The following is a 230686-nucleotide window of genomic DNA, read 5'->3' as shown; positions in this document are numbered from 1 at the left end:
CCATCCTCGCCCGGCCGGTTTTTGTAGGCCCAGATATCGCCCACCTTCAATTCTTTCGATGCGCTGAATGCTGCGGTGGACCAGAGAGCACTGCAGAACAGCAGCGCCTTTAAAGCAATCTTCATTTTTCTTCCTTGAGGGCTGGGTGCCGTTCCGATGGCCGGGCATTTTAAGGCGTTGGCGAAGAAAATCCTGTCACACTTGTAAATCCCATAATATGGGAGTGATATTTATATATTGAGATTTCTCCGCGTCAGGGTTTATAGTCCAGCTCACTCACTGCCAATAAACAAAACAGGTGAAGCGATGCTGGCGCAATTGATCGCGCTCGATTGGGGGACGACCTCATTACGTGCTTACAAACTCGCCGCGGGTGGCCAGGTGCTGGAACAGCGTTCGCTGTCGTCCGGGATCATGCAGCTGCCCCGGACACCGCGAATCATCAACGGTCAGGAATGCGCCGACGGTTTTGAACTGGCCTTCGACGAGGCGTGCGGTGACTGGCTCGACGCGCAGCCGGATTTGCCGGTGATTGCCTGTGGCATGGTCGGCAGCGCCCAGGGCTGGCGCGAAGCGGCCTACTGCGATACACCGGCGAACGTCGCCAATCTCGGAACTTCCCTACAAACCCTTCGCAGTCTTCGCGGTGTTGATGTGCACATCGTGCCGGGCGTGATTCAGCGTTCGCGCTTGCCGAACGTGATGCGCGGCGAAGAAACCCAAGTGCTGGGTGTCCTGCAGAATCTGCCGGTCGAGCAGGGCGCTGACCTGTTGATCGGCCTGCCAGGCAGTCATTCGAAATGGGTGGAAGTGGCCGACGGCTGCATCGTGCATTTCGACACCTTCATGACCGGCGAGATCTTCGCCGTGCTCAGTGAGCACAGTATTCTCGGGCGTACCCAGCAAAAGGGCGCGTCGTTTGATGACCAGGCGTTTGATCGCGGTGTGCAAGTGGCGCTGTCGGCGGAGGGCGAGATCGGTCCGTTGTCGACGCTGTTCAGCGCCCGCAGCCTCGGGCTGACCGGTGAGCTCTGCGCCACTGCCCAACCGGATTACTTGTCCGGCCTGCTGATCGGCCACGAACTGTCGGCGCTGGCCAACGTTCAGCGACGCCGACGCAACAGCGTTCACCTGCCTTCAATCATCCTCATCGGCAACTCCCAACTGTGTGCCCGCTACAGCCGGGCCCTCGACGCCTGTGGTTTTGCCCGCGTGACCCTGGCCGAACAAGCCACCGAACGCGGGTTGTGGCAATTGGCGGTCGCCGCCGGACTGATCGCCGCACACCCATCCCGTTCAACCTGACTGGAGGTCTGACATGCTCAAGCAAGCACTGGCGCAAAACGGTCTGATCGCGATCCTGCGCGGCCTGCGCCCGCAAGAAGCGGCCGCCATTGGCGAAGTCCTTTATGCCGCCGGATTTCGCGTCATCGAAGTGCCGCTCAATTCCCCTGAGCCCTACGACAGTATCCGCATCCTGCGCAGTACTTTGCCCGCCGATTGCCTGATCGGCGCGGGTACGGTGCTGACACCGGAACAGGTCGAGCAAGTGAAAGCGGCGGGCGGTCAGGTGATCGTCATGCCGCACAGTGATGCCAAAGTGTTGCGGGCAGCAAAAGCGGCAGGGTTGTACCTGTCGCCGGGCGTTGCTACGCCGACCGAAGCCTTCGCCGCATTGGCCGAAGGGGCGGACGTGCTGAAGATGTTCCCGGCCGAGCAGATGGGGCCGGCAGTCGTCAAAGCCTGGCTCGCGGTGCTGCCGGCCGGAACCATTCTGGCGCCGGTTGGCGGGATCACGCCGGACAACATGCAGGTGTTTATCGACGCCGGTGTGAAAGGTTTCGGATTGGGTTCCGGGTTGTTCAAACCGGGCATGACGCCTGAGGACGTGGCGGTAAACGCCAAGGCCTATGTCGCTGCATGGAACGCTCTGCGTTAAGACTTTCTGGCGCCGAGCGCGCTACGTCTATAAGAGAGACAACAGATGAAAATCACCAAACTCACCACCTTCATCGTTCCGCCGCGCTGGTGCTTCCTCAAGGTCGAAACCGACGAAGGCGTGACCGGCTGGGGCGAGCCCGTGGTCGAAGGCCGCGCACATACCGTCGCCGCTGCCGTTGAAGAATTGTCCGACTACCTGATCGGCAAAGACCCACGCAACATCGAAGACATCTGGACCGTGCTCTACCGCGGCGGCTTCTACCGCGGCGGCGCGATTCACATGAGCGCCCTGGCCGGTATCGATCAGGCGTTGTGGGATATCAAGGGCAAGGCCTTGGGGGTGTCGGTCAGCGATTTGCTGGGCGGTCAGGTGCGGGACAAGATTCGCGTGTATTCGTGGATCGGTGGTGACCGTCCGGCGGACACCGCTCGCGCGGCGAAAGAAGCGGTCGAGCGTGGTTTCACGGCGGTGAAAATGAACGGCACCGAGGAGCTGCAATTCCTCGACTCCTTCGAGAAAGTCGACCTCGCCCTGGCCAACGTTGCCGCCGTGCGTGACGCGGTGGGCCCGAACGTCGGCATCGGTGTGGACTTCCATGGCCGGGTGCACAAGCCCATGGCCAAGGTGCTGATGAAGGAACTCGATCCGTACAAACTGATGTTCATCGAAGAGCCGGTGCTCAGCGAAAACTACGAAGCGCTGAAGGAACTGGCGCCGCTGACCAGCACCCCGATTGCCCTCGGCGAGCGCTTGTTTTCGCGCTGGGATTTCAAGCGTGTGCTCAGCGAAGGTTACGTCGACATCATCCAGCCGGATGCGTCCCACGCCGGTGGCATCACCGAAACCCGCAAGATCGCCAACATGGCCGAGGCCTACGACGTGGCGCTGGCGCTGCATTGCCCGTTGGGTCCGATTGCCCTGGCGGCGTGCCTGCAACTGGATGCGGTTTGCTACAACGCGTTCATCCAGGAGCAGAGCCTGGGCATCCATTACAACGAGAGCAATGACCTGCTCGATTACGTGAAAGATCCGCGGGTGTTCGATTACGACAAAGGCTTCGTGAAGATCCCGAACGGCCCGGGCCTGGGCATTGAGATCAACGAGGAATACGTGATCGAACGCGCCGCTGTCGGCCACCGCTGGCGCAACCCGATCTGGCGCCATGCCGATGGCAGTTTTGCTGAGTGGTGAGTTCCTCCTGACTCCACCATGGTGATCGTTCTCACGCTCTGCGTGGGAATGCCTCACCGGGCGCTCTGCGTCCCTGGCTGTATTCCCACGCGAGCGTGGGAACGATCACGACCTCAATAAACATAAGAAGAGGCATTCCCCATGCAACCGCAAACCCTTACCGGGCAGGCGTCGTTGGTGGCGCCCAGCCGCAAGCGGTTTTTCATCATGGTGCTGCTGTTCATCACCGTGGTCATCAACTACCTCGACCGCAGCAACCTGTCCATCGCCGCCCCCGCGCTGACCAGCGAACTGGGCATCGACCCAATCCACGTCGGGCTGATTTTCTCGGCCTTCGGCTGGACTTACGCCGCTATGCAAATCCCTGGCGGATGGCTGGTGGATCGGGTGCCGCCGCGCATCCTTTACAGCGTTGCGTTGCTGCTATGGTCAATCGCCACCGTCATGCTCGGCTTCGCCGCCAGCTTCATCGCACTGTTCGTGTTGCGCATGGCAGTCGGTGCCCTGGAAGCGCCGGCGTATCCGATCAACAGTCGGGTGGTGACCACCTGGTTCCCCGAACGCGAACGCGCCACGGCCATCGGTTTCTATACCTCCGGACAGTTCGTGGGATTGGCGTTCCTGACGCCGGTACTCGCCTGGCTGCAGCATGAATTTGGCTGGCACATGGTGTTTGTCAGCACCGGTGCGGTCGGTATTCTCTGGGCGGTGATCTGGTACGCGGTGTATCGCGAGCCACGGGACTTCAAAGGTGCCAACGACGCCGAAATCGAGCTGATCCGCGAAGGTGGCGGGCTGGTGGATATCCAGGCCGAGCAAGCCAAGGTCAAGGCGAAATTCAGCTGGACCGACCTCGGCATCGTTCTGACCAAACGCAAGTTGTGGGGCATCTACCTCGGTCAGTTCTGCCTCAACTCGACGCTGTGGTTTTTTCTGACGTGGTTCCCGACCTACCTGGTGAAATACCGTGGCATGGACTTCATCAAGTCCGGCCTGTTGGCGTCGCTGCCGTTTCTCGCCGCCTTTATCGGCGTGCTGTGTTCCGGGTTCTTCTCCGACTTCCTGATCCGTCGCGGCTACACCGTGGGCTTTGCGCGCAAATTGCCGATCATTGGCGGCTTGCTGATTTCCACCTCGATCATCGGCGCCAACTTTGTTGAATCGACACCGCTGGTGATTGCCTTCCTCGCGTTAGCGTTCTTCGGAAACGGGCTGGCTTCGATCACCTGGTCGCTGGTATCAACGCTCGCTCCGGCGCGGTTGCTCGGATTGACCGGTGGGGTGTTCAACTTCATCGGCAACCTGTCGGCGATTACCACGCCGATTGTCATCGGTTTCCTGGCAACCGGCGATTCGTTCGCCCCGGCGATCACCTACATCTCGGTTCTTGCATTGATTGGCGCGCTTTCCTACATCCTGCTGGTCGGCAAGGTCGAGCGTATCAAGTTGTAGTGGCAGCCATCGGGCGACCATAATGCCGCCCGTTCACTCGCTCAACGGTAAAGGCTGGATATGCAGGAAGACGCCCCAAAAATCGCCAAGGACGCCGCGCCGACCGGCACTCAGACACTGCTTCGTGGCCTGGGTGTGGTTCAGGCCGTGGCCAGCGGCGCCCGCGATCTCAAGGAAATCGCCCGGCTGATCGGTACGACGCGCAGCACCACCCATCGTCTGGCCAGTTGCCTGGTGGACGAGCGTTACCTGCGCGTGGTGCCGCAAGTCGGTTACCTGCTGGGGCCGAAGCTGATCGAGCTGGGTTTCCAGGCGCGTGAAGAGTTGCCGCTGGTCACCCTGGCCGGGCCGTATCTGGATGAGTTGTCGGCGTTGACCGGCGACACCATTCACTTGGCGATTCGTGAAGGCGACGAGGTGCTGTACCTGCACAAGAATCCGGGGCGCAATGGCCCGGAAATGCGCTCGCGGGTCGGCCATCGCATGCCGTTGGCGCGCACCGGGATCGGCAAGGCCTTGATGCTGGATGACTCGCAGGAAGAATGGCAACGGCTGTACGAAGTCAGCCTGCCGGCGGGTGGGAAAAATCTGTTCTGGCCGCTGCACCCGGAGCAGTCCTGGGAGCAGTTTCAGCAGCGCATGGTCGAATACGTGGCCGGCGGTTATGCCTTCGATCTGGAAGATAACGAACCGTCGATTCGCTGTGTGGCGGCGCCGATCCGTGATGCCAGTAAACGCATCGTCGCCGCCATCAGCATCGCCAGCACCGTGCCATACATGCCGCTGGAAAAAATGGCCGAGCTGATTCCCCTGATCAAAGGGGTCACGGCCCGGCTCTCGGCAGAGCTCGGCGCGAAGGTTTAGACCTTCAACGTCGCCATGTCGATGACGAAGCGGTACTTCACGTCACCGGCGATCATGCGGGCGTAAGCCTCGTTGATCTGGCGGATGTCGAGCATTTCGATGTCGCAGGTGATGTTGTGCTCGGCGCAGAAATCCAGCACTTCCTGGGTTTCGGCAATGCCGCCGATCAGCGAGCCGGCCAACACGCGACGGCTCATCACCAGTTTGCCGGCGTGGACCGGTGGATCGACCGGTTCGATCAACCCCACCATAATGTGCACGCCGTCGAAACGAAGCGTATCGAGGTAGTGATTGAGGTCGTGCTGCACCGGAATGGTGTCCAGCAGGAAGTCGAAATGTCCTGCGGCGGCCTTCATCTGTTCGGCATCGGTGGACACGATCACGTGGTCCGCCCCTTGACGACGACCTTCTTCAGCCTTGCTCGCCGAGCGGGTGAACAGCGTGACTTCCGCGCCCATCGCCTTGGCGAACTTGATGCCCATGTGGCCGAGGCCGCCCATGCCGAGAATCCCGACCTTGTCGCCGGCCTTCACGCCGTAGTGCTTTAGCGGCGAGTAAGTGGTGATGCCGGCACAGAGGATCGGCGCGGCACTGGCCAGGTCGAGTTTCTCGGGGATGCGCACAACGAAATGCTCGCTGACCACGATGCTGTCGGAGTAGCCGCCCATGGTGTTGCTGCCATCGACCCGGTCCGGGGTGGCGTAGGTCATGGTCGGACCTTCGAGGCAGTATTGCTCGAGGTTGGACCGGCAGGCTTCGCAGCTGCGGCAAGAATCGACCATGCAACCGACACCGACCAGATCGCCGACTTTATGTTGGGTGACGTTCGCACCTATCGCTGTCACTTTGCCTACGATCTCGTGGCCGGGCATCAACGGGTAAACGGCAATGCCCCACTCGTTGCGGGCCTGATGGATGTCGGAATGGCAGACGCCGCAGTAGAGAATATCGATTGCCACATCGTCGGCCCTTGGGCTGCGGCGTTCGAATTTCACGGGGGCGAGGGGAGTGGTAGCCGACTGGGCGGCGTATCCGATGGCGGTGTACATGGTGAACCTCGCAAAAGCAATGACAAGTGAGGCGGCGCATTTTGGGCGCCGTGCCTGCCACGGGCCATGGCGATTCCTCCGGGTGTCATGCCTATTCCTCCGGCATCAGCGTTCGTTTGATCAAATGGGCGATCAGACCTGCGATGATGCTTTCATACCTTTTTCCGCGACTTTTTTGTGAAGATTTCTCATGTTGTTAACCCGTCATCTTGATGCGAATGCCACGCTGGTTTCGCTGATCGAGCCCCTGACCACTCGCGATGGTTTCGCTCCTACGGCGTTGCCGGGCGTCCAGGTTTTACGGGCCAGTCGCGATGTGGCCCGTGGTCCGCAGATCTACGAGCCGAGCCTGGTGATCATCGCCCAAGGCAGCAAACTGGCGTATTTGGGGCCGCGCACGTTGGAGTACGGCGCCGGGCACTACCTGATTCAGGCATTGCCGGTGCCGTTTGAGTGCGAAACGTTTTCGGCGCCGGATGGGCCGATGCTCGGGGTGGCCATCGCCATCGACCGAGTGTTGCTCGGTGAGTTGGTGTTGGCCATGGGCCTGGTGCCGGGGCGCACGGTTCCTGCGCAAACACTGGAGTCCATGACGTCGGCGGTGCTCGACGATGCGATGCGTGGTTGCGTGGAGAGGCTGTTGCGTTGCCTGCACGATCCGCTGGAATGCCAGGTCATGGGGCCGACGCGGTTGCGGGAATTGTTGTTCGTCGCGTTGCGCGGTCCGCAAGCCGATGTGTTGCGTGCGCTGGTGGAGCAGCAAGGGCAGTTCGCCCGGATTGCAGCCTCGCTCAACCATCTGCACGGGCATTTCACCGAGCCGTTGAATGTGGAAACCCTGGCCAGTTGCGCGAACATGAGCGCGTCGACCTTCCATGAGCATTTCAAGCGCAGCACGTTGTTGTCGCCGGTGCAGTATTTGAAGCGCTTGCGCTTGCTCAAGGCGCAGCAGTTGTTGCTCGCCGAGGGGTTGGGCGTGGCGCAGGTGGCGCATCGGGTCGGGTATCAAAGCACGTCGCAGTTCAGTCGTGAGTACAAGCGCTACTTTGAGCGTAATCCGGGGGATGAGCGCGCTGCCTGAGTGGGTAATGGTTCCTCTGTAGGAGTGAGCCTGCTCGCGATTGCGGTGGGTCAGTCGACATTTATTCTGAATGACACAACGCAATCGCGAGCAGGCTCACTCCTACAGGGGGATTATGGTGTGGGGTAAATGGCGGGCAACAAAAAGGCCCCCATTCCGGGAGCCTTGATGTTCAGGCGTTCGGCTTACATGTTCGGGTAAGTCGGGCCGCCAGCACCTTCCGGCGCCACCCACGTGATGTTCTGTGCAGGGTCCTTGATGTCGCAGGTCTTGCAGTGAACGCAGTTCTGGGCGTTGATCTGGAAGCGCTTCTCGCCGTCTTCCTTGGTCACCACTTCGTACACGCCGGCCGGGCAGTAACGCTGGGCAGGCTCATCGTACAGCGGCAGGTTCTTGGCTATCGGAATGCTCGGATCGGTCAGCTTCAGGTGGCACGGCTGCTCTTCTTCGTGGTTGGTACCGGAGATGAACACCGAGCTGAGTTTGTCGAAGCTGATCTTGCCGTCCGGTTTCGGGTAGTCGATCTTCTTGCAGTCGGCCGCCAGCTTCAGGCAAGCGTAATCAGGTTTGGTGTCGTGCAAGGTGAACGGCAGTTTGCCGCCGAAGATGTTCTGGTCGAGCCAGTTGAAACCACCGCCGATGATGGCGCCGAACTTGTGGATTGCCGGGCCGAAGTTGCGGCTGGCGAACAGTTCGTCGTAGAGCCAGCTCTTCTTGAAGGCGTCGACGTAAGTGGTCAACTCTTCGGTGCCGTCTTTTTCAGCGAACAGCGCCTCGGCCACGGACTCAGCGGCGAGCATGCCGGATTTCATGGCGGTGTGGCTGCCTTTGATCTTGGCGAAGTTCAGGGTGCCCAGGTCGCAACCGATCAGTGCGCCGCCCTTGAATACCATCTTCGGCAGCGAGTTCAGGCCACCTTTGCAGATGGCACGAGCGCCGTAGCTGATGCGCTTGCCGCCTTCCAGGTACTGCTTGAGCACCGGGTGATGCTTGAGGCGCTGGAACTCGTCGAACGGCGACAGGTAAGTGTTGCTGTAGGAGAGATCGACGATCAGACCGACGACCACCTGGTTGTTTTCCAGGTGGTAGAGGAACGAGCCACCGGTGTTCTCGGTGCCCATGATGTCCATCGGCCAACCGGCGGTATGGACCACCAGGCCTGGCTGATGCTTGGCCGGATCGACTTCCCAGATTTCTTTCAGGCCGATGCCGTAATGCTGGGCGTCGGCTTCGCTATCGAGGTTGAAGCGCTTGATCAGCTGCTTGCCGATGTGGCCACGGCAACCTTCGGCGAACAGCGTGTACTTGCCGCGCAGTTCCATGCCTGGGGTGTACAGGCCTTCTTTCGGATGACCTTCGCGGTCAACGCCCAGATCACCGGTGATGATCCCGCGAACCACGCCGTTCTCGTCGAACAGCGCTTCCTGAGCGGCGAAGCCTGGGTAGATTTCTACGCCCAGGTTCTCGGCCTGCTGGGCCAGCCAGCGGCACAGGTTGCCCAGGGAGATGATGTAGTTGCCATCGTTGTGCATGGTCTTGGGCACAAAGAAGTCAGGAATTTTTTGCGCGCTGTCGGCGTTTTTCAGAACGAAGATGTCATCGCGGGTCACTGGTGTGTTCAGCGGGGCGCCGAGCTCCTTCCAGTCCGGGAACAATTCGTTCAGGGCGCGGGGTTCGAAGATCGCGCCGGACAGGATGTGTGCGCCGACTTCGGAGCCTTTTTCGACCACGCAGACGCTGATTTCCTTACCGGCTTCAGCAGCCTTCTGCTTCAAGCGGCAGGCGGCGGAAAGACCCGCGGGGCCGGCACCGACGATGACCACGTCGAATTCCATGTATTCGCGTTCCACAGGTTATCTCCTACTCAAGGCTCAACAGTTTTTTTTCTAATTGGAGGTTTGGTGTCGCATCCATGAATTCCTGCGCAATGCGCGGAACAGGACAATCGTATGGCCACCTTTCTCTCTGGGTGGCGCATTATATCTACACCACTCCTAGCGTCCAATACAAACGTTTGTTTGAATTGGCTCAAAGCCAGAGAAATCAAAGTCACGCGGCTTATGAACGGCTATTTTGCCGTATTGACCGGAATAGGCGTTCCGGTCAAGATACGGTCGGTTTTGCGCTCGCCGTAGGCTGACTGTTGGGTTCAAGAGCACCTCTAAAGACAGGGCGATGGCAGTACAGGGTGATGCGCAGCGCAGTTTTGGTGCGCAGTTTACACGCCGCGATAATGAATGACTCGTCGGTCACCACTGACGAACGGTCATCACGCCTCGTGAGCAAGGTTCACTCGATACACCTGCCAGCGTTTTTAGAGGTGCCCTTGCGCCGATGAGCATCAAACCGCCAGGTTCGCCTAGGCGACTTTCTTTTCACCGGAGAGTAACGAGGAATCCATGAAGGTTCTTGTAGCTGTCAAACGCGTTGTGGATTACAACGTCAAGGTTCGCGTCAAGGCGGACAATTCCGGCGTCGACCTCGCCAACGTCAAGATGTCGATGAACCCGTTCTGCGAAATCGCAGTGGAAGAAGCCGTGCGCCTGAAAGAGAAAGGCGTTGCGACTGAAATCGTCGTCGTCTCCATCGGCCCGACCACCGCTCAAGAGCAACTGCGCACAGCGCTGGCTCTGGGTGCTGACCGCGCCATCCTCGTCGAATCCGCTGAAGATCTGACTTCCCTGGCCGTTGCCAAGCTGCTCAAGGCTGTTGTCGACAAGGAACAGCCTCAGCTGGTGATCCTTGGCAAACAAGCCATCGACAGCGACAACAACCAGACTGGCCAGATGCTTGCTGCATTGAGCGGCTACGGTCAGGGCACCTTCGCTTCGAAAGTCGAAGTGTCCGGCGACACCGTTGCCGTGACCCGCGAAATCGACGGCGGCGCGCAGACGGTTTCCCTGAAACTGCCGGCCATCGTCACCACCGACCTGCGTTTGAACGAGCCGCGCTACGCGTCCCTGCCAAACATCATGAAAGCCAAGAAGAAGCCTCTCGAAGTGCTGACTCCGGACGCTTTGGGCGTTTCCACCGCCTCCACCAACAAGACCGTGAAAGTCGAAGCGCCAGCTGCACGCAGCGCGGGTATCAAGGTCAAGTCGGTGGCTGAACTGGTCGAGAAACTGAAAAACGAAGCGAAGGTAATCTAAATGACTATCTTGGTTATTGCTGAACACGACAACAAAGTAGTGGCCCCGGCCACGCTGAATACCGTGGCTGCCGCTGCCAAAATCGGCGGTGACATCCACGTTCTGGTTGCCGGCCAGGGCGTTGGCGCCGTGGCTGAGGCCGCTGCGAAAATCGCTGGCGTGGCGAAAGTGCTGGTGGCCGACAACGCCGCCTACGCTCATCAATTGCCGGAAAACGTCGCGCCGCTGGTAGCCGAGCTGGGCGCTGGTTACAGCCATATCCTGGCTGCCGCCACTTCCAACGGCAAAAACATCCTGCCGCGCGTTGCCGCTCAGCTGGACGTTGACCAGATCTCCGAGATCATCTCGGTCGAAAGCGCTGACACGTTCAAGCGCCCGATCTACGCCGGTAACGCCATCGCGACCGTTCAGTCGAACGCTGCAGTGAAAGTGATCACCGTGCGTGCCACCGGTTTCGACCCTGTGGCTGCTGAAGGTGGTTCGGCGTCGGTTGAAGCCGTTGCTGCTGCCCATGATGCTGGCACTTCCAGCTTCGTTGGCGAAGAACTGGCCAAGTCCGATCGTCCGGAACTGACCGCTGCCAAGATCGTCGTTTCCGGCGGCCGCGGCATGCAGAATGGCGACAACTTCAAACACCTGTACGCCCTGGCCGACAAGCTGGGCGCTGCCGTGGGTGCTTCCCGCGCCGCGGTCGACGCAGGTTTTGTACCCAACGACATGCAGGTCGGTCAGACCGGCAAGATCGTTGCTCCACAGCTGTACATCGCCGTCGGTATCTCCGGCGCGATCCAGCACCTGGCCGGCATGAAAGACTCCAAAGTGATCGTTGCGATCAACAAGGACGAAGAAGCGCCGATCTTCCAGGTGGCCGATTATGGCCTGGTGGCTGACCTGTTCGAAGCCATCCCCGAGTTCGAGAAGCTGGTCTAATCCAGTCGCTTGACTTATAAAGAGCCCGACCTTTTGGTCGGGCTTTTTTTTGTTCCGGATTTGAGTGGAGAGTGTTGCCATGGATTTGCGTCGCGTGGGTGGCTGGTCATTACTGCTGGGGCTGACGGTGCTGCCGGCGCTAGCCGTGGCGGCAGGCAAGTGCGAACGCCTGGTGGTGACCGGAAGCCCGGACGCGCCGCCGTACTTGTGGCAAGACCCGCAAAACCCCAAGCACCTGATCGGCGCCAGCGCAGACCTGTTGCAACACGTGGCAGGGGAGTTGGGCATCAAAGTCGAACTGCTTTACGCCGGCAAGCGCGCCCAGGCCCTGGACGAAGTGCGCAGCGGACGCATGGACATGCTGGCCGACGCGCCGTTGACCGTCAGCGAGCTGGACACCCTGGATTACATCCATCCGCCGTTGCTGGAAAACGACTATCTGGTCTGGACCCGAAAAAACTCGGCATTGGTCTATAACCAGGCGCAAGACCTTCACGGCCATCCGGGTGCCGTGTCGGAAAAGTCTCGAATGACCCAGGCATTCGGCACTTTCGCCGACCAGCAATTGACCCTCGTGCGTACCCCGAACCTGACCCAGGCCTTTCAGGAACTGCTGCTGGGCGAGGTGGAGTTTGTCCTCGCCGGACGCTACTCGGGCATGGCCGCCGCGCAATCGCTGAGCATGGCCAACGACCTGATCGCTCTTCCCCAACCGGTCGACAAACCGGGCCTGTTCCTCGCGGTTTCCCATAACTCCGCCTGCAACGATCCGTGGTTGCGCGGACAGCTGGCCAAAAAGATGACAGAATTGCCCGCGTCCGGACTGACGGAAAGCGTGCTGCAACGCAATATCGAGCGTTGGACAGCGCAGCAACAGCAACCCGTCAGTACCCCAAAACAGTAGGGATTTTTAGTGAGTATTCGACCTCTTTTCGCTGCCCTGGCCGTTCTGGCTCTGGCGGGTTGTGCAGCCGATCCGGCGCCGAATGAACAAATACGCTTGACCGAACAGGCGCTTGAACAAGCCAAAGCCGTAGGCGCCACCGCCGCCGACGTGCCGGAACTCAAATTGGCCGAAGACAAGTTTTCCCGTGCCCAGGGCGACATGACGGATCAGTCCTACAGGCATGCGCGCATGCGGGCCGAGCAGGCTGAACTGGACGCGCGTCTGGCTGAAGCCAAGGTGCTGACCCTCAAGAGTGAGGAGCAATTGAATGTGCTCAATACCCGCATCACTCGCCTGCGCAAGCAGCTGGGAGATGCCCAATGAGCCTCAAGTCCAAAGCACTCGGCGGATTGATCCTCGCAGGTTGTGCAAGCCTTTACGGCTGCGCCGGCCAACACAGCGAAACTGCATTGCAGCAGGCCGGGACTGACTTCCAGAAGGTCAAGGAAGACTCCAACGTGCTGCGAATCGCGCCCAAGGACGTGATTCGTGCCGGTGAATCCCTGGCCCGTGCTGATCGTCTTTCCAGTTACTGGGGCAGCGGCTCGGATGTGGTGCATTACGCCTACCTGAGTCAGCGCTACAGCGAAATTGCCCGTGAGCACACCAATCAGGTGCTCAACGAAGAGCGCGCGGCGAAGCTCGAACTGGAACGTCAGCGCCTGCAACTGGCCTTGCGCGAGTCCAAATTGCTCAGCGTGCAGCAGCAAGGCAAGTGGCTCGAAGAACAGATTGTCGCCCTGGCAACCACCCAGACCGACCGTGGCCTGGTGATGACCCTGGGCGACGTGCTGTTCGACACCGGCGAAGCGGAGTTGAAGAATTCGGCGAACCGCGTGGTCCTGAAGATCGTGCAGTTCCTGCAGCTCAACCCCAAGCGCGTGGTCCGTATCGAGGGCTACACCGACAGCACAGGCGGCAAGCAGGACAACCTCAAGTTGTCCCGTGACCGTGCGCAATCGGTGGCGAACGTGCTGATGGACCTGGGTATCGACGACAAACGTATCAAAGTCGAAGGCTACGGCGATGAATACCCGGTGGACGTGAATGCTTCCGAGCGTGGTCGTGCACAGAACCGTCGGGTGGAAATTGTGTTCTCCGACGAAAAAGGCCAGCTCGGCGCCGCCCGCTAAGGGCTGCGTTACTGGAAAACCCGGCCTGCCTGACAGCGCCGGGTTTTTTTGCGCCTGCCAATTGGCTCTCAAAACAGTACAGTTTTTGCTGACACTGCACTGTACGGTCGACTATTGTGGCAACTGTCCCAGTACACTTCTAAACTGTTCCGGTATTGTTTCACACAAGAATAAAATGCCCGTGAAATCGAGTGCTGCGTCATGACCAATCTCTTGCTCTACCAACGTATTGCTCAGCAACTGGCCGAAGATATCCGTCGTGGTGTCTATCAACCGGGGGAACGCGTGCCTTCGGTGCGCAAGATGAGCTCGCAGCTCAACGTCAGCCATGCGACTGTTTTGCAGGCTTACGCCAATCTCGAGGATCAAGGGCTGATCCGCGCCCGGCCGCAGTCGGGTTACTACGTGCACCAGACGCCGGCCCTGACGGCGCCCACGCCGGACATCGCCCGGGTCGAGCGGCCCGGCCTGGTCACCCGTAGCAGCATCATTCAGCAAGTGCTGGTCGAATCTCGCCGCGAGGGTGTTTTTCCCTTGGGCGCAGCGGTGCCGAGCGTCGATTATCTGCCGGTCCGCGCCTTGCACCAGCAATTGGCAAAAGTCACCCGTTTCCATAGCCCGCGTGCCTTCAGCTACATGTTCAGCCCCGGTTTTGAACCGTTGCGCCGGCAGGTGGCGATCCGCATGCGTGATGCCGGCGTGGTGGTCGATCCGTCCGAAGTGGTGATCACCCACGGTTGTGTCGATGCATTGCAGATGTCTCTTCGCGTGCTGACCCGGCCGGGCGACCTGATCGCCGCCGAATCGCCGACTTATTACGGTTTGCTGCAATTGGCCGACTTGCTGGGTCTCAAAGTCATCGAGATCCCCAGCGACCCGGCGACTGGCATGAGCCTCGAAGCCCTGCAATTGGCGGCCAACCAGTGGTCGATCAAGGCGCTGGTACTGACCACGCGTCTGAGTAATCCACTGGGCGGTACCATGCCCGAAGAGCGGCAGAAACAACTGCTGCGCCTGGCCTCGGATTTCGATATCCAGATCGTTGAAGACGACATATACGGCGAGTTGATGTTCGAACAAGGCCGGACCAAATCGCTCAAGGCCTACGATCGGCTGGATCGGGTGATTTATTGCTCTAGCTTCTCCAAGACCCTGTCACCGGGCGTGCGGATTGGCTGGATGATTGCCGGTAAATACCAGCAAGAGATTCAGCGTTTGCAAACGTTCAGCACGCATTCGGCGTGCAGCGTCACGCAGATGGGCATCGCCGCCTACCTGGAGAATGGCGGTTACGACCGTCACTTGCGCTACATCCGTCAGGAATACCGCAAGAACCTGAGCGCCTTCCAGTTGGCCGTGCAGCAGTATTTCCCGGAAGGCACGCAGATGACCCGGCCCACCGGCGGTTTCATTCTGTGGGTCAGTCTGCCGGGGCGGGTCAACACTCAGGAACTGCATGTGCGTGCGTTGCAGCAGGGCATCAGTATCGCGCCGGGGCTGATTTTCAGTAACACCGAGCAGTTCAATCACTGCATCCGCCTGAACTGTGGAACGCCCTGGAACCGTGAAGCCGAGCGCGCATTGATGACCTTGGGAATGTTGGCGACTCAGCTGTGCCAGGAGACGACCAGCGGTTTCTGACAAGTGCGTCGGTCGTTTCGTACACGTGCTTGTCATGTTGCGTACAACAGGCGAGCATATGGCCCTCTGCCGTTAGCGTCGTTGGTTCCATGAAACCGATTTTTCCTGCCGCCTGCCTATCGATCTGCCTCCTCTTGACCGTTAATGTCCAAGGCGTCATGGCGGCTTCGACTCAGGAAAAGCCGGCAGCCAGCGCAACAACGTCGAAAAAACCGGTTGCCGCGAAGAAAACTACTGCGGTGAAAAAAAACGTCGCGCCAGTCAAAAAGAAACCGGCTGTGCTGAAAAAGCGGCCGCCGATTGCTTCAAAGTCGAAATCGGCCCGAGAAGTGGCGAAGACTCAACTCCCTTCCGCCGATCTGGACCTGAGCCTGCCTAAAGATTTGGTCGAAGAGCTGAAACCGGTCGGTACGGTCCCTATGCCACGACGCGACTCCGTGTTACCGGAGATGTTCGGTGACAAGAACAGTCAATTTCAGCTCAACGGCCGGCTGCTCAGCAACGAAATGCAGTTGCAACTGCGCAATGAAGAGCGCCGGGACGTCGAAGGCGCAGCGCTGGATTTCGAGTTCAAACAGTAAATCTGCACTGATTCGTGACCCGCGACCCAGACGCTTTGTCGGAGACTGGTCAGTCACGTTCGTTTGAGCGTAAAAACCCCGGTCCAGGTAATTTAAAACAGCTGTTTTAGCGGTTACTCTGTGCCCCGTCCATTAACACATCACCCGACGCGAGGAGCTTGTCGTCATGAAATGCCGTGAAGGCTGTGGCGCCTGTTGCATTGCCCCTTCCATCAGTTCACCGATTCCCGGCATGCCCAATGGCAAAGCCGCTGGCGAACGTTGCATCCAACTGTCTGTCGATAACCTGTGCAGCATTTTCGGCGATCCACAACGTCCTGCCGTATGTTCGGCGTTTGAAGCCGACGTTGAAGTCTGCGGAAGCAGCAGTGACGAAGCGATCAAGCTGCTGGGATGGTGGGAGCGGATGACGGCTGCATGATGTGTCCTGAGAACGGAACTTCAACAATAAGGAATAAGACTATGGGTTCGCTGCATCGTATGGCTGTGCTGTGTGGTTTGACGGTGGTGCTGGCCACCACGGCTGCACAGGCCGAGGACTGGAAAGTCGCCAAGAATGAAGACGGCATCAAGGTGTCCCTGAGTGAAGTGGCCGGTTCCGATTACAAAGCGTACCAGGGCGTCACCCTGATGAAGACCACCATGGCCAAATTGCGCGCGCTGCAGGAAGACGTGGCAGGCGCCTGCACTTGGATTCACGACTGCAAGACCCAGAAGCTGCTCAAGCACGAAGGTGATCAGAACTGGACCTACACCCAGTTCAATACCCCGTGGCCGGTGACTCCGCGTGATTCGGTGTTGCATATCACCACCACCGAAGGCGCCGACGGCAGCCTGACCCGCAAGCTTGAAGGCGTGCCGAAGTACGTGGCTGAGGAAAAGGGCTTCGTGCGAGTCACCAAGGTCGATGGTTTCTGGAAGTTCGTCCCCAAGGGTGACCAGATCGAAGTGACCTACCAGGTGCACACCGAGCCAGGCGGCAGCATCCCATCGATGGTCGCCAACAAGTTCGTGGTCGATGCGCCATTCAACACGCTCAAGGCCCTGAAAGAGCGCGCCGAGAAGTAATCGCACGCTGTTTCATGAAGCGCCCCGACCTCTCGGGGCGTTTTTTATTGGGCAATCGTCAGTTATGCGCAATCCATGTGGGAGCGAACCGGCTCGCGATAGCGGTTTTTCATCCGAAAGAGGTGTCGACTGATCCACCGCTATCGCGAACAGGCCGGCTCTCACCGGAATATTTTGTTTCCAGATATACGTTGCACGAAATTTTCACAACGCCTCCAAGACAATTCGCCCGCGTCAGCCTGCCGGGCACTAATCAATGGCAATGCTGCGGGTGATCGTGCAACATTTGCGCACCGCGCAAGCCCCGGGGTCGAGAACTGGCCAACAGAGGGCAGGGCGCCGCTTTATTTTTGAAACTTCAACTTCCAATGGGTCCTAAAACGACATGGCAAACCCGGACGCCCTGAGTCAGCAGCGAGCTTCTAGTCGCCTGCTGCAACCGACCGTCAAATCGCACCTGGCCTACACGCTGCTGTGCGCCATGGTCATGATGGTCATGTTCAGCCTGCTGCGCGTTGCGCTGCTGGTCTACAACCGCGAAATGATCCAGGATTCACCCGCCTCGACCTTCATCGAGGCGTTCGCCAATGGTCTGCGTTTCGACCTGCGCCTGGTGGTCTACCTCTGCATTCCGCTGATTCTGGCACTGTTCAGCGCCCGGGCCATGGCCGCTCGCGGGTTCTTCCGCTTCTGGCTGACCATCGCAGCGAGCACCGCGCTGTTCCTGGGTCTGATGGAGATGGATTTCTACCGCGAGTTCCACCAGCGCCTCAATGGCCTGGTCTTCCAGTACGTGAAGGAAGACCCGAAAACCGTGATGAGCATGCTCTGGTACGGTTTTCCTGTGGTTCGCTACCTGCTGGCCTGGGCTTTCGGCACGTTGATCCTGACCCTCGCGTTCAAGGGCGCCGACCGTGCGACCCGTCCTCGCGGCCCGTTCAGTGGCGGCAGCATCGGCGCGCGCCAGATCGCCCCGTGGTATACGCGAGGCGTCGTGTTCGTGGTCTGTCTGCTGGTTTGCGTGGTTGCCGCTCGTGGCACCCTGCGTCAGGGCCCGCCGCTGCGTTGGGGTGACGTCTACACCACCGATTCGAACTTCGCCAACCAGTTGGGCCTCAACGGCACCCTGTCGCTGATCGCGGCGGCCAAGAGCCGGATGTCCGAAGAGCGCGACAACATCTGGAAAGCCACGCTGGACCAACCAGTGGCTCAGCAGACCGTCCGCGATATGTTGCTGACCCCAAGCGACAAACTGGTGGATGGCGAAACCGCTGCCGTGCGTCGTAACTACTCCCCGGCCGCTGACAAGACCCTGCCGATCAAGAACGTCGTTGTGATCCTGATGGAAAGCTTCGCCGGTCACTCGGTGGGCGCGCTGGGTCGTCCGGGTAACGTCACGCCGTACTTCGACAAGCTGTCCAAAGAAGGCCTGTTGTTCGACCGCTTCTTCTCCAACGGCACCCATACCCACCAGGGCATGTTCGCCACCATGGCCTGCTTCCCGAACCTGCCGGGCTTCGAATACCTGATGCAGACCCCGGAAGGCAGCCACAAACTGTCCGGCCTGCCACAGTTGCTCAGCGCCCGTGACTACGACGATGTGTACGTCTACAACGGTGACTTCGCCTGGGACAACCAGTCGGGCTTCTTCAGCAACCAGGGCATGACCAACTTCATCGGGCGTAACGACTTCGTTAACCCGGTGTTCTCCGACCCGACCTGGGGCGTGTCCGACCAGGACATGTTCAACCGGGGTCTGGAAGAGTTGAAGGCCCGCGACGGCAAGGACAAAAAACCGTTCTATGCCTTGCTGCAAACCTTGTCCAACCACACGCCTTACGCCTTGCCGACGCCTTTGCCGGTCGAGCGCGTGACCGACCGTGGCAGCCTCAACGAACATTTGACCGCCATGCGCTACTCCGACTGGGCGCTGGGTCAGTTCTTCGAGCAGGCGCGTAAAGAGCCGTACTTCAAGGAAACCCTGTTCGTGGTGGTCGGCGACCATGGTTTCGGCAACGAGCAGCAGATCACCGAAATGGACCTGGGCCGATTCAACGTACCGATGCTGCTGATCGGGCCGGGCGTGCAGGAAAAATTCGGCCAGGTTGACCACACCGTGGGCACCCAGATCGACATCGTGCCGACCATCATGGGGCGTATCGGTGGCGACGTGATTCACCAGTGCTGGGGGCGTGACTTGCTGAACCTGCCGGAAGGCGACAAGGGCTTCGGCGTAATCAAGCCATCGGGCAGCGATCAAACCGTAGCGTTGCTGACCGCGGATCGCGTGTTGGTGCTGCCTAAGGAAATGCCGCCCAAGTTGTATCAGTACGAACTGGGCGCCAATTCGAAAGGCGAACTGATCCCGGCGTCGGCTGACGAAGCGGCCCTCAAGCAGAAACTCGAGTCGTTCATCCAGACGGCCACCAAGAGCCTGATCGACAACACCGCCGGTGTGGTTGACGGCAAGCCGGACTAAGCTTTCGGCGCAATAAAAAAGAGGCCCTTCGAGGGCCTCTTTTTTTTTGCCTGTTAAATCTTTATATCTTGCCAAGTAACAGCAGAATCAACAGCACCACCAACACCACGCCGATGATACCCGACGGGCCATAACCCCAACTTCTGGAGTGTGGAAAGACCGGCAAACCACCTACCAGCAGGAGAATCAGAATTACGATAAGAATTGTGCCCATGTCTATTTCCTTGTTGGAAGTGTTCTGGAATGACCTAGCTTTTAACTGTCAGTCGGACTGCAATAAACCCGAGCTGCTTACAAAATCCGACTGTCGCGTGCGTCGGAAAATTCCAAGTTTTTTTAATGTTTTTCGAAGAAAGCCTTATTTCGTTTTTGGCGGTGTTAGTTGATTCCGGCGCTCCCTCGGTTTGCTCGGACCATTCAGCAATCTGATGGAGCGTGGGTCGCGCAATGTCCTTCGCTACACTCAGCGCATCTTCCCCAGAACAACAAGGCTGTTTGCTATGCAAAATCGCATGATGATCACTGGCGCGGGCTCAGGCCTGGGTCGCGAAATCGCGCTGCGCTGGGCGCGTGAAGGCTGGCAGCTGGCCTTGTCGGACGTCAGCGAACCCGGTCTGCAGGAAACCCTGAAGCTGGTTCGCGAAGCGGGTGGCGACGGTTTTATCCAGCGTTGCGATGTGCGCGATTACAGCCAACTGACCGCTTTCGCCCAGGCCTGCGAAGAGAAACTTGGCGGCATCGATGTCATCGTCAACAACGCTGGCGTGGCCTCGGGCGGGTTCTTCAGTGAACTGTCCCTGGAAGATTGGGACTGGCAGATCGCGATCAACCTGATGGGCGTGGTCAAGGGCTGCAAGGCCTTCCTGCCGCTGCTGGAAAAAAGCAAAGGCAAAATCATCAACATCGCGTCCATGGCCGCTCTCATGCAAGGCCCGGCCATGAGCAACTACAACGTGGCCAAGGCCGGCGTAGTGGCCCTGTCCGAAAGCCTGCTGGTCGAATTGGCGCAACAGGAAGTGGGCGTGCACGTGGTCTGCCCGTCGTTCTTCCAGACCAACCTGCTGGATTCCTTCCGTGGCCCGACTCCGGCCATGAAAGCCCAGGTCGGCAAACTGCTGGAAAGTTCGCCGATCACCGCGACGGACATTGCCGATTACATCTATGAGCACGTCGCCGCCGGTGAATTCATGATCCTGCCCCACGAGCAGGGCCGCATGGCCTGGGCACTCAAGCAGAAGAACCCGCAACTGCTTTACAACGAAATGACCACCATGGCCGACAAAATGCGCGCCAAGGCCAAACAAAACGCAGGCTGAACTTGCCCGTGCGCAACACCGTCGTTAGGGTGGCCGCAACCGGTCATCCTTACGAGACGTATGCATGCTCAATTACCTGTGGTTTTTCCTTGCGGCGCTGTTCGAAATCGCCGGCTGCTTCGCCTTCTGGATGTGGCTGCGCCAAGGTAAGAGCATGTGGTGGGTGGTGCCGGCGCTGCTCAGCCTGACGTTGTTCGCGCTGTTGCTGACCCGTGTCGAGGCGACTTACGCCGGTCGCGCCTATGCCGCCTATGGGGGGATTTACATCGTCGCCTCGATCGGTTGGCTGGCGGTGATCGAGCGAGTTCGTCCCCTGGGCTCAGACTGGCTGGGCGTGGCGCTGTGCGTGATCGGGGCCAGTGTGATTCTGTTCGGCCCGCGTTTCTCTGCTTCCTGAAGCGGCATTCAAACGATTTGTCAGACGTTTCCGTAAGGGGCATCTTCCTGCGCTGTAGGGCGGGACTGATTTGCCGCTGTTGCATTGAAGAGCGGCTGCGGGCCGGGCATCTTCGAGGGCCGGTAACCCTGAAGGATGAATGCCATGCTTGTACTCAGTCGCGTTGTGGGCGAGATGATTTCCATCGGTGACAACATTTCAGTGCGCATCATCGCCGTCAACGGAGGCAGCGTGCGCTTCGGTGTCGAAGCGCCACAAAACGTCAATGTGCACCGGGCCGAGGTCTACGATCGCATCCAGGTCAAACTGGCGAAAACCAAAAGACGCTGAGCGCCTCAGTCGAACAGGTGCTTGGGCACATCGTGCTTGAGCATCAACTGGCATTGCTCGCTGTCCGGATCAAAAACGATCAGCGCCTGCCCCTTGGTCAATGCCTGGCGAACACGCAATACGCGGGTTTCCAGCGGCGTGTCGTCACCATTGTCCGTACCGTCGCGGGTCACGAAGTCCTCGATCAGGCGGGTCAGGGTGTCGACTTCAAGTTGGTCGTAGGGAATCAGCATAGGCACCTCGGCTAAACAATGGCGCGATGCTACGGCGAATGATCGGTTGCGGCTAGCCCGGGACCTGATGTGGTACCTGATACACCGCCTTCGCGGGCAAGCCTCGCTCCTACAGGTTTCGCGCATCGACACATAACCTGTAGGAGCGAGGCTTGCCCGCGAAGGCGATCTCTCAAACGATAAAAAAGCCCGGATCAGCTGTCTGTTCGTTGCCCCACCAGACTATCCACCGACGGCACCCGCGTATCGCTTTCCATCTGCGTGTCGTGCTCGATTTGATGACTGAACCGGTCCAGCGAGCCCTTTGCCGGCTGCGCATCACTGGCAAATACCGGCGGGCTCAGAATGTAGGCGCCGAGTAGACGACTCAGCGCCGCCAGGCTATCGATGTGCGTGCGCTCGTAACCGTGAGTGGCATCGCAGCCGAAGGCGAGCAGGGCGGTGCGGATGTCGTGCCCGGCGGTGACCGCCGAATGCGCATCGCTGAAGTAATAGCGAAACAGGTCGCGGCGCACCGGCAACTCGTTTTCACTGGCCAACCTGAGCAAGTGCCGCGACAGGTGATAGTCGTAAGGCCCGCCGGAATCCTGCATCGCCACGCTCACCGCGTGTTCGCTGGAATGCTGGCCGGGCGCAACCGGCGCGATGTCGATGCCGACGAATTCGCTGACGTCCCAAGGCAACGCAGCCGCCGCGCCGCTGCCGGTTTCCTCGGTGATGGTGAATAGCGGATGACAATCGATCATCAACTCCTCACCGCTGTCGATGATCGCTTTCATCGCCGCCAGCAGCGCCGCTACACCCGCCTTGTCGTCGAGGTGACGGGCGCTGATGTGACCGCTTTCGGTGAACTCCGGCAGCGGGTCGAAGGCGACGAAATCGCCCACGCTGATCCCCAGGGAATCGCAGTCGGCGCGGGTGGCGCAGTAAGCGTCCAGACGCAACTCAACGTGATCCCAGCTGATCGGCAATTCATCTACGGCGGTGTTGAATGCGTGCCCGGAAGCCATCAGCGGTAACACGCTGCCGCGAATCACACCGTTGTCGGTGAACAGGCTGACGCGGCTGCCCTCGGCAAAACGACTGGACCAGCAACCGACCGGGGCGAGGGTCAGGCGACCGTTGTCTTTCACTGCGCGAACCGCGGCGCCGATGGTGTCGAGGTGAGCGGAGACCGCACGGTCCGGGCTGTTTTTCTTGCCCTTGAGCGTGGCGCGGATGGTGCCGCGCCGGGTCATCTCAAAGGGAATGCCCAATTCTTCAAGGCGTTCGGCGACGTACCGCACGATGGTGTCGGTAAAGCCGGTCGGGCTGGGAATGGCGAGCATTTCCAGCAGGACTTTTTGCAGGTAATTGAGATCCGGTTCGGGAATTTTGCTGGTCATGGAAACTCCTGATGAGTAAAGAACATCGATGGTTTCGATGAGGGAAAAGTTGGGTGCCTGACCTGGCGCCTTCGCGAGCAAGCTTCGCTCCTACAGGTAATACGCGTTTCTTTGTAGGAGCGAGGCTTGCCCGTGAAGGCATCAGTCCAGCCGACACATGACTAGGAAACTGCCGGCTGACTGTGCGGAAACAGCAAATCCACAAACCGCTCGGCCGTCGGCTGCGGTTCATGGTTGGCCAGCCCGGCGCGTTCGTTGGCTTCGATAAACACGTATTCCGGTTGATCGGCGGCAGGCACCATCAGGTCGAGCCCGACCATGGGAATGTCCAGCGCCCGCGCAGCCCGTACGGCGGCATCGATCAGGGTCGGATGCAAGATCGCCGTGACATCCTCCAGAACGCCACCGGTATGCAGATTTGCCGTACGCCTGACGAACAGATGCTCACCGGCCGGCAGAATACTGTTGTAGTCATAACCCGCCGCCTGCAGCGTGCGCTCGGTCTCATGGTCCAGCGGGATTTTGCTTTCACCGCTGGTGGCCGCCTGCCGACGCCGACTCTGCGCTTCGATCAGCGCGCCGATGGAATGCTGACCATCGCCCACCACCTCCGCAGGCCGGCGAATCGCCGCGGCGACCACCTCGAAACCGATCACTACAATTCGCAAATCGAGACCTTCGTGGAAACTTTCCAGCAGCACGCGGCTGTCGAACTGCCGGGCTGATTCGATGGCTTGCTGGACCTCTTCAATCGTCCGCAAATCCACCGCGACGCCTTGACCTTGCTCACCATCCAAAGGCTTGACCACCACCCGCTCGTGCTCATCGAGAAACGCCAGGTTGTCGTCGGCGTTGCCGGCCAGTTGCTGCGAGGGCAGGTTCAAACCGGCGGCCTTGAGCACTTTGTGCGTCAGGCTTTTGTCCTGGCACAGGCTCATGCTGATGGCGCTGGTCAGGTCGCTCAGGGATTCGCGGCAACGCACCCGGCGTCCGCCATGGCTGAGGGTGAACATCCCGGCGTCGGCATTATCGACGTGCACATCGATGCCGCGTCGATGGGCTTCCTCGACAATGATCCGCGCATAGGGGTTGAAATCGGCCTCAGGCCCAGGACCCAGAAACAGCGGCTGGTTGATGCCGTTCTTGCGCTTGATGGCGAAGGTCGACAGGTTGCGAAAGCCGAGCTTGGCGTAAAGACTTTTCGCCTGCCGGTTGTCATGCAACACCGACAGGTCCAGGTAACTCAGCCCACGGCTCATGAAGTGTTCGATCAAATGCCGCACCAGCACTTCACCGACGCCCGGCCGTGAACAGTGCGGATCGACCGCCAGGCACCACAGGCTGCTGCCGTTCTCCGGGTCGTTGAACGCTTTGTGATGGTTGAGGCCCATGACGCTGCCGATGATCGCGCCGCTGTCTTCATCTTCGGCCAGCCAATACACCGGGCCGCCCTGATGTCGCGGCGTCAGCAAATTCGCATCAATGGGCAACATGCCGCGCGCCTGGTACAGCTGATTGATCGCCTGCCAATCAGTCTCGCTTTGCGCCCGGCGAATGCGAAAGCCGCGAAACACCCGGGTTGACTGACGGTAATCGCTGAACCAAAGACGCAAGGTGTCGGAAGGGTCGAGGAACAGTTGCGCCGGCTCCAGCCCCAAAACTTGCTGGGGTGCCGCCACATACAAGGCGATGTCGCGCTCACCGGGCTGCTCGTTGAGCAACTCTTGCGCCAGGCTCGCCGCGTCCGGGAAGGTATGGCCGATCAGCAACCGGCCCCAGCCGCAATGCACCGCAATCGGCGCCGCGCCCAGTTCACTGCCGTCTTCGGCCAGCCGTGCCTGCAAACGTTCATAGGAGGGGGACTGACCGCGCAACAAGCGTTGGCTGTAAGCCGTGGCGTGGGGTTTCATCGATCAGATTCCTTGTTCACTGAGCCACAGGTTCAGCGCCGCCAATTGCCACAGCTTGGAGCCGCGCAACGGGGTCAGCTGGCCTTGCGGATCGGTCAGCAGGCGGTCGAGCATGGCCGGGTTGAACAGGCCGCGATCCTGGCTTGGATCGAGCAGCAGTTCGCGCACCCAGTTCAGCGTATCGCCCTGCAAATGCTTGAGACCCGGCACCGGAAAGTAACCTTTCTTGCGGTCAATCACTTCGCTTGGAATGACCAGTCGAGCAGCCTCTTTCAAGACTTGCTTGCCACCGTCCGGCAGTTTGAATTTGCCCGGCACCCGGGCCGACAATTCCACCAGGCGATAGTCGAGAAACGGTGTGCGCGCTTCCAGGCCCCAGGCCATGGTCATGTTGTCGACACGTTTGACCGGGTCGTCCACCAACATGATCGTGCTGTCCAGACGCAGGGCTTTATCCACCGCCGCCTCGGCGCCGGGCTGTGCGAAATGTTCCTTCACGAAGTCACCGGCAGCGTCATTGGCCGTCAGCCATTTCGGTTGCACGGTGGCGGCGTAATCCTCGTAGCTGCGATCGAAGAACGCATCGCGATAGGCCGCGTACGGATCGGCGGCGCCATCGACTTGTGGGTACCAGTGATAGCCGGCGAACAACTCGTCCGCGCCCTGGCCGCTCTGCACCACTTTGCAATGCTTGGCCACTTCCCGTGACAGCAGGTAGAAGGCGATGCAGTCATGGCTGACCATCGGCTCGCTCATGGCGCGGAACGCCGCGGGCAGTTGTTCGATGATCTCTTTTTCGTCGATGCGCAGTTGATGGTGCTGCGTGTTGTAGTGTTTGGCGATCAAGTCCGAATACTGGAACTCATCACCACGTTCGCCGCCGGCATCCTGGAAACCGATAGAGAAGGTCGACAGGTTTTCCACGCCGACTTCACGCAACAGACCCACCAGCATGCTCGAATCGACACCGCCCGACAGCAGTACGCCGACGTCCACGGCCGCACGTTGACGGATCGCCACCGCGTCGCGGGTGCTGTCGAGTACACGGTCACGCCAGTCTTCGAGCGTCAGGTTCATCTCGTCGGCGTGTGGGCCGTAAGGCAGGGTCCACCAGGTTTTCTGCTCAGTGGTGCCGTCCGCTTCGATGCGCATCCAGGTGGCCGGTGGCAGTTTTTCGATGCCGGCCAGCAAGGTGCGCGGTGCCGGGACCACGGCGTGGAAATTCAGATAGTGATTGAGTGCCACCGGATCGAGGATCGGGTTGATGTCGCCGCCTTTGAGCAACGCCGGCAGCGCCGAGGCAAAGCGCAGGCGCTGGCCGGTGCGCGACAGGTACAGCGGCTTCACGCCGAGACGGTCACGCGCGATAAACAGGCGCTTGGCGTCGCGTTCCCAGATCGCGAAGGCGAACATGCCATTGAGTTTCGGCAGCAGTGCCTCGCCCCAGGCGTGATAACCCTTGAGCAGCACCTCGGTGTCACCACCGGAATAGAAGGCATAACCGAGGCTTTCCAGTTCGGTGCGCAGTTCCGGGAAGTTGTAGATCGCGCCATTGAAGGCCAGGGACAAACCCAATTGGTTGTCGACCATCGGCTGCGCCGAGCCGTCCGACAGGTCCATGATTTTCAGGCGACGGTGGCCCAGGGCAATCGGCCCCTGGCTGTGGAAGCCCCACGCGTCAGGGCCACGAGGGGCCAGGTGATGGGTGATTCGTTCAACGGCTGCAAGGTCCGCAGGTTGATGATCAAAGCGTAACTCGCCAGCTAATCCGCACATAAAGTCCTTACCGGTTTTTCCGTTGGGGAGGGTCAATCGATACCCGCCAAAAACGGCGGGTACTCAGAAACTGACCCGGTGGGATCGTGGGAGTTTTAGATCGATAAGTAATAAGGGGGAATGTGCAGGGAGGCGCCTTCAGCCGAAAACGCCGGTCCGCACGCGATAGATCGATCGATTAAACCGTAAGAATGCGGATTCATTTACCCCGAATCAGGCGCCGCAAAGCGAAACGATTCGGATGGCACGCCTCGGCCACGGCTCTGGGTAATGGCAGCGGTTCGTTGTCGAGCCAGGCCGCGAGCAACTCGCCTGACAACGGCGCGGTAATCAGCCCTCGTGAGCCGTGGCCGCTGTTGACGTACAAACCGTCCAGCCATGGACATGGGGTGTCTGGCGTTTGCCGGGCGTCCTTGCTCAGGGCGATGTAGGCGTCGGCGAAGGCCTGGCGGTCAGACAAAGGGCCGACAATTGGCAGGTAGTCGGGGCTGGTGCAGCGGAACGCCGCGCGACCTTCAAGTGCCTCGGGTCGCAGGGCCTCTGCGCCGAGTCGGGCGACCAGATCCACCGAGATTTCTTCGAGCATCTGCAGGTTGCCGGCATGCTCGGCCGTGGTGGGCGTCAGGTCGTCGTTGTTGAAATCAAAACTGGCACCCAGGGTGTGTTCACCCAGGCGGGCCGGCGCGACATAACCTTCGGCACATACCACGGTGCTCAGGCTCTGGCTTGCAGGTGTTTGGGGCAGGCGGGTGATCTGTCCACGAATCCGTTTGAGCGGCAAGTCGCTGCTGAAGTCGAAACGCTTGATCTCGGCGGCGCCGGCCAGCACCACCACCGCTGCGTTGGCCAGCAGCTTGTGACCCTCCCACGCTTGCCATTGCCCTTCGGCACGACGCAGTTCCAGTACATCGTGATGGGGCAGGAACCGGATATTCGGATGCGCCGCTTGCCATGCGCACAGGGCGGGCGGATGCACCCAGCCGCCTTCTGGGTAAAACAGGCCACCCGATTGCAACGCGATGCCCGCGCGGATCTGCGCGTGTTGCTGATCGAGTGTGTGCAGCAAATCCTCGGGAAACGCCGCCGCCAGTTGTGCCTGACGTTCGGCTTCCTTGGCGTTGAAGGCCAGTTGCAGCACACCGCAATCGTCCCAGTCGACGCCTCGGTGCAAGTGCTCAAGCAAACGCCGGGTGTGACCGAAACCACTGACAATCAACTGTGACAAGGCCGTGCCATGGGCCGAGAGCTTGAGGTACAACACGCCCTGTGGATTGCCCGACGCTTCCTGTGCCAGCGCAGCGTGGCGCTCCAGCAAACTGACTTGCCAGCCCCGTGCCGCCAGGCTGGCGGCGGTGGCGCAACCGGCCAGTCCTGCGCCAATCACCAAGGCGTGACGTTCGCCGGTCAACGGCGTTGGGCGGGCAAACCAGGGTTTCGCAACGACAGGCGTGGGGGTTTCTGCAGGCCAGCCCAGAAACACACCGCGCAGGATTTCCCATTTGTGACCGATGCCGGGCGTGCGCTTCATCTTGAAGCCCGCCGCGTTCAACAGACGGCGCACCCAACCGGTGCTGGTGAACGTGCTAATGGTCGAGCCGGGCGCTGCCAACCGAGCCAGTTCGGCAAACAACTCGGCGGTCCACATGTCGGGATTTTTCGCCGGGGCAAAACCGTCGAGAAACCACGCATCAACCTGCGCGTCCAGTTGCGGCAATTGCTCCAGCGCATCGCCGATCAGCAACGTCAGGGTCACACGACCGTTGTCCAAGACCATTCGCTGGAAGCCTTGATGGATCGCCACGTATTGCGCCAGCAATTGATCGGCAAACGGCTTGAGCTCCGGCCACAAAGCCAGCGCACGCTGCAGGTCTGGCTGGCTCAGCGGGTACTTTTCGACACTGATAAAGTGCAGGCGCGCATCGGCCACGGCGTGCTGTTCGAACAACTGCCAGGCGCAGAGGAAGTTAAGCCCGGTACCGAAACCGGTTTCGCCAATGACCAGTCGACCGCCGTCGGGCAACGCGGCGAAGCGTTCACGCAAACCGTTCTGTTCGAGAAATACGTAGCGGGTTTCTTCAAGGCCTGACTTGTCCGAAAAATAGACATCGTCGAACACCCGCGAATACGGGCGACCCTGGTCGTCCCAGTCGAGTTGGGCGTGAGGCAATACAGGTTTCATGGCAGGCTCGGCAACGGCAAGGCGGCCATTCTAGCTGATCGAGGTGGTGATGCCTGATCCATGGCAGTGTCGGGTAGTGGTGCCGCAGGCAATCGCCACAAAAAGCCGACCGCCAAGGAATTTTCTGTGATGACGGACAGCCCAATCCGCTAGTCTTGGCGCAATCAGGAAAGGGAGTCGTCCATGTTCGAATCTGCTGAAATCGGTCACGCCATCGACAAAGAAACCTACGACGCTGAAGAACCGGCACTGCGTGAAGCGTTGCTCGAAGCGCAGTTCGAACTTCAACAGCAAAAGCGCTTTCCGGTGATCGTCCTGATCAACGGCATTGAAGGCGCCGGGAAGGGCGAGACGGTCAAGTTGCTCAACGAATGGATGGACCCGCGTCTTATCGAAGTCCGCACTTTCGATCAGCAGACCGATGAAGAGCTGGCGCGACCTCCGGCCTGGCGCTACTGGCGGATGCTCCCGGCCAAGGGGCGCATGGGGATTTTCTTCGGCAACTGGTACAGCCAGATGCTCCAGGGCCGGGTCCATGGACTGTTCAAGGACGCGGTACTGGATCAGGCGATCAACCAGTCGGAGCGCTTTGAAAAGATGCTCTGCGACGAAGGCGCGCTGATTTTCAAGTTCTGGTTTCACCTCTCCAAGAAGCAGATGAAGGCGCGCCTCAAGGCACTCGCCGACGACCCTTTGCACAGCTGGCGCATCAGTCCGCTGGACTGGCAACAATCCCGGACTTACGACAAGTTCGTGAAGTACGGCGAGCGCGTGTTGCGTCGCACCAGCCGCGACTATGCGCCTTGGCACGTGATTGAAGGCGTGGATGTGCATTACCGCAGTCTGGCGGTTGGAAAAATCCTGCTCGAAGGCCTGCAAAGTGCCTTGAAACGATCCAGAATCCATCCCGCCAAGGTCAACGCTGCGCCGCTGCCGATCCATGTCGATCAGCTCAACCTGCTCGACAGCCTCGATTTGAGCCAGCGTCTGGACAAGGAAGATTACGAAGAACAACTGATTACCGAGCAGGCGCGATTCTCGGGCCTGATGCGTGACAAGCGCATGCGCCAATTCGCCTTGATCGCAGTGTTCGAAGGCAATGACGCTGCGGGTAAGGGCGGTGCAATCCGGCGCGTGGCCGCGGCGCTCGATCCACGTCAGTACAGCATTGTGCCGATTGCCGCGCCCACCGAGGAAGAACGGGCGCAACCGTATTTGTGGCGCTTTTGGCGGCACATTCCGGCCAAGGGCAAATTCACCGTATTCGATCGCTCGTGGTATGGCCGGGTATTGGTCGAGCGCGTCGAAGAGCTCTGTCCGCCCGCTGACTGGCTGCGGGCCTACAGCGAGATTAACGATTTCGAAGAGCAGATTTCCGAATCGGGCGTCATCGTGGTCAAGTTCTGGCTGGCCATCGACAAGGAAACGCAACTGGAGCGTTTCGAATCCCGTGAAGACATTCCCTTCAAGCGTTTCAAGATCACTGAAGACGACTGGCGCAATCGGGACAAGTGGGACGCTTACCGCGCGGCCGTCGGCGACATGGTTGACCGCACCAGCACGGAAATCTCGCCATGGACGCTGGTGGAGGCCAATGACAAGCGCTGGGCCCGGGTCAAGGTCCTGCGCACGATCAACCTGGCGCTGGAAGCCGCGTTCGAAAAATCAGACAAGCACGACAAGAAGGCCAAAAAACGCAAGTCGTGAGCCGATGGTTACGCATACGCGGGGTGAATGATTGTCGCGGTCGGTTATGGGGTGGACTTATGCTCGGTCCACTCCCAACCGATAACAACAATGAGGTATGCCATGCGTGAAGTGGTGATCGTCGACAGCGTGCGGACCGGCCTGGCCAAATCCTTTCGCGGCAAGTTCAACCAGACCCGTCCGGATGACATGGCGGCGCATTGCGTCGATGCCTTGTTGGCGCGCACCGGCATCGACCCGGCCAGTGTCGAGGATTGCATCGTCGGTGCGGGCTCCAACGAAGGCGCCCAGGGCTACAACATCGGTCGCAACGTCGCGGTGTTGTCACGCCTGGGTATCGGCACCGCAGGCATGACCCTCAACCGTTTCTGCTCGTCGGGCTTGCAGGCCATCGCCATCGCCGCCAACCAGATCGCGTCGGGCTGCAGCGACATCATCGTGGCCGGTGGCGTCGAGTCGATCAGCCTGACCATGAAAAGCGTCAACACCGACCACCTGATCAACCCGCTTCTGAAAGAGCAGGTGCCGGGCCTCTATTTCCCGATGGGCCAGACTGCTGAAATCGTTGCACGTCGTTACGACGTCAGTCGCCAGGAACAGGATCTGTATGCCCTGCAGAGTCAGCTGCGTACGGCCCAGGCTCAGGCCGCTGGTTTGTTCGATGATGAAATCGTGCCGATGGCGGTGAAGTATCGGGTTGAAGACAAGGTCACCGGCCAGGTGCAGATCCTCGACGGGATCGTCGACCGCGACGACTGCAACCGCCCGGACACCACGCTGGAAAGCCTGGCCGGGCTGAAACCGGTATTTGCCGAAGACGGTTCGGTCACGGCGGGTAACTCGTCGCAATTGTCCGATGGCGCTTCGATGACGCTGGTCATGAGCCTGGAAAAAGCCCTGGCGCTGGGTCTCAAGCCCAAGGCGTTCTTCCGTGGTTTCACGGTGGCCGGGTGCGAACCGGACGAGATGGGCATCGGTCCGGTGTTCTCGGTGCCGAAATTGCTCAAGGCCAAGGGTTTGCGGGTGGCTGACATTGATCTGTGGGAGCTCAACGAAGCGTTTGCGTCGCAGTGCCTGTACAGCCGCAATCGCCTGGAAATCGATAACGACAAGTACAACGTCAATGGCGGCTCGATTTCCATCGGCCACCCGTTCGGCATGACCGGCTCGCGTCAGGTCGGGCACATTGTGCGTGAGTTGCAGCGGCGCAACTTGCGATATGGCGTGGTCACCATGTGCGTGGGTGGCGGGATGGGGGCGACGGGGTTGTTCGAAGCGGTGCGCTAAGTCCGCAAGACTTCTGTTGCCTGATTAACCGCTATCGCGAGCAGGCTCGCTCCCACATTGGATCTATGGCGCGCATCAGAACCCTGTGGGAGCGAGCCTGCTCGCGATGGCAGCACCTCGGTCTATCGATCTAGACTCACAAGCTGCATCCGCGCGATGTAAGCCTGAATCTCCCGCGCAGCCGCCTGCGGATTATCAAACGGCCCCTCCAGCGTGTTTTCCCGGGTGCTGAAAAATAGTTCTCCATTCACACGACACACCCGGTCGCAACGAAAGTGCGTGGCGGGGGCGTTGTCCTGGGCGCGCTTGCCGTACATGGCGGTCTCCTGAGGGATGTTCCGGTTAGCGGATCCAATGAGCTTATGCATGAACCACTTGCGGCGCCTGACCAACTGATCGGCGGCACTTCGCCAGATTAATGGTGCGACCTGCACAGTTTCATTCGCGGCCCGTCGCCAACTGTCCCTGTGTCGCGCCGAGGTCTGCGCCTAGAATGGTGTTTCTTGCCATCTGGCTTTGGGGTTCGCATGCACATTTCATCCGGTCGCTGGGTTTACGGTCTGTTCCTGGCCTTGCTGACCGCAGTCCTGTGGGGAATCCTGCCGATCAAACTCAAGCAAGTCCTGCTGGTGATGGACCCGGTGACGGTGACCTGGTTTCGCCTGACGGTGTCCGGTGGCTGCCTGTTCATTTATCTGGCGGCGACCAGGCGCCTGCCCAGTCGCAAAGTCCTCGGCCCGCGCGGTGGCTGGCTGGTGTTGATGGCGGTGCTTGGCCTGGTCGGCAACTACGTGTTGTACCTGATGGGCCTGAACCTGCTCAGCCCCGGCACCGCGCAACTGGTGGTGCAGATGGGCCCGATCATGTTGCTGATCGCCAGCCTGTTTGTATTCAAGGAACGGTTCAGTGTGGGGCAGGGGATTGGTCTGCTGGTGCTGCTGATCGGTTTTGCGCTGTTCTTTAATCAACGTCTGGCCGAGCTGTTGACCTCGCTGACCGATTACACCGCCGGCGTGTTGCTGGTGCTGCTGGCTTCGACGGTCTGGACGTTTTACGCACTGGGGCAGAAGCAATTGCTGACGGTGTGGAATTCGTTGCAGGTGATGATGGTGATCTACCTGTTCTGCGCGCTGTTGCTGACGCCTTGGGTGCATCCGCTGGAGGCGCTGCAGTTGAACCCGTTGCAAGGCTGGTTATTGCTGGCGTGCTGCATGAACACCTTGATCGCTTATGGCGCCTTTGCCGAAGCGCTGGCCCATTGGGAAGCTTCGCGGGTGAGTGCGACGCTGGCGATAACACCGTTGGTGACGTTTGGCGCAGTGGCCGTGGCCGCGTGGGCATGGCCGGAATATGTGCATGCCGAGACGATCAATGGCCTGGGGTATGGCGGGGCGGTGTTGGTGGTGGTGGGGTCGGCGTTGGTGGCGTTGGGGCCTTCGTTGATTGCCGGGCTCAGGGCGCGGCGAGTACGGATAGCCGCAGGTTGAACCGCGTTATCGTTCTTCGCGAGCAGGCTCGCCCCCACATTTAACCGAGTTCTATCAGAAGAATGCGGCCCCCTGTGGGAGCGAGCCTGCTCGCGATGGCTGATTGTCAGGCGCTACACACTCAGCCCTTGGCGCCCGCTTCCAACATATTCTCCGGCCTTACCCACGCATCAAACTCTTCATCCGTCAGATACCCCAGCTGCAATGCCGCCTCTCGCAAGGTCAGCCCCTCGCTGTAAGCCTTCTTGGCAATCTCTGCCGATTTGTCGTAGCCGATATGCGGGTTCAGCGCGGTCACCAGCATCAGCCCACGCTCCAGGTGCTCGGCCATTTTCGCCGCGTCCGGTTCCAGGCCGGCGATGCAATGCTGCTGGAAGTTGCTGCAGCCATCGCCCAGCAGGCGGATCGATTGCAGCAGGTTGTGGATGATCACCGGTTTGAACACGTTCAGTTGCAAGTGCCCCTGACTCGCCGCAAAACCAATGGCGACGTCGTTGCCCAGGACTTGGCACGCCAGCATCGACAGCGCTTCACACTGGGTCGGATTGACCTTGCCCGGCATGATCGAGCTACCCGGTTCGTTGGCCGGCAGTTTCACTTCGGCAAAACCTGCACGCGGCCCGGAACCTAGCAGACGCAGGTCGTTGGCGATTTTCATCAGGGTCACGGCGAGGGTTTTCAGCGCGCCCGACAGGGTGGTCAGCGGCTCATGGCCGGCCAGCGCGGCGAACTTGTTCGGCGCGGTAACGAACGGCAGGCCGGAAAGGGCCGCCAACTCCGCAGCGATCGCTTCACCAAAACCGTGGGGTGAGTTCAGCCCGGTGCCAACCGCGGTGCCGCCCTGCGCCAGTTCACAGACCGCCGGCAGTGCGCTGCGGATTGCCCGTTCGGCGTAATCCAGTTGCGCGATGAACGCCGAGAGTTCCTGGCCGAAGGTGATCGGCGTGGCGTCCATCATGTGGGTGCGGCCGGTCTTGACCAGTTTCATGTGCCGCGCCGCCAACTCGGCCAGGCCGCCGGAGAGTTCACTGATTGCCGGTAGCAAATGCTGCTGCACTGCCTGGGCGGCGGCAATGTGCATGGCGGTCGGGAAGCAGTCGTTGGAGCTTTGCGAGCGGTTGACGTGATCATTGGGGTGAACCGGGGTCTTGCCACCACGCGGGTTGCCGGCCAGTTCGTTGGCGCGGCCGGCGATCACTTCGTTGACGTTCATGTTGCTCTGGGTGCCGCTGCCGGTCTGCCAGACCACCAGCGGGAACTGGTCGTCGTGGCTGCCGTCGAGCACTTCGTCTGCGGCCTGTTCGATCAGGCGGGCGATGTCGGCGGGCAGGTCGCCGTTGCGGTCATTGACCCGCGCCGCGGCTTTCTTGATCAGGGCCAGTGCGTGCAGCACGGCCAGGGGCATGCGTTCGTTGCCAATGGCGAAGTTGATCAGCGAGCGATGCGTTTGAGCACCCCAGTAGGCCTCATCCGGGACTTCCACCTGGCCAAGGCTGTCGGTTTCGATACGGCTCATCTTGCACACTCCTGTAGGTCGATAGCGCAGTTTAGGCCGTGATCGCCGGCCGTGGTTCCATCAGTCTGTTTTTTGACCGTTCGCCCCCTCTAATTCAGGCCTGACAAGGCTTGGGGTTGAGTGACACACTTTTTTAGGCGCAGAATGGTCGCCCTTGGGGTTTTACCTCGCCTGCTAGAAAAGGAAACTCGATGACTCGTCTTCGTGCCATCTGTACCGCGGTTGCACTGGTTTGCGCCAGCGGCCCTGTTTTTGCCGATACCGCCAGCCACAACGCCAGTGCCGAAGCTTTCCTGACCCTGGCGCACGCTGACAAATTGGGCACTCCGGTGTACATGCAAGTGCAGCAAATGTTCGCTCAGCGCTTTGAACAGACCAAAGCCCCTGAATCGAAAAAAGCCCTGCTGGAAACCTATCAAGCCAAGGCCAACGCCGCTCTGGACGCAGCCATTGGCTGGAACAAGCTGAAGCCAGACATGGTCAAGCTCTACACCACCAACTTCAGCGAATCCGAGCTGAAAGACCTGGTCGCGTTCTACAAGTCGCCACTGGGCAAGAAAGTCCTGGAAAAAATGCCGCAGCTGACTCAGCAGTCGGCCCAGATGACTCAAGCCAAGCTGGAAAGCGCGGTGCCTGTGGTCAACAAGCTGTTGGCTGACATGACTGCCGAGCTGGAGCCTAAAGGCGCCGCCGCTCCAGCCAAGAAAAAGCCTTAAGCGGAGCCCGGTATGACCATGCAACAACGCATCGAATCGACGCTGGGCTTGTTACAGCCCGAGCATCTGCAAGTGCTGGATGAAAGCCACATGCACAGCCGTGGGTTGCAGACCCACTTCAAGGCGGTGGTGGTCAGCCAGCAGTTTGAAGGGCTCAACCGCGTCAAGCGTCACCAGAAAGTCTACGGTACGCTCGGCGAGCTGATGGGCGAGTTCCATGCGTTGGCGTTGCATACCTACACGCCTGAAGAATGGGCACAGATCGACGCGGCCCCGGCCTCGCCAACCTGCGCTGGCGGCAGCTAGGAGCCAGGTTTGCCCGCGAAGGCGTCCTCAAGATCGCCTTCGCGGGCAAGCCTTGCTCCTACAGAAGCACTTATTTTTGATAGACTGCCCAACGCGCCGCTCACCCGGCGCGTTTTTTTTATTCCGGTTCACCCTTTGCGAGGGTAGCCACCTGGAGAAACACCCATGACACAACAGATTGTCGTGGCGGCACTGTATAAGTTCGTCACTCTGGAAGATTACGTTGCCCTGCGCGAGCCACTGCTGCAAGCCATGGTCGACAATGGCATCAAGGGCACGCTGCTGATCGCCGAAGAAGGCATCAACGGTACCGTGTCCGGCAGCCGCGAAGGTATAGACGGGCTGATGGCCTGGCTCAAGAACGACCCGCGCATGGACGACATCGACCACAAAGAGTCGTACTGCGACGACCAGCCGTTCTACCGCACCAAGGTCAAGCTCAAGAAAGAAATCGTCACCCTCGGCGTCGAAGGCGTGGACCCGAACAAACAGGTCGGCACCTACGTCGATCCACAGAACTGGAATGCGCTGATCAGCGACCCTGAAGTGCTGTTGATCGACACCCGCAACGACTACGAGGTTTCGATCGGCACCTTCGAAGGCGCCATCGACCCGAAAACCACCAGTTTTCGCGAATTCCCCGACTACATCAAAGCCCACTTCGACCCGGCCGTGCACAAGAAAGTCGCGATGTTCTGCACCGGCGGCATTCGTTGTGAGAAGGCCTCTAGCTACATGCTCAGCCAGGGTTTCGACGAGGTCTATCACCTCAAGGGCGGTATCCTGAAGTACCTTGAAGAGGTGCCGCAGGAAGAAACCAAATGGCAGGGCGACTGCTTCGTGTTCGACAACCGCGTGACCGTGCGCCATGACCTCAGCGAAGGCGACTACGATCAATGTCATGCCTGTCGTACGCCGGTAAGCGTCGAAGACCGCACGTCCGAGCATTACGTGGCCGGCATCAGTTGCCCGCATTGCTGGGATACGCTGAGCGAGAAAACCCGTCGCAGCGCCATTGATCGGCAGAAGCAGATCGAACTGGCCAAGGCGCGCAACCTGCCTCACCCGATCGGCTACAACTACAAGCAAACTCCTTCAGAGGCTTGAACCATGTCTGCCCAACGCCTGCTCTATGTGATGGACCCGATGTGTTCCTGGTGCTGGGGCTTTGCGCCCGTCGCCAACGCGCTGGTCGAGCAGGCGCAGGCCGCAGGGGTGGACGTGCACCTGGTGGTGGGCGGCTTGCGCACCGGCAGCGGCTCCGCATTGGAACCGACTACCCGGCGCTACATCCTTGAGCATTGGCAAGCCGTCACCCAGGCCACCGGCCAACCGTTCAAGGCCGAAGGCGCATTGCCTGACGGTTTTGTCTACGACACCGAGCCTGCCTGCCGGGCGTTGGTGACCGCGCGTAGCCTGGCGCCGGATTGCGCGTGGAAACTGCTCGGCCTCATTCAGCACGCGTTCTATGCCGAAGGCCGAGACGTCACCCACGCCAGTGTCCTGGTCGAGTTGGCCGAGAAAGCCGGCCTGCCGCGCATCGAGTTTGCGGCTGCGTTCGACCGTGCCGATCAGCACGCCGCGACTGCTGCCGATTTCACCTGGGTCCAGGACCTCGGCATCGCCGGATTCCCAACGCTGTTGGCCGAACGTAGCGGGCAACTGGCGCTGCTGACCAATGGCTATCAACCCTTGAGTGAATTGTCGCCATTGCTCGGTCGTTGGCTGGAGCGCGCTGCCTGTGCATGACCTGCCCGATGACACGCCAGCTCCAAAGCGTGTCGATCGGCTGAGTTGGGCTGAAATCCGGCGGCTGGCCCTTCACCATAAAAAATCCCTGTGGATCGCCAATGGCGTGGCGGTGCTGGCCACCCTGTGCAGCGTGCCGATTCCGTTGCTGCTGCCGTTGCTGGTGGACGAAGTGCTGCTGGGGCATGGCGATTCCGCGCTGAAAATCATGAACCACGCGTTGCCGGAAGGCTGGCAGAAAGCGGCGGGCTACATCGGCCTGATGCTGCTGGTGACCTTGTTGCTGCGCTGCGGCGCCTTGCTGTTCAACGTGGTGCAGGCGAAGTTGTTCGCGGCGCTGGCCAAAGACATCGTGTATCGCATCCGCATACGGCTGATCGAACGGCTCAAGCGTATTTCCCTGGGCGAATACGAAAGCCTGGGCAGCGGCACGGTGACCACGCACCTGGTCACGGACCTGGACACGCTGGACAAATTTGTCGGCGAGACACTCAGTCGATTCCTCGTGGCGATGCTGACGCTGGTCGGCACTGCAAGCATTCTGATCTGGATGCACTGGAAGCTGGCGCTTTTGATCATGTTGTTCAATCCGCTGGTGATCTACGCCACGGTGCAACTGGGCAAGCGGGTCAAGCACCTGAAGAAGCTCGAGAATGACAGCACCTCGCGTTTCACCCAGGCCCTGACCGAAACCCTCGATTCGATCCAGGAAGTGCGTGCGGGCAACCGACAGGGGTTTTTCCTCGGGCGTCTGGGGCAGCGGGCCCGGGAAGTGCGCGATTATGCGGTGACCTCACAGTGGAAGACCGATGCGTCGAACCGTGCCAGTGGCTTGCTGTTCCAGTTCGGCATCGATATTTTCCGTGCTGCGGCGATGCTCACCGTGTTGTTCTCCGACTTGTCCATCGGGCAGATGCTGGCGGTGTTCAGCTACCTGTGGTTCATGATCGGTCCGGTCGAGCAACTGCTCAATTTGCAATACGCCTATTACGCCGCCGGCGGTGCGCTGTCGCGGATCAACGAGTTGCTGGCCCGCGACGATGAGCCGCAATACCCCGGCGGTGTCGATCCGTTTCAGGGGCGGGACACCGTGGGCATCGAAGTCCAGGGCTTGAGTTTCGGATACGGCGACGAGTTGGTGTTGAACCAGATGGACCTGTCCATCGCCCCCGGTGAAAAAGTGGCGATTGTCGGTGCCAGCGGTGGCGGCAAGAGCACCCTGGTGCAGTTGCTGCTGGGGTTGTACACGCCCCTTGCCGGGACTATCCGCTTCGGTGGCTCGACCCAGCAGGAGATCGGCCTGGAGACCGTGCGCGAAAACGTCGCCGTGGTGCTGCAACACCCCGCGCTGTTCAACGATACCGTTCGCGCCAACCTGACGATGGGCCGTATACGCAGCGACGAGGCCTGCTGGCAAGCGCTGGAGATTGCCCAGCTGAACCAAACGGTTCGAGAATTGCCTGATGGTCTGGACAGCATTGTCGGACGCTCTGGCGTGCGCTTGTCCGGTGGTCAGCGGCAACGGCTGGCGATTGCGCGGATGGTGCTGGCCGAACCCAAGGTGGTGATTCTCGACGAGGCCACCTCGGCGCTGGACGCTGCCACCGAATACAACCTGCACCTGGCGCTGGCGCGGTTCTTGAGCAACCGCACCACGCTGATCATTGCGCATCGGTTGTCGGCGGTGAAACAGGCTGATCGGGTGCTGGTGTTCGACGGCGGGCAAATTGCCGAGGATGGTGACCATCAGCAACTGATTGCCGAAGGTGGGTTGTACGCCAAGCTTTATGGCCATTTACAGCAGCATTAGTGACAGCCCGCGTCAGGTTTGCGGCAAGTGCATGCAAAATACGGGCGCTGGCTTGCCGGGATCGAATACGCACCCTAGTCTAGCTGTAGCGATCACGTTGGATGATGATCTGGCAGTGCTAATACAAGGGACCTCATGAAGCAAAAGCGGACTCTCGGAACCCCTAGGTTATTGGGCATCGTCTGGCCATTTATTGCCGTAGTGCTATTTCAAGCGCTGTTGGGCGGGGTCAGTCTCTATGTACTTTCGGCAGTTCGCGGTTATGTGGCCGGGGAGAGCCTGTGGTCCAAGGGCCAGAAGGACGCCATCTATTACCTCAATCTCTACGCGGACAGTCGCGACGAGGCCATTTTCCTCAAGTACCAGAACGCCATTGCCGTACCCCAGGGTGGTCACGAGTTGCGCGTGGCGCTGGATCATCAGCCACCGAATATCGAAGCCGCACGGGTGGCGATTCTCAAGGGGGGCAATCATCCCGACGACGTCTCCAGCGTGATCTGGCTGTACCTCAATTTCAGGCATTTCAGTTACCTTGAAAAAGCCATCGACCGCTGGACGGTGGGTGACGCGTATCTGGTGCAACTCGATAACGTCGCCCAAGAGATGCACCGGCGCATTACCGAAAATCAGGCGTCGGACGCCGACATCAAACGCTGGAAAGACCAGATTTTTGCAATCAACGATGGTGTGACGCCTGCCGCCACTGCCTTCAGCGATGCCTTGGGCGAGGGCTCGCGCTTGATTCTGCGCCTGCTGCTGGTCACGAACCTGGCCACGGCCCTGGGCTTGATTGCGTTAGCGTTGATGCGTACCCACAAACTGCTCAAACAGCGCCATGCCTTTGCCGAGGCCTTGCAGTTGGAGAAAGACCGGGCGCAGATCACCCTGCAATCCATTGGCGACGGGGTGATTACCACGGATGTCGACGGTGCGATCGCCTACATGAACCCGGCGGCCGAGGCGTTGACTCACTGGAAGGGCGAGCAGGCCATCGGCTTGCCGCTGGCGGCCTTGTTCAATCTGCTGGATGACAACGCTCAGGCTGACGGCTTTACCTTGATCGAGCACATATTGAGCGGTCAGCTCAGCGGCGCCAGCGAGCATTCCAAACTGATCCAGCGCCTTGACGGCAGCACCGTCTCGGTCACCCTGGTCGGGGCGCCGATCCGCAACGCCGACAAGGTCAGTGGCGCCGTGCTGGTGTTGCATGACATGACTCAGGAGCGCCAGTACATCGCCAATCTGTCCTGGCAGGCGACCCACGACGCCTTGACCGGGCTGGCCAATCGTCGCGAGTTCGAGTATCGCCTGGAGCAGGCGCTGCACAACCTGACCCGATACTCTGGGCGCCACGCCTTGATGTTCCTCGATCTGGACCAGTTCAAACTGGTCAACGATACCTGCGGCCATGCGGCGGGTGACGAACTGCTTCGGCATATCTGCGCGCTGTTGCAATCAGGCTTGCGCGAAGGTGACACGCTGGCCCGGCTGGGTGGCGACGAGTTCGGGATTTTGCTGGAAGACTGTCCGCCGGAAGCGGCCGAGAAAATTGCCGAGAGCCTGCGCCATACCGTGCAGAACCTGCACTTTGTGTGGAAAGGCCGGCCATTCGTCACAACGGTGAGCATCGGGATGGTTCATATCGCGCAAACCCCGACCACCCTCGAAGCCTCGCTGCGTGCTGCCGATATGGCCTGTTACATGGCCAAGGAAAAAGGGCGTAACCGTGTTCAGGTGTATAACGCCGATGATTCGGAACTGTCCCTGCGTTTCGGTGAGATGGCGTGGGTACAGCGCCTGCACATGGCCCTGGAAGAGGATCGCTTTTGCCTGTATTCCCAGGAAATCGCACCCCTTGGTCATACCGAACACGGCGGCGGGCATATAGAAATCCTGTTGCGTCTACATGATGAAGCCGGGCGCATGATATTACCGGACAGTTTTATTCCGGCTGCCGAACGTTATGGTCTGATGACCGCACTTGATCGTTGGGTGGTGCAGAACGTCTTTAAGATCATTGCCCAATGTATTGCCGAAGAGCGCAAAGGTCCTTTGGCCATGTGTGCGATTAATCTGTCAGGCACTACTATCGGAGATGACGCGTTTCTGGACTTCCTGAGGGAACAGTTTGTTGCATGGTCCATTCCACCTGAAATGATTTGTTTTGAAATTACAGAGACCAGTGCAATTTCCAATTTGGGAAGTGCAATTAGATTTATCAATGAACTCAAAGGTTTAGGTTGTCACTTTTCGTTGGATGACTTCTGCGCCGGTATGTCCTCATTCGCCTACTTGAAACATTTACCTGTAGACTTCTTGAAGATCGATGGAAGTTTCGTAAAGGATATGCTGGACGACCCGATTAACCGCGCCATGGTAGAAGTGATCAATCACATCGGCCATGTCATGGGTAAGCGCACGATTGCCGAGTTTGTAGAAACACCCCAGATCGAGCAGGCATTGCTGGAGATCGGGGTCGACTTCGCTCAAGGGTATGTCATTGAACGCCCGCATCTGTTTACCTGCGATAGTTTGCAAAGTCGTCCTGCCAGGCCTCAACCTTTGTTATTCAAGGCGCCCGGCACGTTCCGTTGAAATCTCTTGCTGATCCTAACAATCACAATCAAAAGGAGCCCGACAGTGATCGACACATTCAACCGAACCGGACCACTCATGGAAGCTGCAAGTTATCCCGCATGGGCGCAACAGCTCATCAAGGACTGCAGCGAGAGTAAGCGCCGGGTTGTCGAACACGAACTGTATCAGCGCATGCGAGACAATAAGCTCGGCGCAAAAACCATGCGGCAGTACCTTATTGGTGGCTGGCCCGTCGTTGAACAGTTCGCGTTATATATGGCACAAAACCTGACCAAGACTCGTTTTGCCCGCCACCCCGGTGAAGACATGGCGCGTCGTTGGTTGATGCGTAACATTCGTGTCGAACTTAACCATGCCGATTACTGGGTTAACTGGAGTCGGGCCCATGGGGTCAGCCTGGAAGATTTGCAGGCGCAACACGTTGCACCTGAACTTCACGCCTTGAGCCACTGGTGCTGGCACACCAGTTCGGCGGATTCGCTGATTGTCGCCATTGCCGCGACCAACTATGCCATCGAAGGTGCGACCGGAGAGTGGTCGGCATTGGTCTGTTCCAATGGTGTCTACGCGGCCGCGTTCCCGGAGGAAGATCGCAAGCGGGCCATGAAGTGGTTGAAGATGCACGCTCAGTACGATGATGCCCATCCCTGGGAAGCGCTTGAAATCATCTGCACATTGGCGGGCCTGAACCCGAGCAAATCCCTGCAAGTGGAATTGCGCCAGGCGGTCTGCAAGAGTTACGACTACATGCACTTGTTCCTGGAGCGCTGCATGCAGTTGGAACACTCTGAAAAGGCTCCGGTCGCGCGTGAGCGCATGGCATTGGCCGAAAGCTGATCCATAGGTATTACAGGCAAAAAAATGTGGGAGCGGCGGTGCGGCGATCCGAGTTGCTCGCCGCACCGCCACTGCCACATTAGTTATGTGGCTCAGTTGAAGGATTAACCCGCCATGGCCAACCGGTTACGCCCTTCGCGCTTGGCGACATACAGCGCGCTGTCGGCCCGACGCAACAAACTATCGGCCGATTCGCCGGGCAGCAGGGTCGAGCAACCCAGGCTGACCGTCAGCTCGATCTGATTGCCATCGGCTTTGTAACTCTGCGCCTGTGCCGCAAACCGCAGTCTTTCGCCGACCATGGCGGCGGCTTCCCGACTGGTGTTGGACAGGAGGATCAGGAACTCTTCGCCACCAAAACGGAACACCATGTCCACATTGCGTAGCTGGTTCTTGATCGAGGCTGCGACGCTCTTGAGTACGTCATCGCCCGCACTGTGGCCAAAATTATCGTTAACGTTTTTGAAGTGATCGATGTCCAGCATGAGCAGTGACAACGGCATCAAGTGGCGTCGCGACATCTCGATTTCACGCTCTAAGGTCTGATCCATGGCGATGCGGTTGCCGGTATCGGTCAACGGATCGCGCAGTGCACTTTGCGTCGCCGCGCGGTAGAGCAGGGCGTTACGCATCGGGAACAGGAGCGTGGACAGCAGCGATTCCAGATTGCCTTGTTCGTGGTCGCTGAATCGCTGATTGCGGCGGAACACCAGTTCACCCAGGTTCTCGCCTTCATGGCTGAGGCTGTAAGTGACGGAATGGTGGCCGCGATGCCCGAATTCCAGACGCAAGTCGCTGGCCGAGTGCTGATAAGTCAGCGCATCCAGCGGCACCAGGCGTTGAATCTCGCGGAAGAAAAGTCCGAGAATGCGTTGTGGCTCAAGACTGGTCTGCAGTTGCTGGCCAAGTTGCTGGCGCACTTGTGCAAGGCTGAATGGCCGCTCCAGAATGGGAGGTTGCTGACCAAAGCCCAGGCGTTGCAATTTGGCGCTGTCGAAGTCAATTGCGTTGGTCTGGGATGGTGATTTCATATGGCGTGAGCCCCTAAGCAGTAAGGCTGTCTTACAGGCTGGGTGAGAGCGGCTTTGGGCTGCGCGTCATACTGGTCCATCAGTCCCGTAGGACATTTGGCGCAAGTTTAGTCCGCTTTGCCGAATATAAGTAACCTATCGACTGAGGCGTCCGCCCGATTGCTTTCACACGGCGTGTCTGAGCAAAATTAGAGCGAAAGTCATGCCAATGAGTTCCTTTGAATAAAAATCCTTGAAAATCAACAAGTTGAAGGATTTCTGAAGGGTTTCAGGCAGAAAGAGCGGCGGCGTATTGACTTAAACCACTGCACTTGCGGGGTGCTTTCAGGGCCGCGCCGGGAACCCGGCGCGGTACAAAAAGCGACGTGCGGTTGTTACTGTGCGTTGAAAGCCTGGCCGTTGATGCCAGTGCTGTCCGGACCCATCAAGTAAAGGTAGACCGGCATGATCTCCTCGGGCGTAGGGTTGTTCAGCGGATTTTCACCCGGGTATGCCTGGGCGCGCATGCTGGTACGGGTAGCGCCCGGGTTGATGCTGTTGGAGCGCACCGGCGCCACGGTGTCGACTTCGTCGGCCAGGGTTTGCATCAGGCCTTCGGTGGCAAACTTGGACACGCCATAAGCGCCCCAGTACGCGCGACCCTTACGACCGACGCTGCTGGAGGTGAACACCACCGAAGCGTCCTGGGACAGCTTGAGCAGCGGCAGCAAGGTGCTGGTGAGCATGAACATGGCATTGACGTTGACGTGCATGACGCGCATGAAGTTCTCGCCGGACAGCTGCTCGATCGGCGTGCGCGGACCAATGATCGACGCGTTATGCAGCAAACCGTCGAGGTGGCCGAACTCTGTTTCGATCATCGCGGCCAGCTCATCGTATTGATGAGGCAACGCGGTTTCCAGGTTGAACGGTATCACCGCAGGCTGTGGATACCCGGCGGCTTCGATTTCGTCATAGACCTGAGTCAGATTGGCTTCGGTCTTGCCCAGCAGCAGTACGGTTGCACCATGGGCTGCGTAGGTTTTCGCCGCCGCAGCGCCAATGCCGCGACCTGCGCCGGTAACCAGGATGACCCTGTCCTTGAGCAATTCAGGGCGGGCGGAATAATCAAACATAAGAAACCTCACAACAATTCAACACAAAGGCGGGCACCGAAACTGTGGCGAGGGAGCTTGCTCGCGTTCGACTGCAAAGCAGTCGTAAATCACCAGATACGGTGCGCCTGACAGAATGCGTTTGTAGATAGAGGAGGCGCTTCGCGCCCCAGCGGGAGCAAGCTCCCGCGCCACAAAATCTGCGGTACTCAGCAGCTGCAAAGAGCGCTATCGAGCACCTTGCGCAACTCAAGCGGATGATCCACCACCACATCCGCCCCCCAATGCCGCGGGTTGTCGTCCGGGTGAATGTAGCCGTAGGTCACTGCAGCCGTTTTGGTGCCGGCATCGCGACCGGACTCGATATCGCGCAGGTCATCGCCCACAAACAGCACGCTGGCCGGGTCCAGGTCGAGCATCTTGCACGCCAGGATCAATGGCTCAGGGTCCGGCTTGCTGTTCTTGACATGGTCCGGGCAGATCAGCAGCGCCGAGCGCTCGGCCAGGCCAAGCTGCTGCATGATCGGCTCGGCGAAGCGCAGCGGCTTGTTAGTGACCACGCCCCAGATCAGGTTGGCTTTCTCAATGTCGACCAGCAGTTCGCCCATGCCGTCGAAGAGTTTACTGTGAACCGCGCAACCGGCGAGGTAACGCTCCAGAAACTCCAGGCGTAATTCCTCGAAACCCGGTGATTCCGGGTCCATGGAGAAGGTCACGGCGACCATCGCCTTGGCCCCGCCGGAAATCTCGTCGCGGATGTGCTTGTCGTTCACCGGCGGCAAGCCGCGATCGGCGCGCATCGCCTGGCAGATGGCGATGAAGTCCGGCGCGGTGTCGAGCAGCGTGCCGTCCATGTCGAAAAGGACTGCTCTGATACGCATCGGCTTACTCCTCGCGCAGGGTCTGGATCATGTAGTTGACGTCCACATCGGCCGCCAGTTTGTAGTGCTTGGTCAGCGGGTTGTACGTCAGCCCGATGATGTCCTTGACGGTCAGGCCGGCCAGGCGGCTCCAGGCACCCAGCTCGGAAGGGCGGATGAATTTCTTGAAGTCGTGAGTGCCCCGTGGCAGCAGCTTCATGATGTATTCGGCACCGATGATGGCGAACAGATACGCCTTCGGATTGCGGTTGATGGTGGAGAAGAACACCTGGCCGCCCGGTTTGACCATTTTGAAGCAGGCGCGGATCACCGAGGACGGATCCGGCACGTGCTCCAGCATTTCCAGGCAGGTGACCACGTCGAACTGCTCAGGCATTTCCTCGGCCAGCGCTTCGGCGGTGATCTGCCGGTACTCGACGCTCACGCCGGATTCCAGCTGATGCAATTGCGCGACCGCCAGCGGCGCTTCGCCCATGTCGATGCCCATGACGGTGGCGCCGCGCTGAGCCATGGCTTCGCTGAGGATGCCGCCACCGCAGCCCACATCGAGGACTTTCTTGCCGGCCAGGTTGACCCGTTCGTCAATCCAGTTGACCCGCAGCGGGTTGATGTCGTGCAGCGGTTTGAACTCGCTTTCGCGGTCCCACCAGCGATGGGCCAGGGCTTCGAATTTGGCGATTTCGGCGTAGTCGACGTTGCTCATGGTTTAAGTCCTCTAAAACTTGAAAAATCCTGTTGCCCCGGAAGTCAGTCCGGGGAGGCTTACTGTTCGGTGTGGCCGCTGATGCGTTGACCCCAGGCCTTGGCGGTGGCGCAGAGCTGCTCCTCGTCCAGGCGAGTCAGGCGACGGTCGTCGAGCAATTGTTTGCCGGCGACCCACAGATGTTTCACGCAGTCGCGGCCGGTGGCGTATATAAGCTGCGAAACCGGATCGTAGATCGGTTGCTGCGCCAGGCCCGAGAGGTCGAACGCGACGATGTCCGCGGCTTTGCCAACTTCCAGCGAACCGGTTTCAGTCTCGATCCCCAGCGCACGGGCGCCATTGAGGGTGGCCATGCGCAGTGCGCGATGGGCGTCCAGCGCAGTGGCCGAGCCAGCGACAGCCTTGGCCAACAGCGCGGCAGTGCGGGTTTCGCCGAGCAAGTCGAGGTCGTTGTTGCTGGCCGCGCCATCGGTACCGATGGCGACATTGACGCCGGCCTGCCAAAGACGCTCGACCGGGCAGAAGCCGCTCGCCAGCTTGAGATTGGACTCCGGGCAATGAATCACATTGGTGTTGCTTTCTACCAGCAGCACCAGGTCTTCATCGCTGATCTGGGTCATGTGCACGGCCTGGAAGCGCGGGCCGAGCAATCCCAGGCGGCCTAGTCGGGCCAGGGGGCGCTCGCCGCGCTGCTCGACCGATTGCTGCACTTCGAACGCGGTTTCATGGACGTGCATGTGAATCGAGGCGTCCAGTTCTTCGGCGATCACCCGGATTTTCTCCAGGTTTTCGTCGCCCACGGTGTAGGGCGCATGGGGGCCGAACGTGACTTTGATCCGCTCGTGGTGCTTGAGATCGCCGAACAATTCGACGCCCTGACGAATGGCCTCGTCCGCCGTGCTGGCCCCTGGAATCGGGAAATCGAGGATCGGAATGGCGATTTGTGCGCGTATGCCACTGTTATGGACACGTTCGCTGGCAACCTTCGGGAAGAAATACATGTCAGAGAAACAGGTGATGCCACCTTTGATCTGCTCGGCGATCGCCAGGTCGGTGCCATCGCGTACAAAATCTTCGTCGACCCACTTGGCTTCGGCGGGCCAGATGTGGTTTTCCAGCCAGGTCATCAGCGGCAGATCGTCCGCCAGGCCCCGGAACAGTGTCATCGCCGCATGCCCGTGGGCATTGATCAGGCCGGGGCTGAGCAACATGTCCGGCAACTCACGAACTTCGGTTGCGTTAAGCTTCAGCGCAGCCGCTCGTGGGCCGATAAACACGATGCGCCCATCGCGAATGCCCAGGCCGTGCTCTTTGAGGACAACACCAGCGGGTTCGACGGGTACCAGCCAGGTCGGCAGCAATAACAGGTCGAGCGCAGCGGCAGTGTTCGGCATCGAGGGTCGGTTCCAGTGCTTTTGTAAAGGATGGCGAAGTATACCCGAGCGTCTTCGCGGGGGGATCGCTATAATCGGCGGCTTTTGTTCATGAGTGCGGGGTGTGGGATGCGCGATCGACTGTTGGCTGCGGAGAAGGTGAAGGCCATCGATTGGCGTGATGGCGCCCTGTACCTGCTGGATCAGCGTATTTTGCCGTTCGAGGAAACGTGGATCGCCTGCACCAGCGCCGCAAGCGTGGCCGAGGCCATTCGCTCGATGGTGGTGCGCGGCGCGCCGGCCATTGGCATCAGTGCGGCCTATGCGATGGTGCTGTCGGCCCGCGCTCGCATAGCTGAGGGTGGTGACTGGCAGGCCGAGTGGGAAGAGGATTACGCATTGCTGGCTGATTCCCGTCCAACGGCGGTGAATCTGTTCTGGGCCTTGGGGCGCATGCGTGACCGCCTGGATCGTCTCAAGGGCGATGCGGATCCTCTCGCGGCGCTGGAGGCGGAAGCCATCGCCATTCATGAAAGCGATCGCGAAGCCAACCTGACCATGGCGCAATTGGGTGTGGACCTGATCCGCAAGCACCAGGGCAACGCGCAGGCGATCCTGACCCACTGCAATACCGGCGCACTGGCCACCGGCGGTTTCGGCACCGCGTTGGGGGTGATTCGCGGGGCCTTTATCGAAGGCATGGTCGAGCGCGTCTACGCCGACGAAACCCGGCCATGGTTGCAAGGTTCGCGATTGACCGCCTGGGAATTGGCCAATGAAGGCATTCCCGTGACCGTCAACGCCGACTCCGCCGCCGCGCACATCATGAAAACCAAGGGTGTGACCTGGGTGATTGTCGGCGCAGACCGGATCACCGCCAATGGCGATGTGGCCAACAAGATCGGTACGTATCAGCTGGCAGTCAACGCCATGCACCACGGCGTGCGCTTCATGGTGGTGGCGCCGAGTTCGACCATCGACATGAACCTGGCCAGCGGCGACGAGATTCCAATTGAAGAACGCGATGGTCGCGAGTTGCTGGAAGTCGGCGGCAAGCGGGTCGGGGCGGAGGTTGATGCGTTCAACCCTGTGTTCGACGTGACCCCGGCGGACCTGATCGATGCGATCGTCACCGAGAAAGGCATCGTCGAGCGCCCGGACACGGCGAAAATGGCGCTGTTGATGTGCCGCAAGCGTCTGCATTGAGAGCGTCCGGCGCCTTGTAAATCGACATCGCCAGCAGGCTGGCTCCCACAGGTTTTTTGATCGACACCGATCCTGTGGGAGCCAGCCTGCTGGCGATGAGGCCCTAAAAGTCAACAAACATCCGTAAATCAGATGCCAATTCTGCATTCGGAGCGGCTCTAAGCCTCTCTCGTCCCCTTTCAGCCTGCCACCAGTCAACTAACTACACTCCATGCGCGTCTGGGGGATAGGTGCGTGGCGGCTCTTGTGATAACATCCGGCGTTTTCCGAGGCAGTCCCGCGGGGTTGTCTTTACTGCGCAAATCCATGGTTCAACTTGTTGATTTGTCGTAAGTCGGTGCATGGCACTCAGCCTGCAGCGGCGAGCTTCGTTCGTCCCATATGGATGTGACGAAGTTTCACCAGAAAAAGGAATCGAGCTTCTCATGGGCGAACTGGCCAAAGAAATCCTCCCGGTCAATATCGAAGACGAGCTGAAGCAGTCCTACCTCGACTACGCGATGAGCGTAATCGTCGGGCGGGCCTTGCCGGATGCGCGCGATGGCTTGAAGCCCGTGCACCGGCGTGTGCTGTTCGCGATGAGCGAGCTGGGCAACGACTTCAACAAGCCGTACAAGAAATCTGCCCGTGTTGTCGGTGACGTGATCGGTAAGTATCACCCGCACGGTGATACCGCGGTGTACGACACCATCGTCCGCATGGCGCAGCCATTCTCGCTGCGCTACCTGCTGGTAGACGGGCAGGGCAACTTCGGTTCGGTGGACGGCGACAACGCCGCCGCCATGCGATACACCGAAGTGCGCATGACCAAGCTGGCGCACGAGCTGCTGGCTGACCTGCACAAAGAAACCGTGGACTGGGTGCCGAACTACGACGGCACCGAAATGATCCCGGCGGTCATGCCGACCCGTATTCCCAACCTGTTGGTCAACGGCTCCAGCGGTATCGCCGTGGGCATGGCAACCAACATTCCGCCGCACAACCTCGGTGAAGTCATCGACGGTTGCCTGGCGCTCATCGACAACCCTGAGTTGACCATCGATGAGCTGATGCAATACATCCCCGGTCCGGACTTCCCGACCGCCGCGATCATCAACGGTCGCGCCGGCATCATCGAAGCCTACCGCACCGGTCGTGGCCGCATTTACATGCGCGCCCGCTCGATCATTGAAGACATCGACAAGGTCGGTGGCCGTCAGCAGATCGTCATCACCGAACTCCCATACCAGCTGAACAAGGCCCGTCTGATCGAGAAGATCGCCGAGCTGGTAAAAGAGAAGAAGCTCGAAGGCATCACCGAACTGCGCGACGAGTCCGACAAGGACGGTATGCGCGTCGTGATCGAGCTGCGTCGTGGCGAAGTGCCTGAGGTGATCCTCAACAACCTCTACGCCCAGACCCAGCTGCAAGCCGTTTTCGGTATCAACATCGTCGCGCTGATCGACGGCCGTCCGCGGATCCTGAACCTCAAGGACCTGCTGGAAGCCTTCGTTCGTCACCGTCGCGAAGTCGTTACCCGTCGTACCGTGTTCGAACTGCGTAAAGCGCGCGAACGTGGCCACATCCTGGAAGGTCAAGCGGTTGCCCTGTCGAACATCGACCCGGTCATCGCCCTGATCAAGGCTTCGCCAACGCCGTCGGAAGCCAAGGAAGCGCTGATCAAGACTGCGTGGGAATCCTCCGCCGTGGTCGCGATGGTTGAACGTGCCGGTGCCGATTCGTGCCGTCCAGAGACCCTGGATCCGCAATACGGTCTGCGCGAAGGCAAGTACTTCCTGTCGCCGGAACAGGCACAAGCCATTCTGGAACTGCGTCTGCACCGTCTGACCGGCCTGGAACACGAAAAGCTGCTGGCCGAGTATCAAGAGATCCTCAACCAGATCGGCGAGCTGATCCGCATCCTCAGCAGCGCCACGCGCCTGATGGAAGTGATCCGCGAAGAGCTGGAAGTGATTCGCGCCGAATACGGCGACGTGCGCCGCACCGAGATTCTCGATGCCCGTCTCGACCTGACCCTGGGTGACATGATCCCGGAAGAAGAGCGCGTCGTGACCATTTCCCACGGTGGCTATGCCAAGACCCAGCCATTGGCTGCGTACCAGGCTCAGCGTCGTGGCGGTAAAGGCAAATCGGCTACCGGCGTGAAGGATGAGGACTACATCGCTCACCTGCTGGTCGCCAACAGCCACACCACGCTGCTGCTGTTCTCCAGCAAAGGTAAAGTGTACTGGCTGAAAACCTACGAAATCCCTGAAGCGTCCCGTGCGGCCCGTGGTCGTCCGTTGGTCAACCTGCTGCCGCTGGACAGTGATGAATACATCACCACCATGCTGCCGGTCGACGAATACACCGAAGGTCACTTCATCTTCATGGCCACTGCCAAAGGCACCGTGAAGAAGACCCCGCTCGAATCCTTCAGCCGTCAACGCAGCGTCGGTCTGATCGCGCTGGAGCTGGACGAAGGTGACGTACTGATTTCAGCTTCCATTACCGATGGCAGCCGCGAAGTCATGCTGTTCTCCGACGGCGGCAAGGTCACTCGCTTCAAGGAAACCGACGTTCGCGCCATGGGCCGTACCGCTCGCGGTGTCCGCGGCATGCGTCTGCCGGAAGGTCAGAAGCTGATTTCCATGCTGATTCCGGAAGAAGGCAGCCAGATCCTCACCGCTTCGGCCCGTGGTTTCGGCAAGCGCACGGCGATCACCGAGTTCCCTGAGTACAAACGTGGCGGTCAGGGCGTTATCGCCATGGTCAGCAACGACCGTAACGGCCGCTTGGTCGGTGCAGTCCAGGTGCTCGACGGCGAGGAAATCATGCTGATTTCCGACCAGGGCACCCTGGTGCGTACCCGCGTCGACGAAGTGTCCAGTCTGGGGCGTAACACCCAAGGCGTGACCCTGATCAAACTGGCCAGTGATGAAACGCTGGTCGGTCTGGAGCGGGTGCAGGAGCCGTCGGAAGTCGAAGGCGAAGAGCTGGAAGGTGAAGAGGGGGCGGTGTTCGACGGCGAGGTCGTGATCGACGACGTGGTTGAAGATCAGCAACTCGACGCCGCTGCTGACGAAGAGCCACAAGAGTAAGTGGACAAACAGGGGGCGGATGAAAATTCGCCCCCTTGTTGTTTGTCCGAACGGAAAATTTCGATATCAGTGGAGAACCCTTGTGGGAGCGAGCCTGCTCGCGAATGCAGGCGCCGCGGTACCTCTGAAACACCGTGGTGATGCATTCGCGAGCAGGCTCGCTCCCTCAGGTTTCTGCTTCGGCAGGGCCCTGTGTCGATTGATGTTGTGATTTATTGCGTGATTACCACCAAATCAGAGCGAGATTGGATGTGAGCAAGAGAGCCTATAACTTCTGTGCCGGTCCTGCGGCACTTCCCGAAGCTGTCCTGCAGCGCGCCCAGGGTGAACTCCTTGATTGGCACGGCAAGGGCCTGTCGGTCATGGAGATGAGCCATCGCAGTGATGAGTTCGTGTCCATCGCCACCAAGGCCGAGCAGGATCTGCGTGATCTGCTGAATATCTCCTCGAACTATAAAGTGCTCTTTCTGCAAGGTGGCGCCAGCCAGCAATTTGCTCAGATTCCTCTGAACCTTTTGCCGGAAAGCGGCACCGCCGACTATATCGACACCGGTATCTGGTCGCAGAAAGCCATCGAAGAAGCCTCGCGCTACGGCCGCGTCAACGTTGCCGCTACTGCCAAGCCTTATGACTATTTCGCCATTCCCGGTCAGAACGAGTGGAGCCTGTCGAAAGACGCGGCCTACGTTCACTACGCACCGAACGAAACCATTGGCGGCCTGGAATTCAGTTGGGTCCCGGAAACTGGCGACGTTCCGCTGGTGGCCGACATGTCTTCGGACATTCTCTCGCGCCCAATCGATGTTTCGCGCTTCGGCATGATCTACGCCGGCGCGCAGAAAAACATCGGCCCGAGCGGCATTGTCGTGAACATCATTCGCGAAGATCTGTTGGGTCATGCCCGTTCCCTGTGCCCGACCATGCTCAACTACAAGGTCGCGGCCGATAACGGCTCGATGTACAACACCCCGCCTACCCTGGCCTGGTATCTGTCCGGTCTGGTGTTCGAGTGGCTGAAAGAGCAGGGTGGTGTTGAAGCTATCGGCAAGCTCAACGAAGTGAAGCAGCGCACGCTGTACGACTTCATTGACGCCAGCGGCTTGTACAGCAACCCGATCAACAAGTCGGATCGCTCGTGGATGAATGTTCCGTTCCGCCTAGCTGACGACCGTCTCGACAAGCCATTCCTGGCCGGTGCCGACGAACGTGGCCTGTTGAACCTCAAGGGTCACCGTTCTGTGGGCGGCATGCGTGCCTCCATCTATAACGCCGTCGACATCGTTGCGGTCAACGCACTGATTTCGTACATGGCAGAGTTCGAGAAGGAACACGGCTAATGTCTGAGCAAGAACTCAAGGCACTGCGCGTTCGCATTGATGCCCTGGACGCCAAAGTCCTGGAGCTGATCAGTGAGCGTGCACGCTGCGCCCAGGAAGTTGCGCGAGTAAAGATGGCCTCGCTGGCCGAAGGCGAAGTGCCGGTGTTCTATCGTCCTGAGCGTGAAGCTCAGGTGCTCAAGCGCGTAATGGAGCGCAATCAGGGGCCGCTGGGCAACGAAGAGATGGCGCGTTTGTTCCGCGAAATCATGTCGTCGTGCCTGGCCCTCGAACAGCCGCTGAAAGTGGCGTACCTAGGCCCTGAAGGCACCTTCACTCAAGCCGCCGCCATGAAGCATTTCGGCCACGCGGTGATCAGCAAGCCGATGGCGGCGATCGACGAAGTGTTCCGCGAAGTGGCGGCCGGTGCGGTGAATTTTGGCGTGGTCCCGGTGGAAAACTCCACTGAAGGCGCGGTCAACCACACCCTCGACAGCTTCCTCGAACACGACATGGTCATCTGTGGCGAAGTCGAGCTGCGGATTCACCATCACCTGTTGGTGGGCGAAAACACCAAGACCGACAGCATCAGCCGCATCTACTCCCATGCCCAGTCCCTGGCCCAGTGCCGCAAGTGGCTGGACGCGCACTACCCGAATGTCGAGCGCGTGGCGGTGTCGAGTAATGCCGAAGCAGCCAAGCGGGTCAAGGGTGAGTGGAACTCGGCGGCGATTGCCGGCGACATGGCCGCCAGCTTGTACGGGCTGACCCGCCTGGCCGAGAAAATCGAGGATCGCCCGGACAACTCCACGCGCTTCCTGATGATCGGCAGCCAGGAAGTACCGCCGACCGGCGACGACAAGACGTCGATCATCGTCTCCATGAGCAACAAGCCCGGTGCGCTTCATGAGTTGTTGGTGCCGTTCCACGACAACGGTATCGACCTGACGCGAATCGAGACCCGTCCGTCGCGCAGCGGTAAATGGACCTACGTGTTCTTCATCGACTTCGTCGGCCACCACCGTGATCCGTTGATCAAAGGTGTACTGGAAAAGATCAGTCAGGAAGCAGTAGCACTCAAAGTGCTGGGTTCTTACCCGAAAGCAGTTCTCTAAGGGGTAGCAAATGAGTGGCAACTTCCTCGCTCTGGCGCAGCCGGGCGTGCAACAACTTTCGCCTTACGTTCCGGGCAAACCCGTGGACGAACTGGCGCGTGAGCTGAACATCGATCCAGCCAGAATCATCAAGCTGGCCAGCAATGAAAACCCGTTGGGCGCCAGTCCAAAGGCGCTGGCAGCCATTCGCGACGAACTGGCCGAGCTGACCCGCTATCCGGACGGCAACGGTTTTGCGCTCAAGACCCTGCTGGCCGAGCAGTGCCGCGTCGAGCTGAATCAGGTGACGCTGGGCAACGGTTCCAATGACATTCTGGAGCTGGTGGCGCGTGCGTACCTGGCGCCCGGCCTGAACGCGGTGTTCAGTGAGCATGCGTTTGCTGTTTACCCGATCGCCACGCAAGCCGTCGGCGCGACGGCCAAAGTGGTCCCGGCCAAAGACTGGGGGCATGACCTGCCGGCCATGCTGGCTGCGATCGATGCCGATACTCGTGTGGTATTCATCGCCAACCCGAACAACCCGACCGGGACCTGGTTCGGTGCCGAGGCACTGGATGAGTTCCTGCAGGACGTACCGGAGCATGTGCTGGTGGTGCTGGACGAGGCGTACATCGAATACGCCGAGGGCAGCGACTTGCCGGATGGCCTGGACTTCCTGGCGGCGTACCCGAATCTGCTGGTTTCGCGCACGTTCTCCAAGGCTTATGGCCTGGCGGCACTGCGGGTCGGTTATGGCTTGTCCACTGCGGTGGTTGCCGATGTGCTGAATCGCGTGCGTCAGCCGTTCAACGTTAACAGCCTGGCCCTGGCCGCTGCGTGCGCTGCACTGCAAGATGCCGATTACCTGGCTGAAAGCCGTCGCCTGAACGAAGCCGGCATGCAGCAACTGGAAACGGGGTTCCGTGAGCTGGGGCTGAGCTGGATTCCTTCCAAGGGCAACTTCATCTGCGTCGATATGGGGCAGGTGGCTGCGCCGATCTTCCAGGGGTTGCTGCGCGAAGGCGTGATTGTGCGTCCGGTGGCCAACTACGGCATGCCGAACCACCTGCGCATCACCATCGGTTTGCCCGCTGAAAACAGCCGCTTCCTAGAGGCACTGACCAAGGTTCTGGCTCGTGGTTGATGTCACTGCACTGCAACCTGCTGCCCCTATGATCGGTCGCCTGGTGGTGGTCGGCCTGGGGTTGATCGGCGGTTCGTTTGCCAAGGGGTTGCGCGAAAGTGGCCTGTGCCGCGAAGTGGTCGGGGTCGATCTCGACCCGCAGTCGCGCAAGCTCGCGGTTGAGTTGGGCGTGGTGGATCGCTGCGAAGAAGACCTGGCGATTGCTTGTCAGGGCGCGGATGTGATCCAGCTCGCCGTGCCGATCCTTGCCATGGAAAAAATGCTTGGCCGCTTGGCCGGCATGGATCTGGGGCAGGCGATTCTGACCGATGTTGGCAGCGCCAAAGGCAATGTGGTGCGTGCCGCGACCGAAGCGTTTGGCGGCATGCCGTCGCGTTTTGTGCCGGGCCATCCGATTGCCGGTTCCGAGCAGAGCGGGGTGGAAGCCTCCAATGCCGAGCTGTTCCGTCGCCATAAAGTGATTTTGACACCGCTGGATCAGACCGATCCGGCCGCGCTGGCAGTGGTCGACCGTTTGTGGCGTGAATTGGGCGCCGATGTCGAGCACATGCAGGTCGAGCGTCACGACGAAGTGTTGGCGGCAACCAGCCATTTGCCACACTTGCTGGCGTTCGGTCTGGTCGATTCACTGGCCAAGCGCAATGAAAACCTTGAGATCTTCCGTTACGCTGCGGGCGGTTTTCGCGATTTCACAAGAATCGCGGGAAGCGACCCGGTCATGTGGCACGACATCTTCCTCGCCAACCGCGAAGCTGTCCTGCGCACACTTGATACATTTCGCAGCGACCTCGACGCCTTGCGCGACGCGGTCGATGCAGGGGATGGGCACCAATTGTTGGGCGTATTCACTCGCGCCCGGGTTGCCCGCGAACATTTCAGTAAAATCCTGGCCCGCCGGGCTTATGTGGACGCTATGAACTCCAACGACCTGATTTTCCTGGCTCAACCTGGTGGCCGCCTGACTGGGCGGATTCGTGTACCGGGCGATAAATCGATTTCCCACCGTTCGATCATGCTCGGCTCCCTGGCCGAAGGCGTCACCGAAGTCGAAGGCTTCCTCGAGGGCGAAGACGCCCTGGCGACCTTGCAAGCCTTCCGCGACATGGGCGTCGTGATCGAAGGTCCGCACCACGGTCGCGTGACCATTCACGGCGTCGGCCTGCATGGCTTGAAGCCTGCGCCGGGCCCGATCTATCTGGGCAACTCCGGCACCTCGATGCGTCTGCTGTCGGGCCTGCTGGCTGCGCAGGACTTCGATAGCACCCTGACCGGTGACGCCTCGCTGTCCAAGCGCCCGATGAATCGCGTGGCCAATCCGCTGCGTGAAATGGGTGCCGTGATCGAGACCGCCGCTGAAGGTCGTCCACCGATGACCATTCGTGGCGGCAACAAGCTCAAGGGTCTGACTTACACCATGCCGATGGCCAGCGCCCAGGTTAAATCCTGCCTGCTGCTAGCCGGCCTGTACGCCGAAGGCAAGACCACCGTCACCGAACCGGCTCCGACCCGCGACCACACCGAGCGCATGCTGCGCGGCTTCGGCTATCCGGTCACCGTTAACGGTGCGACCGCTTCGGTTGAGTCCGGCCACAAGCTGACTGCGACCCACATTGAAGTGCCGGGCGACATCTCGTCTTCCGCGTTCTTCCTGGTGGCGGCATCGATCGCCGAAGGTTCGGAGCTGGTGCTCGAGCACGTCGGCATCAACCCGACCCGTACCGGCGTGATAGACATCCTGCGTCTGATGGGCGCTGATATCACCCTGGAAAACCAGCGTGAAGTTGGCGGCGAGCCGGTGGCGGATCTGCGCGTACGGGCAGCTAAACTCAAGGGTATCGAGATTCCCGAAGCGCTGGTTCCACTGGCCATCGACGAATTTCCGGTGCTGTTCGTGGCCGCGGCCTGTGCCGAAGGGCGCACCGTGTTGCGTGGCGCCGAAGAGCTGCGAGTCAAGGAGTCGGACCGTATCCAGGTCATGGCGGATGGCTTGCTGGCGCTGGGCGTCAAATGCGAACCGACCCCGGACGGCATCATCATCGACGGCGGCCTGATCGGCGGCGGCGAAGTGCACGGTCACGGCGATCACCGGATTGCCATGGCGTTCAGCGTTGCTTCGCTGCGCGCCACCGCACCGATTCGCATCCATGACTGTGCCAACGTCGCAACCTCGTTCCCGAACTTCCTCGCGCTTTGTGCGCAGGTCGGCATTCGTGTTGCACAAGAGGCTCAGTCGTGAAAATCATCGCACCGGTCATCACCATCGATGGGCCAAGCGGCTCTGGCAAAGGCACGGTCGCCGGGATACTGGCCAAGCGTCTGGGCTGGAACTTGCTCGATTCCGGTGCGCTCTACCGTCTGTTGGCGTTCGCTGCGCATAACCACGGCGTTGACCTGACGAATGAAGAACTGCTGAAAAAGCTTGCCGCTCATCTGGATGTGCAGTTCATTGCGGCGACCGAAGGTCAACTGCAGCGCATCATTCTGGAGGGTGACGAAGTCAGCGATGTCATCCGTACGGAAAGCGTCGGCTCGGGTGCGTCCCAGGTGGCTGCATTGCCCGCGGTACGCGAGGCGCTGCTTCAGCGTCAGCGGGCGTTTCAGGAATCGCCGGGGTTGGTCGCCGATGGGCGCGACATGGGCACGGTGGTTTTTCCGGACGCGCCGCTGAAGATATTCCTCACTGCCAGTGCCGAGGAGCGTGCGCGCCGTCGATACTTGCAGTTGAAGGGCAAAGTCGATGGTGTTAGTCTGTCGAGTCTGCTAGATGAGATCCGTGCACGCGATGAGCGTGACACCCAGCGAGCGGTAGCCCCGCTCAAGCCGGCGGCTGACGCCATACAGCTGGATTCCACGGAGTTATCCATCGATCAGGTGCTGGAACGCATCATGAGCGAGATCGCCATTCGCGATATCGCCGGGTGACCAAGAAGCTCTGCAGGGGACCAGTCATAGTCTTGCAGTGCTTCTTTAAATGAACATAACCCACGTCGTCTGGGATGTGGAGATGGGCGTATCCTTCGCCCTTATTCAACAGGAATTAAAATGAGCGAAAGCTTTGCGGAACTCTTTGAAGAAAGCCTAAAAACCCTGAACCTTCAGGCAGGCTCCATCATCACCGGTGTTATCGTTGATATCGATTACCAAGCTCGCTGGGTAACCGTTCACGCTGGCCTGAAGTCTGAAGCACTCATCCCGCTTGAGCAGTTCTACAACGATGCTGGCGAACTGACTATCAACGTCGGTGACGAAGTTCACGTTGCTCTGGACTCGGTTGAAGACGGCTTTGGTGAAACCAAGCTGTCCCGTGAAAAAGCCAAGCGCGCTGAATGCTGGATTGTTCTGGAAGCAGCCTTCGCAGCCGAAGAAGTGGTCAAGGGCGTTATCAACGGTAAGGTTAAAGGCGGCTTCACTGTCGACGTTAACGGCATCCGTGCGTTCCTGCCAGGTTCTCTGGTTGACGTCCGTCCTGTGCGCGATACCACGCACCTGGAAGGCAAAGAGCTGGAATTCAAGGTCATCAAGCTTGACCAGAAACGCAACAACGTTGTCGTTTCCCGTCGTAGCGTCCTCGAAGCCGAGAACTCCGCTGAGCGTGAAGCTCTGCTGGAATCCCTGCAGGAAGGTCAACAAGTCAAAGGTATCGTCAAGAACCTCACCGATTACGGCGCATTCGTCGATCTGGGTGGCGTCGATGGCCTGCTGCACATTACCGACATGGCTTGGAAGCGTATCAAGCATCCTTCCGAAATCGTCAACGTTGGCGACGAGATTGATGTCAAGGTTCTGAAGTACGATCGCGAACGCAATCGTGTTTCCCTGGGCCTCAAGCAACTGGGCGAAGATCCATGGGTTGCTATCAAAGCCCGTTACCCAGAAAGCACTCGCGTTACCGCTCGTGTAACCAACCTGACCGACTACGGCTGCTTCGCTGAGCTGGAAGAAGGCGTTGAAGGCCTGGTACACGTTTCCGAAATGGACTGGACCAATAAGAACATCCACCCTTCGAAAGTCGTACAAGTCGGCGACGAAGTGGAAGTTATGGTTCTGGACATCGACGAAGAGCGTCGTCGTATCTCCCTCGGCATCAAACAGTGCAAATCTAACCCATGGGAAGATTTCTCTGGCCAGTTCAACAAGGGCGATAAAATCTCCGGCACCATCAAGTCGATCACCGATTTCGGTATCTTCATTGGTCTGGACGGCGGCATCGACGGTCTGGTTCACCTGTCCGACATCTCCTGGAACGAAGTGGGCGAAGAAGCCGTTCGCCGCTTCAAGAAGGGCGACGAGCTGGACACCGTTATCCTGTCGGTTGACCCAGAGCGCGAGCGCATCTCCCTGGGTATCAAGCAACTGGAAAGCGATCCGTTCTCCGAGTACGTTCAAGAGAACGACAAAGGCGCCATCGTTAAAGGCATCGTGAAAGAAGTTGACGCTAAAGGCGCCATCATCACTCTGGCCGACGATATCGAAGCGACTCTGAAAGCCTCCGAAATCAGCCGTGACCGCGTTGAAGACGCGCGCAACGTTCTGAAAGAAGGCCAGGAAGTAGAAGCCAAGATCATCAGCGTTGACCGCAAGAGCCGTGTAATCCAGCTCTCCATCAAGTCGAAAGACGATGCTGAAGAGAAAGAAGCCATCCAAAGCTTGAAAGACAAGCCTTCGGATAGCATCGCTGCTGGTCCTACCACTCTGGGCGACCTGTTGCGTGCACAAATGGAAAAACAGAACTGAGTTCTGTCAGACCATAGAAAAAGGGCGACTTCGGTCGCCCTTTTTTGTGTCTGGGATTTGGGTTTGTCGGGTGGTTCGTGCGCGGGGTGGCTGTTCTTGAAACCAATGATCCTTCTGTGTTGTCTCTTTCTTTAATCGGATCAATCGCTTATTTGCAGCTAGTCTTTAGCTAAAGAACGATAGCCGGGCAGGGCGTCTGCCATAAGGAAGTGAATGAACAAGCTCATTGTCGCAATGGCAGTCTTGATGCTGGCGGGTTGCGGTACGAATGCCAAGACTCATGCCGTGCGTGGAGTCAGTGGCGTAGAGATAGATTGTTCGGGGTTGGGTTCTGGATGGGAGAAGTGCCGTAAGCGCGCGGACAAAGAGTGTAAGGCGGCGGGCTATAAGGTTGTAGCAAGGTCCGATGATGCCAAGGATGAGGATGAATACCCATTCGGCTTCAATCCCGCGGGGTATCTGACGCGCACCATGCTGGTTATTTGTCGCTGAGCTAGATCGCGTCGTAGTTCCTCGTAATTGGGCGGTCATTGCTGGTGAAAATATGTGAAAACCCGGGCTGTTCAAATTCCTCCGGGCATGCTAAAACCTTTGAAGCGCTTTTCCTAGCTGCTTGAAAAAGAAGGGAAAAATATGACGAAGTCGGAGTTGATCGAACGAATTGTCACCCATCAAGGGCTGCTCTCATCCAAGGATGTGGAGCTGGCTATCAAGACTATGCTTGAGCAGATGTCACAGTGCCTCGCCACAGGGGATCGGATTGAGATTCGAGGGTTTGGTAGCTTCTCCTTGCATTACCGCGCACCGCGCGTAGGTCGCAATCCAAAAACCGGCCAGTCCGTCAGCCTTGACGGCAAGTTTGTCCCGCATTTCAAGCCGGGCAAAGAGCTAAGGGATCGGGTCAATGAAGATGAAGATGAAGTTGAAGTTGAAGTTGAAGATTCTTAAGCGCTCGGCCTGGGTGCAGGAGTGCATGAAATGAAAAAAAAACTAGCTGTTTTGTTAGTTTTCCTGGTTGTTTTGGTTGTGCTCGGCTTTACACTTGAGAATCAGCAGCCTGTAGAATTGGTGTTTTTGGGGGTGCAGACCCCGCGATTACCTATTTCTCGTTTTATTATCTTGGCGTTGCTGATTGGCATGCTGGTTGGACCAGTGCTACGGACACTGCTCTTATTGCATCGTAGACGTGGAAGAGATCTGAATCAGGCTCACATGCGTTATCAATGACGTGTGATGGGTGGGAGAGGGCGGCGTCGTTCCTAATTTTGAATTTGCTGCAAATCGGGGTCGGGTTTTATCTCCTGAACAATTAAATCATGAAAAATAACGTTCAGCGCGAATTCCCTGAAGTGGGTAATCTCCTGATATAAATAAAGGGTATGGCGGTTGTATGCAAAATAATCATGGATCTCAGTCCAGTAATGATGAAATCGATCTTTATGAGATTTTTCAAGAGATCTTTTCTCAGAAAAGGCTGATTTTGTTGATAACGGTTACATGCCTTTTGGCAGCAGTTATCTATGCGTATTTGGCCAAGCCTGTTTACGAAGCTCGCGCCTTTGTTTTTCCGCCGAAACAAAGTGATATCGTTGCGCTGAATTTTGGGCGTGACAAAAAGTCTGATATGGATCCTTTTACGGTTAAAGAAGTCTACTCGGTTTATCTTCGAAACCTGCAATCTGAATCTTTGAAGCGCGAACTTTTTTTGAGTATGTATCTGCCAACTTTCACGGAGGCAGAGCAAAAACAATCCCAAGAAGTACTGTATGCGCAATTCACTTCGAAACTCTTGATTGCTCCTAGCTCCAAGGATTTACCTGATCGTTACTCGGTATCTTTCCAAGGCCATAGCGCAAGCCAGACCGCAGAATGGTTAGACATATATGTCAAGAGAGCAGGTGAGGCAGCGAAGCAGGAAATAATTCAAAATGCTCAGCGAGAAGCTCAGATTCGTGCTGGTGACCTTGAGCGGCAAATTTCGATTCGCCGAGAGAAGAGTTTGGCCATTCGCGAGGACTGGATTGTCAAGTTGAAAGAGGCTTTGCGAGTTGCGGAAGAAATCAATCTTGAAAAGCCGCTGATTATCTCGGGGAATCTTTCCGCTGAAATGTCCGGGAGTATGGAAGGGCAGCTAATTTACATGCGCGGTACAAAGGCTTTAAAGGCTGAGATAGAAAATCTTGAATCCCGTAAAATTGAAGACCCCTTCATTGACGGGCTGCGCTCCCTGGAGTCTCGCTTAGAGTATTTCAAGGGGATGAAGGTGACGCCTGAATCGATTTCTGTTTATCGCATGGATGGCGTAATATATTCGCCTGATTTTCCGATTAAACCGAATAAAGTGCTGATCTTGCTCCAAGGGCTATTTATCGGCGTCGTTTTAAGCTTGTTCATCGCATTTGTCAGGGTCTTTATCGCTAAAGGTCGTGCCAGGGCTTTGAGCTAACTTTCGGACTAGTGGTATCAGGTTAACCTGCAGTTCGGTGCTGCAGCGCGGCCTGAAATAAAGATGTTTCATGCGATGATGCCTGCTCTTCAAATCAATAATCTCTCCAATCTCTAATTCTTTTCACCCTGCTTGCTTGTGAGTGGGCCCGCGTGGCGCAATGTCTCGAGGTGAATCTGTAACTCTGGGGCGGTATGAGATCTATATTTTCTCATTGATTATCTTTGTTTTTGGCTTGTTTTTTGAGGGATTGTATGGGTCAAAGTCGTTAGCCTGCTATCCAAAAAAATCCATCTTGCCTTAATTTCAATTAACATAAGTACTCCAGTGGTCGTATAATTGGCAGCCAAAGGGCGTTATATCGACTGATAGCAGGCATACGTTACCCGCTAGGCTGCAGAGCCATAGAATTATCAAATGAGAAGAGTGCTGGCCCATGAGCAGCCCCGCCAGATGAGGAGGTGCTAGCAATGCACGTCGAAATGATGCAAGAAATGCATAGGTGGAAAAGTGATCGAGTGACCCACCGGCGCAATGCAGTTGTATGTTCCTGCGCACTTCGTTCATGCTCGCTCAGCCTCGATCCGGTCTGATAGTGAACATCGTTGCGATAACGGGGCGCGAGACACAAGAGAGTGATTGGCTCGAGGGCTGGCGATCGCTCGACCAGCGTGCGTTTGCAGTGAAAACAAAATACAGCGGCTCCGCTGGAAAGAAAGTCCTCGAGGCTGTGCTTTTTAGGCTACCTGCGCAATATGGTGCTCGGCAAAGTCAGCGTACTGAGGAGAATCCGGTATATAAGCGCTATTCACTTATACATCCTCTGACCCGATATATGGAAATATGCTCGGTGAGTTCGGGGTTGTTCGGATTTATCAAGAACTAATTCATAGGATAATTTAGGCTTTGATTATGCATCAATTAAAAGATATTAAGCTTGCCATTATCGGCTTGGGGTACGTGGGGCTGCCGTTGGCAGTAGAATTTGGCAAGCGCCGAGCTGTTGTAGGGTTTGATATTAACCAGTCGCGTATCGCCGCGCTTCAGGCAGGCCACGATTCAACGCTGGAAGTTGATAGCGAAGAGCTGAAACAAGCCGAGCACCTTCGCTTTAGTCATGATCTTGATACACTTGTAGACTGCAATGTATTCATCGTAACGGTTCCAACGCCTATCGATCAGTACAAGCAACCCGATCTCACGCCGTTGATCAAAGCTTCCGAAACCATCGGTAAAGTTTTGAAAAAAGGCGATATCGTCATTTATGAGTCCACTGTCTACCCGGGTGCAACGGAAGAGGACTGTGTACCTGTCCTTGAGCACGTCTCCGGATTGAAATTCAATGTGGACTTTTTTGCTGGTTACAGTCCTGAACGGATTAATCCTGGTGACAAAGAACATCGTGTTACCACTATCAAAAAGGTAACGGCGGGTTCAACACCTGAAGTGGCTGATCTTGTTGATGATCTGTATAACGAGATTATCACCGCGGGTACTCACAAAGCCAGCAGTATTAAAGTCGCTGAAGCTGCAAAAGTTATTGAAAATACACAGCGGGACGTCAATATCGCGCTGATTAATGAGCTGGCAATCATTTTTAATAAGATGGGAATCGACACCGAGGCGGTATTGCAGGCTGCCGGCACGAAGTGGAACTTCTTGCCATTCCGTCCGGGCTTGGTAGGTGGTCATTGTATCGGCGTTGATCCTTACTATTTGACACATAAGGCTCAAGCCGTAGGCTATCACCCTGAAATAATCCTCGCTGGCCGTCGCTTGAATGATGGAATGGGGGCCTATGTAGTATCTCAGTTGGTGAAAGCCATGTTGAAGCGCCGGATTCACGTTGACGGTGCACGTATTCTTATCATGGGGCTCACATTTAAAGAAAACTGCCCTGATCTTCGCAACACGCGTGTCGTAGATATTATTGCTGAGTTGAAAGAGCATAATATCGAAGTTGATGTATTTGATCCTTGGGCAGATAGTGCAGAGGCTCAGCATGAGTATGGAATTACGCCAATAACTCAGCCAGCGGAAAATGCTTATGATGGTATTGTCGTGGCGGTTGCTCACAACGAGTTCAAATTGTTGGGTGTAGAAAAAATCCGTTCTTTCGGCAAGCCTGAGCATGTGCTTTACGATCTGAAGTACTTGCTTGAAAGCTCTGAGTCCGATATTCGTTTGTAAATGCCGGTTCTTAATCGCCCAAGTATTAACTTGGGCTTTAACCAACATTATTTGAATCGAATTATATGACACGCTACGAAGTTTTATTAAAAGATCTACCGCTGACTCCAAAAAAATGGCTCGTTAGTGGTGTTGCCGGATTTATCGGTTCGAATTTGCTTGAGACTTTGCTCAAGCTCGATCAATTCGTAGTTGGCCTGGATAATTTTGCGACTGGTCACTTGCATAATCTTGACGAAGTCAAGCAGCAGGTAAGTCCAGAGCAGTGGTCGCGTTTCAAGTTGATAGAAGGTGATATTCGCGATCTGGATGCCTGTAATGCAGCTTGCTCCGGTGTTAACTATGTTTTGCACCAAGCGGCTCTCGGATCGGTACCTCGCTCTCTGAATGATCCAATCACCACCAATTCGACCAATATTGATGGTTTCTTGAATATTTTGGTGGCGGCGCGGGACGCAAAGGTCGAAAGCTTTACATATGCGGCAAGTAGCTCAACTTATGGTGATCATCCAGGCTTGCCAAAAGTAGAGGACGTGATTGGCAAACCATTGTCTCCCTACGCGGTCACAAAATACGTTAATGAACTTTACGCAGACGTTTTTGCTCGCTGCTATGGATTTAAGACAGTGGGCTTACGCTATTTTAATGTTTTCGGTAAGCGCCAGGATCCGGCAGGAGCATACGCAGCAGTAATACCGAAATGGACTGCTTCGATGATCAAGGGCGAAGACGTTTTCATTAATGGTGACGGTCAGACCAGCCGGGACTTCTGTTTTATCGAAAATACAGTTCAAGCAAACCTCTTGGCTGCAACGACGAAAGATGAAAAAGCGCTGAATCAGGTATACAACGTCGCAGTCAGCGGTCGTACCGATCTAAACTTGCTTTTTGCGACACTTAAATCGGAGTTGGCGCTCAATAAGGTGAATTACACGAAAGAGGCCGTTTACCGTGACTTCCGGGCTGGTGATGTTCGTCATTCGCAAGCCGATATCACCAAGATCAGTGAGCTTTTGGGCTACGCACCATCCTTCGGTATTGAGCAAGGTATCGCCAAGGCCATGCCATGGTATGTTGCTTTTTTGAAATGAATTGATATCGGCTAGAGAGTTTTTATGGCTTATCTAAGTGTCACCCAATTACAAACGATGGGTTTCAAAAAGCTTGGTAAGGATGTGAAAATCAGTGATAAGGCATGTATTTATAATGCTGAGCTCATTGAAGTGGGTGACTGTTCTCGTATTGATGACCTTTGTGTGCTTTCAGGTAACATTACTATAGGAAGTTATAATCATATTACTCCGATGTGTTTGGTTGCGGGTGGAGTTCCTGGTATTGTTTTAGAGGATTTTTGTACACTTGCATATGGTGTCAAAGTTTTTTCTCAATCTGATGATTATACGGGCGAGACGCTAGCCAACTCATTAGTTCCGCGCAAGTTTAAAAATGAAAAATTTGCGCCGGTATTGTTAAAGAAACACGTTATTGTTGGTGCAAATTCTGTTATTTTTCCAGGTGTCACCGTTGAAGAAGGTTGTTCGATTGGAGCGATGACTCTCGTTACCAAGAGTACCAGTCCTTGGGGTATATACGTCGGGTCGCCAGCAAAACGTATGAAAGACAGAAGCAATAAGCTTCTTGAGCTGGAAAAGCAGTTTTTGTCAGAAAGAAACTCATAGGTCAATTTTTTAATATAACATTAGTGTCTAAGCACGCTCTCATGATGAGTCGTAACTGTGATGGGGAAAATATGATTCCGTTTAATAAGCCTCCTTATACTGGAAATGAAGATCGGTATGTAATGGAAGCCATGCGTAGCTCTAAGATTTCCGGCGACGGTCATTATAGTGGGCTGTGCCATCAATGGTTTGAAAGCAGTACTTCCTGCTCCAAGGCGTTATTGACTCCATCGTGTACGCAAGCTTTAGAGATGGCCGCTATACTTATTGATATTCAGCCGGGTGATGAGGTCATCATGCCCAGCTATACGTTTGTCAGTACAGCCAACGCATTTGTGCTTCGTGGTGCAAAAATCGTATTCGTCGATATCCGAAAAGATACTATGAATATTGATGAAGCGCTTATTGAGTCGGCTATCACTTCGAAAACCAAAGCCATAGTGCCAGTCCATTATGCGGGCGTAGCTTGCGAAATGGACACCATCATGGATATTGCTGAGCGGCATAAACTTTTCGTTATTGAAGACGCCGCTCAGGGGCAAAACGCTACTTATAAAGGTCGCGCCCTTGGAAGTATTGGCCATCTTGGTGCATACAGCTTTCATGAGACTAAGAACTATACAAGTGGTGGCGAAGGTGGCTTGTTGCTGATCAATGATCAGCAATTTGTTGGTCGAGCAGAAATTATTCGCGAAAAAGGCACCAATCGCAGCCAGTTTTTCCGCGGTATGGTAGATAAATATAGCTGGGTGGATATCGGTAGCAGTTATCTTCCGTCCGAACTGCAGGCTGCGTTCCTCTGGGGGCAACTGGAGAGGGCGGGGGAAATCAAAAGCAATCGTTTATTAACTTGGAGCGATTATTACTCCAAGCTTGCTCCACTTGCGTCCACGGGTGCGATAAGTCTGCCTTCCGTACCCTCCGATTGTGAACATAATGCTCATATGTTTTATCTTAAGGTTGACGATCTAAATGTTCGCACCCAGTTGTTGAAGCATCTCAGTGAGCGGAAAGTTCACGCTGTGTTCCATTATGTTCCTTTGCACTCTACTGTATGTGGGGAGCGCTACAGCCGGTTTCATGGTTCTGATGTGAATACAACGAAAGAAAGCGAGCGCTTGATTCGTTTACCTATTTGGTTTGGTATTAGTGAAAGTGAAGTTGACCAGGTAGTAAATGCGGTTCAGGAGTTCTTTAGTTGAATTTTAGAACGGTTTCTGTCTATGCAGTGGGAACCTCTCTAGGAGCCTTGCTTAGCCTGTTAACCTTACCATTACTGGCGTGGCTGTTCCCTCCGGATGACGTAGGGCGCATAGCACTTTTTCAGCTTTCGCTGTCGTTGATTGTGGTGTTTTTTTCTTTTGGGCTTGATCAATCGTACGTAAGGAATTTCAACGAAGTAATTAATACAGGTCTATTAGCCAAGAGTTGTTTGGTTCCAGGTTTGTCTGCATTGTTATTATCAATAATCGTAATTTATTTTTATGCTGAGGAGTTTACTTATTGGCTCTTTGAAATTAAAAACCAGTTATTATTTCTGGTTTTTTTTGTGTCGGCTGTAATATTGTACTTTGAGCGATTTTTTTCTGTGTTTTTAAGAATGAAAGAGCTGTCATTTGCATACAGTATGACCAGGGTATTTCCCAAGCTACTGTTCTTGTTGCTTGTCTTGTGCGTGTATTTTTTTCCTGAAATGAATAATTTCACCGCTCTGGCAATTATGCAAGGTTTGAGTTGGTTGCTTGTTGTTTTAATAATGGCATTTTATCTGCGCATTGAATATCGACCTTCAGATAAAGGGATGCAAGAAAGCGTTAGTATTAAGGCTTTATTTTACTTCGGCTTTCCCTTGATGTTGAACGGCTTGGCCTTTTGGGGGCTGAGCTTTTTAGACAGGATAATGCTGAAGCAACTATCCTCGTTGTCAGAGCTGGCTGTTTATTCAATCGCATCGACCTTGGCAGGGGTGGCGATTCTTTTTCAGCAAATATTTACAACAATTTGGCATCCCATGATCTATAAGTGGGTCGCGGACGGTGTTGCTGAGGAAAAGGTTGGTGACGTGATCGAATTGGTTCAGTTCATATCATTGGTGTTAATTGCTGTTGTTGCATTATTTTCTTTTATAGTCAGCTGGCTGCTGCCAGAATCTTACGCTGCCACCCGCTTCATGCTTCCGGCATGTATGGTGCCTCCGCTGTTTATAATGATTGCCGAGGTCTCTGGAGTGGGCGTTAGCATATCCAGGAAAACTCGTTATCTGCCTATTGTTACTGTGATCAGTATGATGCTCAATCTTTTGTTGAACTACATACTTATTCCGCAGTTCGGCGCTGGAGGTGCTGCAGCGGCCAGTGCCATTGCATTCCTGCTTTATATTTTCTTGAGGGCAGAGGTGTCTAACCTGTTATGGGTGCGGTTTCCACACGGGAAATTTTTCATTTGTTCATCTTCTGTGGTCTTCGTATCCGTAGTTGTTTCCTTGTACGGTGATGATCTTGGTGTATTGCCATATTTTATGTGGCTTGGTGTATTGATTTTGAGTGCTGTTTTTTACACAAACAAATTTTTGTATTTGATCGGGCTAGTGAGAGGTCGGCTGTAAATGTTATTTGTACATGGTTCTCTGGCGATGGGTGGTATAGAAACATTCTATGTACGAATGGCGCAGGCTCGAAAAGAAAAAGGGTTGGCAACAAAAATTGTGCTTCTGTCACAAGAGTCAAAAAGTAACAAGGAATTGGTAAATCAAGCTCGGGAATGTGCAGATGTCTACTTCCTGGAAGATTTCATACAGCCGATTTTTGCGCAATCTTGGAGTATGTTTTATCAGTTGTCTCTGTTGTATCCTCTCCGAGCCGACATTGTTAAGGAAATTTTAACTTCCGTTGAGTCAGCGCATGTGTCTAACGGTTTCTGTGCACATATGGCTTTGCGGCTTGCCTCTTCAGCGGGTCGAGAACTTCCAGTTTCCATTGGTCTGTACCATTCAATGGAATTTTGTTGGGGGCGCAATTTAAACAGCTTGCCCTTTTTTGAAAAGCGTAATCGCGATTTTTTCAACGCGTTGCATCAGCAACACGCGTTGATATTTTTCAATGAAAAGATGGTTGAATTTTATTCCAGTATGACCGGTAAAGACTTCAGTCATGTGAATGTCTTTCCATTGGGAGTCATTAATCAACGGAAAGAAGTCCCACCAAAGGTTTTTAGCAATCGTCTGAAGATAGGTGCTGTTGGGCGATTGGTTGACTTTAAGACGTATAATGTTTGGATGCTTGATGTTGTCGATAAAATCAAGGCCCAAGGAGTTGAAGTCAGCTATGACATCTATGGAGAAGGTCCGCTAAAGGAAAAAATCTCTGAAAAAATTAGTGAACTAAAATTAGAAGCTGTTGTTAAGCTAAAGGGCGGCTTTAACTATTCCGAGTTTTCAAACGTTGTATCGGATTTCGATGTGTTTGTTGGTTCTGGTACCGCACTGATCGAAGCTTCCGGCTTGGGCGTTCCGTCAATCGTCGGTATAGAGAGCGTTACAGAAGCTGAAACGTACGGTTTCTTCAGCGAGATTCCTGGGTTTTCTTATAATGAAGATAATCTTTATCCTAAGAAAAATGTTATGAATCTTCTTCTGGGTTTTTATAATAGCTCAGAAGGTGAGAAGGCTTCGCTTAGCCATGCGCACGTAAAAAAATCCGAGATGTTTTCCATGGAGGCGTGTGTTGAAAATTTCGCTGAGGTGAAAACCTTTGCTGTACTAAAGTCTGCGCTAGGCAGAAGGCGGTCATGGTTATTCCGGATTTTGTACACGGCGAGTGTTGGTACTTACTCTGTACGGCTAAAGCTGGCCGGTAAAACTTTAAGTCAGGTCGTCAGTTCAGTAGAGTGATCGCGCAGTTTATCGAAATGCTTGATTCAGGTGTAATAAGTGGAAATTTTTAACGTTATAAAGTTCAAGCCCACGCCCCTTTATACTGTTGCGTCTTTTTTGCTTGCGCTTATCTTTGCCTCGGTTCTCGCATCGCTGCCCGTAGACGCATTTGTAGACCGGGATAATTACCTACTCTATGTTACCAACTCTGCAGAGCTCATAACTCGCGGATTGAACGAAGGGTTTGCTCATTTTTTTACAAATGAGCCATTTTGGCTTTTCGTCAATATGTTGTTTTCTTTGGTGTTGAGTGACCAGGAAACTGTGCGTATTATTATATTCTTCTCGGCTTTTGTAAGTTCTTATTTGATTCTGAAGATAGACAGCCGATTTTTTTTCGTGCTGTTTCTGTTTCTTCTTTTACCTCAGGTTTTAAAAAATTACGTGATTCACCTGCGGCAGGGGTTCTGTGTTTCTGTGTTTTTGTTTGGATGGTTTGCTCGTGGTAAGTACTCCCGTAACGTGCTGATACTGCTCACCCCATTTATTCATGCTTCATTTTTCTTTATAGTTGCAGTCTATTATTGCAGTATATTTTTGGGCTTTCTAAAATTTTCTTCCGGATTGCGGCTAATGTCGTTTGCCTTGGTTGGAGGCAGTGCATCGTTCTTGACGCTCGCCCTTGCCTCCAGCCTTGGGGCTCGTCAGGCGGGGGTTTATGGAGAGAATAACTTAGAGATAAGTGGTTTGGGGTTTGTTTTCTGGAGCGCGGTTGCATTTGTTTATTTCTCACAAGGTAAAGAATTCATAAAAGAAAACGGATTTCAAATAGGGATGCTGATTTTCTATCTTGCGACCTATTTCTTTCTTCCGGTCTCTGCGAGGATTTTTGAAAGTGCTCTAATTTTGATTCTGGTATCCGGACTGCGCCTGACATCCTGGCGATTGCAAGCTTATTTGTTGCTTTTTTTGTTTTATTTTGTTATGCAGTGGTATCCAAGATTCTTCCAGCCTGGACTCGGTTGGGGAGTCGAAAATTATATGTAGTTAATGAATTTTAGAATTTCAAGTTTGTATATTTTCTTCTAGTCGTCATCAAGCGGTTGAATCAGGGATACTTAGAACCAATGTGTGGCTTTTCCGGATTTTTTACACCAACAGCGAATGCTTCCAGCTCCATAGATTTGCTCAAAAAAATGGGCGATGCGCTTTTGCACAGAGGACCTGATGATCATGGTGAGTGGCTGGGGGCGGAGGGTTGTATCGGCCTCTCGCATCGCCGACTTGCCATTGTCGACATCTCGGCTGCAGGTCATCAGCCAATGCCTTCCAAATGCGGACGCTATGTCATCGCTTTTAATGGTGAGATCTATAACCATCTGGATTTGCGCGAGCAACTGATTGCTGAGGGATGGACAGAAGCCTGGAATGGTCATTCCGACACTGAAACCCTGCTTGCCTGTTTTACGCGTTGGGGAGTTGAAAAGACACTTGCCGCAACAGTGGGCATGTTCGCCATCGCTCTGTGGGATCTGCAAAGTCGCACGCTCACCTTGGCGCGTGATCGACTCGGGGAAAAACCACTCTATTGGGGATGGCAAGGTGATGTACTGTTATTCGGTTCCGAGCTCAAGTCGCTAAAAGTGCATCCGTCGTTCAAGGCGGAAATTAATCGTGACGCCATTTCTTTGTTTATGCGCCATAACTATATTCCAGCGCCATTGAGCATTTATCAAGGAATACAAAAGCTGCTGCCGGGACACTATGTCAGTATAAAAGTTGACGATATCCCTAATAGTTGCCTGCCGCTTGCTTATTGGAAGCTCAACGACGCTATCAATAACGGATTACAAAATCGGTTTGCAGGTTCCGATACCGAGGCGATCAGTGCTTTAGAGCAGCAGTTAAACAAAAGCATTCAAGGGCAGATGCTTTCTGATGTGCCGCTCGGTGCTTTTTTAAGTGGCGGAGTGGATAGCAGTACAATTGTCTCGCTAATGCAGGCCCAAAGTAATCGGCCTATCAAAACGTTTACTATCGGTTTTAATGAGCCGGGTTATAATGAGGCAGAGCACGCGTTGGCCGTGTCAAAGCATTTGCGCACGGAACATTCGGAAATCTATGTCAGTTCTAATGACGCATTGTCGTTAATTCCAAAGTTGCCACGTATTTATTGTGAACCATTCGCTGATAGTTCGCAAATACCTACCTTTCTGGTCAGTCAAATGGCTCGGGAGCATGTGACGGTATCTTTAAGTGGCGATGCTGGTGATGAACTTTTTGGTGGTTATAACACTTATCAAATGTCACCCAAAATTTGGAACAAGCTGAGCAAGGCACCGCTTCCGTTGCGTCAGGGTCTTCAAACATTGCTGGCAGCTGGACCTCTGCCGGAAAAGCTAAAGAAGTTGTCCAATGTTGTTTCCTCAACAAGCTGCGAAGACTTTTATCGCCGTTTGATCAGCCATTGGCAAAATCCCGATGAGCTTGTTTTAGGAGGGCATGAACCGATGACTCTTCTGAATAACAGCAGCGACTGGCCTGCCACTGATAGTTACCAGAATTGGATGATGGCTATCGATTCCGCGACTTATATGGTCGACGATATCCTTGTCAAGGTTGATCGCGCGGCGATGGCTAACAGTCTCGAGACGCGCGTTCCCATGCTCGACCATCGGGTTGTAGAGTTCGCCTGGACGGTCCCTTTGCATATGAAGATTCGCGACGGGAAAGGAAAGTGGATTCTTCGCGAGGTGCTATATCGTCATGTGCCTCGAGAGTTGATCGAACGCCCGAAAAAGGGTTTTTCAATTCCGGTTGGTGCCTGGCTTCGAGGGCCGCTGAAGGATTGGGCCGAGACTTTACTTGAAGAGGCCCGATTGAGGAATGAGGGTTTCTTCAACGTTCTAATGGTTAGAAAAATCTGGTCAGAACACCAGAAAGGCAGGGTGGATCATTCCACCAAGCTTTGGAGCATTTTGATGTTCCAAGCCTGGTATGAGGTACAGGCTTAATGAGAGTGGTGCATGTAATCATAGGCTTGAATGTTGGTGGGGCAGAACTGATGCTCCAGCGACTGGTCGGGTCTTTCCGTGATGATGCTGCGCAGGAGCATTTTGTTATATCCCTCACTGATCTTGGAAAAGTTGGTCCATTGCTTCAAAAACAGGGTATCAACGTCAGCACGATGGGAATGCGTGGGGTATATGACATCCCTAAAGTAATGTATAAGCTTTATCGCTTCTTTCGCCAGAAGCAGCCGGACATCGTGCAAACCTGGATGTATCACGCCGATCTGATTGGAGGGGTGGCGGCGCGTTTAGCGGGTATTCGAAGTGTAATTTGGGGGATTCGAACGACCGATGTGGGCGGCGGCGTCAGTCGCGTAACAGGGCTGATAAGGAAAGTGTGCGCTGCTCTTTCGAGCAAAGTCCCTAGAGTCATTGTGTGCGCTGCGGAAGCTTCTCGCAAAGCTCATGTGAATATTGGCTATGACAATAGCAAGATGATCGTTATTCCGAATGGATTTCATCCAGAGGCGCTAACGGCCACCACAGAAGAGCGAAATGCTATTCGCGCCGCAGCGCTTTTTGCGCCTGGCGATTTAGTTGTCGGAAGTCTCGGTAGATACAATCCCGACAAAGACCATGAGAATTTCGTAAGAGCGGCACTGCTGTTATGCGCCGACAGTCCGAATGTCAAGTTTTTGCTGGTCGGGCGCGACCTGAATCGTGACAATAAGACGTTAGTCTCGCTGATAGAGGCGGCCGGCTACTCTGAGCGTTTTGTATTGCTTGGTGAGAGACGTGATGTTGCAGCCTGTCTGAAGGCAATGGATATCTTTTGTCTGCACTCCCGTACGGAAGGCTTCCCCAATGTTTTGGGGGAGGCCATGACTGTCGGGCTGCCTTGCGTAGCAACCCATGTAGGTGATGCGGCGTTCTTGCTCGGTGACGCAGGTATCGTAGTGGAGCCTGAAAACTACGAGGCATTGGCGGAAGGATTACGTCGGCTTATCGCCTTGAATCACAACGAGCGCGTTGCGTTGGGTGACAAGGCTCGTCAAAGAGTTCACGACAATTTCACGATGGACTGTGCGAAGGCGCGCTTCACCACAGTGTATGAGCAAATTAGCGCAAGCAAGGAATTTCATTGATGTGTGGGTTCACCGGTTTTTTCAGTGCGCATTTAGATTTTGAGTTGGAACCCATCATCACGAAGATGAACGATGCGATCACCCACCGCGGTCCAGATGACTCTGGCGTTTGGGTAGATCCCTCGGTTGGATTAGCATTGGGGCACCGTCGACTTGCCATTGTCGATCTTTCCCCGGCCGGGCATCAGCCTATGCATTCGATCAACGGACGTTATGTCATCGTTTTCAATGGTGAGATCTACAACCACCATGAGCTCCGGGAGCGGTTGGTCGAAGACGGTTGTGAGTTGGAGTTGCGTGGACATTCCGATACCGAGGTGTTACTGAATTGTCTGATATTCTGGGGAGTGGAGAAGACTCTCAAGGCCGCTGTCGGGATGTTTGCTTTTGCATTCTGGGACAAGCAACAGAGCCTTTTGACGCTGGCTCGAGATCGATTGGGGGAGAAACCGCTTTACTATGGATGGCAGAATAATTCGCTGCTGTTTGCCTCCGAACTGAAAGCACTCAAATCCTTTCCGGATTTCAGCGGTGAGGTCGATCGCGATGCGTTGACGCTTTACTTGCGTCACAACTGCGTTCCTGCTCCCTACAGTATTTACAAAGGGATTTACAAATTGCCTGCCGGCGGTTATCTGAGCTTGTCTCTAGATAACATATCGACTGCAAAGAACACTCAGGTAAAAACGTACTGGAGTGTTAATGAGGTTGTAAAAAACGGCATAGCGCAGCCATTTACCGGCACGCCGCAAGAGGCTGTTGATCTCCTGGAAGCGCAACTGTCGAAGAGTATCGGTCAACAGATGCTCGCAGACGTTCCGCTAGGAGCATTCCTTAGCGGTGGTGTAGACAGCAGCACTATCGTTGCCCTGATGCAGGCGCAGAGCAGCCGCCCAATCAAGACCTTCACCATTGGCTTTGACGAGGGTGGTTATGATGAGGCCGTTCATGCGAAAGCCGTCGCGAAGCATCTAGGCACCGATCACTCTGAGTTGTATGTGCGCCCAGAGGACGCGCTCGCAGTGATTTCTCGCTTGTCGTCCATGTACTGCGAGCCGTTCGGAGACAGTTCCCAGATCCCGACCTTCCTTGTCAGCCAGATGGCAGAGCAACAAGTAAAGGTCGTTCTGAGCGGTGACGCGGGTGACGAGTTGTTCGGGGGTTACAACCGATATCTGGTTGCACGCGAAGTCTGGGGACGGATGAATCGTCTACCCCGGATTTTGCGTGTTTGCGGAGCAACCCTGTTGCGTTCACTGAAGCCGTCCACTTGGGACAGGCTATATGGCATGGCAAAGCCCTTACTTCCAAAGCGTTTCCAACTGACCACACCGGGTGATAAAGCGCATAAGTTGGCAGGGGTCTTGGCGTTGTCGAACGGTGAAGCGTTCTATCGCCAGTTGAACAGTCATTGGTCGGATCCCGTCAGTGTGGTTAAAGGCGGTCGGGAGCCGAAGAATCTTTTTACCGATTCCGAGAACTGGCCGCAGACCGATAATTTCGAACATTGGATGATGGCCATGGATGCCCGGGGTTATATGTCAGATGACATCCTGGTCAAGGTGGATAGAGCGTCGATGGCGGTCAGCCTGGAGACCCGAGTTCCGATGCTGGATCACCGGGTGTTCGAACTCGCTTGGCGGATGCCGATCAATCTTAAAATTCGCGAGGGCCAAGGGAAGTGGCTGTTGCGGCAGGTGCTTTACCGTCATGTACCCAAAGAGCTTATCGAGCGTCCAAAGCAAGGTTTCGGTATTCCGCTGGACAGCTGGTTGCGCGGGCCTTTGCGAGAATGGGCTGAAATGCTTCTTGCGGAACAAAGGCTCGTGAAGGATGGCTACTTCAAGCCCGAGCCTATTCGAAAGATGTGGGAAGAACATCTTGAAGGCAAGCGCAACTGGCAGCATCACCTATGGAGTGTGTTGATGTTTCAATCCTGGTTGGATGAGCAGTAATGGCACGGACTTTCTTGATGATAGTCAATGACCCAGGCTTCTTCGTATCCCATCGTATGGCCGTGGCCGAAGGCGCGCAAAGCGCCGGCTATGAGGTTCATGTTGCCAGTATGGAAGGGGATGCGGTGAAGACGATCACTGAGCGTGGCTTCGTGCATCATGTTTTGCCTTTGTCCCGCAGCGGGAGTAATCCGCTGCGCGAGTTTCTGACGCTGTTCGCGATATGGCGCTTACTCTGGCAAATCAGGCCGCAGGTACTGCATCTGGTCACCATCAAACCGGTCATTTACGGTGGTATTGCCGCGCGCCTGGCGCCTGTGAAAAGTGTTGTTGCCGCAGTGTCTGGATTGGGTTTTGTCTTTCTGTCCAAAGGCCTCAAGGCCTCTGTTTTGCGCACTGTTGTCCGCACGTTCTATCGATTGGCGCTGGGCAAGAAGAACCTACGCGTGATTTTCCAGAATCCGGATGATCGCGATTTGCTGATTCGAATGGGCGCCCTGGATCGTGCAAAGGCGGAGATGATTCGCGGTTCCGGAGTGAGTCTGGAGCATTATGCGTTTGAGCCAGAGATCGAAACCGACACGCCGGTTGTCAGCTTGGCGGCGCGCCTGCTACGTGACAAGGGTGTTGTCGAGTTTGTCGAAGCGGCGCGTCTTCTCAAGGCACGGGGTGTCAATGCCCGATTCCAGCTGATCGGGGACGTTGATCCCGGTAATCCCGCCACGATCACTGAGGCGCAAATGCTGGCCTGGCGAGAAGAAGATATGGTTGAGCTGCTGGGGTACCGCCAGGATATTTCGACGCTTTTCGCGGCGGCGCATATTGTGGTCTTGCCTTCCTATCGCGAAGGGTTGCCGAAAGTGCTGGTCGAAGCGGCTGCCTGCGGGAGAGCGGTCGTGACCACTGATGTTCCTGGCTGCCGAGATGCAATCGAGCGTGACATTACAGGTCTGCTGGTTCCTGTTAAGGACTCAGTTGCCCTGGCCGATGCGCTGCAGCGATTGATTGAGGACACGCCGATGCGCCAACGCATGGGGGCGGCGGGACGGCGTCTGGCCCAGGAAGCATTCGATCTGGGCAAGGTGGTGCAGCAGCATCTGGATATTTATCGGAAGCTGGAGGCCGCCTCCCGATGAGCGATAAAATTCTAGTAACCGGTGCTACCGGATTCGTCGGCAGTGCCTTGGTCGAGCGTCTGCTGAGTCAAAAGCATCAGGTTGTCGCGCTTGTCCGACAACGTAACGCCAGTGTTGCGTCGCAAGTGCAAATCTCGGTAATGCCCGAGCAAGGTGCCGACCTTTCGAGTGTGCCTTTTGACGACGTCGTAGCCGTTGTTCATTGCGCAGCTCGAGTGCACGTCATGAATGACACCTCAGTCGATCCTTTGGCGGAATTTCGTGCCGTCAACGTTGATTTGACTTTGGATCTGGCGCGGCGAGCTGCGGCGGCAGGTGTGCGACGTTTCATTTTTGTCAGTTCTATCAAGGTCAATGGTGAAGCGACTGCTCCAGGCTCGCCCTTTAAGTCTGACGATGTGCCGGCGCCTCTGGACCCCTACGGTATTTCCAAGATGGAGGCCGAACAGGGTTTGATGCGCTTGTCGCAAGAGACCGGGATTGAAGTCGTGATTATTCGCCCCGTTCTGATTTACGGACCGGGCGTGAAGGCCAACTTCAGGAGCATGATGAGTTGGCTCGACAAGGGCATTCCTTTGCCGTTTGGTGCGATTCGCAATAAGCGCAGTCTGGTGTCACTGGATAATCTTGTCGATCTGATCATGACGTGCCTGGATCACCCCGCGGCCGCCAATCAGACGTTCATGGTCAGCGACGGTGAAGATGTTTCCACCACCGAACTGCTCAGCCGAATGGCTGGAGCACTCGGAAAGCCGGCCCGGTTGATACCTGTTCCGGCTGTGCTCATGAATATTACTGCGACGCTTCTCGGCAGAGCGGATATCGCGCAGCGACTCAACGGCTCTCTTCAAGTGGATATCAACAAGACCCGTGAAGTGCTGGGGTGGTCTCCGATCAAGAGTCTGGATGAAGGTCTGGCCAAGACCGCGAACGACTTTAGAACAAAGTCAAAATGAGTTTGATGCCAATGCTCTGTGGATCAGGGCGGGCGAAATGGAGTTGTTGATGACTGTCCTGCTTGGGTTGACGCTTACTGTCTTGTTGATGACGTTGGTTTTGACAGGGTTCTTGCGACGCTACGCGTTGAGTCGCAGCCTGATTGATATCCCGAACGCGCGAAGTTCACATTCGGTTCCTACCCCCAGAGGCGGAGGCGTTGCCATTGTGTTGAGTTTTCTGGCGGCCCTGCCTTTATCCGCAGGGGCGGATGGTTTGTCGTGGACGGTGACCATTGCGCTCTTTGGTGCAGGCGCCGGTGTCGCTGTACTGGGATTTCTCGACGATCATGGGCACATCGCTGCGCGTTGGCGGTTACTCGGGCACTTCACCGCAGCCGCTTGGGTGCTTTACTGGTTGGGGGGGCTGCCGGCCATTGATCTGTTAGGGTTTACGGTCAATCTTGGCTGGTTGGGATCCGCGCTGGCCGCCGTTTATCTGGTCTGGATGCTCAATCTTTACAACTTCATGGATGGCATCGATGGTATCGCCAGTGTCGAAGCGCTGTGTGCGTGCCTCGGTGCGAGCCTGATCTACTGGTACTCCGGATTTGCCGACTTGGCATGGGCGCCCTTGCTCCTGGCGTCGGCTGTGCTTGGCTTTCTCTACTGGAACTTCCCGCCTGCGCGCATTTTCATGGGGGATGCAGGGAGTGGTTTTCTCGGTATCATGCTCGGTGCTTTGTCGCTTCAGGCGGCCTGGGCGGCGCCCAAGTTTCTCTGGGTATGGCTGATCCTGCTGGGAGTGTTCGTGGTTGATGCAACGTTTACGCTTGTTCGACGTTTGTTGCGGGGCGACAAAGTCTACGAAGCCCATCGCAGTCACGCCTATCAGTTCGCATCGCGCCGCTATGGCAAGCATCTCCCTGTCACGTTGGCCGTGGGACTGATCAATATAGTGTGGCTGCTACCGATAGGGTTCAGCGTTGCAGTGCTAGGCTTGGATGGGCTGGCCGGGCTTGTTTTGGCGTACGTGCCTCTGGTTTTTCTCGCCATCAAGTTCAAGGCGGGTGTGTTGGAGTAACCGCACTGGGCTGTGCGCTTTTCGCGGCAGAGCGTGCGAGTCCAGAAATTCTAGCGCGCGAATATTTGTTTTTTGTTTCAGGAGCTGAAAGGTGTTCAACGAGGTTATGGATAAGATAAAAGCTTTTTTGTTGAACCTTCCGCGTCGACAGAAACGAATTTTGCAGGTGGTAACCGATATCCTTCTGGTTTGGTTCGCCTTGTGGATGTCATTTGTCGTGCGCCTGGGAATCGACGAAATGGTCAATCCCTTTACACATCACCTCTGGTTGTTCATCAGTGCGCCTGTCGTTGCAATTCCGCTGTTCATACGCTTTGGAATGTACCGCGCGGTAATGCGCTATTTCGGTAATGACGCACTCATTGCCATTATCAAGGCTGTCAGTCTGTCCTCTTTGATCCTGGGCGTTGTTGTCTATTGGTACAGCAATCACCAGAACGTTGTTCCGCGCTCGATCATTTTCAATTATTGGTGGCTCAGTCTCATCATGATTGGTGGATTGCGGTTGGCAATGCGTCAGTACTTTCTGGGCGACTGGTTCTCCGCCGCTCAGCATGTACCTTTTACCAGTCGGGACAACGGCCTGCCGAAAGTTGCGATCTATGGCGCCGGTGCAGCCGGCAACCAGCTGGTTGCTGCATTGCGCATGGGCAGAGCCATGCGTCCGGTGGCGTTCATTGACGACGACAGCAGCATTGCCGATCGCGTCATTTCCGGATTGCAGGTGTATAAGCCAAAACATATACAGCAGATGATCGACGCGACGGGCGCTCAGGAAATCCTGCTGGCGGTGCCTTCTTCCTCTCGCGCTCGACGCCGGGAAATCCTCGGATTGCTGGAGAGCTATCCATTACATGTAAGAAGTGTTCCCGGGTTCATGGACCTGGCCAGCGGTCGTGTGAAAGTCGATGATATTCAGGAAGTCGATATCGCCGATCTGCTGGGGCGGGACGCTGTGCCTGCCCAAGAGGATTTGCTAGAGCATTGCATCCAGTCTCAGACGGTTCTTGTAACCGGCGCCGGTGGATCGATTGGTTCTGAACTATGTCGGCAGATTCTGGCATTACGGCCTACGACTCTCTTACTTTTCGAACATAGCGAGTTCAACCTCTACAGCATTTTGTCCGAGTTGGAACAGCGAGTGACCCGCGAGTCCTCGTCGGTTCGGGTGATACCTATACTGGGTTCTGTTCGTAACCAGGAGAAGTTGCTGGAAATAATGCGTACCTGGCGGGTAGACACTGTTTATCACGCCGCAGCGTATAAGCATGTGCCAATGGTGGAGCACAATATTGCAGAGGGCGTCCTGAATAACGTCATCGGCACGCTTCACACCGCGCAGGCCGCATTGCAATCCGGCGTTGCCAACTTCGTATTGATCTCTACAGACAAGGCAGTACGTCCGACGAATGTCATGGGCAGTACCAAGCGTTTGGCCGAATTGACATTGCAGGCTCTAAGCAGGGAAGTCGCTCCGGTTCTTTTCGGTGACAATTCCAATGTTTCCCGGGTCAACAAGACCCGCTTTACGATGGTGCGTTTTGGTAATGTTCTGGGCTCTTCCGGATCGGTGATTCCGCTTTTCCACAAGCAGATCAAATCCGGTGGGCCGTTGACGGTCACCCACCCGAAAATCACTCGTTACTTCATGACCATCCCGGAGGCGGCACAACTCGTGATCCAAGCGGGGTCAATGGGCCAGGGCGGTGATGTATTTGTCCTGGATATGGGCGAGCCGGTAAAAATCGTTGAACTCGCGGAAAAAATGATTCATCTGTCCGGATTAAGTGTGCGCTCGGAGAAAAACCCGCATGGCGACATTGCTATAGAGTTTACCGGGCTGCGTCCCGGCGAAAAGCTCTACGAGGAGCTATTGATAGGCGACAACGTCTCCGCCACCCAGCACCCGATGATCATGACCGCCAATGAGGACTACTTGTCTTGGGATACTCTTAAAAGTCGACTGATTGACCTGCTCGCTGCAGTTGAGCATGACGATTACGCACGTGTTCGCCAGTTGCTGCGCGAAACGGTGAGCGGGTATACCCCGGACGGTGAGATTGTCGACTGGATCTATCAGCAGCGCCGTCTAGAGCCTTAACTGTCTCATATCCTGTAATAGTTGCAGTTTTGACTCCAGCCGGAGATGGCCTAGATTTGGGTCAGCAGCGTTAGGAAATGCTGCTTTCCCAATGGATGTCATGGAGCTGCACTTATGCGTATCGGTTGTTTCTATTCTTTGGTTTTCGCCCTGCTCACCAGTGTTTCGATTGCCACGATTGCGGGCCCCGTCGTCAGCTCGGATCTAAGCCAGACCTCTTCGGCGATGGATACACCCGTCATGTCGGCGAGTCAGAAAATAGATCTCAATGAGGCTGACGTGCCTACCTTGCAAAAGGAACTGGCAGGCGTGGGCGAGGCCAAGGCGAAAGCGATTGTTGCCTATCGTGAAACAAACGGGCCGTTTGCATCCGTGGATGAATTACTGGAAGTGAAAGGCATCGGAAAAGCGATACTGGATCGCAATCGCGACAAGCTGGAAGTGAACTAAGCTGATTGTTCAACGCCAAGGGGCCGGTCATTGACCGGCCTTTCTGTTTTCGGGGGGCAGAGATTCGATTGTTGCTTATCGTGACAGTAATGGGCCTTTTTCGTCCGTAGACGAGCTGCTGGAAGTGAAGGGGATAGGCAAGGCGATTCTGGATAAGAACCGCGAGAAGCTGGAAGTGAACTAAGCTTTAGATAAACGCCCAAGAGGCCGGTCATTGACCGGCCTTTTTGCATTTTGGCGTTAAGGACGGCGGCTTGCCTTCTATCGGCATGTAAAAAATTACGGCTATCATATTGTCTTTGGATTATGCCTATAATAATTCCTGAGTCTGCCAAAGCAGACGCTCATCTTCCAATCGCATCCTCCCAGGAGCACGCTCATGAATTCTGTCCAGACCCAAGGAACCGCCCTCGTCACCGGAGCCTCCTCCGGAATCGGCGCCATCTACGCTGAGCGGTTGGCGGCGCGTGGTTTTGATCTGTTGCTGGTCGCTCGCGACGAGGAACGCTTGCAGGCAGCGGCGAGCAAGTTGCGCGCCGAGCATGGTGTCCAGGTCGAAGTGCTCAAGGCAGACCTCACACAAAAAGATGACGTTCTGAAGATTGAGCAGCGTCTGCGCAGCGATTCGAGTATCAGCCTGCTGCTCAACAACGCCGGTGTCGCAGCAGAAGGTCTATTGGCCAATTCCGACATGGACCAGATGGAAAAGCTGATCCAGCTCAACGTCACCACCGTCACGCGCCTGGCATCGGCAGCGGCCGCCGCTTTCGCAAAGGCTGGCCGTGGCACGATCATCAATATCGCCTCGGTAGTGGCGTTGTTTCCTGAGCGATTCAACGCGACTTACAGCGCGAGCAAGGCTTATGTGTTAAGTCTGACGCAGTCGTTGAACGCGGAACTGGACGGTACCGGGGTCAAGGTCCAGGCCGTGTTGCCAGGCGTAACACGCACTGAAATCTGGGAGCGCTCCGGTATCGACGCTACTCAGATTCCCGCAGACATGGTGATGGAAGCCGGGGAGATGGTCGATGCGGCATTGTCCGGTCTGGACCAGGGTGAGTTGATCACCATTCCATCGTTGCCGAACGCCTCCGAGTGGGATGACTTTGTAAAAGCCCGCCTGGTCATGGCCCCGAATCTTTCCAAAAGTACGGCCGCCACGCGTTACAAGTGAGGCGTCTTCAATCGGCTTGAGGTAATTGCGGTATGAGTAATCGTCGAGTGGTTGTAACGGGCATGGGCCTGGTGTCCCCGCTGGGTAGCGATGTCGAGGTGGTCTGGGGGCGCCTGTTGGCTGGACGCTCCGGGTTGCGTCAGTTGCCTGACGAAGTGGTCGCTGATCTGCCGGCCAAGGTCGGCGGCGCGGTGCTCTCCATGACGGAAGATCCCGAGGCGGGTTTCGACCCGGACCGGGCGACGCCGCCCAAAGAGCAGAAAAAAATGGACCGCTTCATTATGTTTGCCATGGAGGCCGCACGCCAGGCGGTGGAGCAGTCCGGTTGGCAAGCGCAAGACGCTAATGCTCAGGAGCGCACCGCGACGATTATCGGCTCGGGCGTGGGTGGTTTCGGCGCAATTGCCGATGCGGTCCGTACGACCGACAGCCGCGGTCCGCGACGTTTGTCGCCATTTACCATTCCTTCCTTTCTGGTCAACCTCGCGGCCGGTCATGTGTCGATCCAGCATGGTTTCAAAGGCCCGCTGGGTGCTCCGGTGACAGCGTGCGCGGCCGGGGTCCAGGCGATTGGCGATGCGGCGCGGCTGATTCGTTGTGGTGAGGCGGATATCGCCGTGTGCGGGGGCGCGGAAGCCGCGATCGATCGGGTCAGCCTCGCCGGCTTCGCGGCTGCGCGTGCCTTGTCCAGTGGTTATAACGACACCCCGGAGCGTGCCTCTCGGCCATTCGACAGTGGTCGTGATGGTTTCGTGATGGGGGAAGGTGCTGGCCTTCTGGTGATCGAATCGCTTGAACATGCCCTTGCCCGTGGGGCTCAGCCCTTGGCCGAACTGGTCGGATACGGCACCAGTGCCGATGCCTATCACCTGACTGCCGGCCCCGAAGATGGCAGCGGCGCGCGTCGGGCAATGTCGCTGGCCCTGGCCCAGGCGGGCATTTCTGCCGCACAGGTGCAGCATCTCAACGCTCACGCCACCTCGACCCCGGTTGGGGACCTTGGAGAATTGGCGGCCATCAAGTCATTGTTCGGTTCGGACAACAAGATCGCGGTGACATCGACCAAGTCCGCCACCGGGCATTTGCTGGGGGCGGCGGGCGGGATTGAGGCGATCTTCACGCTGTTGGCGATCCGCGATCAAGTCGTGCCGCCCACCCTCAATTTCGAAAACCCGGACCCGGCGGCGCAAGGCGTGGACATCGTCCACGGTCAGGCGCGGCCGATGGCGATCGAATATGCACTGTCCAATGGCTTCGGGTTTGGCGGGGTCAATGCCAGCGTGCTCTTCAAACGCTGGCAGGATTAATCCCAGGGCTGTTTGAGAAATTCGCGTGTCACGTCGAGAATCCGCTGGGCCATCTCCTGATTCTCGACACTGCGCGACAGCAACAACGCCCCGACCAGGGCCGACATAATGAAGATGCTGCGGTCGGCGGCATCTTCGCCTTCAAGCGTGCCCTGCACTTGTTCCAGCCTCGAATTGAGCACCACGTCAGAGGTCGGACTGGGTTGTCCGCGCAAGCCAAGCTCCGAGGACATGGTCGGCAGCGGGCAACCCTGATCGGGTGACGTCTGGTGCCATTCAGACAGATAGGTGTCGATGAATGCTTCCAGCGGGTGCTCCTGCGCGAACAGCTCGGCGCAGATGGCGTCGCACTGTTCGCCGGCGGCCTGCAGGGCCTTTTCCACCAGTTCGTCCTTGGACTTGAAATGCGAGTAGAACCCGCCGTGGGTCAGCCCCAGCGCTTTCATCAGGGGTTGCAGGCCGGTCGCGCCAATACCGTCGCGGCGAAATCGCGCCGATGCTTCCTTGATGATGCGTTGATGGGTCTGGGCTTTATGGTCCTGCGAGTAACGCATCTGAAATCTCCGCAACAATGCGCCATCTTAACCAATGAAAATGGGATGGTGACTGTACTTCTACTTCTAAAAAGCATGCAGATGCGACCAACTTCGTCCTGCCGCATCGATTCAGCTGGCACGAATAGTGATTACTTGTCAGCTGACGATTGTTGAACAATCACGAGGCGATGAGCATGAACAGTGGACTGTCCCTGGCCGATCACATCACATTGGAGTTGCGCGCCGACATCATAGGCGGTCGCCTGCTGCCTGGTATGGCGCTGGTGGAAAACGAATTGGTGTTTGCCTACAACGCCTCCCGTAACACCATTCGTGAAGCGTTGCACCGCCTGGGGCAGGATGGACTGACTCGTTACGTGCGCAACAAGGGCGTGATGGTGCGCAGGCTGGGTCAGGATGATGTTCGGGATTTGTTCAAGGTCCGGCGTACCCTGGAACTGCAAGCCATCAGCGTGAGCCCGCCATTGCGCGATGATCAATCGGGCCGGATGCTCGAGGCGCTGGAGGCCACCGAGCTGGCCCGGGAACGCGAGGACTGGCGCGCCGTCGGCACCCACAGCCTGGCGTTTCATCAACACATCGTCGGGTTGCTGCGCAGCCCATTGTTCGATGAGTTTTTCACCAACGTTGTTGCGCAACTGCGCCTGGCGTTCTGCGCCGCGCCCGATGAATCACGTTTTCAGGCGCCCTGGCTGGCTCGCGACCGGCAGATCCATGACTTTCTCGCTGAGGGCGACAAGCGCGCCGCCGCAGACGCCATGAGCGCTTACCTCGATGACTCTGAACACCTTCTGTTGCGAATGCTTGCCCCAACCCCCCATCACTGATCGAGGATGTGTGTCATGTACAAAGACTATCCGGCGGCCTATCAAGTCAGCAAAGGCTCGGCCTTGCAGGTGGACAAAGCCTTCTACGAACGGATTCGCGACACCAGGGAAGGCCGCACGCTGATCGAGCAGTTTGAAGTGCCGATCCGCACCGGTCGCGCCTGGAACGTGCCGGCCGGGCACGTGTTTCGTGTGACCACGCCGGTCGGCCCGCAAGTCGGCGACTTCAATGTCTGGAACGCCAACGACCCGCGCGAGCGTTTGTGGGCGGCGCGGACCCGGCAACTGCAGGGCGCCCATGTCAGCACCCATGACCGGCTCTGGTCGAACCTGCCTTTTTTACGACCGCTGGTGACCATCACCGACGACAGCCTGGCCGATTACGGCATCGATGAACATGGGGGGCGTTTGCACGATTTGCTGGGTACGCGCTGCGATCCCTATGTGAACAAAATGCTCACCGGCGAGGACTTCCATCATCACTGCCACTCCAACCTGACGCGCGCCGTGTTGCCCCATGGCCTGACCGAGTTCGACGTGCATGACGTGCTGAACATTTTCCAGTGTACGGGCCTGAACCACGACGACATGTACTTCATGAAGGCCTGTCCGGCGCAGAAGGGCGATTACCTGGAGTTCTTTGCCGAGATCGATCTGCTGTGTGCGCTGTCGACCTGTCCGGGAGGGGACCTGTCACTGGCCATGTGGGGGCCGGATGCGCAGGATCCGCTCAGCGTCTGTCGCCCGCTGGGCGTGGAGATTTATCGGTTGGAGGATTCATTGCTCGAGGGCTGGAGCCAGCCTGAACGTGCTGCGTATAAAGGGCTGCATGGCTTGCACATCGCCAAGGCCGACTGGGAAAAATAATCGGACGTAGGAGCGAGGCTTGCCCGCGAAGGCGTCCCTGAGATCGCCTTCGCGGGCAAGCCTCGCTCCTACAGAAGCTGTTCAGCAGTTTTTTAGCGGTCCTGCGCATCCTTGGCGTCCGCTTCCGCGTTGCGTTCCGCGACACGTTTACGTTGCTCTTCGGTCAGTTCGACCTTGTTGGCAGTGTCACGCAGCATCATCAAACCACCAACGATCGAGCCGATTGCAACGACCAGAATCAACCAGGCATACCAGGGCATAGGGCTCTCCTTGAGGGCAGGCCGATTGGCGGGTTTCGCCAATCGATCGTGCATACCACTTTGAGCGATTTCATATCGCGGTGGTTCCATTCTATGCCTGATCTGTCGGTAACACCTGAGACCATTCAGAGTCCGGTCAACATCGCGTCGGCCGGTGCATCCGCGCGCAATTGCGCGGTGAGCATGAAGTACACGAAGCCCACCGCCATGAAGCCGAGGAAGATCAAGCCGATCAACGTGTTGAACCAGGCCATCGCCACCAGGCACACCACCGCCAGGATCAACGCAATCATCGGCACCAGCGGGTAGCACGGCGCGCGGAAGGTGCGCTCCAGGTTCGGTTCGGTTTTACGCAACTTGAACAGGCTGAGCATGCTCATGATGTACATCACGATTGCGCCGAACACCGCCATGGTGATCATCGCCGCGGTCAGCGTCATGCCACCGAGATTGATCAAACCATCGCTGTAGATCGCCGCGATACCGATTACGCCGCCGGCAACGATCGCCCGATGGGGTGTCTGGAAGCGCGACAGTTTGGCCAGCGACGCCGGAAGGTAACCGGCGCGGGCGAGGGCGAAGAACTGCCGCGAGTAGCCGAGGATGATCCCATGGAAACTCGCCACCAGGCCGAACAGGCCGATCCACACCAGCATGTGCAACCAGCCCGAGCTTTCACCGACCACGGTTTTCATGGCTTGTGGCAGCGGGTCGTTGATGTTCGACAGGGTGCGCCAGTCGCCGACGCCGCCGGCAAAGAACATCACGCCCATGGCCAGCAATACCAGGGTCAGGATGCCGCTGATGTAGGCCTTGGGAATCGTGCGTTTCGGATCCTTGGCTTCTTCGGCGGCCATCGCTGCGCCTTCAATGGCGAGGAAGAACCAGATGGCGAAAGGAATCGCCGCGAACATCCCGGCAATCGCCGGCGCCCCGAACACATCGGAACCGGCCCAGCCATTGAGCGCAAAGTTGCTGAAACTGAACGCCGGAGCGACCACGCCCATGAACACCAGCAGTTCCGCCACGGCCAATACACAGACAATCAACTCGAAGGTGGCGGCCAGTTTCACGCCGAGAATGTTCAGGCCCATGAACACGATGTAGGCGCCGACCGCTGCGTGCTTCGGGTCGAGGGCCGGGAATTGCACATTCAGGTAAGCGCCGATAGCCAAGGCAATTGCCGGCGGGGCGAAGACGAACTCGATCAGCGTCGCCAACCCGGCGATCAATCCGCCTTTCTCGCCAAAGGCGCGGCGGCTGTAGGCAAAGGGGCCGCCAGCATGGGGAATCGCCGTGGTCAGTTCGGTGAAGCTGAAGATGAAGCAGGTGTACATCGTGGCGACCATGAACGAGGTCACCAGGAACCCGAGTGTTCCGGCCACGCCCCAGCCGTAACTCCAGCCGAAATACTCACCGGAAATCACCAGTCCGACCGCAATACCCCACAGGTGCAACGTGCCCAGCGTGGGTTTGAGTTGTGTGTTCATGCGTTTGCTCCCTGAACGGTTTGAAAAGCGTCGGGGGGAGGCGTTTGCAGTGGGCGTGCCAGTGTTGTGATAGCAGTCGTAAAGCGTAAAAAGGTGTCGTATCGGGGATGTACGGTGCTGGATGCATGCATTTTGGTGCGCTAGTTGGGGGCGTTGTCGTGTGTTCTGCCGTCTTCGCGGGCAAGCCTCGCTCCTACAAGGGCGAGCGCTCCACGGACCTGTAGGAGCGAGGCTTGCCCGCGAAGGGGCCCGCTCGGACACCGCCGTAACGAAGGCATAAACCCACTCTTTACGCATTCTTTATGCCCCGCCACACCCCTCGGTCTCGTTCCTTTACAGCCTCCCTGCCGACAATGACTCCACACGCGGCAATACGCCGTAACACGGAGAACTTCCATGAGCGTTCTGGACGGGGTGTCACTGCTATTGGCAGTGGGGCTGTTCATTTATCTGTTGGTTGCGCTGTTGCGCGCGGACCGGAACTAGGAGCGGCTATGCACAGTTATGACTATTGGCTGATCCTGGCCTTCTTTGCCGTGGTGCTGATCCCGGCACCGTTCCTTGGGCGGTTCTACTACAAGGTCATGGAAGGCCAGCGCACCTGGCTTTCGCCGATCCTCGGACCGGTCGAACGTGGTTGTTATCGGGTGGCCGGCGTTGATCCGCAGGCCGAACAGAGCTGGCAGAAATACACCTTGGCCTTGCTCGCCTTCAACCTCGCGGGCTTTTTGCTGTTGTTCGCGATCCTATTGTTCCAGGATCACTTGCCGTTGAACCCGCAAAACCTGCCGGGTCAGGAGTGGACGCAAGCATTCAACACCGCCGTCAGCTTCATGACCAATACCAACTGGCAGTCCTACAGCGGCGAAGCGACCCTGAGCTACCTGAGCCAGATGGTCGGCCTCACCGTGCAGAACTTCGTCAGCGCCGCCACCGGCCTGGCGGTATTGGTTGCGCTGTGCCGCGGTATTGGCCGCAAGTCGAGCAAGACCCTGGGCAACTTCTGGGTCGACATGACCCGCGCCACCCTCTACGGCCTGTTGCCCCTGTGTCTGCTGCTGGCGCTGTACCTGGTCTGGCAGGGCGTGCCGCAAACCTTCGCGCAGTACGTGAATGCCGTGACGATGCAAGGCGTCGATCAGGTGATTCCACTCGGCCCGGCCGCCAGCCAGATTGCGATCAAGCAACTGGGCACCAACGGCGGTGGCTTCTTCGGCGTCAACTCGGCGCACCCGTTCGAGAACCCGACAGCGTGGAGCAACCTGTTCGAAGTTGGCTCGATCATTCTGATCCCGGCCGCGCTGGTGTTCACCTTCGGCCACTACGTGAAAGACCTGCGTCAGAGCCGCGCGATCATCGCCTGCATGCTGGCGCTGTTCCTGATCGGCGGCGCGACCTCGTTGTGGGCTGAATACCAACCTAACCCGACCCTGAACAACGTCGCCGTCGAACAGACCGCGCCGCTGGAAGGCAAGGAAGCGCGCTTCGGCACGACCGCCACGGTGCTGTGGTCGGTGACCACCACCGCAGCGTCCAACGGTTCGGTCAACGGCATGCACGACAGCCTCAATCCGCTGAGCGGCATGGTCGCATTGGTCAACATGATGGTTGGCGAAGTGATCTTCGGCGGCGTCGGCGCGGGGCTCTACGGCATGTTGCTCAACGTGTTGATCGCGGTGTTCCTCGCCGGCCTGATGATCGGTCGTACCCCGGAATACCTGGGCAAGAAACTCCAGGCGAAGGAAGTCCAGTTGCTGGTCGTGACCTTGCTGGTGATGCCGGTCGGCGTGCTGGTGCTCGGTGCGATTGCCGCGAGTCTGCCCGGCCCGGTCGCGGCGGTGAGTAACCCCGGTGCCCACGGTTTCAGTCAGTTGCTGTACGCCTACACCTCGGCCAGTGCCAACAACGGTTCGGCCTTCGGCGGCTTCGGTGCCAACACGGCGTTCCACAACCTGATGCTGGGTCTTGGCATGTTGATCGGTCGCTTCGGTTACATCCTCCCGGTATTGGCGTTGGCCGGCAGCCTGGCAATGAAGAAAACCGCACCGATCGGCCAGAACAGCTTCCCGACCCATGGCCCGCTGTTCGTGACATTGCTGACCGTGACCATTTTGCTGGTGGGTGGTTTGACCTTCCTGCCGACATTGGCCCTGGGTCCTATTGCTGAACATCTGAGCATGGGCTTCTAAGGAATCCATCATGAATATGCCTGTAAGCAAAACCGTCGTCGCCAAGGCGCCGGAACAACCCAAAACTGCGATCTCGGCCCTCTGGCGCCCGGCGCTGGTGCAAGCCTTCGTCAAGCTCGACCCGCGGCAATTGCAGCGTGCGCCGGTGATGCTGGTGGTCGAACTGACCGCGATCCTGACCACCGTGCTGTGCTTCATTCCCGACAGTGCCGTGCCGACCTTCGTCGCTGCGCAAATCGCCCTGTGGTTGTGGTTCACCGTGCTCTTCGCCAACTTTGCCGAAGCCTTGGCCGAAGGTCGCGGCAAGGCTCGCGCCGACAGCCTCAAGGCCGGCAGCGAAGGCCTGAGCGCCCGTCGCAAAACCAGTAACGGCACCTTTCAAGTAATACCGGCCACCAGCCTGCGCAAAGGTGATGTGGTGCGCGTTGAAGCCGGGGAAATGATTCCCGGCGACGGCGAGGTCATTGAAGGTATTGCCGCCGTCAACGAAGCGGCGATCACCGGCGAATCCGCGCCAGTGATTCGTGAGTCCGGGGGCGACCGTTCGGCTGTCACCGGCAACACTCGCCTGGTCTCTGACTGGCTGCTGGTGAAGATTACCGCCAACCCCGGCGAGTCGACACTGGACCGCATGATCGCTCTGGTCGAAGGCGCCAAACGCCAGAAAACCCCGAACGAAGTCGCGCTCGACATCCTGCTGATCGGCCTGACCCTGATCTTCCTGCTGGTGGTCGTCACCCTGCAACCGTTCGCCCACTTCGCCAACGGCAGCCTGCCGCTGGTGTTCCTGGTGGCGTTATTGGTTACGTTGATTCCGACCACCATTGGCGGTTTGTTGTCCGCCATCGGTATTGCCGGGATGGACCGTCTGGTGCGCCTGAACGTGATCGCCAAATCCGGTCGCGCCGTGGAAGCGGCGGGGGACGTTCACGTCCTGATGCTGGACAAGACCGGCACCATCACGTTCGGTAACCGTCGCTGCACCGCAGTGCATCCGGCGCCGGGCGTCACCGCCCGTGAACTGGCGGAGGGCGCATTGTTTGCCTCGCTGGCCGATGACACGGCTGAAGGTAAGTCCATCGTCGAGTACCTGCGCGGCACTCAGCCACAACCTGAACCCGCCGCCGAGTTGCTGACGGCCGTGCCATTCAGCGCGGAAACCCGTCTGTCCGGTGTCGACTATCAGGGGCGTGTGTATCGCAAAGGCGCGGTGGATTCATTGCTGGCCTTCGTCGGTGTGAAACGCGCCGACCTGGCCGCGCCGCTGTCCCGTGAGATCGACAAGATCGCTCAAAGCGGCGGTACCCCGTTACTGGTCTGCGCCGACGGCAAATTGCTTGGTGTGATCCACCTCAAGGACGTGGTCAAGCCCGGCATCCGCGAGCGTTTTGCCGAGCTGCGCAAACTGGGCATCCGCACGGTCATGGTGACCGGCGACAACCCGCTGACCGCCGCTGCCATTGCTGCCGAAGCGGGCGTCGATGACGTGCTGGCCGAGGCTACGCCAGAGAAAAAACTGGCGCGCATTCGCCACGAACAGAACGACGGTCGCCTGGTTGCCATGTGCGGCGACGGCGCCAACGATGCCCCGGCTTTGGCCCAGGCTGACGTCGGCATGGCGATGAACGACGGCACGCAAGCCGCGCGGGAAGCGGCGAACATGGTCGATCTCGACAGCGACCCGACCAAGCTGTTGGACGTGGTGCAGATCGGTAAGGAATTGCTGGTGACCCGCGGTGCGCTGACGACGTTTTCCATCGCCAACGACGTGGCCAAATACTTCGCGATCCTGCCGGCGCTGTTCGCCTCAATTTACCCGCAATTGGGCGTGCTGAACGTCATGCACCTGGCCAGTCCGCAGAGCGCGATTCTCTCGGCGATCGTGTTCAACGCCTTGATCATTGTGGTGCTGATTCCACTGGCGCTGCGTGGGGTTCGAGTGCAGGCCGCGAGTGCGGCGGCGTTGCTGCGACGCAATTTGCTGGTCTACGGATTGGGCGGGATTGTGGTGCCGTTCGTGGGGATCAAGGCGATCGACATGCTGCTGACGGCGTTGCATCTGGTTTGACGGTCGGGAGCTGTGGTGGGGTTTTTGTGGCGAGGGAGCTTGCTCCCGCTGGGCTGCGAAGCGGCCTCATCCCAGACACCGTGTTTGTTCAGGTACACCGCATTTGCCGGGTTGACGACTGCTTCGCAGTCGAGCGGGAGCAAGCTCCCTCGCCACAAGTGACGTGTGTGCCTGATGAATGTTCTTTGAATTCGAGGATTTTGAAATGTCCACAATGATACGTCCGGCCCTGAGCTTGCTCGTGCTGATGACCCTGATCACCGGCGTCGCTTATCCCTTGGTCGTCACTGGCGTCGCCCAGGTCGCGTTCCCGGATCAAGCCAATGGCAGCCTGGTGCGTGACGCCGGCGGCAAGGTCCGTGGCTCTTCGCTGATTGCCCAGGATTTCGTTGGCGATGCCTGGTTCCATCCACGGCCATCGGCGGGTGCGTTTGCCACCGTGTCGAGCAGCGCCAGCAACCTTTCGCCGAGCAATCCGGCGCTGGCCACTCGGGTGATCGACGATGCCAACAAACAGCTGGTGCCCGGTCAGGGGCCAGTGCCGTTGGCCATGCTCACTACCTCCGGCAGCGGCCTCGATCCCCACTTGCCACCGGCGGCGATTGCCTATCAACTGGCGCGTGTTGCGGCGGCGCGTAATTTGCCGGTGTCTACGCTTCAGCAATTGATGAATGCGCACATTGAGCAGCCATTGGTGGGGCCGCCGGTGGTGAATGTGCTGGCGCTAAACATCGCGCTGGAAAACCTGTAGAAGATGATCGTTCCCACGCTCTGCGTGGGAATGCATCAACGGACGCTCCGCGTTCGGCTCTGAAGGGGACGCGGAGCGTCCCGAGCTGTATTCCCACGCGGAGCGTGGGAACGATCAATCAAGATAAGGCAATGACAAATGAGTGACTCCGGCCGCGCCGACGCGCTGTTAGCAGACCTGCCCCGCGATGGCCGTGGCCGGCTCAAGGTTTTCCTCGGCGCCGCACCCGGTGTCGGCAAGACCTACGCCATGCTGCAAGCGGCTCACACCCAATTGCGACAGGGCGTGAAAGTCATCGCCGGCGTGGTTGAAACCCACGGCCGCGCCGAGACCGAAGCGCTGCTCGGCGGCTTGCCGCAGCAGCCCTTGGTGCGCTTGGAATACCGAGGCGTCACGCTCGAAGAAATGGACCTCGACGGTCTGCTCGCGGCCAAGCCGAAATTGGTGCTTGTGGACGAACTGGCCCACACCAACGCCCCTGGCAGCCGTCACGCCAAGCGCTGGCAAGACATCCAGGAATTGCTCGCCGCCGGCATCGACGTGTTCACCACGGTCAACGTTCAGCACCTCGAAAGCCTCAATGATCAAGTGCGCGGGATCACCGGCGTGCAGGTTCGCGAAACCCTGCCGGACTGGGTGCTGCAAGAAGCCTACGAACTGCTGCTGATCGACCTGCCGCCACGCGAACTGCTTGAGCGTCTTCGTGACGGCAAGGTCTACGTGCCGGAGCAGGCGCGGGCGGCCATCGACGCTTTCTTCACCCAGACCAACCTCACCGCCCTGCGCGAACTGGCAATGCAAACCGCCGCTGCGCAGGTGGACGATGACCTGGCCCAGGGATATCGACAACTTGGCCAGGCCGCGCCAGCGGTGCGCGGTCGATTGTTGGTCGGCGTCGATGGCGATGCTCAGGCCGAACGCCTGGTGCGCCACGCCAGCCGCGTCGCCCAGCGTCGGCATCTGCCGTGGAGCCTGGTGCACGTGGACAACGGCAGCGTGCGCGACGAACAATCGCGCCTGCGCCTGCAAAGTGCCCAGCAACTGGCCGAGCGACTGGGCGGCGAAGTGGTGTTACTGCGCGCCGGTGAAGTCGCAAAAACATTGATCCAGCACGCTGCCGAACGCCGTGCCAGCCTGGTGCTGGTCGGTCAATCGCGCCAGCGTTTGCGTCGGCGCTTGTTCGGCGGCGGTCTGGCATCACGCTTGCTGCGTTATGCGCGGGGGCTGGAAATCAACGTCCTCGACAGTGATCACGAACAGCATCAGCCGCGTCAGCGTTCGGCGCATTCGCTGGTGTGGTTCGACTACGCGCTGGCGGTCGTGGCGACGGTGCTGGCCACTGCTTTGGCCTGGGCCGTGGCGAGCGTCTTGCCGCTGCCGAATATATCGCTGGTGTTCCTCGCCGCCGTGTTGCTGGTGGCGGTGCGCAGTAGCCTGGGCCCGGCGCTGGCTTGTGCGGCGCTGTCGTTTCTGACCTATGACTTTCTGTTTATCCCGCCGAATTTTTCGTTCGCCATCCAGCGCGAAGAAGACGTGCTGACTTTGCTGTTCTTCCTGCTGATGGCGGCCCTCACCGGCAACCTCGCGGCGCGGCAACGGCGGCAATTGCAAGCATTGCGCGACACCCAGGAAGAGACCACCGAACTGCTCGACCTGTCGCGCAAACTTACCGCCGCCACCGACCGCCAGGCCGTGGTCAGCGCCGCGGCCCAGCACCTCAATGGCTGGAGCGATCTGCAACTGTGCCTGCTCAACCGCGACGGCCAGGGTGGCTGGAAGGTCGAGACCGGCGGCCCGCTGGAGTTTTCCGAAGCCGAACGCGCTGCCGCCGATTGGGCCTGGCAACACGACCAGCCGGCGGGCGCGGGCACCGGCACGCTGCCGTTCGGGCGTTGGTGGTGGTGGCCGTTGTCGGTGGAAGACGGACCGTTGGCGCTGCTCGGTGTGTGCGCCAAAGAAGGCCAGACCTTGAGCGGTCAGCGTCGGCGTTTGTTGACGGCGTTGAGTCAACCGCTGGCCCAGGCCTTGGCTCGCGCGCAACTGGCCGAAGACCTGGAAGCGGCGCGCCTGCACGGCGAAACCGAGCAGTTGCGCAGCGCCTTGCTGGCGTCGGTGTCCCACGATTTGCGCACGCCGCTGACCTCCATGCGCGGCAGCATCGACAGCCTGCTGGCCCTCGGTGAAGCCATCCCGCTGGAGGATCGCCGCGAACTGCTTGAAGGCACCCGCGATGAAGCCGAGCGCCTCGACCGTTACATTCAAAACCTGCTGGACATGACCCGCCTCGGTCACGGTGCGTTGAAGCTGGCGCGGGACTGGGTGTCGCCGGCCGATATTGTCGGCAGTTCGCTCAATCGTCTGCGCGCGGTACTGGCGCCGTTGCAGGTTAGCACCGAAGTGCCGGCCGAATTGCCGCTGCTGTACGTGCATGCCGCGCTGATCGAGCAGGCGCTGGTCAATGTGCTGGAAAACGCCGCGCGTTTTTCTCCGCCTCACGGCCGTCTGCAATTACGCGCCGGCGCCAATGACAGCGAGCTGTTTTTCTCGGTCAGCGACGAGGGGCCAGGGATTCCGGAGGAAGAGCGGGCGAAGATTTTCGACATGTTCTACACCGCTGCGCGCGGTGATCGGGGCGGGCAGGGCACCGGCCTGGGGTTGGCGATCTGTCAGGGCATGGTCGGCGCGCATGGCGGTCGGATCAGCGTCGCGGACGGCATTGAAGGGCGCGGCACCTGCATCACACTGCACTTGCCATTGCAGGAACAGCCGGGCCTTGAAAGTGAAGCCTGATACCCTTTGGACATCTCCATGCCACGATCAGAAACCATGAGCCAGACCGCGACCATTTTGGTCATCGACGACGAACCGCAAATCCGCAAATTCCTGCGCATCAGCCTCGCTTCCCAGGGTTACAAGGTACTGGAGGCCGGCAATGGCAACGAAGGGCTGGCCCAGGCGGCGTTGAACAAACCCGACTTGCTGGTGCTCGATCTCGGCCTGCCGGACATGGACGGCCAGCAAGTGCTGCGCGAGTTTCGCGAATGGTCGACGGCGCCGGTGCTGGTGCTTTCGGTGCGTGCCAGCGAAGGGCAAAAGGTGGAAGCGCTCGATGGCGGTGCCAACGATTACGTGACCAAGCCGTTCGGTATCCAGGAATTCCTCGCCCGGGTGCGTGCGTTATTGCGTCAGGCCCCCGTTGGCGAGGCTCAGCAAGCGGCGCTGACGTTTGGCCCGCTGACCGTGGACCTGGCCTATCGCCGGGTGCTGCTCGATGGCGCCGAAGTCGCGCTGACCCGCAAAGAGTATGCGGTGCTGGCGCAACTGGCCCGGCATCCCGGGCGGGTGATCACCCAGCAGCAACTGCTGAAAGATATCTGGGGTCCGACCCATACCGAGGACAGTCATTATTTGCGGATTGTGGTGGGGCATCTGCGCCAGAAGCTGGCGGATGATCCGACTCAGCCACGGTTTATTGTTACCGAGGCGGGGGTTGGGTATCGGTTGTTGGGTAGAGAAGATTCTTTCGGCTAGGTTTCTGACTGCTGGTCCCTAGGGCTTTTTTGCATATTTGCCGTTCGTCGAAACTGTCATTTATGTCAGGTATGAAGAATGGATGGGTAGCCGTATCGTTCCTTTACGACGCCACTGAAACTGCGCACAAAGGTGGCTTCGGTCAAAAAACTCAACCGGTTTATTGAATTGGAGCAGGTATGGAAACGCACAAACCTTTGGAAATGGATGAATCAGAGGCGCTTGTATCAGGAACGGTTTATTCACTGAAATCGTTCCCGAATCTGGAGCCGGTATCAGCGCCAGATACCACTTTTCAACGTCAGCCTGCAGGCGGTAAGAAACCGTACTTCTACGAAGTGAATGATCCGCAAATCGCTCACGTTAATCAGGAGGGGGTTGTCAGCGCGTTACGCTCGGGACAGGTAACCGTGACGGTCACTGACGCGGCGGGTCAGTCCAAAAGTTACATCGTGAAAATCCCGAAAGGGAAAGACTTTTTCGTTTTTGGTACTGCAAGGCTGCGTTCGTTACTGGATGATGCCAATAGAGAACTAGTGCAGCTTTCAAATCTCGATGATTTGAGGGTTCTTTATCAACGCTTTGGCAATCGGTGGCCTTTGGGGGACGGGCAGCTTTGGTCGACGACGGGTTCATCGGAAGAACCAGAGCCGCCACCGCCGCACCCGATAGAAACAGGTCACAATTACTACACGAAGGATATGAAAAGCGGCATTGAACAGACAAACGACAGTGGTCATGTCTTTACTGCGATTGGTAGGAAACTGTAAGGCTACTTGCCCTCTAAATCATTTTGGGGAGCTGCACGACAAGCTCCCTTCGATTTGCCTTGGCCAAAGTGCCACCGCAAGCGCTTGCGGCACATTGAATATCAGTGTTGACCGTTCTGCTCATTTTCATAACGATCCAGCGTATCCCGCGCAATCTCCCGCCCCAGCGCGATCAACTCCGGCGCCTTGTAAAACTCGAAAAACCGGCACACCCGTTTCGGCACGTTGATCAGGATGTCCGGCGGATACCCGGCAATCTTGTACTGCGCCAACGACGTCTGCATTACCTCGAAACTCTGGTTGATCAGGTCCAGCAACGACGCCGGGCCCACGTTGTCGATGATGAACGAACCTGTGGCGGATTTCGGTGCGCCTTCGTGTTCGGGGGCGGCTGCCGGTTGCTGGGCTTCGGGTTCGGCGGATTCGATCCAGGGGTTGATGTCGGCCGCTTCGGCCATCAACGCTTCCTTTTCCAGCAGCAGCAATTGTTCGGCCTGCTTGCGGCGGAACGGCATTTTTGAACCCAGGGAATTGATCAGGCTGTCGAACCGGGTCTTGAACGCGGGCGGACGCTGAATCACCGGCAGTTTATAGTGGCGCTGGTTGGTGGAGTTGAGGTTGACCGCAATGATCAGGTCGCAATGGCTCGACACCACGGGCACGATCGGCAAAGGGTTGAGAATGCCGCCGTCCACCAGCATGCGATTGCCCTGCATCACGGGTGTGAACAGGCTCGGAATCGCTGCCGAGGCCCGCATGGCCTGGTGCAGGCAGCCTTCCTGGAACCAGATTTCCTGCTGGTTGGTCAGGTCCGTAGCCACTGCGGTGTAAGGGATGCGCAGGTCTTCGATGTTGATCTCGCCGACGATCTTGCGAATCTGCCCGAACACTTTCTCCCCGCGAATCGCGCCCAGACGAAAACTGACGTCTACCAGACGCAAGACGTCTAGGTAGTCCAGGCTTTCGATCCAGTCGCGATAATCGTCAAGCTTGCCGGCGGCGTAGATCCCGCCGACCACGGCGCCCATCGAGCATCCTGCAATGCAGGCGATGTCGTAGCCGCGCCGTTCGATTTCTTCAATGACACCGATATGGGCATAGCCCCGGGCCCCGCCTGAGCCCAGCACCAGTGCGACACGCTTTTTCATGAATCGCCCTCGTCTGACAAGGTTCAACAATGCACCCATCACGGGGCGCGCTTCAATCGCTTAGGTCGCTTGGTGGGCAAAGGGCGTCGTTTTTTCGACACTCCATGGCGGCGCATGGGTATTCTCAAGCACACTTGACGTTTGCGCGGCGGGGCCAAGGCACTTTTCACGTGCCAGACCGTCTTACCAGCACGACTGTTTACCTAATGTTGAGGTGTGAGTGATGAAAGCCTGGATTTGCGTGCCATTGATTGCCCTGGCGCTTGCCGGTTGTGCCGGCAAAACCGCTTATCGTGACAGCTGCGGTAGTGGACTCGATGCGGCGTGGCATGAACTGGACCTGGCCAAGGCCGAGGGGTTCGCCGGCACCGTCAGCTACTCCAAGGCCCTGTCGCTGTTGACGGCGGCCAAGACCCAGCAGCAATTCGAAGGCTTCGAAGGCTGCACCAAGAAAGCCGAGAAGGCCCGCTTCTATATTCGTGAGTCACGTGCCGGCCGTTGAGGCATGATGTAGGGAATAGTGGACATTCGATTCAGGGAGCAAGCGATGTCGGCCTTGGTTGATCGGTTGGTGGCTCAAGTACTGAGTCTGGAAGTTCGTCTGCTGGCTTGCCAGGCGCGCCTGAGTGCGCGCACCGACCCGGAAGCGTTGCACGAGCTGCGCACCACGGTTCGCCGGCTGCGCAGTCTGTTGCGACCGTTGCGCGGGCTGCCTGGCGTCGAGCAACTGGAGGCGGCGTCGTCCCGGGTTGGCGAGTTGACCACGCCGTTGCGTGATCGCGAGGTGCTGGCGGCCTACTTGCTCAAGAACGGTCAACCCGAGGCCGCGCAACGACGTATGGCGCAGATGGCCAAGGCGTATCCGGCGGTGGCGACAAGCCCCGAGGTCACGCAGTTACTGATGATTCTCGACGCGTTTCCGCGTTTCCTCCGTGCTTCCCAGCGTCAGGGCCTGCTCAAGGGCCTGCGCAAACGCATCGAAAAGCGCCTCGCCAAGCAATGGAAGAAACTCGATCAGGCCCTGCACGATCCTGCCCATGATCGCCATCGCTTGCGTCTGTTGATCAAGCGCGTGCGCTACGGCATTGACGCCTACCCCGAACTTGACCGATTGCCCGACGCGGCGATGCCACGTTTGAAGTCGGCACAAGGTGCCCTGGGTGAGTGGCATGACTGTTTTCAATGGCTGGCCAGGGCTGAACAAGAGCCTGATCTGCACCCGTGTGTCGCCGTCTGGAAAACCACCATGGCCAAGGCCGAGGAGCGCGCCGACCGCGTTCTCGACAAACTCAGCGATGCCTGCTTCAAATCCTGAAACCACCCCGATCAAATGTGGGAGCGAGCCTGCTCGCGAAAGCGGTGTATCAGTCGGCATCAGAGCTGGCTGACAGACCGGTTTCGCGAGCAGGCTCGCTCCCACAGTGGTTTGGGTGTTGAACCAGGGACAAGCACGGCTCATCTGTCAGTGCTTTTGGCCGGAATAAGCGCTGTGCCGCCTGCGCTGGCTGGTTAAGATCTCTCCATCCTTTTTCCGCACTGAGGTTTCCATGCGCTTTTCCGATCTGCTCGACGCCGTCCGCAGCCAGCCGCTGGCGCTGTCTATTCCGGCCGGATGGGCTCAGGGGCGTGCCAGTTTCGGTGGCCTGGTGGCCGCGTTGCAATACGAAGCCATGCGCGCAAAAGTCCCGGCGGATCGGCCGGTGCGTTCGCTGGCGATCACCTTTGTCGGGCCAGTCGAACCCGAAGTGCCGGTCAGTTTTGAGGTCGATGTGTTGCGCGAAGGCAAAGCCGTCAGCCAGGTGCTGGGCCGGGCGATGCAAAAGGGGCAAGTGGTGACGTTGATCCAGGGCAGCTTTGGTGCCTCGCGACCTTCCGAAGTGGCGGTCGCGGCCGAGCCGGCACCTGAAATGAAGCACTGGGACGATTGCCAGGAACTGCCTTATATCAAAGGCGTACTACCGGAATTCATGCAGCATCTGGCGATGCGCTGGAGTGTCGGCGGTCTGCCGTTCACCGGCAACAAATCCCGCGATATGGGCGGCTGGGTGCGTTTGCGTGGGGACGTGAAGGAAGAGGCGCTCGGCGAGTCGCATATTTTGGCGCTGGTGGACGCCTGGCCACCGGCCCTGTTGCCACACCTGAGCAAACCCGCGATGGGCAGCACGCTGACCTGGACCATAGAATTCGTCCAGCCGTTGCTCGAGTTGAGTACGCTGGACTGGTGCAAATACCTGGTGGAAATCGAGCATGGCGCTGACGGCTACGGTCACGCGGCCGCGAAACTGTGGAGCGCGGATGGTCAGTTGATCGCCATGAGCCGGCAGACGGTGACGATTTTCGCCTGATCAATGACGACGGTGGCGCTCACGCCAGGCGCGCCACCAGCCGCCGCTGAGGAAAAACCGTGGAAAGGTCAGGAACTGCTCGACCAGCAAGCGCGATAGCGCATCCTTACGATCACTGAACGGCTCGGAGGCTTGCGTCTCCAGGCTGTGGCCGTGGCGCTGCAAGCCTAATGCAGCGATCACGCCAATGACACCGATGGCGAAGTTCACGAAGTTCAGGCCGAACACCCCGGAAACAATCAGCAAAAACGCCACGATGAATAGCGGCACGGCAATCAGGTGCAACACCAGATTGGTCGGGTGCTGGTGATTGCCCGGGTAGGCGCGCCATTGCCAGGCGGGTAGGTTGGGGTGACGTTTGCCCATGATGCTAATCCTCGATCCATGTTGAACACATGATTGAAGAATAGGCTTGGCCACTGCGGGCGGCGAATCAAGGTTGGCTATCGGAGTGATAGCGGCCATGGTCGGGATTGATTGTGACCGGTCTGACGCCTTCGCGGGCAAGCCTCGCTCCTACAATAACAAAAGCGTCGCCAACCCTTGTAGGCGCGAGGCTTGCCCGCGAAGAGGCCTTACAGCTTGAGCTGCCCGATCGCCTTGTTCAACTCCCCAGCCAACGCTGCCAAATCATTACTGGTCGTCGCCGAATCCACCGTTTGCTGCACGGTGTTCTCAGTCACGTCCCGAATACTCACCACCGCCCGGTTCATTTCTTCCGCGACCTGACTCTGCTGCTCGGCCGCCACCGCAATCTGGGTATTGCTTTCGCGCATCTGTGCCACCGCGCTGGTGATTTGTGCCAGCGCGACACCAGCCTCTTGGGCCTGTTGCACGCAGTCGTCAGCCTTGAATGAGCTTTCCTGCATGAAGTCCACCGCGTCCCGAGTCCCGGCCTGCAGCGCGGAGACCATGATCGTGATCTCGTCGGTCGAAGTTTGCACGCGCTTGGCCAGGTTGCGCACTTCATCGGCGACCACCGCAAAGCCACGGCCCATGTCGCCGGCGCGGGCCGCTTCGATCGCCGCATTCAGGGCCAGCAGATTGGTCTGCTCGGCAATGCTGTGAATCACGCCGACCACGCCGTTGATTTTCTGACTGTCCTCGGCCAGGCGCTGGATCATCTCGGCCGTCTGCTGCACGCCGCTGGACAACCCGGCGATGGATTTCTGTACCCGGCTGACCACTTCCTGCCCGCTACCGGCCAAGGTATCGGCGGTTTGCGAGAGGTCGCGGGTCGCGCCGGCATGCTGGGCGATGTGATAGACAGTGGCGGTCATTTCGTTGATCGCCGTGGCGGCCTGATCGGTTTCGCTTTGCTGTCCGAGCATGCCGTGACGCACCTCGTTCATGCTTGAGGCCAGTCGTGCCGCGCCGACATCCAGTTGCCGGGCAGTGCTGGCAACGGTGTTGACTACTCGCTGGTATCCGGCCTGCATCGCGTTGAAGGCATTGGCCATCTGCCCGACCTCGTCCTTGCAGGCGAGTGGCACACGGGCTGACAGGTCGCCGGTTTTCTCGACGTGGAGCATCACATCTTTCAAGGTGTTGAGTTGGCTCAGCAGGAAGCGGATCAATAGCTGCGAAGCGGCCAGCATCGCCAGCATCAGGATGAACACCGCCACCGCGTAATTGGCGAAGCGTTCGCCAAACACCTGGCTCAGGCTCGGGCCATGGGCGATCACCGCGATCTGCTGACCGTCGGGGCGGGAGAACACCTCGGCGCCCATCAACGGGTTGTCGCCGAACAGCGGCATTGAATTGATCTTGACCCAGCCCTTGGCATCGGCCAGTTCCAGCACCGGCTGCTCGTTCAGCAACGGCGCCTGTCCGCGACTGTAGGTCAGCAGGTTATCGGCCTTGGGCAGCGGTTGTCCGGCAGGCCAGGCATTGAGCAAGCGAGCCTGCGCCTGAGCCGACACTTGAGAGGCGTGGCTGCGGGCCTGTTGTTCGAGCTGCACGGCGTACAGCACCAGCAAGAGGGTAGTGAAGAAGGCGACCGCATTGACCGCCCAGAATTTGTACTTCAGTGAGATGTTGCTAAGCCAGGCACCCATGGAGGTCTTCTCTGATAGCGGAAACAGCATTGGCAAGGTGCCAGCATTGTGCCGCTATGCAGGGATTCCGGACTTGATGTGGATCAACGATCAGCAACCCCCCTGTAGGAGCGAGCCTGCTCGCGATAGCGCCTGTCAGTCACATTAATGTTGGATGTGCCGACGCCCTCGCGAGCAGGCTCGCTCCTACAGGGGGATTTGTGGTTACCGGGGGATTGATGGCAGACCGTAGAACGCGCGAGCGCAGGCGGTGGTGTGGGCGGCCAGTTCCTCTTCCGCTTCCCCCCGATGCAACGCTACTTCCCGCAGCACTTCAGTCAAATATGCCGGTTCATTGCGACCGTTCTTCGGCTTGGGTCGCAAGCTGCGTGGCAACAGATACGGCGCATCGCTCTCCAGCATCAAGCGCCCGCGCTTGATCTCTTTCACCAACGGATGCAGATGCGTGCCCCGGCGCTCGTCGCAGATCCAGCCGGTGATGCCGATGTGCAAATCCAGATCGAGGTAGCTGAACAGCGCCTTCTTTTCCCCGGTGAAGCAATGCACCACCGCCGCCGGCAGCTGATCGCGGTAATCACGGAGAATTTCCAGCAGTCGCTGACTGGCATCGCGCTCATGAAGGAACACCGGCAATTGCAGCTCCACCGCCATCGCCAGGTGCTCTTCGAGGACTTTTTCCTGCTGGGGACGCGGCGAGAAATCGCGATTGAAATCCAGCCCGCATTCACCCACGGCTACCACGTTGGGTTCCTTGAGCAAACTGCGCAGGCGCTGGTCGCTGTCGGCGTTCCAGTCGCTGGCCGAATGAGGGTGAATGCCTGCGGTGGCGAACAGTCGCTGGGCCGTTTCGTCCAGTTGCCGGCAGAGCTCCAGCGCCTGCTCGCTGCCTTCGACACTGGTGCCGGTCAGGACCAATTGGCAGACCCCCGCGGCATACGCGCGATCGAGTACGGCCTGGTGCTTATCCGCAAAACTGGGGTTGGTCAGGTTGACGCCGATATCGATGAGTTGCATGGTGCTACCTCGGACCAAAGGCCGGAAAGCATATCAGAGCTGTAGATTTATAAGAAAAGCCAAGAACTACAACGAGTTAAGGCTGTCTCTTGATGCCGCGAGACACGCAGGGGTGGCCAGGGTGCCATCACTGTGCCAGTCTTTTGCACTTTGTCAGCGCTCAAGGCGCTCTGTTTCTGTCGTTCGATTTCATGAAAATTCATGAGGTCGGCCCAGTATTCTTTCCGGAGAGTGGATGACACGTCCCTCGATGTTGCTACTGCTGTGCTGTTCGTTGCTGCTGCCGATGCCGGCGGTTGCGCGTCTGGCCGGCCCGCTGCAAGCCGTGCCGGCGGCCAAGGTCCGTGACCTGGCGGAGATTCGCAGCAGTCGTGTGCTGCGGGTGCTGGTCAACCAGAGCCGCAACAGTTCCGGTGAAGTCCAGGGCCAGGCCATCGGCGTCGAATACCACCGCCTGCGCGCCTTCGAGCAATACCTCAACGGTCACGCCCGTGACGGGCAGGAAATAACCCTCAAGATCATTCCCAAAGGCAAGGACCAACTGCTCGGTGCCTTGCAACGCGGGGAGGGCGACCTGGTGGCGCCGGGGGAACTGCTCGATTTGCAACCGGGCCATGCGGTCAGCAGCAGTGAACCGATTGCCAGCAACATCCCGTTGGTGCTGGTGGGCATCAAGGGTGAGCGCCGTTACACCCGCGTCGAACAACTCTCGGGTAAGACCCTGGCGCTGCCCACCGGCAGCGCGGCCGGGGATGCGGTCAGTCAGATCAATTCAAAGCTGGCGCTGCACAAACTGGCACCGATGAAAATCGAATGGGTCGACCCCAGTCTGGCGGTCGAAGACGTTCTGGAAATGGTCCAGGGCGGGATCTTTCACCTGACCATCGTCGAGCAGCCGATTGCCGAGCGCTGGGGCAAGATCCTGCCCAAATTACGTCTCGATAAGCAGGTGTCGATCAGCGATCCGGGTGAAGAGTTCTGGTTTGTGCGACGCGATGCTTCGATGCTGCGCGCGAGCATCGATCGCTTCCTGACGACCTACAAGAAGCCGTCGGACCAGGATGCGGCGTTCCTGCGCATCTATCGACGTCTGTATCAAGTGCACTATCCATTGGCCAAGGCTGATCGGCAGCGTCTGGAAAAACTTCGCCCGGTGCTGCAAAAGCACGCAGATGCCCAGGGCATGGACTGGCTGAACCTGGCAGCATTGGCTTTTAAGGAGTCTGCCCTGCAACCCAACGCCCGAAGCGGCAGCGGCCCCACCGGCCTGATGCAGATCACTCCGTCCGCCGCCCAGCGCGTCGGGGTCAACAACATTCAGAACCTCGACGCCAATGTGCAGGCCGGGGCCAAGTACCTGGCAATGATCCGACGCAAGTTCTTCGCAAGCCCCAAACTCAACGAGCGCGAGCGCATGGCGTTTGTGCTGGCGGCTTACAACATGGGGCCGGAACGGGTGCAGGGCATGCGCGCCGAAGCCCGGCGCCGAGGCCTGAATCCCAATCAGTGGTTCTTCCAGGTCGAGCGCATTGCAATGGAGCAGGTGGGAATGGGTGCCGTCAGCTATGTTAATAGCGTGAACAAGTATTACTTGGCGTTCGATCGTGAGAGGGAATCGTTGGAGCCGCAGGGGCAGAAAGTTGCCTCACGGAAATGATCGGCTAAACTGATTGTTATGTCGCAAATATTGCGCTTTTAACATTTGTTTTATCGATTAGTATGACGGCCAACCAACACACAATCACTATGGATGACACAGCATGAGCACACTGATCAACAAGGTACTGTTTACCCGCGCTGGCTACGGCTTGACCGTTCTGCGAATCTTCGTCGGCATCATCTTTGCTGCTCACGGTGCGCAGAAACTCTTCGGCATGTTCGGTGGCTACGGCATAGCCGGCACCGCGCAGTACATGGAAAGTCTGGGTCTGGCACCGGGTCACCTGATGGCGATCCTGTCCGGTGGTACCGAGTTCTTCGGCGGTCTGGCCCTGATCATAGGTCTGCTGGTACGTCCGGCAGCACTGGGGCTGACCATCCTTTCGCTGGTCGCCATTTTTACCGTGCACATCAGCCACGGCCTGTTCATGACCAACAACGGTTATGAATTCGCCCTGGCCTTGCTCGGCGGCAGCATCGCGGTACTGATCGAGGGTGCCGGCAAACTGTCGGTAGACCGCGCGATCGCTGACTGACCGCTCTGGCTCAACGAAAAGGCCCGCATTGCGCGGGCCTTTTTGTTGCGCGTCATTCTTGACACTGTCCGGTCAGCTTCTCTAGGATGCTGCTCATGCGCCGATTTAAACAGCTACTTGCGGGGCGCCAGGTAACTCATCCAGTTGCCGATAGAAGCTAGTAACAGGCTTCGAAATACCGCTAAAGCGCTGGTTCGGTGTTGCCTCTCACCTGCCATGCAGACTTTTGAGGCAGAGACACGACCCAATGAATGCACTAAGCCCCGTTGTACGCCCCGCGCCGATCACGGCACACCTCACCCAGCGCAACCCCAAAATCCTGCTTGGCGGAAAACATCAGCCGACGCTCCTGCGTTATCTCGATGGCTGGCCACGTCGTACCGGCGGCCCTGCAGCGTTCCTGATCCAGTTTGTCGAAGACGGTGAATCACTGGCGCGGTTTGCCAGCGACAGTTTTGATCTGGCGGTGATTCAATCGCCCAGCGTCGAAGAGGCACCAGAGGTGATCAGGCAGCTGACCCGGGTTGCCCGGCAAGGTTTGATCACGCGCCGCTGAAGCTTTAGAGATACTCGATCGCCACGATATACACGCACTGTTCACCGGTGGGTGTCTGGACCCGAACCTCGGCGTCCAGCGCCTTGCCGATCAACGCGCGGGCGAGCGGCGAGTCGATGCTGATCAGGCCCAGTTTCAAGTCCAGCTCATCCGGCCCGACAATACGATAGCGTGACTCTTTGCCGTCTTCATCTTCGATGGTGACCCAGGCGCCGAAGTAGACCTTGTTCGGGTCGCTTGGCTTCTCGCTGACAACCTTCAGTGCTTCGAGACGCTTGGTGAGAAAGCGCACGCGACTGTCGATTTCGCGCAGCATCTTTTTACCGTAGGTGTACTCGGCGTTTTCCGAACGATCGCCCTGTGCCGCTGCCTCGCTGACCGATTGCGTCACCTGAGGCCGACGGACATGCCAGAGCTCATGAAACTCGGCCCGCATTCGCGCTTCACCTTCCGGGGTGATCAGCGCGGTGCCTGCGGGGCGGGGAGGGCGATAACGGCTCATGGCAACTTCTTGTGAGGGGAGAGTCTTGAGTCTATCAACCCTCGCGCAACACTGTCAGGGGGCTGGCGTTCAGCGCGCGACGGGTACCGAATACACCGGCGCCGCCGATCAACACTGCGCCAATCAACGGCAACACCAACAGCCACGGATGTGGATGCCACGGCAGGTCGAAGGCGTAGCGATAAAGCACCAGGCTCACCAGTTCTGACCCCAACGCCGCCAACAGGCCACTGACCGCGCCGAGCAAACCGAACTCGATCCGCCGCGCCTTGACCAGCAGTTGCCGTTCGGCCCCCAGTGCTCGCAGCAGCGCGCCTTGGCGAATGCGCTCATCGAGAGTCGCCTGCAAGCCCGAGAACAACACCGCCATCCCCGCCGCCAATACAAACAGCAGCACGTATTCCACGGCCAAGGTGACTTGGGCGAGGATGCTGCGCAGCTGCTCCAGCAAGGCTTCGACTTGCAGGATGGTGACCGCCGGGAAGGCCCTGGACAGGTCGACAATCTGCTGGTCGTGACCCGCCGCCAGATAGAAACTGGTCAGGTAGGTCGCCGGCAAATCCTTCAACGTGCCAGGCTGGAAGATCATGAAAAAGTTCGGCTGGAAGTTGTCCCAGTTGATCTCCCGCAGACTGGTGACTTTCGCTTCGCGATTGGCTCCGCCGACGGTAAAAACCATGTGATCGCCAAGCTTGAGCTTCAGGCTTTCGGCGACCTTGCCTTCCACCGACACGCCAGGAACGTCATCGGCTGGCTGTTCGCTCCACCAGTTGCCCGCTGTGAGCTTGTTGCCCGCCGGAAGGTCCGCGGCCCAGGTCAGGCTCAGGTCGCGCTGGATAGCCCGGTCACCCGCCGAATCCTTGCTGACGATTTCCTGTACCGGCTCGCCGTTGATGCTGATCAGTCGTCCCGGCACCACCGGGTACAGCGGCGCCGATTGGGCTGACAGCTCGATCAGTCGATCGGTGAAGGCCTGTTTGTCGGCGGGCAGGATGTTCAGGGCGAAATAGTTCGGTGCGTTTTTCGGTAACTGGTTCTGCCAGGTGTCCAGTAACTCGCCACGCAGCAAAGCGATCAGCGCCATGGACAACAGGATCAAACCGAAGGCCAAGGCTTGTCCGGCCGCCGCCAGTGGATGACGCAGCAGTTGGCCTAGCCCGAGGCGCCAGGGCAATGAAGCGCGTGCCAGCATCCGACGCAAGCTTTTGAGTAGCAGCAACAGCAACCCGCCGAGTATGACCGCCGCGATCACGCCGCCGCCGAGCAGGGCGAAGGTCAGCACCAGGTCGAGGCTCAGGCGCCACATGATCAGGCCGAGGGCGCCCAGCGCAGCGCCATAGACCATCCAGGTGCTGGAAGGAATCGGCAGCATGTCTCGACGCAGCACCCGCAGTGGCGGAACTCGACCGAGAGCAGCCAGTGGCGGCAGGGCAAAACCGGCCAAGGCCACCAGCCCGGTGCCGATCCCGGCGATGGCAGGAAACAGACCGCCCGGAGGTACGTCGGTTGGCAACAAATCATGCAGCAACGCGAACAATCCAAGCTGTGCAAGCCAGCCGAGGAGCGCGCCACCGAGGCTGGCGAGCAGGCCAAGTACCGTCAGCTGCAAACTGAACAACACCATGGTTTCCCGACGCGACAGACCCAGGCAACGCAGCAAGGCACTGGCGTCGAATCGGCGAGTGGCGAAGCGTGTTGCCGACAGCGCCACCGCCACGCCGGACAGCAGAACCGCCACCAGGCTGGCCATGTTCAGGTAACGCTCGGCCTTGCCCAGCGCACCGCCGATCTGTCGGTTGCCGTCGCGAGCATCCTGGATGCGCTGGTTGGCAGCCAGGCCGGGTTTGATCAGTTGACGGTAGGTTTCCAGTGCCTCGGCTTTACCGCGCCAGAGTTCGCGGTAACTGACCCGGCTGCCGGGTTGCACCACGCCGGTTGCGGCGAGGTCGCTGAGGTTGATCAGCACCCGTGGCGTGAGGCTGTAGAAATTGCCGGCACGGTCCGGTTCGTAAGTCAGGACGCGGGCCAGTTTCAGAGTGCGCAGACCGACATCGATGCTGTCGCCGATCTTCAGGTCGAGCGCGGTCAGCAGTCGCGCTTCGACCCAGGCTTCGCCGGGTTTGGGGCCGCCACCGGCTTCTTCCGGGGCGAAGGGCGCCGGGGCGCTTTTCAGTTCGCCACGCAGCGGATAAACGTCGTCGGCGGCCTTGATGCTGGACAGCTGGATGCCGTTGTCGGTGGCGATGACACTGGAGAACTCGACTACTTGAGCGTGTTCGAGTCCCAGTTCCGTGCCACTTTTGATCTGTTCCGGACGCGCGGGAGAACTGCCTTCAAGCAACAGGTCGGCGCCGAGAAATTCGGTGGCGCGCAACATCATGGCGCCGTTCAGGCGGGCACCGAAGTAACCGATGGCGGTACTCGCCGCCACGGCAACCACCAGGGCGAAGAACAACACGCGCAACTCACCGGCGCGGGCGTCGCGCAGGAGTTGGCGGATGGCAAGGCTGAACAGGCGCAACAGCGGCAGGCGTGCCATCAAGGCTCCAGAGGGGCGACCAGCAGGCCGGCTTCAAGGCGGATCAGGCGCCGGCAGCGATGTGCCAGGCGTTCGTCGTGGGTCACCAGCACCAGGGTCGTGCCGCGTTCCTGGTTGAGTTCGAACAGCAAGTCGCTGATGCGCTCGCCGGTGTGGCTGTCGAGGTTACCGGTGGGCTCATCGGCGAACAGCACATCGGGTTCTGCGGCAAACGCACGGGCAATCGCAACGCGCTGCTGCTCGCCGCCGGAGAGCTGGCGGGGTGAGTGGGTCAGACGCTGGCCCAGGCCAACGCGCTGGAGCAATTGAGTGGCACGTTCGCGGGCATCTTTGCGGCCGTCGAGCTCCAGCGGCAGCATGACGTTTTCCAGTGCGTTCAGGCTGTCCAGCAGTTGAAATGACTGAAACACAAAACCCACATGCTCGGCCCGAATGCGCGCCCGTTGGTCTTCATCGAGATTACTGAGGCTCTGGCCGGCGAGGGTGACTTCACCGCTGCTCGGCAGGTCGAGGCCGGCGAGCAGGCCCAGGAGAGTGGATTTGCCGGAACCGGAGGCGCCAACGATGGCCAGGCTGTCGCCCTTGTTCAGTTCCAGGCTGAGTTCGTGCAGGATAGTCAGTTCACCTTCCGCGCTGGGAACCACTTTGCTGAGGTTCTTCGCGGTGAGAATGCTTGCGCCCATGGAGAATCCGATGCGTGTGTGGTTTTTGAGTGCTGGCCTGGCCTTGATGTGCATGGCCCAGAACGCAGCGGCGGGTACTGTCCTGATCGTTGGCGATAGTATCAGCGCCGGTTTCGGCCTGGATACCCGCTTGGGGTGGGTGTCGCTGCTTGAGCAACGGCTCAAGCGCGAAGGTTTCGACGATAAGGTGGTCAATGCCTCCATCAGCGGCGACACCAGTGCCGGAGGCCAGGCGCGCCTGCCTGCGCTGCTTGCAGAGCATAAGCCTGAGCTGGTGATCCTCGAATTGGGCGGCAACGATGGCCTGCGCGGAATGCCCCCAGCTAATTTGCAACAAAACCTTGCGTCGATGATCGACAGCTCCAGAGACAGTGGCGCCAAGGTGCTTTTGCTCGGCATGCAGTTGCCACCCAACTACGGAGTTCGTTATACCGAGGCTTTTGCGAAGGTCTACAGCGCACTGGCCGAAGAGAAAAACATCCCGCTGGTACCGTTTTTTCTCGACGGCGTGGGCGGTCATCCGGACTTGATGCAGGCCGACGGATTGCACCCGGCTGCGGGCGCTCAGGACAAGTTGCTGGAAAATGTCTGGCCGACACTGAAACCGCTGCTTTGACGCTTTTCTAGCGGCGGTGTTTCGGCTAAGGTGGCGCCCCCGATTTGGAGCCCCCGATGCCGCGTCCTGCCTGGTCCCTTTTTGCCTACCAACTGATCGAGCCTGACGAACAGCTGGATCTGTTCGCCTGCCAGGAAGTGCGGGTGCATCTGGTGACCCGTCAGCTGGAGTTGGGCGGCTCGGCCGATCGAACCTTGTGCGGCAGTCTGCTGCCCGCGCAACCGCGCTGGTCGAGTGTCGACCGCCGGGTGTTCCAGGACCAGCGCCTGTGTTCGCTGTGCCGGGCCATTCTCGAATCGCAGAAGCGCGGCACCTCGCCGATCTGGCCGGAACTGCGTTTCGAGCTTTAGAAGCCGATAGATTGCTTGCTATCGGTCAACTCCCCGATTTTCCAGATGCCAGTGTACAATCGCGTTTTTATACCCTTGTCGATCATGCGAAGGATTTTCCGGATGTTGCCGCGTTTTCCTGCCGTCACCCGCTGCCTGTCTCTTGCCGCCCTTTGTGTGGCGGGCCCCGTAGCCGCATTGGAGCTGCCCCTGCCACCGCCCGGTGAAGACATCATCGGTCAGGTACAAGTGATCAAGGCCAAGTACGAAGACACCTTCGCCGACCTCGGCACCACTTACGATCTGGGCTATTCGGAAATGGTCGCGGCCAACCCTGGCGTCGATGCATGGTTGCCGGGCGCTGGCACCGAGATCGTCCTGCCGACGCGTTTCATCCTGCCACCGGGTCCGCGCGAAGGCATCGTCATCAACCTGGCCGAGTACCGCCTCTACTACTTCCCGAAAGGCCGGAACGTGGTGTACACCTTCCCGCTGGGTATCGGCCGTGAAGGCTGGGGCTCGCCGATTGCCCATACCAGCATCATCGCCAAGACGCCGAATCCGACCTGGACCCCTCCAGCGTCGATCAAGGCCGAGCACGCCGCTGATGGCGATCCGCTGCCGAACGTCGTGCCGGCAGGCCCGGACAATCCACTGGGGCCGTTCAAATTCACCTTGGGCACGCCGGGCTACCTGATCCACGGGTCTAACAAGAAGTTCGGCATCGGCATGCGCACCAGCCACGGCTGCTTCCGCATGTTCAACAACAACGTGCTCGAAATGGCGGGCATGGTGCCGGTCGGGACGTCGGTGCGCATCATCAACGACCCTTACAAGTTTGGCGTCAGTGGGGGCAAGGTGTATCTGGAAGCGCACACCCCGCTGGACGACAACGGCAACCCGTCGGTGGTCGACAAGCACACCGCGGTGATCAACGCGATGCTCAAGCGCGAGGACATCACCAACAACCTGCGCATGAATTGGGATGTGGTGCGTGACGTGGTTGCCGCTGAAGATGGCTTGCCGGTTGAAATCGCAGTGCCGAACGCTTCTACGTCGATGGTGACGAGTGCGCCGATCGATCCGCTGCAGTAAGGCTTGAAAAGAACCCGCCGACGCAGGCCGCGTCGGCGGGTTTTTTATGGCCGGCAGGAAACACCGGGCAAAAAAAAGCCGACCCAAAAATGGGTCGGCTTGATAACAACCCCGAAGGATTATTACTTGCGGCTAGCTTTGTCCAGCATGCGCAGAGCACGCTCGTTAGCTTCGTCAGCAGTCTGTTGTGCTTTTTGAGCAGCAGCCAGAGCTTCATCAGCTTTACGGTAAGCTTCGTCTGCACGAGCCTGGGAGCGAGCTGCTGCGTCTTCAGTAGCAGTCAGACGTGCTTCGGTTTCTTTCGATACGCTGCTGCAACCGGTAGCCAGAACTGCGGCCAGAGCCAGAGCAGAGAATTTCAGAACGTTGTTCATCGTGTTCCCCTTCAAGGACTTTCTATTAAGTAGCTGTCTCCTCAGAGTGAGGAAATAGCCGGCGTACATACTACCCATTACTTCTAGTAAGTAAACTGACGTGTAGCAAGAAGCAAAAAAAATTGTAGGCGTTGATTCTTTTTCGAGCAACTTTTAACTGCGTTGTTTAAAAAATATCCAGCCAGGAGGCCCGAGATGAGCGAGCCGCCTAAAAAAGTTCCGTGCACTCACCGCTGTTTTTCTCATTCTTGGCTAAAGTCTGTCTATATGGATTCGTCCATACTTTTGTTCGGATTTTGCGCCGTGGCTCTCATAATCTTTATCCATCTTGATGGTGACTTTAAGAGCGCGCGTTCGTCTTAAGTCTCAACATCCGGCAATGTTCAGGCTATCGACCCGCAGATATCTCCGGTCGAGCCGTCCCTGCGTCACCCGGAGCAGCACCCGCCACTGAGCGCGATGACGAGCGTACCTTGAGCATTTCTGCCAATGGTGCCTACTATTTGATACGTGCTCGGTTGTGCGAGATCGGTGCCGCTCTTCTCGGTGTCCATTCAGGCACGAGGTGGCGTAGATGTTCCTTCGCCGGAAAAACATCGGTAAGGTAGGGGTCAGAATTCAAGACCCGCGAGGAGTAGTGATGAGCGAGGCGTTGTCCATCCACCATGACCAGGCTGGTCATCAGTTCGAGACCAGTGTGGACGGTCATCGTGCCTACCTGACCTATATGGATCTGGGGAAACAGACCCTGGATATCTATCGCACCTTTGTGCCCAACGCGCTGCGTGGTCGCGGCATTGCGGCAGCCTTGACCGAGAAGGCGTTGGAGTACGCTGAGGAAATGGGTTACACCGTCATTCCATCGTGCTCTTACGTCGAGCGCTACATGGAGCGTCACCAGCGGCATGCCGCCAAGCTGAGCCAGTAACCTTAAAATACGAACACAAAAAAACGCCGGGTTTAGCCCGGCGTTTTTGTGTGCGGCGAAACGTGATCAGGTGCGAGCGCGTTTGGGCAGCACATCCTTGAGCTTGGCGTGCATGCTGCGCAAGGTATTTTCGGTAGCGGACCAATCGATGCAGGCATCAGTGATCGACACGCCGTATTGCAGGTCGGCGAGGTCTTTCGGAATAGCCTGGCAGCCCCAGTTCAGATGACTTTCGACCATCAGGCCGATGATCGACTGGTTGCCTTCGAGGATCTGGTTGGCGACGTTCTCCATCACCAGCGGTTGCAGGGCCGGGTCCTTGTTGGAGTTGGCGTGGCTGCAATCGACCATGATGTTCGGCTTGATCTTCGCCTTGTTCAACGCTTGCTCGCAGAGCGCGACGCTGACCGAATCATAGTTCGGCTTGCCGTTGCCACCGCGCAGGACCACGTGGCCGTAGGCGTTGCCCTTGGTGGTGACGATCGACACGCCACCTTCCTGGTTGATACCCAGGAAGCGGTGAGGGCTGGAAACTGATTGCAGGGCGTTGATAGCGACCGTCAGGCCGCCGTCGGTGCCGTTCTTGAAGCCGACTGCCGAGGACAGGCCGGAGGCCATTTCACGGTGAGTCTGGGATTCGGTGGTGCGCGCGCCGATGGCCGACCAGCTGATCAGGTCCTGCAAATATTGCGGGGAGATCGGGTCGAGGGCTTCAGTTGCGGTCGGCAGGCCCATTTCGGCCAGGTCCAGCAACAATTGACGACCGATGTGCAGACCGTCCTGAATCTTGAACGAGTCGTCCAGGTACGGGTCGTTGATCAAGCCTTTCCAGCCGACGGTGGTGCGTGGCTTCTCGAAATACACGCGCATGACCAGATACAGGGTATCGGACACTTCAGCCGCAAGCGCCTTCAGGCGCTCGGCGTATTCGTGGGCAGCCTTGATGTCGTGGATCGAGCAAGGCCCGATGACAACAAACAGGCGGTGGTCGGTGCCATCAAGAATATTGCGAATGACTTCACGGCCCTTGGTGACAGTGCGCAGGGCAGCGTCGCTCAGAGGGATGTCACGCTTTAGCTGATCGGGAGTGATCAGGGTCTCGTTGGAAGCGACGTTTAGGTCGTTGATCGGTAAATCAGCCATCGTTTACTCGTCAGGTCACGGGTGCCGGCCGCCAGCGAACCCGCGCGGCGGAGCACAGCAAATTAAGCGCGTCGGGGAGCCGAACCTTAGCGCGTTACGCGCCTGCTCGACAATGGGCAGACGCTGGTTTTAGGGGCATTCTCACTAATTGAGAGCGTTGCCTAACCCAGCGCAGGCTGTGCAAATGCCTTGCGAACCGTGTCGTGAGAGAACTCGTCGGCATGCTGCTGGACCCAGTCGAGGGCCAGGGCCTGAATATCCTGCAGGTCATCGTGTGCGTCACGCAGGCGGCAATAACGTTCGATCTGGCAAACCTGCTCGCCCATTCGCGCACTGAACAGCATCTGTTCGTCGACGAAGGCAATGCCCACCAGGTAACCGCGTTTGCGTCGCAGGCACCAGGCCACATAACCCAGATAGCGCAAATCGGGATTCAACGTTGGCATGCGCACTTCCAGCGCCGTACCGTGGCGCCAGGCGCGGTGGTAATTGCAAGCCATGCCGCCGAGGCTGATAGTGTGCAGCCGTTGCCGCGAAATGCACTCATGCTTGAGCAACGTTAACTCGACGGGCACATCGTCAGGGTGAGGTAAAAAACGTCCCATGAACACAAACTCCCTGTGTCGGCCATTTGACATTGTTTCCCCCAGTATAGTGGTCGAATTGCAACTGACTGATTTCGACGCCGACCAACGGCTGCTGGCGATGAGCGGTGTGTCGCTGGTGATTTTCACCAGTGTCGGCTGCGCCAGTTGCCGTTTTGCCCGCGAGCAATTGCCAGGACTCGATCTGGCGATCGACCGGCTGTGCTGGATCGATGCCGGAGACAATGGCGGGCTGGTCGAGCGTTATCAGGTTTTTCATTTGCCGGCGCTGTTTGTAGTGCGCGACGGCGAGTTTTTCGGGGCAGTACAGTCGCGCCTGACCAGCACCGGGCTCAATGAAGCCGTGCGCCAGGCGCTCAGTCGACATGCAGAGGAGTTGCCATGATGGGGGCAGTTGCCAAACCGACAATCGGGATTATCGGAACCGGCGCGATCGGCGGGTTCTACGGGGTGATGCTGGCGCGTGCCGGGTTCGATGTGCACTTCTTGTTGCGCAGTGAGTTTGCAGCGGTCGCCGAACGCGGGCTGCACGTTGACAGTGCGGTGCATGGCGCATTGACGCTGAACCCGGTCCAGGCCTATTCGTCTGCTGAGGACATGCCCGCTTGTGACTGGTTGCTGGTCGGCGCAAAAACCACCAGCAACGCGGACCTCGCGCCCGCCATCATCCAGGCCGCCGCGCCGAATGCCAACGTCCTGCTGTTGCAAAATGGCCTGGACGTCGAAGACAGCTTGCGTGAGTTACTTCCCGATTCCCTGCACCTGCTCGGCGGGCTGTGTTTTATCTGCGTCCATCGCGAAGGGCCTGGCGTCGTAACCCATCAAGCGCTCGGCGCGGTGAACGTCGGCTACCACAGCGGTCCCGCAGCCGATGAGCAGGCGCGAATGACGATTGTCGAGGAGGGCGCCGGACTGTTCCGCGCGGCCGGCATCGACTCTCAAGCCATGCCGAATCTGCACCAGGCACGCTGGCAAAAGCTGGTCTGGAATATCCCTTACAACGGCCTGTCGGTTCTGCTTGGGGCCAGCACCACGCCGTTGATGGCCGATGCCGACAGCCGGGATCTGATCCAGGCGCTGATGGCCGAAGTGGTTCAGGGGGCAATCGCTTGCGGTCACGACATACCGGCCGGGTATGCCGAGCATTTGTTCAAGGTGACCGAGAAAATGCCCGATTATTGGCCAAGCATGTACCACGATTTTCTGCACAAACGACCGCTGGAACTGCAGGCCATTTACGCGCGACCTCTGGCGGCGGCCAAGGCAGCGGGTTGCGAATTGCCGCGAATCGAGGCCTTGTATCGCGGCTTGAGTTTTATCGATCGACGCAACACGTAAGTCGATCAACCTGAGGGGGAAGGGCATGGCAAAGACTATCGACGACAAACTGGTGCTGGCGATCTCGTCGCGAGCGCTATTCGACCTGGACGAAAGCCACAAGGTTTATGAGTCGAGCGGCGTCGAAGCCTACCGGCAATATCAGATCGAGCACGAAGACGAAATCCTCGCGCCCGGGGATGCGTTTCCGTTGGTGGAGAAACTGCTCAATCTGAACGCCAGCCTCGGTCGGGCCCGGGTCGAGGTGATTCTGGTATCGCGCAACAGCGCCGACACCGGCCTGCGCGTATTCAACTCGATTAATCATTATGGCCTGGCGATTTCCCGCGCGGCGTTCGTTGGCGGGCGCAGTCCTTATCCGTACCTCAAGGCCTTTGGCTGCGACCTGTTTCTCTCCACCCACGCCGAAGACGTGCGCAGCGCGCTGGATGCCGGATTCGCTGCAGCAACCATTCTGTCGGGCGGTGCCAGCCGTGCAGCCAGCGATGAATTGCGCATCGCCTTCGACGGTGATGCCGTGCTGTTTTCCGACGAGTCCGAGCGGATCTATCAGTCCGGCGGCCTGGAAGCGTTCCAGGCCAGCGAACGCGAATCGGCCCGCGAGCCTTTGCGCGGAGGTCCGTTCAAAGGCTTCCTCGCCGCCCTCAATCTGTTGCAACGCGAGTTTCCCGATGACGCCTGCCCGATCCGCACCGCCCTGGTGACGGCGCGGTCGGCGCCAGCCCATGAGCGGGTGATTCGTACCTTGCGCGAGTGGGACATTCGTCTGGACGAGTCGCTGTTTCTTGGTGGGCTGACCAAGTCGGCGTTTCTCGAAGCGTTCGCCGCCGATGTGTTTTTCGACGACCAGGCCGGACATTGTGAACTGGCCCGCGAAGTGGTCGCCACCGGCCATGTGCCCCACGGCATCAGCAACGAGCAAAAAGTTTAAGCCCTCCGTTCAACACGTTACGCCGCACGTCGCACTCGCCAAGGCACTGCTAAGCTGAATCAAATCTCCGCCATGTTGGCACGCGAGGAGGTCATATGATTCATTCGATGCTGTATGCCACGGACCTCGGGCTGTACGCACCGTTGGTGATGCAGCATGCCTTGGCGCTGGCGCGGACATTCAATGCTGATTTGTATGTGGTGCACGCCGTTGAACCCATGGGGTTGTTTGCCGAATCAGTGCTGCAGAGTTACCTCGATGAGCAGGCCTTGAACGAGTTTCACAGTCAGGGCTTGAATACGGTGATCGCCAATATCGAGCAGCGGGTGCTCGACAGCTTTCGAGAGGAGTTGGGGGATGAAGGGGAGCAGGATCTGGAGCGGATCAAAGCGGTGCGGGTGCTGCAGGGTGACCCGTCACAGGTGATTCTCGACCAGGCGCAGAAACTCTCCGTGGATTTGTTGATCGTAGGTAGTCATAGCCATGGTGCAGGTGCGGAAACACCCCTGGGCCGAACCGCTGCGCGGGTGTTGCAACTGTCTCGGGTGCCGGTTTACCTGGTGCCGCTGGTTGAACGTCGCCGCCAAGGGGATCGCTAGAACAACAGATAGTGGCAATTTGACAAAAAAGTTCTAGATTTATTCTTCGAACCATTAATATAGTTATATATCGTCGCTGATGCCCGTGGCGTCTACCTTGCTTTGAGGGATTCATATGAAGCTTCAACAACTGCGCTACATCTGGGAAGTGGCGCACCACGACCTCAACGTTTCCGCTACGGCCCAAAGCCTTTACACCTCGCAACCGGGCATCAGCAAGCAGATCCGTCTGCTGGAAGACGAACTGGGCGTCGAGGTTTTTGCCCGCAGCGGCAAGCACCTGACCCGCGTCACCCCAGCCGGCGAGCGCATCATCACCACCGCCGGCGAGATCCTGCGCAAGGTTGAAAGCATCAAGCAGATCGCCCAGGAATTCTCCAACGAGAAGAAAGGCACCCTGTCGATCGCCACTACGCACACTCAGGCACGTTATGCCTTGCCGCCGGTGATCAGCAATTTCATCAAGCAGTACCCGGACGTTGCCCTGCACATGCACCAGGGTTCGCCGATGCAAATCGCTGAAATGGCCGCAGACGGCACCGTGGATTTCGCCATTGCCACCGAAGCCCTGGAGCTGTTCGGCGACCTGGTGATGATGCCGTGCTACCGCTGGAACCGCTGCGTGGTCGTGCCTCAGGGCCACCCGCTGACCAAGGTGTCCAAGCTGACTCTCGAAGCCTTGGCCGAATACCCGATCGTGACTTACGTGTTCGGTTTTACCGGCCGTTCGAAACTCGATGAAGCCTTCAGCCATCGCGGCCTGACGCCGAAAGTGGTGTTCACCGCGGCCGACGCCGACGTGATCAAGACTTATGTTCGTCTGGGCCTGGGTGTGGGCATCGTGGCAAAAATGGCAGTCGATGCCAAACTCGACAGCGATCTGGTCATGCTCGATGCCAGCGACCTGTTCGAATCCAGCATCACTAAAATCGGTTTCCGTCGTGGCACCTTCCTGCGTGGTTTCATGTGCGACTTCATCGAGAAGTTCGCGCCGCACCTGACCCGCGAAGTCATGGCCAAGGCCATTCAGTGCCACAACAAGCAGGAGTTGGAAGAGCTGTTCGACGGCGTCGAACTGCCGGTCCACTGATCCCTTTTAAATCACCTCGGTAACAGCAAACTGTTGCCGAGCGCCCGCCACCAGAATCTCTACCTCGTCCCCTTCGAACTTGCCCAGCAAGCTTTTACCCAGCGGTGAGCGAGGGGTGATGACGGTGATCATCTGTCCGACCATATCGACTTTCAGACCCGCCGCGTCAGGCGCCAGAAACAGCCACTGCTCACGACCCTTTTCGTCTTCCAGGCCGAGCAGGGCGCCCACTTCGATCCCGCGTTGTGGGTCATACGGGCGCAAGGTCAGGTTTTGGCAAAGCACGAGTGACTGCCTGATTTCTTCGACACGCCTGGCTTGTCCGGCCGCCAGATAAGACGCTTCCAACCCCAACGTGTCGTACTTGTTTTCGGCGATGTTTTCTTCGTGGGTCGCGGTTTCGTAAGCGGTTTGCGCGGCACGTTCGGCGATGTCGAGATCAATCCGCAGCTTGTCGAGAATCAGTTGGTGGACGGTTTGCTTATTCATGATCAGTCGCAGAATTGCAGGACATTGGCGCGGCTTTTTTCGCTCGGAGCGGTCTGGTCCTGTTGCAGCCAGAACTGGCATTTCGGATTGGACAGGTTGCGACCGCTGCTGCGGGCCTGATCCATGCGTTGCTGCTGCTCGTTCTTGCGCAGGTTCTCTTCGTACTGTTCGAACAGCGGGCTTTGCGCCGGGATGTCCGGCACCGGCTGCACTACCACTGGCGGCTTGGCCAGTTGCTCTACAGCGGCTGCGACCGGCGCGAGTTGCTCGCTGAACAGCAGGCGCGAGGCGAGCCAGCAGGTCAGCGCAATTGCGAGGAATCCAAGCCACAGACCGAGGGCAATGCTGCCGGTCAATTGCAGCGCATTGAGCTGAATCGGCAACGGGCGGCGCGGGGCGGGACGGTAGGGCATGGCTGCCTCCTGGCGGGTGGTCGCGGGCAAATGGCGATTGTCGCACGAAGATTAATCGCCGTCGGCTCTTCTGCGTGAGGTAATTTATGCGGACAATCGGCGCCTTTGCCAACTGGAGCCTGGAATGCCTGAAATGCCTCAAGTGAAAAACCGCTGGCGCTGGGATATTTTTTGCACCGTGGTCGACAACTTTGGCGACATCGGCGTGACCTGGCGCCTGGCCCGACAGTTGGTGGCCGAGCATGCCGTGGCGGTGCGGTTGTGGGTCGATGACCTGCGGGCCTTTGAACGTATCTGTCCTGAAATCGACATCAGCGCCACGCAGCAATGGCAGCAGGGTGTGGAGGTGCGTCAGTGGCCCACCGAATGGCAACCCGCTGAAGCCGCAGATGTGGTGATCGCCGCGTTCGCCTGCCAGTTGCCGGGCCCTTACATGGACGCCATGGCTTCGCGGGAAAAGCCGCCGCTGTGGATGAACCTCGACTACCTGAGCGCCGAAGACTGGGTGATCGGTTGTCACGGTTTGCCGTCGGTGAAGTACAAGAATGTGCAGAAGTACTTCTTCTTTCCGGGGTTCCAGAAAGGCACGGGCGGCTTGCTGCGTGAAAGCGGTTTGCTTGAACGTCGCAGGCAGTTTCAGCAAGACCCCGAGGCGCAGCGAGCATTCCTGCAAGGCCTTGGGATTGATCGCGCGCCCAATGCCCAACTGATCTCGCTATTTGCCTACGAAAATAGCGGCTTGGCCAGTTGGCTGGACGTGATGGCCGTCGATTCGACACCCACGCATCTGTTGGTGCCCGAAGGCCGGATTCTCGGGGATGTCGCACGCTGGCTGGGCGTCGACGGATTGGCCGCCGGTGCGTTGCATGTGCGAGATCAATTGACCGTACAAATCCTGCCGTTCGTCCGACAGGATCAATACGATCACGTGCTCTGGTGTTGCGATTTCAACGCCGTGCGCGGTGAAGATTCCTTTGTCCGCGCGCAATGGGCAGGGCGGCCGCTGCTCTGGCACATCTATCAGCAGGACGAAGACATCCACCTGGACAAGCTCGACGCCTTCCTGACGCTGTACACGAAAGGCCTGTCCGAGCCTGCCGGCGAGGCGATCAGCGGTCTTTGGCGTGCGTGGAATGCGGGTCATGATATGTCCGACCACTGGCTTGCGACCCGTAAACACTGGCCCGAGCTGCAAAAACACGCCGAGACGTGGTGTCTGGAACAGGCCTTGCAGGCCGATCTTGCCGCGGCGCTGGTACAGTTTTATGTAAATTGGATATGATACGCGGCCTAGATTTTTGTAAATCCCATCCAAATTCGGATATTCGCAATGAAAACTGGTAAAGAACTGAAACCCGGTACCGTGATCCGTCTCGAAAACGATCCTTGGCTGGTTCAGAAAGCTGAATTCACCAAATCCGGTCGTAACAGCGCGATCATGAAGACCAAGCTGAAAAACCTGCTGACCGGTTACAAGACCGAGATCGTTTACAGCGCTGACGACAAACTGGACGACGTAATCCTCGACCGCAAAGAAGCGACCCTGTCCTTCATCAGCGGCGACACCTACACGTTCATGGACACCACTGACTACACCATGTACGAACTGAACGCTGAAGACATCGAAGCCGTTCTGCCTTTCGTTGAAGAAGGCATGACCGATGTTTGCGAAGCGATCTTCTTCGAAGAGCGTCTGGTTTCCGTAGAACTGCCGACCACTATCGTGCGTCAGGTTGACTACACCGAAGGTTCCGCTCGCGGTGACACTTCCGGCAAGGTGATGAAGCCTGCCAAACTGAAGAACGGTACCGAGCTGTCGGTTGCCGACTTCATCGAAATCGGCGACATGATCGAGATCGATACCCGCGAAGGCGGTTCCTACAAAGGCCGTGCTAAATAAGCACAGCTTCAGGAATGAAAAAGCCCGACCATTGAGTCGGGCTTTTTTGTGCCTGTCTGAAACACCCGCCCCTGTAGGAGCGAGGCTTGCCCGCGAAGGCGTCGTGTCATTCAACATCGATGTCGACTGACACGACGCTTTCGCGGGCAAGCCTCGCTCCTACAGGGGGCGGTGTTATTTCAGGTGTTGCTTGAGTTCTTCGGACGCTTGCAGCATCGCCGACCGTACCGCCGGCACCTGGCTCACTACGTTAAGCAAGCCGTAGTCGTGAATCATCCCGTTGTAACGAACCGATGTGACCGGCACACCCGCCTCGTCGAGTTTGCGGGCATAGGCTTCACCTTCATCGCGCAGCACGTCGGCACCGGCTGTCTGCACCAGCGCAGGCGGTAAGCCCTTCAGTTGCGCGGTGGTGGCCCGCAGCGGCGAGGCGTAGATCTCGTTACGTTGTTTGGCGTCGGTGGTGTAGTTGTCCCAGAACCACTTCATCATGTTTTTGGTGAGGAAGTGACCCTCGGCAAACTGGTTGTAGGACGCGGTTTCGAAGCTGGCATCGGTCACCGGCCACAGCAGCACCTGGAACTTGATCGCCGGCGTGCCCTTGTCTTTGGCCATCAGTGCAACCACGGCTGCCATGTTGCCACCGACGCTGTTGCCGGCCACGGCCAGGCGTTTGCCGTCGACGTTGATCTCTTTACCGTGCTCGGCCACCCATTTGGTCGCGGCGTAAGCCTGGTTGATCGCCACCGGATAGTGCGCTTCCGGGGAAGGGGTGTAATTGACGAACACCGCTGCTGCACCCGACCCCGTCACCAGGTCGCGAACTAGACGTTCGTGGGTCGGGAAATCTCCCAGCACCCATCCGCCGCCGTGGAAGAACATGAACACTGGCAGCTCGCCCTTGACACCGGCCGGCCGGACGATGGTCAGGCTGAGCGGTTGGCCGTCGACCTGGATGGTCTTCTCGCTGACATCGGCTTTTGGCAGCGTCAGTTTCACCGAGGCTTGCGCACCCACCAGCACCGCACGGGCTTCTTTGGGGGTGAGTTGTTCCATCGGTTTGCCGGTGCCGGCATTCAGAACGTCGAGGAACGCCTGGGTGTTGTGTTCAACCCCATCACCTGCGAACGCGTTACTGATGGACATAGCGAGAAGGGTGCCGGTCAAGACTTTGCTGAAAGTGTTCATGTTCATTTCCTGTTCGGGCCTGGTAGTCGGCGGTTAGACGGTGACGTGCAGGCGCACATCGACGTTGCCACGGGTCGCGTTCGAGTACGGGCAGACTTGGTGAGCCGCCTCGACCAGGCTTTGCGCGTCGGCTTGTTCAAGACCTGGCAGGCTGATGTGCAGGTCGATGTCCAGGCCGAACCCACCAGGGATCTGGCCGATGCCGACATGGGCGGTGATCGACGCGTCGTTCGGGATGCTGCGTTTGGTCTGGCTGGCGACGAATTTCAGCGCGCCGATGAAGCAGGCGGAGTAGCCGGCGGCGAACAATTGCTCGGGGTTGGTCGCTGCGCCGCCGGCACCACCAAGTTCTTTCGGGGTGGCGAGTTTGACGTCGAGGATGTTGTCACTGGAAACCGCACGACCGTCACGGCCGCCAGTGGAGGTTGCGATTGCGGTGTAGAGAGTTTGCATGGTGTGAGCCTCGTTCAGATTTGATTTGTTTGCGCTAAATGTTTGCGCGCTAAGTAAGTGCGAGATGAATGTATCGCGCTAATAGTTAGCGCGCAATATAAATTTTTGAAAAAGTTTTGGTTTGGAGGAGTGCGCGGGTTGGATGTGCTGAGTTAGAGCGGTCGCGGCAGGATTTTTTAGCGGAAGATTTTTTCGAAGGAAGCAACCCGATCAACTGGGACACCACAAAAACAAATGTGGGAGTGAGCCTGCTCGCGATGACGGAGTGTCAGTCAGTATCAATGCTCAATGACACACTGCAATCGCGAGCAGGCTCGCTCCCACAGGGATTTGGGGGGATTGAGGGATTAAAGGCTGTCTTGCAGATTGCTACGCAGCTCTTGCAGCTCCGCTTGCAGTTTTTGCAATCTCTCAAGCGTCATTCCGCTTGCACCGAGGATGCACTGGGGAATGCTGCGCGCCTTGTCGCGTAACGCACGGCCCTGTTCGGTCAGCTCGACGATCACCACCCGTTCATCCTCTCGGCTGCGGGTGCGACTGAGCAATCCTTCGACCTCCAGGCGTTTGAGCAAGGGGGTCAGTGAGCCGGGGTCTGTCAGCAGTCGCGTGCTGATTTCGCCTACGGTCAGCCCGTCCCGCTCCCACAACACCATCATCGCCAGATACTGCGGATAGGTCAGCCCCAGCGCTTGCAACAGCGGCTTGTAGACCTTGGTCATCAGCAGCGAGGTGGAATGCAGGGCGAAACAAGCCTGATTATCCAGCAGCAGCGGGTCGCAGTTATCCGGGGTGGTGCGTTCGGTGGTCATTTCAAAGCCTTGATCAGTGATCGTCATGAATCTAGCGGGCGAATCTTTAATGCACCAGACAATTCTAGACTAATGCCGGTCCAGGGTGTTTTGCAGTGCCAGGTCCCACGGCGGAATCGGGCTGAAGCGGGTTTTCAGATACTCCAGCAATAAGCGGCTTCGGGAGTTGGGTTGTTGCTCAAGACGTAATGCATAGATGCCGGTGGTCTCCGGTGGAGGCAAGCCGTTTTCACAAAACAGCGGCAGCAACTCGCCACGCAAAAGGTACTCGCTGGCCAGCCAGGTCGGCAAATGCGCGATGCCCAGCCCCGCCAACGCCCCACAGACCAGTGCTTCGGCATTGTTGGCACTCATGCGGATGCGCGCCGGGCGATGCAGGTGCAGGTGCCCGTCGCGCTCAAAGCGCCAGGCAAAGGGTGGGGCCAGGCCGTCCCAGTCAAGGCCGTCATGTTCGATCAACTGCGCCGGTTCGGTCGGGACGCCGCGGCGTTTCAGGTATTGCGGGCTGGCACAGGCAATGCGCACCATACTTGCCAGCGGCGTGGCCACCAGACGGGTGTCGGCCATTTGCCCTGCGCGCAGCACCAGATCCACCTTCCCCAGGTTCAGCCCCTGCATGTCGACAAAACTGTCGATCAGATGCAATTGCACGTCGAGGCCCGGATAGAGCATCAGGAAGTCGGCAATCACCGGCGACAAGTGCCGTCGGCCGAACGCCGCTGGCGCATCGATGCGGATCAAGCCCTCCGGCGCACTGCTCAGGGATACGGCTTCGGCGCGGGCCAGGCGCAGTTCCGCCACAATCCGTCGCGCCCGTTCGGCGAACGCCAGGCCAGCAGGAGTAGCACGCACCGCGTGGGTGCTGCGAATGAACAACTGGCTGCCGACTGCGTTTTCCAGGCTGTCGATACGTCGCGCCACCGCCGAAGGCGTCAGCGGATGTCGCCGGGACGCTGCGGAAAAGCTCCCCGTTTCCAGCACATCAAGGAACAGGCCGAGTTGATCGGTCAATTGATTCGGGTTCATGGTGTATCAGCGCTTGTGCGAAGTTGGCACAGCCATTGTGCGTTGCTGTGCGTTTCCCCGCCAGCGCCGACTGCGTAGGATGAATGGACTGATAAAAGGAAAATCGCCTGTGATTGAGTTTGTGATGTATCTGGTCTTCGGCGCCGCCCTGGGAACTCTCGGTGGGCTATTCGGCATTGGCGGTGGTTTGATCGCGATTCCGCTACTAGGCGTGCTGTTCGGTCTCGATCAGCAAATTGCCCAGGGCACGGCGTTGGTCATGGTGGTGCCCAACGTGATGCTGGCGTTGTGGCGCTATCACCAGCGCAACCGCATCGAAATGCGCCATGCACTGCCATTGGCCGCAATGGGCTTTTGCTTCGCCTGGATCGGGTCGATTTGGGCGGTAGGCATTGACGCGCAAACCATGCGCGTGGGGTTTGTTGCGTTTCTGATTGCCCTGTCGACCTACAACCTGGTGCGCATGTTCACCGCCAACGCACCGGCCTCTGCACAAATGCGTTATTCCTGGCCATGGTTGGGCGTACTGGGCGCGGCATCCGGCACCATGGGCGGGTTGTTCGGGGTTGGCGGTGCGGTGGTGGCGACGCCGGTGCTGACCAGCCTGTTCGGCACCTCTCAGGTGGTGGCCCAAGGCTTGTCGCTGGCCCTGGCTCTGCCCAGCACCGGCGTCACACTGGTGACTTACGCCGTGCATCACCAAGTGGACTGGATGATCGGGTTGCCGTTGGCTGTCGGCGGATTGATGAGCATCAGCTGGGGCGTGAAGATCGCCCACGCCATGCCGGAGCGGCTATTGCGCGGGTTGTTCTGCGGGTTCCTGGTGCTGTGCGCGGTGATGCTCGCGTTTAAAGTTTGAAGCCTTCGACGATGTGCTCGGCCAGGCACTCGGTGATCGGGGACGGGTTGTGCAGATTGCGCACCAGCATGATGCAGGCTTCCGGCAACAGCGGCAGGTCTTCGGCTTCTCCCAGGATGCGCATGTCCGGCGTGATCAGGCTTTCCAGTTGCGCAGTTACCGCGAGGCCCGCACTGACCACGGCCATTAACGCCGACAGGCTCGAACTGTTGTAGGCGATGCGGTAATCGCGCCCCATGGCGTCCAGCGCATTACACGCCCACAGCCTGCAGAAACAATCACTGTTGAACATCGCCAGGGGCAGTGGCGTCTGCTCGTGGGCGTTGAAGCATTGTGCTTCGGCCCAGACGAAACGCTCCTTGCGCAGCAACTGGCCGATTTCAGTACCGGGCTCGCGGGTGACGATGGACAAGTCCAGGTCCTGGCGTTGCAACAGTTGTTTGGTTGATTCGCAGTGAACCTCGATCTGGATCAGCGGGTAGAACTTGGCGAAACGCGACAGGATCCCCGGCAGGAAACGCATGACGTAATCGTCGGGCGTGCCGATGCGTACGGTGCCGACCATGTGCGGCTCGCGCAGGGTGTTGAAAACTTCGCTGTGGAGTTTGAGGATGCGCCGCGCGTAACCCAGCAATACCTGGCCCTCGGCAGTCAACTTGACCTGGCGTCCATCACGTTCGAACAGTTGGCGCTGCAACACGTCTTCTTCCAGACGCTTCATCTGCATGCTCACCGCTGACTGCGTGCGGTTGACCATTTCACCGGCACGGGTAAAACCACCCTGGTCGGCAATGGCGACAAAGGTGCGCAGCACGTCAGTATCGATACTTGGGTACGCCGACATCCATCAATCTCCGAGATGGTTACCATCAGAAACATTCGTTGGATTGATCTTAGCGCTGAGGCGAGACTTGAGCCATCCCTAAAGGAGGGCAACAAGATGAAAGGTCATAACGAGCATGTAACGGAAGAAAAATTCTCAATCCACGCGGTATCCGATCTGCTGCACAAGTTTAGTCGCTGGTACGAACTTCACCGTGAACGTGAGCTGCTGGCAAGTTTGAGCGACGAAGCACTGAAGGACATTGGCGTGAGTCGTGCCGATGTCGAACATGAATCGGTCAGGCCGTTCTGGGATGATCCGATGCATAAATGATGAGGCCATCGCTACACAACCCCCTCTCTGGTGAGGTAGGTTGCGAGCAGACACGGAGGTATTCATGCCCGCAACGCTGTCCTTTTCCAACAAACAGGCTCGACGTCTGGCGCTGGCCGCCCAAGGGTTCAACGGGCGGCAACCGCCAGCGGCGATCAAACCGGTTCAGCTCAACCGGCTGATCGAACGGCTGGGCATTCTGCAGATCGATTCGGTCAATGCGTTGGTGCGTTCGCACTACCTTCCCTTGTTTTCCCGCCTCGGAAATTACTCCCCCGATTTGCTCGATCAGGCTGCCTGGAGTCAGGGCCGACGTCGCACGTTATTCGAGTATTGGGGCCATGAAGCTTCGTTGCTGCCTATGTCGATGTACCCCTTGATGCGCTGGCGCATGCAGCGTGCAACACGTGGCGAAGACATCTACCAGCAACTGGCGCGTTTCGGTCGCGAGCAGCAGGACACGATTCGCCGAGTGCTGGCCTCGGTGCAGGAACTTGGCGCTCTGGGGGCTGGAAGTTTGTCGACCCGCCAGGAACGGGCCGGGCCATGGTGGGACTGGAGCGCAGAAAAACATGCGCTGGAATGGCTGTTCGCCGCCGGTGAAGTCACGGTCGCCGGTCGCCGCGGATTCGAGCGGTTGTATGATTTGCCGGAGCGGGTGATTCCTTCAGCGGTTCTGCAACAGCCTTTGCTCAGTGAGGCCGAGGCCCAGCGCGGGCTGTTGCTGCATGCGGCGACGGCATTAGGTGTCGGCACGGAAAAGGACCTGCGCGATTATTTTCGCCTGAACCCGGCAGACAGCCGGCCGCGTCTGGCTGAACTGATAGAGACGGGTGAATTACTGGCCTGCGAGGTTCAGGGCTGGCGTCAACCGGCCTTCTGCTTGCCCGAGCCGAAAGTGCCGCGCAAGGTCGAGTCCAGTGCCTTGCTATCACCTTTTGACTCGTTGATCTGGGAGCGCAGCCGCACCGAGCGGTTGTTCGATTTCCGTTATCGACTGGAGATTTACACGCCCCAGGACAAACGGGTCTACGGCTATTACGTATTGCCGTTTTTACACAATGAACGTATTGCCGCGCGGGTTGATCTGCGTGCCGAACGAGCGTTGGGCCGGCTGGCGGTGCATGCCGTGCATGAAGAGGAACCAGGGCTGGACGAGGCAGGGATGTTGGCGTTGGCCGTCAATCTGCGGCAAATGGCGGATTGGCTGGGGCTTGAGCAGGTTCAGCTCAATTGCCCGCGGGCGAGTGCGGCGCGCTTGCGGGTGGCGTTGGCACAGATTCAGGTTGGCTGAGCGGGCGCCTTCGCGGGCAAGCCTCGCTCCTACTGATTCAACGCAATCCTGTAGGCGCGAGGCCGTTGCCCGCGAATGGCGCGACGCGATTCAGCGCCGAACTTGCTTCAGCGTCTCGGCAATCAGGAACGCCAATTCCAGCGACTGATCGGCATTCATCCGCGGATCGCAATGGGTGTGGTAACGGTCCGACAACCCGTCTTCAGTGATTGGCCGGGCACCACCAATGCACTCGGTCACGTTCTGCCCGGTCATCTCGATGTGGATACCGCCGGCGTAACTGCCTTCTGCTTCGTGAACCTGGAAGAATTGCTTCACCTCACCGAGGATCTGCGCAAAGTCGCGGGTCTTGTAACCGCTGCTGGCCTTGATGGTGTTGCCGTGCATCGGGTCCGAGCTCCAGAGCACCTGCTTGCCTTCACGCTGCACCGCGCGGATCAACGCCGGCAAGTGATCGCCAACCTTGTTCGCGCCCATGCGTGCGATCAAATTCAAGCGGCCTGGGTCGTTGTCCGGGTTCAGCACGTCGATCAGGCGAATCAGGTCTTCGGGGTTCATGCTCGGGCCGACCTTTACCCCGATCGGATTATTCACGCCACGCAGGAATTCGACGTGGGCGCCGTCGAGCTGACGGGTGCGGTCACCGATCCACAGCATGTGCGCTGAGCAATCGTAGTAATCGTTGGTAAGGCTGTCGCGGCGCACGAAGGCTTCTTCGTAATTCAGCAGCAGCGCTTCGTGGGCCGTGAAGAAACTGGTTTCGCGCAGTTGTGGCGAACTGTCCATGCCGCAAGCGCGCATGAAGGCCAGGGTTTCATCGATGCGATCGGCCAAGTGGCTGTATTTTTCAGCCAGCGCCGAGTTGGCGATGAAGTCCAGGTTCCATTTGTGCACCTGATGCAGGTCGGCAAAACCGCCTTGGGCGAAAGCGCGCAGCAGGTTCAGGGTCGCGGTGGACTGGTGGTAGGACTGGAGCAAGCGCTCCGGGTCCGGTACGCGGCTTTTTTCATCGAAACCGATGCCGTTGACGATGTCGCCACGGTAGGCGGGGAGGGTTACACCGTCGATGGTTTCATCGTTGGCCGAGCGAGGCTTGGCGAACTGGCCGGCCATGCGCCCGACCTTGACCACCGGGCAACCCGCGGCGAAGGTCATGACAATCGCCATCTGCAGCAGGACTTTAAAGGTGTCGCGAATTTTTGCGGCCGAGAACTCGGCGAAGCTTTCGGCGCAATCGCCACCCTGCAACAGAAACGCGCGGCCCTGGGTGACTTCAGCGAACTGACGGCGCAACTCCCGGGCTTCACCGGCAAACACCAGCGGCGGGTAGCTGGCCAGGGTCTGCTCGACTTGACGCAAATGCGCGGCGTCGGGGTAAAGGGGTTGTTGCTGGATCGGCAGGGCACGCCAGCTGTCAGGGCTCCAGGGTTGGCTCATCACGGTCTCGGTTGTTTTACGCTCGGACGTTCATGTTATCAGCAAATTAGTGCGTGACCTGTTCCGGTTGCTTCGCGGACAATCGCGCCTTTGCCGCTTCATGTTGCGGATTATCGCGTTGCCGGGCCAGGCGACGATCAGGAGACGAAATGACTGAGGAGCGCGTCGAGCATTTGCTCGCCGAGGTACAGGATGAGTTCGGCGTGATTCGCGTGCTGGAGGTGGCCGATTACCGATTTCTCGAGTTCGGTGATGCCATCGAGCAGAGCTGCGTGTTCACGGCTGACCCGAGCTGGCTCGAGTACGATTACACCCGGGCGATGCTGATTGGCGCGCTGTGCCACGAACAGCCGGAAAGCGCGCTGTTTCTTGGCCTCGGCGCCGGCACGCTGACCCAGGCGTGCCTCAAGTTTCTGCCCCTTGAAGATGTCGAAGCCATCGAGTTGCGCCCCGACGTACCGCGTCTGGCCATCGAATACCTGGGGCTCGATGATGATCCGCGTTTGTACATCCGCGTCGGCGATGCGCTGGAGTTGCTCGATACCGCTGAACCGGCGGACTTGATTTTCGTCGACCTTTATACCGATGTCGGTCCCGGTGTCGGGCATCTGGCCTGGAGCTTCCTGGAAAACTGTCAGAAACGCTTGAATCCGGGCGGCTGGCTGGTGATCAATCAATGGGCCACCGACGACGGCAAACCCTTGGGTGCTGCATTGTTGCGCGGGCTCTATCACCGGCATTACTGGGAGCTGCCGGTGAAGGAGGGCAATGTGATTCTGATCGTGCCTTCGGAGCTGGATCAGGAACTGGACATGAATGGACTGCTTGCCCGGGCCGAAGGGCTGGCGCCGCGGTTGGGGTATTCGTTGCAGTCGTTGATCAAGGCGATTCGCCCGGCGACTTGATGCAATGAGGCCTTGTGGCGAGGGAGCTTGCTCCCGCTTGCTCCCGCTTGAGTGCGCAGCACTCACAAGATTTGCATTGATTGCGAAGATTTTGGGGCCGCTTCGCAGCCCAGCGGGAGCAAGCGCCCTCGCCACAAAAGCAAATCTGTCAGCAGCCCTTGAAGATGCCCGGCCGCTTTTCGATCATTGACCGCACACCTTCCCGGGCATCCTCACTCGCCAGCAACTTCTTCACCAACGGCGGCAATGCCTGCGCCGCCGCAGTTTCCCCTTCGTATCGCGCCTGCCGTGCAGACATCAACGTCGCCTGAACCCCCAACGGCGCCTGCCGGGCGATCCGCTCAGCCAATTCAATGGCCCGTGGCAGCAGATCCTCGCTGGCCATGACTTCCTGCACCAACCCCAAGTGCAACGCTTCATGCGCATCAAATTCATCGCCAGTCAGCAGCCAGCGCATGGCATTGCCCCAGCCGGCGACTTGATGCAGGCGCAACGTGGCACCGCCGAAGGGGAAGATCCCGCGCTGCACTTCCTTCTGCGCAAATCGGGTATTGCTGGCGCAAAGGTTGATGTCAGCGGCCAGCATCAACTCGATGCCAATGGTCAGGCAGTAGCCTTGCGCGGCGACAATCACCGGTTTGCTCACCCGGGGCCCGGCAAACACGCCCCACGGATCGCAACCGCCGGGCGGTGCCTGCCAGCCTTCGGCCAGGGCCGCACTGGCATTGATCAGGTCGAGCCCGGCGGTGAAGTGCTCGCCATGAGCGAACACCACCGCCACCCGCGCTTCACTGTCGGCCTCGAACTCGCCGTAAGCCAGGCTCAGTGCGTTGAGCAGATCGAGGTCGAAGGCATTGCGCTTGGCCACCCGATCCAGGCCGATCATCAGGACATGGCCGTGTTTTTCACGGGTGACACGACTGGAGTCGGGCTGATTCATGGAGCATTTCCTCGGGCGGGAAGGGTGTGCCAGGCCGCGGGTCAAAACCGCTGGTCTGCGTCACAAGGATGAACCGTTTTAGCGCCATCGCCAGCAGGGCCGGGCCTTTGAAAAATAGACCGTTGCACGATTATCTGCAAAGCGTGTGACATAACGGTGTATACGTCAGTTTTCCGACAAATAATGCTCCCTTTTTGGGCGATTTCCGGTATAGTGCGCGCCGGCCTTTAACCGGGCCGCGTTTAGGTAGCGCAATTTCCCGAAGTCAGCTTCGGCTGCACGTCCGCACAGCGGACTCTCCCTTGACGAATCTTTTTCATTCATTCGTTTTCGCAAATCCCCGCCGACAAAGCAGCCAGGGCGACTCTTGAGTCTTACACGGCATGCGCAGCTTTGGAGCATGGGTCTTTGCGGATGCACTTAGAGGCAGACCCATGACCCAGGAAACCGGCGGCTTCGCCGCTTTTAATCTTAATCCGAACATTCTTGCAGCCGTCATCGCGACTGGCTACGAAGAGCCTTCGGCTATTCAGCAGCAATCGATCCCGATCATCATGGCCGGTCACGACATGATTGGTCAGGCGCAAACCGGTACGGGTAAAACCGCCGCGTTCGCCCTGCCGATCCTGCACCGCATCGATCCTGCAAAGCGCGAGCCGCAAGCCCTGATCCTGGCGCCAACCCGTGAGTTGGCGCTGCAAGTAGCAACCGCTTTCGAAACCTACGCCAAGCAAATGCCGGGCGTTACCGTTGTGGCCGTTTACGGCGGCGCCCCGATGGGCCCACAACTGAAAGCAATCCGTAATGGCGCACAGATCGTTGTCGCCACACCGGGCCGTCTGTGCGACCACCTGCGTCGTGACGAAAAAGTCCTGTCGACCGTGAACCACCTGGTTCTGGACGAAGCGGACGAAATGCTCAAACTGGGTTTCATGGACGACCTCGAAGTTATCTTCAAGGCTCTGCCGCCAACCCGTCAGACCGTGTTGTTCTCGGCCACCCTGCCGCAGTCGATCCGTGCCATTGCCGAACGCCATCTGCGCGATCCGCAACACGTGAAGATCCAGACCAAGACTCAGACCGTTACCGCGATCGAACAGGCTCACCTGTTGGTTCACGCTGACCAGAAGACCTCGGCTGTATTGAGCCTGCTGGAAGTGGAAGACTTCGACGCCCTGATCATGTTCGTGCGCACCAAGCAAGCGACCCTGGACCTGGCCAGTGCCCTGGAAGCCAAAGGCTACAAAGCCGCTGCGCTGAACGGTGACATTGCTCAGAACCAACGTGAGCGCGTGATCGAATCCCTCAAGGATGGCCGTCTGGACATCGTTGTGGCGACCGACGTTGCTGCTCGTGGCCTGGACGTTCCGCGCATCACTCACGTATTCAACGTTGACATGCCGTACGATCCGGAGTCCTACGTTCACCGTATCGGCCGTACTGGCCGTGCCGGTCGCGAAGGTCGTGCACTGTTGCTGGTGACTCCGCGTGAGCGCCGCATGCTGCAAGTGATCGAGCGTGTAACCGGTCAGAAAGTTGCTGAAGTCCGCCTGCCGGATGCTCAGGCCGTTCTCGATGCCCGCATCAAGAAACTGACCAACAGCCTGTCGCCACTGGTAGCTGATGCTGAATCGACCCACGGTGATCTGCTGGATCGCCTGACTGCCGACATCGGTTGCACCCCGCGTGCACTGGCCGCTGCTCTGCTGCGCAAGGCAACCAACGCTCAGGCGCTGACCCTGGCCGCGATCGAGAAAGAACGTCCACTGGTGCCGAACAACGCACCGCGTGGCGATCGTCCAGAGCGCACCGGTGATCGTCCGGACCGTGGTGATCGTGAGCGTCGTGCTCCGGTTCCATTGGCCGAAGGTCGTGCTCGTTGCCGTACCGCGCTGGGTGCGCGCGATGGCATCGCTGCCAAGAACCTGCTGGGCGCTATCCTCAACGAGGGTGGCCTGGCTCGCGAAGCAATCGGTCGCATCCAGGTGCGTGACAGCTTCAGCCTCGTCGAGCTGCCGGAAGATGGTCTGGAGCGTCTGCTGACCAAGCTGAAGGACACTCGCGTTGCCGGTAAGCAGTTGAAGCTGCGTCGCTATCGCGAAGATTGATCCGCTCTCGAGCTGATTGATCGAACATAAAAAATCCCCGACTGGTTCGGGGATTTTTTTTGGCCTGCTGTTTGTGCCTGGACTGGGCATCGAGTTGCCCCAATCGCGAGCAGGCTCGCTCCCACATTGGATTGTGAGCCCCTTAGGGGCGAGCCCGATCGCGAAGGGGACGCCTCGGTCTACCTGTCAGTCAAAACGGTAGATGTCCATCCCCAGCGCACCCATGGTGAACCCTTGATGGGCAACGCTGAACTCACCCCCAGCCCCGCGAGCAAAGTACAACGGCAGCAAATGCTCATCGCTGGGATGATTGCGCACTGCGTTTGGCGCCTGCTGACGATAATCGTGCAGTGCGGCTTCATCGTTGGCGGCGAGTTTTTCAATCATCCAGTCACGGAACGTCCGGGCCCACGGTTCGACACTTTCCGGGCCGGCGTGCCAGTCCAGTTCACGCAGGTTATGGGTGATGCTGCCGGAGCCGATCAACAACACGCCGTGCTCGCGCAGGCTGGCCAAGGCATGGCCGACCCGGGTTTGCAGGGCAGGGCCGCCACGGGTGGGCAGCGAGACTTGCACCACCGGGATGTCGGCCTGCGGATACATCAACGACAAAGGCACCCAGACGCCGTGGTCGAAGGGGCGTTTGGTATCGATCCGTGCCGGCAGGTTGTCGGCCTGCAGTAACTCGACCACCTCGCCAGCCAGTTGAGGATTGCCGGGTGCCGGGTATTGCACTTCGAACAGTGCTTTCGGGAAGCCGCCGAAATCGTGCCAGGTTTCAGGCCGGGGATTGCCACTGACCAGCAAGTCGTTACTTTCCCAGTGTGCAGAGACGATCACGATGGCTTCCGGTTTCGGCATTTCGGCGGCCAGGCGAGCGAGGGCGGGCCCGCTGGCACCCGGTTCCAGTGCCAACATGGGCGAGCCATGGGATATGTACAGGCTGGGGAACATGAAAGAGCTCCTGAGGGGTAAGATGGCAGCATCTTCAGTCAGATCATTGATCTAAATCTAATATAAGTTTTAGGGTCTTTTGATCGAATTTTCGGGATTAATTATGCAGCCGGAGTTTTGGCACAAGCGGTGGACGTCGAATCAGATCGGCTTTCACCTGCCGGAAGTGAATCCATATCTGCAACGTTACTGGCCGCAGCTGGTCCTGGAGGAGGGCGCGCGCGTCCTGGTGCCGCTATGTGGGAAAAGCCTGGATCTGCTCTGGCTGGCGAAATGCGGTCACGAGGTGTTGGGCATCGAATTGTCGGAAAAGGCGGTGGAAGACTTCTTCCACGAGCATCAATTTGATCCGGACGTCAGCGACCAGGGGCCTTTCACGGTCTATCGGGCGGGTTCGATCGAGGTCTGGTGCGGCGACTTCTTCGCGTTGACGGCCGGCGATGTCGCCGATTGCAGCGCGCTGTACGACCGCGCGGCATTGATCGCGTTGCCGCCGCCGATGCGTGAGCAATACGCCGAGCATTTGAAGCGGATTCTGCCGAAGGATTCGCTGGGGCTTTTGATTACTCTGGATTACGACCAGGCACAGAAGGAAGGCCCACCGTTTGCCGTGCCCGATGACGAAGTGCAACGGTTGTTCGGGGCAACCTGGGAGCTGAAGATTCTGGAAGACCAGGACGTATTGGGCGAGAGCTGGAAGTTTATCGAAAGTGGCGTTACTCGGCTTGAAGAGCGGGTTTATCGGGTTTCCAGCCGGTAGATTTGTAGTGGCTTCACTGGACCATCGCGAGCTTGCTCGCGATGGGGCCCGAATGAACACCGCAAAAATCAGCAGACAAAAAAAGGCCCGCATTCACTGCGGGCCTTTTCTTTTAAGGCGTAGTGCGAGAGCTATCAGCCCCGACGACGCAACGCGTCAATACGCTCTTCCAGCGGCGGGTGGCTCATGAACATACGAGCGAACCCTTGTTTGATGCCGCCGTTGATGCCAAAGGCATTCAGCGTATCCGGCATGTGCACCGGCAGGCCCTGTTCGGCACGAAGGCGTTGCAAGGCACCAATCATTGCGCTGGTACCGGCCAGGCGTGCACCGGCTTCGTCGGCACGGAACTCGCGTTTGCGCGAGAACCACATGACGATGGAGCTGGCCAGAATGCCCAGGACCAGTTCGGCGAAGATCGTCGCTATGTAGTAGGCGATGCCCTGGCCTTCTTCGTTCTTGAAGATCACCTTGTCGACAAAGTTGCCGATGATCCGGGCGAAGAACATCACAAAGGTGTTCACCACGCCCTGGATCAACGCCAGGGTGACCATGTCGCCATTGGCTACGTGGCCGATCTCGTGGGCCAGGACGGCCTTCACTTCATCCGGCGAAAAACGTTCGAGCAGACCCTGGCTGACCGCGACCAGTGCGTCGTTCTTGTTCCAGCCCGTGGCGAACGCGTTGGCCTCGTAGGCGGGGAAAATCCCGACTTCGGGCATCTTGATCCCGGCTTCGCGGGACAGTTGCTCGACGGTTTGCAGCAGCCATTGCTCGTGACGTGTGCGCGGCTGGCTGATGATTTGGGTGCTGGTGCTCATCTTCGCCATCCACTTGGAGATGAACAGCGAGAACAGGGAACCGGCGAAACCAAAGACCGCACAGAAAATCAGCAGCTGATTGAGGTTGAGATCAACCCCGTTGGCCGCCATGAACCCGTTGAAGCCGAAAAGGCTCAGGGTGATGCTGGCAATCAGCACGACCGCCAGGTTAGTGGCCAAAAACAGCAGGATGCGCATCATGGTTGTAGAAATCTCCTCATGCTAAAGATGTAGCGTACTGCGGGGTATATAAGGTGCTGCACCGGGCTATTCAACCGAGTGACTATTTCAAACTGTGTCCTACAGCAACAGTCTAGCTGCTTGCAGGGCAATTCCGACGGCGATGCGGGAGGTGTTTGACAGCCAATTCGCCTCTCAGGCCCCGTCGTTGTTAGACGCGGCCCCAAAACGTGGCTTCAGTAAGCGACAGGAGCAGTGATGGCTGACAGGGGGCAAAGATATGTTGCTGAATTAATCACCGTGCGACCGATGCACGTGTCGCACGGTGAAGTTCAGTTTACTGGCGGTAGGATTTGAGGAAGTTACCGATCCGGCCAATGGCCATGTCCAGTTCGTCCACCCGTGGCAAGGTCACGACACGGAAGTGATCCGGCCAAGGCCAGTTGAAGGCCGTGCCTTGCACCACCAGCAGTTTTTCGGAGAGCAGCAGGTCGAGCACGAACTTCTCGTCATTGTGGATCGGGCAGACTTTCGGATCGATCCGCGGGAACGCATACAACGCCCCCATCGGCTTCACGCAACTCACGCCCGGAATATCGTTAAGCAGTTCCCAGGTGCGATTGCGCTGTTCCAGCAAGCGACCGTGCGGCAACACCAGGTCATTGATGCTCTGGTAACCGCCGAGAGCGGTCTGGATTGCATGCTGACTCGGCACGTTGGCACACAGGCGCATGTTGGCCAGCATGTCGATGCCTTCGATGTAGCTCTGGGCGTGGTGCTTCGGACCGGAAATGGCGATCCAGCCGGAACGGAAACCGGCCACGCGATACGACTTGGACAGACCGTTGAAGGTCAGGCACAGCAGGTCCGGCGCCAGGGAGGCGGTGCAGATGTGCACGGCATCGTCGTACAGGATCTTGTCGTAGATCTCGTCGGAGAACACCACCAGATTGTGCTGGCGTGCCAGTTCCAGCATGCCCAGCAGCACTTCTTTCGAATACACGGCGCCGGTCGGGTTGTTCGGGTTGATGATCACCAGGGCCTTGGTGTTCGGGGTGATCTTGGCCTTGATGTCGGCCAGGTCCGGCCACCAGTTGGCCTGCTCGTCGCACAGGTAATGCACCGGGTTGCCGCCGGACAGGCTCACGGCAGCCGTCCACAGGGGATAGTCAGGCGCTGGCACCAGCACTTCGTCGCCATTGTTCAGCAATGCCTGCAACGACATCACGATCAGCTCGGAAACGCCGTTGCCCAGGTAGATGTCTTCAATGCCGACACCTTCCACCTGCTTTTGCTGGTAGTACTGCATGACAGCCTTGCGCGCGCTGAACAGGCCTTTGGAGTCGCTGTAACCCTGAGCGGTCGGCAGGTTGCGGATCACGTCCTGGAGGATTTCGTCCGGCGCTTCGAAACCAAAGGGCGCCGGGTTGCCGATGTTCAGCTTGAGGATGCGATGACCTTCCTCTTCCAGGCGTTTGGCGTGCTTGAGCACTGGGCCGCGAATGTCGTAGCAGACGTTGGCGAGCTTGTTCGATTTGCTGACCTGCATGGCGATGTGTTCCCGAAAATGAACGATCCAGGCGGCGTATGAACTACCGTACTGGGAATCCTGCGTATTCACACAGGCCTGACGCCTTGAGATGCAGCACCCATAAATCCGTTTGAATGCGCGTGGTCTGGCTGCCAGACTGGCGTTTGACGAGGCGCAATCATACGTGCCGCCCGATCCGTGGAAAAGGTACAGATCGGGCTTTTTCAGCTGCTGAGGTGTGACGATGGAAAAGTTGGATAAAACCCTGGAAGAATGGAAGGCGATGCTCGATCCAGAGCAGTACAACGTTTGCCGTCTCAAGGGCACCGAACGGCCGTTCTCCGGCAAATACAACGACACCAAAACTGACGGTGTCTATCACTGCATCTGCTGCAACGAGCCGCTGTTCGACTCCAAAACCAAATTCGACTCCGGCTGCGGCTGGCCGAGCTTCTACGCGCCGATCGGCGACAGCGCCATGGTCGAGATCCGTGATGTCAGCCACGGCATGATCCGCACTGAAGTGGTTTGCGCCAAATGCGACGCGCACCTGGGGCACGTGTTCCCGGATGGCCCGCCGCCGACCGGTCTGCGTTATTGCATCAATTCGGTGTGCCTGGACCTGGTATCGCGCGAGTAATGCGAGCCATGTAGGAGCGAAGCTTGCTCGCGAAGGCGTCTCAACATTCAGCACAGATGGTGACTGACCCGACGCCTTCGCGAGCAGGCTTAGCCCCTACAGATATCCGAAGATATCCGGCGCCCCCACACATTTAAATTGCACACAATTCAATTGCTCGCTATGTTCATGGCTTGTTCCGTCAATTCGAGCCAAACCCATGAGCGACAACCTGCTGACCATCCCGGTGACCACCATCAAAGGTGATCAGAAAACCCTGGCCGATTTCGCCGGCAAAGCCGTCCTGGTGGTCAACACCGCCAGCAAGTGCGGTTTTACCCCGCAATACAAAGGCCTCGAAGAATTGTGGCAGACCTACAAGGATCAAGGCCTGGTGGTGCTCGGCTTTCCCTGCAATCAGTTCGGTAAGCAGGAACCGGGTAACGAAGGGGCGATTTCCGAGTTCTGCGAGTTGAACTTCGGTGTCACCTTCCCGCTGTTCAAGAAGATCGACGTCAATGGTGCCGGTGCTCATCCGCTGTTTGTGCAATTGAAGAAACGTGCACCGGGCGTGCTCGGCTCCCAGGGCATCAAATGGAACTTCACCAAGTTCCTGATCGGCAAGGACGGCCAGTTGGTCAAGCGCTTCGCTCCGGCAACCAAGCCGCAGGACCTGAGCCGCGAGATCGAAGCCCTGCTCAAATGAACACCCTGTCCGTCGATTCGCTGAAGCTCGACAGCCAGCTCTGCTTCAAGCTGTATGCGGCTTCTCGGGCGGTGATCCGCGCCTACAAGCCGATGCTCGATCAACTGGGTCTGACCTATCCGCAATACCTGGCGATGCTGGTGTTGTGGGAATGGCAGGAAACGGCGCCGGAGCAGCCGACGGTCAAGGCGCTGGGCGAACGCCTGGCGCTGGATTCCGGCACCCTGACGCCGTTGCTCAAGCGCCTTGAGCAGCTGCAATTGGTGCAGCGCCAACGTTCGGCGCGCGATGAGCGAGAAGTGCACCTGAGTCTTTCGCCGACCGGCAAGGCTTTGCGTGATCAGGTCGGGCCGCTCAAGGCCCGGTTGCTGTGCGACAGCGGCGTCGATCTGGATCGCCTGCATGATCTGCGCGACGGTCTCGATCACCTGCTGGGGCAAATCAAAGCGCTGTCGTAGTCGGTATCCACAGGTCGAGCAACGCGGCCAGTTCTTCTCGGCGAAAGGGCTTGGCCAGGTAATCGCTCATGCCCGCCACACGGCAGCGTTCGCGTTCCTCGGACATGGCGTTGGCAGTCAAGGCCACGATGGGCAGTTGTGGCCAGCGCCCGCTGCGACGGATTTGTCGGCTGGCTTCATAGCCATCCATCACCGGCATGTTGCAGTCCATCAGCACCAGGTCGAATTCGCTGTGCTCAAGCTGATCCAGGGCTTCGGCACCGTGAGCGGCGACGATCACCTCGCAACCGAGTTTGCCGAGCATGCCCTTGGCCACCAATTGATTGACCGGGTTGTCCTCGACCAGCAGGACACGTCCGCGTCGTTGGGGGGTAAGGTTTTCGACCCGGGCACCGTTGATCAGGTTGCTTTCGGGCAGCAGCACCCGGCGCAATGTCTGGTAAAGCGCATTGCGCGCTAAAGGACGAGCCTGCTGTTGCAGGGGCGCCAGGGCGTTGGCTTCTTCACTGGGCATGAAGCTGCCATAGGCGGTCACCAGCAAGATAGGCGCGTCGAGGGTCGGGCGCAGGCCAAACAGGCATTCGGGGCAGTCGGTGATCAGCACGTCCGGGTCGAGGCCGATGAACGAGTCATCGATGGACCGTTGCTGATAGTCGAGCCCCCAGCCGGGCAACAGGTTTTTCAGCAGTTCCGCCAGGCCGCTGTTGGCCGCGGTGACGGCAATGACCTTGCCCGGTAACGGCTGTGGGGCGATGGCCCGGGTGTGGCAGGGCAACGGCAGGTCGGCGCAGAACTGGCTGCCGAAACCCGCTTCCGAGCTGATGGTCAGCCGCCCCTGCATCGCTTCGCAGAGGTTATAGGTCAGCGCCAGGCCCAGCCCGGTGCCGCCAAATTGGCGGGTTATGCCGGCGCCGGCCTGCGTGAAAGGCTGGAAGATTTTGACCTGAGCATCCTGGGCAATCCCGATACCGGTGTCGCAGACTTCGATTCTGACGCCATCTTCAAAGGTTGAAAGGCGCACATCCACCCGACCGAAACGGGTGAACTTGAGGGCGTTGGACAACAGGTTGCTGACGATCTGCCGGACGCGGGTCGGATCCCCCAGCACCAACGCCGGAAAGTGCGGATCGATCAGGCAGGTCAACTCGACGCTGGGCGCGGCGTTCTGCGACAGCAGATTGGCGGTGTCTTCGATCAGCGACCCGAGGTCGAACGGAATGTGTTCGAGTTCGAGCTGGCCGGCATCGAATTTCGACAGGTCGAGAATATCGTTGAGCAGTTCCACCAGCACTTTGCCCGAGTCATGGGCAATGGACAGCTGTTGCTGTTGTTCGGCAGTGAGCGGTCCGTCCAGCGAGAGCGCGATCATGCCCAGCAGGCCGTTGAGCGGTGTGCGGATTTCATGGCTCATATTGGCGAGAAACACCGAACGTGCTTCGGCCATATCGAGGGCGGTGCTTCGTGCGACTTCCAGCTCCTGGTTCGATTGACTGAGCCGGGCATTGATCGCCTTGAGCTCCGCGGTGCGGGCCGAGACGATGTTTTCCAGTTGCCCGAGGTAGTCGGTCAGGCGGTTTTCGGCGTTGCGCCGCTGCTGGATTTCGGTGGCGATGTTTTCGAACTGCTGGTTGGCCACTTTGACCAGCACACCGATTTCATCGTTTTTATGTCCGCTCGGGTATTCCAGCCAGGTCGGTTCCGCGCTACGCGGATCGCGCCCGCTGAGTTCGCGGATGACCCGCACCAGCGGCTTCGTCAGCATCACGTAGAACAGCGCCAACAGGATGCCGGTCAGGATCAGGCTGCGAGCGAAGCCGTTGAGCAGCGTCACCTCGGCCCGGCGCAGGAAGCGGCTGCCGAAGGCGTAGGTATCGACTTCCAGTCGCAAGGTGCCGAGTGATTCGTTCGGCAAGTGATCGAGGTAGAGGCGGTCTTCAAACTGGCGGTTGGCGCCGAACAGGAAGTCGCTGATCATCCGATAATTGCTTTGCAGGGTCGGGCGTTTGACGCTGGCCAGGACGGTGCCGTTGTTGTCAGTCAATTGCGCACCGATGATCGCCGGCGAGCGCAACAGGCCCATGGTCAGTTCCTGGGAGAGTTCGGCGTCGATGTTGTAGGCGATGCGGGACGCGGGGTTATGGCTGATTTCCAGTAAAGACAGTATTTCACGGTTGATGGAGGCGTCTTCGCTGGCATAATCGATGCCTATTTGCAGCAGACTGAGCAGCGTGCCCAGAATGAAACCGACAAGCACGGTCAGCCTGGCTTGCTTGTATGACAGCCGGTGGGTGAATTTGATATCCATGGGGTGTTGAACCACTTCCGTTTCCCTTCGCTGCTCAAGCATAGTCGATCATGCATGGATACCGATGTTCTCGCGAGCCCTTGTGCAACAAGGGATGAACCGGGTGCCGAATGCTTCGTTGCGTCGCTGCAATGCCATCATCACTGTGAACGTGCCCGAGGAGAAGACGTGGATTCCCGATTGAATGCTTTTCTTGAACGCGCCGATGCTGTCCTGGCCCGTATCGAACCGCTCTTGCCTGCTCCTCGGCAAGCCATCGACTGGACGCAATGCCTGGCCGCGCGCTGGCAACGCGAGGGCCGCAGCGGGTTTCTGCTGCCGCTGCATGTCAGCCTCGACACGCGGTTGTCCGACTTGATCGGTGTCGACCGCCAAGTGGAGCAACTGGGGCGAAATACCCAGCAGTTCCTCGACGGCATGCCCGCCAACCACGCACTGCTCTGGGGCTCGCGCGGCACCGGCAAATCGTCGCTGGTGCGCGCATTGCTGGCCGAGCACGCCAAGGCCGGCCTGCGGTTGATCGAGATCGAGCGCGATCACCTGGCGGACCTGCCGCGCGTGGTCGAGCAGATCGCCAGGCTGCCTCAGCGTTTCGTGCTGTTCTGCGATGACCTGTCGTTTGAATCGGGCGAAGGCGACTATCGCGTGCTCAAGAGCGTGCTCGACGGCTCGCTCGAACAGGCGCCGGATAACGTCTTGCTGTACGCCACCTCTAACCGTCGCCACCTGGTGCCGGAGAAGGAAAGCGATAACGAAAACTGGAAACGGGTCGATGGCGAACTGCATCCCAGCGAGGCGGTGGAAGACAAGATCGCGCTGTCGGACCGTTTTGGATTGTGGCTGTCGTTCTATCCGTTTACTCAAGAGCACTTCCTTGATGTCGTCGAGCACTGGATCGGGCAATTGGCCGGAAAATCCGGCCTTGAGTGGCAGCGTAACGAAGAGCTGGACATCCTCGCCGTGCGCTGGGCTACGGGCCGGGGCAACCGCAATGGACGCTGCGCATATCAATTTGCCCGCTATTGGGTGGGGCTGAAGCTGTTGGAGCACAAAGCATGATCGATTTACAGAAGAGCGGCCAAGGCCTGGACGGTTACGGCATGTTATGGGCGCAGCTGGAGTCGCTACTGGCGGACGAGCGTGACTTTATCGCCAACGCCGCGCAGTTTTCGGCGTTCCTGTACAGCCAGCTCGACGACTTGAACTGGGCCGGTTTCTATCTCAATCGTAACGAGGAGCTAGTGCTTGGCCCGTTTCAGGGGCAGATCGCCTGTGTGCGGATTCCGTTCGGTCGCGGCGTGTGCGGGACGGCGGCGGCGACCTTGAAGACCCAGTTGGTCGAAGACGTTCACGCGTTCCCCGGGCACATCGCCTGCGACAGCGCCTCGAACAGCGAGCTGGTCGTGCCGCTGGTCAAGGACGGTCGCCTGATTGGCGTGCTGGACCTCGACAGCCCGAGTCTGGCGCGGTTTACCGCTGACGATCAGGCCGGTATCGAGCAACTGGCGGCGATTTTCCTGCGTCTGACCGATTGCTGATCACACCCTCAAGCCGGCCTTGAGCAACAGGCTTGACGGGTCGACCGCATCGATCTGCCTTGGATCGAGGAATCGGTCGGCGTATTGCAGATAGATGCCGGCGTTGATGAACAAGCCGAACAACTCCGGATCGATATGGGCGTCACGGCACATGGTGGCCATGATGCCCAGCGCTTCGCTCAAGGTTTTGGCCTTCTTGTAAGGGCGATCGGCGGCGGTCAGTGCCTCGAAAATATCGGCAATCGCCATCATCCGTGCCGGCAGACTCATTTCTTCGCGCTTCAACTGTTTGGGGTAACCGGTGCCGTCCATTTTCTCGTGGTGGCCGCCAGCGATTTCCGCGACGTTGTTGAGGTGGCCGGGGAAGGGCAAGTGGCTGAGCATCAGGATCGTCTGCACCATGTGGTGGTTGATGATGTAACGCTCCTCGCGGGTCAGCGTGCCTCGGGTGATGCTCAGGTTGTAGAGCTCGCCTCGGTTGTATTTGTAGCGCGGCACATCGAGCTTGAAACCCCAGGGATTGTCTTCCGGAATCAGTTCGCTTTCGGCGCGTTCGAACAGGTGCTCGGGCTTGTCCGCCAACAGCGGCTCGCTGACCGGCAAGGTCGGTGCCGGGGTTCGTGCCTGGCGGCGGTTTTCTTCCCAGGACACACCGATTCGATCGTCCAGGGTTCGGGTCCAGTTGCGCTGGGCAATGCTGCGCAGCCGTTGCAGATCGGCTTCGGCCATGGCCTCTGCGCCCAGATTGCAGCGGGCGACGAAGGCGAAATCATCATCCAGCCCGGCCAGGTTGGCATTACGCAATTCGGCCAGGTGCTGCTCGTCACCGCCCAGGGCGACGGCTTGCCAATAATTGATCCAGGCATCGCGCTTGAGGACCTCGAAACGGGTGCGGATTTCATGGATGCGGTCGTTCAGGGTCTCAAGCTTGGTGGCTTTGTCGACCACGTATTCAGGCGTCGTGACCTTCCCGCAATCGTGCAGCCAGGCCGCAATGTGCAGGGCTTCCCACTCATCTTCGGTGGGTTGGTAGTCGCTGAAGGCCGGGGCCTGACTGGCGGCCGCCGCCTGGGCGAGCATCAGGGTCAGCTCCGGCACTCGCTGGCAGTGGCCTCCGGTATAAGGGCTCTTGGCATCGATCGCGCCGGCCAGCAGTTGAATGAAGGCGTCCAGCAGTTGTTTCTGTTTGGCTTGCAGGCGCTGGCTCTCAATGCTCACGGCTGCGGCGCCAGACACCGCCTGGAGAAACGCGATGCGGTCCGGGCGCAGTTTTTCCAGGTCGCTTTGTGTGCCGCTGTCGGTCAAAAGCAGGATCAGCAGGCCCACGGTTTCGTTGTGCCGATTGTGCAAGCGGATGCCGATCAGGTGCACCCGGGGGTATTCCAGCGCGAGCATCACCTTCTGCAAATCCCCCGCCTGTTCGAAACCCAGATTGGTCACGATATTGTCGGCGTTCGACAACTGCTGCAGCCACTGAGGACTCTGCGGATCCTGGAGTTCGTGTCCCTGGACTCCGAATGAGGGCAATGCTTGTGACGTGCCATTGATGACCAGGCCCTGGGGCTCCATGCGATCGCTGTCACGTTCGCGCAGGTAAATAAGACCGGCCTGGGCTTGCCCGATCTTCACGGTTTCAAACAGCACCCGCTGCAGCAACGGCGCAAAGCGGGTCTCCGCGCTCAAGCTATCGGTGATCTGGAAAAAACTGCCCAGAGTGTCCTTCATCCGCGCCATCGACACGCTCAGTTGGTCAATTTCAAGCACCGGCGAACTGTGGCCGATCGGAAAGTCGAAGTTGAAACTGCGCACCGCATCGGCTTCCTGCACCAGCGTGCGCAGGGGCTTGACCAGGACTCTGGAGGTCAACCATCCCACGGGCAGGCACAGCAGCAATGTCGCCAGAGTAATCAGCGCGCCTTGCCAGCGCATGCGGTAGGCATCGGCGAGCAATTCGTCCTCAGGCACCAGCAACGCCAGTTGCAGTCCCTGGGGGCCGCCCTCCGTCATGCTGCTGCGCGCCACGATCCATTGACGACCGGCGGCGTCCAGCCGATTGCTGGCAGGAGGATTGGAGAGCAGGGCGCCGAGGCCGGGGCTGAGGTCGGCAGCCTTGTTCAGGCGAGCGGTCTGGCCGTCGATGATCAGCTTGTCGCTGTCGGGGTAGGCGATGGCATTGCCCTGGGCATCGAACAGCACGATTTCGGTATGGGGCGTCACCACGTGTTTGGCCAGGGTAGCCGACAATTCGGCCAGGGTCAGGTCGGCCCCCATCACCGCGTTTTCACCACTGCGCCGGGCCAAGGTAGTGCCGACGTTGCGGGTGGAGAAAAAAACGTAGGGGTCAGTGGTGATCTGGTTCACGTCGCCGCGTGCGCTGGAGAACCAGGCACGAGTGCGGGGATCGAAGGTTTCGTCGGGGTTGTCCAGGCGGTTGATGAGCGTCAGGGATTGATCAAAAAACAGGAATTGGGAGCGGATCTGACCACTGCTGCTGTGCTCGATGCTCCAGACTTGAAACGCCGCTGAATCGGGGGCTTTCAGTTCAGTTCTCAGGGATGCCGTCCGCAAGGGGCGGACCATGAAAAAATCACCGTTGCCATAACCCAGGTACAACGATGCCAGGTTGGGGTTGTCGTTGAGCGACTGGCTAAAGGGCTGGAGCAACGCCAATCGCTGTTCCAGATCCGGAGCGCGGGTCGCCGGGTAGTCCGCCAGCAGGCTCAGCAGATGGCGAATCGGTTCGTAGGTGCCTTGCAGGTCCAGGCGAACATCCTGCTCGATGCGGTTGAAGAGCTTTTCACTGCTGGAAAGAATGATCTGCGTGGTTTGCCCGTAGTTGAAAATGCCCAGCACCGCACCGGTCAGCAATAACAGAAAGGTGAACATCACACTGATATGGATGTGCAGCGGAAACCGGCGTTGATCCGGGCGCAGTGGGCTGGGCATTGCGGGTCTCTCCATGATGTTTAACACACTGCTCAGCGTCCAAGCATAGTTAAGGCTCCATCATTCTGCTTTTCTCGTTGTGGCCTATCTGTTGCTGCAGCGCCTGCTCCAATGCCAGCTCCAGTTCGACCATCGCCCGGTCCATGGCCTTGGTGCAATTGACGACTGCTTCAGGGGGGAGCACGTCATGACAGGCGTTTTCCAGCGCCTCGCAGCTGTCGATCAATCGGCAAGCCTGGACGATTCGCGCAGCACCCTTGATTTTGTGGGCCACCTCGATGAAAGCCTGCCGATCTTCCGTGGGGGACAACGCCAGCAACTCTTGCCGATCCAGACGATTGCTGTTCAGCAGTTCGGACAACAGGCGCCGGTCCAGTGTCGGGCTGCCACCCGTCAGCAGATGCAGCCCTTCAAGACTGAAGGCCGGGGTGCGGACCGTTGGCGCAACGCCTTCAACCCATTGACTCAAGGCTGTCAGGCTCAGGGGTTTGAACAGGCAGTCGTCCATTCCGGCTTGTCTGCAGCGTTGTATTTCTTCCGGTTGTGCGTTGGCGGTGAAGCCCAACACGGTACAAGGCCGGCTCTGCGTTTGCTGTTCATGTTGGCGAATGGAGCGAGCCAGTTCGTATCCGTCCATGATCGGCATGTTGCAATCGACGATCACCAGATCGAACACGTTGTCCTTCCAGGCCTTCAACCCCGCTTCGCCATCCGGTGCGGCGCTGTAGCGATGCCCCAGGAACTCCAGTTGCTGACACATGAGCAAGCGATTGGCGGGATGGTCGTCGACCACCAGGACGTTCAGCACAGCCGAGGTCGGGTGGAGGGACGGTTCAGCGGTTTTCGACACCCGCTCGGCTGGCAGTGTTGCAAGGTTCAGCGAGATCCTGACCTGAGTGCCGATACCAGCCTGGCTGCTCAACTGCAGGTTGCCGCCCATCATCTCGCACAGATTGCGGCTGATCACCAGACCAAGCCCCGCGCCGCCTCTGGCTGCCTGCGCGGAATGATCGGCCTGGGCGAAAGGCTCGAACAAACGCCGTTGGTCCTGTTCGCTGATCCCGACCCCACTGTCCTGAACCTGTAACTGCAACAGCACCCGGCCGGGTTCGTCGGTCGGATGCAGTTCGACCACAATCCGGACCTGACCCTGTTCGGTAAATTTGATGGCGTTGCTGACGAGGTTGGACAGCACCTGCTTGAAGCGCATTGGGTCCAGCAGGACATCGGAGGGTGGTTCTGCCGGGTTGAAGTCCAGCCGCAGGCGCAGATTTTTCTGGCGGGCCAGTCCGTCGAAAATCCGCACCACCGACGCCACGGTTTCTCTCAGGTTGACGCGTTCCGGGCTCAGGCTCAGGCGACCGGATTCAATTCGCGCAATATCAAGAATGTCCCCGATCAGGTTCAGCAGGTCTTTCGCCGAGTGGTAGGCCACGTCAATGGCCGGGCGATCCGGGTGGCTGTGATCGATACGCTTGAGGGTCAGTTCGAGCATGCCGATGATGGCGTTCATCGGCGTGCGGATTTCATGGCTCATGGTCGCCAGAAAGGTGCTTTTGGCACGGTTGGCTTCATCCGCACGCTCTTTCGCGGCACGCAGGTCGTCGAACAGTTGTCGGCGCTCGCTGATGTCGATCCAGCCGCCAATGATGCCTTGTACTTCACCGCTGGAGTCCCGGTAGGGAAGTATCCAGTGATAAATCGTCAGTGTGCGGCCACCGATATGCAATGGCCGGTCGAGAATCAGCGGAGTTCCTTCGGCCACGACGCGTTGGTAATCCGCCTGGTATTCCTGGGCTTCAAATGAGTTGCTCAAGCTGCCCTGCATGACGTTTTTACCAATCACGTCTTCGCGTTTGGCGCAGAAGACCTCCAGGTAACTGTCGTTACAGCTTTGCAGCAAGCCCTGGCGATCGCGCACGTAGATGGGATGAGGCGTGCCGTTGACCAGCGATCCCATGAACTCGAGTTGGTCGTTCAGGGCGAGCTCGGCGGCCAGGCGCTGATTGATCTGGCGGCGCATGTAAGCGTTCCAGGTCATGGACATCAGCAGCAGCACGCCGACACCCAGAACGATCTGATAGAACACTCGGTGATAGTTGCGCCAGGTACTTTGCGAAGCAGACGAGTAGCCTCGCCAGCGGCTGTTGATAATGCCCAGCTCTTCCGGCGCGATGCTCAGCAGGGCCTTGTCGAGGATCGAACCCAGCTCTTTGGCGTCACGCCCGGTCGCCAGGGAGAACGCGGCTTGCCGGGTACCGATGGTGGTGCTGATTTGAAGTGCGTGCTCAAAGATTCGCGATGAGATGAAATAGTTGGCAATCACCAAAGAGCTCACCGTCCCTTGCGCCTGACCCTCGGCGAGCAATTCCACGGCGCTGAAGGTGTCCGGCGTTTCGATCAGATGGATTCGCGGGAACTCGCGGCGCAGGTAATCCGCCATAGGATTGCCTTGGGCGATGGCCAGGCGCTTGTCCGTGAGTTGCGTCAGATTTGACGGGCTGTCGGCAGCTTTGCGAGTGAGCAGTACAACGGAGTTTTCCAGATAAGGACGGCTGAAGTTCAGCATCGCTTCACGTTGGGTGCTGGGGAGCAGGGCGGCAATCAGGTCGGCCTGATGGCTGTTGACCTGCTCGATCATCTCGTCATCGTTACGGCTGCGATGGATCTCGAAGCGCAAACCGGTGCGCAGTCTGATCAGCTCGAGCAAGTCGGCGGATACGCCCCTGAAGTTACCGTCGCTGTCGAAAAAGGTCAGTGGGGCCAACGCTTCGTTGACCACGACCCGCACGACGGGATGTTGCGCCAGCCAGCGTTGTTCACGGTCGCTGAGTTGCAGCTTCTGATCGGTGAGAAGAATGTCACTGCCCGCACTCCAGCGTTTGGCGATGTTTTCTCGCTCGCTGCCAGGGGTCGCTTTGAGGATGGCGTTGATGATCCCGAGCAGAGCCGGGTTGCCCTTGTGTACGGCGAAGCTGAAACCGTGGGCCTCGTGTTTACCAAAGTTGGCCATGCGGATGTTGTTTAGATACCCCTTGTTGATGATGTAATGGGTTGAAATGGTGTCGCCCAGAAAAACATCGGCCTGGTCGAAAGCCACCGCATTGATTGCATTCTGGTAGGAGGGGTAGGAAGTGATGATCGCTTTCGGGTACAGGGCTTTGACTTCGTCCAGCGGCAAGTAGTGATAAACCATGCTCAGGCGCAGTCCGGCGAGCCCGTCGCTCAGGGATCTGGTTTCGCCTTCCCGTGTCACCAGAACCGGTTGATCCACGGCATAGGGCAAGGACAGCACGATGTCCGCATTGCGGGCTTCAAAACCATTGGCGCTGCCGAGCATGTCGACCTCGCCTTTTTCCAGGGCTTTGATCGCGTCTCCCCGGGAAACGTAGCGCTGGACCTTGACTGGCAGGCCGGTGGCCTTGCCCAGGATGCCCGCGTAATCAGCAGTGAAACCTTCGTAGTCGCGGCCGCTGATGGTCAGGTCGAAAGGTGGGTAGTCGGGGGCAGAGGTGCCCAGAATCAGTTCACGCTTATTGTTAAGCCATTGTTGTTGCGATTTATCCAGTTGGACTTCCATGTGTCCGGTCATTGAGCGACTGAGCAGAGTGTACTGCTCGCTCGCCGTCGGTGCCGCGTGCGCTGAGGTGCTCAGACATAAACCCGCGACCAGCGGTATCAGATAATCCATTAAACGACTGGGCATCCTGTTTCTCACACTAACGCGTTGCGTTTTGCCATATCAATGAGTTCAACGAGTGATTTGGCCTTGAGTTTTTGCATGAGACGTTTTTTGTAAGTGCTGACAGTCTTGTTGCTCAGGAACATGCCCTTGGCAATTTCCTTGTTAGTGCGGCCTTGGGCAAAAAGTTGCAATACCATCAGCTCTCGGTCATTGACTGACTTGAACAGTTCAAGGTCGGAATATCGTTCATCGTCAGCACGGACAGGATTCAAGGCCTGGCTGGGGAAATAGTTGTAACCTGATAGTACCGCTTTAATTGCGCTCACCAGTTCACTAAGGTCTTCCTGTTTGCATACATACCCGGACGCGCCGGATTGCATGCAGCGAATACCGAAAAGTGTCGGGCACTGGGCTGTTAGAACCAGCGTTTTGAGGGGGGTACTCATTGCGTTGAAGCGGGAGAGAACTTCCAGCCCATCCAGTTTGGGGATGCTGATGTCAAGAATGACCAGGTCTGGCATGCATTCACGAACCATCTGCATGGCATCGACCCCATTATCAGTTTCGCCGACGACTTTGTAACCCTCATGTTCGAGCAACATTCGGACGGCAAGACGGATGACAGGGTGATCGTCGACAATAAAAACGGAGTTCATAATCAAATCCCATACGCGCTCAAATAAAGCGCGCACCTTAGCTCAGATAGTTGAGGGGGGGATCAACTGACAGGCCTGTAGTGGCAATATAAGATAATTCCTACATTCGAAGAAGAATCGGACTACGGATCAACTAGGTTTTGCATGAGGATCAGTCAAGGTGTTGTTTGTGCGTTTGGTGGGTCGGACAGATTGATTTGAAATGGATTAGATTGTTGTTTAAATGTTTTTTAGTGTGTCTTTGTTTGGGAACGATTTTACAGTGAAATCAAGGTCAATAAGTTTCTAAGGTCTGATTGTTTCAGGGGTTTTATCAAATAGCCCAACAAGGGCAGCCCGTGTTCGACGGCTATTCTTTCAAGAGCGTCCAGTTCAATGGATGTCAGACTACTCAGCACAATGGCCTGTCTGATCATTCCCATTTGGCTGGTTGGCCCTGAGCTGGAAGGGGTGGTCTTCCACCAGCAAGATGCGCCAATCGTGTTCAGACATGGGTTTTTTCATGCTTCATCTGTCGAGCAGAGGGCGCGTGATTGTTTCGCGATCGGACCGTTCATTCGATCAGTCGGCTCTGCACTGGGTGTAGGGCGATTCTGCTGACGTGCGGATTGAAACGAGAAATGCGCAGAACGTCGATCAGCCGGTCAGGAGGCCCTGACGCGGCTGAACGATGCACGGTTATCCGTGGCTTGAGCGACCGGTCATTTCCAGTGCCATTTGACTGGCATAGCTGTCGGTCATGCCGGCGATGAAGTCGATCATTCTCAGGAACGAGGTGTGTAAAGGCCCATGAGGATCGGGCGCATTGTTGCCTAGCAGGTCGAGGATGCGCCGGCTCTTGAAGGACGGTGTTCGACCGTTGTGTTGTTCCAGTGCTGCGCCACAGAATGCGTTGAGGAGGATTTCGAGGGTGGTATAAGCGCCGATTTCGTGCAGCGTCTTGCGCTTGTCCTGGAAGATCTTTTTGCGCGCCATGTCTTTGGCATTCAAGACGCAGCGCTTGGCCGGACCATGCATGTGCTCCACCAGATCGCCGGGCAGCGTGCCGGCCAGCAGCGAGTCCTGTTGCTCGACGAAGGCCCGGGCGGCGGCATTGGTCAGGTGCTCGATGGCCTTGCCCCGCAGGATCGCCAGTTTACGCCGACGCGAATCCAGTGGGCCCAGTTGGCGATAGGTTTCCGGGAGATCATCACCCACCAGGTCGAGCAGCAAAGACTCGACTTCGGCGTACTCCAGCAGGTCCATTTCCAGGCCATCTTCCAGATCGATCAGCGCGTAACAGATATCGTCCGCAGCCTCCATCAGGTACACCAGTGGATGGCGTGCCCAGCGCTGTTCCTCCAATTGCGGCAAGCCGAGCTTAAGGGCGATCTGCTCCAGCAACGGCAGTTCGCTCTGATAGCAGCCGAACTTGTGCTTTTTGTAGCCCAATGAATCGGCGTGCTTTGCCGTCCACGGGTATTTCAGATAAGTGCCCAGCGTGGCGTAGGTCAGCCGGGTGCCGCCGTCGAATTGATGGTATTCGAGCTGGGTGAGCACCCGGAAGCCTTGGGCGTTGCCTTCGAAGTTCAGGAAGTCATTGCGTTCGACGTCGCTCATGGCGTCCAGCCAGCCACGGCCGGCGGCCTGCTGGAACCAGTGACGGATCGCGTCCTCGCCGGAATGCCCGAAGGGTGGATTGCCGATGTCATGGGCCAGGCAAGCCGATTGCACCACCATCCCCAGGTCGCTCGGTTCGCACCAGTCGGGCAAGGCGCTGCGAATGGTCTCACCGACGCGCATGCCCAGCGATCGACCCACACAGCTGACTTCCAGCGAGTGGGTCAGGCGTGTGTGGATGTGATCGTTGCTGGTGACCGGGTGGACCTGAGTCTTGCGCCCGAGGCGGCGAAAGGCACCCGAGAAGATGATGCGATCGTGGTCTTTGTGAAAAGGGCTGCGGCCGAGTTCTTCCGGGCTGTGCAGAGGCTTTCCGAGGCGTTCGCGGGTAAGCAGGGTTTGCCAATCCAAGGCTGGACTCTCCGTCAGGTGACTGAGCCTCTAGCTTCCGGGTTCGTGCCTGCGCCTGCAAGCAGTACTAGAGCCCGGCGGCGTCGATGTCGATGAGCAGCAGTCGCTCGCCGTTGTCGAAAAATTGCCCGGCGGTGAGGCAATACTGATTGCTGGTGGCATCGCGGTAGGTCGTGGACAATGTCAGGCGCCGCTCTTCCCAGCCCTCGGCCAGCAACTGATAGAAATAGGGTCGCCACGACCAGTTATGACCCAGGTAGCGGTTATCGGCCTCCCAGCCGTTGTTGCGCCATTCCAGATTGGGCGTCAACTGGGTGCCGTGACGGTCGCATTGATAGAAGCGCAATAGCCATGGAAACGCCTGCAGCTGTGGCAAGGCGCTCAGCGGCGCACGGGCCAGGGCCCAGGCTTGCAGGATCGCCATCAATTCGCAGAGTTGCTGGCGCATGATCATCAGTCGACCGCGTTCGCCCAGTTTCTGCTGAACATAACGCTGGCGCAGTTGCGCGAAACGTTCGACAAAGGCGTCGGTGGCGAAGAAGTCCTCCTGCGCCCGGGCAAAGAGAAATCCTTGTACGTAACGCGAGCCGCACTCCAGGGCGAAATTGAGCTGATCTTCGGTTTCCACCCCTTCGGCAATGATCCAGCACCCGGTTTTCTCGGCCATTTGCGCCAGGGCTTTCACCACGTCGCTGCTGGGGCCGCCCAATGCCGCGGCCTGGAACAGTCGCATATCGAGCTTGAGAATGTCCGGTTGCAGGGCCAGCACGCGATCAAGTTGCGAGTAACCGGCACCAAAATCATCGATGGCGATCCGTGCCCCGGCGTGTCGATAGCGTGCCACGACGTCGGCCAGGCGCTGGATGTCGCCCCCCAGTTCGGTGATCTCGAAGACGATGCGTTGCGGATCGACGTTGTGTCGGCTCAATTGCTTGAGGCTCGGTAGAGCCTGGTCCGGCCGTAAGCGGTTGATCCAGCGCGGTGATATGTTCAGGCTCAGAAACCAGTCCGATGGCGCTTCATGCAAACGGCTCAGCGCGTTATCGCGGATCTGCCGGTCAAGGCGACGAAGGGCGATGGCGGGTGTTCGCGGGTCGGCGAACAACGGCCCCACCGAAGCCAGTTGACCGTCGGCCTGTCGCAGTCGACCCAGCGCTTCCACACCCGCGATACGGCCCGTGGCGGTATCGATAAATGGCTGAAAGCAGGCGAGCGGTTGCCCGTCGATCACGAGGCCTCCTTAGTAAGGTCTTGTTTTTGGATTGAGCTGTTCGCCGGGTAGGCACACAGGATTGAACCTCTCGATAAAGAGGTTAATCCCGGTGGTGTTGCAAGAATGCAGCCAGATAGTGGCTATTCAGTCTTTGCGCGAAGAACCCTGCATGACCAATTTGATCAGGGGGCCCAGCGTTGTGCCCAGGCGAACCAGCCGGGTCAGGCTGCCGGTACCGCCGTTCTTGGCACCTTTACCGGTCAGAAAACCGAGCAGCGTCACGGCGGCCATGCCCCAGAGCGGGGCGTGCTTGATGCCGAAGCCATCGTGCAGGTTTTTCGTCATCCCGCGTACCCGCTGCAGGGGTTGCAGCAATTGCGCGGATTCGTGACGGATTTCCTGGCGATGCATTTCCATGCGCAGGCGTATCAGCGCCTTGCGCATTTCGGTGCGAGAGCTGTTATGGGGCAATTCAGGCAGGCTCATGGCAGCAGGCGCTCCCTATCGTTGGCCAATTCTTCCAGGGTGCCGTGGAAGGGTGAGGACTCATCGAAAATCGCTGCTTTCAGGCGCATGGCGCAGAAAACTGCAGCCAGGGTGTAGAACACACAGAGTCCGATGATCGCTGGCAGACGGTAGGTGTCCCAGAACAGAATCAGCACCAGCGTCGACAAGCCCACCAGCAACAGCAACGCAAAGACCAGCGCCAGGCCTGCAAACAGCAACAGGCTTACGGTGCGCGCTTTTTGTTCCTGCAACTCGATGCCGAACAGTTCGACATGGCTGTGCAACAGTCCAAGAAAAGCGGCACCCAGGCGCCGCGATGAAGAGCTTGTGCCCGTCGCGGACGAGCTGGATTCACCGATAGACATATCAGCGCCGAGTGGCCAGCAGGCCAATCAGAAAACCGACACCCGCCGCAATCCCGACCGATTGCCATGGATTGGTCTGTACGTAATCTTCGGCAGCGGTAACGGCAGCCTGGCCGCGTTCGCGCAGGGAGTCTTCGGTCAGCTTCAACGTTTCGCGGGCACGCAGCAGGCTGTCGTGGATCTGGGCGCGCAGCTCATCGGCCTGATCGCCAGCCAGGGTTGCGGTGTGTTCCAGCAACCGCTCGGTGTCGTTGACCAGAGTCTGAAAGTCGTTCATCAGGATATCTTGAGCAGTCTTTGCTTTGATGCGGGCCATTGGTGATCTCCGTAATTGGCTTCTGAAGCGTTCGAGTATGAGCGTTATGTGAAGGTTCAGTACAAATGACTGGTACAACTTTTGCTATGTCATGGTGCATCAGCCCGCGCCGTTGCGCTGTTGCCGGGCATGATTTCAGGAAAACCCTGATTCAAACAATTAAAACTCGCGTCTAGGTTTCAGCCTTGTGCGCCAAAGCGGTTCATGGGGATCAATGCCTTGATCCTGCGAGCCGCAACTTGGTGCACAAATTCTCTGCGCGAACCGCTTTGGTGCCTTTTAGCCTTCAGGTCTGCCAACCCATGGAAAATCTGCAAAGCGCTGTGGACAGTCTGGTCCATAGCTCCAATACGTTGTTCATTCTTATCGGTGCGGTCATGGTTCTGGCCATGCACGCCGGTTTTGCCTTTCTTGAAGTCGGCACGGTTCGACAAAAGAATCAGGTCAACGCCTTGTCGAAGATCCTCAGCGACTTCGCCATTTCGACCCTGGCCTACTTCTTTATAGGCTATTGGATTTCCTACGGGGTCACCTTCATGCAACCAGCGGCGGTGATCAACGCGGATCATGGCTACGGGCTGGTTAAGTTTTTCTTTCTGCTGACCTTCGCGGCGGCGATTCCGGCGATCATTTCCGGAGGCATTGCCGAGCGCGCCAGATTCGTTCCGCAGTTGTGTGCGACGGCGCTGATCGTGGCGTTCATCTACCCGTTCTTTGAAGGCATGATCTGGAACGGCAACTTCGGGCTGCAAGCCTGGTTGCTGGAACAATTTGGCGCCAGCTTCCATGACTTCGCGGGCTCGGTCGTGGTCCACGCCATGGGCGGATGGCTGGCCCTCGCGGCGGTGTTGTTGCTCGGCCCCAGGCAAGGGCGTTATCGCGAAGGGCGGCTGGTGGCGTTCGCACCGTCGAGCATTCCCTTCCTGGCATTGGGTTCGTGGATCCTGATCGTCGGTTGGTTTGGCTTCAACGTCATGAGCGCCCAAACGCTGCAAGGCGTCAGCGGATTGGTCGCGGTGAACTCGCTGATGGCCATGGTCGGCGGCACCGTGGCGGCACTGATCGTCGGACGCAACGACCCGGGGTTTCTGCATAACGGTCCACTGGCCGGGTTGGTGGCGATCTGCGCAGGTTCCGACCTGATGCACCCGGTGGGCGCGCTGGTCACCGGTGTGATCGCCGGGACCCTGTTCGTCTGGTGCTTCACCGCGGCTCAAGTCAAATGGCGCATCGACGATGTGCTGGGTGTCTGGCCGTTGCATGGTTTGTGTGGTGTCTGGGGAGGACTCGCCTGCGGCATCTTCGGTCAGAGTGCATTGGGTGGTCTGGGTGGGGTGAGCCTGATCAGCCAGTTGATCGGCACCTCGTTGGGTGTGATCGTCGCGTTGCTCGGTGGTTTTGTGGTGTACGGCGGGATCAAGGCGTTGCATGGTCTGCGCCTGAGCCAGGAAGAGGAGTATTACGGTGCGGACTTGTCGGTGCACAAGATCGGCGCCGTGAGCCAGGACTGATTCACTTTTCTTCATCGTCGCTCCCGGGATAAAAACCGTGCAGCAGACGATAACGGTCATGCCGTATCTGGTCGGCCCGCTCCTGTACCTGATGCGCGGGTAAACCCAGCATGATCAGGGCGTGGGAGGCGAGCATCAGGCTCGATTCCAACAGCTCGGGCACGACTTCGCTGGCGCCGGCCGCTTTCAACTCGGTCAGTTGGCTGTCGTCTCGAGTGCGCACCAGGATCGGAATCTTCGAGTTCAATCGGCGCGCTTCCTGGAGAATCAAGAGCGCGATGTCGGTCTGGTCCACGGCAATCACCAGCAGCCTGGCTCGCGCCAGCCCGACCGCGAGCAGCAGTTCACCGCGCCGCGAGTCGCCGTAATGCACACAGGTTTCATCCACGGCAGCTTCCTGGACACGCACCGGATCGGTGTCCAGCGCAAGGTAAGGTTGGCGCGCGTTGCGCAACGCGCGGCCGATCGACTGACCCACGCGACCGTAGCCACAAATCACAACGTGGTTGTGCAAGTCGGCGTTAAGCGCGCTGATTTCTGCCAGTTTTGCTTCTTCGTTGGGCTTGCGATGCAGGCGTGTCGCAATGTGGGGGGCGGCGCGCAGCAACAACGGTGTCACCAGCATCGAGCAGAATGTCGCGGCCAGCAGAAGACCTCCGAAGTCGGCGGGCATCAGTTTGTTTTGCTGCATCTGCGCCATCAAGGCAAAGCAGAACTCGCCACCCTGAGCCAATGCAAGGCCGCTGCGCCAGGCGGTTTCGCCGTCGCTGCCGCGCCATTTGACCAGCAGCGCGACCACTGTGCCCTTGATGAGCAGTAACCCAAGCGTCAGGCCGAGAACCATAAGGCCGTGGCTGACAAACAGCTGCAAGTCGATCAGCATGCCGATGCTGACGAAAAACAACCCGAGCAAGATGTCGCGGAACGGCCGGATGTCCGCCTCGATCTGGTGCCGATAGTGGCTTTCCCCCAGCAGCATGCCGGCGAGAAATGCACCCAGGGCAGGGGAGAGACCGAGCAGGTGAGTCAGCCACGCGGTCAGCAAAACGATGACCAGCGCCAGCAGCACGAACAGCTCCGGGGAGCGGGCGGCGGCAACTTCATGGAACAGGCGGGGCAACAACCATCGACTGGCCAGCAACAAACCACCGAACAGCACCAGAGTCTTGCCCAGCGTCAACGGCAATGCCCAATACCAGGCTTGATCGCTGTTGCCGGCGAACACCGGCACCAGGGTCAGCAACAGCACCGCCACCACATCCTGGAACAGCAACACAGCGATGGCATTCTGGCCGTGACTGCTGAATATCTCGCCGAGGCTGCTCAGCTCCTTGCTGACTATGGCCGTAGAAGACAGCGACAGACCAGCACCGAGTAACAACGCGGGCGTCGTCGGCATGCCGAACAGCATCAGCAATGCCCCCATCAAAATCCCGGACACCAACACTTGCAGGCTACCAAGGCCGAACACCACCCGACGCAGCTCGATCATCTTCGACAGGGAAAACTCCAACCCAAGGGAGAACAGCAGAAACACCACGCCCAACTCGGCCAGGTCTGGCAACTCTTCGCTTTCATTCACCCAGTTGAACGCCGTCGGCCCGATCATCAGCCCTACGCACAGATAGCCCAGCACCGGAGGCAAACGCAGGCGCTGGAACAATGCAATCACCACCAGGGAGGAGGCGAGAATGATCAAGAGGTTGGCGAACACGAAAAACTCCGGTGAGGGGCTGGCTACTCAAGCGTAGAAGTAAAAAAAACCTGAGCATCACGTAATTGGCCGCTGGAGCGACTGATATGCGTCAGGGTTTTACCGCCGCCCATTGCGATTTGTGCTCAAGGGCAGAAAATTCACTGGCTCGACGGCTTTTCGGAGCAAGCCTAGAATAGGTTCTTAATTTTTTAGGTTGAGCGCTCATGCTTCCTGAATGTCAGTTGTTCGGCACCCTTGGGTGCCACCTCTGTGAAGTGGCCGAAGCCATGCTGATGGAGTTTGTCGAACGTGGTCTGCTGGTGGAGCTGGTAGATATCGCTGAAGATGAAACATGGTTCGAAGCTTACAGCCTGCGTATCCCGGTGCTACGGCGGGTCGATACCGGCGCTGAACTGGGCTGGCCATTCAATGCCGACGAGGTGGTGGCGTTCCTGCGTTAAGCGGTTTTGTGGTTGGCGATGTCCCGTTTGTCGAACTTTGCGAATGATCCCCTTGGCTTAACCGATGCTCTTCGGATACTGTATGCGCATACAGTTATTCGTAATATTGCCGTTCGCCCCTGGTTTTCAGGTTCGAGCAGGCAGTATCGGGCGTGAGAGGGGAAGATCGTGGTCAATGTCGAACAATTGAAAAACAGCGTGAACCGGATGTCGGTTGATGTTGTGCGCGAGGCGGTCCTCGAATTGCGTCTGGATGGTCTGGTCACGGAAGGAAAAACACCCTTCAACAAACTGCACTTCAACACCTGCTTTGCCGAAATCGAAGCGTTGTTCCAGCGCGCGGGTTATCACCGCCAGCTCGATGTCGTGGGTTATCAGGGCTTGTTGTACGCGCTTTATGATCCAGGCCGCTGGGAAGCGGTCGATGTGCTGCGCTGGCTCAAGGAGTTCACCGAAGCGGCGGCGCGCAAGCAGATGCCGGCGTGAGGATTCTCTTCTAGGTTCGTTCCGGCCACTGTTGGATAATGCTGGCCTGTATTGAGGGTCAGAGCGTTTGTATGTCCACTTCATCTTTTTCTGCTTCGCACAACCAGGCCAGCACGCTCTATTTGCCGCCGGGTCCGTGGCAGACCGTGCTCGATTGCCTGTGCGACCACTTCAGCGCTATTGGTCGTGAACAATGGCTGGACAGGATTGCTCGTGGTCGCGTGCTTGACGGGCACGGTCAACCGATCGCTCTGGATCTGCGTTACAAGGAAGGCCTGCGGATTCATTACTTTCGTGAGGTGCCGGACGAAAAACCGATCCCGGTGGTCGAGTCGATCCTGTATGCCGACGAGCATCTGGTGGTGGCGGACAAGCCGCATTTTCTGCCAGTGACGCCTGCCGGGGAATACGTGGAGCAGACGTTGTTGCGGCGGCTGATCCGTCGCCTGGATAACCCGAATCTTGTGCCTTTGCATCGCATTGACCGGCACACGGCGGGACTGGTGTTGTTCTCAGCGAATCCTGAGAGTCGCTCGGCTTACCAGTCATTGTTTCCTACACGGAATATCGAAAAACGCTACGAAGCAATCGCCCGCGCATTGCCTGAACTCACCTTTCCACTGGTTCATAAAAGTCGGCTGGTCGATGGCGAGCCATTCTTTCGCATGCAGGAAGGTCCGGGTACCAGCAACACCGAGACGGCAGTTGAGGTTCGTGAGAAAAACGGCGATCTCTGGCGTTATGGACTTTATCCAGTGACCGGCAAGAAACATCAGTTGCGGGTGCACATGACTGCTTTGGGCGCCAGTATCTGCAACGACCCGTTCTACCCGCAGGTGCTCAAGGATGTCGAGGACGACTATGCCAATCCCTTGAAGCTGCTGGCTCAGGGTTTGCGGTTTGTCGACCCGATCACAGGTCAACCACGTGAATTCGAGAGCACCATCACCCTGCAATGGTGATCACAGTGCTTCAGGCACGAAAAAGCCCGCATCAAGCGGGCTTTTCTGTATCCGGTGGTGCCGTAACGATTACAACTCTTTAACGGTACGAACCTGATCCTTGTTGATGCGGGTGTGTTTGCCATCAAGCTGTTCGAACTCGTAGAAACCCGATTCGTCATCGTATTTTGGCGCGTCGACGGCCTGGATTTCGCGACCGTCATTCAAGGTGATCACTGTAGGCGATGCGCAACCGGCGAGGGTTGCAAGGCCCAGTGCGAGCATGAGAGTGGCGAGGGTCCGTTGAGTCATGAGTGTGTCTCCGAATATGAATTCTTTTGGTTACTGAGCTTGAGACGTATGCAACGCGCGCAAGTTCCTTCTCGTGTCAGTCTGACACAGTGTTGTGTGCACTTAACAGCTCCGGCGTGTTGAGGTTGGCCAGGCGAGGATCGTTATCGGGACATTGCAGGGCGGTAGCGCCCAATTTGCGCATGAGGCGTCCCGGACTGCGTTCGCCCTCATTCCAGGCTCTTTCAAACGCTGCCGAAAGCGCCACCGGGATGATGCACAGCAACGGCTCCCAGTGTTCGTTATGGCGCAGCATCAGCGGTTTGTCCGGATGCTGGCGGGCGGTTTCGCGCATGCTCTGGAGCAGGGCCGCATCGATGCGCGGCACATCGCACGGCAACACCAGCAGACAGGCGTGGCGGGCGGCCCTGAGGCCGGCGCGAATACCGGCCAAGGGTCCCGGGAAGTCGCCTTCATCGTCATGGACCAACTGGTCGGCAAAAGGCGCATATTTTTCCAGGTTCCTGTTGCAGGAGATGATCAGATCATCACTCAGCGCGCGGGTCTTGCGATGCAGGTGCGCGATCAGTGGCTCGCCATGCCATTCCAGCAAACCCTTGTCCTGGCCGCCCATGCGTTGGCCTCGACCACCGGCCAGGAGCAGAATGGAGCAGGGCGGCAAATGTGTACTCAAGGTCATGGCACGTCTCCATGGGGGCGGCGAAAAAACGGAGCGCTGTGATATAACACCGGGCTGTTTATCCTACAACTGGACGAGCCTATGAAAGCCAAGGCTGAAGTACCTTTCGCGCCGCTCAACATCGCGGTGTTGACGGTCAGCGATACCCGCACCCTGGAAACCGATACGTCAGGGCAGCTTTTCGTCGACCGCTTGAGCGCTGCCGGCCATCACCTGGCCGCTCGGGTTTTGCTTAAAGATGATCTCTACAAAATTCGCGCGCAAGTCGCCAACTGGATTGCCGAGGATGTCGTGCAGGTGGTGTTGATCACCGGCGGTACCGGGTTCACGGGGCGCGACAGCACGCCGGAAGCGGTGAGCTGTCTGCTTGACAAGCAAGTCGACGGTTTCGGCGAGTTGTTCCGGCAGATTTCGGTCGCGGACATCGGCACTTCGACTGTTCAGTCCCGGGCCCTGGCGGGTTTGGCCAATGGCACGCTGGTCTGCTGTTTGCCGGGTTCGACCAATGCTGTGCGCACTGGCTGGGATGGCATTCTCGCCGAACAGCTGGATTCGCGGCACCGTCCCTGCAATTTCGTCGCTCACCTTAAACAGGCGGCACCCTGTGAATCCCGTGGGTAAGCCCGGCAAAGCCGGTAGCTTGATGGCGGTCGAAGTCGCGCTGGCGCGTTTGCTGGAAATGGCTGAGGCATCAACGATAGGTGAGCGTGAGCGCTTGCCGTTGGCACAGGTTGAAGGTCGCATACTGGCCGATGACCTGGTCTCGACGCTTGATCTGCCGCCCTGGCCGAACAGTGCCATGGACGGCTATGCCTTGCGCGTCGCTGACTGGACGGGCGAACCCTTAATGGTCAGTCAGAAGATTTTCGCCGGCCAGGCACCCGAACCATTGAAGCCAGGTACCTGCGCCCGAATCTTTACCGGTGCGCCTGTACCGGCAGGTGCCGATTGCGTCGAGATGCAGGAGAACGCCGAGGTTCAGGCGGACGAGCGCGTTCGTTTTATCGAGGCAATGACCCCGGGTCAAAATATTCGCCCGCAAGGCCAGGAAACTACCGTTGGCGAACTTGTTTTGCCGGCGGGCACCCGTCTGGGACCTATCGAGCAGGGCCTGGCGGCGTCGCTGGGATGTGCTGAGCTGAACGTGGTTCGCAAGGTTCGTGTCGCAGTCCTGTCAACCGGAGATGAATTGATAGAGCCGGGCCAGCCCCTCGGGCCGGGACAGATTTACAACAGTAATCGCGTGTTGCTGTGCAGTTGGTTGCAGCGCTTGGGCTGTGAAGTGATCGATGCCGGAATTCTTCCCGATGATTTAGCGGCCACTCGCGCCCGCCTTGGGGAGTTGAAGGATGTCGATTTGATCCTTTCTACCGGCGGCGTGTCGGTGGGAGAAGCCGATTTTCTGGGCAATGCCTTGCGCGAAGAGGGCGAGTTGACCCTGTGGAAACTCGCCATCAAACCAGGCAAGCCGCTGACGTTCGGTCATTTTCGCGGCGTCCCCGTGATTGGTTTGCCCGGCAACCCTGCGTCGACGCTGGTTACATTTGCCTTGTTGGCCAGGCCCTATCTTTTGCGCCGCCAGGGTGTGAAAGAGGTCGAGCCATTAAAGTTTCAGGTGCCTGCAGGGTTCGACTGGCCAAAGGCTGGTAATCGCCGAGAGTATTTGCGTGGGCGCCTGGAGAATGGTCGGGCAATCATCTACAAGAATCAGAGCTCCGGGGTGCTCCGCAGTGCCGCTTGGGCTGATGGTCTGGTTGAGGTACTGGAAGACCGCACGTTGATCGAAGGCGATGACGTGAACTTCATTCCGCTGAGCGAAGTCCTGAGCTGATTCTGGCGAAAGTCTTGCCACGCAAGCCCGGTAGATCGTGCCGGAGCTTGCGTGTATGGCTAGCGTTTAACGAACCAGAAGTGACACGACCTGATCAAAGCGGCTGTTGGCGACCCAGCCCAGCAGCCCCAGGACCACGGCTGTTCCACCCGCAGAATAGGCCAGCCTGTGTTTGATGGATTTAACATCGCCACGGACCTCTTCCATGTCTCTTCGGATGTATTTGAGGTGTGTCTCGAGTTCAATGACGCGAGGTTCCATATCAACTCCTCCGGCGGTTTTTGCGCTGTTATTGAATTCAGCCTGATGATTGGCGCGATTGCCTGCCGATGGCGCGACCTGACTGATCGGCAACCTGATGTCATGGCTTTGCATGGGCTGAAACGCTCCTTGCCTTCAAGCCCTTTGGATGGCCGACACTGGTGTTGATTGCGCTTTGTGTGGCCCTTGAAGAAGGTCTACTCATGGTTTTCACATCCCTGTGTATTGAATGTTGATGACTGATGCCGCGGACCTCAAGGTGTACCAATCGCCAAGGTTGGTCAATTGAGCCGATTCCGTACATGTTGTAAGAAAATTTCCCGCGCTGTAGGACCACAAGGCTGTACGGCTCAAAAAAATTCAAATCCCTGCGACTTTTATAGGCGGTGGTGAGGTCAACATCTCTCATACGGAGTCCAAACATGGGAGCGGCAATAATGAGTGAGCGCAAAGCGCTGTTGATTCTGCATGGCAAGCAGGCGCTCAACGAGGAGGTCCGTGCGGCCGTCGACGTTAAACGCCAGCAGGGCTGGGAGTTGGCCGTCCGACTGACCTGGGAGGCGGGTGACGCGCAGCGGCTGGTGGAAGAAGCCTTGAGCGCGGGCTATACGCAACTGATTGCCGGCGGCGGTGATGGCACCTTGCGTGATATCGCTGAGGCCATGGCAGCGCATTCGACGCAGGCCAGTCTGGTGCTGATGCCGCTGGGCACCGCGAACGATTTTGCGCGTGCCGCCGGTGTGCCGCTCGAACCCGCTCTGGCGCTGGACCTTCTGGAGGTTGCACCGCAAGCGATCGATCTGGGCGAGGTGGGCGGTCAAGTCTTTCTGAACATGGCCACCGGCGGCTTTGGCAGTCAGGTCACGGCGAATACCTCGGAAGACTTGAAGAAAGTCCTCGGGGGCGCGGCGTATCTGTTCACCGGGTTGTCGCGCTTCAGCGAACTGCATGCTGCCTACGGCGAGTTGCAGGGGCCGGACTTTCATTGGAGTGGTGAGCTTTTGGCGTTGGGTATCGGCAATGGCCGGCAGGCTGGCGGTGGTCATGTACTGTGCCCGGAGGCGCTGGCTGACGATGGGCTGCTGGATATCAGCATTTTGCCGGCGCCGCAGGAAGTGGTCGGTACGTTGAAAACGCTGCTGGCCGATGGCTTCGGCATCGACAACATGTTTGTGCGAGCTCGCCTGCCATGGGTCGAGATCAAAGTTGCGGAAGGCCTCTACATCAATCTGGATGGCGAACCTATCGAGGGCGAGAGCCTGCGATTCTCGGCGCGTCCAGCGGCATTGCGCGTGCATTTGCCGCAGAATTCGCCTCTGCTGAGCGCTTCGAAAACGGTCAGTCGTCGAGGCTGATGATTTGCTCGCGCACGGCAAACAGCACCAGGCCGGCTACGTCGTAGATCTGCAGGCGCTTCATGATCTGCGAGCGGTGGGTTTCAACGGTTTTGATGCTGAGACCCAGGCCATTGGCGATTTCCCGGGTGGATTTGCCCCGAACAATCAGTCGCAGGATTTCCAGCTGGCGGGCCGTCAGGTTGTGTGAGTCCGCAGCCTCGGGTTGATGCTTCTGGTTACGAATCAGTGCCTGGTTGATGACTGTGTGGGCAATGGCCGGGCTCAGGTAACGCTCGTTGTTGCGCAAGGCATCCAGGGCATGTTCCAGCTCGGTGGCCGTGGTGTCTTTGAGCAAATAGCCATGGGCACCGGACTCAAGCGCCTGCATGATCAGGGCCGGGTCGGTGTGCATCGACAGGATCAACACCTTGCTTTGCGGGCGGACCTGCTTGAGTCGCTGCAAGGCTTCAAGGCCGCCGGTCTGCTTCATGGAGATATCCAGCAGAACGATGTCAGGGGACAGCTTCTCGACCATCTCGAGTAGCTGCGAGCCGTCATTGGCCTCACCAATGACCGCGTAGCCGGGAATATCCAGCACCAGAGCGCGCACGCCTGCCCTGATAAGCGAGTGGTCATCCACCAGAAGTAAGTTACAAGTCAATGCATAACCTTATTCGTACTGGCCCGTTCGAGCGCACGGGGCGCCCAGGGAAAGAGTGCTTCGATTTGAGTGCCTTTGCCCGGCTCGCTGGTCACGACCAGGGTACCGCCCAGTTGATCGATCCGTTCCACCATCCCGGCCATCCCGCGTTGCCCCTCGCGACCGGGGTCTGCGGCTGGTGCGAACCCCAGGCCGTCGTCGCTGATCAGCAGCGCCAAACCCTGGGGCATGCGTTGCAGGCGGATCAGCAGGTTATTCGCTTTGGCATGGCGAAGAATATTGGTCACCGCTTCCTGGGTGATTCGAAAGGCGGCCACCGCCATTTCTTCCGGTATGCCGGTCAGGCGTTGATGGCATTCCAGGCTCCAGTGAATTGAAGTATTGGCCAGGGTCTTGAGCAAATGCGCACGCAGGCTGGCTTCAAGTCCGAGGCTGGCCAACTGCCTGGGATTGAGAATGGCCGAGACATCGCGAACCTTGGCAAGGGTTTCGTCCAGTGTGTCGCAGAGCACCGTGCACTGGCCTTGCATGTCTTCAGGCATCCGGCGTTTGAGCCATTCACTTTGAAGTTTTGCCGCGGTCAGCAACTGGCCGATGTCGTCATGTAGTTCCCTGCTGAGACGATGACGTTCATTTTCCTGGACCTCAAGTAGACGATCGGCTAGTTCTTGTGGCTGAAATTTTATTGATTTGCTCGACAGGAAATGTTGTACCCAGACGCAGCCAAGTGCCGCCATGTTCAGTACCAGCAGACTCATCGGCACTGAAGCAGACAAGCTGAAAACCAGCAGGCTGCCGAGTGCCGAGGCGGTGCACAGCAAAAGCGTTAACCGCCGCGCATTTTTTTGGGAGGGGAGCCGTGGGGTGAATGACTTGAGGCTGGCGTACATAGCGGATGGAGCCAATGGATGTTCGCTGCGGGCAGACCGGCCATCGTGGATGACGGGTCTCTGTCTGAAATCTGTAGTGACTCGTCTCTAGCCGTGCAATCCAGGGCGGGGGCTGACAGCACCTTCAAATTCGGCCTGCACTCGTCTGGAGTCACTTTGACATTAGAATGGCGTCAACTAATGGTCGGCATAATACCATTTAAGCTACCGTTGGTCGCGTTCGGTATATATGTCTATTCAGTCAGGAATTAGGGGTTTAGGACGATAGTTCCATAATGGAAAAAGTTTAACGGAGGGAATAGTTATTTGCATCGAGCTGTCGTTGACATGAGCACACTCCAATTAATGAGCGGCATCATGACAATGATAATACGCAATAAGGCTTGGTTATCTGGCGGATTAAGCCTGCCGCTCCGAATAGGAAACAAGCGTGAAGGGTTTGGAATTAACCGGAGGCTGGAAATGACTTTGTCCGACCTGAAACGCAAAGGCTTCAATCAGGGAAGTCTGTTCACTTTCATCCAGGCTGAGTTGGCCGGTGGTCTGATCGATGAGTTCGAGTTGCCAGGCCATCAACGTAAAGCAGTCCTTCAACGCACACAGGGCCTGGTCGTGCAGTTGCATGTGGCCTTGGGCGTGGTTCAACAAGCCATGGATGTGCAGCGAAAATTCAGAAACCGCCTCCAGGGCCAGGGCATCCGCCTTACTCGCTAATTTGAGCAGGCTGCTGAGCATGCAATCGATTGCGTCTTTGTCATTGCTGATCAACTGCAGATGGCTAAGGCACTCTTCCGATTTGGCCAGGAGTGTTTCAGCCTCGACGAGGAACTCCGGAAAGCGCTGAGCCCACTGTTTAGTGTCGTTCGGCATGGTTATCTCCACAACGTCATGTCAAATGAGGGGATGTCGTGTGTGTCGACGAAGACGTCCAGCGTCCCGACGCTGCCGTGCCGGCATGAGATCGCGCTCCGGCTGGCCTGGGCGCAGGCTGGGGAACTCGAGAGGGTGGATGGCCACTTACCTGCGATCGCACACAAAAGCCTGACTCCGTTCATGCAATGAGAATGGCGTCACATTAATGGCTATTGGATATTGCGAATATCAGGTTGGGCCTGATTGTTACTAGGGGAATCCCTTACACAGGGGAACCTAACGTGCAAACCGAGGTCGCGCCGCAGGGGATGAAGCAGATGAAATCGCTGCGCCAGTAAAGCATGATGTTAATGTGACATCAATGCCCGATCATGGCATTTTGTCTCAGGGTCAAGGTCTGGCCAAAACTGCCGATAACCCTCTTTAGTGAATTCATCAGAACAAGCCCAGGAGTCATTAATGGCCGGCATTCTCGACACGGTAGACCAACGCACACAACTGGTGGGTGAGAATCGCCTGGAAATTCTCATGTTCCGGCTGGCCGGTCGGCAATTGTTCGCGATCAACGTTTTTAAAGTGCAGGAAGTGTTGCAACTGCCGAAGCTGACCCTAATGCCCCAGCGCCATCCGTTTGTCTGCGGCGTGGTCAACTTGCGTGGGCAGACGTTGCCGGTGATTGACCTGTCCCAGGCCATCGGCATGCGTCCGCTGGTGCCTGGCCCTACCAGTACGATCATCGTCACCGAGTACAACCGTTCAGTGCAGGCGTTCCTGGTTGGCGGCGTAGACCGCATCGTCAACATGAACTGGGAAGCCATTCTGCCGCCGCCGGCCAGCGCCGGCCGCCAGCATTACCTGACCGCCATCAGCAAGGTCGACGATCAGTTGGTGGAAATCATCGACGTCGAAAAAGTCCTGGCCGAAATCGTGCCGTACAACGCCAAGGTCTCGCGCGAGAAACTCGACGACCCGGTGCTGGAGCGCGCCCGTGGTCGTGAAGTGCTGTTGGTGGATGACTCCAATGTTGCCCTGTCGCAACTGCGCGACACCCTGGGCCAGTTGGGCGTGAAGATGCACATCGCCAGCGACGGCTTGAAGGCGCTGAACATGCTCAAGGCCTGGGCCGATACGGGCGTGTCGATGACCGACAAACTGCTGATGGTCTTTACCGACGCCGAAATGCCGGAAATGGACGGCTATCGCCTGACCACCGAAATCCGCAACGACCCGCGCTTGCGTGGCCTCTACGTGGTGCTGCATACGTCGCTGTCGGGCAGTTTCAACGACTCTATGGTCAAGAAGGTCGGCTGCGACAATTTCCTCTCCAAGTTCCAGCCGGACAAACTCGTCGACGTAGTGCGTCAGCGCCTGATGCTCGACGAAGTGCCGGCCTGACACGATTTAGGCTGCACACGATCAACCTGTAGCGAGCCTGCTCGCGAAGAGGCCATCACTGTCAACATTGATATTGGCTGATACATCGCCTTCGCGAACAGGCCCGACCCAAAAGGTAAACAGAGATCGGTTTTCTGCCTTTGATTCGGCGACCAAGCTCGTATAGGGTGGCATTTTTTGCCCACCAGGGAGCTGGCCATGTTGCGTCTGAGCGCGCTTTACCGTTATCCGTTGAAATCCGGCAAGGCCGAGGCCCTGCAGCAGATTTGTCTCGACAAACTGGGGCTGGACGGTGACCGACGCTGGATGCTCGTGGACGAGGCCAATGGGCGCTTCCTGACCCAGCGCACGGTGGGGAAGATGAGCCAGCTGTCGGCGTTATGGAATGCTGACGGCGGCTTGACCCTCAGTGCACCCGGGCGTCCGGCAATCGATATTGCCTTGCCGGGTAGCGGCGCTGAACTGCGGGGCGTGACGATCTTCAAAGACAGCCTGCGCGTGCCCGATGCCGGCGATGAAGCCGGCGCCTGGGTCAGTGAGTTCATTGGAAAGCCGACGCGCCTGGTGCAAATTCCTCTGGATCGCGCGCGCACCACACAAGCGGGCTATGGCCGGAATGACGATCAAGTGGCGTTCGCCGATGGCTTCCCGCTGTTGCTGATCGGGCAGGCGTCCCTGGAAGATCTCTCGAAAAATGTCGGGCGCCCGCTGGAAATGCTGCGCTTTCGACCAAACCTGGTGATCGAGGGCAGCGAGGCGTTTGCCGAGGACAACTGGAAGCGTATTCGCATCGGGGATGTTGAGTTCCGCGTGGTCAAGCCCTGTTCGCGCTGCATCCTGACCACCATCGACCCGCAAACCGGTGAGCGCAGCAGTGATCGCGAGCCTCTGGCCACGTTGCAGAAATACCGTTCCCAGGCGGACGGTGCAATGTTCGGGCAGAACCTGGTCAACGACAGCAATGGCCAACTTGAAGTCGGCATGCCAGTGACGATCCTGGAATAAACACACGAAATAAAAAATGCCCGGGTCCCAAGGGCCCCGGGCATTTTTTTGTCGCTGTGAAAACCCGGGGGTTTAGCCGCGGTATTCGCACAGGTAAGCGGTGTCGACGGCCACTTTCAGCTGGAATTTGCTGTTGGCAGGCACGTTGAACTGGCTGCCGGCGGCGAAGGTTTCCCAATCGGTGCTGTCAGGCAGTTTGACGGTGAGGGCGCCGGTCACCACGTGCATGATTTCACGCTGGCTGGTGCCGAATTCGTATTCGCCCGGAGCCATGACGCCGATGGTCGCAGGACCTTCAGCGGTGCCAAAGGCGATCGACTTGACGGTGCCGTCGAAGTACTCGTTGACTTTAAACATGGGCGATTCCTCGAAAAGGGCTAAAAAGGGCCGGCCAGTATGCACAAGGCCATGAACGCCGTCACCTCTCTGGCGGGAGAACCTGTGGCAACAGGCGCGCCGTATTGCGCGCATCTTCCAGCGCCCGATGCTGTTGGCCATTGAACTGCATGCCCGCCAGTTGCAGCGCGCCGTTGAGCCCCAGCGGGCGTTCCAGGCGCCGGGCCTTGGCAAAGCGCTGTTTGAGATTCATGTGCGGCACTTTCTCAAGCACGCTGCACAGATGCAGTCGCTGCCATTCCTGAAGCAGTTGCTTGCGATCGTAATCGCCCCAACTGGCCCAGCCCTCCAGCTCCGATTGATGGCGCACGAGCCATTGCTCGAATGACGGCCAGACCTCATTCAGCGTCTGCGCTGCGTCGACGTTGGCCTGAGTGATGTGCGTCAGCTCCCGGCAAAACGGCGTCAGCAAAGGCCGACGCAGTGGCCGAACAAAGCACTGGAAACAATCCACCTCGCGCCCTTTTCGGTCCACCAGGGTGGCTCCGATTTCGATGATTTCCATTTCCGTAACTGGCCAGCCACCGTCATCGGTGGTGGCTTCCAGATCGATCACCAGCCAGTGAGGCATCGCAGGGTTCCTGGTATCCGCGTCCTGATAGGGCTTGAGCGTAGCCAAAGCCGGCGGATCCGCCTAGCGGCTTATTCGACCTCCAACAAAATTTGACGATTCTTGACCTGATCGCCGACTCGCACCTTCAAGCGTTTAAGCACGCCGTCGATCCCTGATTTGAGCGGGTGCTCCATTTTCATCGCTTCGAGCACCACCAGCAGTTGACCTTTGCTGACCGGGCTGCCCTCGCTGACCAGTACGTCGACGATCGCCCCGTCCATGGGTGCCTTGAGGGTGCCGGAGCTGACACTGGCCTGGCTGCTGACCAAGGCTTGGGTCCGATCGACCAGACGCAGGCTGCCGGGGCGGGTGAACAGCCAGAGTTGCCCGCCCGCGAGGCGGTAGGCATGGCGTTGGCGGATGCCGTCGATCATCAGGGTTGCCCAGTGCCCGTCGCACTGAATGACCTTCAATTCGAGGGTTCGGCTGCCGACTTGCAAGCGGTACGGTGAGTCAGGCGCTGCGTTCAGTTCCACTGGCCAGTCCTGATCCTCCAGGCCGATTCGAAGATGCAGGGGCGCGCTGGCGTTGTTTCGCCAACCGGCCAGCGGGGCGCGGTGAGCCTGCGCCGAGGCGTGATAGAACAACGCCGCCGCAATGGCCAGTTCTTCGGCGCTCGGCACCTTCGGATGCAGACAAGGATGGTCGGCGAAACAGCTCGGGATAAACCCGGTGCTGAACTCGCCGCTGATGAACTGCGGGTGTTGCAGCAGGCTGGCGAGCAAGCGCTGATTGCTTTGCACGCCCAGCAACACGCTGTCCTGCACCGCCCGCAGCAGCTTGCGCCGCGCTTCTTCACGGGTGGCTCCGTGGGCAATGATCTTGCCCAGCAGCGGATCGTAGAACGGGCTGATGTTCTGGCCTTCGATCAAACCGTGATCGATCCGCACACCGTCTTGCAACGCCAGCTCCCACGCCTCGACTCGCCCGGTTTGTGGCAAAAAGCCCTGGGCCGGATCTTCGGCGTACAAACGCACTTCCATGGCATGCCCGTTGAGCTGCACTTCTTCCTGGCTCAACGGCAGCGGCAGGCCCTCGGCGACGTGCAGCTGCCAGGCCACCAGATCAAGGCCGGTGATCAATTCGGTCACCGGGTGCTCCACTTGCAGCCGGGTGTTCATCTCCAGAAAGTAGAACTGCCCGCGCGCGTCCAGCAAAAACTCAACGGTGCCGGCGCCCACGTAATTCACCGCGCGCCCAGCCTTCAACGCCGCTTCGCCCATGGCTTGGCGCAACTCGGTGGTCATCACCGGGCAGGGTGCTTCTTCGATGACTTTCTGGTGGCGACGCTGGATCGAACAGTCGCGTTCGCCGAGGTAGATCAGGTTGCCGTGCTGGTCGCCGAACACCTGGATTTCGACATGGCGCGGATCGATCAGCGCTTGTTCGAGAATCAGTTCGTCGCTGCCAAACCCGTGCAGGGCTTCGGAGCGCGCGGTTCGCAGCTGTTCCAGCAAATCGTCGGCGCTGTGCACCAGGCGCATGCCGCGTCCGCCGCCGCCGGCGCTGGCCTTGATCATCAGCGGATAGCCGATGCGTGCGGCTTCGCGGCTCAGGGTCGCATCGTCCTGTTCGGCGCTCTGATAGCCTTTGATGCAGGGCACGCCGGCCGCGAGCATGGCGAGTTTCGACAGGCGCTTGCTGCCCATCAATTCGATTGCTTCGGGGCTCGGGCCAATGAAGGTGATGCCGGCGTTTTGGCAGGCGAAGGCGAATTCGGCATTTTCCGAGAGGAAGCCGTAGCCGGGGTGTATCGCGTCGGCACCGCTGCGCCGGGCGGCGTCGATGATCGCCGGGATGTTCAGGTAGGACTGCTGCACCGGGGCCGGGCCGATGTTGACCGCTTCGTCGGCCATTTGGACGTGCAGGGCGTCGGCGTCGGCATCGCTGAATACGGCGACGGTGCGGTAGCCCAGGGCGTGGGCGGTGCGCTGGATGCGGCAGGCGATTTCACCGCGGTTGGCGATGAGGATTTTGCTGAGTCCGGGCATGGGTTGTTCCCTTGTTATTGCGGTGAATGTGATGGCCTCTTCGCAGGCAAGCCTCGCTCCTACAGGTACCGCGATTGCCGCGGGATTGGGCTCGGCACAAAACCTGTAGGCGCGAGGCTTGCCCGCGAAGCTTTTAGAGGGCCCACCCCGGTTTACGTTTTTGCACGAAGGCCATCGTCCCCTCGACCCCTTCAGCCCCGGTCACCGCTTCGCTGAACCACCCGGCGGCTTCATCCAGCAACGCGTCCGAAGGCTGCCCCGCACTCGCCAACAACAGTTTTTTGGTCGTGGCATTCGCCCCCGGCGCGCAGCACAACACATGGGCCAGAATTTCATCGAGGCGTTCGGCCAAGGCTTGCGCGTCATGCTCGACGAAATGCACCAAGCCCATGCGCCGTGCCTGGGTGCCATCGAAGCGTGCGGCCGTCAGTGCCAGTCGACGCGCCTGGGTCAAACCGATGCGCTGCACCACAAACGGCGCGATCTGCGCGGGCAACAGACCGAGGCTGGTTTCCGGCAGACCGAACTGCGCCAGGTGATCGGCCAGCGCGACATCGCTGACGCAGGCCAGTCCCAATCCACCGCCGAGCACCGCGCCTTGCAGCACCGTGATGACCACTTGCGGCGCGTGTTGCACCTCTTGCAGCAGCGCGCCGAACGCTCGGTTCAAATCGCGATAGGCGTCCGGGCCTTGAGCCCGGGCATTGGCCATGTCCTTGATGTCGCCGCCAGCACAAAAATGCCCGCCGGCACCGCCGATCACCAGCGCACGAACGGCTCGATCGTCACGCACCGCGGCGAGCACCGCACGCAGTTCGGCAACCATCTGCAAGCTCATGGCGTTGCGGCTTTCCGGGCGGTTGAGGGTGATGTGCAGTACGCCGTTATGGGATTCGAGCAGCAAGGTCTGGCAAACCGGCAGGGCGCTCATTTCTTTTTCCCCGGCAGGATGCCCATGAGTTTGCAGATGATGCCCAGCATGATTTCGTCGGCCCCGCCGCCGATCGACACCAGCCGCACGTCACGGTAAGCGCGGGCCACCGGGTTGTCCCACATGAAGCCCATGCCCCCCCAATATTGCAGGCAGCTGTCGCTGACTTCGCGACCCAGGCGACCGGCCTTGAGTTTGGCCATCGACGCCAGGCGCGTGACGTCCTGGCCTTTGATGTACTGCTCGGTGGCCTGATAGACCAGCGCCCGCAAGCATTCGATTTCGGTTTGCAGTTCGGCCAGGCGAAAGTGAATGACCTGATTGTCGATCAGCGCGCTGCCGAAGGTCTTGCGCTCCTTGCAGTACTCGATGGTGCTGTCGACGCAGTATTCCAGGCCCTTGATCATGTTCGCCGCGCCGAACAGGCGTTCTTCCTGAAATTGCAGCATCTGCATCATAAAGCCCGCGCCTTCATGGCCGATGCGGTTGCGCTGCGGCACGCGCACGTTGTCGAAAAACACTTGGGCGGTTTCCGAACTGCGCATGCCGAGCTTGTCCAGGTGCGAACTGAGGCTGATGCCCGGGGTGTTCATCGGCACCATGATCAGCGATTTGTTGACGTGCGGTTTGTCGTCGGAGGTGTTGGCGAGCAGGCAGATGAAGTCGGCGCTCGGCGAGTTGGTGATCCACATTTTGCTGCCGTTGATCACGTAGTCGTCGCCGTCCTTGCGGGCGCTGGTTTTCAATCCGGCGACGTCGGAACCGGCACCGACTTCGGAGACGCCAATGCAACCGACCTGTTCACCGGTAATCGCGGGACGGAGGAATTCTTCGCGCAATTCATCGGAGCCGAAGCGGGCGAGGGCGGGCGTGCACATGTCGGTCTGCACGCCAATGGACATCGGAATCCCGCCACAATGAATCGTGCCGAACTCTTCGGCCGCCACGATCGAATAGCTGTAGTCGAGTCCCATCCCACCGAATTTTTCCGGTTTGGAAATCCCCAGCAAGCCGAGGTCGCCGGCCTTGCGGAAAATCTCCTGGATGGGAAAGCGCCCGGCCTTTTCCCATTCTTCGACGTGGGGATTGATCTCGTGATCGACGAATTGGCGGACCGTGCGACGCAGTGCTTCGTGTTCCTGGGTGAAGATCATTTTTATTGTTCTCCTGTGATCCGCGATCAGAATCTCGCGACGCCAAAACTGTTGGTTTGCAGTGGCCGCACTTCGGCCTCATGACAGATGTCCAGCAAGTAACCGAGCAAGGTCCGGGTATCCCGCGGGTCGATCAGCCCGTCGTCCCACAGGTTGGCGCTGCCATACAGCGCGGTGGACTGGCTGTCGAGTTTCTGCGCGGTCACCTGTTCCAGCATGTCGAGCATTTTTGGGTCCGGCACCAGGCCGTCCTTGAGTTGTTTGGCCTCGGTGACGATGCGCAGCACCTTGCCGGCCTGGGCACCACCCATGACGGCGGTGCGGCTGTTGGGCCAGGCGAAGATGAAACGCGGGTCGAGGCCGCGGCCGCACATCGCGTAGTTGCCGGCGCCGTAGGAGCCGCCGACGACGATGGTCAGTTTAGGCACCCGGGCGTTGGCCACCGCTTGAATCATCTTCGCGCCGTGCTTGATCACGCCTTGCTGTTCCGACTCGGTGCCGACCATGAACCCGGTGGTGTTGTGGAAAAACAGCAGCGGCGTCCGGCTCTGGTCACACAGCTGAATGAATTGCGCCGCCTTGCTCGCCCCCTTGGGCGTGATCGGGCCGTTGTTGCCGATGAATCCGCAGGCGCGGCCCTGAATGTGCAAATGGCCGCAGAGGGTCTGCTGATCGAACTCACCCTTGAACTCGAGGAAGCTCGAACCGTCGGCAATCCGCGCGATGATTTCGCGCACGTCATAGGGCTTTTTCGGATCGTCGGGAATCAGCCCGAGCAACTCGTCGATCGGGTAGAGCGGGTTTTCCCAGTACCGGGCGGGCGCCACCGGCAGCCGTGAATTCCACGACAGCAGACTGACAATCTCGCGCACCTGGCGCACGCCATCGGCATCGTTCTCGGCCAGGTATTCGGCGGTGCCGGCGGTTTGTGCGTGCATCTCGGCGCCGCCCAGTTCTTCATCGGTGGCGACTTCTCCGGTGGCGGCCTTGAGCAGCGGCGGGCCGGCCAGAAACAGCTTCGCCTTGCCGCGCACCACCACCACATAATCCGAGAGCCCCGGCTGATAAGCCCCGCCCGCTGTGGCCGAGCCGTGGACCACGGTAATCTGCGGCAGCCCCATGGCCGACATCCGCGCCTGATTGGCAAAGCTGCGCGCGCCTTCGACGAAAATCTCCGCCGCGTAATTGAGATTGGCGCCGCCGCTCTCGGCGAGGGTGATCACCGGCAGTTTGTTTTCCATGGCGATCTGTTGCAGGCGCAGGGACTTTTTCAGACCGCTGGGGGAAATGGTCCCGCCCTTGATCGCACTGTTATTCGCCACCACCAGCACCCGCACGCCGGACACGTAGCCGATCCCGGCGATCAAGCCTCCGCCGGCCGAGCTGCCGTCCTTGTCGTCGTGCAGTTTGTAGCCGGCCAGGCTCGCCAGTTCGAGGAACGGCGCGCCGGGGTCGAGCAGCAGATTGAGGCGTTCACGGGGCAGCAACTGGCCGCGTTTGTCGAATTTTGGCTTGGCTTCGGCCGCCTTGTTCAGCAGGTTTTGTTCGAGCTGGCGGACCTGCTCGATGCCGACCAGCATGGCCGTGCGGTTCTGGGCGAACTGTTCGCTGAACGGGTCTACCTGGGACTGGATCACCGGCATGGTTTATTCCTTGTCCTTGAGCACATCAGGAAGGTAGGCGCGGTGAAAACCGTTGTACGACTCACTGTTCGTCGCCTTGTGAATCGGCCACGCCCGACCGCCGAGACTCGCGGCGCCGTCGATGCGCAGCGTACTGCCGCTGATGAACGCGGCGGCCGGGCTGAGCAGGAAAACAATCGCCGCGCTGACTTCGGATTCCGTGCCGATGCGCTTGAGCGGCACGTGCTCGCGCAAGGTTGGAATCACCGCTTTGAACGCACCTTCGTAGGTGTCCATACCGCTCGATGCCACCCAACCCGGCGCCACCGCGTTGACCCGCACCCCGGCATAACCCCATTCGAAGGCGGCAGTCTTGGTGAGGTTGTCCATGCCCGAGCGCGCCGCGCCCGAGTGGCCCATGCCGGGCATGCCGCCCCACATGTCGGCGAGCATGTTGACGATGGCGCCGCCGTGTTTGCTCATGGATTGGTTGAACACTTCCCGGGCCATCAGGAAACCGCCCACCAGGTTGGTGCGCATCACGGTTTCGAAACCCTTCTGATTGATCGAGGCCAGCGGCGACGGGTATTGGCCACCGGCATTGTTGACCAATCCGTGGATCGGGCCGTGCTGGCGGATCAACTCGCTGACCAGATGCCTGACCGCTTCTTCTTCACGAATGTCGCAGGTGGCCCAGTCCGCCTTGCCGCCGTCTTCGGCAATCTCGGCGGCGACGTTTTTCAACTTGTCGGCCTTGCGCCCGACCAGCAGCACATGGGCGCCAAGTGCCGCCAGCTCATGGGCGGTGCACCGGCCGATGCCGCTGCCGCCACCGGTGACGATGATGGTTTGGCCTGCAAACAAACCGGCTTTGAAAATCGAATCGTAGGCCATGGCGACCGTCCTCTAGTTGACCTGGTCGGCGATGCCCTGGGGCACCGGAATCTGGATGTCCAGCAACTGCTGGGCGAAGGCTTTGCCTTGCGGATCGATTCGCAGGCTGGCCACGCCACCGCCGCCGAGGGCGTTCTCCAGGAGAAAATTGAAACTGTGGGTGCCGGGCAAATACCAACGCTTGACACGTCCGTGGATCGGGTCAAGGACATGGCTCATCCAGTCGACCATCACCTCAGGCGTCAGGGCTTCGGCGATCCATGGCAGATACTCGGCTTCCCGGGCCATGACGCCGATGTTGCTGTGATTACCCTTGTCGCCGGAGCGCGCGACGGCGAGTTTGATCAGGGCCACGCTGGCATCGGCGCGGCCTGTGGGTTGCGGCGGGTCGAACGGAACGGGCAAGTCATCCGGGTCGAGCACATCGACGGCGGGCAGGGCGCACGGGTGGCGTTGGCCCTGCAGATCAATTTCCAGCGTGCAGGCGGTTTTGGCGATGAGGAACGAGAACAGCCGGATCAGCGGATACACCGTCGGCCGTCCACCGACAATCCCGGTCAGTCCCGGCGCCATGCCGGTGGCAGCCTGGGCGATTTCCCGGGAGAACACGATCAATGCCTGTTTGTTCGGATGGCGCACTGCGAGTTTGATCACCACTTCGCGGCTGTCCTGGCGTTGGCCGTGGGCACCGTAAGTGGCCTCGCTGCCCAGGAGTTCGATGTTCACTTCGCTGTAGGGCGCCCAGCCGCGCTGGCTGAAGATCTCCGAGGTCTTGTTGATGATCGCCTGGCCGACCCGTTCGGCCTTGGCCACGGCATCGATCCCGGCGATCAGGCAACTGGCGGTGCAGCGGAAACCGTCCGGGTAGGTCGCGCTGACCTTGTATTGATCGGTAGGCGGCAAGCCTTTGGCGCCATGCACCTGAACTGCGTTTTTACCTTGTTGCACGAGTTTGACCTGGGTGAAATCGCAGACCACGTCAGGCAGCAGGTAGGCTTGGGGGTTGCCGATTTCATAGAGCATTTGTTCGCCGACGGTCAGCGGCGTGACCAGGCCGCCTGAGCCCTCGGGTTTGCTGACGATGAACTGGCTGTCGGCGCTGACTTCGACGATGGGGAAGCCAATGTGTTCGTAATCGGGCACATCGCGCCAATCGGTGAAATTGCCGCCGGTGCACTGGGCGCCACATTCGATGATGTGCCCGGCCAATGCGGCCTGGGCCAGTTTGTCGTAGTCATGCCAGGACCAGCCGAATTCATGGACCAGCGCGGCACTGACGACCGCGCTGTCGACGACGCGTCCGGTAATGACGATGTCGGCACCCAATCGAAGGGCTTCGACAATGCCCGGTGCGCCGAGGTAGGCGTTGGTCGAGACGCACATCGGCGGCAAGGGCGCGCCGCTGAACATTTCATGCAGGCCACGGCTGCTCAGCTGTTTGAACTGCGGTTGCAGGTCGTCGCCCAGCAACACGGCGATTTTCAGTGCCACCCCGGCCTTGTCACATGCCGCTTGCAAGGCAGCGGCGCAGGCCTGTGGATTGACCCCGCCGGCATTGCTGATGACGCGGATGTTTTGTTCGGCGAGTTGCCCAAGCAGTGGGCTGAGGACTTCGATGAAGTCGCCCGCATAGCCCGCCTGCGGATCTTTCATCCGTGCGCCGGCCATGATCGACATCGTGATTTCTGCCAAATAGTCGAAGACCAGATAGTCCAGACGCCCACCGTGCACCAGTTGCGCAGCAGCGGTTGAGGTATCGCCCCAGAACGCGCTGGCGCATCCGATGCGAATCGTTTCTGGCGCAGTCCTTTCCATAACCACCTCCGATAGAAGTGCATCGAGACTACCAAGCAAGCGCTTGGTTTGTAAACGACTGAAATATCTTCTGCCCGAGCGCTTGCTTGGTTGTCGTCGCCAGCTTAAATTGCCCGCGCAACCCCGCTGTTTTAGCGGCGGGCGGCGCATTTGATTGATCGACTGTAGGAGAGAATGGGTGGACGAGCAAAAAGCCCTGGGGGTCATGCGCGAATTGGTCGACAACGGCCAATTGACCGACCCCGACAGCGCCCGCGGCAAACTGCTGCAAGTGGCGGCTCACCTGTTCCGTAACAAAGGGTATGAACGCACCACGGTGCGCGATCTGGCTGGCGCCGTGGGCATTCAGTCGGGCAGCATTTTTCATCACTTCAAAAGCAAGGACGAGATCCTGCGCGCGGTGATGGAAGAGACCATCCGCTACAACACGGCGTTGATGCACGCCGCCCTGGCCGAGGCCGGCAATGTACGCGAGCGGGTGCTGGCGCTGATTCGCTGCGAATTGCAGTCGATCATGGGCGGCAGCGGCGAGGCCATGGCGGTGTTGGTGTACGAATGGCGTTCGCTGTCCGAAGACGGTCAGGCGCAGGTGCTGGCGCTGCGCGATATTTACGAAGCGCTTTGGCTGCAGGTGTTGGGTGAAGCCAAGGACGCCGGTTTTATCCGCGGCGATGTGTTCATCACGCGTCGTTTTCTGACGGGGGCGTTGTCCTGGACCACCACCTGGTTTCGTGCCGGCGGCAGCATGAGCCTCGATCAATTGGCCGATGAAGCATTGATTCTTGTGCTCGAAGAGAAGTAATAAGGTGTCATGAGCCAGCAGGAAACTGGCTAAGTGGCCGAAACCGCCTAGCTTGAATGCATTGATGGGTATTTTTTGGGGAGTGGGTTGTTTTGATGTCTTCGCCAATTAGGACGGCCACGCGGCTTTTGCTGGCGTCGCTCGCGGCGGCTTGGGTATTGCCGTCCCAGGCTGCACAACTGGTGCGTGTCGGTGCCGCACATTTCCCGCCTTATACCGTGCGCCCGGAATCCGGTGCCGACACTGGCCTGCTGCCGCAATTGGTAGAAGCCTTGAATCAATCGCAGAGCGACTATCAGTTCGTCCTGGTGCCGACTTCGATTCCGCGGCGATTCGGAGATTTCAAGCAAGGTCGGGTCGACATGGCCATTTTCGAGAACCCGGACTGGGGCTGGAAGGACATTCCCCACGTCAGCGTCGACATGGGGCTTGAAGACGCCGAGATTTTCGTCGCGCAACGTGAGCCCGAGCGCCAGCAAAGTTATTTTGCCGACCTCACCGGCAAGCGTCTGGCGCTGTTCAGCGGCTATCACTACGAGTTCGCCAACTTCAATGCCGACCCGAAATTCCTCGCGCAGAACTACGACGCCACGCTGACCTATTCCCATGACAGCAACCTGCTGATGGTGCTGCGCGGGAGGGCAGACATTGCCTTGGTGACGCGTTCCTACCTGAGCGATTACCTGCTGCGCAACGAGCTCGTGGCCGATCAGCTGCTGGTGTCGCAGCGCGTCGATCAGGTGTATCACCACTACGCGATCCTGCGTCCGTCCGCGCCCATCAGCGGCGAGGCGTTCGGCAAGTTGCTGCAAGGGTTGCGGGACAATGGGCAGATGCTGAAGATTTTCGATCCATACAAGATTGCAGTGGTGGCGGTGCCCAAGCCCTGAATGACACCGCCGGTCGCGCCAATTCGCGACTTCACTTAAATTTCCTGCCCCGGCTCACGTCACAGGGTTGAACTGTCGACGATTATCGTGAGCCCGACCCATGCCCAATCTGAATGACCTGACTGCCCTGGCCTTGCCCAACGGAAGCCGTCTTGTAGCTGATGAAACCCAGAGTCGCCTGCACCTCAGCCTGGAAGGGCAGCCGCTGATCGAGCTGCGCCTGACCCGCGAGCCCGATGTGCAGGTGCAGGTCGAAAAGCGTTTCGACACGCCTGAAAGTCAGGCGCTCTGGGCCACCTGCTATTGGCTGTTTGCCCGTGATCCGGCGTGCCAGCACCTGACGTTTCAACTGCAGCAATCGCCTGCCGACGCCTTGGCGAGCGGTTTGCTGATTCCCACCGACACCGCCGGCCAATACCGTTGCGAACGCACGCTGTTCTGGCAGTTGCCCCAGCCGTGGCTCAGCCAGGCGCAGGCCGACACTTATCCGCAGCAAATGGTCATCAGTGGCGGCAAGCGTCATCCGCTGCGCCCGTTAAAACCACGCGGTGAAGTCTATCGGCGCTTCGATGCGCGGCTCGGTGGCTGGATTTCCCTGCGCACGCTGGATATCGATCTGGACCTGGGGCGTTTCAATCGCTGGCAGAACAGCCCGCGGGTCGCGAGTTTCTGGCAGGAGGAGGGCAGCCTTGAGCAGCACCGCGAGTACCTGAGCAAACTCGAAGCCGATCCTCACACCCTGACCCTGATCGGTTGTTTCGATGATCAGCCGTTTGCCTATTTCGAAGCCTACTGGGCCAAGGAAGATCGCATCGCGCCGTTCTATGACACCGGCGATTACGACCGTGGTATCCACATGCTGGTGGGTGAAGAAAATCACCGTGGCCCGCACAAGGTGGCGAGCTGGTTATCGGCGTTGACGCACTACCTGTTTCTCGACGATCCGCGCACCCAGCGAGTCGTCGCCGAGCCTCGCGCCGACAACGGGAAGATGATCAAGTACATGCAGGATCAGGGTTACCACTGTGAGAAAGAGTTCGACTTTCCGCACAAGCGCGCGGCGTTGATGATGCTGGGGCGGGAGCGGTTTTTTGCTCGGTGCAAGTTGGCGTGATGCTTATGGCTCAAGGTCTGCACTGACCTTGAGTGCCCCATCGCGAGCAGGCTCGCTCCCACATTGAATCTCCAGTGAACACACAATCGGTGAACACCAAAGATCCAATGTAGGAGTGAGCCTGCTCGCGATCGGGGTCACCGCAAACTTTGAGCTTTTAGCGACGGACAAAGGTATCCACACGATTGCCCGACACCTTGCGGCAGTGCACCAGCGCATCGCGAATCATGAAGTTCACCAGGGTCGGCGAGACGCCGAGTTCCTTGGCGATGTCCTTTTGCGGCACGCCGTGCAGGCGGTACATCTCGAAGGCGTAACGGGTACGGCTCGGCAGCTCCGTCAGCGCATCGGCGATGTTTTCCAGGGTCGAGAAATTGATGTGCGAGGTTTCCGGCGAAGCGCCCTGAATCACCACGTTCAGACCTTCCTCTTCCGGCCCGGAGTATTTCTGCTCCAGCGCCTGCTTGCGATAGTGGTCGATCGCCAGGTTGCGCACGATCTGGAACAGATAACTGAGCTGAGCCTTGAAGGATGACGTGATTTGCGGCGCCGATTGCAGCCGGAAAAACGCATCCTGGACCACGTCTTCAGCACGCGACCGGCAACCGGTAATCCGCGCTGCAATCTTGACCAGAATCAGTCGGTTGTCGACAAAGGCCTGAAGTAGCGGTGAATCGCACCTGCTTGTGGATACTTGTTCCGTCATGGAAATCACCTTGCTGCCAATAGGTTGGTGGGGCGGCGGGGGGGGGGCCGTCCTACACATCGAGCGACAAATTATGCTGAATGATAATGATTGTCAATTGAGAAAGAGAACTAATGCTCCTCAGTGGTGCAGAGTGAGAACTGCGACACGCTGTCGCACTCGCGTGCAGCACTTGGTTCCGTTGACGATCGACCCTGCCGACTAATTATTTCAAGACGTCATCCGTTCTCATTGGTGAAAGGTGCTGGGTAAATCCCGGCCAAAACCGCACTCCCAATGCCTTGCGCAGTCGGCGAAGACCGCGTCCTGCATGCCCTTTAGTGGGCGTGACGTAAGAAAACCGATTTCATTTGCAAGCCGAATTCAGGCAGGAAACCTCATGACCGACGCGTTCGAACTCCCAAGCAATCTGGTCCAAGCCCTCCAGCGCCGAGCGGCCCTGACGCCGGATCGGGTGGCCTTGCGTTTTCTCGCCGAAACCCCGGAGCAGGCCGTGGTCCTCAGTTATCGCGAGCTGGATCAGCGGGCGCGGACCATTGCCGGTGCGTTGCAGGCCGAGGCTGAATTCGGCGATCGCGCCGTGCTGTTGTTTCCGAGCGGCCCGGATTACGTCGCGGCGTTTTTTGGTTGCCTGTACGCCGGAGTGATCGCGGTGCCGGCTTATCCGCCGGAGTCGGCTAAACGTCATCACCAGGAACGTTTGCTGTCGATCATCAACGATGCCGAGCCGCGCCTGCTGCTGACCAGCGCCGGCCTGCGTGACGCCTTGCAGCAGATTGAAGGTGCGCCGCCGCTGCTGTGCGTCGACACCCTCGACGGTGCCTTGGCCGCCAGCTGGGTCGCGCCGAACCTGGCCGGCGACCACATCGCCTTTCTGCAATACACCTCCGGTTCCACCGCGTTGCCCAAAGGCGTGCAAGTCAGCCACGGCAACCTGGTGGCCAATGAACTGCTGATCCGTCATGGCTTCGGTATCGATCTGAACCCGGATGACGTGATCGTCAGCTGGCTGCCGCTGTACCACGACATGGGCCTGATCGGCGGTCTGTTGCAGCCGGTTTTCAGCGGTGTGCCGTGTGTGTTGATGTCGCCGGCGTATTTCCTCGGCCGGCCGTTGCGCTGGCTGGAAGCGATCAGCGAATACGGCGGCACGATCAGCGGCGGCCCGGATTTCGCCTATCGCCTCTGCAGCGAGCGCGTCAGTGAGTCGGCGCTGGAACGCCTCGACCTGAGCGGCTGGCGCGTCGCGTATTCCGGCTCCGAACCGATTCGTCTCGACACCCTCGATCGTTTCGGCGAAAAGTTCGCGGTGTGCGGTTTCACCACTGACAGTTTCATGGCGTCCTACGGGTTGGCCGAAGCCACCTTGTTTGTCGCCGGAACCCCGCGCGGTCAGGGCATCGGCAACCTGCGCGTGGACGATCAAGCCCTGGCCCAAAACCGCGCAGAGCCTGGCGAGGGCAGCGCGATCATGAGTTGCGGCATCAGCCAGCCGGATCACGCGGTGTTGATTGTCGACCCGGTCGCGCTCAACGAACTCACCGACAACGCCGTCGGCGAAGTGTGGGCTGCCGGGCCTAGCATCGCCCATGGCTACTGGCGCAACCCCGAGGCCAGCGCCAAGACCTTCGTCCAGCACAACGACCGGACCTGGCTGCGCACCGGCGACCTGGGTTTCATGCGTGACGGTGAACTGTTCATCACCGGGCGCCTGAAAGACATGCTGATCGTTCGCGGTCACAACCTGTATCCGCAAGACATCGAACAGACCGTCGAACGCGAAGTGGAAGTGGTGCGCAAAGGCCGTGTCGCGGCCTTCGCGGTCACTGTCGATGGCCAGGAAGGCATCGGCATCGCCGCGGAAATCAGCCGCAGCGTGCAGAAAATCCTCCCGACCGACGCGTTGATCAAAGCCATCCGCCAAGCGGTGGCCGAGGCGTATCAGGAAGCGCCGAGCGTGGTGGTGCTGCTCAATCCGGGCGCATTGCCCAAAACCTCCAGCGGCAAACTGCAACGTTCGGCCTGCCGCAATCGTCTGAAGGACGGCAGTCTCGACAGCTATGCGCTGTTCCCTTCAGCGGACGTTCAGGGCGAATCCGGCACAGCGTCGGGTTGCGACCTGCAAGCCTTGATCGGCCAGATCTGGAGTGAGCAACTGCAGGTCAAACAGGTTAACGCCGACGATCACTTCTTCCTGCTCGGCGGCAATTCCATCGCCGCCACTCAAGTGGTTGCGCGACTGCGTGAAACACTCGGACTGGAGCTGAACCTGCGCCTGCTGTTCGAAGCGCCAACCCTCGGCGCCTTCACTGCCGATGTCGCTCAGCTGCAACAGGACGGCGGCCTGGCCCAAGGCGTGATTACTCCGTTGTCGCGTCACGAACCGATGCCACAGTCTCTGGCGCAAAACCGCCTCTGGATTACCTGGCAACTCGATCCGCACAGCAGCGCCTACAACATTCCCGGGGCCTTGCGCCTGCGTGGCGAGCTGGACGAAAACGCCTTGCGCGCCAGTTTCCAGCAGCTGATCGAACGTCATGAATCCTTGCGCACACGCTTCTTCGAACGGGACGGCGTGGCGCTCCAGCAGGTCGATGCGGCGGGCGAATTCAACCTGCAATTGATCGACATCAGCGAACTGCCCGCCGAGGAGCGCGAAGCCCGCGCGCTGCACATCCGTGAGGACGAAGCCCGCACCCAATTCGATCTGGAGAAAGGCCCGCTGCTGTGGGTGACGCTGGTGCGCCTCGACGACGATGACCATCAACTGCTGGTGACGATGCATCACATCATTGCCGATGGCTGGTCGCTGAACGTGCTGATCGACGAGTTCTCGCGCCTTTACGCCGCGGCTTCCCAGGGACAAAAGGCCACGCTTCCCGCATTGCCAACCCAATACGCCGATTACGGCAGCTGGCAGCGTCAATGGCTTGCGCAAGGGGAGGGCGAGCGTCAACTCGCCTACTGGAAAACGCAGTTGGGCGAAGAGCATCCAACGCTGAACCTGGCCACCGATCATCCGCGCTCGGCGCAGCACGTTCACAGTGCTGCCCGCCACTCGATAAAGCTCGCCGCGACCCTGAGCGATGCCATTCGCCAGACCGCCCAGGCGCATGAGTCGACGCCGTTCATGCTGTTGCTCGCCGCCTTCCAGAGCCTGTTGCACCGCTACAGCGGCCAGCGCGACATCCGCATCGGCGTGCCGAATGCCAACCGCCCGCGCCTGGAAACCCAAGGGCTGATCGGCTTCTTCATCAACACCCAGGTGCTGCGTGCCGACGTGGATTCGCGCCTGCCATTCGTTGAGCTGCTGGCGCAAACCCGCCAGGCCGCGCTGGGGGCGCAAGCGCATCAGGATCTGCCGTTCGAACAACTGCTCGAAGCGTTCCCGCAAGCGCGCGAACAAGGCTTGTTCCAGGTGATGTTCAACCACCAGCAACGGGACTTGAACGCGCTGCGCCGCCTGCCGGGATTGCTCGCCGAAGAACTGCCGTGGCACAGCCGCGAAGCCAAGTTCGACCTGCAACTGCACAGCGAAGAAGACCAGAAGGGTCGCTTGAGCCTGTCCTTCGACTACGCCAGCGAGCTGTTCGACGCGACGACCATCGAGCGCCTGGCCGAGCATTTCAGCCACCTGCTGCGAGCCATTTGCGAGCTACCGTCCACCGCCATCGGCGACCTGCCACTGCTGAGCGCAAACGAACACGACCAACAATCGTCCTGGAGCGCCGCGCCGTGCACACCGGCCAGCCAATGGTTGCCGGAACGGCTCAACGAGCAAGCGCGCCAGACCCCGGAACGCACCGCGCTGATCTGGGACGGCGGCAGCCTCGATTTCGCCGAACTGCACATCCAGGCCAACCGCCTGGCCCATTACCTGCGCGACAAAGGCGTCGGTCCGGACGTCTGCGTGGCCATCGCCGCCGAGCGTTCGCCGCAGTTGCTGATCGGCCTGCTGGCGATCATCAAGGCTGGTGGTGCCTATGTGCCGCTGGACCCGGATTACCCGGCCGAGCGCCTGGCCTACATGCTCAGCGACAGCGGTGTGGAGTTGCTGCTAACTCAGACCCAATTGCTCGAACGCCTGCCGGCCACCGATGGCGTCAGCTTCATCGCCATGGATGCGCTGCATCTGGAGAACTGGCCAAGCCAGGCGCCGGGCCTGCACCTTCACGGCGACAACCTCGCCTACGTGATTTACACCTCAGGTTCCACCGGTCAACCCAAGGGCGTCGGCAACACCCACGCGGCGCTCGCCGAGCGCCTGCAATGGATGCAGAACACCTACGGGTTGAACGACACCGACGTGCTGATGCAGAAAGCCCCGATCAGTTTCGACGTGTCGGTGTGGGAGTGCTTCTGGCCGCTGATCACCGGCGCCCGCTTGCTGATTGCCGGCCCCGGCGAGCACCGCGATCCGCATCGCATCGCGCAGCTGGTTCAGCAGTACGGCGTGACCACGCTGCACTTCGTGCCGCCACTGCTTTCGTTGTTCATCGACGAGCCGCTGACCGCTGAATGCACCAGCCTGCGCCGGGTCTTCTCCGGTGGCGAAGCCTTACCCGCCGAGCTGCGCAACCGCGTGCTGGAACAGCTGCCGGCCGTGCAATTGCACAACCGCTACGGCCCGACCGAAACCGCAATCAACGTCACCCATTGGCACTGCGTCCGCGCCGATGGCGAGCGCTCGCCGATTGGCCGTCCGTTGGGCAACGTGGTGTGCCGCGTGCTCGACAGCGACCTCAACCCGGTGCCGGCCGGGGTGCCGGGTGAGCTGTGCATCAGCGGCATCGGCCTTGCTCGGGGTTATCTGGGCCGTCCGGGACTGACCGCTGAACGTTTTGTCGTCGATCCACTGGGCGAGCAGGGCGCGCGTCTGTACCGCACCGGCGACCGTGCGCGCTGGACGGCGGATGGGGTGATCGAATACCTCGGTCGCCTCGATCAGCAGGTCAAACTGCGCGGCTTCCGTGTCGAGCCCGAAGAAATCGAAGCGCGCTTGCTGGCCCAGGAAGGTGTCGCCCAAGCCGCGGTGCTGGTGCGCGAAACGGTCGCCGGTGGCCAATTGATCGGTTACTACACCGCCACCGATTCCATTGAACAGGTTGATGTTCAAACCGCACGCCTGACAGCCGCACTGGCGGCTGAGCTGCCGGAATACATGGTCCCGGCGCAGCTGATGCGCCTGGACGAAATGCCCCTGAGCCCGAGCGGCAAACTCGACCGTCGTGCCTTGCCCGAACCGCAATGGCAAGTGCGCGAACACGTCGAGCCGGTCACAGCGCTTGAGCAGCAAATCGCCGGCATCTGGCGCGAAGTCCTCGGCCTTGGGCAGATTGGGCTGCGTGACGATTTCTTCGCCCTCGGCGGTCATTCGTTGCTGGCCACGCAAATCATTTCCCGCACCCGTCAGGCCTGCGACGTTGAGTTGCCGCTGCGGGCACTGTTCGAAAACAGTGAGCTGGGCGCGTTTGCCGAACAGGTGCAACTGATCCAGGCCAGCGGCAAGACCAACCAGCAACCGCCCATCGAGGACGTCGACCGCCGCCAACCGGTGCCGCTCTCTTATTCCCAGCAACGCATGTGGTTTCTCTGGCAAATGGAGCCGGACAGCCCGGCCTATAACGTCGGCGGCATGGCACGGTTGCGCGGTGTACTCGATGTCGGGCGTTTCGAAGCAGCTTTGCAAGCGCTGATCATGCGTCACGAAACCCTGCGCACCACGTTCCCGAGCATCGACGGCGTGGCCCGCCAACAGGTGCATGCGCAAACCGGCATGCGCATGGACTGGAAGGACTTCTCGGCGCTGGAGGCCGACAGCCGTGAGCAACGGGTGCAGCAACTGGCTGACGACGAGGCACATAAACCGTTCGATCTGGAAACCGGTCCGCTTCTGCGCGCCTGTCTGGTCAAGACCGCCGAGTACGAACACTATCTGGTGCTGACTTTGCACCACATCGTCACCGAAGGCTGGGCGATGGACATCTTTGCCCGTGAACTGAGCGCGCTGTACGAAGCGTTCGTCGATGACCGCGAATCGCCGTTGGCACCGCTGCCAGTGCAGTACCTGGATTACAGCGTCTGGCAGCGCCAGTGGCTGGAATCCGGCGAGCGCCAGCGCCAGCTCGACTACTGGACCGCGCAACTGGGCCGCGAACATCCGCTGCTGGAATTGCCCGCCGACCGTCCACGTCCGCCGGTGCAAAGCCATCAGGGCGAACTGTTCCGTTTCGACCTGAGCGATGACCTCGCCGCACGGGTGCGCGCCTTCAACGCGCAAAACGGCCTGACCCTGTTCATGACCATGACAGCCGCACTGGCCGTGCTGCTTTATCGCTACAGCGGCCAAAACGACCTGCGCATCGGCGCGCCGGTGGCCAACCGGATTCGCCCGGAAAGCGAAGGACTGATCGGGGCGTTCCTCAACACCCAAGTGCTGCGTTGCCAGCTCGACGGGCAGATGTCCGTCGGTGAATTGTTCGAGCAGGTGCGCCACACGGTGATCGAAGGCCAGTCCCATCAGGACTTGCCATTCGATCACTTGGTTGAGGCCTTGCAGCCACCGCGCAGTGCCGCGTACAACCCGCTGTTCCAGGTGATGTGCAACGTGCAACGCTGGGAATTCCAGCAAAGCCGCACCCTGGCCGGCATGACCGTCGAGTACCTGGCCAACGATGCCCGGGCGACCAAGTTCGACCTCAATCTGGAAGTCACCGACCTCGATCATCGACTGGGTTGCTGCCTGACTTACAGCACTGATTTGTTCGATGAACCGCGCATTGCACGCATGGCGGGGCACTGGCGCAATCTGCTGGAAGCGCTGCTGTGCGATCCGCAACAGCGACTCTGCGAGTTGCCGTTGCTCGAAGCCACGGAACAGCAAAAGCTGTTGGACAGCCTTGGCGTCGAACGGGGCGAGCATCGCCTCGATCAATGCATCCATCACCTGTTCAGCGAGCAAGCCCTCGCCCGCAAAGACGCACCGGCGTTGACGTTTGCGGGTGAAACCCTGAGCTACGCGGAACTCGACAGCCGCGCCAATCGCCTGGCCTGGATGCTTCGCGAACGCGGTGTCGGCCCGCAGGTTCGCGTCGGCCTGGCGCTTGAGCGTTCGCTGGAAATGGTCGTCGGCCTGCTGGCGATCCTCAAGGCCGGCGGCGCTTATGTGCCGCTGGACCCGGAATACCCGCTCGATCGCCTGCATTACATGATCGAGGACAGCGGCATCGGTTTGCTGCTCAGCGATGCGGCGATGTTCGACGCGCTCGGCGAATTGCCGGCCAGCGTCGGCCGTTGGTGCCTCGAAGAGGACGCCGCCGCGTTGGCCCATTACCCGGCCACCGAACTGCCCTTTATCAGCCTGCCGCAACATCAGGCGTACCTGATTTACACCTCGGGTTCGACCGGCAAACCGAAAGGTGTGGTGGTGTCCCACGGTGAAATCGCCATGCATTGCCAAGCGGTCATTGAGCGCTTCGGCATGCGCCCGGACGATTGCGAACTGCATTTCTATTCGATCAACTTCGACGCTGCGACCGAGCGTTTGCTGGTGCCGTTGTTGAGTGGTGCGCACGTTGTCCTGCGCGCCCAAGGCCAATGGGACGCGGAAGACATCTGCGGGCTCATTCGTCGCCACCACATCAACATCCTCGGCTTCACCCCAAGCTATGGCAGCCAATTGGCGCAGTGGCTGGCGACCCAGGGCGAAATCCTCCCGGTGCGCATGTGCATCACCGGCGGCGAAGCCCTGACCGGTGAACACCTGACGCGAATCCGTGCGGCGTTCAAACCAAGCCTGTTTTTCAACGCCTACGGCCCGACTGAAACCGTGGTCATGCCATTGGCCAGTCTCGCACCCGAACAGCTGGAAGAAGGCTTGGCCAGCGTGCCGATCGGCAGCGTGATCGGCGCGCGGGTCGCCTACATCCTCGATGCCGACCTGGCCTTGGTACCGCAAGGCGCGACCGGTGAGTTGTTCGTCGGTGGCGCCGGCCTGGCGCAGGGTTATCACCAGCGACCAGGCATGACCGCCGAACGGTTTGTGGCGGATCCATTCGCCGCCGATGGCGGACGTCTGTACCGCACCGGCGACCTGGTGCGCCAGCGTGCCGATGGCCTGGTGGAGTACCTGGGGCGCATCGACCATCAAGTGAAGATTCGCGGGTTCCGCATCGAGTTGGGCGAGATCGAAACCCGTCTGCTGGAGCATGAGTCGGTCCGCGAAGCCGTGGTCCTGGCCCTCGACGCGCCGAGCGGCAAACAGCTGGTCGGCTATCTGGTGACCGAGGTCGCCGAGCAGGACGAAACGCAACAAGCGGCATTGCGTGAAGCGCTGAAGCATCACCTCAAATCGCAACTGCCGGATTACATGGTGCCGACGCACCTGATCCTGCTGGCCAGCATGCCGCTGACCACCAATGGCAAACTCGACCGCCGCGCCTTGCCAGCGCCGGACCCGGAACTGAACCGTCAACACTACGTGGCGCCAAGCAACGAGCTAGAGCTGACCTTGACCGGCATCTGGTGCGAGGTGCTGAACGTCGAGCAAGTGGGCCTTAACGACAACTTCTTCGAACTGGGCGGCGATTCGATTCTGTCAATCCAGGTGGTCAGCCGTGCGCGGCAGCAGGGCATTCATTTCAGTCCGCGTGACCTGTTCCAGCACCAGACCGTGCAAACCCTGGCCGCCGTGGCCACCCGCACCGAGCAGGTCACCGCCGAGCAAGGCCTGCTCAGCGGTGAGTCGGGTTTGACGCCGATTCAGCACTGGTTCTTCGACACGGACATTCCCGAGCGTCAGCACTGGAACCAGGCATTGCTGCTGGAGCCGACTGACGCGCTGGAACCCCATCGCCTGGAGCAAGCGCTGCTGGCGGTAATCGAACAGCACGATGCCTTGCGGTTGCGTTTCAGCCAGACCGACACGCAATGGCGCGCCGAGCATCAGGCGATTTCCAACGTGCCGGTGCTGTGGCAAGTGCGAGTTTCGTCCATGGACAAATGCGCCGCGCTGTTCGCCGATGCCCAGCGCAGCCTCGACCTCGAACAGGGGCCGCTGATGCGCGTGTTGCTGGTCGATGGTCCCGAGGGCGTACAACGGCTGTTCATCGCCATTCACCACTTGGTGGTGGACGGCGTTTCGTGGCGGGTGCTGCTCGACGATCTGCAAACCGTTTACCGTCAACTGGACGCCGGGCAGTCGGTCAAACTGTCGGCGAAAACCAGCGCTTTCAAGGATTGGTCCACCCGTTTGCAGGCCTATGCCGGCAGCGAATCCCTGCGTGAAGAACTGAGCTGGTGGCAGTCGCAACTGACCGGGCCGAATGCCGAATTGCCCTGTAATCGTCCTGAGGGCGGGCGGCAGAACCGGCATGCGCAAACCGTCAGCGTGCGCCTCGATGCCGAGCGTACTCTCCAGTTGCTGCAACAGGCGCCGAGTGCCTATCGCACGCAGGTCAACGACCTGCTGCTGACCGCGTTGGCTCGGGTGCTGTGCAATTGGAGCGGAGAGGAGTCGGCGCTGATTCAGCTTGAAGGCCACGGCCGCGAAACCCTGTTCGACGAGATCGACCTGACCCGCACCGTCGGCTGGTTCACCAGCGCTTATCCGTTACGCCTTATGCCGGCGGACGGGCAGGGCGCCTCGATCAAGGCGATCAAGGAACAACTGCGTGCCGTGCCGCACAAAGGCCTGGGTTATGGCGTGCTGCGTTATCTGGCCGATGATCTGAGTCGTCAGACCCTGGCCGCGTTGCCGGTGGCGCCGATCACCTTCAACTACCTCGGTCAGTTCGACCAGAGCTTCGGCGCGGACGCCTTGTTCCGTCCTCTCGATGAAGCGGTCGGTGCGGCCCATGATCCTCGCGCGCCGCTGCCCAATGAGCTGAGCGTCGACAGTCAGGTGTATGGCGGTGAGCTGGTGCTGCGCTGGACCTTCAGCGCCGAACGCCACGATCCGCAAGCCATCACCGACCTGGCCAACGCTTATCTTGGCGAACTGCAAAGCCTGATCGAACATTGCCTGCGCGACGATGCGGGAGGCCTGACGCCGTCGGACTTCCCGTTGGCGAAACTGACCCAGCCGCAAATCGACGCGTTGCCAATCCCGGCCGCCGTCATCGAAGACGTCTACCCGCTGACCCCGATGCAGGAAGGCATGCTGCTGCACACCTTGCTGGAACCGGGCACCGGCCTCTACTACATGCAGGATCGCTACCGCATCAACAGCGAACTCGACCCGCAACGTTTCGCCCAGGCCTGGCAAGCGGTGATTGCCCGCCACGAAGCACTGCGCGCATCGTTCTGCTGGAACGTTGGCGAAGACATGCTGCAAGTGATCCACAAACCCGGCAGCACGCCGATCGAGATCCTCGACTGGACGCAAATTGCCGAAGCCGAGCAAGAGCCGAAACTGCAAGCGCTGCTCAAAAGCGAGCGTGAAGCCGGGTTCGATCTGCTCAATCAGGCACCTTTCCACCTGCGCTTGATCAAGGTCGGCGCGGCGCGTTACTGGTTCATTATGAGCAACCACCACATCCTGATTGATGCCTGGTGCCGCTCACTGCTGATGAACGATTTCTTCGAAATCTACCCCGCCCTCGGCGAAGGCCGGGAAGCGCAACTGACCGTGCCCCCGCGTTATCGCGACTATATTGGCTGGCTGCAACGCCAGAGCCTGGCCGAGGCGCGGCAGTGGTGGAAAACCAATCTGCAAGGTTTCGAACGGACCACGCCGATCCCGAGCGACCGGCCGTTCCTGCGTGAGCATGCCGGTGAAAGCGGCGGCATGATCGTCGGTGACCGCTACACAAGGCTTGATGCTCGCGACGGTGCGCAACTGCGCGAACTGGCGCAGGCGCATCAACTGACCATCAACACCTTTGCGCAAGCGGCGTGGGCCTTGGTGCTACGACGTTTGAGCGGTGATCGTGACGTGCTGTTCGGCGTCACGGTGGCCGGGCGTCCGGTGGACATGCCGCAGATGCAGCGCACCGTCGGGCTGTTCATCAACAGCATTGCGCTGCGGGTGAAAATGCCCGAGGACGATCAGCGTTGCAGTGTGCGCCAGTGGTTGAGTGGTTTGCTCGACAGCAACATGCAACTGCGTGAGTACGAATACCTGCCGCTGGTGAGCATTCAGGAAAACAGCGAACTGCCCAAGGGCCAACCGCTGTTCGACAGCCTGTTCGTGTTCGAAAACGCCCCGGTGGAAGTCTCGGTGCTGGACCGTGCACAGAGCCTCAACGCCACGTCCGATTCGGGCCGCACCCACACCAACTTCCCGCTGACGGCGGTCTGCTATCCGGGGGATGACCTGGGGCTGCACCTGTCTTACGACCAGCGTTATTTCGACGAATCGACCGTCGAGCGCATGCTCGGCGAGTTCAAGCGATTGTTGCTGGCGCTGGTCGAAGGCTTCCATGGCGACATGGCCGATCTGCCGTTGCTGGGCGACGAGGAACAGGATTTCCTGATCCACGGCTGCAACCAGAGCGAGCACGATTACCCGCTGGAACAAAGCTATGTCGCGTTGTTCGAAGCGCAGGTCGCTCGGCATCCGCAGCGGATTGCCGCCAGTTGCCTGGATCAGCAACACAGTTATGTCGAACTGAACCGGCGCAGCAACCGCCTCGGTCATGCGTTGATCGCGGCCGGGGTCGGGCTGGATCAACCGGTGGCGTTGCTGGCTGAACGTAACCTCGATCTGCTCGGCATGATCATCGGCAGCTTCAAGGCGGGCGCGGGTTATCTGCCGCTGGACCCGGGGCTGCCGAGTCAGCGTCTGAGCCGGATCATCGACCTGAGCCGCACGCCATTGCTGGTCTGCACGCAAACCTGTCGTGAACAGGCGGTCGCGCTGCTGGAGGCGTTCAGTTGCGCCAACCGGCCGAAATTACTGGTCTGGGAAGAGGTGCAGGCGAGCGATGTATCGGTGGCGAATCCGGGTGTTTACAGCGGCCCGGACAACCTCGCCTATGTGATCTACACCTCCGGCTCCACCGGTTTGCCCAAAGGCGTGATGGTCGAACAGCGCGGCATGCTCAACAACCAGTTGAGCAAGGTGCCGTACCTGAATCTCAGCGATGTTGATGTGATCGCCCAGACCGCTTCGCAAAGCTTCGACATTTCGGTCTGGCAGTTCCTCGCCGCACCGCTGTTCGGGGCGCGGGTGGACATTGTGCCGAACACCATCGCCCATGACCCGCAAGGGTTGCTGGCGCACGTATCGGCCCAGGGCATTACGGTACTGGAAAGCGTGCCGTCGCTGATTCAGGGCATGCTCGCCCAGGAACGCATGAGCCTCGACGGCCTGCGCTGGATGCTGCCGACCGGTGAAGCGATGCCGCCGGAACTGGCGCATCAATGGCTGCTGCGCTACCCGGAGATCGGGCTAGTGAATGCCTATGGCCCGGCGGAATGCTCGGACGACGTGGCGTTCTTCCGCGTTGACATGGCCTCGACCCGTGGCAGTTACCTGCCCATCGGTACGCCGACCGACAACAACCGTTTGTACCTGCTCGATGGTGCGCTGGACCTGGTGCCGTTGGGGGCGGTGGGCGAGTTGTGCGTCGCCGGCACGGGGGTCGGGCGTGGTTACGTCAGCGACCCGTTGCGCACCGCCCTGGTATTTGTACCGAACCTGTTTGGCGCGCCGGGGGATCGTCTGTATCGCACCGGCGACTTGGCCCGACGTCGCAGTGACGGCGTGCTGGAATACGTTGGGCGTATCGACCATCAAGTGAAGATTCGCGGTTACCGCATCGAACTGGGTGAAATCGAAGCACGTTTGCATGAGCAACCGGAAGTACGCGAAGCGGCGGTCGGTGTGCAGGAAGGCGTGAACGGCAAGCATCTGGTCGGCTATTTGGTCGCGGCGGATGCTTTGATCAAGCCAACGGAGCGACTCGAACGCATCAAGCAACGCCTGCGTACCGAACTCCCGGAATACATGGTGCCGCTGCACTGGTTGTGGCTGGAGCGGATGCCGCTCAATGCCAACGGCAAACTCGACCGCAAGGCGCTGCCGGCGCTGGAGATCGGCCAGTTGCAGAGCCAGGATTACCAGGCGCCGCGCACCGAGCTGGAGCAGACACTGGCGAATATCTGGGCGGAGGTGCTGAAGGTCGAGAAGGTCGGCGCGCAGGACAACTTCTTCGAACTGGGCGGGCATTCGTTGCTGGCGACGCAGATTGCTTCGCGGGTGCAGAAAGCCTTGCAACGGGATGTGCCGTTGCGGGCGATGTTCGAGTGCAGCACGGTGGCGGAGTTGGCCGAGTACATCAACGGGTTGGCGGCGAGTGACATCACCGAGGAGAAGGTGGATCGCCTCAATGACTTGATGGCGGAGTTGGAGGGGTTTTGATTCTTTAGCGTCTGTGCGGGGCCTTTCGCGGGCAAGCCTCGCTCCTACAGGATTTGTGTCGTTCGCAATTTTTATGATCGACACCAGACCTGTGGGAGCGAGCCTGCTCGCGAAGGCGTCATCGAAATTTGCGCGAATTTGCGCGTTGACTGCCGCTTCGGACCGGCTCAGGCTGCCTCTGCTTTTTTTGTTGAATTCCCTTCAAAAAGGAGACAGTTAATGCCCTTTGTAACGATTGACGGACAGCCCCTTCACTACATCGATCAAGGCACCGGCCCGGCCGTATTGCTGGCCGGCAGCTACCTGTGGGACCAGGCCATGTGGGCACCGCAGATTGCTGCGTTGTCGCAACACTATCGGGTCATTGCCCTGGACCTGTGGGGCCACGGTGAATCCGGGCCACTTCCCGAAGGCACGAAGTCGCTGGATGACATCGCCCGCCAGGCCTTGGCGCTGCTCGATCATCTGGACGTTGATCGTGTCACGCTGGTCGGTCTGTCGGTCGGTGGCATGTGGGGCGTGCGACTGGCGCTGTCAGCGCCACAGCGGATCAATGGCCTGGTGCTGATGGACACTTACGTCGGCGTCGAGCCGGAACCGACTCGCCAATACTATTTCTCGCTGTTCAAACAGATCGAAGACACCGGCGTGATCGCGCCGCAGTTGCTCGACATCGTGGTGCCGATTTTCTTCCGTCCGGGCATCGATCCACAGTCGGCCCTGTATCAGGATTTTCGCGCGAAACTGGCGGCGTTGCCGTCCGAACGTCTGCGTGAAAGCATTGTGCCGATGGGGCGGATTACGTTTGGGCGGGATGATCTGTTGCCGCGTCTGGGCGAGCTGAACCCTGCCACCACGCTGGTGATGTGTGGCGATCAGGACAAACCGCGGCCGCCGTCGGAAACGAAGGAAATGGCCGGGTTGATTGGCTGCCCGTATGTGCTGGTGCCGGAGGCGGGGCATATCTCCAATCTGGAGAATCCGCCGTTTGTGACGGAGGCGTTGTTGAAGTTTTTAGCCGAGAGAAATTAGTCGATCTTGCTGGCCCCATCGCGAGCAGGCTCGCTCCCACAGGGGAATGCATTCAAATGTGGGAGCGAGCCTGCTCGCGATGGGGCCGGTGTGGTCACCAAGTCTCTACAGCAAACTACTTGGGCCCGAGAATCTTCACCAACTTGTCCGGCGAAGGCGCGCCTTGCTGCTGTTGCAGCTCGCCCTTGTCGTCCATGTAGAAAATCGCCGGGGTGGCCTGCAATTCCAGGTCTTCCATCAACTGCATGTTCGCCGCCAATTTCGCCTGAATCGCCGGCGGCACGTCCTTCAGGGCTTTCAGCGAACTGCCCTTGCCGGATTTTTCGTGATCTTCCAGCGCCTTGCTCGGGTCCTTGGCGGCTAGCAGCGCGGCGGATTTGCCCGGGCTGTCTTCGCGAATGATCCCGACCATGATGTGCCGCAGCTGCACTTTGCCGGCATTGACCCACGGCCGAGCCTGTTCCCAGAACATGTTGCAGTAGGGGCAGTTCGGGTCGCTGAACAAGTACACGATGCGTGGCGCATCTTTTTTGCCGTCGGCGATCCAGTTGCTGGCTTCCATCTTGGCCCAGACTTCCTTGGACATCGGCGCGTAGACCAGTTTCTGCAACGGTGCACTGCTCAGGTCGTTGCCCTCGGCGTCGTACAGATTGCCCAGCAGTACATGCTTGCCGTCCGGGGTCAGGTACAGCGCGATACCGCGGTTCTGGTACTGGGCGGCGTAACCGCGCAGCCCATCGGGTGCGTCGAACTGACCGACGATTTTCGCGCCCTTGGCTTCGATCTTCTTGATCGCTTCAGGCAATTCTTCGGCGGCCTGCACCGACGGCAGGTGCAGCAGCGCTGCGCCCAGAGTCAGCGTCAGCAGGTGGCGGAGGCGGGGCATGGCAGTTTCCTTGAAGAGGTGGCCGGTACGGCAGGAGAAGGGGTGTCGAAGTTTTCCAGGGCGCGGGCCAGGCTGGCATCCGAGAGTTCACCCAAATGGCTGCCCAGCAATCGACCGTCGGGGCTATAGAACAGCGTAGTCGGCAATGCCATGGAACCCACGGCCTGACCCAGTCGACCGCTGCCGTCGAACAGCACGTTGGTCAGGCTCAGGCCTTGGGTTTCGAGGAAGGTGCTGACGCTTTGCATGCTTTCGGCCTGATTGACGAACAGGAAGGTCAGGTCCGGGCGCTGTTGCTGGGCGTTTTCCAGCACCGGCATTTCCCGGCGGCACGGCGGGCACCAGGTGGCCCAGAGATTGATGACCAGCGGTCCACCCTTGTAGTCCGCCAGTTGCACGGTTTCGCCGGCGGCGTTGCGCAGGGCGATTTCCGGCAGGCGCGTGCCTTGTTCGTAAATACTCAGAGAGAAAGTCGCCAGCAGCCAGAATGCCAACCCGCTGGCCACGCCAAACCCCAGCGGGCGGCGCAGACCCGGCCGGCGCCAACCGCGATACAGCGCGGTGAGCAGCAGCACAATCACTCCGGGCCAGGCGAGGAAACCGCCATCGCGCAGGTCGATGATCTGCCACGGATCGTTGCGATAGTGGGCCCAGTAGGCGCCGACGAACCCGACCCGCGCCGCCAGCATGCCCAGCAAAAAAAGGCTGAACAGCGCCGACTCGGGGTTCTCTCCACCGCGCTTGGCCACCCGCCAGCCGACAAACGTCGCCAGCGCCAGGGCACTGATCAGCAGCAGATGGTTAAGCGCGATGGCAAAAGTGCCGAGGGTAAAGGTCAGCATTAACGGGCGTCTCGGGTGGTGGTCCAGCGTTGCAGGAAAGTGTCGGCATCGACCTCGCCGGTGATGCGCTGACTGCGGCGCTCCTGGCCGTCTGCGCCGATCCACAGAAAACTCGGTGGCCCCGGCACTTTATAACGGCCGAGCAGTTCGCGGCTGTCGGCATTGTCGGCGGTGACGTCCAGCCGTAGCAAGCGCACATCGCTCAGCGCTGCCATTACATGGGCTTTGCCGAAGACCTGTTTTTCCATGACTTTGCACGACACACACCAGTCGGCGTAGTAGTCCAGCAGCACCCATTGGCCCTGGGCCTGGGCGGCGTCCAGTTCCTGTTGCAGCGCTTGCGGATTGTTGATCGTGGTGAAGGCCTCATGGCCGGTCGGGCGAGCGGCATTGCCGGAAGAGGCGGAAGCGCTGTAGACCTGCAACGGTTTGAGCAAGTCATCACTGCCCCCGGCGGCCCCGATCATCAGCAGACCGCCCCACATCCCGAGCAACAGCGCACTGGCGCCGAACAGATGGGCGACGCGGCCAAAACCTTCCGACTGTTTCCAGGCGCTATAGGCGGCAATCAGCAGCAAGGCGCCACACAAACCGATCCACAGCGATTGATCCAGCACCGGGCGCAGCATCAGCAGGGCGGTGGCGAGGAACAGGAAACCGAACACGCCTTTGAGCAGGTTCATCCAGGCGCCGGGTTTGGGCAGGAAGCGATTGCCCACGGTCACCAGCAACAACAGCGGCACACCGATGCCGATGCCCATTGCGAACAGAATCAGCCCGCCATGCAGCGCATTACCGCTTTGTGCGATGTAGAGCAGGGCGCCGGCCAACGGCGCGGTCATGCACGGGCCGACCAGCAGCCCCGACAAGGCCCCGAGCACACCGGCACCGATCAGACTGCCGCCACGCTGATTGCGCGACACATTTTCCAGCCGATCACGCACCGCCACCGGCAGTTGCAGCTCGAAGAAACCGAACATCGGCAACGCCAGCAGGACAAATATCGCCGCGAAGCTGCCCAGCAGCCAGGGGTTCTGCAACAGCGCCTGAAGGTTCGCACCAAGCAGCGCGGCCAGCACACCCATCGCCGCATACACCAGCGCCATGCTCACCACGTAGCTGGTCGCCAGGGCGAAACCGCGTTTGGGCGTGGCGCCGCTGCCGACGATCAAGCCGGCCAGTATCGGCAGCATCGGCAACGAGCAAGGAGTGAAGGCCAGCAGCAGGCCCAGACCGAAGAACACCAGCAAGCTCCAGCCCAGCGCCCGTTGTTGCAGGCCGCTGGCCAGGGCCTGATCCGGTGCTTCGTTGGTTGCGCCCGCAACGTTGCCACCCAGGTCCACGACCTGGGTTTGCGGCGGATAGCACAATCCGGCATCGGCACACCCCTGGAAGCCCACCTTGATCTGACCGGTGGCGCCCGCCGGAATCTTCAGCTCCAGGCCTTGGCGATACACCGGTTGTTCGCCGAAGAATTCATCATTGTGCGCTTCGCCTTCGGGTAACGGCGGCTGTTGCTCCGAGGGCAGCCCCTCGAATTTCAGGCGTTTCTGGTAAAGGTAATAGCCGTCGGTAATTTGCCAAAAGAGCTGTGTTTCACCCGATTCAAGGCGCTCGGAAGTAAAGACAAAGGCCTTTTCCACCGGTAAAAATTCAGGTTTGGTATCGAACGGATTGGTCCCTGCCTGGGCCACACCCGAGATCAAGAGAACAAAAAGAAGAAACAGTCGACGCATGGGTAAGCCTTATCCCTGTGCAAGTGAGGTGCACAATGGGAGGCGGCGATTAACCGATGATTAACCGCGAGTCGACAGATTTTCAGTCTCGTAGCAATCCGGGCCAATTCACCTCATTCACCGGGTGCGGGCCAGAATGCATACGATTCATTTGCAGGTTGTAGATGATGTATTCGTTGCCAGTCAGGAAGATGTAGAAATAATTGTCGTCACTATTACTGTCTTTTTGCACGCCGATAATAATTCGGTCGAGGTAGGGGGACAGTCCGCTCCAGACGGTCGGGGAGATGGAGGGTTGATTGTAATAGTTGCTTTTGTAGTTGAATTGGAAGTGCTTTCCGTCGCTCATGATGAACTTAAATATGTGGCCCGTTTCGTTTAGAGTCCACCACGTCACTGCGATGATACGATCGAAATAAGGAAGAATGGGAGCCCATCCAGTATTTTCCACAGGCTTTATATAACTGACTCTATCGGTGTCTTGATTATACTTGCAGACGGTCGGTGTAGTGCCTTCGTAAAAAAACAACCATGTTGCGTCAGAATCATAACCTTCAGATTCATTGATCAGATCAGTGGTGGTTAAGCCAAAGCGTAGGTTTTTGGCATGGGAGTGGAAGTCATTCCAGTTGCCGTATGAAATATCGCTCGGGTATCCCTTTGGAACTTGCCTGTCGCCAAGGCTGTAACGAGAGTATTTATTTATGTCTTTGAAGAAGAAATGAATTCCATCTTTGCCAGAGCGCCAGTCGACGGTGACAAAGTTTTTCAAGATTGGCATGTTGTTGTTCCTTTCAATAGTTAAACGTTTGTTGGTTGTTCAAGAGCAGGTTTGTGGTCAGGTTGTCATGTTTTGGTGTTGTGAGTTAGTTGCGGGCTGAGCTTATCGCTTTACGAAAATCAATAAGAGTTTTTTTTGAGGTTGTTTGTGTCGCTTTGCAACTAAGGTGAATGAATAAGTTTGATTTGGTTGGGTGACAGAAAGCCGGGCTATTCGTCATCCCTCGCAATTGACATAATTGCGCCTTAATCCACATCTGCTTGACTCGCGTTTTTACTCATGGAGCGCCCATGCACGTACTGGTTTGTGAAGATGATGAGCTGATCGCCAGCGGCATTGTCGCCGGCCTCACCGCACAGGGCCTGACGGTGGAGCACGTCGCCACGGCATCGGCTGCCCGGGCGATGCTCAAAGTGGCTGAGTTCGACGTCATGGTGCTCGACCTTGGTCTTCCCGATGAGGACGGCCTGAAGTTGTTGCAGCAGTTGCGCCACAGTGGCCTGGAGATTCCGGTGCTGATTCTCACGGCGCGGGATTCGGTCACCGACCGCGTCGACGGTTTGCAGGCCGGCGCCGACGATTACCTGCTCAAACCGTTCGACCTGCGTGAACTCGCCGCCCGTCTGCACACCTTGTTGCGACGCGTGGCGGGGCGCAGCGTCAACCTGATCGAACACGGCCGTCTGACCTACGACCCGAGCAGCCGGGAAACCATGCTCGGCGGCCAGTCCGTCGACCTTTCGCGGCGTGAACAGTCGCTGTTGCAAGCCTTGCTGCATAACCGTGGCCGAGTGCTGTCCACCGAACAATTGAAGGACAGCGTCTACGGTTTCAATGACGAACTGGAAAGCAACGCCCTCAACGTGCATATCCATCACCTGCGGCGCAAACTCGGCAATGGCATTGTCGAGACGGTGCGCGGCCTGGGTTATCGCCTGGGGCCCGCCGATGGTGGAGAGGAAATGAAAAAGTGATGAGCCTGCGTTTGCGCCTGAGCCTGACACTCGGCGCCGCTTTTGCGCTGATCTGGGCCCTGGCGGCGGCCTGGATGCTCAGCGACCTGCGCAACCAAATGATGTTTTCCCTCGACCAGCGGCTGGTGGCATCGGCGCGCATGGTCGCCGGCCTGATGGAACAATTGCCCGCGTTGCCGAGCAAGGGCGAGGGCACCCATTTCAGCGCGGAACAACTGAATATTCCGGGTGGCATGGCCTGCCAGGTCAGCTCGTTGCGCGGCGAAATCCTCGCCCGCAGTCACACCGATCCGCAACAAACCCTGGAAGCCGAGAAAATGGGCTTCCACGATCAGATGATCGACGGCGCGCCGTGGCGCAGCTTCACCCTGGCTCGCGGTGATCTGCGCATTACCACGGCGGATCGGCAGATCGAGCGTGAGGCACTGAACATGTCGATCCTGCTGGCCGCTTCGGTGCCGGTGGGCGTGGCGTTGCTCGGCTGCCTGTGCCTGTTGTGGCTGGGGATTGGCCAAGGGCTGGCGCCGCTCAACCGGATGCGCGATGCCTTGATGCGCCGCAGCGCCGATTCGCTCGAACCTTTGCAGATCCAGCCGCTGCCCAGCGAGCTTCAACCGTTGCTGGACACCCAGAATCAGCTGTTCCAGCGCATCGGCAAGACCATCGAGCGCGAACGCCGCCTGACCGGCGACGCGGCCCACGAATTACGCAGCCCCCTGACCGCAATCAAAACCCATCTGCAAGTGGCGCGCATGACTGATGGCGCGGCCCGGGATCAGTCCCTGGCACGGGCAGAAGAGGGCGCCGACCGCATGCACCGCACGCTGGAGCAATTGCTGCTGCTGGCGCGGGTCGAGGGCAGTCTGTCGTTCGACGACGGGGTGCAATGCAGCGCCGAACAGGTGGCGAAACTGGCGATTCAGGATGCGGCCAGCGGTGATCGTCGGCGGATCAAGCTGCACATGCCAGCGAAGTTCTCCGATGCCCCGGTGCAGATGCCCGCGGTGCTGTCGATCGCCGCATTGCGCAATTTGCTGGACAACGCCCTGCGCCATACCCCGGGCGACGGATCGGTGGAACTGAGCCTGGAAACCACTGGCAGTCGCGCACGCTTTCTGGTCCGCGACCACGGCCCGGGCATTGCCGATGATGACCTGCAACACCTGACCCAACGTTTCTGGCGCAACGGCCAGAGCACCGGCTGCGGATTGGGCCTGGCGATTGTCCAGGCGATTGTTCAGCGGTGCGGTTGCACCCTGCATTTCGACAGCCGGCCGGATGGGTTGCGGGTTGAATTGACCATGCCATTGCAACCCCTCTAACCAACACCGCAACCTTTCCCTGTGGGCGTGAGCCTGCTCGCGATGAGGCCATAACATCCAACATCCATGTTGACTGTTACACCGCCATCGCGATCAGGCTCACTCCCACAAGGGAGGCTGTGTTGCACATCAAATGTAACTTCTCTCCATTAGTCAGCGACTCGCCACAGCGCTATCGTCCCCGGCAGCTTTTTCTCAATGGATTGAGGTAACAGCGCCATGGATGCATCGATTCACATCTGCAAGGCAACCCCCGCCGACGCCGGCATCATCAGTCGGATCGTCGAGCGCTCCATTCGTGTCGGCTGCGCGCTCGACCATCGCAACGACCCGAGAACCGTCGCCACCTGGACCCACAACAAAACCATCGAGCACGTGCAACCGTGGCTGACCGACCAACGGTTGTACCTGAACATCGCCCTGTTGCAGGACAAACCGGTCGGTGTCGCCATGGCGGCGATCAGTGGCAAGGTCGCGTTCTGCTATGTGCAGCCGGAATGGTTTCGTCGCGGTGCCGGAGAGGCGCTGGTTCACGACCTCGAAGGCTGGTTGATCAATCAGGGACTGGGCCAGGCTCGCCTCAACAGCACCCGCACCAGCGAGGCTTTTTATCGCCATTTGGGGTACCGGCCCTGCGCTGAAATCTTCATCGTGGCCGGGCTCCATGCCATTCCAATGCATAAGGCACTGACACCGCCTTCATAGAAAGCTGATCGAGGGTCTAAATCCTCGGCGCCCTGATGCGTTTCCAGAACAGGAAAACCTTATTGAGGGGTCGAGAGATGTCAGTCGCTACCAGCCTTATGGAAGATCAGTCGGCCCGGATCGCTCCGGCGCCGGTCGAGACGCTGTATCAGTTCAATGAATCGCCGTTGCTGGCCCGTCAAAACCAGCAGGAATCGAATGCCCGCAGTTACCCGCGACGCATTCCCCTGGCGCTCAAGCGCGCCAAGGGCATTTATGTCGAAGACGTCGAAGGCCGCCGTTTCATCGACTGCCTGGCGGGTGCCGGGACATTGGCCCTGGGGCATAACCATGCGGTGGTGATCGAAGCGATCCAGCAAGTGCTGAGCGATGAGTTGCCGCTGCACACCCTCGACCTGACCACGCCGGTCAAGGATCAATTCGTCCAGGACCTGTTCGGTTTGCTGCCGGCGGCGTTGGCTGCTGAAGCCAAGATCCAGTTCTGCGGCCCCACCGGCACCGACGCGGTGGAAGCCGCGCTGAAACTGGTGCGCACCGCCACCGGACGCAGCACCGTGTTGTCATTCCAGGGCGGTTATCACGGCATGAGCCAGGGCGCGCTGAGCCTGATGGGCAGCCTGGGGCCGAAAAAGCCGCTGGGCGCCTTGCTCAGCAACGGCGTGCAGTTCATGCCGTATCCCTACGACTACCGCTGCCCGTTCGGCCTCGGCGGTGCGCAAGGGGTGAAGGTCAACCTGAGCTACCTGGAAAACCTGCTCAATGATCCAGAGGCCGGCGTGCAATTGCCGGCGGCGGTGATCGTCGAAGCGGTGCAGGGCGAGGGCGGGGTGATCCCGGCCGATCTCGATTGGCTGCGCGGCCTGCGGCGCATCACCGAACAGGCCGGCGTGGCGCTGATCGTCGATGAAATCCAGAGCGGTTTCGCTCGCACCGGCAAGATGTTCGCCTTCGAGCACGCGGGGATCATTCCGGACGTGGTGGTCATGTCCAAAGCCATCGGCGGCAGTCTGCCACTCGCCGTCGTGGTTTACCGCGACTGGCTCGACACCTGGCTGCCGGGCGCTCATGCCGGGACTTTCCGCGGTAATCAGATGGCCATGGCGGCGGGTTCTGCGGTGATGCGTTACCTGACCGAACACAAGGTCTGCGAGCACGCTGCCGCCATGGGCGAGCGCCTGAGCGAGCACCTGCGCATTCTGCAGCGGGACTTCCCGCAATTGGGCGACATTCGCGGGCGCGGCTTGATGCTCGGCGTTGAGCTGGTCGATCCGACGGGTGCGCCCGATGCATTGGGGCATCCGCCGATCTTCGGTCGCCTGGCGCCGCTGGTGCAGCGTGAATGCCTCAAGCGCGGGCTGATTCTTGAGCTGGGTGGGCGTCACGGCGGCGTGGTGCGTTTCCTGCCGCCGCTGGTGATTACCTCCGCGGAAATCGATCGGGTGGCCGAGATTTTCGGCCGGGCCATGGCCGCAGCCACCGCCAGCCTCTAAATTTTTCGCGCCGCGCAACGTTCCTTCTACATACCGGCTGCGCACGCCGCGCAGCCCACCCTACAGCGATGGAGACACAGCATGACGTCAGTATTCGACCGCGAGGACATCCTCTTTCAGGTCGTGGTCAACCACGAAGAGCAATACTCGATCTGGCCCGACTACAAAGCGGTGCCTGCCGGCTGGCGCACCGTGGGCAAGAGCTGCCTGAAAAAGGAATGCCTGGCCTACATCGAAGAAACCTGGACCGACATGCGCCCGTTGAGCTTGCGTCAGAAGATGGACGAGCAGGCGGCAGTGGCTAACTAAGGCACGACGCAAAAGGAAGCCCGCTGGACTGGTGACAGTCAGCGGGCTTTTTCATGTCTGGAATGTGTCTCGCCTGTCAGGCCGCCTTCGCGAGCAGGCTCGCTCCTACATTGGATCTATGGCGTGACACAAATCCCCTGTGGGCGCGAGCCTGCTCGCGATGAACGATAACGTGGACTCACTGACGTTAAACCCCGCTCAACCCCTTGATCACCCGATCCACATTCCCTTCCAGCTCAGCCACCGGTTCCGCCGCGTCGACACTCAACACCACCAGCCGACTGCCTGCCTCTGCGATCACCGCTTTCACCGCCTCAGACGGCTGGCGATGATGCAACACCACCGCCACATCATTGTCCTTCAGCGTCGCGCCCAATTGCTTGAGTGCTTCAGGTGTCCACTCGGCGTCCGGCCGTGCATCGAGGCCGATCAGCTCCAGGTTCAACCCGCCGATCAAGTAGCCGAAGTGATCGCTCAGGCTCATTACAGTGAGGTTATCGGCACTGGCCAATTGCGCTTCGCTGTCCGCGCTGAGCTTGAGCAAGCGCTGTTTCAGTGCCGCCAGGTTAGCCTCGATCGCAGGCTTGGCCTCGGGCGCCAGGCGCACCAGGTCCGCCGCCATCACATCCGCCATCCGCCCCATGTTGTTGCTGGAAAGCCACGGCTGGCTGTTCAAGCCGTCGACCTTATTGCCCGGCTGCACGGCGATGCCGGGCAGGGCGCCGTCCACCGGGCGGGCGGCGTCGACTTCAACGATACGAATGTTGCTGCGCCGGGCAATCGGGTACAGCGGATCGTCTGCCCACAGTGAGCGCAGACCGATCACCGCATCGGCGTCGGTCGCCAGTCTGGCCAGCGCCGGAGCGCCACGACCGGTGAAGTACGCGGTCTGACGGCTGCCCGGCAGGTTCGCCGGCGCAGCACGTTCAAGGGTGACGTCGGTGCCCTTGAGCAAGACTTCACCCAGCCCGTAAGTGATCGGCAAGGAGGCCAGCACGCGCAGGGGTTTTGTGTCCGCTGCAAAGGGGGTAGTGACCAGCCCGCACAGAGCGACGGCCAGGGTCAGTTGACGCAGAGAAAAAGACATTTATCCGATATTCCCTTTCAGGCTTGGGACAACACCACGGGCGATGGCGGCGAGGGCGAAGGCGATACCGGCGACCAGAATGATCGCGGCACCGGACGGAATGGGCAGGTCGAAGACGATCGGCGCGAGGATCCCGCACAGCGTGCTGACCGTGGCGATCAGCACCGAGCACCAGAAGAAACCCTTCAGCGACTGGCTGAGCAAGCGGGCCGCTGCGGCGGGAATCACCAGCAGCGCACCGACCAGAATCGCGCCGATGACTTTCACTGCGGCCACGGTGATCAGGGTCACCAGAATCACAAACAGATAATCCAGGGTCTTCACCGCCACACCACGAACCGCCGCCAGCTGCGGGTTGAAACTGGCCAGCATGATGCGGTTGTACAGCGGCAAGGCCAGCGCCATGACCAGAGAACCGACGATGGCCAGCACCAGCAGATCGTTACCGTTGACCGTCAGCACCGAACCGAACAGCACGTTTTCGAGGATGTGCACGTTGATCTTGCCCGCCAGAATCAGCAGCAGGCTCGCGCCCAGGGCCAACGACACCGAGAGGAACACACCGATCAACGTATCCGGCGCCAGCCCGGTGCGGTTGCGCAGGTAGTTGAGCAGGATGCCGAACAGCAGGCAGTAACCGAACAGGCTGCCGTAAGGCCCGGTGTAAGGTTCGCCGAGCAGGATGCCGACGGCCACGCCGGTCAATGCCGCGTGACCCACCGCTTCGGAGAAAAACGCGAAGCGCTTGACCACCACCAGCGTGCCCAGACCGCCCAGCACCGGGCCGATCAGTAAACCGGCGAGCAGGGCGTTGACCACAAAACCATAGGCCAGCGCTTCAGGCAGATAACCCGAAGACGCCCAACCCTGAACCATCAAGCGAAAGGCTTCATAACTCATCAGGCAGCGCTCCGTGGATGGGTCGAGAACAGGGTCAGCAGGCGTTCCGGGGTCAGCGCCTGTTTCGGCGAGGCATCGAACAGCACCCGGCGATTGAGTCCGGTCACCCGGTCGGCCAGACGCCCGACGGCTTCCAGATCATGCTCGATCCATAACACGGTGATGCCGCTCTGGCGCCAGTCGCCGAGCAATCGCTCGAACACCTGGATACCGGCCTCATCGAGGGCCGACATCGGCTCGTCGAGCACCAGCAACTGCGGCGCCGGGATCAAGCCTTGAGCGAGCAACACGCGTTGACGCTCCCCACCGGACAACGCGCCCATGCGCCGCTTGCGCTTGTCCTGCAGGCCGACCCGTTCCAGCGCTTCACCAATCGCGGCTGCGTAATGCTTGCTCAAACCGAGGAACGCCGGACGACGCTGACACATCGCGGCCATGAAATCGTCGACGGTCATGGGCAGGCCGCGGTCGAATTCCAGCGCCTGAGGCACATAACCGATGGTCCCCGGTGTGCCCGGCCATTGCAGGCTCAAGCGACCTTGATGTGGCATCTGTCCGAGCAGAGTCTTGATCAGCGAGCTCTTGCCGCCACCGTTCGGGCCGACCAGCGCATGCACGCTGCCGGGCTGGACCTGGAAGGTCACGTTGTCGAGGATCGTCGTGCGCCCCAGCGTCAAACTGACCTGCGCAAAATCCAGCGTCGGCCCCGAAACCTGTGGGAGTGACGGCGCGACGATTCGACCTGCTCGCGATTGCGGTGGGTCATTTAGCGATGATGTCGAATGACTGGACACCTTCGCGGGCGTGGTCGCTCCCACAGCCACAGGCGACTCGCTGATGGTTTCTTTCGCCGTCATTTCCCCGACTCCTGAATCGCCCGAACCACGGTGTCGAGGTTGCCGGTCATTTCCTTTTCGTACTTGTCGGCGGTGTATTCGCCATAGGAAATGTGCGACAGCGGGTACAGCTTCACCCCGGACTCACGCTGGATGGTGTCGACGTAGCTGGACGGGAAATCCATCTCGGAGAAGATCACCTTCACGTCCAGTTCCCGCAGTTGATCGATGGTCTTTTTCAGCTGGCTTGGGCTCGGCTCGATGCCGTGGGCCGGCTCGACCACGGCGGTCACTTCGAGGCCGAATTCGCGCAGCAGGTAGTCATAAGCCGCGTGCACCGTGGCCACTCGCAGTTCGGCGTTCGGTGCCTGGGTCAGTTTCGCCAGGGCGTCGGCGCGCATTTGCCGCAGGCGCTTGCCGTAGGCGCGGGCGTTCTGGGTGTAGGTCTTGGCATTAGCCGGGTCGAGCTTGCCCAGTTCCCGGGCAATGTTGTTGACCTGGGCAATGGAGGCGCTGATCGACAGGAAGGTGTGCGGGTTCACCACCTTGCCGGCCCCGCGTGCGGCGGTGCCGGTGGCCGCCAGCAGCGGCACGTTTTCGTTGGCTTCGATCACCGGGACGTTCGGCGTTTCGCTGGCGGCGATCATGCGGTCGGCGAAGTCGTCATGACCGACGCCATTGAGTACGACCACATCGAGTCCGCTGATGCGCTTGATGTCTTCGGCGCGGGGTTCATAGGCGTGCGGGTTGAAACCGGCCGGAATCAGCGGCACCACTTCGGCCTTGTCACCGACAATGTTGGCCACGTAGCTGTAATAAGGGTGCAGGGTAATGCCGATGCGCAGGCGCTTGGCATCCTCGGCGCTGGCCAGTGGCGTCAGCAATAAGGCAAGCAGGCCGACCAGCAGCGGGCGCAGGAATGAGCGTTGAGATGAAATAGGCATGGGAAAGCGGTCTTCTCTCGGGTGAAGGCGAGGGTTCAGTGCCGGTGCTGGCGGGTCACGCCGGCATCGAATTGCGCGACGATCTGCTGCCAGCCGGCGCTTTCGAGCGCGGTGTCAGTGAGATCGGTCGGGGCCGCGAGGGCTTTGTCGCGATTGAGCCAGACGTCAGGGGCATCGTCGCCAGCAGTCAGGCGCATCAGAAACGAACCGGCCACGGCGGGCGTCTGGCTTTGACCGAAATAGGCCTTGGCGTCGAGCAGCTGCCAGGCATGGCCGCCACGGCTGACGGAACTGGCGTCCTGGGCAAATGGTGCAAAGCCTTCATCGGCAAGCGTTGCGGGCGTCGGCAGCGCTTGCTGTTCCTGACGCAGCAGATGAATCTCGTCCAGCGTCACCCGCAGGTCGGCATAGATGCCTTGCTCGGATGCGCTCAGATCGCGACGGGCATCCAGCTGATGGCTGCCTACGCTGCTGACTTCCTGAGGCTCATGGCGCCAGGCGACGACCGAACCGGCTACCGCCAGGATCATCAGGCACAACAGCAACACATACAGGGTTTCATGGCCGGCACCGGCCGGGCGGACGACGTGCGTGGTAGGCGTACTCATGGGGCTTCGATGTCCGCTTGGTCGATCTCGACGACGTGGCCGGGGCCTGCGTCGAACAGCACGTAGAATTCGGCACCGGGCTTCTTGAAAGTCAGGGTCGAATCGGCGCCGAGCTTGCCCGGTACCAGGATGGTTTCGTCGTAGCCGATCACATCTAGCGTCACCCCCGGTGCGCCGCTGCCGTCGGAGAAACCGCCCGTGCATTTGATTTGTTCGGCGTCGATGGCTTTGCATTCGCACATCGGGTTGTGGGCCAGGGCGCTGGCGCTGAACCCGGCGCAGAGCACCAGTAAAACCGCGTTTAGAGAACGTAGCATCATGGTTTGCCTCCTTGTTTGTTCAGCCACGCGAGGGTGGCGGGGGATGCCTGGCTCAGGGGGATCGACGCTTGATGCATCGCGCCGTCCCAGCCTTCCATGGTGATCCACAGTTCGGCGTCGGCTTTGGTCTTTTCGGGGATCGGCAGCATCGCGCCCATGCGGTACGGCGTGCCGAAGAAAATCACCCCGGCGGCGCGCAGGCTGCGGGGTTTGCCGATGCGCAGATACGTCGCCTTGACCTGGTCGCGGCAGCTGTCGCACAGCGCCGCGTTGAAGCTCTTCATGTGGCCGGCCGGGCCATCGAGGGTCGGGGCTTCGTTGCGCAACTCGGCGAGGCGCAGGCTCCAGGGCCCGACCTGTACTTCACCGATTTCCCGCTCACCCAGGCCGGTGTCGCCGCGAAACAGCGCCGCGTCGGCAAAGTATTTGGGCATGAACCCCAGCGGCACCAGCAGCAGCAGAACGTTGATGTGGAAGCGCCATTTGTGCCAGAAGCGGCTCAGTTTCGAGGCTGGTTTTTCAGCGGTGAACAGGCTCATTGGCTGACCTCCGTGGTTTCGCGGCGATCGACAGCGGCGGTGCGAGGACGTTTGTCTTTGCGCTTGAGGGCATTGGCCGTGGCCAGGGCGGTGCGCTTGGTCCAGATCAGCAGGCCGCTAAGGACCATCATGCTCAGGATCAAACCGAAGAAGAACCAGATCAGCTTGATCCAGAGGCCGCCGAAATCACCGGTGTGCAGCGGCCGCATGGATTCGGTCACCAACTCCAGGCCGGAACGGTCAGACAGCAGGCGGGTGGCGGCGATATCGCCGGTGTACGGGTTGATCTCGGCAGTCTGGAACATCAACGGATACCAACTGCGACCGCCCACCGTGAGGTAGCTATAGGCGTTGGCGGGCAGGCTGACGAAGCTGTCTTCCAGACCCGGGATGCGTTCCTTGGCCTGGGCAATCGCGGCTTCCAGGCTGATCATCGGCGCTGGCGAGCCATCGGTGCTCACCGGCACGCTCTCACGCGGAACCACCAAGGCCACCGGCGCGGTGGAGATCGACACCTGGTTATCGAACATGAACGCCTGGATGAGGAACCAGGTGCTGGTGATGGAAATCACCGCGATGAACCAGATCGACCAGATGCCGCTCAGGCGGTGAAAGTCGCCCCAGAAAATCCGCGCGCCATGACGGATGCGTAACGTCGGTCTAAAGAAACCTTTCCAGAAGCGCTTGTAGACCACCAGCCCGGTCACCAAAGACGCCAGCAAAGGCAGGCTCAGGAACGACACCAGGTACCAGCCCCAGCTGTAACCGTTGGTGAACGGCACCAGCCACCAGCCATGCAATGCACGGGTGAAGGCCTGGAAATTGAATGGCGGGGCGGCGCCCTGAATCACGCCGCTGTACGGGTTGACGTAAACCTTCACCGAGCGCCCGTCGGGGTAGCTGACATCGACATCGAGCGCGAAGTGCGACTCGTCGGGCCGGCTGATGGCCTCGACCAGGGTGTTCGGTTCTGCCTTCTTGATGGCGGCGACGATCTGGTCATAACTGAGCAGCGGTGCGTCGTCGGTGGGTTGGCTGGCGCGCATCTGCGGGTTGGCCAGCCAGACAATTTCCTGACTGACCACCGCCAGTGTGCCGGTGACACAGACGATCAGTACGAAAAACCAGATCGGCAAGGCCAGCCAGCTATGGACCAGAAACCAGAGTTTGGAGCGGGATTTCTTCGACATGATTAAAGGTCTTGTATCGATGGGAAGGCCTCTGCTGCGGGCTTCCCAGCGATGAGGTCCATGAAAAGTCGTCCGTGGCTTTTGCCTACGCGGACTGACTGCATCTATATAGGACGGATGAGGAACGGAAATCCCGAACGACAATGTGAAAGAAAATGTTTCGCGTTCCGGTCGGCGCGCAGACAACCCCTGTAGGAGCGAGCCTGCTCGCGATAGCGGTCGTTCAGCCCGCTTCAACGTGACTGGCACACCGCTATCGCGAGCAGGCTCACTCCTACAGGGGGGGGGACCGATCCAACACGAACCATGGTTCACGGGATCACTGTCCGGCCATTGATGGCGATGTCCTACTCCCTAAGATGGAGCTCAGACGCCTTTCACCCGCGAGACTGAGCGAGCCTTTCCATGCCTCCAGCAAGAACTCTCTACGACAAACACATCGATTCCCACACGGTGTGTCGCCTCGATGACCAGGGTCACGTCCTGTTGTACATCGATCGCCAGGTCATCAACGAATACACCAGCCCCCAAGCGTTCAGCGGGTTGCGCGAGGCCGGACGCGGGGTCTGGCGGGCCGGCACCGCGCTGGCGGTGGTCGATCACGTCAACCCCACCGCCCCGGTGCGCATCGCCGCGATGCCGGACCCCGGCGGCGCGCGACAGGTGTCGTACCTGGCGGAAAACTGCCGTGATTTCGGCCTCGAACTGCTCGACATCCTCAACAAACGCCAAGGCATCGAACACGTCATTGCGCCGGAGCAGGGTTTCATTCTGCCGGGCATGGTCATCGCGGCGGGCGACAGCCACACCACAACCTATGGCGCCCTCGGTGCGTTTGGTTTCGGCATCGGCACCTCGGAAATCGAGCACCTGCTGGCGTCTCAGACGCTGGTCTACAAACGCCTGAAAAGCATGCGCGTGACGGTGGAGGGGGCGCTGGCGCCGGGGCTGACGTCCAAGGATGTGATCATGGCGCTGATCGGCCAGATCGGCGCCTCGGGTGCCACCGGCTACGCCATCGAGTTTCGCGGTTCGACCATCGATGCCTTGAGCGTCGAAGCACGCATGACCATCTGCAACATGGCCGTCGAGGCCGGGGCGCGGGGGGCGTTCATGGCCCCGGACGAGAAAGTCTTCGCCTACCTCAAGGGCAAACCCCGCGCACCCAAAGGCGCGTTGTGGGAGCAAGCGGTGGAGAAGTGGCGCGCCTTGCACAGCGATGCGGGCGCGCACTTCGACCGTGAAGTCCAGGTGGACGCGAGCGCTCTGGAACCGATGGTGACGTGGGGCACCAGTCCGGACCAGGCTTCCCCTATCGGCGCGCGCGTGCCAGACCCGCAAGACATCAGCGACCTGATCCTGCGTCAGGACATGCGCCGCGCCCTGAATTACATGGGCCTCGAAGCCGGGATGCCGCTGAGCGACATCGTCATCAGCCACGCCTTTATCGGCTCCTGCACCAACGCGCGCATCGAAGACCTGCGCGACGCCGCCAGCGTGGTGCGTGGCAAACATGTCGCCGGGCACGTGCGGGCGATGATCGTGCCGGGGTCCACCGAAGTGCGCAATCAGGCGGAGGCCGAAGGCCTGGCGGCGATCTTTATCGAGGCCGGGTTCGAGTGGCGTCAGTCCGGGTGCTCGATGTGCCTGGCGATGAACGACGACGTGCTGGCGCCGGGCGACCGCTGCGCCTCCAGCACCAACCGCAATTTCGAAGGCCGTCAGGGCGCGGGCGCGCGCACGCACCTGATGAGCCCGGCCATGGTCGCCGCCGCGGCGATCACCGGCCGCCTCACCGACATCCGTCACTTTGGAGACCGCGCATGAGCCTGCAACCCTTCACCCAGGTCACCGGCCAGGCGGCGCCGATGCTCGCCGCCAATATCGACACCGACGTGATCATGCCCAAGCAGTTTCTCAAGGGCATCGACCGCGCCTGGCTGGATCGCGGTTTGTTTTTTGACCTGCGATTTTTGCCCGACGGTTCACCAAACCCTGAGTTCGTGCTGAACCAACCGGCGTGGCAAGGCGCACGTTTCATGGTGGTCGGGCCGAACTTTGGCTGTGGGTCGAGCCGCGAACATGCGGTCTGGGGCTTGCGGCAGATGGGGATTCGGGCGTTGATCGGCAGTAGCTTTGCCGGGATTTTCTATGATAACTGCCAGCGAAATGGAGTGTTGCTGATCACCCTTGAGGAGGCCGTATCGCAGCGGCTTGGGCACGTGGTCAGTCAGCCGGACAGCGCGCTCATCAACGTTGATCTCGAGGCACAGGAAATTCGCCTCCACGACGGTAAAGTCATCTCGTTCGAGATCGACACCCTGCGCAAAACCGCACTGCTGCTGGGCCTCGACGCCATCGGCAGCACCCTGCAGCGCAGCGAACAAATCAAAGCCTTCGAACGTAATCACCTGGCTGCCAACCCCTGGCTGAGCTGAAATCGCCTTCGTGGGCAAGCCTCTCTTCTTTAGGTTCTGCGCAATCCTTGTAGGAGCGAGGCTTGCCCGCGAAAGGGCCCGCCCTGATACAACCAATCAAACCGACAACCCCTTGAAATGCTCCTGCAAAAACTCCACACACGCCCGCAGCTTCCCCGAGTACGCCAGCCGCGTCGGGTACACCGCCCAGACGTTGGCGCTCTGACTGTATTCGGGCAGCAACTGCACCAGTCGCCCCTGATCCAGCAGCGGTTTCACGTCCCACAATGACCGCAGCACCACACCGCGCCCGTCCAGTGCCCACTGCAAGACAATCTCGCCGTTGTTGGATGACAGCGGGCCGCTGACCCGCACGCTTTCTTGAACCCCGTTGCGTTCCAGGTTCCAGATGCCGAACGCGTTGTCGCGCTCCTTGATCACCAGGCAATGATGCTGCTCCAGTTCATTTAAGGTCTGCGGCATGCCCTGCCGTTGCAGGTAACCGGGCGCCGCGCAGACAACCCGTCGATTGCTCACCAACTGCCGACCGATGTGCTGGCCGGGAATGTCGTCGCCGACACGGATCTCAAGATCGAAGCCTTCATTGACGATGTCCACCACCCGGTCGAACAGGTCGAGACGAATCTCCAGCTCCGGATAACGCTCGGCCAGCAACGAAACGGCTGGCGCCACGTGATGACGGCCGAAACCGAAACTGCTGCACAGATGCAGGCGCCCGCGAGGGCTGTCGTGGGCGTCGGAGAGTTCGTCGTGCAGTTGCTGGAAGTCATCGAGAATGCGCAACGCCCAGCGCTGGACCCGTTCACCGTCCTCGGTCAGGGCGATGCGGCGACTGGTGCGATGGAGCAGGCGGGTGCCGAGGGTGGTTTCGAGAATCTGGATGCGCTTGCTGACATAGGCGGGCGACAGGCCCAGCTCATCGGCCGCGGCGGCGAAACCGCTCTTGCGGATCACGGTGAGGAGTACACGCAGGTCTTCGGGTAGGGGCACGTTGTCTTTCTTGGTGGTCATGGCAGAACGAACACTGGCGGCATGAGCCGCCAGCATAGCAGCGGGACGCAGCGATCAGCGCAGGAAGCCCAGCACTTCGGCGAGCAGCAGTTCGGGGACTTCTTCAGCGATGTAATGGCCGGCGGGCAAGGCTTTGCCACGCACGTCGGTCGCCACGTGTTGCCATTCCTTGAGTGGCTCGAAACAGCGCCCGACCGTGCCTTCTGCACCCCATAGCACCAGTAACGGCAGGTGCAGATATTTACCTGCCTGGATATCGGCGCGGTCATGTTCCAGATCGATGCTGGCGCTGGCGCGGTAGTCCTCGCAGATGCCGCGCGCGGTGCCCTGCAGTTGCAGGCAGCGCAGGTATTCGCCGAAGGCATCGGCGGTGAACGGCTTGAGCCCGGCGCTGCGACTGCCCATCACGCTGCGCAGATAGGCGTCGGGGTCGGCTTCGATCAGGGTTTCCGGCAGCGGGGCCGGACGGATCAGAAAGAACCAGTGCCAGTAGGCGCGGGCAAAGGCTTCGTTGGTTTGCGCGTACATCGACAGGGTGGGAGCGATGTCCAGCAGCACCATGCGTTGCACGGCAGCGGGATGATCCAGCGCCAGGCGATGGGCTACGCGAGCGCCACGGTCATGGGCCAGCACCGAGAACTGCTCGAAGCCCAGGGCCTTCATCAGCTCGACGCTGTCCTTGGCCATTTCTCGTTTGGAGTAGTGGGTGTGGTGGTCGCTGGCCGGTGGTTTGCTGCTGTCACCGTAACCGCGCAAGTCGGCGGCGATCACGGTGAAGTGCTCGGCCAGTTGCTCGGCAACCTTGTGCCAGATGACGTGGGTCTGCGGGTGACCGTGCAGCAACAGCAGGCCAGGTCCGCTGCCGCCGATGCGGTAGGCAATGTCCACACCGTTGACGTGGCGCTGGTCTTTCAGGAATCCGGCGAACATGAGGCGAGTCCTTGTTGTAGTGGTCTGCATCCTGAAAGTGTTGCGCCGTCAGGGCAAGGCGTGAAACGTGGTGCGCTTGTTCATGAAGTGTGTTCGAGGGATCTGTGGTGTCAGGGATGCCGCCTCCGCGGGCAAGCCTCGCTCCTAAGGGGGATTGTTTCGTTCGCAAATATCCGGAACCACACCCCCCCTGTAGGAGCGAGGCTTGCCCGCGAAGAGGCACGCTCAGACATTGAATGATTCAACCCTGCTGAAACATCTCCTTGGCCCGCTGCTCGATCTGCTCCTGAGTCAAATCCTCCTTGCGCGTGGCCAGGAACCACAAATGCCCATAGGGATCTTTCAACGTCCCTGAACGGTCGCCATAAAACTGATCCTTGACCTCGGACACCACCGTTCCACCCGCCGCGATCGCCTGTTTATAGGACTTGTCCACATCGGTCACATACAAATGCAGCCCCACGGACGGCGATGTGTCGGGATTGCTTAACGGCCCTTGATCGCACGGCGTACCGAGCATGATCGGGCAATCGCCAATCCTCAGCTCGGCGTGGCCAATCCCGCCATCAGGCATGGACAGACGCATGACTTCCGTAGCGCCAAAAGCCTTCTTGTAGAACTCGATGGCTTCGGCCGCTTTTTGAATGCCCAGATAAGGCGTGATGCTGTGATAACCCTCTGGAATGGGGTTGACGCTCATGACGGTTCTCCCTTGTTGTGAATTGAAGGTGTTCCTTCGCCGATTTCCGGTCGGATAACTATAGGTCAGCGCTTTTTGCGCCACTGAGTGCCCGACGAGCAGCAGCGCCACTGTTTGCAGAAACGGGCCAAGGCGTTGAGCTCCGATGAGTTTCGGCAGTTCATCCTGACACGCTGCAAAGGACAGATTGCGCCGGGTTTCTAAGCTTTCGGTCTGCCTTGAGGACGTCTTCGCGGGCAAGCCTCGCTCCTACAGGTTTTGTGTCGTTCGCCAGTAACACGCAATCCTGTAGGCGCGAGGCTTGCCCGCGAAGGCCACGCCGCTATTTCGGATCTGCCCCAGATTCCAACAGCTGCGCCCCCGGCCCCTGTTCCCCCAGCACATCGCCAAAGTTACGCAACGGACACGCCTCCATCGACAGACACCCGCAGCCGATACAGCCATTGAGCTTGTCCCGCAGCAAGGTCAATTGACTGATCCGCTCATCCAGATCCCGACTCCACTGCGCCGACATCACCTTCCAGTCCGCCGCCGTCGGCGCTCGGTTATCCGGCAAGGCTTTCAGTGCCTCGCCAATCTCAGCCAACGGAATTCCCAGGCGCTGCGCGACTTTGATCAACGCCACCCGCCGCAGCACTTCCCGCGGATAACGCCGCTGGTTGCCCTGATTGCGATTGCTTTTGATCAACCCCTTGGACTCGTAAAAGTGCAGGGCCGTGACCGCCACGCCGCTGCGCGCAGCCAATTGGCCGACAGTGAGTTCCTTGTGCAGATGTTCCGGGGTGATCATTTGAAAAATGCCTCTTGACCTCTAGTTAAGTCGAGGTTTTACCCTGCAAGCCTTCGGATCGCAAGGTCCGGCTTACACGTCAGTGGGGACTCTTCATGCAAGCGCCAGAGAAAAATCGCAGCTTCACCCAGTTGATCGAATTCGAGATCGAACCCCATCAGCAACCCGCGTTGGTGTCGGCCTTGTCAAAGCAGACCGAGCGCCTGGCCCAAGGCTACAGCGGGTTTTTGAGTGCGAGCATCCAGGCCAGCGACGACGGTCGGCGGGTGCTCAACTACCTGCAATGGCAAACTCGCGAGGCCGGGGAAGCTGCGTTTCAGAGCTTTGAAAGCGGCGAGCAGGATTTCTGGCAGCTGATTCGCGCGCATCAGGCGAAAACCGTGACGTTTGGCTCGTTCCAGGTATTGCACAGTCTGGAACGTAGCCATGACAACGCGCTGCACTGCAATCTGGTGAGTTAAATCGACAATTGCATCAGGCGCTCGCCTTGCACGTTTTCCGTGGGCCGGCGCTTGTTCACCGCCCGTTCGCCGATCTTGATCAGTCGTGTGCGCGTGACGTTGCGGCTCAAGCCCAGCAGGGCAGCGGTTTGCACCTGGTTGTAATGGCTGAGGCGATACGCTGCGCGCAACAACGTGTGTTCGATGGTTAAACGGTATTAGCCAAATTCGATAGCCACTATCGAGAGCGTTGATTTCTGCCCTTTGAAGGGGGCGGGTAGCCTGTGTTCATTGCCTCGAACCCAGATGCCAGGACGCCACCCATGAAACCTCTAATCGCCACTTTCCTGCTGCTCGCGGTCTCCGTTCTTGCCGGATGTGCCAGCCATGTTTCGCCCGAATTGCGACCCTATACCGCTGAAGAAACTCGGGAACTGGCGCTGGAGGACTTGAATCGTCGCGGTTTGTCCTTCGACGAGTACCATGCGAAAAAAGCCGAATTGCTCGGCCTGCCGCAAAAACCGGTCGGTTTCGACAAACATGGCGAGATGAACGCTGAACGTGCTGTACAGCTTCACGGTCGTCCAAGCTGATCTCAAACTGTACCGTTCGAAGTTTCACGTAACTGTCCGTGGGTTTCCCCGGGGGCGTGCGATAGGGTCAACACCTGACTGACCCTGATTGGACTGCCGCTCATGACGCTCTCGCTCGATCTGCTGCTGGGCTTCGCCCTGTTTGCCCTCGTCACCTCGATTACCCCTGGTCCGAACAACACCATGTTGCTGGCATCGGGCGTGAACTTCGGCTTTCACCGCACCATTCCGCACATGCTGGGCATCACGTGTGGTTTCTTTGTGCTCGTCCTCGCGGTCGGTTTCGGGCTGGGTGCCGTGTTTCAAACCTACCCGTTGCTCTATACGGTTCTGCGTTATGTGGGCGCGGCGTACTTGCTGTATCTGGCGTGGAAAATCGCCCATTCCGGTCCGGTCTCCGAGAGTGAAAAGGGCGACAGCAAACCCATCAGCTATCTCGGAGCGGCGGCGTTTCAGTGGGTCAATCCCAAGGCGTGGATCATGGCCATCGGTGCCATCAGCACCTACACGCCGATGCAGGGGTACTTCACCAATGTGATCGTGATTGCTGCGGTCTTTGCCTTGATCAATTTGCCGAGCGTCGGCGTCTGGGCCGGTTGCGGCACCTTGTTGCGCAATGTGTTGAAGGATCGTCGCTGGTTGCGACTGTTCAACTGGGGCATGGCCCTGCTGTTGGTGGCTTCGCTGTATCCGTTGTTGCTCGAGAGCTTTAGCTGACACATCGCTTCAACCGGTTGGCCGATGCCTGTTAAGCTCGACTTCAGGAGCGTTCCTACGCACTTTTAAATGAAGTTGTCCTTCTTTAACGGCCTCCGATCAGGTATTTCTAACGCACTGAACGGTCAGCGCAGCTCACGAGGCTGCGCTTTGATGTTTCAGTGACGAGCCTCCTGATCCCGGAACATGCTCTGCGAGTCTTCTATGAATAAACGTCCTCTGTATTTTGACTACGCCGCCACCACGCCGGTGGATGAGCGGGTCATCAAGGTCATGGTCGAGTGTCTGGGTTTCAACGGAAACTTTGGCAACCCGGCGTCCAGCTCCCATGCCTTCGGCCAGCAGGCCCGGCAAACGGTCGAGCAGGCGCGGCGTCAGGTCGCCGAGCTGGTCGGCGCTCAGGCGGACCAGATCGTCTGGACCTCCGGCGCCACCGAATCGAACAACCTTGCCCTCAAGGGCGTGGCCCAGGCCCGCGGGGTGTCCGGCGGACACATCATTACCAGCCAGATCGAACACAAGGCAATCCTCGATACGGCGAAACAGTTGCAGGACACAGGCGTTGCCGTGACGTATCTGGTGCCTGACGCCGAGGGCCTGATTACCCCGCAAGCGGTCAGCGAGGCGATGCGCGAAGACACCTTTCTGGTGTCGCTGATGCTGGTCAACAATGAACTGGGCACCGTCAATGACATTGCAGCCATCGGCCAGGTGGTGCGTGATCGTGATGCACTGTTCCATGTCGACGCCGCCCAGGGCGCAGGCAAAGTGGCAATCGATCTTGCCCGCTTGCCGGTGGACCTGATGTCGTTTTCGGCGCACAAGATCTACGGCCCTAAAGGCATCGGCGCCCTGTACGTCGGCCCGCGCGCGCACCAGCGTTTGCTGGCGCAGATTCACGGTGGCGGTCACGAGGGCGGTTTGCGTTCCGGCACCTTGGCGACTCATCAGATCGCTGCGATGGGTGTGGCCTTCGCCTTGGCGGCGGCCGCATTCGACGAGGAAAAAGCCACGATCGTGCGGCTCCGCGAACGCTTGCTCGAGCAACTGCTGAGCATCCCCGGCGTGCGGCTCAATGGCAGCCCGACCCAACGCATTCCTCATACCCTGAGCCTGACCTTCAACGAAGGCGAGTTCAATTCTGCGGCGCTGAGCAGCTCGATCGCGTTTTCTGCGACCTCGGCCTGTAACTCCGCCAGCAATGCCCCGTCCCATGTGCTGCTGGCCCTGGGGCATGACGCCCGCTCGGCGGGTCGCACGATTCGCTTGAGCCTCGGCCGGTTCACCACCGAACAGGATGTCGACCAAGCGGCACAACTGATTAAAGCGGCCTGCGCCAGTGCTCCGGCATTCTGGCAATAAGGCCTGAAAGTGTCGGCACTGATCGGCACTCAACAATAATGATGAAGTGATTAGCAGGAGACATGATGAGTACGCAGCCTTCGATCAATGGATCGGTGCCCCAACGTTTGGCGCAAACCCGCGAGCTGATGAGCCGGGAGGGCATTCATGCCCTGCTGGTGCCGTCGGCCGATCCGCACTTGTCGGAATACCTGCCGGGCTATTGGCAAGGGCGGCAGTGGTTGTCGGGCTTTCATGGCTCGGTCGGCACACTGATCGTGACCCCGGACTTTGCCGGCGTCTGGGCCGACAGCCGTTACTGGGAACAAGCGAGCAAGGAACTCAACGGCAGCGGCATTGAACTGGTCAAGCTGCAACCGGGCCAGCCTGGCCCGCTGGACTGGTTGGCCGAGCAAACCCCTGAAGGCGGTGTCGTCGCGGTAGATGGCGCGGTGATGGCCGTGGCGTCGGCGCGGACGCTGGGCGGCAAACTTGAAGAACGCGGCGCACGTCTGCGCACTGACATCGACCTGTTGAGCGAAGTCTGGAGCGACCGCCCGACGCTGCCGAATGAGCCGATCTACCAGCACTTACCACCGCAGGCGACGGTCAGTCGGGGTGAAAAGCTCGCGAAATTGCGTGAGGTGTTGAAAGATCGTGGTGCTGACTGGCACTTCATTGCCACCCTGGATGACATCGCCTGGCTGTTCAACCTGCGTGGCGGCGACGTGTCGTTCAACCCGGTATTCGTGTCCTTCGCGCTGATCAGTCAAGAGCAGGCCACTCTGTTCGTGGCCCTGAGCAAGGTCGATGCCGAGCTGCGTGCGGTCCTCGAACAAGACGGCGTGACCCTGCGCGATTACAGCGAAGTGGCCGACGCCTTGCGCGCCGTGCCGAGCGGCGCGAGCTTGCAAGTCGATCCGGCGCGCGTGACGGCCGGTTTGCTGGATAACCTGAACAGCGGCGTGAAACTGGTCGAAGGTCTCAACCCGACCACGTTGGCCAAATCACAGAAAAGCCTGGCCGATGCCGGGCACATTCGTCAGGCCATGGAGCAAGACGGCGCGGCGCTGTGCGAGTTCTTCACCTGGCTGGACTCGGCGTTGGGTCGTGAGCGCATCACCGAACTGACCATCGACGAACACCTGACGGCCGCGCGTACCCGACGTCCGGGTTATGTGTCGCTGAGTTTCAACACCATTGCCGCGTTCAACGCCAATGGCGCGATGCCGCACTACCACGCCACCGAAGAAGAGCACGCGGTGATCGAAGGCGACGGTCTGTTGCTGATCGACTCCGGCGGCCAATACCTGGGCGGTACCACCGACATCACGCGGATGGTGCCGGTCGGTACGCCGACGGATGAGCAGAAACGCGATTGCACGCGGGTGCTCAAGGGCGTCATCGCGCTGTCCCGTGCGCAATTCCCTCGTGGCATTCTCTCGCCTTTGCTCGACTCGATTGCCCGCGCGCCGATCTGGGCTGAAAGTGTTGATTATGGACACGGCACCGGTCACGGCGTCGGCTACTTCCTCAATGTGCACGAAGGCCCGCAGGTCATTGCCTATCAGGCCGCCGCAGCACCGCAAACCGCGATGCAGCCGGGCATGATTACCTCCATCGAACCGGGCACCTACCGGCCGGGCCGTTGGGGTGTACGGATCGAAAACCTGGTGTTGAACACCGAAGCGGGCAAGAGCGAATTCGGTGAGTTCCTGAAATTCGAAACCCTGACCCTGTGCCCGATTGACACTCGCTGTCTGGAACCGTCGCTGCTGACTGACGACGAAAAGCAGTGGTTCAACGCCTACCACGCCGAGGTGCGCCAGCGCTTGAGCCCGTTGCTCGAAGGCGCAGCCCTTGAGTGGTTGAACACCCGGACTGCAGCTATTTGACCGGTTGGAGTTCAGGCGCTGTTTCGAGCGCCTGACTCATGTAGTCGACAAAGGCTTTGACCCTGGCGGATTGGCGACGATTCGCCGGGGACACGGCATGAATCGGCAGCGACTGCGCGGTGTAGTCCTGCAAAATCGCAGTCACTCGCCCGGCGTTCAGATCCTCACTGAACAACCACACCGGCGACAAAGCAATTCCCAATCCTCCCAGCACCATCTCGCGGATCGCCTCTGAGTTGTTGCTTTTTGCATTACCCTTGATCCGCACCTCATGATGCTGGGCTCCGCTTTCGTACACCCATAGGTTCTGACTGTTCAGCAGGTTGAATTGCAGGCAATTGTGTCCGCGCAGTTCTTCTGGTGTTTGCGGCTGGCCGTGTTGCTTGAGGTAGCCTGGCGCAGCAACGGTCACTCGGTGGGTGGTGCCTATGCGGCGGGCGATCAGACCGCTGTCGGTCAATTCGCCGATCCTGAACGTGACGTCGAGACCTTCGCTGACCAGGTCCTGATTCTGGTCACTGAGTTGCAGGTCAATCTGCACCTGTGGGTGTTGTTTCAGAAACTCAGGAAGCCGCGGTGCAATCTGCAATCGCCCGAAACTGACCGAGGAACCGATCTTCAGGTTCCCGGCAACGGTTTCGCGTCCTGAATGAAAACTGTGTTCCGCCGCGTCCACGGCCGCGAGGATTTGTCGGCACTCGCTGTAGTACCGCTGACCTTCGTCAGTCAGCGAGAGTTGACGCGTGCTGCGGGAAATCAGCTTCCCGCCCAGTTCAGTTTCCAGCGCCCTTAGCACTTTGCTGATGGTTGGTTGGCTGGTCTGCATCTCCCTGGCAACGGCAGAAAAGCTGCCGCGCTCGACGACCCGGACGAAGATGGCCATTGCATTGAGTTTGTCCATGGGGTTTCTCATTGATGCCAAATGGGCATGGTCACTATAGCGATACAGCGTCTTATCGGCATGAGTGAGTGGGAGGAAGATCGTCCTACCGCCACCTCTGACAGGAATTTGCGAAATGACTGACTCACTTCAAATGCGTGCTCTGATTGTTGATGTGGCCAACGGGCCGTTACGCTTGGTTTCCATCCCGCGACCTGTGCCAGGGCCGGGTCAGGTGTTGGTCAGGATCAAAGCCAGTGGAGTGAATCCGCTGGATGGAAAAATTCGTTCGGGTCAGGCGGCTCATGCGCGTCAGCCCTTGCCAGCGGTGCTGGGCATGGATCTGGCTGGGACGATTGAGGCGTTAGGCGAGGGCGTAAGTGGATGGCTGCCGGGTGATGAGGTCTACGCGATGGCGACCGGAATCGGCGGTGCGCAAGGTTCGCTTGCGCAGTTCGCGGTGGTTGATGCGCGTCTGCTGGCGCACAAACCGGGCAATCTGAGTATGCGTGAGACCGCCGGGTTGCCCCTGGTGTTGATAACCGCATGGGAAGGATTGGTAGACCGGGCTCGAGTGCGTGCCGGTCAGAAGGTGCTGATCCATGGCGGTGCCGGGGGTGTCGGGCACGTGGCGGTGCAAATAGCCCGGGCTTTCGGTGCTGAAGTATTCGCCACGGGCTCTGCGGGTCAGCAGGCAATCATCGAAAGCTTCGGTGCGACGTTTATCGACTACCGCAAGTCTTCGGTTGAGGACTATGTGGCGGAGCACACGGGGGGAGAGGGGTTCGATATAGTCTATGACACGGTGGGCGGTGAAACGCTGGATGCTTCCTTCAAGGCTGCTCGGGTCTACGAGGGGCATGTGGTGAGCTGTCTCGGATGGGGGCAGCACAGTCTGGCACCGTTGTCGTTTCGGGCCGCGACTTACTCCGGAGTGTTTACCTTGTTGCCTTTATTGACTGGCAAGGGCGGCGAGCACCACGGACAGATCCTTCGGGACGCCGCGAAGTTGATTGAGGCCGGTAAGCTGAAGCCGTTGCTTGACCCGCGGCAGTTCACATTGCAAACCGCCGAGGCCGCCCATGAACTGCTCGCTGGTGGAGCGGCTCAAGGTCGTTTGGTCATCGAGATTTAACGCAGGGCCTCAAGGACGAAGTCCAGTCGATCCTGACCGAAGAACATCTGATCGCCGATGAACATGCACGGTGCGCCGAATACACCGCGCTGGACCGCTTGCTCGGTGTTGTCCTTGAGAGCGGCTTTGACGTCCTCATCGGCGGTAAGGGCCAGTACTTCGTTTGGATCGAAACCATTTCGCGTCAGCACGGCTGCAACAGTCGCCGGATCATCGAGGCTGCGTCCCTCGACCCAGAGTGCGTGGAACAGACAATCGATAAACGCGTGGAAGCGTTCGGGATGACGTAATTGCATACCGGTGACGGCGCGCATCAGCATCAGGGTATTGATAGGGAAGTGCGGGTTGAACTTCAGTGGCACGCCGTATCGTTTGGCGTAGCGGTCCAGGTCCTGAAACATGTAGCGACCTTTGGCCGGAATGGTTGCCGGTGAAGCGTTGCCCGTGGCTTTGAAGACCCCGCCCAGCAGCATGGGTTTGTAGACCAGCTGGCTGTCGGTCTGCTCGCAGATCTTCGGTAATTGGGTATACGCCAGGTAGGTGGCGGGGCTGCCTAAATCGAAAAAAAACTCCACGGTTTTGCTCATGGTCGGTGCGCTCTGCTTATTGTTGTCGGGGAGGAGGGCTTACCAGCGTTCGTTCCAGGGGCGCAGATCCAGCTCGAAAGTCCACGCGTCCCGGGGCTGGCTGTGCAAGTACCAATAGTTCTCGGCGATGTGCTCGGGATTGAGGATGCCGTCCTCGTCCTTGGTCGCGTACTTTTCCGGAAAACTGTTGCGGATGAAATCAGTATCGATGGCGCCGTCGACGACGACATGGGCAACGTGAATATTCATCGGCCCCAGCTCGCGGGCCATGCTTTGAGCCAGTGCGCGAATCCCGTGCTTGGCGCCGGCGAAGGCTGCAAATCCTGCCGCACCGCGCAAGCCAGCGGTGGCGCCGGTGAACAGAATCGTGCCGCGTTGGCGCTTGGCCATCCGCTTGGCCACTTCACGGGCATTGAGGAAACCTGAGAAACAGGCCATTTCCCAGATCTTGAAATACTTGCGGGCAGTTTCTTCGAGAATGCTGCACGGCACATTGGCGCCGATGTTGAAAACAAACGCTTCGATGGGGCCGATCTCGGTCTCAATCTGCTCGACCAGCGCAATCACATCCTCTTCCTTACGTGCATCACAGGCAAATCCGTGGGCGTCACCGCCATTGGCCTTGATTGCATCGACCAATGGCTGGAGTTTGTCCGCGCTACGACGAGTGACGCAGGCAATGAAACCTTCCTGTGCAAAACGCTTGGCAATCGCGCCGCCGGTGGCATCACCGGCGCCGACAATCAGTACGACCTTCTTATTATTCATGGGTAGATCCCTTTGATGAACGATCGTTAACTGAACGAACGTTATGCTAGGATTTGGCACGCGTCAAGACAGTCAATCCTGAGGGCAAGGCAATGCGTTACTCGGCCAATCACAAGCTGGAAACAAGAGAGAAACTGCTGACAAGCAGCGCGGTGTCGGCCAAAAAGTCCGGTTTTTCCACGGTAGGCGTCGACGGGCTGATGAAGGCGATCGGCTTGAGTGGTGCTGCTTTCTACAGTCACTTTTCGTCGAAGGACGAACTGTTCGCTTCGATCGTCGAACGCGAGTTGTGCCAAAGCCTGGAGCGTTTAGGTGCTGATCAGGATTGCGACAGGCTCGAACGTTGCCTGAAGCATTATCTGAGCATGGCCCATGTCGAGCACCCGGAGTCCGGTTGTGCATTACCGGTATTGGGAGCCGAAATTGCTCGTTCAGATATCGCTGTTCGCCAGGAGGCGGAGGTCTGGATTTGTCGGCTGCAGGAGCGTTGGGCAAGTATTCTGGAAAGCGACAGTCTGGCGTGGGCGATTCTGTCGCAATGCATCGGTGCCTTGGTCGTGGCGCGAATGCTGGCCACTCCCGACATCCAGCGCACCGTGCTGAAGTCCAGTTACGATGAGATTGGCCGCCAGATTGCCGGGCGGCATCAACCTATTTGCAAATGACGATCATGCTTCGGCTGGTATAGCCGGCAGGGTTGAGACCAAATGGATAATCACCTGGTTCTTCCACGGCATCTCCCGACTTGGCGATGACCTTGTAACCCTTGGGCGCGCACGAGTTGGCGGCGCTGGTGTAGCACTTGTCCCAGGATGACGAAAGCCCTGAACAATTGATATGCAGCCCTTTCTTGCCATGTTTGACTTGTGTTTTCGATGTCGCCGCGCAACCCGCAATTGCGAGCACGGCAATCAATAGCAAAATTCGTTTCATTACTGTCCTTATAGCGCTCCCGGATCTCGCGCCCGGGTGTGGCTGCATTCGCTTTCGATTGAAGCGTTCTGATATCCCTATCCTGAAAAATCCTTGGATGACATTCGGTTGCGGGCCTAAACATGGCCTAATTGAGCGGCAAATACCAGACCTGCGTCAAATCCTGTATCAATCCGCCGCGACCGCGGGCTTGGCAGCACTTCCCATGGTCATGGTCGCCCCCACGGAAGCCAGAATGATGCACATGATCGCCATCCACTGTGACAGTGTGAGGTATTCGTGGAGAAACAGCAGGCCAGACAGCGCGCCAATAGCCGGTTCAATGCTCATCAATGTGCCGAAAGTCCGGGTTGGCATTCGGGTGAGCGCGACCATCTCCAGCGTATAGGGCAGGGCGGTGGACAGAAGGGCGACAGCGATGGCCACGGGGATCAATGACGGAGTCAGCAGGGCGGCACCGGCATGGACGATGCCGATAGGCGCGACGAACAGTGCGGCAATCATCACTCCCAACGCTGCGGTCTGTACGCCATTGTCGGCGCCGGCCTTCTGGCCGAACAGGATGTACAGCGCCCAGCACACCCCTGCACCCAAGGCATAACTGGCGCCTGCCAGGTCGATTCCCGCACTTGTCGCTCCTGTCGGTATCAATAGCAGCAAGCCGATAGCCGCCAAGGCAATCCACAAAAAGTCGATTGCGCGGCGTGAGGCATAGATAGCCACCGCCAGTGGCCCGGTGAACTCCAGGGCGACGGCAATACCCAGGGGGACGGTGCGCAAAGACATATAGAAGAGGAAGTTCATGCCGCCCAGTGCCATCCCGTAGACGATAACGGTACGCAAGGACTTTGCGGTGAGCTTCGCCCGCCATGGGCGCAACAGGATCAGCATGATCACGCTGGCGAAGAGCAGCCGCAGGGTGGTGGTCCCCTGAGCGCCGATAATCGGGAACATGCTTTTGGCCAATGAGGCGCCGGACTGGATCGACGCCATGGCTATTAAAAGCAGGCCCACCGAGAACAGGGTCGAGACGAGGCTGCGGGGATGGTCATTCATAGCGTGGCATCGTCCGAAGTGGGAAGCGAAAGTGTTGTTCTATGGTTTGGGCAATATATTGCGCATTCGCGACGGTCGCGTCTATATATAAGCAGCGATTTTGGGCAACCTGATAGAAAAGCCAAATCAGGGGTTGACGGCAGATTCTGGAAGTCTATAATTCGCCCCACTTCCGGCGCAGTCGAAACGGAAAACTCCTTGGTAAACAAAGA

At 58.9% G+C, this 230686-nt stretch carries 210 protein-coding genes and 4 pseudogenes (1 of these 214 cut by a window edge); 125 read left to right on the top strand and 89 right to left on the bottom strand.

Features of this window, described 5'->3' with window-relative positions; translation table 11 throughout:
- Positions 1-125 carry the start of a hypothetical protein gene (locus FHL16_RS08090; RefSeq protein ID WP_077747981.1) on the bottom strand. The gene continues 319 nt to the left of window position 1, outside the view, so the window shows 125 of its 444 coding nt (coding positions 1-125); its start codon is at positions 123-125; its stop codon lies off the left edge, out of view.
- A gap of 181 nt (positions 126-306) precedes the next feature.
- On the opposite strand from FHL16_RS08090, the gene FHL16_RS08085 reads away from it, so the two are divergent.
- From FHL16_RS08085 to FHL16_RS08065, 5 genes are all read left to right on the top strand, one after another.
- Positions 307-1305 (top strand): 2-dehydro-3-deoxygalactonokinase, encoded by a 999-nt coding sequence (locus tag FHL16_RS08085; protein ID WP_077747980.1) that lies wholly within the window; start codon positions 307-309, stop codon positions 1303-1305.
- A gap of 13 nt (positions 1306-1318) precedes the next feature.
- Positions 1319-1939 (top strand): 2-dehydro-3-deoxy-6-phosphogalactonate aldolase, encoded by a 621-nt coding sequence (locus FHL16_RS08080; protein ID WP_077747979.1) that lies wholly within the window; start codon positions 1319-1321, stop codon positions 1937-1939.
- Between the two features lie 45 nt (positions 1940-1984).
- On the top strand, positions 1985-3133 hold the full coding sequence (gene dgoD, locus FHL16_RS08075) for a galactonate dehydratase (RefSeq protein WP_008152275.1): 1149 nt from the start codon (positions 1985-1987) through the stop codon (positions 3131-3133).
- Between the two features lie 141 nt (positions 3134-3274).
- Positions 3275-4585 carry an MFS transporter gene (locus FHL16_RS08070; protein ID WP_010461785.1) on the top strand — a complete coding sequence of 437 codons (1311 nt, stop codon included), beginning with the start codon at positions 3275-3277 and terminating at the stop codon, positions 4583-4585.
- A 60-nt stretch (positions 4586-4645) separates the two neighbouring features.
- Positions 4646-5449, top strand: a complete 804-nt coding sequence (locus FHL16_RS08065; protein ID WP_010461783.1) for an IclR family transcriptional regulator — start codon at positions 4646-4648, stop codon at positions 5447-5449.
- Here the strand turns inward: FHL16_RS08065 and FHL16_RS08060 are convergent.
- Entirely contained in the window at positions 5446-6498 is a 1053-nt protein-coding gene (locus FHL16_RS08060) for an NAD(P)-dependent alcohol dehydrogenase (RefSeq protein WP_077747978.1), read from the bottom strand. The two genes, FHL16_RS08065 and FHL16_RS08060, sit on opposite strands and share 4 nt — an antisense overlap.
- A gap of 190 nt (positions 6499-6688) precedes the next feature.
- On the opposite strand from FHL16_RS08060, the gene FHL16_RS08055 reads away from it, so the two are divergent.
- Entirely contained in the window at positions 6689-7579 is an 891-nt protein-coding gene (locus tag FHL16_RS08055; protein WP_077747977.1) for an AraC family transcriptional regulator, read from the top strand.
- A 185-nt stretch (positions 7580-7764) separates the two neighbouring features.
- On the opposite strand, the gene FHL16_RS08050 is transcribed toward FHL16_RS08055, so the two are convergent.
- On the bottom strand, positions 7765-9429 hold the full coding sequence (locus tag FHL16_RS08050) for an electron transfer flavoprotein-ubiquinone oxidoreductase (RefSeq protein WP_077747976.1): 1665 nt from the start codon (positions 9427-9429) through the stop codon (positions 7765-7767).
- Between the two features lie 549 nt (positions 9430-9978).
- Here FHL16_RS08050 and FHL16_RS08045 point away from each other — a divergent pair.
- The 10 genes from FHL16_RS08045 to FHL16_RS08000 all read left to right on the top strand — a co-directional run bounded on the left by FHL16_RS08045 (position 9979) and on the right by FHL16_RS08000 (position 19506).
- Entirely contained in the window at positions 9979-10728 is a 750-nt protein-coding gene (locus FHL16_RS08045; RefSeq protein ID WP_010461775.1) for an electron transfer flavoprotein subunit beta/FixA family protein, read from the top strand.
- Positions 10729-11658 (top strand): electron transfer flavoprotein subunit alpha/FixB family protein, encoded by a 930-nt coding sequence (locus FHL16_RS08040; RefSeq protein WP_010461774.1) that lies wholly within the window; start codon positions 10729-10731, stop codon positions 11656-11658.
- A 79-nt stretch (positions 11659-11737) separates the two neighbouring features.
- Complete coding sequence (locus FHL16_RS08035) at positions 11738-12562, top strand: substrate-binding periplasmic protein (protein WP_077747975.1); 825 nt, start codon at positions 11738-11740, stop codon at positions 12560-12562.
- A 9-nt stretch (positions 12563-12571) separates the two neighbouring features.
- Positions 12572-12928 carry a DUF4398 domain-containing protein gene (locus tag FHL16_RS08030; protein WP_010461770.1) on the top strand — a complete coding sequence of 119 codons (357 nt, stop codon included), beginning with the start codon at positions 12572-12574 and terminating at the stop codon, positions 12926-12928.
- Positions 12925-13737, top strand: a complete 813-nt coding sequence (locus tag FHL16_RS08025) for an OmpA family protein (RefSeq protein WP_077747974.1) — start codon at positions 12925-12927, stop codon at positions 13735-13737. The genes FHL16_RS08030 and FHL16_RS08025 overlap by 4 nt, the downstream gene beginning before the upstream one ends.
- A gap of 201 nt (positions 13738-13938) precedes the next feature.
- Entirely contained in the window at positions 13939-15378 is a 1440-nt protein-coding gene (locus FHL16_RS08020) for an aminotransferase-like domain-containing protein (protein ID WP_010461766.1), read from the top strand.
- 89 nt (positions 15379-15467) lie between these two features.
- On the top strand, positions 15468-15959 hold the full coding sequence (locus FHL16_RS08015; protein WP_042932282.1) for a hypothetical protein: 492 nt from the start codon (positions 15468-15470) through the stop codon (positions 15957-15959).
- Between the two features lie 166 nt (positions 15960-16125).
- The gene (locus FHL16_RS08010; protein ID WP_077747973.1) at positions 16126-16380 is read left to right on the top strand and encodes a YkgJ family cysteine cluster protein; all 255 of its coding nucleotides are present in this window, start codon (positions 16126-16128) and stop codon (positions 16378-16380) included.
- 41 nt (positions 16381-16421) lie between these two features.
- Entirely contained in the window at positions 16422-17027 is a 606-nt protein-coding gene (locus FHL16_RS08005; protein WP_010461763.1) for an START domain-containing protein, read from the top strand.
- Positions 17028-17412: 385 nt separating this feature from the next.
- On the top strand, positions 17413-19506 hold the full coding sequence (locus FHL16_RS08000; RefSeq protein ID WP_010461762.1) for an LTA synthase family protein: 2094 nt from the start codon (positions 17413-17415) through the stop codon (positions 19504-19506).
- Positions 19507-19567: 61 nt separating this feature from the next.
- On the opposite strand, the gene FHL16_RS07995 is transcribed toward FHL16_RS08000, so the two are convergent.
- Entirely contained in the window at positions 19568-19726 is a 159-nt protein-coding gene (locus tag FHL16_RS07995) for a DUF3309 family protein (protein ID WP_169858239.1), read from the bottom strand.
- A gap of 280 nt (positions 19727-20006) precedes the next feature.
- Between FHL16_RS07995 and FHL16_RS07990 the strand changes: the two genes are divergently transcribed.
- From FHL16_RS07990 to csrA, 3 genes are all read left to right on the top strand, one after another.
- Positions 20007-20822 (top strand): SDR family oxidoreductase, encoded by an 816-nt coding sequence (locus tag FHL16_RS07990; protein ID WP_010461756.1) that lies wholly within the window; start codon positions 20007-20009, stop codon positions 20820-20822.
- A gap of 64 nt (positions 20823-20886) precedes the next feature.
- Positions 20887-21219: a YnfA family protein gene (locus tag FHL16_RS07985; RefSeq protein ID WP_077747972.1), complete on the top strand. Its 333-nt coding sequence runs from the start codon at positions 20887-20889 to the stop codon at positions 21217-21219.
- Between the two features lie 144 nt (positions 21220-21363).
- Positions 21364-21549 (top strand): carbon storage regulator CsrA, encoded by a 186-nt coding sequence (csrA, locus tag FHL16_RS07980; RefSeq protein WP_010461752.1) that lies wholly within the window; start codon positions 21364-21366, stop codon positions 21547-21549.
- A gap of 5 nt (positions 21550-21554) precedes the next feature.
- Here the strand turns inward: csrA and FHL16_RS07975 are convergent, their stop codons facing one another.
- From FHL16_RS07975 to mnmC, 5 genes are all read right to left on the bottom strand, one after another.
- Positions 21555-21782 (bottom strand): YheU family protein, encoded by a 228-nt coding sequence (locus FHL16_RS07975; RefSeq protein WP_010461751.1) that lies wholly within the window; start codon positions 21780-21782, stop codon positions 21555-21557.
- A 194-nt stretch (positions 21783-21976) separates the two neighbouring features.
- Positions 21977-23167 carry an osmoprotectant NAGGN system M42 family peptidase gene (locus FHL16_RS07970; protein WP_010461749.1) on the bottom strand — a complete coding sequence of 397 codons (1191 nt, stop codon included), beginning with the start codon at positions 23165-23167 and terminating at the stop codon, positions 21977-21979.
- 161 nt (positions 23168-23328) lie between these two features.
- Complete coding sequence (gene ngg / locus FHL16_RS07965) at positions 23329-25077, bottom strand: N-acetylglutaminylglutamine synthetase (protein WP_010461747.1); 1749 nt, start codon at positions 25075-25077, stop codon at positions 23329-23331.
- 3 nt (positions 25078-25080) lie between these two features.
- Positions 25081-26853: an N-acetylglutaminylglutamine amidotransferase gene (locus tag FHL16_RS07960; RefSeq protein ID WP_010461733.1), complete on the bottom strand. Its 1773-nt coding sequence runs from the start codon at positions 26851-26853 to the stop codon at positions 25081-25083.
- A gap of 199 nt (positions 26854-27052) precedes the next feature.
- On the bottom strand, positions 27053-29032 hold the full coding sequence (gene mnmC / locus FHL16_RS07955) for a bifunctional tRNA (5-methylaminomethyl-2-thiouridine)(34)-methyltransferase MnmD/FAD-dependent 5-carboxymethylaminomethyl-2-thiouridine(34) oxidoreductase MnmC (RefSeq protein ID WP_077747971.1): 1980 nt from the start codon (positions 29030-29032) through the stop codon (positions 27053-27055).
- A 183-nt stretch (positions 29033-29215) separates the two neighbouring features.
- On the opposite strand from mnmC, the gene pap reads away from it, so the two are divergent.
- The gene (pap, locus tag FHL16_RS07950; RefSeq protein WP_077747970.1) at positions 29216-30739 is read left to right on the top strand and encodes a polyphosphate:AMP phosphotransferase; all 1524 of its coding nucleotides are present in this window, start codon (positions 29216-29218) and stop codon (positions 30737-30739) included.
- 102 nt (positions 30740-30841) lie between these two features.
- Positions 30842-32026 (top strand): thiolase family protein, encoded by a 1185-nt coding sequence (locus tag FHL16_RS07945; RefSeq protein ID WP_077747969.1) that lies wholly within the window; start codon positions 30842-30844, stop codon positions 32024-32026.
- Between the two features lie 122 nt (positions 32027-32148).
- Here FHL16_RS07945 and FHL16_RS07940 read toward each other — a convergent pair whose 3' ends face one another.
- Positions 32149-32343, bottom strand: coding sequence for a DUF6316 family protein (locus FHL16_RS07940; protein ID WP_077747968.1), 195 nt, complete (start codon positions 32341-32343; stop codon positions 32149-32151).
- A 210-nt stretch (positions 32344-32553) separates the two neighbouring features.
- Between FHL16_RS07940 and FHL16_RS07935 the strand changes: the two genes are divergently transcribed.
- Complete coding sequence (locus FHL16_RS07935; RefSeq protein ID WP_010461711.1) at positions 32554-33513, top strand: DMT family transporter; 960 nt, start codon at positions 32554-32556, stop codon at positions 33511-33513.
- A gap of 121 nt (positions 33514-33634) precedes the next feature.
- Here FHL16_RS07935 and FHL16_RS07930 read toward each other — a convergent pair whose 3' ends face one another.
- On the bottom strand, positions 33635-35029 hold the full coding sequence (locus tag FHL16_RS07930; RefSeq protein ID WP_077747967.1) for a class II fumarate hydratase: 1395 nt from the start codon (positions 35027-35029) through the stop codon (positions 33635-33637).
- A 191-nt stretch (positions 35030-35220) separates the two neighbouring features.
- Here FHL16_RS07930 and FHL16_RS07925 point away from each other — a divergent pair, with 191 nt between their 5' ends.
- The 7 genes from FHL16_RS07925 (at position 35221) to FHL16_RS07895 (ending at position 43045) form a co-directional block, all read left to right on the top strand.
- Entirely contained in the window at positions 35221-35745 is a 525-nt protein-coding gene (locus FHL16_RS07925; protein WP_010461709.1) for a DUF2059 domain-containing protein, read from the top strand.
- A 12-nt stretch (positions 35746-35757) separates the two neighbouring features.
- Positions 35758-36051, top strand: coding sequence for a BolA family protein (locus FHL16_RS07920; protein ID WP_010461708.1), 294 nt, complete (start codon positions 35758-35760; stop codon positions 36049-36051).
- Between the two features lie 165 nt (positions 36052-36216).
- On the top strand, positions 36217-37158 hold the full coding sequence (trhO, locus tag FHL16_RS07915) for an oxygen-dependent tRNA uridine(34) hydroxylase TrhO (protein ID WP_010461707.1): 942 nt from the start codon (positions 36217-36219) through the stop codon (positions 37156-37158).
- Positions 37159-37197: 39 nt separating this feature from the next.
- Positions 37198-37800 carry a DsbA family protein gene (locus FHL16_RS07910; RefSeq protein ID WP_172792624.1) on the top strand — a complete coding sequence of 201 codons (603 nt, stop codon included), beginning with the start codon at positions 37198-37200 and terminating at the stop codon, positions 37798-37800.
- Positions 37793-39610, top strand: a complete 1818-nt coding sequence (locus FHL16_RS07905; protein ID WP_077747965.1) for an ABC transporter ATP-binding protein — start codon at positions 37793-37795, stop codon at positions 39608-39610. Before FHL16_RS07910 ends, FHL16_RS07905 begins: the two co-directional genes overlap by 8 nt.
- Positions 39611-39745: 135 nt before the next feature.
- Entirely contained in the window at positions 39746-42205 is a 2460-nt protein-coding gene (locus FHL16_RS07900) for an EAL domain-containing protein (protein WP_077747964.1), read from the top strand.
- A gap of 78 nt (positions 42206-42283) precedes the next feature.
- Positions 42284-43045 (top strand): TenA family transcriptional regulator, encoded by a 762-nt coding sequence (locus tag FHL16_RS07895; RefSeq protein WP_370654439.1) that lies wholly within the window; start codon positions 42284-42286, stop codon positions 43043-43045.
- A gap of 104 nt (positions 43046-43149) precedes the next feature.
- Here the strand turns inward: FHL16_RS07895 and FHL16_RS07890 are convergent, their stop codons facing one another.
- The 5 genes from FHL16_RS07890 to FHL16_RS07870 all read right to left on the bottom strand — a co-directional run bounded on the left by FHL16_RS07890 (position 43150) and on the right by FHL16_RS07870 (position 48148).
- Entirely contained in the window at positions 43150-44076 is a 927-nt protein-coding gene (locus FHL16_RS07890) for a GGDEF domain-containing protein (RefSeq protein ID WP_077747962.1), read from the bottom strand.
- Positions 44077-44450: 374 nt separating this feature from the next.
- On the bottom strand, positions 44451-45191 hold the full coding sequence (locus tag FHL16_RS07885) for a YciK family oxidoreductase (RefSeq protein WP_077747961.1): 741 nt from the start codon (positions 45189-45191) through the stop codon (positions 44451-44453).
- A 188-nt stretch (positions 45192-45379) separates the two neighbouring features.
- Positions 45380-46051: an N-acetylmuramic acid 6-phosphate phosphatase MupP gene (mupP, locus tag FHL16_RS07880; RefSeq protein WP_077747960.1), complete on the bottom strand. Its 672-nt coding sequence runs from the start codon at positions 46049-46051 to the stop codon at positions 45380-45382.
- A 4-nt stretch (positions 46052-46055) separates the two neighbouring features.
- A complete protein-coding gene (ubiG, locus tag FHL16_RS07875; RefSeq protein WP_077747959.1) occupies positions 46056-46754 on the bottom strand; it encodes a bifunctional 2-polyprenyl-6-hydroxyphenol methylase/3-demethylubiquinol 3-O-methyltransferase UbiG in 699 nt (232 codons plus the stop codon).
- 59 nt (positions 46755-46813) lie between these two features.
- Positions 46814-48148, bottom strand: a complete 1335-nt coding sequence (locus FHL16_RS07870; protein ID WP_077747958.1) for a TRZ/ATZ family hydrolase — start codon at positions 48146-48148, stop codon at positions 46814-46816.
- Between the two features lie 108 nt (positions 48149-48256).
- On the opposite strand from FHL16_RS07870, the gene mtnA reads away from it, so the two are divergent.
- The 30 genes and pseudogenes from mtnA to fabF all read left to right on the top strand — a co-directional run bounded on the left by mtnA (position 48257) and on the right by fabF (position 85185).
- Positions 48257-49333 (top strand): S-methyl-5-thioribose-1-phosphate isomerase, encoded by a 1077-nt coding sequence (mtnA, locus tag FHL16_RS07865; RefSeq protein WP_010461692.1) that lies wholly within the window; start codon positions 48257-48259, stop codon positions 49331-49333.
- Positions 49334-49758: 425 nt separating this feature from the next.
- Positions 49759-52413: a DNA gyrase subunit A gene (gene gyrA / locus FHL16_RS07860; protein ID WP_077747957.1), complete on the top strand. Its 2655-nt coding sequence runs from the start codon at positions 49759-49761 to the stop codon at positions 52411-52413.
- A 251-nt stretch (positions 52414-52664) separates the two neighbouring features.
- A complete protein-coding gene (gene serC / locus FHL16_RS07850) occupies positions 52665-53750 on the top strand; it encodes a 3-phosphoserine/phosphohydroxythreonine transaminase (protein WP_077747956.1) in 1086 nt (361 codons plus the stop codon).
- Positions 53750-54844, top strand: coding sequence for a prephenate dehydratase (gene pheA, locus FHL16_RS07845; RefSeq protein WP_010461684.1), 1095 nt, complete (start codon positions 53750-53752; stop codon positions 54842-54844). The genes serC and pheA overlap by 1 nt, the downstream gene beginning before the upstream one ends.
- Before the next feature lie 10 nt (positions 54845-54854).
- Positions 54855-55967, top strand: coding sequence for a histidinol-phosphate transaminase (hisC, locus tag FHL16_RS07840; protein ID WP_010461683.1), 1113 nt, complete (start codon positions 54855-54857; stop codon positions 55965-55967).
- Between the two features lie 28 nt (positions 55968-55995).
- Complete coding sequence (locus tag FHL16_RS07835) at positions 55996-58203, top strand: bifunctional prephenate dehydrogenase/3-phosphoshikimate 1-carboxyvinyltransferase (RefSeq protein ID WP_231990963.1); 2208 nt, start codon at positions 55996-55998, stop codon at positions 58201-58203.
- Complete coding sequence (cmk, locus tag FHL16_RS07830; protein WP_010461679.1) at positions 58200-58889, top strand: (d)CMP kinase; 690 nt, start codon at positions 58200-58202, stop codon at positions 58887-58889. The genes FHL16_RS07835 and cmk overlap by 4 nt, the downstream gene beginning before the upstream one ends.
- 120 nt (positions 58890-59009) lie before the next feature.
- Positions 59010-60701 carry a 30S ribosomal protein S1 gene (gene rpsA, locus FHL16_RS07825; protein WP_008148721.1) on the top strand — a complete coding sequence of 564 codons (1692 nt, stop codon included), beginning with the start codon at positions 59010-59012 and terminating at the stop codon, positions 60699-60701.
- 213 nt (positions 60702-60914) lie between these two features.
- Complete coding sequence (locus FHL16_RS07820; RefSeq protein WP_077747954.1) at positions 60915-61193, top strand: hypothetical protein; 279 nt, start codon at positions 60915-60917, stop codon at positions 61191-61193.
- A gap of 141 nt (positions 61194-61334) precedes the next feature.
- Complete coding sequence (gene ihfB, locus FHL16_RS07815) at positions 61335-61649, top strand: integration host factor subunit beta (protein WP_077747953.1); 315 nt, start codon at positions 61335-61337, stop codon at positions 61647-61649.
- 30 nt (positions 61650-61679) lie between these two features.
- A complete protein-coding gene (locus tag FHL16_RS07810) occupies positions 61680-61928 on the top strand; it encodes a lipopolysaccharide assembly protein LapA domain-containing protein (RefSeq protein WP_077747952.1) in 249 nt (82 codons plus the stop codon).
- 163 nt (positions 61929-62091) lie between these two features.
- Positions 62092-63147, top strand: a complete 1056-nt coding sequence (locus FHL16_RS07805; protein WP_077747951.1) for an LPS O-antigen chain length determinant protein WzzB — start codon at positions 62092-62094, stop codon at positions 63145-63147.
- A 912-nt stretch (positions 63148-64059) separates the two neighbouring features.
- Positions 64060-65337 (top strand): Vi polysaccharide biosynthesis UDP-N-acetylglucosamine C-6 dehydrogenase TviB, encoded by a 1278-nt coding sequence (gene tviB, locus FHL16_RS07800; RefSeq protein ID WP_077747949.1) that lies wholly within the window; start codon positions 64060-64062, stop codon positions 65335-65337.
- A 65-nt stretch (positions 65338-65402) separates the two neighbouring features.
- Positions 65403-66428 (top strand): NAD-dependent epimerase/dehydratase family protein, encoded by a 1026-nt coding sequence (locus tag FHL16_RS07795; RefSeq protein ID WP_077747948.1) that lies wholly within the window; start codon positions 65403-65405, stop codon positions 66426-66428.
- A gap of 24 nt (positions 66429-66452) precedes the next feature.
- Positions 66453-67016: an acyltransferase gene (locus FHL16_RS07790; protein ID WP_077747947.1), complete on the top strand. Its 564-nt coding sequence runs from the start codon at positions 66453-66455 to the stop codon at positions 67014-67016.
- A 71-nt stretch (positions 67017-67087) separates the two neighbouring features.
- On the top strand, positions 67088-68218 hold the full coding sequence (gene rffA, locus FHL16_RS07785) for a dTDP-4-amino-4,6-dideoxygalactose transaminase (protein ID WP_077747946.1): 1131 nt from the start codon (positions 67088-67090) through the stop codon (positions 68216-68218).
- Positions 68215-69621 carry a lipopolysaccharide biosynthesis protein gene (locus FHL16_RS07780; RefSeq protein ID WP_077747945.1) on the top strand — a complete coding sequence of 469 codons (1407 nt, stop codon included), beginning with the start codon at positions 68215-68217 and terminating at the stop codon, positions 69619-69621. Before rffA ends, FHL16_RS07780 begins: the two co-directional genes overlap by 4 nt.
- On the top strand, positions 69622-70905 hold the full coding sequence (locus tag FHL16_RS07775) for a glycosyltransferase (protein ID WP_077747944.1): 1284 nt from the start codon (positions 69622-69624) through the stop codon (positions 70903-70905).
- Positions 70906-70944: 39 nt separating this feature from the next.
- Complete coding sequence (locus FHL16_RS07770; protein WP_077747943.1) at positions 70945-71934, top strand: EpsG family protein; 990 nt, start codon at positions 70945-70947, stop codon at positions 71932-71934.
- 80 nt (positions 71935-72014) lie between these two features.
- Positions 72015-73901 (top strand): asparagine synthase (glutamine-hydrolyzing), encoded by a 1887-nt coding sequence (gene asnB / locus FHL16_RS07765; protein ID WP_077747942.1) that lies wholly within the window; start codon positions 72015-72017, stop codon positions 73899-73901.
- Positions 73901-75043 carry a glycosyltransferase family 4 protein gene (locus tag FHL16_RS07760; protein ID WP_077747941.1) on the top strand — a complete coding sequence of 381 codons (1143 nt, stop codon included), beginning with the start codon at positions 73901-73903 and terminating at the stop codon, positions 75041-75043. Before asnB (FHL16_RS07765) ends, FHL16_RS07760 begins: the two co-directional genes overlap by 1 nt.
- Entirely contained in the window at positions 75043-76998 is a 1956-nt protein-coding gene (gene asnB / locus FHL16_RS07755) for an asparagine synthase (glutamine-hydrolyzing) (RefSeq protein ID WP_077747940.1), read from the top strand. The genes FHL16_RS07760 and asnB (FHL16_RS07755) overlap by 1 nt, the downstream gene beginning before the upstream one ends.
- Before the next feature lie 17 nt (positions 76999-77015).
- Complete coding sequence (locus FHL16_RS07750; protein ID WP_238706161.1) at positions 77016-78134, top strand: glycosyltransferase family 4 protein; 1119 nt, start codon at positions 77016-77018, stop codon at positions 78132-78134.
- Positions 78131-79090 (top strand): UDP-glucose 4-epimerase family protein, encoded by a 960-nt coding sequence (locus FHL16_RS07745; RefSeq protein WP_077747938.1) that lies wholly within the window; start codon positions 78131-78133, stop codon positions 79088-79090. The genes FHL16_RS07750 and FHL16_RS07745 overlap by 4 nt, the downstream gene beginning before the upstream one ends.
- 49 nt (positions 79091-79139) lie before the next feature.
- A complete protein-coding gene (locus tag FHL16_RS07740; RefSeq protein ID WP_077747937.1) occupies positions 79140-80153 on the top strand; it encodes an MraY family glycosyltransferase in 1014 nt (337 codons plus the stop codon).
- Positions 80154-80259: 106 nt separating this feature from the next.
- A complete protein-coding gene (locus FHL16_RS07735; protein ID WP_077748029.1) occupies positions 80260-82254 on the top strand; it encodes a polysaccharide biosynthesis protein in 1995 nt (664 codons plus the stop codon).
- Positions 82255-82368: 114 nt separating this feature from the next.
- Positions 82369-82704 (top strand): ComEA family DNA-binding protein, encoded by a 336-nt coding sequence (locus tag FHL16_RS07730; RefSeq protein WP_077747936.1) that lies wholly within the window; start codon positions 82369-82371, stop codon positions 82702-82704.
- Positions 82705-82768: 64 nt separating this feature from the next.
- Positions 82769-82888, top strand: a pseudogene (locus tag FHL16_RS07725) (ComEA family DNA-binding protein); the annotation flags it as partial.
- A 195-nt stretch (positions 82889-83083) separates the two neighbouring features.
- Entirely contained in the window at positions 83084-83878 is a 795-nt protein-coding gene (locus FHL16_RS07720) for an SDR family NAD(P)-dependent oxidoreductase (RefSeq protein WP_077747935.1), read from the top strand.
- 32 nt (positions 83879-83910) lie between these two features.
- Positions 83911-85185 carry a beta-ketoacyl-ACP synthase II gene (gene fabF, locus FHL16_RS07715; RefSeq protein WP_010461652.1) on the top strand — a complete coding sequence of 425 codons (1275 nt, stop codon included), beginning with the start codon at positions 83911-83913 and terminating at the stop codon, positions 85183-85185.
- Here fabF and FHL16_RS07710 read toward each other — a convergent pair.
- Positions 85182-85739, bottom strand: coding sequence for a TetR/AcrR family transcriptional regulator (locus tag FHL16_RS07710; RefSeq protein WP_077747934.1), 558 nt, complete (start codon positions 85737-85739; stop codon positions 85182-85184). The two genes, fabF and FHL16_RS07710, sit on opposite strands and share 4 nt — an antisense overlap.
- A 176-nt stretch (positions 85740-85915) precedes the next feature.
- On the opposite strand from FHL16_RS07710, the gene FHL16_RS07705 reads away from it, so the two are divergent.
- Together FHL16_RS07705 and FHL16_RS07700 are read left to right on the top strand one after the other, a co-directional pair.
- On the top strand, positions 85916-86569 hold the full coding sequence (locus tag FHL16_RS07705) for a GntR family transcriptional regulator (RefSeq protein WP_077747933.1): 654 nt from the start codon (positions 85916-85918) through the stop codon (positions 86567-86569).
- A 15-nt stretch (positions 86570-86584) separates the two neighbouring features.
- Positions 86585-87436: an urea carboxylase-associated family protein gene (locus tag FHL16_RS07700; protein WP_077747932.1), complete on the top strand. Its 852-nt coding sequence runs from the start codon at positions 86585-86587 to the stop codon at positions 87434-87436.
- Between the two features lie 92 nt (positions 87437-87528).
- Here FHL16_RS07700 and FHL16_RS07695 read toward each other — a convergent pair whose 3' ends face one another.
- Together FHL16_RS07695 and eat are read right to left on the bottom strand one after the other, a co-directional pair.
- Positions 87529-87696: a DUF2897 family protein gene (locus tag FHL16_RS07695; protein WP_010461642.1), complete on the bottom strand. Its 168-nt coding sequence runs from the start codon at positions 87694-87696 to the stop codon at positions 87529-87531.
- A 125-nt stretch (positions 87697-87821) separates the two neighbouring features.
- Complete coding sequence (eat, locus tag FHL16_RS07690; RefSeq protein ID WP_077747931.1) at positions 87822-89186, bottom strand: ethanolamine permease; 1365 nt, start codon at positions 89184-89186, stop codon at positions 87822-87824.
- Between the two features lie 396 nt (positions 89187-89582).
- Between eat and kdpF the strand changes: the two genes are divergently transcribed.
- The 7 genes from kdpF to FHL16_RS07650 all read left to right on the top strand — a co-directional run bounded on the left by kdpF (position 89583) and on the right by FHL16_RS07650 (position 98495).
- Complete coding sequence (gene kdpF / locus FHL16_RS07685) at positions 89583-89672, top strand: K(+)-transporting ATPase subunit F (RefSeq protein ID WP_007899818.1); 90 nt, start codon at positions 89583-89585, stop codon at positions 89670-89672.
- An 8-nt stretch (positions 89673-89680) separates the two neighbouring features.
- Entirely contained in the window at positions 89681-91375 is a 1695-nt protein-coding gene (gene kdpA, locus FHL16_RS07680; RefSeq protein WP_077747930.1) for a potassium-transporting ATPase subunit KdpA, read from the top strand.
- 10 nt (positions 91376-91385) lie between these two features.
- Positions 91386-93443: a potassium-transporting ATPase subunit KdpB gene (kdpB, locus tag FHL16_RS07675; RefSeq protein WP_077747929.1), complete on the top strand. Its 2058-nt coding sequence runs from the start codon at positions 91386-91388 to the stop codon at positions 93441-93443.
- Positions 93444-93648: 205 nt separating this feature from the next.
- Positions 93649-94194 carry a potassium-transporting ATPase subunit KdpC gene (kdpC, locus tag FHL16_RS07670; RefSeq protein WP_077748028.1) on the top strand — a complete coding sequence of 182 codons (546 nt, stop codon included), beginning with the start codon at positions 93649-93651 and terminating at the stop codon, positions 94192-94194.
- Positions 94195-94332: 138 nt separating this feature from the next.
- Positions 94333-96984: a sensor histidine kinase gene (locus FHL16_RS07660; RefSeq protein ID WP_077747928.1), complete on the top strand. Its 2652-nt coding sequence runs from the start codon at positions 94333-94335 to the stop codon at positions 96982-96984.
- A 36-nt stretch (positions 96985-97020) separates the two neighbouring features.
- Positions 97021-97725: a response regulator gene (locus tag FHL16_RS07655; RefSeq protein WP_077747927.1), complete on the top strand. Its 705-nt coding sequence runs from the start codon at positions 97021-97023 to the stop codon at positions 97723-97725.
- Between the two features lie 179 nt (positions 97726-97904).
- Positions 97905-98495, top strand: a complete 591-nt coding sequence (locus FHL16_RS07650) for an Ig-like domain-containing protein (RefSeq protein WP_077747926.1) — start codon at positions 97905-97907, stop codon at positions 98493-98495.
- A 101-nt stretch (positions 98496-98596) separates the two neighbouring features.
- Here the strand turns inward: FHL16_RS07650 and FHL16_RS07645 are convergent, their stop codons facing one another.
- On the bottom strand, positions 98597-99643 hold the full coding sequence (locus FHL16_RS07645; RefSeq protein ID WP_077747925.1) for a patatin-like phospholipase family protein: 1047 nt from the start codon (positions 99641-99643) through the stop codon (positions 98597-98599).
- A 223-nt stretch (positions 99644-99866) separates the two neighbouring features.
- Here FHL16_RS07645 and FHL16_RS07640 point away from each other — a divergent pair, with 223 nt between their 5' ends.
- The 3 genes from FHL16_RS07640 to FHL16_RS07630 all read left to right on the top strand — a co-directional run bounded on the left by FHL16_RS07640 (position 99867) and on the right by FHL16_RS07630 (position 101988).
- Positions 99867-100145: a hypothetical protein gene (locus FHL16_RS07640; RefSeq protein WP_010461623.1), complete on the top strand. Its 279-nt coding sequence runs from the start codon at positions 99867-99869 to the stop codon at positions 100143-100145.
- A 45-nt stretch (positions 100146-100190) separates the two neighbouring features.
- Positions 100191-100958, top strand: coding sequence for a CHAD domain-containing protein (locus FHL16_RS07635; protein WP_010461622.1), 768 nt, complete (start codon positions 100191-100193; stop codon positions 100956-100958).
- Positions 100959-101190: 232 nt separating this feature from the next.
- Complete coding sequence (locus tag FHL16_RS07630) at positions 101191-101988, top strand: acyl-CoA thioesterase (protein WP_010461621.1); 798 nt, start codon at positions 101191-101193, stop codon at positions 101986-101988.
- Here the strand turns inward: FHL16_RS07630 and FHL16_RS07625 are convergent, their stop codons facing one another.
- From FHL16_RS07625 to FHL16_RS07615, 3 genes are all read right to left on the bottom strand, one after another.
- A complete protein-coding gene (locus FHL16_RS07625) occupies positions 101989-102354 on the bottom strand; it encodes a terminase (RefSeq protein ID WP_010461619.1) in 366 nt (121 codons plus the stop codon).
- A gap of 209 nt (positions 102355-102563) precedes the next feature.
- Entirely contained in the window at positions 102564-104045 is a 1482-nt protein-coding gene (locus FHL16_RS07620) for a methyl-accepting chemotaxis protein (RefSeq protein WP_077747924.1), read from the bottom strand.
- A 204-nt stretch (positions 104046-104249) separates the two neighbouring features.
- Positions 104250-105059, bottom strand: a complete 810-nt coding sequence (locus FHL16_RS07615; protein WP_077747923.1) for a TatD family hydrolase — start codon at positions 105057-105059, stop codon at positions 104250-104252.
- Between the two features lie 235 nt (positions 105060-105294).
- Here FHL16_RS07615 and FHL16_RS07610 point away from each other — a divergent pair, with 235 nt between their 5' ends.
- The 3 genes from FHL16_RS07610 to FHL16_RS07600 all read left to right on the top strand — a co-directional run bounded on the left by FHL16_RS07610 (position 105295) and on the right by FHL16_RS07600 (position 107810).
- Positions 105295-106716, top strand: a complete 1422-nt coding sequence (locus FHL16_RS07610) for a transglycosylase SLT domain-containing protein (RefSeq protein WP_077747922.1) — start codon at positions 105295-105297, stop codon at positions 106714-106716.
- 103 nt (positions 106717-106819) lie between these two features.
- Complete coding sequence (locus FHL16_RS07605) at positions 106820-107254, top strand: DoxX family protein (protein ID WP_077747921.1); 435 nt, start codon at positions 106820-106822, stop codon at positions 107252-107254.
- 247 nt (positions 107255-107501) lie between these two features.
- Complete coding sequence (locus FHL16_RS07600) at positions 107502-107810, top strand: hypothetical protein (RefSeq protein WP_010461613.1); 309 nt, start codon at positions 107502-107504, stop codon at positions 107808-107810.
- 4 nt (positions 107811-107814) lie between these two features.
- Here FHL16_RS07600 and greB read toward each other — a convergent pair whose 3' ends face one another.
- From greB to FHL16_RS07585, 3 genes are read right to left on the bottom strand one after another with little or no spacing between them, the layout of a single operon-like run.
- Positions 107815-108312: a transcription elongation factor GreB gene (greB, locus tag FHL16_RS07595; RefSeq protein ID WP_007943614.1), complete on the bottom strand. Its 498-nt coding sequence runs from the start codon at positions 108310-108312 to the stop codon at positions 107815-107817.
- Positions 108313-108346: 34 nt separating this feature from the next.
- Positions 108347-110851, bottom strand: coding sequence for an ABC transporter permease (locus FHL16_RS07590; RefSeq protein ID WP_077747920.1), 2505 nt, complete (start codon positions 110849-110851; stop codon positions 108347-108349).
- On the bottom strand, positions 110851-111534 hold the full coding sequence (locus FHL16_RS07585) for an ABC transporter ATP-binding protein (protein ID WP_010461353.1): 684 nt from the start codon (positions 111532-111534) through the stop codon (positions 110851-110853). Before FHL16_RS07585 ends, FHL16_RS07590 begins: the two co-directional genes overlap by 1 nt.
- A gap of 10 nt (positions 111535-111544) precedes the next feature.
- Between FHL16_RS07585 and FHL16_RS07580 the strand changes: the two genes are divergently transcribed.
- The 3 genes from FHL16_RS07580 (at position 111545) to FHL16_RS07570 (ending at position 113574) form a co-directional block, all read left to right on the top strand.
- Positions 111545-112150 carry an arylesterase gene (locus FHL16_RS07580; protein WP_010461351.1) on the top strand — a complete coding sequence of 202 codons (606 nt, stop codon included), beginning with the start codon at positions 111545-111547 and terminating at the stop codon, positions 112148-112150.
- A gap of 56 nt (positions 112151-112206) precedes the next feature.
- Entirely contained in the window at positions 112207-112500 is a 294-nt protein-coding gene (locus tag FHL16_RS07575; RefSeq protein WP_003226812.1) for a hypothetical protein, read from the top strand.
- Between the two features lie 102 nt (positions 112501-112602).
- Positions 112603-113574, top strand: coding sequence for a L,D-transpeptidase family protein (locus tag FHL16_RS07570; protein ID WP_010461344.1), 972 nt, complete (start codon positions 112603-112605; stop codon positions 113572-113574).
- 122 nt (positions 113575-113696) lie between these two features.
- Here FHL16_RS07570 and oprI read toward each other — a convergent pair whose 3' ends face one another.
- Entirely contained in the window at positions 113697-113948 is a 252-nt protein-coding gene (oprI, locus tag FHL16_RS07565; protein ID WP_002553018.1) for an outer membrane lipoprotei OprI, read from the bottom strand.
- Positions 113949-114588: 640 nt separating this feature from the next.
- On the opposite strand from oprI, the gene FHL16_RS07560 reads away from it, so the two are divergent.
- A complete protein-coding gene (locus FHL16_RS07560) occupies positions 114589-114876 on the top strand; it encodes a GNAT family N-acetyltransferase (RefSeq protein WP_010461341.1) in 288 nt (95 codons plus the stop codon).
- A gap of 66 nt (positions 114877-114942) precedes the next feature.
- Here FHL16_RS07560 and FHL16_RS07555 read toward each other — a convergent pair whose 3' ends face one another.
- Positions 114943-116019 (bottom strand): 3-deoxy-7-phosphoheptulonate synthase, encoded by a 1077-nt coding sequence (locus FHL16_RS07555; protein ID WP_010461339.1) that lies wholly within the window; start codon positions 116017-116019, stop codon positions 114943-114945.
- A gap of 161 nt (positions 116020-116180) precedes the next feature.
- Positions 116181-116624, bottom strand: coding sequence for a PilZ domain-containing protein (locus tag FHL16_RS07550; protein WP_010461337.1), 444 nt, complete (start codon positions 116622-116624; stop codon positions 116181-116183).
- Here FHL16_RS07550 and FHL16_RS07545 point away from each other — a divergent pair.
- From FHL16_RS07545 to cysB, 5 genes are all read left to right on the top strand, one after another.
- Positions 116623-117009, top strand: coding sequence for a thioredoxin family protein (locus FHL16_RS07545; RefSeq protein WP_042932242.1), 387 nt, complete (start codon positions 116623-116625; stop codon positions 117007-117009). The two genes, FHL16_RS07550 and FHL16_RS07545, sit on opposite strands and share 2 nt — an antisense overlap.
- On the top strand, positions 117006-117962 hold the full coding sequence (locus FHL16_RS07540) for a putative 2-dehydropantoate 2-reductase (RefSeq protein WP_077747919.1): 957 nt from the start codon (positions 117006-117008) through the stop codon (positions 117960-117962). Before FHL16_RS07545 ends, FHL16_RS07540 begins: the two co-directional genes overlap by 4 nt.
- Before the next feature lie 25 nt (positions 117963-117987).
- The gene (locus FHL16_RS07535) at positions 117988-118893 is read left to right on the top strand and encodes a 5'-nucleotidase (RefSeq protein WP_010461331.1); all 906 of its coding nucleotides are present in this window, start codon (positions 117988-117990) and stop codon (positions 118891-118893) included.
- A 95-nt stretch (positions 118894-118988) separates the two neighbouring features.
- Positions 118989-119492, top strand: a complete 504-nt coding sequence (locus tag FHL16_RS07530) for a universal stress protein (RefSeq protein ID WP_010461329.1) — start codon at positions 118989-118991, stop codon at positions 119490-119492.
- A gap of 115 nt (positions 119493-119607) precedes the next feature.
- A complete protein-coding gene (cysB, locus tag FHL16_RS07525; RefSeq protein WP_010461327.1) occupies positions 119608-120582 on the top strand; it encodes an HTH-type transcriptional regulator CysB in 975 nt (324 codons plus the stop codon).
- A 6-nt stretch (positions 120583-120588) separates the two neighbouring features.
- Here the strand turns inward: cysB and FHL16_RS07520 are convergent, their stop codons facing one another.
- Together FHL16_RS07520 and FHL16_RS07515 are read right to left on the bottom strand one after the other, a co-directional pair.
- The gene (locus FHL16_RS07520) at positions 120589-121071 is read right to left on the bottom strand and encodes a GreA/GreB family elongation factor (protein ID WP_010461326.1); all 483 of its coding nucleotides are present in this window, start codon (positions 121069-121071) and stop codon (positions 120589-120591) included.
- Positions 121072-121073: 2 nt separating this feature from the next.
- Entirely contained in the window at positions 121074-121484 is a 411-nt protein-coding gene (locus FHL16_RS07515) for a hypothetical protein (protein WP_010461324.1), read from the bottom strand.
- 124 nt (positions 121485-121608) lie between these two features.
- Here FHL16_RS07515 and earP point away from each other — a divergent pair, with 124 nt between their 5' ends.
- The gene (gene earP / locus FHL16_RS07510) at positions 121609-122766 is read left to right on the top strand and encodes an elongation factor P maturation arginine rhamnosyltransferase EarP (protein WP_010461321.1); all 1158 of its coding nucleotides are present in this window, start codon (positions 121609-121611) and stop codon (positions 122764-122766) included.
- 48 nt (positions 122767-122814) lie between these two features.
- On the top strand, positions 122815-123384 hold the full coding sequence (locus tag FHL16_RS07505) for an elongation factor P (RefSeq protein ID WP_007943632.1): 570 nt from the start codon (positions 122815-122817) through the stop codon (positions 123382-123384).
- A gap of 174 nt (positions 123385-123558) precedes the next feature.
- Here FHL16_RS07505 and FHL16_RS07500 read toward each other — a convergent pair whose 3' ends face one another.
- The 4 genes from FHL16_RS07500 to FHL16_RS07485 form a co-directional block, all read right to left on the bottom strand.
- The gene (locus tag FHL16_RS07500) at positions 123559-124572 is read right to left on the bottom strand and encodes an alpha/beta hydrolase (protein ID WP_077747918.1); all 1014 of its coding nucleotides are present in this window, start codon (positions 124570-124572) and stop codon (positions 123559-123561) included.
- Positions 124573-124605: 33 nt separating this feature from the next.
- Entirely contained in the window at positions 124606-125025 is a 420-nt protein-coding gene (locus tag FHL16_RS07495; protein WP_010461312.1) for an organic hydroperoxide resistance protein, read from the bottom strand.
- A 347-nt stretch (positions 125026-125372) separates the two neighbouring features.
- Positions 125373-125834 carry a MarR family winged helix-turn-helix transcriptional regulator gene (locus FHL16_RS07490; protein WP_042932887.1) on the bottom strand — a complete coding sequence of 154 codons (462 nt, stop codon included), beginning with the start codon at positions 125832-125834 and terminating at the stop codon, positions 125373-125375.
- A 69-nt stretch (positions 125835-125903) separates the two neighbouring features.
- Positions 125904-126860, bottom strand: a complete 957-nt coding sequence (locus FHL16_RS07485; RefSeq protein WP_077747917.1) for a LysR family transcriptional regulator — start codon at positions 126858-126860, stop codon at positions 125904-125906.
- Between the two features lie 124 nt (positions 126861-126984).
- On the opposite strand from FHL16_RS07485, the gene FHL16_RS07480 reads away from it, so the two are divergent.
- Complete coding sequence (locus tag FHL16_RS07480; RefSeq protein ID WP_042932884.1) at positions 126985-127719, top strand: sulfite exporter TauE/SafE family protein; 735 nt, start codon at positions 126985-126987, stop codon at positions 127717-127719.
- Here FHL16_RS07480 and FHL16_RS07475 read toward each other — a convergent pair.
- The gene (locus tag FHL16_RS07475; protein WP_010461304.1) at positions 127709-128563 is read right to left on the bottom strand and encodes a LysR substrate-binding domain-containing protein; all 855 of its coding nucleotides are present in this window, start codon (positions 128561-128563) and stop codon (positions 127709-127711) included. The genes FHL16_RS07480 and FHL16_RS07475 overlap by 11 nt on opposite strands.
- Positions 128564-128659: 96 nt before the next feature.
- Here FHL16_RS07475 and FHL16_RS07470 point away from each other — a divergent pair, with 96 nt between their 5' ends.
- The gene (locus FHL16_RS07470; protein ID WP_010461302.1) at positions 128660-128875 is read left to right on the top strand and encodes a DUF1127 domain-containing protein; all 216 of its coding nucleotides are present in this window, start codon (positions 128660-128662) and stop codon (positions 128873-128875) included.
- A gap of 64 nt (positions 128876-128939) precedes the next feature.
- The gene (locus FHL16_RS07465) at positions 128940-130169 is read left to right on the top strand and encodes a winged helix-turn-helix domain-containing protein (protein WP_010461299.1); all 1230 of its coding nucleotides are present in this window, start codon (positions 128940-128942) and stop codon (positions 130167-130169) included.
- A 90-nt stretch (positions 130170-130259) separates the two neighbouring features.
- On the opposite strand, the gene FHL16_RS07460 is transcribed toward FHL16_RS07465, so the two are convergent.
- On the bottom strand, positions 130260-131606 hold the full coding sequence (locus tag FHL16_RS07460) for a class II 3-deoxy-7-phosphoheptulonate synthase (RefSeq protein WP_010461297.1): 1347 nt from the start codon (positions 131604-131606) through the stop codon (positions 130260-130262).
- A 149-nt stretch (positions 131607-131755) separates the two neighbouring features.
- Between FHL16_RS07460 and FHL16_RS07455 the strand changes: the two genes are divergently transcribed.
- A complete protein-coding gene (locus tag FHL16_RS07455; protein WP_010461296.1) occupies positions 131756-132511 on the top strand; it encodes a spermidine synthase in 756 nt (251 codons plus the stop codon).
- 148 nt (positions 132512-132659) lie between these two features.
- Here the strand turns inward: FHL16_RS07455 and FHL16_RS07450 are convergent, their stop codons facing one another.
- Positions 132660-133451: a crotonase/enoyl-CoA hydratase family protein gene (locus FHL16_RS07450; protein ID WP_010461293.1), complete on the bottom strand. Its 792-nt coding sequence runs from the start codon at positions 133449-133451 to the stop codon at positions 132660-132662.
- A 434-nt stretch (positions 133452-133885) separates the two neighbouring features.
- On the opposite strand from FHL16_RS07450, the gene FHL16_RS07440 reads away from it, so the two are divergent.
- A complete protein-coding gene (locus tag FHL16_RS07440; RefSeq protein WP_008146183.1) occupies positions 133886-135559 on the top strand; it encodes a DEAD/DEAH box helicase in 1674 nt (557 codons plus the stop codon).
- 186 nt (positions 135560-135745) lie between these two features.
- Here FHL16_RS07440 and FHL16_RS07435 read toward each other — a convergent pair whose 3' ends face one another.
- Positions 135746-136513 carry a DODA-type extradiol aromatic ring-opening family dioxygenase gene (locus FHL16_RS07435; protein WP_077747916.1) on the bottom strand — a complete coding sequence of 256 codons (768 nt, stop codon included), beginning with the start codon at positions 136511-136513 and terminating at the stop codon, positions 135746-135748.
- 103 nt (positions 136514-136616) lie between these two features.
- Here FHL16_RS07435 and FHL16_RS07430 point away from each other — a divergent pair, with 103 nt between their 5' ends.
- The gene (locus FHL16_RS07430) at positions 136617-137273 is read left to right on the top strand and encodes a thiopurine S-methyltransferase (protein WP_077747915.1); all 657 of its coding nucleotides are present in this window, start codon (positions 136617-136619) and stop codon (positions 137271-137273) included.
- A 134-nt stretch (positions 137274-137407) separates the two neighbouring features.
- On the opposite strand, the gene htpX is transcribed toward FHL16_RS07430, so the two are convergent.
- Together htpX and FHL16_RS07420 are read right to left on the bottom strand one after the other, a co-directional pair.
- Positions 137408-138295, bottom strand: a complete 888-nt coding sequence (gene htpX / locus FHL16_RS07425; protein WP_010461286.1) for a protease HtpX — start codon at positions 138293-138295, stop codon at positions 137408-137410.
- Between the two features lie 316 nt (positions 138296-138611).
- Positions 138612-139823: a pyridoxal phosphate-dependent aminotransferase gene (locus FHL16_RS07420; RefSeq protein ID WP_010461284.1), complete on the bottom strand. Its 1212-nt coding sequence runs from the start codon at positions 139821-139823 to the stop codon at positions 138612-138614.
- Positions 139824-140049: 226 nt separating this feature from the next.
- Between FHL16_RS07420 and msrB the strand changes: the two genes are divergently transcribed.
- The 3 genes from msrB to FHL16_RS07405 all read left to right on the top strand — a co-directional run bounded on the left by msrB (position 140050) and on the right by FHL16_RS07405 (position 141588).
- A complete protein-coding gene (gene msrB / locus FHL16_RS07415) occupies positions 140050-140445 on the top strand; it encodes a peptide-methionine (R)-S-oxide reductase MsrB (RefSeq protein ID WP_077747914.1) in 396 nt (131 codons plus the stop codon).
- A gap of 199 nt (positions 140446-140644) precedes the next feature.
- Positions 140645-141130, top strand: coding sequence for a glutathione peroxidase (locus FHL16_RS07410; protein ID WP_010461280.1), 486 nt, complete (start codon positions 140645-140647; stop codon positions 141128-141130).
- Complete coding sequence (locus FHL16_RS07405; RefSeq protein ID WP_010461278.1) at positions 141127-141588, top strand: MarR family winged helix-turn-helix transcriptional regulator; 462 nt, start codon at positions 141127-141129, stop codon at positions 141586-141588. Before FHL16_RS07410 ends, FHL16_RS07405 begins: the two co-directional genes overlap by 4 nt.
- Here the strand turns inward: FHL16_RS07405 and FHL16_RS07400 are convergent.
- Entirely contained in the window at positions 141572-143893 is a 2322-nt protein-coding gene (locus tag FHL16_RS07400; RefSeq protein ID WP_077747913.1) for a hybrid sensor histidine kinase/response regulator, read from the bottom strand. The two genes, FHL16_RS07405 and FHL16_RS07400, sit on opposite strands and share 17 nt — an antisense overlap.
- Before the next feature lie 168 nt (positions 143894-144061).
- Here FHL16_RS07400 and FHL16_RS07395 point away from each other — a divergent pair, with 168 nt between their 5' ends.
- Positions 144062-144952, top strand: coding sequence for an ATP-binding protein (locus FHL16_RS07395; protein ID WP_010461274.1), 891 nt, complete (start codon positions 144062-144064; stop codon positions 144950-144952).
- A complete protein-coding gene (locus FHL16_RS07390; protein WP_077747912.1) occupies positions 144949-145431 on the top strand; it encodes a GAF domain-containing protein in 483 nt (160 codons plus the stop codon). Before FHL16_RS07395 ends, FHL16_RS07390 begins: the two co-directional genes overlap by 4 nt.
- Here FHL16_RS07390 and FHL16_RS07385 read toward each other — a convergent pair whose 3' ends face one another.
- The 9 genes and pseudogenes from FHL16_RS07385 to FHL16_RS07345 all read right to left on the bottom strand — a co-directional run bounded on the left by FHL16_RS07385 (position 145432) and on the right by FHL16_RS07345 (position 157129).
- Positions 145432-148377 carry an HD domain-containing phosphohydrolase gene (locus FHL16_RS07385; RefSeq protein WP_077747911.1) on the bottom strand — a complete coding sequence of 982 codons (2946 nt, stop codon included), beginning with the start codon at positions 148375-148377 and terminating at the stop codon, positions 145432-145434.
- A gap of 49 nt (positions 148378-148426) precedes the next feature.
- Positions 148427-152083 (bottom strand): transporter substrate-binding domain-containing protein, encoded by a 3657-nt coding sequence (locus FHL16_RS07380; RefSeq protein WP_077747910.1) that lies wholly within the window; start codon positions 152081-152083, stop codon positions 148427-148429.
- A gap of 8 nt (positions 152084-152091) precedes the next feature.
- A complete protein-coding gene (locus tag FHL16_RS07375) occupies positions 152092-152718 on the bottom strand; it encodes a response regulator transcription factor (RefSeq protein WP_010461270.1) in 627 nt (208 codons plus the stop codon).
- A 257-nt stretch (positions 152719-152975) separates the two neighbouring features.
- Positions 152976-153210, bottom strand: a pseudogene (locus tag FHL16_RS34375) (hypothetical protein).
- Positions 153211-153396: 186 nt separating this feature from the next.
- Positions 153397-154728, bottom strand: coding sequence for a deoxyguanosinetriphosphate triphosphohydrolase (locus FHL16_RS07365; protein ID WP_010461269.1), 1332 nt, complete (start codon positions 154726-154728; stop codon positions 153397-153399).
- A gap of 67 nt (positions 154729-154795) precedes the next feature.
- Entirely contained in the window at positions 154796-155959 is a 1164-nt protein-coding gene (locus tag FHL16_RS07360) for an EAL domain-containing protein (protein WP_077747909.1), read from the bottom strand.
- Positions 155960-156085: 126 nt separating this feature from the next.
- Positions 156086-156427, bottom strand: coding sequence for a hypothetical protein (locus tag FHL16_RS07355; protein WP_010461265.1), 342 nt, complete (start codon positions 156425-156427; stop codon positions 156086-156088).
- Complete coding sequence (locus FHL16_RS07350) at positions 156424-156813, bottom strand: phage holin family protein (RefSeq protein WP_042932237.1); 390 nt, start codon at positions 156811-156813, stop codon at positions 156424-156426. The genes FHL16_RS07355 and FHL16_RS07350 overlap by 4 nt, the downstream gene beginning before the upstream one ends.
- A gap of 1 nt (position 156814) precedes the next feature.
- Positions 156815-157129, bottom strand: a complete 315-nt coding sequence (locus FHL16_RS07345; RefSeq protein WP_010461262.1) for a DUF883 family protein — start codon at positions 157127-157129, stop codon at positions 156815-156817.
- A gap of 302 nt (positions 157130-157431) precedes the next feature.
- Between FHL16_RS07345 and FHL16_RS07340 the strand changes: the two genes are divergently transcribed.
- Positions 157432-158640: an ammonium transporter gene (locus FHL16_RS07340; protein WP_010461260.1), complete on the top strand. Its 1209-nt coding sequence runs from the start codon at positions 157432-157434 to the stop codon at positions 158638-158640.
- Position 158641: 1 nt separating this feature from the next.
- Here the strand turns inward: FHL16_RS07340 and FHL16_RS07335 are convergent, their stop codons facing one another.
- The gene (locus FHL16_RS07335) at positions 158642-160354 is read right to left on the bottom strand and encodes a cation:proton antiporter (RefSeq protein ID WP_010461257.1); all 1713 of its coding nucleotides are present in this window, start codon (positions 160352-160354) and stop codon (positions 158642-158644) included.
- 206 nt (positions 160355-160560) lie between these two features.
- Here FHL16_RS07335 and FHL16_RS07330 point away from each other — a divergent pair, with 206 nt between their 5' ends.
- From FHL16_RS07330 to FHL16_RS07320, 3 genes are all read left to right on the top strand, one after another.
- A complete protein-coding gene (locus tag FHL16_RS07330; RefSeq protein WP_010461255.1) occupies positions 160561-160797 on the top strand; it encodes a glutaredoxin family protein in 237 nt (78 codons plus the stop codon).
- Positions 160798-160965: 168 nt separating this feature from the next.
- A complete protein-coding gene (locus tag FHL16_RS07325; protein ID WP_010461253.1) occupies positions 160966-161283 on the top strand; it encodes a transcriptional regulator in 318 nt (105 codons plus the stop codon).
- A gap of 71 nt (positions 161284-161354) precedes the next feature.
- On the top strand, positions 161355-162245 hold the full coding sequence (locus FHL16_RS07320; RefSeq protein WP_077747908.1) for a pseudouridine synthase: 891 nt from the start codon (positions 161355-161357) through the stop codon (positions 162243-162245).
- A 69-nt stretch (positions 162246-162314) separates the two neighbouring features.
- On the opposite strand, the gene FHL16_RS07315 is transcribed toward FHL16_RS07320, so the two are convergent.
- Together FHL16_RS07315 and mobA are read right to left on the bottom strand one after the other, a co-directional pair.
- Complete coding sequence (locus FHL16_RS07315) at positions 162315-162536, bottom strand: YgdI/YgdR family lipoprotein (RefSeq protein WP_010461249.1); 222 nt, start codon at positions 162534-162536, stop codon at positions 162315-162317.
- A gap of 76 nt (positions 162537-162612) precedes the next feature.
- Positions 162613-163215 carry a molybdenum cofactor guanylyltransferase MobA gene (gene mobA, locus FHL16_RS07310; protein ID WP_010461248.1) on the bottom strand — a complete coding sequence of 201 codons (603 nt, stop codon included), beginning with the start codon at positions 163213-163215 and terminating at the stop codon, positions 162613-162615.
- An 81-nt stretch (positions 163216-163296) separates the two neighbouring features.
- On the opposite strand from mobA, the gene moaB reads away from it, so the two are divergent.
- Both moaB and FHL16_RS07300 read left to right on the top strand, forming a co-directional pair.
- Complete coding sequence (gene moaB, locus FHL16_RS07305; protein ID WP_010461247.1) at positions 163297-163836, top strand: molybdenum cofactor biosynthesis protein B; 540 nt, start codon at positions 163297-163299, stop codon at positions 163834-163836.
- Entirely contained in the window at positions 163820-165046 is a 1227-nt protein-coding gene (locus tag FHL16_RS07300) for a molybdopterin molybdotransferase MoeA (protein ID WP_077747907.1), read from the top strand. Before moaB ends, FHL16_RS07300 begins: the two co-directional genes overlap by 17 nt.
- A 66-nt stretch (positions 165047-165112) precedes the next feature.
- Here FHL16_RS07300 and FHL16_RS07295 read toward each other — a convergent pair whose 3' ends face one another.
- Positions 165113-165421, bottom strand: a complete 309-nt coding sequence (locus FHL16_RS07295) for a hypothetical protein (protein ID WP_077747906.1) — start codon at positions 165419-165421, stop codon at positions 165113-165115.
- Between the two features lie 323 nt (positions 165422-165744).
- Between FHL16_RS07295 and yegS the strand changes: the two genes are divergently transcribed.
- A complete protein-coding gene (yegS, locus tag FHL16_RS07290; RefSeq protein ID WP_077747905.1) occupies positions 165745-166662 on the top strand; it encodes a lipid kinase YegS in 918 nt (305 codons plus the stop codon).
- Here yegS and FHL16_RS07285 read toward each other — a convergent pair.
- The 3 genes from FHL16_RS07285 to FHL16_RS07275 all read right to left on the bottom strand — a co-directional run bounded on the left by FHL16_RS07285 (position 166646) and on the right by FHL16_RS07275 (position 169065).
- A complete protein-coding gene (locus FHL16_RS07285; RefSeq protein WP_010461240.1) occupies positions 166646-167305 on the bottom strand; it encodes a response regulator in 660 nt (219 codons plus the stop codon). The two genes, yegS and FHL16_RS07285, sit on opposite strands and share 17 nt — an antisense overlap.
- Positions 167302-168195, bottom strand: coding sequence for a sensor histidine kinase (locus FHL16_RS07280; RefSeq protein WP_077747904.1), 894 nt, complete (start codon positions 168193-168195; stop codon positions 167302-167304). Before FHL16_RS07280 ends, FHL16_RS07285 begins: the two co-directional genes overlap by 4 nt.
- A 399-nt stretch (positions 168196-168594) precedes the next feature.
- Positions 168595-169065: a hypothetical protein gene (locus FHL16_RS07275; RefSeq protein WP_010461234.1), complete on the bottom strand. Its 471-nt coding sequence runs from the start codon at positions 169063-169065 to the stop codon at positions 168595-168597.
- 462 nt (positions 169066-169527) lie between these two features.
- Here FHL16_RS07275 and FHL16_RS07270 point away from each other — a divergent pair, with 462 nt between their 5' ends.
- Both FHL16_RS07270 and FHL16_RS07265 read left to right on the top strand, forming a co-directional pair.
- Positions 169528-170463 carry a chemotaxis protein CheV gene (locus tag FHL16_RS07270; RefSeq protein ID WP_010461233.1) on the top strand — a complete coding sequence of 312 codons (936 nt, stop codon included), beginning with the start codon at positions 169528-169530 and terminating at the stop codon, positions 170461-170463.
- 198 nt (positions 170464-170661) lie between these two features.
- On the top strand, positions 170662-171468 hold the full coding sequence (locus FHL16_RS07265) for an MOSC domain-containing protein (protein ID WP_077747902.1): 807 nt from the start codon (positions 170662-170664) through the stop codon (positions 171466-171468).
- A gap of 72 nt (positions 171469-171540) precedes the next feature.
- Here FHL16_RS07265 and ppnP read toward each other — a convergent pair whose 3' ends face one another.
- The 8 genes from ppnP to FHL16_RS07220 all read right to left on the bottom strand — a co-directional run bounded on the left by ppnP (position 171541) and on the right by FHL16_RS07220 (position 180884).
- Positions 171541-171825, bottom strand: a complete 285-nt coding sequence (gene ppnP / locus FHL16_RS07260; RefSeq protein ID WP_010461229.1) for a pyrimidine/purine nucleoside phosphorylase — start codon at positions 171823-171825, stop codon at positions 171541-171543.
- Between the two features lie 61 nt (positions 171826-171886).
- Positions 171887-172435 carry an exonuclease domain-containing protein gene (locus FHL16_RS07255; protein ID WP_077747901.1) on the bottom strand — a complete coding sequence of 183 codons (549 nt, stop codon included), beginning with the start codon at positions 172433-172435 and terminating at the stop codon, positions 171887-171889.
- A 71-nt stretch (positions 172436-172506) separates the two neighbouring features.
- A complete protein-coding gene (locus tag FHL16_RS07250; RefSeq protein WP_077747900.1) occupies positions 172507-174468 on the bottom strand; it encodes an acetyl/propionyl/methylcrotonyl-CoA carboxylase subunit alpha in 1962 nt (653 codons plus the stop codon).
- A gap of 133 nt (positions 174469-174601) precedes the next feature.
- Positions 174602-175399 (bottom strand): enoyl-CoA hydratase/isomerase family protein, encoded by a 798-nt coding sequence (locus tag FHL16_RS07240; RefSeq protein WP_010461220.1) that lies wholly within the window; start codon positions 175397-175399, stop codon positions 174602-174604.
- Positions 175396-176553: a citronellyl-CoA dehydrogenase gene (atuD, locus tag FHL16_RS07235; protein WP_077747899.1), complete on the bottom strand. Its 1158-nt coding sequence runs from the start codon at positions 176551-176553 to the stop codon at positions 175396-175398. Before atuD ends, FHL16_RS07240 begins: the two co-directional genes overlap by 4 nt.
- 26 nt (positions 176554-176579) lie before the next feature.
- Positions 176580-178196, bottom strand: a complete 1617-nt coding sequence (gene atuC / locus FHL16_RS07230) for a geranyl-CoA carboxylase subunit beta (protein ID WP_077747898.1) — start codon at positions 178194-178196, stop codon at positions 176580-176582.
- Between the two features lie 3 nt (positions 178197-178199).
- Positions 178200-179069, bottom strand: coding sequence for an SDR family oxidoreductase (locus FHL16_RS07225; RefSeq protein ID WP_077747897.1), 870 nt, complete (start codon positions 179067-179069; stop codon positions 178200-178202).
- A gap of 12 nt (positions 179070-179081) precedes the next feature.
- A complete protein-coding gene (locus FHL16_RS07220) occupies positions 179082-180884 on the bottom strand; it encodes an acyclic terpene utilization AtuA family protein (protein WP_077747896.1) in 1803 nt (600 codons plus the stop codon).
- A gap of 178 nt (positions 180885-181062) precedes the next feature.
- Between FHL16_RS07220 and FHL16_RS07215 the strand changes: the two genes are divergently transcribed.
- The 3 genes from FHL16_RS07215 (at position 181063) to FHL16_RS07205 (ending at position 183690) form a co-directional block, all read left to right on the top strand.
- The gene (locus FHL16_RS07215; RefSeq protein WP_077747895.1) at positions 181063-181686 is read left to right on the top strand and encodes a TetR/AcrR family transcriptional regulator; all 624 of its coding nucleotides are present in this window, start codon (positions 181063-181065) and stop codon (positions 181684-181686) included.
- Positions 181687-181781: 95 nt separating this feature from the next.
- The gene (locus tag FHL16_RS07210) at positions 181782-182576 is read left to right on the top strand and encodes a substrate-binding periplasmic protein (RefSeq protein WP_177346225.1); all 795 of its coding nucleotides are present in this window, start codon (positions 181782-181784) and stop codon (positions 182574-182576) included.
- Positions 182577-182676: 100 nt separating this feature from the next.
- A complete protein-coding gene (locus FHL16_RS07205) occupies positions 182677-183690 on the top strand; it encodes a GNAT family N-acetyltransferase (protein WP_010461207.1) in 1014 nt (337 codons plus the stop codon).
- A 157-nt stretch (positions 183691-183847) separates the two neighbouring features.
- Here the strand turns inward: FHL16_RS07205 and FHL16_RS07200 are convergent, their stop codons facing one another.
- Entirely contained in the window at positions 183848-184396 is a 549-nt protein-coding gene (locus tag FHL16_RS07200) for an RNA polymerase factor sigma-70 (RefSeq protein ID WP_077747893.1), read from the bottom strand.
- A 379-nt stretch (positions 184397-184775) separates the two neighbouring features.
- Here FHL16_RS07200 and FHL16_RS07195 point away from each other — a divergent pair, with 379 nt between their 5' ends.
- Positions 184776-197759 carry a non-ribosomal peptide synthetase gene (locus FHL16_RS07195; RefSeq protein ID WP_077747892.1) on the top strand — a complete coding sequence of 4328 codons (12984 nt, stop codon included), beginning with the start codon at positions 184776-184778 and terminating at the stop codon, positions 197757-197759.
- A 219-nt stretch (positions 197760-197978) separates the two neighbouring features.
- On the top strand, positions 197979-198791 hold the full coding sequence (locus FHL16_RS07190; RefSeq protein ID WP_077747891.1) for an alpha/beta fold hydrolase: 813 nt from the start codon (positions 197979-197981) through the stop codon (positions 198789-198791).
- Between the two features lie 115 nt (positions 198792-198906).
- Here the strand turns inward: FHL16_RS07190 and dsbG are convergent, their stop codons facing one another.
- The 4 genes from dsbG to FHL16_RS07170 form a co-directional block, all read right to left on the bottom strand.
- Complete coding sequence (dsbG, locus tag FHL16_RS07185) at positions 198907-199677, bottom strand: thiol:disulfide interchange protein DsbG (RefSeq protein WP_077747890.1); 771 nt, start codon at positions 199675-199677, stop codon at positions 198907-198909.
- A complete protein-coding gene (locus FHL16_RS07180; protein ID WP_077747889.1) occupies positions 199653-200519 on the bottom strand; it encodes a TlpA disulfide reductase family protein in 867 nt (288 codons plus the stop codon). The genes dsbG and FHL16_RS07180 overlap by 25 nt, the downstream gene beginning before the upstream one ends.
- Positions 200519-202255, bottom strand: a complete 1737-nt coding sequence (dsbD, locus tag FHL16_RS07175) for a protein-disulfide reductase DsbD (RefSeq protein ID WP_077747888.1) — start codon at positions 202253-202255, stop codon at positions 200519-200521. Before dsbD ends, FHL16_RS07180 begins: the two co-directional genes overlap by 1 nt.
- An 82-nt stretch (positions 202256-202337) precedes the next feature.
- On the bottom strand, positions 202338-203036 hold the full coding sequence (locus tag FHL16_RS07170) for a hypothetical protein (protein ID WP_077747887.1): 699 nt from the start codon (positions 203034-203036) through the stop codon (positions 202338-202340).
- Between the two features lie 290 nt (positions 203037-203326).
- Between FHL16_RS07170 and FHL16_RS07165 the strand changes: the two genes are divergently transcribed.
- The 5 genes from FHL16_RS07165 to FHL16_RS07145 all read left to right on the top strand — a co-directional run bounded on the left by FHL16_RS07165 (position 203327) and on the right by FHL16_RS07145 (position 207836).
- The gene (locus FHL16_RS07165) at positions 203327-204010 is read left to right on the top strand and encodes a response regulator (protein WP_010461191.1); all 684 of its coding nucleotides are present in this window, start codon (positions 203327-203329) and stop codon (positions 204008-204010) included.
- Positions 204007-205332 carry an ATP-binding protein gene (locus tag FHL16_RS07160; protein ID WP_077747886.1) on the top strand — a complete coding sequence of 442 codons (1326 nt, stop codon included), beginning with the start codon at positions 204007-204009 and terminating at the stop codon, positions 205330-205332. The genes FHL16_RS07165 and FHL16_RS07160 overlap by 4 nt, the downstream gene beginning before the upstream one ends.
- A gap of 219 nt (positions 205333-205551) precedes the next feature.
- A complete protein-coding gene (locus FHL16_RS07155; RefSeq protein WP_010461187.1) occupies positions 205552-206037 on the top strand; it encodes a GNAT family N-acetyltransferase in 486 nt (161 codons plus the stop codon).
- Between the two features lie 77 nt (positions 206038-206114).
- Positions 206115-207527: an aspartate aminotransferase family protein gene (locus tag FHL16_RS07150; protein ID WP_010461185.1), complete on the top strand. Its 1413-nt coding sequence runs from the start codon at positions 206115-206117 to the stop codon at positions 207525-207527.
- Positions 207528-207608: 81 nt separating this feature from the next.
- Entirely contained in the window at positions 207609-207836 is a 228-nt protein-coding gene (locus FHL16_RS07145; RefSeq protein WP_077747885.1) for an MbtH family protein, read from the top strand.
- A 187-nt stretch (positions 207837-208023) separates the two neighbouring features.
- On the opposite strand, the gene FHL16_RS07140 is transcribed toward FHL16_RS07145, so the two are convergent.
- The 8 genes from FHL16_RS07140 to FHL16_RS07105 are packed head-to-tail and all read right to left on the bottom strand — an operon-like array spanning position 208024 to position 214260.
- Entirely contained in the window at positions 208024-208923 is a 900-nt protein-coding gene (locus FHL16_RS07140) for a metal ABC transporter substrate-binding protein (RefSeq protein WP_077747884.1), read from the bottom strand.
- On the bottom strand, positions 208924-209823 hold the full coding sequence (locus FHL16_RS07135) for a metal ABC transporter permease (protein ID WP_010461179.1): 900 nt from the start codon (positions 209821-209823) through the stop codon (positions 208924-208926).
- Positions 209823-210680, bottom strand: a complete 858-nt coding sequence (locus FHL16_RS07130) for a metal ABC transporter ATP-binding protein (RefSeq protein WP_077747883.1) — start codon at positions 210678-210680, stop codon at positions 209823-209825. Before FHL16_RS07130 ends, FHL16_RS07135 begins: the two co-directional genes overlap by 1 nt.
- Entirely contained in the window at positions 210677-211603 is a 927-nt protein-coding gene (locus FHL16_RS07125) for a metal ABC transporter substrate-binding protein (protein ID WP_077747882.1), read from the bottom strand. The genes FHL16_RS07130 and FHL16_RS07125 overlap by 4 nt, the downstream gene beginning before the upstream one ends.
- Before the next feature lie 35 nt (positions 211604-211638).
- A complete protein-coding gene (locus FHL16_RS07120; RefSeq protein ID WP_010461172.1) occupies positions 211639-212211 on the bottom strand; it encodes a DUF6162 family protein in 573 nt (190 codons plus the stop codon).
- A complete protein-coding gene (locus tag FHL16_RS07115) occupies positions 212208-212531 on the bottom strand; it encodes a hypothetical protein (protein WP_010461170.1) in 324 nt (107 codons plus the stop codon). Before FHL16_RS07115 ends, FHL16_RS07120 begins: the two co-directional genes overlap by 4 nt.
- Positions 212528-213070, bottom strand: a complete 543-nt coding sequence (locus FHL16_RS07110) for a hypothetical protein (RefSeq protein WP_010461169.1) — start codon at positions 213068-213070, stop codon at positions 212528-212530. Before FHL16_RS07110 ends, FHL16_RS07115 begins: the two co-directional genes overlap by 4 nt.
- Positions 213067-214260 (bottom strand): PepSY-associated TM helix domain-containing protein, encoded by a 1194-nt coding sequence (locus FHL16_RS07105; protein ID WP_010461167.1) that lies wholly within the window; start codon positions 214258-214260, stop codon positions 213067-213069. The genes FHL16_RS07110 and FHL16_RS07105 overlap by 4 nt, the downstream gene beginning before the upstream one ends.
- Before the next feature lie 405 nt (positions 214261-214665).
- Here FHL16_RS07105 and leuC point away from each other — a divergent pair, with 405 nt between their 5' ends.
- Together leuC and leuD are read left to right on the top strand one after the other, a co-directional pair.
- Positions 214666-216087, top strand: a complete 1422-nt coding sequence (leuC, locus tag FHL16_RS07100; RefSeq protein ID WP_077747881.1) for a 3-isopropylmalate dehydratase large subunit — start codon at positions 214666-214668, stop codon at positions 216085-216087.
- On the top strand, positions 216084-216698 hold the full coding sequence (leuD, locus tag FHL16_RS07095; RefSeq protein ID WP_077747880.1) for a 3-isopropylmalate dehydratase small subunit: 615 nt from the start codon (positions 216084-216086) through the stop codon (positions 216696-216698). Before leuC ends, leuD begins: the two co-directional genes overlap by 4 nt.
- Positions 216699-216794: 96 nt before the next feature.
- Here the strand turns inward: leuD and FHL16_RS07090 are convergent, their stop codons facing one another.
- The 3 genes from FHL16_RS07090 to FHL16_RS07080 all read right to left on the bottom strand — a co-directional run bounded on the left by FHL16_RS07090 (position 216795) and on the right by FHL16_RS07080 (position 219339).
- A complete protein-coding gene (locus FHL16_RS07090; protein WP_077747879.1) occupies positions 216795-217745 on the bottom strand; it encodes a LysR substrate-binding domain-containing protein in 951 nt (316 codons plus the stop codon).
- Between the two features lie 18 nt (positions 217746-217763).
- Entirely contained in the window at positions 217764-218639 is an 876-nt protein-coding gene (locus FHL16_RS07085; RefSeq protein WP_077747878.1) for an alpha/beta fold hydrolase, read from the bottom strand.
- Between the two features lie 241 nt (positions 218640-218880).
- A complete protein-coding gene (locus FHL16_RS07080; RefSeq protein ID WP_077747877.1) occupies positions 218881-219339 on the bottom strand; it encodes a VOC family protein in 459 nt (152 codons plus the stop codon).
- 117 nt (positions 219340-219456) lie between these two features.
- On the opposite strand from FHL16_RS07080, the pseudogene FHL16_RS34370 reads away from it, so the two are divergent.
- Positions 219457-219543 (top strand): annotated as a pseudogene (locus tag FHL16_RS34370) (MetQ/NlpA family ABC transporter substrate-binding protein); the annotation flags it as partial.
- Between the two features lie 118 nt (positions 219544-219661).
- Here FHL16_RS34370 and soxR read toward each other — a convergent pair.
- Entirely contained in the window at positions 219662-220129 is a 468-nt protein-coding gene (soxR, locus tag FHL16_RS07070; RefSeq protein WP_010461153.1) for a redox-sensitive transcriptional activator SoxR, read from the bottom strand.
- Between the two features lie 95 nt (positions 220130-220224).
- Between soxR and FHL16_RS07065 the strand changes: the two genes are divergently transcribed.
- A complete protein-coding gene (locus tag FHL16_RS07065) occupies positions 220225-220590 on the top strand; it encodes an antibiotic biosynthesis monooxygenase (RefSeq protein ID WP_077747876.1) in 366 nt (121 codons plus the stop codon).
- On the opposite strand, the pseudogene FHL16_RS07060 reads toward FHL16_RS07065, so the two are convergent.
- A pseudogene (locus tag FHL16_RS07060) lies at positions 220587-220775 on the bottom strand (sigma-54-dependent Fis family transcriptional regulator); the annotation flags it as partial. The gene FHL16_RS07065 and the pseudogene FHL16_RS07060 overlap by 4 nt on opposite strands.
- A 117-nt stretch (positions 220776-220892) precedes the next feature.
- Between FHL16_RS07060 and FHL16_RS07055 the strand changes: the two are divergent.
- The 4 genes from FHL16_RS07055 (at position 220893) to FHL16_RS07040 (ending at position 225115) form a co-directional block, all read left to right on the top strand.
- Complete coding sequence (locus FHL16_RS07055) at positions 220893-221162, top strand: hypothetical protein (protein ID WP_010461147.1); 270 nt, start codon at positions 220893-220895, stop codon at positions 221160-221162.
- A 102-nt stretch (positions 221163-221264) separates the two neighbouring features.
- Positions 221265-221879 (top strand): LysE family translocator, encoded by a 615-nt coding sequence (locus FHL16_RS07050; protein ID WP_077747875.1) that lies wholly within the window; start codon positions 221265-221267, stop codon positions 221877-221879.
- A 204-nt stretch (positions 221880-222083) separates the two neighbouring features.
- A complete protein-coding gene (locus FHL16_RS07045; RefSeq protein WP_010461142.1) occupies positions 222084-223241 on the top strand; it encodes a cysteine desulfurase family protein in 1158 nt (385 codons plus the stop codon).
- A gap of 65 nt (positions 223242-223306) precedes the next feature.
- Positions 223307-225115, top strand: a complete 1809-nt coding sequence (locus FHL16_RS07040) for an aminopeptidase P family protein (protein ID WP_010461140.1) — start codon at positions 223307-223309, stop codon at positions 225113-225115.
- Here FHL16_RS07040 and FHL16_RS07035 read toward each other — a convergent pair.
- Positions 225108-226016, bottom strand: coding sequence for a LysR family transcriptional regulator (locus FHL16_RS07035; RefSeq protein WP_077747874.1), 909 nt, complete (start codon positions 226014-226016; stop codon positions 225108-225110). The two genes, FHL16_RS07040 and FHL16_RS07035, sit on opposite strands and share 8 nt — an antisense overlap.
- Positions 226017-226131: 115 nt before the next feature.
- Here FHL16_RS07035 and FHL16_RS07030 point away from each other — a divergent pair, with 115 nt between their 5' ends.
- Positions 226132-227130 carry a zinc-dependent alcohol dehydrogenase family protein gene (locus FHL16_RS07030; RefSeq protein WP_010461136.1) on the top strand — a complete coding sequence of 333 codons (999 nt, stop codon included), beginning with the start codon at positions 226132-226134 and terminating at the stop codon, positions 227128-227130.
- Here FHL16_RS07030 and FHL16_RS07025 read toward each other — a convergent pair.
- Positions 227127-227717: a 2-hydroxychromene-2-carboxylate isomerase gene (locus FHL16_RS07025; RefSeq protein ID WP_010461134.1), complete on the bottom strand. Its 591-nt coding sequence runs from the start codon at positions 227715-227717 to the stop codon at positions 227127-227129. The genes FHL16_RS07030 and FHL16_RS07025 overlap by 4 nt on opposite strands.
- A 39-nt stretch (positions 227718-227756) precedes the next feature.
- Complete coding sequence (locus FHL16_RS07020; protein WP_077747873.1) at positions 227757-228485, bottom strand: SDR family oxidoreductase; 729 nt, start codon at positions 228483-228485, stop codon at positions 227757-227759.
- 92 nt (positions 228486-228577) lie between these two features.
- Between FHL16_RS07020 and FHL16_RS07015 the strand changes: the two genes are divergently transcribed.
- Entirely contained in the window at positions 228578-229150 is a 573-nt protein-coding gene (locus tag FHL16_RS07015) for a TetR/AcrR family transcriptional regulator (protein ID WP_077747872.1), read from the top strand.
- Here the strand turns inward: FHL16_RS07015 and FHL16_RS07010 are convergent.
- Together FHL16_RS07010 and rhtA are read right to left on the bottom strand one after the other, a co-directional pair.
- A complete protein-coding gene (locus tag FHL16_RS07010; RefSeq protein ID WP_010461128.1) occupies positions 229137-229418 on the bottom strand; it encodes a hypothetical protein in 282 nt (93 codons plus the stop codon). The genes FHL16_RS07015 and FHL16_RS07010 overlap by 14 nt on opposite strands.
- 168 nt (positions 229419-229586) lie before the next feature.
- Positions 229587-230474: a threonine/homoserine exporter RhtA gene (gene rhtA / locus FHL16_RS07005; RefSeq protein ID WP_010461127.1), complete on the bottom strand. Its 888-nt coding sequence runs from the start codon at positions 230472-230474 to the stop codon at positions 229587-229589.
- Positions 230475-230686 lie beyond the last annotated feature (212 nt).

Source organism: Pseudomonas sp. FSL W5-0299, from assembly GCF_005930655.1.
Lineage (GTDB): Bacteria > Pseudomonadota > Gammaproteobacteria > Pseudomonadales > Pseudomonadaceae > Aquipseudomonas > Aquipseudomonas mandelii.
Note: the sequence above shows the minus strand (reverse complement) of the source record. Positions and strands in the feature narration are given on the sequence as shown.

Bases quoted from the DNA above. Each gene is read 5' to 3' on its own strand.
- FHL16_RS08085 (WP_077747980.1), top strand. From the start codon at position 307: ATGCTGGCGCAATTGATCGCGCTCGATTGGGGGACGACCTCATTACGT.
- FHL16_RS08080 (WP_077747979.1), top strand. From the start codon at position 1,319: ATGCTCAAGCAAGCACTGGCGCAAAACGGTCTGATCGCGATCCTGCGC.
- dgoD (WP_008152275.1), top strand. From the start codon at position 1,985: ATGAAAATCACCAAACTCACCACCTTCATCGTTCCGCCGCGCTGGTGC.
- FHL16_RS08070 (WP_010461785.1), top strand. From the start codon at position 3,275: ATGCAACCGCAAACCCTTACCGGGCAGGCGTCGTTGGTGGCGCCCAGC.
- FHL16_RS08065 (WP_010461783.1), top strand. From the start codon at position 4,646: ATGCAGGAAGACGCCCCAAAAATCGCCAAGGACGCCGCGCCGACCGGC.
- FHL16_RS08060 (WP_077747978.1), bottom strand. From the start codon at position 6,498: ATGTACACCGCCATCGGATACGCCGCCCAGTCGGCTACCACTCCCCTC.
- FHL16_RS08055 (WP_077747977.1), top strand. From the start codon at position 6,689: ATGTTGTTAACCCGTCATCTTGATGCGAATGCCACGCTGGTTTCGCTG.
- FHL16_RS08045 (WP_010461775.1), top strand. From the start codon at position 9,979: ATGAAGGTTCTTGTAGCTGTCAAACGCGTTGTGGATTACAACGTCAAG.
- FHL16_RS08040 (WP_010461774.1), top strand. From the start codon at position 10,729: ATGACTATCTTGGTTATTGCTGAACACGACAACAAAGTAGTGGCCCCG.
- FHL16_RS08035 (WP_077747975.1), top strand. From the start codon at position 11,738: ATGGATTTGCGTCGCGTGGGTGGCTGGTCATTACTGCTGGGGCTGACG.
- FHL16_RS08025 (WP_077747974.1), top strand. From the start codon at position 12,925: ATGAGCCTCAAGTCCAAAGCACTCGGCGGATTGATCCTCGCAGGTTGT.
- FHL16_RS08020 (WP_010461766.1), top strand. From the start codon at position 13,939: ATGACCAATCTCTTGCTCTACCAACGTATTGCTCAGCAACTGGCCGAA.
- FHL16_RS08015 (WP_042932282.1), top strand. From the start codon at position 15,468: ATGAAACCGATTTTTCCTGCCGCCTGCCTATCGATCTGCCTCCTCTTG.
- FHL16_RS08010 (WP_077747973.1), top strand. From the start codon at position 16,126: ATGAAATGCCGTGAAGGCTGTGGCGCCTGTTGCATTGCCCCTTCCATC.
- FHL16_RS08005 (WP_010461763.1), top strand. From the start codon at position 16,422: ATGGGTTCGCTGCATCGTATGGCTGTGCTGTGTGGTTTGACGGTGGTG.
- FHL16_RS08000 (WP_010461762.1), top strand. From the start codon at position 17,413: ATGGCAAACCCGGACGCCCTGAGTCAGCAGCGAGCTTCTAGTCGCCTG.
- FHL16_RS07990 (WP_010461756.1), top strand. From the start codon at position 20,007: ATGCAAAATCGCATGATGATCACTGGCGCGGGCTCAGGCCTGGGTCGC.
- FHL16_RS07985 (WP_077747972.1), top strand. From the start codon at position 20,887: ATGCTCAATTACCTGTGGTTTTTCCTTGCGGCGCTGTTCGAAATCGCC.
- csrA (WP_010461752.1), top strand. From the start codon at position 21,364: ATGCTTGTACTCAGTCGCGTTGTGGGCGAGATGATTTCCATCGGTGAC.
- FHL16_RS07975 (WP_010461751.1), bottom strand. From the start codon at position 21,782: ATGCTGATTCCCTACGACCAACTTGAAGTCGACACCCTGACCCGCCTG.
- FHL16_RS07970 (WP_010461749.1), bottom strand. From the start codon at position 23,167: ATGACCAGCAAAATTCCCGAACCGGATCTCAATTACCTGCAAAAAGTC.
- ngg (WP_010461747.1), bottom strand. From the start codon at position 25,077: ATGAAACCCCACGCCACGGCTTACAGCCAACGCTTGTTGCGCGGTCAG.
- FHL16_RS07960 (WP_010461733.1), bottom strand. From the start codon at position 26,853: ATGTGCGGATTAGCTGGCGAGTTACGCTTTGATCATCAACCTGCGGAC.
- mnmC (WP_077747971.1), bottom strand. From the start codon at position 29,032: ATGAAACCTGTATTGCCTCACGCCCAACTCGACTGGGACGACCAGGGT.
- pap (WP_077747970.1), top strand. From the start codon at position 29,216: ATGTTCGAATCTGCTGAAATCGGTCACGCCATCGACAAAGAAACCTAC.
- FHL16_RS07945 (WP_077747969.1), top strand. From the start codon at position 30,842: ATGCGTGAAGTGGTGATCGTCGACAGCGTGCGGACCGGCCTGGCCAAA.
- FHL16_RS07940 (WP_077747968.1), bottom strand. From the start codon at position 32,343: ATGTACGGCAAGCGCGCCCAGGACAACGCCCCCGCCACGCACTTTCGT.
- FHL16_RS07935 (WP_010461711.1), top strand. From the start codon at position 32,554: ATGCACATTTCATCCGGTCGCTGGGTTTACGGTCTGTTCCTGGCCTTG.
- FHL16_RS07930 (WP_077747967.1), bottom strand. From the start codon at position 35,029: ATGAGCCGTATCGAAACCGACAGCCTTGGCCAGGTGGAAGTCCCGGAT.
- FHL16_RS07925 (WP_010461709.1), top strand. From the start codon at position 35,221: ATGACTCGTCTTCGTGCCATCTGTACCGCGGTTGCACTGGTTTGCGCC.
- FHL16_RS07920 (WP_010461708.1), top strand. From the start codon at position 35,758: ATGACCATGCAACAACGCATCGAATCGACGCTGGGCTTGTTACAGCCC.
- trhO (WP_010461707.1), top strand. From the start codon at position 36,217: ATGACACAACAGATTGTCGTGGCGGCACTGTATAAGTTCGTCACTCTG.
- FHL16_RS07910 (WP_172792624.1), top strand. From the start codon at position 37,198: ATGTGTTCCTGGTGCTGGGGCTTTGCGCCCGTCGCCAACGCGCTGGTC.
- FHL16_RS07900 (WP_077747964.1), top strand. From the start codon at position 39,746: ATGAAGCAAAAGCGGACTCTCGGAACCCCTAGGTTATTGGGCATCGTC.
- FHL16_RS07895 (WP_370654439.1), top strand. From the start codon at position 42,284: ATGGAAGCTGCAAGTTATCCCGCATGGGCGCAACAGCTCATCAAGGAC.
- FHL16_RS07890 (WP_077747962.1), bottom strand. From the start codon at position 44,076: ATGAAATCACCATCCCAGACCAACGCAATTGACTTCGACAGCGCCAAA.
- FHL16_RS07885 (WP_077747961.1), bottom strand. From the start codon at position 45,191: ATGTTTGATTATTCCGCCCGCCCTGAATTGCTCAAGGACAGGGTCATC.
- mupP (WP_077747960.1), bottom strand. From the start codon at position 46,051: ATGCGTATCAGAGCAGTCCTTTTCGACATGGACGGCACGCTGCTCGAC.
- ubiG (WP_077747959.1), bottom strand. From the start codon at position 46,754: ATGAGCAACGTCGACTACGCCGAAATCGCCAAATTCGAAGCCCTGGCC.
- FHL16_RS07870 (WP_077747958.1), bottom strand. From the start codon at position 48,148: ATGCCGAACACTGCCGCTGCGCTCGACCTGTTATTGCTGCCGACCTGG.
- mtnA (WP_010461692.1), top strand. From the start codon at position 48,257: ATGCGCGATCGACTGTTGGCTGCGGAGAAGGTGAAGGCCATCGATTGG.
- gyrA (WP_077747957.1), top strand. From the start codon at position 49,759: ATGGGCGAACTGGCCAAAGAAATCCTCCCGGTCAATATCGAAGACGAG.
- pheA (WP_010461684.1), top strand. From the start codon at position 53,750: ATGTCTGAGCAAGAACTCAAGGCACTGCGCGTTCGCATTGATGCCCTG.
- hisC (WP_010461683.1), top strand. From the start codon at position 54,855: ATGAGTGGCAACTTCCTCGCTCTGGCGCAGCCGGGCGTGCAACAACTT.
- FHL16_RS07835 (WP_231990963.1), top strand. From the start codon at position 55,996: ATGATCGGTCGCCTGGTGGTGGTCGGCCTGGGGTTGATCGGCGGTTCG.
- rpsA (WP_008148721.1), top strand. From the start codon at position 59,010: ATGAGCGAAAGCTTTGCGGAACTCTTTGAAGAAAGCCTAAAAACCCTG.
- FHL16_RS07820 (WP_077747954.1), top strand. From the start codon at position 60,915: ATGAACAAGCTCATTGTCGCAATGGCAGTCTTGATGCTGGCGGGTTGC.
- ihfB (WP_077747953.1), top strand. From the start codon at position 61,335: ATGACGAAGTCGGAGTTGATCGAACGAATTGTCACCCATCAAGGGCTG.
- FHL16_RS07810 (WP_077747952.1), top strand. From the start codon at position 61,680: ATGAAAAAAAAACTAGCTGTTTTGTTAGTTTTCCTGGTTGTTTTGGTT.
- FHL16_RS07805 (WP_077747951.1), top strand. From the start codon at position 62,092: ATGCAAAATAATCATGGATCTCAGTCCAGTAATGATGAAATCGATCTT.
- tviB (WP_077747949.1), top strand. From the start codon at position 64,060: ATGCATCAATTAAAAGATATTAAGCTTGCCATTATCGGCTTGGGGTAC.
- FHL16_RS07795 (WP_077747948.1), top strand. From the start codon at position 65,403: ATGACACGCTACGAAGTTTTATTAAAAGATCTACCGCTGACTCCAAAA.
- FHL16_RS07790 (WP_077747947.1), top strand. From the start codon at position 66,453: ATGGCTTATCTAAGTGTCACCCAATTACAAACGATGGGTTTCAAAAAG.
- rffA (WP_077747946.1), top strand. From the start codon at position 67,088: ATGATTCCGTTTAATAAGCCTCCTTATACTGGAAATGAAGATCGGTAT.
- FHL16_RS07775 (WP_077747944.1), top strand. From the start codon at position 69,622: ATGTTATTTGTACATGGTTCTCTGGCGATGGGTGGTATAGAAACATTC.
- asnB (WP_077747942.1), top strand. From the start codon at position 72,015: ATGTGTGGCTTTTCCGGATTTTTTACACCAACAGCGAATGCTTCCAGC.
- FHL16_RS07760 (WP_077747941.1), top strand. From the start codon at position 73,901: ATGAGAGTGGTGCATGTAATCATAGGCTTGAATGTTGGTGGGGCAGAA.
- asnB (WP_077747940.1), top strand. From the start codon at position 75,043: ATGTGTGGGTTCACCGGTTTTTTCAGTGCGCATTTAGATTTTGAGTTG.
- FHL16_RS07750 (WP_238706161.1), top strand. From the start codon at position 77,016: ATGATAGTCAATGACCCAGGCTTCTTCGTATCCCATCGTATGGCCGTG.
- FHL16_RS07745 (WP_077747938.1), top strand. From the start codon at position 78,131: ATGAGCGATAAAATTCTAGTAACCGGTGCTACCGGATTCGTCGGCAGT.
- FHL16_RS07740 (WP_077747937.1), top strand. From the start codon at position 79,140: ATGACTGTCCTGCTTGGGTTGACGCTTACTGTCTTGTTGATGACGTTG.
- FHL16_RS07735 (WP_077748029.1), top strand. From the start codon at position 80,260: ATGGATAAGATAAAAGCTTTTTTGTTGAACCTTCCGCGTCGACAGAAA.
- FHL16_RS07730 (WP_077747936.1), top strand. From the start codon at position 82,369: ATGCGTATCGGTTGTTTCTATTCTTTGGTTTTCGCCCTGCTCACCAGT.
- FHL16_RS07720 (WP_077747935.1), top strand. From the start codon at position 83,084: ATGAATTCTGTCCAGACCCAAGGAACCGCCCTCGTCACCGGAGCCTCC.
- fabF (WP_010461652.1), top strand. From the start codon at position 83,911: ATGAGTAATCGTCGAGTGGTTGTAACGGGCATGGGCCTGGTGTCCCCG.
- FHL16_RS07710 (WP_077747934.1), bottom strand. From the start codon at position 85,739: ATGCGTTACTCGCAGGACCATAAAGCCCAGACCCATCAACGCATCATC.
- FHL16_RS07705 (WP_077747933.1), top strand. From the start codon at position 85,916: ATGAACAGTGGACTGTCCCTGGCCGATCACATCACATTGGAGTTGCGC.
- FHL16_RS07700 (WP_077747932.1), top strand. From the start codon at position 86,585: ATGTACAAAGACTATCCGGCGGCCTATCAAGTCAGCAAAGGCTCGGCC.
- FHL16_RS07695 (WP_010461642.1), bottom strand. From the start codon at position 87,696: ATGCCCTGGTATGCCTGGTTGATTCTGGTCGTTGCAATCGGCTCGATC.
- eat (WP_077747931.1), bottom strand. From the start codon at position 89,186: ATGAACACACAACTCAAACCCACGCTGGGCACGTTGCACCTGTGGGGT.
- kdpF (WP_007899818.1), top strand. From the start codon at position 89,583: ATGAGCGTTCTGGACGGGGTGTCACTGCTATTGGCAGTGGGGCTGTTC.
- kdpA (WP_077747930.1), top strand. From the start codon at position 89,681: ATGCACAGTTATGACTATTGGCTGATCCTGGCCTTCTTTGCCGTGGTG.
- kdpB (WP_077747929.1), top strand. From the start codon at position 91,386: ATGAATATGCCTGTAAGCAAAACCGTCGTCGCCAAGGCGCCGGAACAA.
- kdpC (WP_077748028.1), top strand. From the start codon at position 93,649: ATGTCCACAATGATACGTCCGGCCCTGAGCTTGCTCGTGCTGATGACC.
- FHL16_RS07660 (WP_077747928.1), top strand. From the start codon at position 94,333: ATGAGTGACTCCGGCCGCGCCGACGCGCTGTTAGCAGACCTGCCCCGC.
- FHL16_RS07655 (WP_077747927.1), top strand. From the start codon at position 97,021: ATGAGCCAGACCGCGACCATTTTGGTCATCGACGACGAACCGCAAATC.
- FHL16_RS07650 (WP_077747926.1), top strand. From the start codon at position 97,905: ATGGAAACGCACAAACCTTTGGAAATGGATGAATCAGAGGCGCTTGTA.
- FHL16_RS07645 (WP_077747925.1), bottom strand. From the start codon at position 99,643: ATGAAAAAGCGTGTCGCACTGGTGCTGGGCTCAGGCGGGGCCCGGGGC.
- FHL16_RS07640 (WP_010461623.1), top strand. From the start codon at position 99,867: ATGAAAGCCTGGATTTGCGTGCCATTGATTGCCCTGGCGCTTGCCGGT.
- FHL16_RS07635 (WP_010461622.1), top strand. From the start codon at position 100,191: ATGTCGGCCTTGGTTGATCGGTTGGTGGCTCAAGTACTGAGTCTGGAA.
- FHL16_RS07630 (WP_010461621.1), top strand. From the start codon at position 101,191: ATGCGCTTTTCCGATCTGCTCGACGCCGTCCGCAGCCAGCCGCTGGCG.
- FHL16_RS07625 (WP_010461619.1), bottom strand. From the start codon at position 102,354: ATGGGCAAACGTCACCCCAACCTACCCGCCTGGCAATGGCGCGCCTAC.
- FHL16_RS07620 (WP_077747924.1), bottom strand. From the start codon at position 104,045: ATGGGTGCCTGGCTTAGCAACATCTCACTGAAGTACAAATTCTGGGCG.
- FHL16_RS07615 (WP_077747923.1), bottom strand. From the start codon at position 105,059: ATGCAACTCATCGATATCGGCGTCAACCTGACCAACCCCAGTTTTGCG.
- FHL16_RS07610 (WP_077747922.1), top strand. From the start codon at position 105,295: ATGACACGTCCCTCGATGTTGCTACTGCTGTGCTGTTCGTTGCTGCTG.
- FHL16_RS07605 (WP_077747921.1), top strand. From the start codon at position 106,820: ATGAGCACACTGATCAACAAGGTACTGTTTACCCGCGCTGGCTACGGC.
- FHL16_RS07600 (WP_010461613.1), top strand. From the start codon at position 107,502: ATGAATGCACTAAGCCCCGTTGTACGCCCCGCGCCGATCACGGCACAC.
- greB (WP_007943614.1), bottom strand. From the start codon at position 108,312: ATGAGCCGTTATCGCCCTCCCCGCCCCGCAGGCACCGCGCTGATCACC.
- FHL16_RS07590 (WP_077747920.1), bottom strand. From the start codon at position 110,851: ATGGCACGCCTGCCGCTGTTGCGCCTGTTCAGCCTTGCCATCCGCCAA.
- FHL16_RS07585 (WP_010461353.1), bottom strand. From the start codon at position 111,534: ATGGGCGCAAGCATTCTCACCGCGAAGAACCTCAGCAAAGTGGTTCCC.
- FHL16_RS07580 (WP_010461351.1), top strand. From the start codon at position 111,545: ATGCGTGTGTGGTTTTTGAGTGCTGGCCTGGCCTTGATGTGCATGGCC.
- FHL16_RS07575 (WP_003226812.1), top strand. From the start codon at position 112,207: ATGCCGCGTCCTGCCTGGTCCCTTTTTGCCTACCAACTGATCGAGCCT.
- FHL16_RS07570 (WP_010461344.1), top strand. From the start codon at position 112,603: ATGTTGCCGCGTTTTCCTGCCGTCACCCGCTGCCTGTCTCTTGCCGCC.
- oprI (WP_002553018.1), bottom strand. From the start codon at position 113,948: ATGAACAACGTTCTGAAATTCTCTGCTCTGGCTCTGGCCGCAGTTCTG.
- FHL16_RS07560 (WP_010461341.1), top strand. From the start codon at position 114,589: ATGAGCGAGGCGTTGTCCATCCACCATGACCAGGCTGGTCATCAGTTC.
- FHL16_RS07555 (WP_010461339.1), bottom strand. From the start codon at position 116,019: ATGGCTGATTTACCGATCAACGACCTAAACGTCGCTTCCAACGAGACC.
- FHL16_RS07545 (WP_042932242.1), top strand. From the start codon at position 116,623: ATGAACACAAACTCCCTGTGTCGGCCATTTGACATTGTTTCCCCCAGT.
- FHL16_RS07550 (WP_010461337.1), bottom strand. From the start codon at position 116,624: ATGGGACGTTTTTTACCTCACCCTGACGATGTGCCCGTCGAGTTAACG.
- FHL16_RS07540 (WP_077747919.1), top strand. From the start codon at position 117,006: ATGATGGGGGCAGTTGCCAAACCGACAATCGGGATTATCGGAACCGGC.
- FHL16_RS07535 (WP_010461331.1), top strand. From the start codon at position 117,988: ATGGCAAAGACTATCGACGACAAACTGGTGCTGGCGATCTCGTCGCGA.
- FHL16_RS07530 (WP_010461329.1), top strand. From the start codon at position 118,989: ATGATTCATTCGATGCTGTATGCCACGGACCTCGGGCTGTACGCACCG.
- cysB (WP_010461327.1), top strand. From the start codon at position 119,608: ATGAAGCTTCAACAACTGCGCTACATCTGGGAAGTGGCGCACCACGAC.
- FHL16_RS07520 (WP_010461326.1), bottom strand. From the start codon at position 121,071: ATGAATAAGCAAACCGTCCACCAACTGATTCTCGACAAGCTGCGGATT.
- FHL16_RS07515 (WP_010461324.1), bottom strand. From the start codon at position 121,484: ATGCCCTACCGTCCCGCCCCGCGCCGCCCGTTGCCGATTCAGCTCAAT.
- earP (WP_010461321.1), top strand. From the start codon at position 121,609: ATGCCTGAAATGCCTCAAGTGAAAAACCGCTGGCGCTGGGATATTTTT.
- FHL16_RS07505 (WP_007943632.1), top strand. From the start codon at position 122,815: ATGAAAACTGGTAAAGAACTGAAACCCGGTACCGTGATCCGTCTCGAA.
- FHL16_RS07500 (WP_077747918.1), bottom strand. From the start codon at position 124,572: ATGAACACTTTCAGCAAAGTCTTGACCGGCACCCTTCTCGCTATGTCC.
- FHL16_RS07495 (WP_010461312.1), bottom strand. From the start codon at position 125,025: ATGCAAACTCTCTACACCGCAATCGCAACCTCCACTGGCGGCCGTGAC.
- FHL16_RS07490 (WP_042932887.1), bottom strand. From the start codon at position 125,834: ATGACCACCGAACGCACCACCCCGGATAACTGCGACCCGCTGCTGCTG.
- FHL16_RS07485 (WP_077747917.1), bottom strand. From the start codon at position 126,860: ATGAACCCGAATCAATTGACCGATCAACTCGGCCTGTTCCTTGATGTG.
- FHL16_RS07480 (WP_042932884.1), top strand. From the start codon at position 126,985: ATGTATCTGGTCTTCGGCGCCGCCCTGGGAACTCTCGGTGGGCTATTC.
- FHL16_RS07475 (WP_010461304.1), bottom strand. From the start codon at position 128,563: ATGTCGGCGTACCCAAGTATCGATACTGACGTGCTGCGCACCTTTGTC.
- FHL16_RS07470 (WP_010461302.1), top strand. From the start codon at position 128,660: ATGAAAGGTCATAACGAGCATGTAACGGAAGAAAAATTCTCAATCCAC.
- FHL16_RS07465 (WP_010461299.1), top strand. From the start codon at position 128,940: ATGCCCGCAACGCTGTCCTTTTCCAACAAACAGGCTCGACGTCTGGCG.
- FHL16_RS07460 (WP_010461297.1), bottom strand. From the start codon at position 131,606: ATGAGCCAACCCTGGAGCCCTGACAGCTGGCGTGCCCTGCCGATCCAG.
- FHL16_RS07455 (WP_010461296.1), top strand. From the start codon at position 131,756: ATGACTGAGGAGCGCGTCGAGCATTTGCTCGCCGAGGTACAGGATGAG.
- FHL16_RS07450 (WP_010461293.1), bottom strand. From the start codon at position 133,451: ATGAATCAGCCCGACTCCAGTCGTGTCACCCGTGAAAAACACGGCCAT.
- FHL16_RS07440 (WP_008146183.1), top strand. From the start codon at position 133,886: ATGACCCAGGAAACCGGCGGCTTCGCCGCTTTTAATCTTAATCCGAAC.
- FHL16_RS07435 (WP_077747916.1), bottom strand. From the start codon at position 136,513: ATGTTCCCCAGCCTGTACATATCCCATGGCTCGCCCATGTTGGCACTG.
- FHL16_RS07430 (WP_077747915.1), top strand. From the start codon at position 136,617: ATGCAGCCGGAGTTTTGGCACAAGCGGTGGACGTCGAATCAGATCGGC.
- htpX (WP_010461286.1), bottom strand. From the start codon at position 138,295: ATGATGCGCATCCTGCTGTTTTTGGCCACTAACCTGGCGGTCGTGCTG.
- FHL16_RS07420 (WP_010461284.1), bottom strand. From the start codon at position 139,823: ATGCAGGTCAGCAAATCGAACAAGCTCGCCAACGTCTGCTACGACATT.
- msrB (WP_077747914.1), top strand. From the start codon at position 140,050: ATGGAAAAGTTGGATAAAACCCTGGAAGAATGGAAGGCGATGCTCGAT.
- FHL16_RS07410 (WP_010461280.1), top strand. From the start codon at position 140,645: ATGAGCGACAACCTGCTGACCATCCCGGTGACCACCATCAAAGGTGAT.
- FHL16_RS07405 (WP_010461278.1), top strand. From the start codon at position 141,127: ATGAACACCCTGTCCGTCGATTCGCTGAAGCTCGACAGCCAGCTCTGC.
- FHL16_RS07400 (WP_077747913.1), bottom strand. From the start codon at position 143,893: ATGGATATCAAATTCACCCACCGGCTGTCATACAAGCAAGCCAGGCTG.
- FHL16_RS07390 (WP_077747912.1), top strand. From the start codon at position 144,949: ATGATCGATTTACAGAAGAGCGGCCAAGGCCTGGACGGTTACGGCATG.
- FHL16_RS07385 (WP_077747911.1), bottom strand. From the start codon at position 148,377: ATGCCCAGCCCACTGCGCCCGGATCAACGCCGGTTTCCGCTGCACATC.
- FHL16_RS07380 (WP_077747910.1), bottom strand. From the start codon at position 152,083: ATGCCCAGTCGTTTAATGGATTATCTGATACCGCTGGTCGCGGGTTTA.
- FHL16_RS07375 (WP_010461270.1), bottom strand. From the start codon at position 152,718: ATGAACTCCGTTTTTATTGTCGACGATCACCCTGTCATCCGTCTTGCC.
- FHL16_RS07355 (WP_010461265.1), bottom strand. From the start codon at position 156,427: ATGAGCCTGCCTGAATTGCCCCATAACAGCTCTCGCACCGAAATGCGC.
- FHL16_RS07350 (WP_042932237.1), bottom strand. From the start codon at position 156,813: ATGTCTATCGGTGAATCCAGCTCGTCCGCGACGGGCACAAGCTCTTCA.
- FHL16_RS07345 (WP_010461262.1), bottom strand. From the start codon at position 157,129: ATGGCCCGCATCAAAGCAAAGACTGCTCAAGATATCCTGATGAACGAC.
- FHL16_RS07340 (WP_010461260.1), top strand. From the start codon at position 157,432: ATGGAAAATCTGCAAAGCGCTGTGGACAGTCTGGTCCATAGCTCCAAT.
- FHL16_RS07330 (WP_010461255.1), top strand. From the start codon at position 160,561: ATGCTTCCTGAATGTCAGTTGTTCGGCACCCTTGGGTGCCACCTCTGT.
- FHL16_RS07320 (WP_077747908.1), top strand. From the start codon at position 161,355: ATGTCCACTTCATCTTTTTCTGCTTCGCACAACCAGGCCAGCACGCTC.
- FHL16_RS07315 (WP_010461249.1), bottom strand. From the start codon at position 162,536: ATGACTCAACGGACCCTCGCCACTCTCATGCTCGCACTGGGCCTTGCA.
- mobA (WP_010461248.1), bottom strand. From the start codon at position 163,215: ATGACCTTGAGTACACATTTGCCGCCCTGCTCCATTCTGCTCCTGGCC.
- moaB (WP_010461247.1), top strand. From the start codon at position 163,297: ATGAAAGCCAAGGCTGAAGTACCTTTCGCGCCGCTCAACATCGCGGTG.
- FHL16_RS07295 (WP_077747906.1), bottom strand. From the start codon at position 165,421: ATGCAAAGCCATGACATCAGGTTGCCGATCAGTCAGGTCGCGCCATCG.
- yegS (WP_077747905.1), top strand. From the start codon at position 165,745: ATGAGTGAGCGCAAAGCGCTGTTGATTCTGCATGGCAAGCAGGCGCTC.
- FHL16_RS07280 (WP_077747904.1), bottom strand. From the start codon at position 168,195: ATGTACGCCAGCCTCAAGTCATTCACCCCACGGCTCCCCTCCCAAAAA.
- FHL16_RS07275 (WP_010461234.1), bottom strand. From the start codon at position 169,065: ATGCCGAACGACACTAAACAGTGGGCTCAGCGCTTTCCGGAGTTCCTC.
- FHL16_RS07270 (WP_010461233.1), top strand. From the start codon at position 169,528: ATGGCCGGCATTCTCGACACGGTAGACCAACGCACACAACTGGTGGGT.
- FHL16_RS07265 (WP_077747902.1), top strand. From the start codon at position 170,662: ATGTTGCGTCTGAGCGCGCTTTACCGTTATCCGTTGAAATCCGGCAAG.
- ppnP (WP_010461229.1), bottom strand. From the start codon at position 171,825: ATGTTTAAAGTCAACGAGTACTTCGACGGCACCGTCAAGTCGATCGCC.
- FHL16_RS07255 (WP_077747901.1), bottom strand. From the start codon at position 172,435: ATGCCTCACTGGCTGGTGATCGATCTGGAAGCCACCACCGATGACGGT.
- FHL16_RS07250 (WP_077747900.1), bottom strand. From the start codon at position 174,468: ATGCCCGGACTCAGCAAAATCCTCATCGCCAACCGCGGTGAAATCGCC.
- FHL16_RS07240 (WP_010461220.1), bottom strand. From the start codon at position 175,399: ATGAGCGCCCTGCCGGTTTGCCAGACCTTGCTGCTCGAATCCCATAAC.
- atuD (WP_077747899.1), bottom strand. From the start codon at position 176,553: ATGATCTTCACCCAGGAACACGAAGCACTGCGTCGCACGGTCCGCCAA.
- atuC (WP_077747898.1), bottom strand. From the start codon at position 178,196: ATGCCGGTGATCCAGTCCCAGGTAGACCCGTTCAGCGAACAGTTCGCC.
- FHL16_RS07225 (WP_077747897.1), bottom strand. From the start codon at position 179,069: ATGGCCTACGATTCGATTTTCAAAGCCGGTTTGTTTGCAGGCCAAACC.
- FHL16_RS07220 (WP_077747896.1), bottom strand. From the start codon at position 180,884: ATGGAAAGGACTGCGCCAGAAACGATTCGCATCGGATGCGCCAGCGCG.
- FHL16_RS07210 (WP_177346225.1), top strand. From the start codon at position 181,782: ATGTCTTCGCCAATTAGGACGGCCACGCGGCTTTTGCTGGCGTCGCTC.
- FHL16_RS07205 (WP_010461207.1), top strand. From the start codon at position 182,677: ATGCCCAATCTGAATGACCTGACTGCCCTGGCCTTGCCCAACGGAAGC.
- FHL16_RS07200 (WP_077747893.1), bottom strand. From the start codon at position 184,396: ATGACGGAACAAGTATCCACAAGCAGGTGCGATTCACCGCTACTTCAG.
- FHL16_RS07195 (WP_077747892.1), top strand. From the start codon at position 184,776: ATGACCGACGCGTTCGAACTCCCAAGCAATCTGGTCCAAGCCCTCCAG.
- FHL16_RS07190 (WP_077747891.1), top strand. From the start codon at position 197,979: ATGCCCTTTGTAACGATTGACGGACAGCCCCTTCACTACATCGATCAA.
- dsbG (WP_077747890.1), bottom strand. From the start codon at position 199,677: ATGCCCCGCCTCCGCCACCTGCTGACGCTGACTCTGGGCGCAGCGCTG.
- FHL16_RS07180 (WP_077747889.1), bottom strand. From the start codon at position 200,519: ATGCTGACCTTTACCCTCGGCACTTTTGCCATCGCGCTTAACCATCTG.
- dsbD (WP_077747888.1), bottom strand. From the start codon at position 202,255: ATGCGTCGACTGTTTCTTCTTTTTGTTCTCTTGATCTCGGGTGTGGCC.
- FHL16_RS07170 (WP_077747887.1), bottom strand. From the start codon at position 203,036: ATGCCAATCTTGAAAAACTTTGTCACCGTCGACTGGCGCTCTGGCAAA.
- FHL16_RS07165 (WP_010461191.1), top strand. From the start codon at position 203,327: ATGCACGTACTGGTTTGTGAAGATGATGAGCTGATCGCCAGCGGCATT.
- FHL16_RS07155 (WP_010461187.1), top strand. From the start codon at position 205,552: ATGGATGCATCGATTCACATCTGCAAGGCAACCCCCGCCGACGCCGGC.
- FHL16_RS07150 (WP_010461185.1), top strand. From the start codon at position 206,115: ATGTCAGTCGCTACCAGCCTTATGGAAGATCAGTCGGCCCGGATCGCT.
- FHL16_RS07145 (WP_077747885.1), top strand. From the start codon at position 207,609: ATGACGTCAGTATTCGACCGCGAGGACATCCTCTTTCAGGTCGTGGTC.
- FHL16_RS07140 (WP_077747884.1), bottom strand. From the start codon at position 208,923: ATGTCTTTTTCTCTGCGTCAACTGACCCTGGCCGTCGCTCTGTGCGGG.
- FHL16_RS07135 (WP_010461179.1), bottom strand. From the start codon at position 209,823: ATGAGTTATGAAGCCTTTCGCTTGATGGTTCAGGGTTGGGCGTCTTCG.
- FHL16_RS07130 (WP_077747883.1), bottom strand. From the start codon at position 210,680: ATGACGGCGAAAGAAACCATCAGCGAGTCGCCTGTGGCTGTGGGAGCG.
- FHL16_RS07125 (WP_077747882.1), bottom strand. From the start codon at position 211,603: ATGCCTATTTCATCTCAACGCTCATTCCTGCGCCCGCTGCTGGTCGGC.
- FHL16_RS07120 (WP_010461172.1), bottom strand. From the start codon at position 212,211: ATGAGTACGCCTACCACGCACGTCGTCCGCCCGGCCGGTGCCGGCCAT.
- FHL16_RS07115 (WP_010461170.1), bottom strand. From the start codon at position 212,531: ATGATGCTACGTTCTCTAAACGCGGTTTTACTGGTGCTCTGCGCCGGG.
- FHL16_RS07110 (WP_010461169.1), bottom strand. From the start codon at position 213,070: ATGAGCCTGTTCACCGCTGAAAAACCAGCCTCGAAACTGAGCCGCTTC.
- FHL16_RS07105 (WP_010461167.1), bottom strand. From the start codon at position 214,260: ATGTCGAAGAAATCCCGCTCCAAACTCTGGTTTCTGGTCCATAGCTGG.
- leuC (WP_077747881.1), top strand. From the start codon at position 214,666: ATGCCTCCAGCAAGAACTCTCTACGACAAACACATCGATTCCCACACG.
- leuD (WP_077747880.1), top strand. From the start codon at position 216,084: ATGAGCCTGCAACCCTTCACCCAGGTCACCGGCCAGGCGGCGCCGATG.
- FHL16_RS07090 (WP_077747879.1), bottom strand. From the start codon at position 217,745: ATGCTGGCGGCTCATGCCGCCAGTGTTCGTTCTGCCATGACCACCAAG.
- FHL16_RS07085 (WP_077747878.1), bottom strand. From the start codon at position 218,639: ATGTTCGCCGGATTCCTGAAAGACCAGCGCCACGTCAACGGTGTGGAC.
- FHL16_RS07080 (WP_077747877.1), bottom strand. From the start codon at position 219,339: ATGAGCGTCAACCCCATTCCAGAGGGTTATCACAGCATCACGCCTTAT.
- soxR (WP_010461153.1), bottom strand. From the start codon at position 220,129: ATGATCACCCCGGAACATCTGCACAAGGAACTCACTGTCGGCCAATTG.
- FHL16_RS07065 (WP_077747876.1), top strand. From the start codon at position 220,225: ATGCAAGCGCCAGAGAAAAATCGCAGCTTCACCCAGTTGATCGAATTC.
- FHL16_RS07055 (WP_010461147.1), top strand. From the start codon at position 220,893: ATGAAACCTCTAATCGCCACTTTCCTGCTGCTCGCGGTCTCCGTTCTT.
- FHL16_RS07050 (WP_077747875.1), top strand. From the start codon at position 221,265: ATGACGCTCTCGCTCGATCTGCTGCTGGGCTTCGCCCTGTTTGCCCTC.
- FHL16_RS07045 (WP_010461142.1), top strand. From the start codon at position 222,084: ATGAATAAACGTCCTCTGTATTTTGACTACGCCGCCACCACGCCGGTG.
- FHL16_RS07040 (WP_010461140.1), top strand. From the start codon at position 223,307: ATGAGTACGCAGCCTTCGATCAATGGATCGGTGCCCCAACGTTTGGCG.
- FHL16_RS07035 (WP_077747874.1), bottom strand. From the start codon at position 226,016: ATGGACAAACTCAATGCAATGGCCATCTTCGTCCGGGTCGTCGAGCGC.
- FHL16_RS07030 (WP_010461136.1), top strand. From the start codon at position 226,132: ATGACTGACTCACTTCAAATGCGTGCTCTGATTGTTGATGTGGCCAAC.
- FHL16_RS07025 (WP_010461134.1), bottom strand. From the start codon at position 227,717: ATGAGCAAAACCGTGGAGTTTTTTTTCGATTTAGGCAGCCCCGCCACC.
- FHL16_RS07020 (WP_077747873.1), bottom strand. From the start codon at position 228,485: ATGAATAATAAGAAGGTCGTACTGATTGTCGGCGCCGGTGATGCCACC.
- FHL16_RS07015 (WP_077747872.1), top strand. From the start codon at position 228,578: ATGCGTTACTCGGCCAATCACAAGCTGGAAACAAGAGAGAAACTGCTG.
- FHL16_RS07010 (WP_010461128.1), bottom strand. From the start codon at position 229,418: ATGAAACGAATTTTGCTATTGATTGCCGTGCTCGCAATTGCGGGTTGC.
- rhtA (WP_010461127.1), bottom strand. From the start codon at position 230,474: ATGAATGACCATCCCCGCAGCCTCGTCTCGACCCTGTTCTCGGTGGGC.